The 230,686-nt window shown below is 42.4% G+C and carries 184 protein-coding genes, 7 tRNA genes, 1 other RNA gene and 2 pseudogenes (2 of these 194 only partly in view); 80 read left to right on the top strand and 114 right to left on the bottom strand.

Annotated elements, in window-relative coordinates:
- Together AOC03_RS09130 and AOC03_RS09125 are read right to left on the bottom strand one after the other, a co-directional pair.
- A protein-coding gene (locus AOC03_RS09130; RefSeq protein ID WP_062535296.1) for a hypothetical protein crosses the window boundary here: on the bottom strand, window positions 1-258 show its 5' portion. The gene continues 102 nt to the left of window position 1, outside the view; the window shows 258 of its 360 coding nt (coding positions 1-258); its start codon is at window positions 256-258; its stop codon lies off the left edge, out of view.
- A gap of 682 nt (window positions 259-940) precedes the next feature.
- Entirely contained in the window at window positions 941-1,591 is a 651-nt protein-coding gene (locus tag AOC03_RS09125; protein ID WP_227514223.1) for a GntR family transcriptional regulator, read from the bottom strand.
- A 200-nt stretch (window positions 1,592-1,791) separates the two neighbouring features.
- Between AOC03_RS09125 and AOC03_RS09120 the strand changes: the two genes are divergently transcribed.
- From AOC03_RS09120 to AOC03_RS13045, 5 genes and pseudogenes are all read left to right on the top strand, one after another.
- Complete coding sequence (locus AOC03_RS09120; RefSeq protein ID WP_062535292.1) at window positions 1,792-2,490, top strand: aspartate/glutamate racemase family protein; 699 nt, start codon at window positions 1,792-1,794, stop codon at window positions 2,488-2,490.
- A gap of 45 nt (window positions 2,491-2,535) precedes the next feature.
- The gene (locus tag AOC03_RS09115; protein WP_084785825.1) at window positions 2,536-3,942 is read left to right on the top strand and encodes an NCS1 family transporter; all 1,407 of its coding nucleotides are present in this window, start codon (window positions 2,536-2,538) and stop codon (window positions 3,940-3,942) included.
- A 113-nt stretch (window positions 3,943-4,055) separates the two neighbouring features.
- Window positions 4,056-4,490, top strand: a pseudogene (locus tag AOC03_RS09110) (hypothetical protein); the annotation flags it as partial.
- Window positions 4,491-4,644: 154 nt separating this feature from the next.
- Entirely contained in the window at window positions 4,645-5,424 is a 780-nt protein-coding gene (locus AOC03_RS09105) for a transglutaminase-like domain-containing protein (protein WP_062535287.1), read from the top strand.
- A gap of 38 nt (window positions 5,425-5,462) precedes the next feature.
- Window positions 5,463-5,828: a transposase gene (locus AOC03_RS13045; RefSeq protein WP_084785824.1), complete on the top strand. Its 366-nt coding sequence runs from the start codon at window positions 5,463-5,465 to the stop codon at window positions 5,826-5,828.
- A gap of 483 nt (window positions 5,829-6,311) precedes the next feature.
- On the opposite strand, the gene AOC03_RS09095 is transcribed toward AOC03_RS13045, so the two are convergent.
- The 3 genes from AOC03_RS09095 to AOC03_RS09085 form a co-directional block, all read right to left on the bottom strand.
- The gene (locus tag AOC03_RS09095; RefSeq protein WP_062535282.1) at window positions 6,312-6,734 is read right to left on the bottom strand and encodes a hypothetical protein; all 423 of its coding nucleotides are present in this window, start codon (window positions 6,732-6,734) and stop codon (window positions 6,312-6,314) included.
- Between the two features lie 126 nt (window positions 6,735-6,860).
- The gene (locus tag AOC03_RS09090) at window positions 6,861-7,196 is read right to left on the bottom strand and encodes a hypothetical protein (RefSeq protein ID WP_062535280.1); all 336 of its coding nucleotides are present in this window, start codon (window positions 7,194-7,196) and stop codon (window positions 6,861-6,863) included.
- Between the two features lie 133 nt (window positions 7,197-7,329).
- Window positions 7,330-7,698 (bottom strand): hypothetical protein, encoded by a 369-nt coding sequence (locus tag AOC03_RS09085; RefSeq protein ID WP_157049304.1) that lies wholly within the window; start codon window positions 7,696-7,698, stop codon window positions 7,330-7,332.
- 689 nt (window positions 7,699-8,387) lie between these two features.
- Between AOC03_RS09085 and AOC03_RS09080 the strand changes: the two genes are divergently transcribed.
- Window positions 8,388-9,326 (top strand): helix-turn-helix transcriptional regulator, encoded by a 939-nt coding sequence (locus AOC03_RS09080; RefSeq protein WP_062535275.1) that lies wholly within the window; start codon window positions 8,388-8,390, stop codon window positions 9,324-9,326.
- A gap of 532 nt (window positions 9,327-9,858) precedes the next feature.
- On the opposite strand, the gene benE is transcribed toward AOC03_RS09080, so the two are convergent.
- The 5 genes and pseudogenes from benE to AOC03_RS09060 form a co-directional block, all read right to left on the bottom strand.
- Window positions 9,859-11,064, bottom strand: a complete 1,206-nt coding sequence (gene benE, locus AOC03_RS09075; protein ID WP_062535272.1) for a benzoate/H(+) symporter BenE — start codon at window positions 11,062-11,064, stop codon at window positions 9,859-9,861.
- A gap of 144 nt (window positions 11,065-11,208) precedes the next feature.
- Window positions 11,209-11,289, bottom strand: a pseudogene (locus AOC03_RS12865) (1,6-dihydroxycyclohexa-2,4-diene-1-carboxylate dehydrogenase); the annotation flags it as partial.
- 47 nt (window positions 11,290-11,336) lie between these two features.
- Window positions 11,337-12,374 (bottom strand): Fic family protein, encoded by a 1,038-nt coding sequence (locus AOC03_RS09070; RefSeq protein WP_237182061.1) that lies wholly within the window; start codon window positions 12,372-12,374, stop codon window positions 11,337-11,339.
- Between the two features lie 371 nt (window positions 12,375-12,745).
- The gene (locus tag AOC03_RS09065; protein ID WP_062535270.1) at window positions 12,746-13,192 is read right to left on the bottom strand and encodes a hypothetical protein; all 447 of its coding nucleotides are present in this window, start codon (window positions 13,190-13,192) and stop codon (window positions 12,746-12,748) included.
- Between the two features lie 115 nt (window positions 13,193-13,307).
- Window positions 13,308-13,384 (bottom strand) — tRNA-Val (locus tag AOC03_RS09060).
- A gap of 241 nt (window positions 13,385-13,625) precedes the next feature.
- On the opposite strand from AOC03_RS09060, the gene AOC03_RS09055 reads away from it, so the two are divergent.
- Window positions 13,626-13,844, top strand: coding sequence for a hypothetical protein (locus AOC03_RS09055; protein WP_062535268.1), 219 nt, complete (start codon window positions 13,626-13,628; stop codon window positions 13,842-13,844).
- Between the two features lie 38 nt (window positions 13,845-13,882).
- Here AOC03_RS09055 and AOC03_RS09050 read toward each other — a convergent pair whose 3' ends face one another.
- The 7 genes from AOC03_RS09050 to epmB all read right to left on the bottom strand — a co-directional run bounded on the left by AOC03_RS09050 (window position 13,883) and on the right by epmB (window position 24,405).
- Entirely contained in the window at window positions 13,883-16,105 is a 2,223-nt protein-coding gene (locus tag AOC03_RS09050; protein WP_062535267.1) for a transglutaminaseTgpA domain-containing protein, read from the bottom strand.
- Window positions 16,102-17,151 carry a DUF58 domain-containing protein gene (locus AOC03_RS09045; RefSeq protein WP_062535265.1) on the bottom strand — a complete coding sequence of 350 codons (1,050 nt, stop codon included), beginning with the start codon at window positions 17,149-17,151 and terminating at the stop codon, window positions 16,102-16,104. Before AOC03_RS09045 ends, AOC03_RS09050 begins: the two co-directional genes overlap by 4 nt.
- A 53-nt stretch (window positions 17,152-17,204) precedes the next feature.
- Window positions 17,205-18,185: an AAA family ATPase gene (locus tag AOC03_RS09040; protein WP_157049352.1), complete on the bottom strand. Its 981-nt coding sequence runs from the start codon at window positions 18,183-18,185 to the stop codon at window positions 17,205-17,207.
- A gap of 160 nt (window positions 18,186-18,345) precedes the next feature.
- On the bottom strand, window positions 18,346-18,993 hold the full coding sequence (locus AOC03_RS09035) for a c-type cytochrome (protein WP_227514222.1): 648 nt from the start codon (window positions 18,991-18,993) through the stop codon (window positions 18,346-18,348).
- A gap of 70 nt (window positions 18,994-19,063) precedes the next feature.
- Window positions 19,064-21,154: an EAL domain-containing protein gene (locus tag AOC03_RS09030; RefSeq protein WP_062535261.1), complete on the bottom strand. Its 2,091-nt coding sequence runs from the start codon at window positions 21,152-21,154 to the stop codon at window positions 19,064-19,066.
- A gap of 172 nt (window positions 21,155-21,326) precedes the next feature.
- Window positions 21,327-23,249: a hypothetical protein gene (locus tag AOC03_RS09025; protein ID WP_062535259.1), complete on the bottom strand. Its 1,923-nt coding sequence runs from the start codon at window positions 23,247-23,249 to the stop codon at window positions 21,327-21,329.
- 148 nt (window positions 23,250-23,397) lie between these two features.
- A complete protein-coding gene (epmB, locus tag AOC03_RS09020) occupies window positions 23,398-24,405 on the bottom strand; it encodes an EF-P beta-lysylation protein EpmB (RefSeq protein ID WP_062535257.1) in 1,008 nt (335 codons plus the stop codon).
- Window positions 24,406-24,650: 245 nt separating this feature from the next.
- Here epmB and efp point away from each other — a divergent pair, with 245 nt between their 5' ends.
- On the top strand, window positions 24,651-25,226 hold the full coding sequence (gene efp, locus AOC03_RS09015; RefSeq protein WP_062535255.1) for an elongation factor P: 576 nt from the start codon (window positions 24,651-24,653) through the stop codon (window positions 25,224-25,226).
- A 125-nt stretch (window positions 25,227-25,351) separates the two neighbouring features.
- On the opposite strand, the gene AOC03_RS09010 is transcribed toward efp, so the two are convergent.
- The 11 genes from AOC03_RS09010 to AOC03_RS08960 all read right to left on the bottom strand — a co-directional run bounded on the left by AOC03_RS09010 (window position 25,352) and on the right by AOC03_RS08960 (window position 38,051).
- Window positions 25,352-27,130: a GAF domain-containing hybrid sensor histidine kinase/response regulator gene (locus AOC03_RS09010; protein WP_227514221.1), complete on the bottom strand. Its 1,779-nt coding sequence runs from the start codon at window positions 27,128-27,130 to the stop codon at window positions 25,352-25,354.
- 15 nt (window positions 27,131-27,145) lie between these two features.
- Entirely contained in the window at window positions 27,146-28,141 is a 996-nt protein-coding gene (locus tag AOC03_RS09005) for a tRNA threonylcarbamoyladenosine dehydratase (protein ID WP_227514220.1), read from the bottom strand.
- A 110-nt stretch (window positions 28,142-28,251) separates the two neighbouring features.
- Window positions 28,252-29,256, bottom strand: coding sequence for a TatD family hydrolase (locus tag AOC03_RS09000; RefSeq protein ID WP_084785823.1), 1,005 nt, complete (start codon window positions 29,254-29,256; stop codon window positions 28,252-28,254).
- Window positions 29,257-29,380: 124 nt separating this feature from the next.
- Window positions 29,381-30,370 carry a hypothetical protein gene (locus AOC03_RS08995; RefSeq protein ID WP_062535252.1) on the bottom strand — a complete coding sequence of 330 codons (990 nt, stop codon included), beginning with the start codon at window positions 30,368-30,370 and terminating at the stop codon, window positions 29,381-29,383.
- 99 nt (window positions 30,371-30,469) lie between these two features.
- A complete protein-coding gene (locus tag AOC03_RS08990) occupies window positions 30,470-30,697 on the bottom strand; it encodes a hypothetical protein (protein WP_062535250.1) in 228 nt (75 codons plus the stop codon).
- 43 nt (window positions 30,698-30,740) lie between these two features.
- A complete protein-coding gene (gene gspD, locus AOC03_RS08985) occupies window positions 30,741-32,963 on the bottom strand; it encodes a type II secretion system secretin GspD (protein ID WP_062535248.1) in 2,223 nt (740 codons plus the stop codon).
- A 320-nt stretch (window positions 32,964-33,283) separates the two neighbouring features.
- Window positions 33,284-34,195 carry a type II secretion system protein N gene (locus AOC03_RS08980; RefSeq protein ID WP_062535245.1) on the bottom strand — a complete coding sequence of 304 codons (912 nt, stop codon included), beginning with the start codon at window positions 34,193-34,195 and terminating at the stop codon, window positions 33,284-33,286.
- On the bottom strand, window positions 34,196-35,008 hold the full coding sequence (gene gspN / locus AOC03_RS08975) for a type II secretion system protein N (protein WP_062535244.1): 813 nt from the start codon (window positions 35,006-35,008) through the stop codon (window positions 34,196-34,198).
- 195 nt (window positions 35,009-35,203) lie between these two features.
- Entirely contained in the window at window positions 35,204-35,527 is a 324-nt protein-coding gene (locus AOC03_RS08970) for an H-NS family nucleoid-associated regulatory protein (RefSeq protein WP_062535235.1), read from the bottom strand.
- A gap of 376 nt (window positions 35,528-35,903) precedes the next feature.
- Window positions 35,904-36,539 (bottom strand): single-stranded DNA-binding protein, encoded by a 636-nt coding sequence (gene ssb, locus AOC03_RS08965; RefSeq protein ID WP_062535233.1) that lies wholly within the window; start codon window positions 36,537-36,539, stop codon window positions 35,904-35,906.
- Window positions 36,540-36,686: 147 nt separating this feature from the next.
- Window positions 36,687-38,051 carry an MFS transporter gene (locus AOC03_RS08960; RefSeq protein WP_062535231.1) on the bottom strand — a complete coding sequence of 455 codons (1,365 nt, stop codon included), beginning with the start codon at window positions 38,049-38,051 and terminating at the stop codon, window positions 36,687-36,689.
- A gap of 748 nt (window positions 38,052-38,799) precedes the next feature.
- Between AOC03_RS08960 and uvrA the strand changes: the two genes are divergently transcribed.
- Together uvrA and AOC03_RS12680 are read left to right on the top strand one after the other, a co-directional pair.
- Window positions 38,800-41,691, top strand: coding sequence for an excinuclease ABC subunit UvrA (gene uvrA, locus AOC03_RS08955; RefSeq protein ID WP_062535230.1), 2,892 nt, complete (start codon window positions 38,800-38,802; stop codon window positions 41,689-41,691).
- A gap of 121 nt (window positions 41,692-41,812) precedes the next feature.
- Window positions 41,813-43,690 carry a P-loop NTPase fold protein gene (locus AOC03_RS12680; RefSeq protein ID WP_157049302.1) on the top strand — a complete coding sequence of 626 codons (1,878 nt, stop codon included), beginning with the start codon at window positions 41,813-41,815 and terminating at the stop codon, window positions 43,688-43,690.
- A 69-nt stretch (window positions 43,691-43,759) separates the two neighbouring features.
- On the opposite strand, the gene AOC03_RS08945 is transcribed toward AOC03_RS12680, so the two are convergent.
- Window positions 43,760-44,041, bottom strand: a complete 282-nt coding sequence (locus tag AOC03_RS08945; RefSeq protein WP_062535228.1) for a DUF503 domain-containing protein — start codon at window positions 44,039-44,041, stop codon at window positions 43,760-43,762.
- A gap of 119 nt (window positions 44,042-44,160) precedes the next feature.
- On the opposite strand from AOC03_RS08945, the gene AOC03_RS08940 reads away from it, so the two are divergent.
- Window positions 44,161-44,367 carry a hypothetical protein gene (locus AOC03_RS08940; RefSeq protein WP_084785898.1) on the top strand — a complete coding sequence of 69 codons (207 nt, stop codon included), beginning with the start codon at window positions 44,161-44,163 and terminating at the stop codon, window positions 44,365-44,367.
- A 26-nt stretch (window positions 44,368-44,393) separates the two neighbouring features.
- On the opposite strand, the gene AOC03_RS08935 is transcribed toward AOC03_RS08940, so the two are convergent.
- Window positions 44,394-44,972 (bottom strand): GNAT family N-acetyltransferase, encoded by a 579-nt coding sequence (locus AOC03_RS08935; RefSeq protein WP_062535226.1) that lies wholly within the window; start codon window positions 44,970-44,972, stop codon window positions 44,394-44,396.
- Between the two features lie 79 nt (window positions 44,973-45,051).
- Entirely contained in the window at window positions 45,052-46,683 is a 1,632-nt protein-coding gene (locus tag AOC03_RS08930; protein ID WP_062535225.1) for an FAD-dependent oxidoreductase, read from the bottom strand.
- 251 nt (window positions 46,684-46,934) lie between these two features.
- On the opposite strand from AOC03_RS08930, the gene truD reads away from it, so the two are divergent.
- A complete protein-coding gene (gene truD, locus AOC03_RS08925; protein WP_084785822.1) occupies window positions 46,935-48,197 on the top strand; it encodes a tRNA pseudouridine(13) synthase TruD in 1,263 nt (420 codons plus the stop codon).
- 57 nt (window positions 48,198-48,254) lie between these two features.
- Here the strand turns inward: truD and AOC03_RS08920 are convergent, their stop codons facing one another.
- Window positions 48,255-49,781: a sensor domain-containing diguanylate cyclase gene (locus AOC03_RS08920; RefSeq protein ID WP_062535223.1), complete on the bottom strand. Its 1,527-nt coding sequence runs from the start codon at window positions 49,779-49,781 to the stop codon at window positions 48,255-48,257.
- Between the two features lie 217 nt (window positions 49,782-49,998).
- Window positions 49,999-50,868 carry a PHP domain-containing protein gene (locus tag AOC03_RS08915; RefSeq protein WP_062535221.1) on the bottom strand — a complete coding sequence of 290 codons (870 nt, stop codon included), beginning with the start codon at window positions 50,866-50,868 and terminating at the stop codon, window positions 49,999-50,001.
- A 145-nt stretch (window positions 50,869-51,013) separates the two neighbouring features.
- On the opposite strand from AOC03_RS08915, the gene ispZ reads away from it, so the two are divergent.
- The 4 genes from ispZ (at window position 51,014) to mnmC (ending at window position 54,683) form a co-directional block, all read left to right on the top strand.
- A complete protein-coding gene (gene ispZ, locus AOC03_RS08910) occupies window positions 51,014-51,565 on the top strand; it encodes a septation protein IspZ (RefSeq protein ID WP_062535219.1) in 552 nt (183 codons plus the stop codon).
- Between the two features lie 139 nt (window positions 51,566-51,704).
- A complete protein-coding gene (locus AOC03_RS08905) occupies window positions 51,705-52,022 on the top strand; it encodes a YciI family protein (RefSeq protein WP_062535217.1) in 318 nt (105 codons plus the stop codon).
- 8 nt (window positions 52,023-52,030) lie between these two features.
- Window positions 52,031-52,474, top strand: a complete 444-nt coding sequence (locus AOC03_RS08900; protein WP_062535215.1) for a hypothetical protein — start codon at window positions 52,031-52,033, stop codon at window positions 52,472-52,474.
- Window positions 52,475-52,526: 52 nt separating this feature from the next.
- Entirely contained in the window at window positions 52,527-54,683 is a 2,157-nt protein-coding gene (mnmC, locus tag AOC03_RS08895) for an FAD-dependent 5-carboxymethylaminomethyl-2-thiouridine(34) oxidoreductase MnmC (protein ID WP_084785821.1), read from the top strand.
- A 69-nt stretch (window positions 54,684-54,752) separates the two neighbouring features.
- On the opposite strand, the gene yiaA is transcribed toward mnmC, so the two are convergent.
- Window positions 54,753-55,304 (bottom strand): inner membrane protein YiaA, encoded by a 552-nt coding sequence (gene yiaA, locus AOC03_RS08890; RefSeq protein WP_204247906.1) that lies wholly within the window; start codon window positions 55,302-55,304, stop codon window positions 54,753-54,755.
- Between the two features lie 293 nt (window positions 55,305-55,597).
- On the opposite strand from yiaA, the gene AOC03_RS08885 reads away from it, so the two are divergent.
- The gene (locus AOC03_RS08885; protein WP_062535211.1) at window positions 55,598-56,215 is read left to right on the top strand and encodes a hypothetical protein; all 618 of its coding nucleotides are present in this window, start codon (window positions 55,598-55,600) and stop codon (window positions 56,213-56,215) included.
- A 154-nt stretch (window positions 56,216-56,369) separates the two neighbouring features.
- Window positions 56,370-56,981, top strand: a complete 612-nt coding sequence (locus AOC03_RS08880) for a hypothetical protein (protein WP_062535209.1) — start codon at window positions 56,370-56,372, stop codon at window positions 56,979-56,981.
- A 142-nt stretch (window positions 56,982-57,123) separates the two neighbouring features.
- Here the strand turns inward: AOC03_RS08880 and AOC03_RS08875 are convergent, their stop codons facing one another.
- Together AOC03_RS08875 and AOC03_RS08870 are read right to left on the bottom strand one after the other, a co-directional pair.
- Window positions 57,124-58,629: a hypothetical protein gene (locus AOC03_RS08875; protein WP_062535207.1), complete on the bottom strand. Its 1,506-nt coding sequence runs from the start codon at window positions 58,627-58,629 to the stop codon at window positions 57,124-57,126.
- Between the two features lie 297 nt (window positions 58,630-58,926).
- The gene (locus AOC03_RS08870) at window positions 58,927-59,709 is read right to left on the bottom strand and encodes a DUF4230 domain-containing protein (protein ID WP_062535205.1); all 783 of its coding nucleotides are present in this window, start codon (window positions 59,707-59,709) and stop codon (window positions 58,927-58,929) included.
- A 523-nt stretch (window positions 59,710-60,232) separates the two neighbouring features.
- Between AOC03_RS08870 and AOC03_RS08865 the strand changes: the two genes are divergently transcribed.
- On the top strand, window positions 60,233-61,951 hold the full coding sequence (locus tag AOC03_RS08865; protein WP_062535203.1) for a proline--tRNA ligase: 1,719 nt from the start codon (window positions 60,233-60,235) through the stop codon (window positions 61,949-61,951).
- A 74-nt stretch (window positions 61,952-62,025) separates the two neighbouring features.
- On the opposite strand, the gene AOC03_RS08860 is transcribed toward AOC03_RS08865, so the two are convergent.
- From AOC03_RS08860 to AOC03_RS08840, 5 genes are all read right to left on the bottom strand, one after another.
- Entirely contained in the window at window positions 62,026-62,418 is a 393-nt protein-coding gene (locus AOC03_RS08860; protein WP_062535201.1) for a lysozyme inhibitor LprI family protein, read from the bottom strand.
- 88 nt (window positions 62,419-62,506) lie between these two features.
- Window positions 62,507-63,370: an NADPH-dependent 7-cyano-7-deazaguanine reductase QueF gene (gene queF / locus AOC03_RS08855; protein ID WP_062535198.1), complete on the bottom strand. Its 864-nt coding sequence runs from the start codon at window positions 63,368-63,370 to the stop codon at window positions 62,507-62,509.
- Between the two features lie 54 nt (window positions 63,371-63,424).
- Window positions 63,425-64,198, bottom strand: a complete 774-nt coding sequence (locus AOC03_RS08850) for an ABC transporter permease (RefSeq protein WP_062536654.1) — start codon at window positions 64,196-64,198, stop codon at window positions 63,425-63,427.
- 32 nt (window positions 64,199-64,230) lie between these two features.
- Window positions 64,231-65,193, bottom strand: a complete 963-nt coding sequence (locus tag AOC03_RS08845; protein WP_062535197.1) for an ABC transporter ATP-binding protein — start codon at window positions 65,191-65,193, stop codon at window positions 64,231-64,233.
- A 276-nt stretch (window positions 65,194-65,469) separates the two neighbouring features.
- Window positions 65,470-66,099, bottom strand: a complete 630-nt coding sequence (locus tag AOC03_RS08840; protein WP_062535194.1) for a c-type cytochrome — start codon at window positions 66,097-66,099, stop codon at window positions 65,470-65,472.
- Between the two features lie 342 nt (window positions 66,100-66,441).
- Here AOC03_RS08840 and AOC03_RS08835 point away from each other — a divergent pair.
- The 9 genes from AOC03_RS08835 (at window position 66,442) to AOC03_RS08795 (ending at window position 75,213) form a co-directional block, all read left to right on the top strand.
- Window positions 66,442-66,518 (top strand) — tRNA-Arg (locus tag AOC03_RS08835).
- A gap of 161 nt (window positions 66,519-66,679) precedes the next feature.
- Complete coding sequence (locus AOC03_RS08830) at window positions 66,680-68,143, top strand: tyrosine-type recombinase/integrase (RefSeq protein WP_062535192.1); 1,464 nt, start codon at window positions 66,680-66,682, stop codon at window positions 68,141-68,143.
- 191 nt (window positions 68,144-68,334) lie between these two features.
- On the top strand, window positions 68,335-69,228 hold the full coding sequence (locus AOC03_RS08825; protein ID WP_062535190.1) for a hypothetical protein: 894 nt from the start codon (window positions 68,335-68,337) through the stop codon (window positions 69,226-69,228).
- Between the two features lie 128 nt (window positions 69,229-69,356).
- The gene (locus tag AOC03_RS08820) at window positions 69,357-69,653 is read left to right on the top strand and encodes a helix-turn-helix transcriptional regulator (protein WP_084785820.1); all 297 of its coding nucleotides are present in this window, start codon (window positions 69,357-69,359) and stop codon (window positions 69,651-69,653) included.
- Between the two features lie 2 nt (window positions 69,654-69,655).
- Window positions 69,656-69,904, top strand: a complete 249-nt coding sequence (locus tag AOC03_RS08815) for a hypothetical protein (RefSeq protein ID WP_062535186.1) — start codon at window positions 69,656-69,658, stop codon at window positions 69,902-69,904.
- Window positions 69,897-70,421, top strand: coding sequence for a hypothetical protein (locus tag AOC03_RS08810; RefSeq protein WP_062535184.1), 525 nt, complete (start codon window positions 69,897-69,899; stop codon window positions 70,419-70,421). The genes AOC03_RS08815 and AOC03_RS08810 overlap by 8 nt, the downstream gene beginning before the upstream one ends.
- Window positions 70,422-70,556: 135 nt before the next feature.
- The gene (locus tag AOC03_RS08805; protein ID WP_062535182.1) at window positions 70,557-72,719 is read left to right on the top strand and encodes a DUF3987 domain-containing protein; all 2,163 of its coding nucleotides are present in this window, start codon (window positions 70,557-70,559) and stop codon (window positions 72,717-72,719) included.
- Between the two features lie 373 nt (window positions 72,720-73,092).
- The gene (locus AOC03_RS08800; RefSeq protein ID WP_062535180.1) at window positions 73,093-73,629 is read left to right on the top strand and encodes a hypothetical protein; all 537 of its coding nucleotides are present in this window, start codon (window positions 73,093-73,095) and stop codon (window positions 73,627-73,629) included.
- A gap of 561 nt (window positions 73,630-74,190) precedes the next feature.
- Window positions 74,191-75,213, top strand: a complete 1,023-nt coding sequence (locus AOC03_RS08795; protein ID WP_062535179.1) for a hypothetical protein — start codon at window positions 74,191-74,193, stop codon at window positions 75,211-75,213.
- A gap of 807 nt (window positions 75,214-76,020) precedes the next feature.
- On the opposite strand, the gene AOC03_RS08790 is transcribed toward AOC03_RS08795, so the two are convergent.
- From AOC03_RS08790 to AOC03_RS08780, 3 genes are read right to left on the bottom strand one after another with little or no spacing between them, the layout of a single operon-like run.
- Window positions 76,021-79,317, bottom strand: a complete 3,297-nt coding sequence (locus AOC03_RS08790) for a type I restriction endonuclease subunit R (RefSeq protein WP_062535176.1) — start codon at window positions 79,315-79,317, stop codon at window positions 76,021-76,023.
- Between the two features lie 54 nt (window positions 79,318-79,371).
- Window positions 79,372-79,989, bottom strand: coding sequence for a hypothetical protein (locus AOC03_RS08785; RefSeq protein WP_062535173.1), 618 nt, complete (start codon window positions 79,987-79,989; stop codon window positions 79,372-79,374).
- Between the two features lie 32 nt (window positions 79,990-80,021).
- A complete protein-coding gene (locus AOC03_RS08780; RefSeq protein WP_062535172.1) occupies window positions 80,022-80,744 on the bottom strand; it encodes a hypothetical protein in 723 nt (240 codons plus the stop codon).
- A gap of 538 nt (window positions 80,745-81,282) precedes the next feature.
- Here AOC03_RS08780 and AOC03_RS08775 point away from each other — a divergent pair.
- Window positions 81,283-81,648, top strand: coding sequence for a hypothetical protein (locus AOC03_RS08775; RefSeq protein ID WP_062535170.1), 366 nt, complete (start codon window positions 81,283-81,285; stop codon window positions 81,646-81,648).
- 371 nt (window positions 81,649-82,019) lie between these two features.
- Here the strand turns inward: AOC03_RS08775 and AOC03_RS08770 are convergent, their stop codons facing one another.
- On the bottom strand, window positions 82,020-83,342 hold the full coding sequence (locus AOC03_RS08770; protein ID WP_062535168.1) for a restriction endonuclease subunit S: 1,323 nt from the start codon (window positions 83,340-83,342) through the stop codon (window positions 82,020-82,022).
- Complete coding sequence (locus AOC03_RS08765) at window positions 83,342-85,723, bottom strand: type I restriction-modification system subunit M (RefSeq protein WP_062535166.1); 2,382 nt, start codon at window positions 85,721-85,723, stop codon at window positions 83,342-83,344. The genes AOC03_RS08770 and AOC03_RS08765 overlap by 1 nt, the downstream gene beginning before the upstream one ends.
- A gap of 296 nt (window positions 85,724-86,019) precedes the next feature.
- On the opposite strand from AOC03_RS08765, the gene AOC03_RS08760 reads away from it, so the two are divergent.
- Together AOC03_RS08760 and AOC03_RS08755 are read left to right on the top strand one after the other, a co-directional pair.
- Window positions 86,020-87,000 carry a hypothetical protein gene (locus tag AOC03_RS08760; RefSeq protein WP_062535164.1) on the top strand — a complete coding sequence of 327 codons (981 nt, stop codon included), beginning with the start codon at window positions 86,020-86,022 and terminating at the stop codon, window positions 86,998-87,000.
- Window positions 87,001-87,272: 272 nt separating this feature from the next.
- A complete protein-coding gene (locus AOC03_RS08755) occupies window positions 87,273-87,797 on the top strand; it encodes a hypothetical protein (RefSeq protein WP_062535162.1) in 525 nt (174 codons plus the stop codon).
- A 311-nt stretch (window positions 87,798-88,108) separates the two neighbouring features.
- On the opposite strand, the gene AOC03_RS08750 is transcribed toward AOC03_RS08755, so the two are convergent.
- Window positions 88,109-88,492 (bottom strand): hypothetical protein, encoded by a 384-nt coding sequence (locus tag AOC03_RS08750; protein WP_062535160.1) that lies wholly within the window; start codon window positions 88,490-88,492, stop codon window positions 88,109-88,111.
- A 33-nt stretch (window positions 88,493-88,525) separates the two neighbouring features.
- Here AOC03_RS08750 and AOC03_RS08745 point away from each other — a divergent pair, with 33 nt between their 5' ends.
- Window positions 88,526-89,323, top strand: coding sequence for an SIR2 family NAD-dependent protein deacylase (locus AOC03_RS08745; RefSeq protein WP_062535157.1), 798 nt, complete (start codon window positions 88,526-88,528; stop codon window positions 89,321-89,323).
- 43 nt (window positions 89,324-89,366) lie between these two features.
- Here the strand turns inward: AOC03_RS08745 and AOC03_RS08740 are convergent, their stop codons facing one another.
- From AOC03_RS08740 to AOC03_RS08730, 3 genes are all read right to left on the bottom strand, one after another.
- Entirely contained in the window at window positions 89,367-89,897 is a 531-nt protein-coding gene (locus tag AOC03_RS08740) for a TPM domain-containing protein (protein WP_062535156.1), read from the bottom strand.
- A gap of 152 nt (window positions 89,898-90,049) precedes the next feature.
- Window positions 90,050-91,252, bottom strand: coding sequence for a TPM domain-containing protein (locus AOC03_RS08735; protein ID WP_062535152.1), 1,203 nt, complete (start codon window positions 91,250-91,252; stop codon window positions 90,050-90,052).
- 182 nt (window positions 91,253-91,434) lie between these two features.
- Window positions 91,435-92,052: a LemA family protein gene (locus tag AOC03_RS08730; RefSeq protein ID WP_062535150.1), complete on the bottom strand. Its 618-nt coding sequence runs from the start codon at window positions 92,050-92,052 to the stop codon at window positions 91,435-91,437.
- A gap of 860 nt (window positions 92,053-92,912) precedes the next feature.
- Between AOC03_RS08730 and AOC03_RS08725 the strand changes: the two genes are divergently transcribed.
- Window positions 92,913-94,463, top strand: a complete 1,551-nt coding sequence (locus AOC03_RS08725; protein WP_062535148.1) for an alanine/glycine:cation symporter family protein — start codon at window positions 92,913-92,915, stop codon at window positions 94,461-94,463.
- Window positions 94,464-94,718: 255 nt separating this feature from the next.
- Here AOC03_RS08725 and AOC03_RS08720 read toward each other — a convergent pair whose 3' ends face one another.
- Window positions 94,719-95,330: a fasciclin domain-containing protein gene (locus AOC03_RS08720; protein WP_062535146.1), complete on the bottom strand. Its 612-nt coding sequence runs from the start codon at window positions 95,328-95,330 to the stop codon at window positions 94,719-94,721.
- 284 nt (window positions 95,331-95,614) lie between these two features.
- The gene (locus tag AOC03_RS08715; protein ID WP_227514219.1) at window positions 95,615-96,184 is read right to left on the bottom strand and encodes a fasciclin domain-containing protein; all 570 of its coding nucleotides are present in this window, start codon (window positions 96,182-96,184) and stop codon (window positions 95,615-95,617) included.
- A gap of 551 nt (window positions 96,185-96,735) precedes the next feature.
- On the opposite strand from AOC03_RS08715, the gene metH reads away from it, so the two are divergent.
- Both metH and AOC03_RS08705 read left to right on the top strand, forming a co-directional pair.
- Window positions 96,736-100,530, top strand: a complete 3,795-nt coding sequence (gene metH / locus AOC03_RS08710) for a methionine synthase (protein WP_062535144.1) — start codon at window positions 96,736-96,738, stop codon at window positions 100,528-100,530.
- Between the two features lie 627 nt (window positions 100,531-101,157).
- Complete coding sequence (locus tag AOC03_RS08705) at window positions 101,158-101,808, top strand: DUF2974 domain-containing protein (RefSeq protein WP_062535142.1); 651 nt, start codon at window positions 101,158-101,160, stop codon at window positions 101,806-101,808.
- Between the two features lie 285 nt (window positions 101,809-102,093).
- Here AOC03_RS08705 and AOC03_RS12550 read toward each other — a convergent pair whose 3' ends face one another.
- From AOC03_RS12550 to AOC03_RS08690, 4 genes are all read right to left on the bottom strand, one after another.
- The gene (locus AOC03_RS12550; RefSeq protein WP_084785819.1) at window positions 102,094-102,258 is read right to left on the bottom strand and encodes a DUF2256 domain-containing protein; all 165 of its coding nucleotides are present in this window, start codon (window positions 102,256-102,258) and stop codon (window positions 102,094-102,096) included.
- Window positions 102,259-102,303: 45 nt separating this feature from the next.
- The gene (locus AOC03_RS12545; RefSeq protein ID WP_084785818.1) at window positions 102,304-102,474 is read right to left on the bottom strand and encodes a DUF2256 domain-containing protein; all 171 of its coding nucleotides are present in this window, start codon (window positions 102,472-102,474) and stop codon (window positions 102,304-102,306) included.
- A gap of 46 nt (window positions 102,475-102,520) precedes the next feature.
- Window positions 102,521-103,492, bottom strand: a complete 972-nt coding sequence (locus AOC03_RS08695) for a PD40 domain-containing protein (protein WP_062535137.1) — start codon at window positions 103,490-103,492, stop codon at window positions 102,521-102,523.
- A 319-nt stretch (window positions 103,493-103,811) separates the two neighbouring features.
- On the bottom strand, window positions 103,812-104,324 hold the full coding sequence (locus AOC03_RS08690; protein ID WP_062535135.1) for an META domain-containing protein: 513 nt from the start codon (window positions 104,322-104,324) through the stop codon (window positions 103,812-103,814).
- A 612-nt stretch (window positions 104,325-104,936) separates the two neighbouring features.
- Between AOC03_RS08690 and map the strand changes: the two genes are divergently transcribed.
- The gene (gene map / locus AOC03_RS08685) at window positions 104,937-105,728 is read left to right on the top strand and encodes a type I methionyl aminopeptidase (RefSeq protein WP_062535133.1); all 792 of its coding nucleotides are present in this window, start codon (window positions 104,937-104,939) and stop codon (window positions 105,726-105,728) included.
- A gap of 159 nt (window positions 105,729-105,887) precedes the next feature.
- Window positions 105,888-108,614, top strand: coding sequence for a [protein-PII] uridylyltransferase (glnD, locus tag AOC03_RS08680; protein ID WP_062535131.1), 2,727 nt, complete (start codon window positions 105,888-105,890; stop codon window positions 108,612-108,614).
- Window positions 108,615-108,715: 101 nt separating this feature from the next.
- Here the strand turns inward: glnD and AOC03_RS08675 are convergent, their stop codons facing one another.
- On the bottom strand, window positions 108,716-109,351 hold the full coding sequence (locus AOC03_RS08675) for a hypothetical protein (protein WP_062535127.1): 636 nt from the start codon (window positions 109,349-109,351) through the stop codon (window positions 108,716-108,718).
- A 244-nt stretch (window positions 109,352-109,595) separates the two neighbouring features.
- Between AOC03_RS08675 and dapC the strand changes: the two genes are divergently transcribed.
- The 3 genes from dapC (at window position 109,596) to AOC03_RS08660 (ending at window position 113,688) form a co-directional block, all read left to right on the top strand.
- Window positions 109,596-110,849, top strand: coding sequence for a succinyldiaminopimelate transaminase (gene dapC, locus AOC03_RS08670; RefSeq protein WP_062535125.1), 1,254 nt, complete (start codon window positions 109,596-109,598; stop codon window positions 110,847-110,849).
- 202 nt (window positions 110,850-111,051) lie between these two features.
- Window positions 111,052-113,064 carry a DUF294 nucleotidyltransferase-like domain-containing protein gene (locus tag AOC03_RS08665; RefSeq protein ID WP_062535123.1) on the top strand — a complete coding sequence of 671 codons (2,013 nt, stop codon included), beginning with the start codon at window positions 111,052-111,054 and terminating at the stop codon, window positions 113,062-113,064.
- 18 nt (window positions 113,065-113,082) lie between these two features.
- Window positions 113,083-113,688, top strand: a complete 606-nt coding sequence (locus AOC03_RS08660; protein WP_204247905.1) for a 3'-5' exonuclease — start codon at window positions 113,083-113,085, stop codon at window positions 113,686-113,688.
- 137 nt (window positions 113,689-113,825) lie between these two features.
- On the opposite strand, the gene AOC03_RS08655 is transcribed toward AOC03_RS08660, so the two are convergent.
- Together AOC03_RS08655 and AOC03_RS08650 are read right to left on the bottom strand one after the other, a co-directional pair.
- Window positions 113,826-115,052, bottom strand: coding sequence for a M15 family metallopeptidase (locus AOC03_RS08655; RefSeq protein ID WP_062535119.1), 1,227 nt, complete (start codon window positions 115,050-115,052; stop codon window positions 113,826-113,828).
- A gap of 15 nt (window positions 115,053-115,067) precedes the next feature.
- A complete protein-coding gene (locus AOC03_RS08650) occupies window positions 115,068-115,622 on the bottom strand; it encodes an SH3 domain-containing protein (RefSeq protein ID WP_062535117.1) in 555 nt (184 codons plus the stop codon).
- Between the two features lie 400 nt (window positions 115,623-116,022).
- Here AOC03_RS08650 and AOC03_RS08645 point away from each other — a divergent pair, with 400 nt between their 5' ends.
- The 4 genes from AOC03_RS08645 (at window position 116,023) to AOC03_RS08630 (ending at window position 118,867) form a co-directional block, all read left to right on the top strand.
- Complete coding sequence (locus AOC03_RS08645; protein WP_062535115.1) at window positions 116,023-116,523, top strand: ABZJ_00895 family protein; 501 nt, start codon at window positions 116,023-116,025, stop codon at window positions 116,521-116,523.
- A gap of 194 nt (window positions 116,524-116,717) precedes the next feature.
- Window positions 116,718-117,248, top strand: coding sequence for a DUF421 domain-containing protein (locus tag AOC03_RS08640; RefSeq protein ID WP_062535114.1), 531 nt, complete (start codon window positions 116,718-116,720; stop codon window positions 117,246-117,248).
- 97 nt (window positions 117,249-117,345) lie between these two features.
- Window positions 117,346-117,834, top strand: a complete 489-nt coding sequence (rlmH, locus tag AOC03_RS08635) for a 23S rRNA (pseudouridine(1915)-N(3))-methyltransferase RlmH (protein ID WP_062535112.1) — start codon at window positions 117,346-117,348, stop codon at window positions 117,832-117,834.
- 262 nt (window positions 117,835-118,096) lie between these two features.
- A complete protein-coding gene (locus tag AOC03_RS08630) occupies window positions 118,097-118,867 on the top strand; it encodes a DODA-type extradiol aromatic ring-opening family dioxygenase (RefSeq protein ID WP_062536650.1) in 771 nt (256 codons plus the stop codon).
- Between the two features lie 33 nt (window positions 118,868-118,900).
- Here the strand turns inward: AOC03_RS08630 and AOC03_RS08625 are convergent, their stop codons facing one another.
- Window positions 118,901-120,394, bottom strand: coding sequence for an amidase (locus AOC03_RS08625; RefSeq protein WP_062535110.1), 1,494 nt, complete (start codon window positions 120,392-120,394; stop codon window positions 118,901-118,903).
- A 160-nt stretch (window positions 120,395-120,554) separates the two neighbouring features.
- Window positions 120,555-123,851, bottom strand: a complete 3,297-nt coding sequence (locus tag AOC03_RS08620) for a DNA translocase FtsK (RefSeq protein WP_062535108.1) — start codon at window positions 123,849-123,851, stop codon at window positions 120,555-120,557.
- A 723-nt stretch (window positions 123,852-124,574) separates the two neighbouring features.
- Between AOC03_RS08620 and trxB the strand changes: the two genes are divergently transcribed.
- From trxB to AOC03_RS08605, 3 genes are all read left to right on the top strand, one after another.
- Window positions 124,575-125,606: a thioredoxin-disulfide reductase gene (gene trxB, locus AOC03_RS08615; RefSeq protein WP_062535106.1), complete on the top strand. Its 1,032-nt coding sequence runs from the start codon at window positions 124,575-124,577 to the stop codon at window positions 125,604-125,606.
- Complete coding sequence (gene aat / locus AOC03_RS08610; RefSeq protein WP_062535104.1) at window positions 125,607-126,416, top strand: leucyl/phenylalanyl-tRNA--protein transferase; 810 nt, start codon at window positions 125,607-125,609, stop codon at window positions 126,414-126,416. It abuts the gene before it with no gap.
- 72 nt (window positions 126,417-126,488) lie between these two features.
- Complete coding sequence (locus AOC03_RS08605) at window positions 126,489-126,926, top strand: MerR family transcriptional regulator (protein WP_062535102.1); 438 nt, start codon at window positions 126,489-126,491, stop codon at window positions 126,924-126,926.
- Window positions 126,927-127,036: 110 nt separating this feature from the next.
- On the opposite strand, the gene rimI is transcribed toward AOC03_RS08605, so the two are convergent.
- The 11 genes from rimI to AOC03_RS08550 all read right to left on the bottom strand — a co-directional run bounded on the left by rimI (window position 127,037) and on the right by AOC03_RS08550 (window position 137,320).
- A complete protein-coding gene (rimI, locus tag AOC03_RS08600) occupies window positions 127,037-127,537 on the bottom strand; it encodes a ribosomal protein S18-alanine N-acetyltransferase (protein WP_227514218.1) in 501 nt (166 codons plus the stop codon).
- A gap of 123 nt (window positions 127,538-127,660) precedes the next feature.
- Window positions 127,661-128,851 (bottom strand): elongation factor Tu, encoded by a 1,191-nt coding sequence (gene tuf, locus AOC03_RS08595; protein ID WP_062533886.1) that lies wholly within the window; start codon window positions 128,849-128,851, stop codon window positions 127,661-127,663.
- Between the two features lie 436 nt (window positions 128,852-129,287).
- Window positions 129,288-129,362, bottom strand: a tRNA-Thr gene (locus tag AOC03_RS08590).
- Between the two features lie 105 nt (window positions 129,363-129,467).
- A tRNA-Gly gene (locus tag AOC03_RS08585) sits at window positions 129,468-129,541 on the bottom strand.
- Between the two features lie 49 nt (window positions 129,542-129,590).
- Window positions 129,591-129,674 (bottom strand) — tRNA-Tyr (locus tag AOC03_RS08580).
- 20 nt (window positions 129,675-129,694) lie between these two features.
- A tRNA-Thr gene (locus tag AOC03_RS08575) sits at window positions 129,695-129,770 on the bottom strand.
- Between the two features lie 181 nt (window positions 129,771-129,951).
- Window positions 129,952-131,448 carry an anthranilate synthase component I family protein gene (locus tag AOC03_RS08570; protein ID WP_062535092.1) on the bottom strand — a complete coding sequence of 499 codons (1,497 nt, stop codon included), beginning with the start codon at window positions 131,446-131,448 and terminating at the stop codon, window positions 129,952-129,954.
- A 212-nt stretch (window positions 131,449-131,660) separates the two neighbouring features.
- Window positions 131,661-133,187: an FHA domain-containing protein gene (locus AOC03_RS08565; RefSeq protein ID WP_062535090.1), complete on the bottom strand. Its 1,527-nt coding sequence runs from the start codon at window positions 133,185-133,187 to the stop codon at window positions 131,661-131,663.
- Window positions 133,188-133,384: 197 nt separating this feature from the next.
- The gene (locus AOC03_RS08560; RefSeq protein ID WP_062535088.1) at window positions 133,385-134,239 is read right to left on the bottom strand and encodes an RsiV family protein; all 855 of its coding nucleotides are present in this window, start codon (window positions 134,237-134,239) and stop codon (window positions 133,385-133,387) included.
- Between the two features lie 244 nt (window positions 134,240-134,483).
- Complete coding sequence (locus AOC03_RS08555) at window positions 134,484-136,106, bottom strand: peptide chain release factor 3 (RefSeq protein WP_062535086.1); 1,623 nt, start codon at window positions 136,104-136,106, stop codon at window positions 134,484-134,486.
- A 290-nt stretch (window positions 136,107-136,396) separates the two neighbouring features.
- The gene (locus tag AOC03_RS08550; protein WP_062535084.1) at window positions 136,397-137,320 is read right to left on the bottom strand and encodes a hypothetical protein; all 924 of its coding nucleotides are present in this window, start codon (window positions 137,318-137,320) and stop codon (window positions 136,397-136,399) included.
- A 288-nt stretch (window positions 137,321-137,608) separates the two neighbouring features.
- On the opposite strand from AOC03_RS08550, the gene AOC03_RS08545 reads away from it, so the two are divergent.
- The 4 genes from AOC03_RS08545 to AOC03_RS08530 all read left to right on the top strand — a co-directional run bounded on the left by AOC03_RS08545 (window position 137,609) and on the right by AOC03_RS08530 (window position 142,646).
- Window positions 137,609-138,022 carry an Ohr family peroxiredoxin gene (locus tag AOC03_RS08545; RefSeq protein ID WP_062535082.1) on the top strand — a complete coding sequence of 138 codons (414 nt, stop codon included), beginning with the start codon at window positions 137,609-137,611 and terminating at the stop codon, window positions 138,020-138,022.
- 192 nt (window positions 138,023-138,214) lie between these two features.
- A complete protein-coding gene (gene polA / locus AOC03_RS08540) occupies window positions 138,215-141,172 on the top strand; it encodes a DNA polymerase I (protein WP_062536647.1) in 2,958 nt (985 codons plus the stop codon).
- Between the two features lie 108 nt (window positions 141,173-141,280).
- Window positions 141,281-142,069 carry an SDR family NAD(P)-dependent oxidoreductase gene (locus AOC03_RS08535; RefSeq protein WP_062535080.1) on the top strand — a complete coding sequence of 263 codons (789 nt, stop codon included), beginning with the start codon at window positions 141,281-141,283 and terminating at the stop codon, window positions 142,067-142,069.
- A 235-nt stretch (window positions 142,070-142,304) separates the two neighbouring features.
- Window positions 142,305-142,646 carry a hypothetical protein gene (locus tag AOC03_RS08530; RefSeq protein ID WP_062535078.1) on the top strand — a complete coding sequence of 114 codons (342 nt, stop codon included), beginning with the start codon at window positions 142,305-142,307 and terminating at the stop codon, window positions 142,644-142,646.
- 109 nt (window positions 142,647-142,755) lie between these two features.
- Here the strand turns inward: AOC03_RS08530 and hemH are convergent, their stop codons facing one another.
- Window positions 142,756-143,775: a ferrochelatase gene (hemH, locus tag AOC03_RS08525; protein ID WP_062535076.1), complete on the bottom strand. Its 1,020-nt coding sequence runs from the start codon at window positions 143,773-143,775 to the stop codon at window positions 142,756-142,758.
- A 466-nt stretch (window positions 143,776-144,241) separates the two neighbouring features.
- Here hemH and metX point away from each other — a divergent pair, with 466 nt between their 5' ends.
- The 4 genes from metX (at window position 144,242) to AOC03_RS08505 (ending at window position 148,589) form a co-directional block, all read left to right on the top strand.
- On the top strand, window positions 144,242-145,615 hold the full coding sequence (gene metX / locus AOC03_RS08520; RefSeq protein WP_062536645.1) for a homoserine O-acetyltransferase MetX: 1,374 nt from the start codon (window positions 144,242-144,244) through the stop codon (window positions 145,613-145,615).
- Window positions 145,612-146,229 carry a methionine biosynthesis protein MetW gene (gene metW, locus AOC03_RS08515; RefSeq protein ID WP_062535074.1) on the top strand — a complete coding sequence of 206 codons (618 nt, stop codon included), beginning with the start codon at window positions 145,612-145,614 and terminating at the stop codon, window positions 146,227-146,229. The genes metX and metW overlap by 4 nt, the downstream gene beginning before the upstream one ends.
- Before the next feature lie 450 nt (window positions 146,230-146,679).
- Entirely contained in the window at window positions 146,680-147,261 is a 582-nt protein-coding gene (locus AOC03_RS08510) for a tetratricopeptide repeat protein (RefSeq protein ID WP_062535072.1), read from the top strand.
- A gap of 299 nt (window positions 147,262-147,560) precedes the next feature.
- The gene (locus AOC03_RS08505) at window positions 147,561-148,589 is read left to right on the top strand and encodes a rhodanese-related sulfurtransferase (protein WP_062536643.1); all 1,029 of its coding nucleotides are present in this window, start codon (window positions 147,561-147,563) and stop codon (window positions 148,587-148,589) included.
- A gap of 74 nt (window positions 148,590-148,663) precedes the next feature.
- Here AOC03_RS08505 and uraH read toward each other — a convergent pair whose 3' ends face one another.
- Window positions 148,664-149,089, bottom strand: coding sequence for a hydroxyisourate hydrolase (gene uraH / locus AOC03_RS08500; RefSeq protein WP_204247904.1), 426 nt, complete (start codon window positions 149,087-149,089; stop codon window positions 148,664-148,666).
- A 481-nt stretch (window positions 149,090-149,570) separates the two neighbouring features.
- Complete coding sequence (serA, locus tag AOC03_RS08495; RefSeq protein ID WP_062535070.1) at window positions 149,571-150,797, bottom strand: phosphoglycerate dehydrogenase; 1,227 nt, start codon at window positions 150,795-150,797, stop codon at window positions 149,571-149,573.
- Window positions 150,798-151,162: 365 nt separating this feature from the next.
- Here serA and AOC03_RS08490 point away from each other — a divergent pair, with 365 nt between their 5' ends.
- The gene (locus AOC03_RS08490; RefSeq protein WP_062535068.1) at window positions 151,163-152,596 is read left to right on the top strand and encodes an FAD-binding oxidoreductase; all 1,434 of its coding nucleotides are present in this window, start codon (window positions 151,163-151,165) and stop codon (window positions 152,594-152,596) included.
- A gap of 110 nt (window positions 152,597-152,706) precedes the next feature.
- Here AOC03_RS08490 and AOC03_RS08485 read toward each other — a convergent pair whose 3' ends face one another.
- Complete coding sequence (locus AOC03_RS08485; protein WP_062535066.1) at window positions 152,707-153,336, bottom strand: BLUF domain-containing protein; 630 nt, start codon at window positions 153,334-153,336, stop codon at window positions 152,707-152,709.
- Window positions 153,337-153,826: 490 nt separating this feature from the next.
- On the opposite strand from AOC03_RS08485, the gene AOC03_RS08480 reads away from it, so the two are divergent.
- Both AOC03_RS08480 and AOC03_RS08475 read left to right on the top strand, forming a co-directional pair.
- Window positions 153,827-155,464 carry a carbon-nitrogen hydrolase family protein gene (locus tag AOC03_RS08480; RefSeq protein ID WP_062535064.1) on the top strand — a complete coding sequence of 546 codons (1,638 nt, stop codon included), beginning with the start codon at window positions 153,827-153,829 and terminating at the stop codon, window positions 155,462-155,464.
- A gap of 139 nt (window positions 155,465-155,603) precedes the next feature.
- Window positions 155,604-156,152 (top strand): protein disulfide oxidoreductase, encoded by a 549-nt coding sequence (locus AOC03_RS08475; protein WP_062535062.1) that lies wholly within the window; start codon window positions 155,604-155,606, stop codon window positions 156,150-156,152.
- A 151-nt stretch (window positions 156,153-156,303) separates the two neighbouring features.
- Here AOC03_RS08475 and ald read toward each other — a convergent pair whose 3' ends face one another.
- Window positions 156,304-157,419, bottom strand: a complete 1,116-nt coding sequence (gene ald, locus AOC03_RS08470) for an alanine dehydrogenase (RefSeq protein WP_062535061.1) — start codon at window positions 157,417-157,419, stop codon at window positions 156,304-156,306.
- A gap of 845 nt (window positions 157,420-158,264) precedes the next feature.
- Here ald and ileS point away from each other — a divergent pair.
- Window positions 158,265-161,087: an isoleucine--tRNA ligase gene (ileS, locus tag AOC03_RS08465; protein ID WP_062535058.1), complete on the top strand. Its 2,823-nt coding sequence runs from the start codon at window positions 158,265-158,267 to the stop codon at window positions 161,085-161,087.
- A 79-nt stretch (window positions 161,088-161,166) separates the two neighbouring features.
- Window positions 161,167-161,799 carry a signal peptidase II gene (gene lspA / locus AOC03_RS08460; RefSeq protein WP_084785896.1) on the top strand — a complete coding sequence of 211 codons (633 nt, stop codon included), beginning with the start codon at window positions 161,167-161,169 and terminating at the stop codon, window positions 161,797-161,799.
- Window positions 161,800-161,902: 103 nt separating this feature from the next.
- Here lspA and AOC03_RS08455 read toward each other — a convergent pair whose 3' ends face one another.
- Window positions 161,903-162,550, bottom strand: coding sequence for a DUF1294 domain-containing protein (locus tag AOC03_RS08455; protein ID WP_062535056.1), 648 nt, complete (start codon window positions 162,548-162,550; stop codon window positions 161,903-161,905).
- Between the two features lie 147 nt (window positions 162,551-162,697).
- On the opposite strand from AOC03_RS08455, the gene AOC03_RS08450 reads away from it, so the two are divergent.
- Together AOC03_RS08450 and AOC03_RS08445 are read left to right on the top strand one after the other, a co-directional pair.
- On the top strand, window positions 162,698-163,195 hold the full coding sequence (locus AOC03_RS08450) for an FKBP-type peptidyl-prolyl cis-trans isomerase (RefSeq protein ID WP_062535054.1): 498 nt from the start codon (window positions 162,698-162,700) through the stop codon (window positions 163,193-163,195).
- Between the two features lie 78 nt (window positions 163,196-163,273).
- A complete protein-coding gene (locus tag AOC03_RS08445; protein ID WP_062535052.1) occupies window positions 163,274-164,314 on the top strand; it encodes an NADP(H)-dependent aldo-keto reductase in 1,041 nt (346 codons plus the stop codon).
- Window positions 164,315-164,467: 153 nt separating this feature from the next.
- Here the strand turns inward: AOC03_RS08445 and AOC03_RS08440 are convergent, their stop codons facing one another.
- Window positions 164,468-165,283, bottom strand: coding sequence for a lysophospholipid acyltransferase family protein (locus AOC03_RS08440; protein ID WP_062535051.1), 816 nt, complete (start codon window positions 165,281-165,283; stop codon window positions 164,468-164,470).
- A 292-nt stretch (window positions 165,284-165,575) separates the two neighbouring features.
- On the opposite strand from AOC03_RS08440, the gene hflX reads away from it, so the two are divergent.
- The 4 genes from hflX (at window position 165,576) to AOC03_RS08420 (ending at window position 169,849) form a co-directional block, all read left to right on the top strand.
- Entirely contained in the window at window positions 165,576-167,024 is a 1,449-nt protein-coding gene (gene hflX, locus AOC03_RS08435; protein WP_062535049.1) for a ribosome rescue GTPase HflX, read from the top strand.
- Window positions 167,025-167,484: 460 nt separating this feature from the next.
- The gene (locus AOC03_RS08430; protein WP_062535047.1) at window positions 167,485-167,988 is read left to right on the top strand and encodes a CidA/LrgA family protein; all 504 of its coding nucleotides are present in this window, start codon (window positions 167,485-167,487) and stop codon (window positions 167,986-167,988) included.
- Window positions 167,985-168,674, top strand: coding sequence for an LrgB family protein (locus AOC03_RS08425; RefSeq protein ID WP_062535046.1), 690 nt, complete (start codon window positions 167,985-167,987; stop codon window positions 168,672-168,674). The genes AOC03_RS08430 and AOC03_RS08425 overlap by 4 nt, the downstream gene beginning before the upstream one ends.
- A gap of 362 nt (window positions 168,675-169,036) precedes the next feature.
- A complete protein-coding gene (locus AOC03_RS08420) occupies window positions 169,037-169,849 on the top strand; it encodes a lytic transglycosylase domain-containing protein (RefSeq protein WP_062536636.1) in 813 nt (270 codons plus the stop codon).
- 159 nt (window positions 169,850-170,008) lie between these two features.
- Here the strand turns inward: AOC03_RS08420 and tsf are convergent, their stop codons facing one another.
- The 9 genes from tsf to AOC03_RS08375 all read right to left on the bottom strand — a co-directional run bounded on the left by tsf (window position 170,009) and on the right by AOC03_RS08375 (window position 182,543).
- Window positions 170,009-170,893, bottom strand: a complete 885-nt coding sequence (gene tsf, locus AOC03_RS08415; protein ID WP_062535044.1) for a translation elongation factor Ts — start codon at window positions 170,891-170,893, stop codon at window positions 170,009-170,011.
- A gap of 209 nt (window positions 170,894-171,102) precedes the next feature.
- On the bottom strand, window positions 171,103-171,912 hold the full coding sequence (gene rpsB, locus AOC03_RS08410) for a 30S ribosomal protein S2 (RefSeq protein WP_062535041.1): 810 nt from the start codon (window positions 171,910-171,912) through the stop codon (window positions 171,103-171,105).
- A gap of 395 nt (window positions 171,913-172,307) precedes the next feature.
- Complete coding sequence (locus AOC03_RS08405; protein WP_062535039.1) at window positions 172,308-172,757, bottom strand: chemotaxis protein CheX; 450 nt, start codon at window positions 172,755-172,757, stop codon at window positions 172,308-172,310.
- Window positions 172,758-172,797: 40 nt separating this feature from the next.
- Window positions 172,798-173,247, bottom strand: a complete 450-nt coding sequence (locus AOC03_RS08400; protein WP_062535037.1) for a chemotaxis protein CheX — start codon at window positions 173,245-173,247, stop codon at window positions 172,798-172,800.
- A gap of 46 nt (window positions 173,248-173,293) precedes the next feature.
- Entirely contained in the window at window positions 173,294-173,656 is a 363-nt protein-coding gene (locus AOC03_RS08395; RefSeq protein ID WP_062535034.1) for a response regulator, read from the bottom strand.
- A gap of 20 nt (window positions 173,657-173,676) precedes the next feature.
- Window positions 173,677-175,899: an ATP-binding protein gene (locus tag AOC03_RS08390; RefSeq protein ID WP_157049301.1), complete on the bottom strand. Its 2,223-nt coding sequence runs from the start codon at window positions 175,897-175,899 to the stop codon at window positions 173,677-173,679.
- Between the two features lie 486 nt (window positions 175,900-176,385).
- Window positions 176,386-177,645 carry a multidrug effflux MFS transporter gene (locus tag AOC03_RS08385; protein ID WP_062535032.1) on the bottom strand — a complete coding sequence of 420 codons (1,260 nt, stop codon included), beginning with the start codon at window positions 177,643-177,645 and terminating at the stop codon, window positions 176,386-176,388.
- Between the two features lie 199 nt (window positions 177,646-177,844).
- Window positions 177,845-178,657 (bottom strand): crotonase/enoyl-CoA hydratase family protein, encoded by an 813-nt coding sequence (locus AOC03_RS08380; protein ID WP_062535030.1) that lies wholly within the window; start codon window positions 178,655-178,657, stop codon window positions 177,845-177,847.
- 154 nt (window positions 178,658-178,811) lie between these two features.
- Window positions 178,812-182,543, bottom strand: a complete 3,732-nt coding sequence (locus tag AOC03_RS08375; RefSeq protein ID WP_084785816.1) for an ATP-binding protein — start codon at window positions 182,541-182,543, stop codon at window positions 178,812-178,814.
- 373 nt (window positions 182,544-182,916) lie between these two features.
- Here AOC03_RS08375 and cysM point away from each other — a divergent pair, with 373 nt between their 5' ends.
- From cysM to AOC03_RS08345, 6 genes are all read left to right on the top strand, one after another.
- Window positions 182,917-183,885 (top strand): cysteine synthase CysM, encoded by a 969-nt coding sequence (gene cysM / locus AOC03_RS08370; RefSeq protein ID WP_062535028.1) that lies wholly within the window; start codon window positions 182,917-182,919, stop codon window positions 183,883-183,885.
- Between the two features lie 33 nt (window positions 183,886-183,918).
- Window positions 183,919-184,734, top strand: coding sequence for a 3'-5' exonuclease (locus AOC03_RS08365; RefSeq protein WP_062535026.1), 816 nt, complete (start codon window positions 183,919-183,921; stop codon window positions 184,732-184,734).
- A 190-nt stretch (window positions 184,735-184,924) separates the two neighbouring features.
- Entirely contained in the window at window positions 184,925-186,466 is a 1,542-nt protein-coding gene (gene rlmD, locus AOC03_RS08360; protein WP_062535024.1) for a 23S rRNA (uracil(1939)-C(5))-methyltransferase RlmD, read from the top strand.
- A 335-nt stretch (window positions 186,467-186,801) separates the two neighbouring features.
- The gene (locus AOC03_RS08355) at window positions 186,802-189,369 is read left to right on the top strand and encodes a RelA/SpoT family protein (RefSeq protein ID WP_062535022.1); all 2,568 of its coding nucleotides are present in this window, start codon (window positions 186,802-186,804) and stop codon (window positions 189,367-189,369) included.
- A gap of 119 nt (window positions 189,370-189,488) precedes the next feature.
- Window positions 189,489-190,388, top strand: coding sequence for a bifunctional DNA-formamidopyrimidine glycosylase/DNA-(apurinic or apyrimidinic site) lyase (mutM, locus tag AOC03_RS08350; protein ID WP_062535020.1), 900 nt, complete (start codon window positions 189,489-189,491; stop codon window positions 190,386-190,388).
- 220 nt (window positions 190,389-190,608) lie between these two features.
- The gene (locus AOC03_RS08345; RefSeq protein ID WP_062535018.1) at window positions 190,609-191,052 is read left to right on the top strand and encodes a hypothetical protein; all 444 of its coding nucleotides are present in this window, start codon (window positions 190,609-190,611) and stop codon (window positions 191,050-191,052) included.
- 90 nt (window positions 191,053-191,142) lie between these two features.
- Here AOC03_RS08345 and mscL read toward each other — a convergent pair whose 3' ends face one another.
- From mscL to AOC03_RS08330, 3 genes are all read right to left on the bottom strand, one after another.
- Window positions 191,143-191,580 carry a large conductance mechanosensitive channel protein MscL gene (mscL, locus tag AOC03_RS08340; RefSeq protein WP_062535016.1) on the bottom strand — a complete coding sequence of 146 codons (438 nt, stop codon included), beginning with the start codon at window positions 191,578-191,580 and terminating at the stop codon, window positions 191,143-191,145.
- 245 nt (window positions 191,581-191,825) lie between these two features.
- Window positions 191,826-193,673, bottom strand: coding sequence for a translational GTPase TypA (typA, locus tag AOC03_RS08335; RefSeq protein ID WP_062535014.1), 1,848 nt, complete (start codon window positions 193,671-193,673; stop codon window positions 191,826-191,828).
- A gap of 360 nt (window positions 193,674-194,033) precedes the next feature.
- The gene (locus tag AOC03_RS08330) at window positions 194,034-195,293 is read right to left on the bottom strand and encodes an OmpA family protein (protein WP_062535013.1); all 1,260 of its coding nucleotides are present in this window, start codon (window positions 195,291-195,293) and stop codon (window positions 194,034-194,036) included.
- Between the two features lie 688 nt (window positions 195,294-195,981).
- Here AOC03_RS08330 and AOC03_RS08325 point away from each other — a divergent pair.
- Entirely contained in the window at window positions 195,982-196,530 is a 549-nt protein-coding gene (locus tag AOC03_RS08325) for a GspH/FimT family pseudopilin (protein WP_062535011.1), read from the top strand.
- A gap of 4 nt (window positions 196,531-196,534) precedes the next feature.
- Here the strand turns inward: AOC03_RS08325 and AOC03_RS08320 are convergent, their stop codons facing one another.
- From AOC03_RS08320 to coaD, 13 genes are all read right to left on the bottom strand, one after another.
- Window positions 196,535-197,302 (bottom strand): pyridoxine 5'-phosphate synthase, encoded by a 768-nt coding sequence (locus AOC03_RS08320; RefSeq protein WP_062535009.1) that lies wholly within the window; start codon window positions 197,300-197,302, stop codon window positions 196,535-196,537.
- A gap of 110 nt (window positions 197,303-197,412) precedes the next feature.
- On the bottom strand, window positions 197,413-198,150 hold the full coding sequence (recO, locus tag AOC03_RS08315) for a DNA repair protein RecO (RefSeq protein ID WP_062535007.1): 738 nt from the start codon (window positions 198,148-198,150) through the stop codon (window positions 197,413-197,415).
- An 83-nt stretch (window positions 198,151-198,233) separates the two neighbouring features.
- Complete coding sequence (era, locus tag AOC03_RS08310) at window positions 198,234-199,355, bottom strand: GTPase Era (RefSeq protein ID WP_157049300.1); 1,122 nt, start codon at window positions 199,353-199,355, stop codon at window positions 198,234-198,236.
- Window positions 199,356-199,534: 179 nt separating this feature from the next.
- Window positions 199,535-200,350: a ribonuclease III gene (gene rnc, locus AOC03_RS08305; RefSeq protein WP_062535006.1), complete on the bottom strand. Its 816-nt coding sequence runs from the start codon at window positions 200,348-200,350 to the stop codon at window positions 199,535-199,537.
- A gap of 170 nt (window positions 200,351-200,520) precedes the next feature.
- Window positions 200,521-200,910, bottom strand: a complete 390-nt coding sequence (locus AOC03_RS08300; protein WP_227514217.1) for a DUF4845 domain-containing protein — start codon at window positions 200,908-200,910, stop codon at window positions 200,521-200,523.
- Between the two features lie 119 nt (window positions 200,911-201,029).
- On the bottom strand, window positions 201,030-201,932 hold the full coding sequence (lepB, locus tag AOC03_RS08295; protein ID WP_062535004.1) for a signal peptidase I: 903 nt from the start codon (window positions 201,930-201,932) through the stop codon (window positions 201,030-201,032).
- Window positions 201,933-202,011: 79 nt separating this feature from the next.
- A complete protein-coding gene (gene lepA, locus AOC03_RS08290) occupies window positions 202,012-203,808 on the bottom strand; it encodes a translation elongation factor 4 (protein WP_062535002.1) in 1,797 nt (598 codons plus the stop codon).
- A gap of 290 nt (window positions 203,809-204,098) precedes the next feature.
- Window positions 204,099-204,175 (bottom strand) — tRNA-Met (locus AOC03_RS08285).
- A gap of 175 nt (window positions 204,176-204,350) precedes the next feature.
- Window positions 204,351-204,733: RNase P RNA component class A (gene rnpB / locus AOC03_RS08280), an RNA gene on the bottom strand.
- A gap of 65 nt (window positions 204,734-204,798) precedes the next feature.
- The gene (gene bioD / locus AOC03_RS08275; RefSeq protein ID WP_062535000.1) at window positions 204,799-205,518 is read right to left on the bottom strand and encodes a dethiobiotin synthase; all 720 of its coding nucleotides are present in this window, start codon (window positions 205,516-205,518) and stop codon (window positions 204,799-204,801) included.
- Window positions 205,515-206,828: an adenosylmethionine--8-amino-7-oxononanoate transaminase gene (gene bioA / locus AOC03_RS08270; protein ID WP_062534998.1), complete on the bottom strand. Its 1,314-nt coding sequence runs from the start codon at window positions 206,826-206,828 to the stop codon at window positions 205,515-205,517. Before bioA ends, bioD begins: the two co-directional genes overlap by 4 nt.
- 3 nt (window positions 206,829-206,831) lie before the next feature.
- Window positions 206,832-207,080, bottom strand: coding sequence for a YfhL family 4Fe-4S dicluster ferredoxin (locus tag AOC03_RS08265; RefSeq protein WP_062534996.1), 249 nt, complete (start codon window positions 207,078-207,080; stop codon window positions 206,832-206,834).
- Between the two features lie 125 nt (window positions 207,081-207,205).
- Entirely contained in the window at window positions 207,206-207,718 is a 513-nt protein-coding gene (gene coaD / locus AOC03_RS08260) for a pantetheine-phosphate adenylyltransferase (protein ID WP_062536627.1), read from the bottom strand.
- Between the two features lie 247 nt (window positions 207,719-207,965).
- Here coaD and smpB point away from each other — a divergent pair, with 247 nt between their 5' ends.
- Window positions 207,966-208,439, top strand: coding sequence for an SsrA-binding protein SmpB (gene smpB / locus AOC03_RS08255; RefSeq protein ID WP_062534993.1), 474 nt, complete (start codon window positions 207,966-207,968; stop codon window positions 208,437-208,439).
- A 127-nt stretch (window positions 208,440-208,566) separates the two neighbouring features.
- Here the strand turns inward: smpB and rarD are convergent, their stop codons facing one another.
- Complete coding sequence (rarD, locus tag AOC03_RS08250; RefSeq protein ID WP_227514216.1) at window positions 208,567-209,571, bottom strand: EamA family transporter RarD; 1,005 nt, start codon at window positions 209,569-209,571, stop codon at window positions 208,567-208,569.
- Between the two features lie 345 nt (window positions 209,572-209,916).
- Between rarD and AOC03_RS08245 the strand changes: the two genes are divergently transcribed.
- Complete coding sequence (locus AOC03_RS08245; protein WP_062534989.1) at window positions 209,917-210,384, top strand: Lrp/AsnC family transcriptional regulator; 468 nt, start codon at window positions 209,917-209,919, stop codon at window positions 210,382-210,384.
- 49 nt (window positions 210,385-210,433) lie between these two features.
- On the opposite strand, the gene AOC03_RS08240 is transcribed toward AOC03_RS08245, so the two are convergent.
- Window positions 210,434-210,736 carry a hypothetical protein gene (locus AOC03_RS08240; RefSeq protein WP_157049298.1) on the bottom strand — a complete coding sequence of 101 codons (303 nt, stop codon included), beginning with the start codon at window positions 210,734-210,736 and terminating at the stop codon, window positions 210,434-210,436.
- A 255-nt stretch (window positions 210,737-210,991) separates the two neighbouring features.
- Between AOC03_RS08240 and AOC03_RS08235 the strand changes: the two genes are divergently transcribed.
- The 3 genes from AOC03_RS08235 (at window position 210,992) to AOC03_RS08225 (ending at window position 215,086) form a co-directional block, all read left to right on the top strand.
- Window positions 210,992-213,430 (top strand): YgiQ family radical SAM protein, encoded by a 2,439-nt coding sequence (locus AOC03_RS08235; protein ID WP_062534985.1) that lies wholly within the window; start codon window positions 210,992-210,994, stop codon window positions 213,428-213,430.
- 287 nt (window positions 213,431-213,717) lie between these two features.
- Window positions 213,718-214,125: a hypothetical protein gene (locus AOC03_RS08230; protein WP_062534983.1), complete on the top strand. Its 408-nt coding sequence runs from the start codon at window positions 213,718-213,720 to the stop codon at window positions 214,123-214,125.
- Window positions 214,126-214,546: 421 nt separating this feature from the next.
- Window positions 214,547-215,086, top strand: coding sequence for a hypothetical protein (locus tag AOC03_RS08225; RefSeq protein ID WP_062534981.1), 540 nt, complete (start codon window positions 214,547-214,549; stop codon window positions 215,084-215,086).
- A 50-nt stretch (window positions 215,087-215,136) separates the two neighbouring features.
- On the opposite strand, the gene AOC03_RS08220 is transcribed toward AOC03_RS08225, so the two are convergent.
- The 5 genes from AOC03_RS08220 to AOC03_RS08200 all read right to left on the bottom strand — a co-directional run bounded on the left by AOC03_RS08220 (window position 215,137) and on the right by AOC03_RS08200 (window position 225,591).
- Entirely contained in the window at window positions 215,137-217,344 is a 2,208-nt protein-coding gene (locus AOC03_RS08220; protein ID WP_157049297.1) for a tetratricopeptide repeat protein, read from the bottom strand.
- Entirely contained in the window at window positions 217,344-219,473 is a 2,130-nt protein-coding gene (gene ligA / locus AOC03_RS08215; protein WP_420480438.1) for an NAD-dependent DNA ligase LigA, read from the bottom strand. The genes AOC03_RS08220 and ligA overlap by 1 nt, the downstream gene beginning before the upstream one ends.
- A gap of 184 nt (window positions 219,474-219,657) precedes the next feature.
- Window positions 219,658-220,665: a cell division protein ZipA C-terminal FtsZ-binding domain-containing protein gene (locus tag AOC03_RS08210; RefSeq protein WP_062534977.1), complete on the bottom strand. Its 1,008-nt coding sequence runs from the start codon at window positions 220,663-220,665 to the stop codon at window positions 219,658-219,660.
- 153 nt (window positions 220,666-220,818) lie between these two features.
- A complete protein-coding gene (locus AOC03_RS08205) occupies window positions 220,819-224,676 on the bottom strand; it encodes an AAA family ATPase (protein WP_062534975.1) in 3,858 nt (1,285 codons plus the stop codon).
- 111 nt (window positions 224,677-224,787) lie between these two features.
- The gene (locus AOC03_RS08200) at window positions 224,788-225,591 is read right to left on the bottom strand and encodes a sulfite exporter TauE/SafE family protein (protein ID WP_062536623.1); all 804 of its coding nucleotides are present in this window, start codon (window positions 225,589-225,591) and stop codon (window positions 224,788-224,790) included.
- Between the two features lie 210 nt (window positions 225,592-225,801).
- Here AOC03_RS08200 and AOC03_RS08195 point away from each other — a divergent pair, with 210 nt between their 5' ends.
- Both AOC03_RS08195 and AOC03_RS08190 read left to right on the top strand, forming a co-directional pair.
- Window positions 225,802-226,773 (top strand): biotin--[acetyl-CoA-carboxylase] ligase, encoded by a 972-nt coding sequence (locus tag AOC03_RS08195; RefSeq protein WP_062536622.1) that lies wholly within the window; start codon window positions 225,802-225,804, stop codon window positions 226,771-226,773.
- Between the two features lie 35 nt (window positions 226,774-226,808).
- Complete coding sequence (locus tag AOC03_RS08190; protein WP_062534973.1) at window positions 226,809-227,534, top strand: pantothenate kinase; 726 nt, start codon at window positions 226,809-226,811, stop codon at window positions 227,532-227,534.
- Window positions 227,535-227,672: 138 nt separating this feature from the next.
- On the opposite strand, the gene AOC03_RS08185 is transcribed toward AOC03_RS08190, so the two are convergent.
- From AOC03_RS08185 to AOC03_RS08175, 3 genes are all read right to left on the bottom strand, one after another.
- A complete protein-coding gene (locus tag AOC03_RS08185; RefSeq protein WP_062534971.1) occupies window positions 227,673-228,881 on the bottom strand; it encodes an FAD-dependent oxidoreductase in 1,209 nt (402 codons plus the stop codon).
- 220 nt (window positions 228,882-229,101) lie between these two features.
- On the bottom strand, window positions 229,102-229,821 hold the full coding sequence (locus AOC03_RS08180; protein WP_257719827.1) for an amino acid ABC transporter ATP-binding protein: 720 nt from the start codon (window positions 229,819-229,821) through the stop codon (window positions 229,102-229,104).
- Between the two features lie 239 nt (window positions 229,822-230,060).
- Window positions 230,061-230,686: the 3' portion of an ABC transporter permease subunit gene (locus AOC03_RS08175; RefSeq protein WP_062534969.1), read on the bottom strand. Its footprint extends 46 nt past the window's final position; the window shows 626 of its 672 coding nt (coding positions 47-672); its start codon lies off the right edge, out of view; the stop codon is at window positions 230,061-230,063.

Below are 230,686 nucleotides of genomic sequence, written 5' to 3'. Positions count from 1 at the left end.
AGAAGCAGCAGCCCCTATTACAAAAATTGCTACCAGAGAGAAAAAGTACTTTTTGAATAATCCCCTTTTATAGCTGTCAAATCCATCTTGAGGGAAAAAGTAAAAAATGATATGCACCAGTGGGTTTAACAATACCGCAGCAATCGCTATAAAAAAATTGAATCCCCACATGATTCTGACTGTTTGGAATAAATACCAGAGAGACGCTATAGAAAACACAAGCAGCGCTAACCCTAGCCCAAAAAACACTATACTCATAATTAACCCTATCTTTACGATGCCTTAAGCTATGCAGTATATAATCATAAACATATAAACGTGAGTAAAAGTTTTCCTGAACAGATCGTTCAATCCACTTAGGAACGTATTTTTGGTTACCATGTCGTACACGCTCAAAATATTACCTAATAACCTAGTCAAAAAACTTAACGTTAAGCTCAAGACATACACTGAGTGAACCTATCGTTGTTCTATTATTCAAACTCAAAAGATGACACTCGCCAAATCGTACTATACAAACGAGTCTTCTCGAACCAGTTCATCCATTTAAAAATCGTCAGCTCAATTTTATTTACGCCATTTCAGTTTCCTCTTAGATATTCAATCACTTCAGACTTATACAGCCTACCGACGCTCTCAGATAATAGCTTGTTTTAGCTCTCTATTTCATTTTTCATGAGCTTCAATGCAGGCATCGAAGCTTTGAGCTTACACATTAACAGATATATTTTATATTTCTTATTCCATTATCGTGGAATTTCAGGTACGTGGCTAATTTTAGGGGAAATGACTGCTATAACTGACCATATGGATGCTGAGAGCTTCCATAAGCAAAAAAAACCACACTTTTTAGTCTAAAAAGTGTGGTTTTTCTTTTTACTAGGATGTGACGTTTCTAATAATATCAGGGTGAGGTAGTTACGCTCAGTTTGGGAAAGCATCAAGCGTTCAATTGTTCTGCTAAAGTAGGAAGAGGTTCAATAGAGCGTTCAAAGTCAAGACTCGATTCTAAATGTTTCAAATGTTGATCTATTAATCGAATCAGCTGTTCTTCATCTCTTGCCTCAATCGCTTGCACAATACGCGAATGCTCATCTTCGGCACAGTTCGAAGAGCCGAGCGTGTTATATAAGCCAATGATTAATGTGGTACGCAGCGTCAGTTCGCTCAAAAATTTCTCTAAAACTTGATTATCAGCAATGGCAGCTAAATCCATATGAAACTTACGTGATAAGCGTAATTCAGCTGGTTTGTCACCTTGCGCGCGTGCTTTGGCTTCAGCAGCTATGGTTGCTCGCATATCAACGATGTCTTGTGCACAAGCATTCTTAATAACATTGCAGGCTACGATTCGTTCAATGGTACGGCGAGCTTCAAACACATCGCTTGCTTCTTTAGGCGAAGGTGTTGAAATAAAGGCACCTCGGTTAGGTCGTAATTGGACCACATGCATAGTAGCGAGCGTAGAAAGTGCCCGTCTAACATTGGCTCTATTACAGTTAAATAGTTCACTTAACGTTGTTTCTACTAACTTTGTTCCAGCAGGCAGCCGCTGCTCTGATACCGCAGCGGTGATTGAATTAATAATCATCTGTTCTGGTATTTCGTCAGTTTCAGTCTCTATCTTTTTTATTTTCATCATGAGGGCGATTATAGTTCGCTAAACCATTCTTAACAAGAATTAATAAAAATATCTATTGTTTTGTTAGCAAATTTAGTTAACAATGATTGTTAACATAAATTGTTAACAATATTTTTTATTATTAACTAAATAATTGATGGTGGTACTCTATGAATATTCTAGTGATAAACCCTAATTCAACAGCATCTATGACAGATAAAATCGTAGCAAGCGCTCGTCAAAAGGCAAGTACTGGCACTACAATTATTGGCGCTTCCGGAACCAATGCGCCTGCTTCTATCCAAGGGCACTATGATGAAGCCATGTCTGTTCCGGGATTGCTTGCGCGCTTAAAACAAGCGGAAGCGGAAGGCGTGGATGGCGTAGTCGTCGCCTGTTTTGATGATCCGGGTATTGGGGCTTGTCGTGAGGTCTTTTCAGGTCCCGTTCTTGGGATTTGTGAAGCGGCAGTCAAAGCAGCAAGTATGATCTCGACCTCTTTTAGTGTCGTGACGACCTTACCGCGTTCTGTACCTGTGATTGAGGAGCTTATTCATGGCTACGGTTTGTCACATCGGTGTAGACGAGTGCGCTCTGCGGCAATACCTGTACTTGCACTCGAAGAAGCTGGTTCAGGAGCGCGTGAAAAAGTCCGTGACGAAATTTTGCGGGCAATTCATGAAGATAACTGTGAGGCTATCGTTTTAGGCTGTGCTGGTATGGCTGACCTGACAGAATGGTTGACTGAAGAAACGGGTATTCCTGTGATTGACGGTGTCACTGTAGCAACGCGCATGGTTGAAGCATTAGTAAGCTGCGGACTAAAAACCAGTAAAATTGGGGCTTATGCATTACCAATTCAAGCTTAATAAGCTTATAGCATATTAAAAATTGTTCCAAGGAAGGAGAACGTAATGGATTATAAAGAAGGTTATGTAGCGACAGCAGAAGTAAATACTATAGCTGTTGAAACGACAGGCGACGAAAGCCTTAAGCCAAATGGCCCAGAAGATAGAACGTTAGGTGCATTTGGTTATATGTCCTTGTGGGTCGGAGACGGCGTGAACATGGGTAATATGACACTCGGTGCGAGTGTTATCGTTGCAGGTATGGCAGTATTGAATATTTGGCAGACCATTACGGCCGCATTAATTGCCATCGGAATCGTTTCTACCTTCTTTGCGTTAAACGACAGAGCAGGCTATAAATACGGTATTCCTTACGTGGCTCACTTAAGAGCATCATTTGGTAAGAAAGGAACGCTGCTCTCTTCGCTGCTTCGAGCAGTGCCTGCTGTGATTTGGTATGGTGTTCAAAGTTGGATCGGCGGTACCGCATTAAATGAAGTGTTTAAAATATTGTCGAGTGGGGCTTTCGATAATGTATTTGTCGGATTTATTATTCTTATAGTTGCGCAAATACTGCTGTCAATGAAAGGCTTTAAGAGCATTAAAGTAGTTGAGTCGGTGGCATCTATCGTGCTGATGGGTATCGTCATTACCGTATTTATCATATTGATGAAAGATCACAGTGCAGCCATTTCAACGTCCTGGATTAATGCCAAAGGTACATGGGGAATTGAGTTCTTTGCTTATATTATGGTGTTTCTTGGTAACTATGCGGCTATCTTTTTAAGTGCAGCAGACTATTCACGCGAGCTAAAAACAGGTTACACCGATAGAAAAAGAGGACTTCTTTACTTCGTGCCGATTATCGTGGCTTATGGCTCGGTAATTGTTGTGGGCGCTATGCTTGCAAGTGCGACAGGTTTTACGAATCCAGCGCGAGGACTACCAGCATTATTTGATAGCGTTTATATGCAGTTATTCATCTCTATCTTTATTGTGTTTGGTGCTATTGCAGTCAACTTGGTCGCAAACATTGTTACGCCCGCTTATGTTGTGCAACTATTTACGAAATTGAACTACAAAGCTTCAGTGACCATTACCGGACTGCTGGCAATGGGATCATTCCCGTGGTTATTAGTGCAGGACGATAATGCAAAAGGATTGGATACTTTTGTTCATGTCTACTCAGCTTTTCTTGGACCGTTAATTGCCATTCTGCTTGTTGACTTCTACTTTATGAGAAAACAGCATATTGATATCGAAGAGTTATACAAAAAAGACGGATGCTTTGATGGTGTGAACCCTTCAGCCCTACTGGCACTTGGTATCGGGACAGCGGCAGCATTCGTATTCGTTGACCTTGCTTGGCTGATAGGATTAATCGTTGCCGGTATTGCTTATCCGATTATTACGAAAACAATGTTTAAAAGCTCTAGATTCAAAAGAGGCACTATTTTTGAAAAAACAACTTAATAATACAATATCAACTTAACGATATAAAAAAGAGCAGTGAATCCGGTAGATTCCTGCTCTTTTTACATTAAATATGGTCATTTGTCATAACGTCTGTTATGGGAAGAAGGGCAGCGTTAAATCAAGCGCTAGCAGACAGAAACAAGCCCAAAGATGTGATTCATCGTAGCGATCGCAGCATTCAGTATCTATCCATTCGCTATACTTCTAGCATGGATGATTGCGGCGTGATTGCTTCCGTTGGCACAACAGGCGATTCATACAATAATGCCTTGGCTAAAACCGTCAACGGGCTATATAAGTCTGAGGTGATTGAGTACCTAAAAGAGCAGTGGCATGGGGTGAACGATGTTGAACTGGCAACCCTTAAATGGATGGCACTTCGAGCACAGCTCTCGTCTTGCAAAGCTAAATCGATAATTCATCGATTTTTAACGCTTCTCAGGTTTAATAAAGCCCGATTACATAGTGCAATTGGTTATGTCTCACCTTTTGAATTTGAAAAGCGGTATTATAATAATTTAACCCTGTCAGACATTGCTGCCTGACTCAAGTAAACCAATCTCTGATATAGTTGGGGCGATTCATTGCAAAAGATCCCGGTTTCGATAGACCTGCGCGGCTTAGGTGTCGCCTCGCGCCGATCAGAAAGCCCCACGCGATCGTCAGCCCGCCAGATCAATACCCTTAGGGAGTTCGAACATGATCCTGAAACTTAACGTCAAACTCCATTATCGGCTCTCCGCGCCGATGGACTTGTTGCTTCAGATCGAAGCCGCCGATCTTGCGGATCAGCAGGTGCGTTCAGCCGAGATTTGGACATCAGACGTTGCGTATTTTTCACGGGTCGCCGCGGATGATGGCATAGGAGAGCGGATTTGGATCCGCTCCGAATGGGATTTTAGCTGCACTTATATCGCAGAAATTGCCGTTGACCGTCCTGCTTTGGACATATCGGCACTGCCTCAAGCGCCCCTCCATCTTTTGCCCGGAGAGACGATCAAGCATTTGATGCCGTCTCGCTATTGCCCGTCAGACCAGTTCCAAGCCTTCGTGGACGCCGAGTTTGGCGATCTCGCTGGCGGCGCACGGATTGCCGCGATGCGCGATTGGATCGAGTCGACGTTTAGCTATGTGCCCGGATCGAGCCACGCACAAACTACCGCGCTCGACAGCTTTGTTCAACGTCAGGGCGTATGCCGCGACTTCGCGCATGTTCTCGTGACACTAGCGCGCGCATCGTCGATACCGGCTAGGTTCGCGAGCGTTTATGCGCCCGATGTGACGCCACAGGACTTTCATGCCGTGGCCGAGGTCTATCTCGCGGGGAGCTGGCACCTCATTGATCCGACAGGCATGGCAGATGCCGACACGATGGCCCGCATCGGTGTTGGATCTGACGCGTCCAGCGTCGCGTTCTTAACTGGGTTCGGATCCATGGAATTGGTCAACCAATCGGTATCGGTGACCAGACAAGCTTAGTATCCTGACCCTAGGCATGCGGGCCTGCGTTTAAGACAATGACCGCCGCCATAATAGGCGTGAGACGGCAGTGGTCTTGCTCAATCGGTTTCGCGCTCTTCACTCTGCGGATCAAGGTCTTCGTTCAACGGATCAAGGACACGGTAGGCATGCCATGTTGCGTGTCCAAGAATAAGCAAGCTCAAGATCTGCTACAAACGAGTAACGGCGTCGGTGTTATTGTCTCGAGACAGATGCTGTCCCTCATGCACGATAAAAACTTTACTAAAGCGTCTCAGGCTGCTGCCTTTTTAGGACTGATCCCTATTCAGTTTCTAAACCCATTTTCAAAGTGGTATATTCACTCAATGAGTTATCAGTATATGTTCGGTGCGCTATACAGGCATCGAACTGAGCTATGCTGAAGAAACCGTAGAGATAAACTTGGTAAACTAACGACTCGATGAGGAGTTTACCATGACCAAGAAAACCAGAACTTATAGCACAGAATTTAAAGCAGAAGCCGTTATGACCCCTGCTGTCAAATCAGTAGACAATACTTTGGGAGACTTTAATTAGACAGCTTGATGATAATCACCCATGCTACTTATTTAATAAATATTAAAGTAATCTCTAATATTAGCAGTTCGATTTCTTACTTTTCACCACACTGACAGCATTTTGAACACAGACAACATTTATCACAAGTCGCTGAACAGGTACAACCACATTTCGGACAAGTACAGCTAGAATTATAATGTATAGATGTTACCAATGAGTTCAGTTTATTTTTAGAAGTGAGATTCATAATAAATCCTTATTCATGATAGGCAGTTAAGTGTGTCTAGTCTTAGTCCAGTGTTGCGTACTGCTACTATTCATTTAATAGCGTCATGAGTGATTGCTAATTAGCTTTCTAGTTGGTCTATCATACCTTGATACTTTTCTTTCTTATCAGCAATCTTCTTGCGCTCTTCTTCTGCATTTGCCACCAAGTTTTTAGAGTCTTCTACTTTCTTATCGAATCCTTCTAGTTCTGCGTCTATACTTTTTAAAAGCTTAGTCAGTAACATAGCTGCCGCTTTTTCAGAGACTTCATGCGTCATATCAGAGGCTTCAGACTTAAAATCATCTTTAAGCTTAGCTGCCCATTGATAGATATTAGCAATAGTTACACTATATTTATCTTCTTTATGAGGATCAGATTTTTTGGATTCTTCAGAGATGACATCATCGCCTTTTAAAACCTCTACAGACGTTATAGCGCTATTTTTAGGAAAGGCTACTGACTCATTTTCTACTTGACTGGTATTAAGATCTTGATTTGGCATGATGTACTGTCCTTATTTTAATATTAGATAAAAGGTATACAAACAAAGCTAGTGTATTTTTTAGTCAATTTTTCAATCTATAAACTGGCTGCCTATAAATGCACTGCACTAGATGATAGACGATGACTAATTTATGCTATCAGAGACGTTTGCTCTCTGTTTCAAAAGCTCAATCGCCTCATCGTAATAGTCCATATCAAGTAAGTGATTAAATTCTTTGAATGAGGCGTTTAAGAAATCATTCAGATTTCTACGTCCCGAATCATCACTGACATTGGTAAATCGCTTATCACATCGGATACATCGATAGGTATAAATTTTTGTCTTAATAGGAGGCGCTATACCTCCACAAACACAAGGACGTGCAGCTTTTTTTAAGCGCGCAGCCGTCTGACGAATGGAAGTGTATTTTTTTTCTAACTCATGATCGATTGACGATTGGATTATTTTAATAATGCCCATAAAGCATCCTAGCTAAAAGTTAAACATTAACTACAATTCGTATTCAGAGTCACCAAAGAATTTAGCAAACCTCATAGCAGTTACCTATTGTTGGCTGAGTAGCTAACGGATAAATGACTATTTTTCAGTGAGCTCAATGCCTCTGCCCTGACTCCGTGTTATGAATGTTTTTCCATATTTCGACAAACTGTAAATCAAAATCTTCGTAGTATTGTGTTTCGTCTGTGTCTTCTAAGCTTTGTTGGTAAGTAAAATCGGCTAAAAACATTAAGCCGCTCTTAATTAAACTCAGCTCATAAGGGGTTAAATTTATATGGTTATCATTAAGGGATTTAATTTTTAAGCATAATTCAAACAACTTTAAGCTGAGTTCTTCATGGTTCTGCTCAGCTTTTATTTCTGTAGTTTCTATACTATTTTTGGCTTTTTCGGTCATCATGATCCATAAGCCACTCTTGATTAAATCCAGTTCATAATTTGAAAAATCAAAATAATCATTCATTTTATTTTCTCGCAGCCAGAGATTAATGAGGATTCGCTATCACGACATCAAAAAAACTTGCCTGATAAAAAAAGATGCGATCGTCATGAATTACTTAATCTGATCGCACTAACCATAGCTTCCTCTAAATTCTTATTTTTTATTATTATTCATTATAATTTATTGTTTTTAATTGATATAAATGCTTCATTGAAAATATGGCGCAGCGAAAATAAGTTATTGATAACAACATAGTACATCTGCTCAATATTTTGCAATCAGAATACACAATCATGGGCTTAAACTAAACATATCTAGGCAATAAACACATGTTGACTATAAATCCCGTCAAAAATACTTATTTCCTCTGTCGTTATTATAGATATCCTATGACTTAAACCAGATAGAAGTATGGCTAGCTACAGCCTAAAGATATGGATGAGTAATATCCAAACAGGAAATGTATTCACTTCTTAGATGCCAGATATGGATGGAATCAAGCATAGCTTGCTACAAGAAAACCATATATTTTCTATTATTATTGATTTACATATGTTTACTTATTATTTAATTCATGTTAAACATACGACCGCTTATATTCCATCACAGCCTATGCTTTCTAAATCACTCTTTTTACTTAGTTAATGATGAGTAGATTAGAAAGTTAAGCGTCAGGTTCTGCTGATCATAAATTATTAAGGATAGGGTAGATGGACGCGCTTAGTACGTTATTGCAGCAAACGCAGCACTTAACTGACACTAGATATTATGGTGTGAATTTTTCAGGGGACTGGGCGTACTCTATAACGAGTAGCGATGCGGTATATTTCTACTTAGTTCAGTCGGGTAGCTTTCATATTAGCATCGGAGAGATGTCACGAAAAATATATGCGGGTGACATGGTGATGATTCCCAATGCCCATAAGCATGTGTGTTATGCCTTAGGTCATCATGGCGATGATGCCAAGCCACTGGATAAGGCGTCGCTTAATTGTAGCCAAGGTGTTGTTGACGCCTCTGAGGACGGCTCGCTAAAGGTGCAATTAATATTAGTTGAGTGCCACTATGATAAAGAGCTACTGCTACCCCTATTATCTGCACTACCCGCTATTCTGCCTGAACACGACGATATGCACGAGAGTCGGTTTAAAGCGCTTGATGAGGCAGTTGGGTTTATAATATTAGAGTCGGAATATGAGCGTTTGGGTAAACTGGCGATGATTAATCTTTGGGCCAGTATTGTATTGGTTGAGTGCTTGCGTACTCATATCGAAAGCTTACCTAAGACGTCAGACAGTTGGTTACTCGCCATGAAGGATCTGCACTTATCTAAGGCGCTGACTGTAATGCATGGTAAACCAAATCATAGCTGGTCGACTCATGAGCTTGCTAACGAGGCTGGGATGTCTCGTTCAAGCTTTACTCAACGCTTTAAAGAGACCGTTGGTGTGCCTCCATTGAGTTATTTAACGGATTACCGCTTACGTCTTGCTGCCCGTCATCTACGTTTACACCAAAACAGTATTGGTCAAATCAGTGAGATGGTTGGTTATGCATCAAACTCAACCTTTAGCCAGGCATTTAAGCGCGTGTATGGCATGTCTCCTAAGGTATACCAACAGCAATATTCACCATCCTGTTCTAGATAACTGACCTTTCAAAATGATCTGACGGTTTGCTATCAGGTAAGGTCATTTTGATTAGTAGCAAGCAATCAGTGAAAAACACGATTACTAGAAAATTATTTATAATTATCAGATGATTTGAGGGGTAATTGATGAAAATTGATAAGGCCATACTGCAACTAATAGCAGAATGCCTCTTAATTATTGGATTAGCAGTTGCAATCATAGTCAAGCTGAACTTAATGCGCTTTACTGTTGTATAGCGAAAAAAAGTAAAAGGCAGTAATAAACGTAGCAACCGTAAGTAATACAAAGCCATTTTGGGAAAATTTTTTCATAGTTGTTAGCCCTGTAAATTTTTCAGAGCATCATTATAAAAAATTATTGATATGTTGGCCAGTTAGCCCCCTTTTCTGTAACGCACTAATAACGCATCGCTACCGGTCAAAACTACTTGTAAAAAGAGGATATACCCAAAAAAATATGTTTTACATTATCCTGTGCCAAGATAAATGAATTATTTAGAAAATAAAGCAGGGTAATATGAAGGCTTCAGCTAGTCTTGCTTACCAAGACTTGGTAGTAAGCGTTTTTTAGTCAAAACATAATGTGCAATCATGCCGATAACAATGCCCCAAAATACTGAACTAAGCCCTAAGAAATGCATACCAGATGCAGTCGCTAAGAAAGTAATTAAAGCCGAGTCTCTTTGACCATCGTCTTTCATAGCAGTGGTAATATTAGCAGAGATGGCACCTATTAGCGCCAGACCAGCCAATGCTGCAATCAGCTCCTTAGGTAGCAAGCTAAATACCATCACAATACTGCCGGAAAATAAACCACCGAATAAATAAAAGATACCATTAGCGACACCGGCAATATAGCGCTTTTCTTTAAGTTCGTGAGCATCTTTGCCTGTACACAGTGCCGCAGTGATCGCTGCGAGTACAATAGTAATACCGCCAACGCAGGCAACCGCTAATGAGGCGATACTAGAAACTACGATAATAGGTTTAGCTGGCGTCTCATAACCATTTAATTTCAATATAGCCATACCGGGTAAGAACTGTCCCGTTAAGCTGACAAGGATAAGCGGAATGGCAAGGTTAAAAGTCGAGTTCCATGACCATTCAGGTGAGATAAGTGTTGGTACAGTTATCGCTACGTTAAAATTGACAGGATTCATCTTGCCAAACCAAGCACTTAAAATGACACCACAAAGTAATACCCAAATCATCGTATAGCGTGGTGATAAGCGTTTGGCGAATAGATAGCAAGCAAGCATACTAAAGACAATAAATGGCATGGTATCGGTAGCTTTGAACAATTCTAAGCCAAACTGAAATAGAATACCTGCCATCATCCCAGCGGCAATACCGTTAGGAATCCATCTTAAAATTTTGTCGAAATAACCCGTTGCTCCAACAATAAAAATAGCAATGGCTGAGATAATATAAGCAGCAACGGCTTCATTGATACTTATCTGTGGGAATAGCGTGATGAGTAGGGCTGTACCTGGTGCAGACCATGCGGTAACAATGGGTGTCTTATATTTTATCGATAGATAGATGCCAGGAACAGCAGCACCTATAGATACGCCCCAAATCCAAGAGGCCACCATTGCATCTGGAACTTGTGCCGCTTGTGCTGCCTGAAAGAAAATGATTAAAGGGCCAGCGTAAGAGATAAGTACGGCTAAAAAACCGGCAACGGATGCTGAGACTGACCAGTCTTCTTTCAGAGTTTGTATTACGGTTGCCATATTGCCTCCATGTAAATCGGCACTACTTCATAGGTCGGTAGATGGGATGAGTGTGTTAGCTACAACATAACGTCCCATCTCGAATACATGGTGTTAATCCTTATCACCATCGCCAACAGATATAGTACTACCCGTGATATACGATCATTTATCAGAAGCTAAAAAGGCGATAGCATTCACTTGCTCATTTATCGTGCTATATCTTTCCATCAAGCTACTATCAATCTAAGTGAAAAGTACTTGACTATAAAGCATTACTTATATAAACAACTTTATTTACTTAATTTGTTAAAGTCACCAATATTTTGGGGTATACCCTTCTCTATCAAATTATTAATATCTCGTAGTGCTGTATCAATAGAACACTGAGTCATCAAGGCCCATTTTTTCGTCGTCAGTTTGCCATAAAAGTTGATTAATAAAATATTGAACATTTTAACCTGCCTCTTATTCAAGGCATGCTGCCGATGCGTCTGCCAAAAACTGGCCTTATTGACGATTGTATCTGTCATCGTTTGAGCAGCAATAAGTGCTTGCTCTAACGTTTGTAGAAACCAGACCAGCCAATCCGTAATATCCGTATCCCCTTTTTGGGTACGCTCCAGTATTTTATAATAATCGTTACGCTTCTTTAGAATCTGCGCTGACATACTGTAAAAGCGCTGGGTACTGTCATCACTTTGTGCCAGCACTCTTTCGGTAATGGCACGAGTCAAGCGTCCATTGCCATCATCAAAGGGATGGATCGTCACAAACCATAAGTGAGCAATACCGGCTTTGATGACCAAATCTATATGATCCTGCTGATATGGTGGTGTATTAAACCAAGATAGAAACTGGTCTAACTCATTTGATAGCGTATCGGCACTAGGCGCAACAAAGTGAACCTGCTCACGACCATAACCACCAGAGACCACTTGCATTGGTCCTTGGCTGTCATCACGGATACTACCCGCTTTAATACGATAAAGCCTACTATAGCCGTCTGGGAATAACGCCCTATGCCACCCTAATAAATCATCCAACAATAATGGTTTCTGATAGTGATAAGTAGCATTAAGCATCATCTCGACCACCGCATCAATTTCACGAGTCGCAGCTGGCATAATCCCATTATCTATCCCTAAATGCCGTGCGACAGAGGAACGTACTTGCTCATTATTTAATGCCTCACCCTCAATCTCGGAGGTTTTAACAACTTCTAAAGTGACAGCATCTAATTGTGCCTCGACATTCAGATCAAACCCTAGCGTTTGCAGCTTACCAAGCAGACGGCCTTGTAATAAGCGCACACGACTGACAATTGGCAACAGTTTTTTATCTGACCATTGCCATTCGGTCTAATTTGGATATTAATAGATATAGGTCACGTATTTCAGGTTTTTCTCAATAATATGCAGAGAATAAGGCTTTAATTTCCTTATATTATGCAGAGACTAATTACATAAGACAATAAAATGCCATTTCAATAACAACAAATCAGCTTAAATAATGAGATTGCAGCTATGGTAGGGCAGGACAATTGTTATTTGATCTCATGGGGTTTCGTATAACTTAACTCAGAAATTAAAACTTAAGTATTAATCTCATGCTGTCCTCTAAACCCATTCAAAAATGCATCGACCCTAGCCGCCATCGGACTATCATCCGCCATCGGTATATGCTTGTGCGTGATTTGTCTTCACTGTGGCATGGCAAAGTCAGTGCCAGTTGTATGCTCATAACACACTTCAGGATATAACTGCTGCCAGCGTTTATAAGTGATTGTCTCAGACTGACTCTTTATCTCCCAAAACCCTACTCGACGCGCAGTTTCATAGACCACGGCATGGTGATACTTTCGATTCACTGCAGCATCAATATACGCTTGGCGCATCTCTGGATAGTACTGATTATCCACTGATGCCAATGCTAGCAAGTCACGTGCTGAGCTTGGTGGCCACTCCTCAAATAATGAGCGCTCCTTAGCCTGTTGCCATTGCTCAGCCGTTGGTTGCATATATAAAATTACTTTTGCCCACAATGCCGCTTTTTGAACAGGATAGTTTTTGACAGGTGCTTTATTACCGAAGTTCAGTTGCCATTCTCCAAATAATCTTCCTATCTCTTTGGTTGATTGGCGTAGCATCTGTTCATTGTTATCAGTTTTAATTACGGACAACTAAAAATAAATAAAAATCGCTACAGCCCATATTTTACAGACAAAAAAAAGCCCCAATCTTAAGATTGGGGCTTTCTAAATTTGGTAGGCATAAGCAGACTCGAACTGCTGACCTCTACCATGTCAAGGTAGCGCTCTAACCAACTGAGCTATACGCCTATTTAGGTTGAGTATTTTAGCAAGTTTCTCGTAATTTGCAAGCTTTTTTATTCATAAATAAAATTATGATTTTAATAAGCGCATTCAAATCATATTTCGATTATTTTTAGGCACTTTATAATATAATAATTTAGCGATATGGCAGCTGATTTTTTTAAGATTTGCTGCATCAATAATTGCCATATCTCGATCACTTCTACAGCTCTTAATGCGTACTCTTGACAAGCAAGGAAAATTTTACATGAAGCCATTTTTATTACTATTAATCACATTGCCATTATTGTTTACGAGCGCGGCTTATGCCTGCGAAGCCCATCATAGCGCCAGTCAAAACATACCGAAGCAAACCATCACCACTAAATACCACGATAAAATTCAGTCTAAAGTATCTACAAAAGCAGACACCGTGACGAACCATCAGCACGTAGCAAACCAAAATATTAAAGCCAGTAGCAAATAGATATTTTATATCTTTGATATGGTGATTTTGCACGACCGCTATTTAAATCGCAGTACTGATTTTTTTAGCTGTCGTAGTGTTTGCTGATATTCTACAGAGCGCGTATTAAGAGCGCTCAGTGGACTATAACGCAGTTGTCGGTAATTCTTTTTAATCTCATCAATATTTTTTACCATTGCTGCTCCATGACTTGGGACACTGTCATTAGATTCTATGATACTAATTTCCAACCGCTCAAGCCACGCCAATTGTCCCTCGTTATCATTACGAGCCAGTGCTTTATGACGTTTGCCAAGATGTTTAGAGAGCTGAATAAGGGGCAAATCCACTGGATGCCAACGCTTACGCCTGCGTTGCCAAAGCATTATGGTTAAAAGCGCCATGACTATCAGGGCAATACTTGCCATCCAAGCGATTTGTTGAGTAATTGAGCGGATGTTAAACCACTTTAACAGCGAACCTGCTTGGCTTTCTTGATCGTAACCGACAATGTCTTTTTGCCAATAATAACTGGCTTGATCCGATAAGCGGCGTAAACTTTGTAGCATTTGATAGTGCTGATAGCTGAGTTGTGCGCTCGCCCCTTCTCCGAATAGCGCTGCCCCTTGTTGCTGTGTCAAGGCGTTCATGCCCTTTTCTACCCGTTCAGGCGCGACAAAACTGGTCGGATCAACACGTACCCACCCTTGTCCTACCAGCCATACTTCAGTCCAAGCGTGGGCGTCCATTTGTCTAACTTCCCAGACCGTTCCGCCACGGCTCGGCTCACCACCTTGATAGCCTGCCACTACTCGCGCAGGAATACCGGCAGCGCGCAGCATAAAGGTAAAACTTGAAGAATAATGCTCACAAAACCCCGCTTTGGTGTTAAATAGAAAGTCATCAATACGGTTTTTATTCAGACGTGGCGGCGATAAGGTGTAGCGAAATTCTGTTTGATTAATCCAACGCTCAAGCGCATTCATATAGCGTACAGGGTCAGAGCCTGCTTGCGCAAACAGCTGCTTGGCAAGCGCGCGTGCTTTAGGATTACCTTGACTGGGCAACGCCAAATTAAGACGACGTGCGGCATCATTAAGCGTAGGGTCAATACGCATGGGTGTAAACTGCAAGACGTCATAGCGCAATTGCTGGGTAACAGGTTGATTCCTTGATAAGGTAAAATCTGAGGTCAAACTGATATCTTGACGTTGGGTAAAAGGATAATCAAGCCCAAACAACCAGCGCTGCTGCGTAGGTTCCAAAACCATCTCATAACGATTTGGATCCAGCTTTACTTTATCAGCAGCCGTCGCTAGCGCATCCACAACCCAAGTTGGCGTTTGCTGTTCAGGTGCCCACTGCCATTGTTCTACGTCACGATTGGGTCGCCACGTGACGCCATCAAAGTCGCTAAATACCAAACCACGCCAATAAAGCTGCTCTTGCGGCGGACGCTTATTTTCAAATTCGACGCGAAATGCCAATGCCGTCGACTGCCCTAAATTAGCAAAATCACCCGGCGACATACTATCGGAGATGCCAGTAGTCGCTTGGTTACCTGATAATTGCACCGACCATAAAGGCGGCAAACGTGGGAAAAATAAAAACAGCACCACCAACAATGGTAATGCGGAAACCCCTAATATACCAAGCGTCCGCAAGCGCCCATCACCGCATGTATTACCATCATCATTGAGCGCAATAAACGCCAATAAAACGGTAATGACCCCAATAATAACTTCTAATGTGGTCAGCAATCCTTGATCCATCAAGAATAACGCAGCAAGCACAAATAGCGATAAATTAAGTACCACATAAGCATCACGGCGCTTATAAAGCTCCCATAATTTACTAATTAAGCACAGAACTAAAAATGCCACGCCCATATCGAGCCCAAAGGAGCCGTTATACGTTAGCCATAAACCTGCCAGCCCCATTAAAAAGCCCAGCATTTGCATGCCTTGATACAAGCGCTTTAAATGACGTTTTTTTCTAAATTTAGCCTTAATACGCGGGTGCTGCGCGATAATACTGACCAACGCAAACCCCATCAACCATAACGGCAAGTGAGCCGCATGAGGCAAGATAACCACAAGTTGCGTGATGAGCACCCAATAATAAGCAGGCAGTGCCAATAACTTGTTATACCATTTATTATGGGTGACTGGATTATTCGAAGAACTGATGCGCTGACCCAATGCCAGTTGCTCAAAGCCAGATTGATGTGCTGCGTCAGTAATAGAAGAATGATTCATTAACGAACTATTAGAAGCGGTCATGGTGCTTTTGCCAACCGTAATAAGCAGGCTTGGGCGTATGATTCACCTTGACCAATAGTCGTCGCCGTGTGGGTATCCGTAGGCAGTTGCATCTGAAACGGCACACCGCGCTGCCCAAGCTCAAGCGCCCCATACGCCAGTTGCGCCAATTTTTGCTCATGATGCGTCGCAGGCATATCCGCATAATCTAACGTCTGCTCATAACCGATAGGATCGGCAAAATGCTTGGTAAACATACCCTGCCCACGCGCTACATGTGCCCACGATACCCGCGCTAACGATTCCCCTTCAATATAATTATCCAGACGTTCAAAATCATCTTGTCCTTGCGTATATTGTCCGCCTGTCGGCAAATTATCGTTATGGGCTACCAAATAGTGTGCTTGCCATTCAAAGGTTTCAGGCTGAGGATAGACCCAAGCAGTGCGCGCAAAATAAACATAAGACCATGCACGCATAATCCCTAAAGGATACACCGTGCTAATTTGCAAGCGTGGTAATTCAAGCTCACCGCGATGAGAAGTAGGAATGGCGAGGCGAATAATTTGCTCGTCTTGTAAACGTGGTAATAAGATTTGTGAGCGGGGATTATTATCTACTTTACGGTCATTTTGCTTATCATTGCGGTGCTTAGCCGTCTTTGGTTTAATGGTTTTATCAAAGCTAAATATCAGTTGCCGTCTAGGCTGTCGACTCTCGCTACGCAGTTGTAGCGTGACCCACACTGGCGCGCCCGCTTCTGCCATCGTCACGTCAAGCAAACGTATTTGCAAACCTGAAATATGGGCAAAGGTGATATGAAAACTAATCAGCCAGACACTGACCAAATAAAAGCACAATCCTAGTACCAAGTTATTGGCATAATTGATACCAGCAACAAAAGTAATGACCAGTAATAAAGCGAAAAGCGCGCCTTCTTTACTAAAAAATATATAAACATTGCGCAAATTAAGCGTGGCAGTATCATTTTTGGGCGCACGTTTTGCAAACCATCGTGCCATCGCCGCCGTCATAGGTTGTGTCAAGGTACGGGGTAAACGTTTCATAATCACCCTATTGATAATACGCATTTACATCAAAGCAGATTTAAGATTTTAATTTAAATGATAACTGAAACTTCCGCCATAATGCGCTGAGCAATGCTGAGCGCTGCTTGTCCACTGACGGCATGCGTCGGTATAAAACGCTGCCCCAACCGATGATCGGCAACCGCGGCAAAAACCGCTTGAATATCCTCAGGCGACACCTCTTGATGCCCAGAAACATACGCATACGCTTGCGCGGCACGCTGTAAGGATAATACGCCTCGTGGTGATAACCCATGATATTCTTGACTGATACGCGTCTTTGCAACCAAACGCTGCAAGTAATCCAGCACCACATCGGCAACATAAACCTGCTGCACCCCTTGTTGCGCCAATAGTACCGCCTCGGTATCGAGCACTGCATCTAAACTTGCTAGCAGCTCACGGCGATCTTGACCTTGCAACAGCGCGCGCTCAGCCGCGGGTGACGGATAACCAAGTGACAAACACATCAAAAACCGATCTAATTGCGACTCAGGTAACGGATAGACACCGGCTTGCTGCATTGGATTTTGGGTCGCAATCACAAAAAATGGTTTTGGCAAACGATACGTCTGTCCGTCTTGTGATACTTGGCGCTCCTCCATTGCCTCAAGTAGCGCACTTTGCGTTTTAGGACTAGAGCGGTTAATTTCATCTGCTAATAATAACTGAGTGAATATAGGACCTTTACGAAACTCAAAACCCAACTTGGCTTGGTCATAAATATTCATACCCAAAATATCAGCGGGCAACATATCATTGGTAAATTGCACCCGATTAAAGGTCAGTCCGAGTAATTGCGCCAACCCTTGCGCTAACGTCGTTTTTCCCATACCAGGTAAGTCTTGCAGCAATAAATGCCCACCGGCAAGCACACAACTGAGCGCCAACTTGACCACGCGCGGCTTATCTAAAACCACTTGATTCAATTGGGTTAATAACTGGGCAACTTGACGTTGATTAGTCAGGTAATCCGCTTCTGTAGGCGTGGCACTAGCAATGCCAGTAGTCATACCTGACTCTGCTAATAAAGGTTCTGATTGTGGCAATGAATCGTAAGCATGGCTTTGGCGCATTGTAAATTACCGATTTTTTATTATTATAAGTGGAATAACAGGGCGTTTAAAATGTAATGCACGGAGTTAAATCAAACAAACCTAGTGAGCAGTCAGTCTATTGAAAATCGGCAGCTGGTTTTTGGGTAGGATCTGATGAGACATCGACTGGCTCATTACTCATTTGCGGACGCTCAGTTTTTGTTTTGCTTACTGGCGTGCTGTCTGGCTTAGCACCTTTATCAGCACTCACTTTTACTGGAAATCCCTCAGCATCCAGCTCAGGAATAGCAGCGCGCAAAGTGGATAAATAAGCAATCACGTCTGCCCGTTCACTCGCATTAGGCATTGGATCTGCCAACATTTTTGACCCTGGCATGGCTTTTTCAGTATCAGCAATATAAGGATCTAACGTTTTGGCATCCCATACCCAGCCCGATGCGATTAATTCATCACTATAGTTATAATCGGCTAACTCCGCAGCAGGAGCGCCGTAGATGTTCATTAGCTGAGGACCTTTTTTATTACTGCCCGGATTCAGCTGGTGACATTGTCCGCAAGCGTCTTCATAAATCAGCGCGCCTTTATCAGCGTCACCTTCGGTATATAAGGGCAAGGTCACAACCTCACGATAATCAGGCGGCGTGCGCTTACAGGCGCTAAGCGTTAGCATCGATATGACCATTAATGGCACCACTAAAACAGTGCTGATTTGAAGCTTTTTAGTATAAGGCTGATTGATATAAAGCGTACTGATATTAGGCATAACGATTAGGCTTATTATTAGAAGGATTGTTGTATCAATGACTTAAGGGCAACATACTTCATGGTACGCGCTATTTTTCAGTAGCGATAGTCATGGTTTTACTTGGTTCTTCAAGATAATAGCCTTGCAAATAACGCGCACCGACACTCCAAGCGACGGACATGGTCGCCGCATCTTCGATGTAGGGCATGAGTACATCAATATTTAGCGCCTTCGCTCGTAGGATAAGCGACTTCACCGTATCCAGATTATCTGCGTTATTGATACCGTCAACATAGGTACGCGCCAATCTCATCATGTTCGGCTGCACAATACCAGCAATTTCAACCGATTTTTCAGATGACCCAAAATTGCGAATCGCTACTTGGCAGCGGGCTTGGTTAAGGGCGGTGAACTGTATTTTTGCCATAGACAAATGATTGGCAACCTCTTCTTCATTAAACTGTAGCGTTAGCGCATCCGCCACCCCACCCACTGCATTAATCAATTGGCTGGCGACATTAGGTAGTTTTTTATCCACTAATGAAGCGCTGGTTAATTGTACTAATATGCGTGCTTGCGGATGCAGTTTACGAATCTCATTCAGCTGTTTACAAGCATTAATCAATAGCCAACGATCTATTTTTTCACGGAGATTATGCGTTTTGGCAACGGCCATAAATTGATTGGGCATTAAAATAGTATTATCAGCATCCGCTAACGGCAAGCGTAAATACACTTCAAAGAAATCACTACGGTCAGCATTAACATCATAAATAGGTTGGAATAGTAACTCAAAATGATTATTGGCAATCGCATTCATTAATGATTCTGCCAGCGCATCATCATCGCTACTGGCATGGGCACTAGGATCATAGAGATGATAAGCATTACCGAGATTTTGAGTGTCCTCTCTGATCTGGTTAATGGCATCAATAGCACGCTCAAGGAGTATATTCGGCTCAGCAGCATTAGACTCTATTTTAACCATGCCAATACTAGCAGTGGTGTTAGTAGTGCGTTTTTCTACCTCGATATACAAGTCGCCGATGGTAATGCGAATACGTTCCGCCAACGCTGTGAGTGCTTGCGTCGTTAAGTTTTCAACTAAAATGGTGAATGCCGTATCACTAAATCGGCTCACATAACCATCAACAATCAGCTCATCTAACACATAGCCTACTTGTTTAATCGTCGCATCAATCCCTTGTAAACCTAAGCTGTTACGGATTTTGCCGATATTATCCAACTGAATATATAGCAGAGCCGCACTCGTTTTACCTACTAGCACCAATTGGTATAACGCCTCAAAATGCTCTTCAAATCCGCGGCGATTATTTAATCCCGTTAAACTGTCTTGACGCTCAGCTACAGCCAAGCGTTTGGCTATCTCCGTACTATTATCGTTTTGTTGAATAATAATCTGCGTGACTGGCTTACTCTCAAAAGTGGCAGCAGCCAATTGTAATTCGGCTTCAAAAGTAGTGCCATCCGTGCGGCGGCTTTCAAATTTAAACTCAACTTGAGCGCGACTGCCTTTATCAAACTGACTTAAAAACCGCTTAAAAGCTTTGATGTTATCACCGCCCGCAATTAAATCAATGACAGGTACCCCAATAATATTATTAACGGTATCAAAGCCGAACAATTCCAGATAAGGGTCATTGGCGAAAATATGAATCCCTTGATCCAAATAAGCAACCGCACTTTTAGAGTTTTTAATTAAGATATTAGCGCGTTGTTCAGCTTCTGATAAGACATAACGCAATGCTTTTAATTGCTGACGGCTACATAAGTTGGCATGTTGCAAGCATATTGCCATAACGATTTGAGTATCTTTTTCTGCCACTAACGCTTTGACCATGTTGCCATCAATCACGGCTGGTAGACCGTCATCATTGCAACCTGTCACTGCCATATCATCACTCATGAGCGCAATCATGGGCAAATCAAGATCTTGTTCTTGAACGACACCCACCACGTCGGTAAAGCTTAAATCATAAGCCCGTCCAAACACCAATACATCCCACTGATGTCGTAATGCTTTTAATAGCTCCTCTTTATCATCTAAAAAGCCCAAATTAACCTCTTCATAATAAGAGGACAATAACTTTACCAGACGTTCAGCATACAGCTGATCTTCGTCTATCACTAATAGATTCAAGAGAGCATTATTTCGCATAACAGACCTTTTCCGTTTTGCCATAAAATGAGGTATGGCTTAATCATGGTATCAATTATAAAGGGTCAAATAATTTATACTACAATTTATCTCACTTTATGTTGACTAATAATGCTAATTCCATCCGAAACGTCTGAGATTGGCTTAAAAATAGCCGTTTTCCAACGATTCATCACAGCCGCACGACTTCGTATTGAGTAAACTCCTCTGTACTTAATAAGGTCTGTTGTAGACGCAACGGTTTTTGCTCACCGTTTAAACGAATAATCACCTTATCGTTTACTTTAAAATGATAAGACGGCACCAATAAACTAGAGGTCGTTTGCAAGTCATCTTCAGCGGCTAACAGTAAGGCTGGGATAAAGCTTTGGCTACGATTGTCTCGATTATCAAGACGCAGTGCACAAGCCGTTGGCGCATTGCCCAAAATTTGCGCTTCTGCTTCCACGTACTCGGCATCAATAGTTAGCCAACGTACCATGCCCAATGACCAGTTTTCTTTATCATTTTCTTGATAATCGTCTGCTTGATGGCTATATTTTTGAGTATCTTGCTTTTGAGCACTTTTTTCTTGACCCTCTTGGTCTTGATGGTGACACAATAGGAACAAGCTCATAATGCATAAGCGCGGCGGCGCAGTCGCTAAAAAGCTGGTGAGCACACTATCACTTACTGTTGCAGCTTCTTTCATGGTTATGGGTTCAAATATCTCGGTTAAAGGCGGTATTAATACATTACTACTTTGTTTGCTGCCGTCTTTATGCTTTTGCGCTTCAGAGTTCAACACCCCTTGCTGCGCTACGATATCTTGAGCGGTAAGCAAGCGCAATGTTCTAAAAGTAGACCTTGTTTTGGTACAGTCATACATCTCTATTTCAAATGCTGGTGGCGTGGCATCTTTTCTAGGGGCGGTGTCGTAGCGCGGTAGATACTCAGCCGATAAATCTTGTGCCGCAATCATACTCATTAAGCTGTGTTTCCCTGCGACGTGATAATGAATATCATTAAAGCAGGTAATTACCGTGCCCCGTTTTTTGGGGCTATATCTAGATGCTATGTTCATTTGACGGTTAATATAACGATGCGTTATTGCCATTAAAATCTTAGTAATCAAGCGATATTCTGTCATTTTTTGATTGACGGCTAGCAACTCATTTTGGCGTTGACGGAAGTAAGCGGCCAGTGGCTCAAGCTCAATAAACAAGCAATCTTGATGCTCTTCGTACGGATTAATAACGGTGACTGGCGTCAGATACTCAGGTGGACAGTCACTTTTTAAATCGATAAAAATGCGGGTCTGGGTTTGTGGTTCTAGTGTCGCGCTGATGTGCAGCGACCACTCTGGTAGCAAGCGCTGTATCAATAATATACTCGGGCGCCGCATTGCCAATACATTAAGCAAGCTATGCAGACAAATTTGGCAGTACAGTTGATGGATACTGCGCGCTTGCCGCGTGACCACATGCGAGGTTAAATCCATTTGCGCTATATTATGCTGACAGGCTAAGTAATACAGCTGATTGAGTGCCGACCATATATAAAGTGGTGGATTTTGATAACAAATCGCCTTTTCGTATAATAGTTTTTGATAACTCAATAGCGATTGATAAATAGCAATCGCTAAGGTAAATGGCAATGCGACTGTGGGCTTTATTAGGCGCTTCCAAGCGCTTGGATTCGGAGCACGTTGCTGCTGCCGACAATTTAACGCCAAACGTTCACGGCGCACCACCGCATCAAAGACCAATATATTTAAATAATATAATGACTTCACTTGTTCCACAAACTCAAGCTGACTATCGCTCAGTGGTCCTATCTCATAAATATAATGCTTACGTAAAGCCGCAACCAAACGCTCCGTTGCCGTCATGACAACACTCATCAAGCGTAACCGTAGCTCATCATCAATTTCAGCCACGCTAAGTTCAGTGAGCATCTGTTCTAACTGACTTGCCTGCTCGTTTTCAGACTGTACGGGTAAGCTGGCAGCCCATTTTAATAGCTGCTGCTCTTCTTCACCATTTAAGTAATGGCGCGGTGGCGTTGCCAAGGGCGCTTTAGACGTTAAATACGTTTGAAAAGTCGATAAGTTCATCCTCGTCGCTCCTTAATAACTATTAGCAGTCGCTATTGATTAGTATTGGCTATTATCAGTCCTTATTATTAATAATCAACAAATATCTATTACTATTTTCTATCTATATTATCTATATTAATATACTGATGACATTATATTGACGACTCTAAGCATGATTGTAAATGTCAATGGGAACCTTAAACGGTCTGTTTGGCAGTTCTCTGACTAATTTTGGCACTAAATATCCAGGTAATACTGCCAGTAATTTCCAGTACAGCGCCTGAGCTGACCGCTCGTCACTGTCAAAATGGGCGGCGCCCGCTACCTTATCCAATACATGCAGATAATAGGGCAACACACCGGCGTTAAATAAGCGTTGGCTGAGCGCAACTTGCACCGCGACACTGTCATTGATACCGGCTAATAACACGGTTTGATTGAGTAAGGTAATCCCAGCCATACGTGCACGCTGTAAAGCCGCAGCGGTTAGCGCATCTATTTCATTGGCATGATTGCAGTGAATGACCATCACGATTTGGCAGCGACTTTGCGCCAGTCGCTCTAACAATTCGTTATCCAAGCGTGCAGGAATAACAATGGGCAAACGCGTGTGCAGACGAATCGTCGTGATTTGCGGAATGGCTTCTAAGATATCAAGCCACGCAAATAAGCGCCGATTAGTCACATTTAAGGGGTCACCGCCACTTAAAATCACCTCGTTAACTTCGGGATGCGCAATGATATAATTGATGATATCCGCTTGCGCGGTTGCGGTCGGCATATTGGCGCTATAATCAAAATGTTGGCGAAAGCAGTAACGACAATGAATCGCGCACGCTCCCGTCAGCGTTAATAACACGCGTGACTCATATTTATGCAGCATACCTTTAATCGGATTGTGGGCGTTTTCGGCTAACGGATCAGTAACGTAGCCGGTGACCTTGATTTGCTCTTGTTTATCCGGCAAGACTTGTTTTAATAAAGGGTCACTCGCATCCCCTACCGTCATTTTTGCCACAAAAGCACGCGGTACACGCAGTACAAAATGGGTGGGCAGATACACTTGTGGTTCTAAAGATTGCAGCTCTAATAGCTCCAGCAACTCATCAACGGAGGTGATGGCTTCGGATAATTGTGTTTGCCAGTTTTTTTGTGTGATTAAATGGTTTATCATGACAACCTACTACGTATATCTAAAAAACGACATTATACGCTGTTAGACAGCGCGCTATCAAAGGTTGCTCATTTAATGAGTAAACGTTTAAGGTGCGGCTATTAAGCAATACCAACCGCACCGAATACTTTATCCTACTTATTTTTACTATATCTCCAGCATTATTATCGTAACGCCAAATTTAGCACGGCGATAATGATGAGTTATATACCCCCAAATACCCTCTCAACCCTTAGGAGTCTCTTGTGGCAACTGTTTCTACCAATGAATTTAAAGCCGGTCTAAAAGTAATGCTCGATAACAACCCTTATGCTATCGTTGAAAACGAGTTTGTTAAACCTGGTAAAGGTCAAGCATTCAACCGCGTCAAAATGCGCAATCTACGCAGTGGTAGAATGCTTGAGCAAACCTTTAAGTCAGGTGAAAGCTTAGAGATGGCAGACGTGGTCGATACTGAAATGAACTATCTATATAACGATGGTGAATTTTGGCACTTTATGCACCCTGAAAGCTTTGAGCAACTGCAAGCGGACAAAACCGCTGTCGGTGATGCGGTAAAATGGCTAAAAGAAAACAGTAACGCTCTCTGCACCATTACTTTATTCAACGGCGTTCCTTTATCAATTACTCCGCCTAACTTTGTAGAATTGCAAATCACCGAAACCGATCCCGGTTTACGTGGTGATACGTCAGGCGGCGGCGGCAAACCTGCGACGCTAGAGACAGGTGCGGTGGTACGTGTGCCTTTATTTGTACAACAAGGTGAAGTGGTACGTGTCGATACGCGTACGGGCGATTATCAAACGCGTGTGAGCCAATAATCTAAGCTCACGCTCAATAAAAAATCTGAATAAAAAAAGCTCTACCTTCGCGAAGGTTGAGCTTTTTTTATTTGATAAATTAAGGGTATTTTTGTTGCCTAGATTTTATGATTGCACTGACCTTATTATTGCATCGAGCGCTTATACATCAACCAATATTGCACCAATGAATTAAGCTGCTCTTTTTTAAAGGGTTTGGTACAGTAATCTTGCATTCCAGCTTGCAGATACTTTTCGCGCTCACCATCCATCGCATTAGCCGTTAAGGCAATAATGGGCGGTAAGTCGTTGGCATCATACAGCTCATGCAACCTAATAGTCGCCTGCATCCCGTCCATAATGGGCATATGATGATCCATCAAAATCACATCATACTGTTTAGGATTGGCAGCAAATTCATCTAGCGCTTGTTGACCATCGGTCACATGGGTGACCATATGTCCGCTACTAGATAAAGCTTTTTTAGCTATAATGGCATTGACAGTATCGTCTTCAACCAATAAGACGTGCCCAGTATGTTGTGAGCTTTCTTCAGGCTCTATGCGCTCAGAATATTGCCACCCTTCATATTGTGATTTATCAAGAGTGGGCAACGGTAGCAGTACCTGAAAAGATGTACCCTCATCGACCACACTATCCGCCCAAATGCGTCCACCCATCAGCCCAACCAATGACTTACAGACTGATAACCCAAGACCTGTGCCGCCATACAGCCGATGCGTTGATTTGTCTGCTTGATTATACGCATCAAATATTGCCTCCAAAGACTCCGGTTTGATACCGACACCAGTATCCGTCACCGTGATACATAGCGTCATCTCATCACAGTTATGCGTAACATTATATTTATTTACAGAATTACTAATATTGTCATCGCTACTATCACTATTAACAACGCTATGAATACAAGGCGTACAGTGACAATGCGGTGCGTGCTTAACATTGATACGAACTTCGCCACCCTCACGAGTGAACTTAATGGCATTGTTGACTAAATTCGTTAAAATTTGTTTGAGACGTACAGGATCACCTTTAATATACGGCGAGAGCGCTTCGGTATAGTTATAATCCAACGTTAAGCCGCGCTGACGGGCTTTTGCCGCAAATAAACTGACGACCTCATTACATAATACTGATAGATTCATCGGTACGGCATCGATAATCATTTGCCCCGACTCAACCTTAGATAAATCCAAAATGCCATTAATTACGGATAATAAATGCTCACTTGAGACCTTGATATTTTCTACATATTCTTTTTGCTCATAACTCAACTGGGTATCATCAAGCATATCAATCATACCCACAATACCATTCATCGGTGTGCGGATTTCATGGCTCATATTGGCTAGAAACTCAGACTTCATCTCATTCGCATGCTTCGCCATACGCTGACTTTTTTGTAATTGCATAGCATCAGCCGCCATAACGGCAAATTGCTTGAGTAAATCAGCTTGCTCGGCATCAAACGTATAATTGGGCTTGGTATCAAGCAAACATAATGCGCCGACGCGAAATGCCTTGTTGCCCTCGTATAAGATAATGGGCGCGCCAGCATAAAAACGTAAATAAGGCGCTTCTACCACTAAAGGATTGTAAATAAAGCGCTCATCAAGCAATAAATTCGGAACCAATAAAACTTCATCAGATAAAATCGTATAATTACAAATTGATACATCGCGCTCAGTGGTACAAATATCTCCAAGTCCATGCGGCGATTTTAAATATTGCGTTTTCTCATCAAAAAAAGATATCGCCACGATAGGCAAATCAAAAAACAGTTTTGCCAGTTCAGTCAAACGCGTAAATGCTGGCTCAACATTGGTATTGAGCACGTCATATTCTTTGAGCATAGCAATGCGAGATTTTTCATCTTTCGCTAGCGGGTACGTATAAGTAGACAAAGCTGTCTCCATCAATCAATGTAAAGTGGTGGACTTAGCAGCGTGCTGCGTGAGCATCTGCAGTGCCTCACTCACCATAATCATTGCAACCACCGAGGTGACTGCTACCGCTGACCCGTAGCCGCCGCAGTGCAAACCACCGGTTTGACAGCTTTTATCGACGCGCGGTGGCTCAGTTGAATACACACATTTAATGCCGAACTTCTCTTTTAGCGTGCTATTAATACCTTTTTCAAAACGTAGCTTAGAACGTAGTCGTGCTAGTAGCGGGTCTTGATAGCTGTCTTTTAAATCACTGACCGTAATTTGGCGTGGATCAATCTTACCACCTGCCCCGCCCGCACAAATAAGCTTTAGTTTATTAAATCGACAATGCAGCGCAATTGCAAGCTTTGCCTGCATATCGTCCACGCAATCTAAAATAATAATAGGTCGATTGTCAGCCGCCGCCACTTTTGCTGCTTCACGACTTGGTAATAACGTCGCGACATTCTCAGGCGTTAAAAAATCATCGACTAAATGTAACCGCACGCGTGGATTAATCTCAGACACGCGCGCGCCCATCGCGGCAATTTTACTTTGTCCAAAAGTGCTATCCAGCGCTGGCAACTGCCGATTGACATTGGACGCCACCAACACATCTAAATCAATTAACGTAATCGTACCGACAGCCGTTCGTGCCAGCCCCTCAGCGACCCAAGAGCCAACTCCACCAATGCCAATCACAATCACATGAGCGGCTGCAAAGACATCAAATGCTGTGGTGCCGTAAAGCGTTTGTGTGCCTTGAAAACGGCGCTGATACTGCGTGGGGTCAGTTTGCTCAATGTCAGAAATTAAATTGTCTTGCAAATTTGCATTGAAGTGCGTTTGAATAGGAGAAATTGGCGATGCTTGTTTGAGCGATAAATCAGGAGCAGCAGAATCTTTGGCAAAAAAATCGGTGACAATAGAATCAGACGTAACCGTTTCGGACGTAACAGTAGAGGTAGTAAGCGGTTGATAACTCATAAGGAATAATAAGCTCTAATAGTGAGAGAGATTAAGACAATATTAAATGAAAGAGAAACAAGCACAGCATTAAATCATAAAAATGCAATCATAAAAACGATAACCAAACGTTATGGTTGCGGATATGTCCACAGCGTTTGCAAAGCATCACAGCTATTTTGCCATAATTGCCGTGCCAGGTCAGCTGGTGCAACATTCAGTAACTCACTAAGGCTATATAGTATCCATGGCAGATTTGCTGGGACATTACGCTTATATCCCACCGCTCTTTGCCATTCATTATCTACATTTTCCCCCAACGCTGACGACTTATCATCAGTGGTCTGACACTTGATTGGGGTCATGTCTGGACAGTCAGTTTCAAGCACTAAACACCCAGTACCATAGCTTGCTACTACCGATTGAATGGCGCGGCGCAATTTTTTGGCATTAGGATTGGTAATTTGTCCTGTAACACCGAGCTTAAAGCCCAATTTTACAAACGCTTTTGCCTCTTGCTCGCCGCCACTAAAACTATGGGCAATACCGCCCAATTGATGCGCATTATAATGATGCGCCTTTAATATTGCCAAAGTCTCGGCATGGGCTTTACGAATATGCAGCATCACGGGTAATTGATGCTGTACTGCCATATCCAATTGCGCCCTAAAAAAATACTGCTGCTTGGCTAGCATTTTAGGCTTTTTCATCTCATCGGTAAAGGTATCCAAGCCAATCTCGCCAATAGCCAATGGGCGACACTCAGCTACTAGCTGCGCCATCTGTGATAAATGCGCGTCGCTATGTTGTTCAATATAAAAAGGATGCAATCCTAAAGCAATGTGCGCTTTTGGGGTCGATGCGACATCAATAGAAGGTAGCATAGCAGACAACCTAGAACCCAACGGCTGCTCAAGTAGCTGCTGAGTGGTATAAAGGCGCTCAAAATGTCGATAAAGATAACCAACAAGCAGTAAATGACAGACGCCTCGCCCATACGCTTGTTGCGCTTGCCAAGTTCTATCCGCATCAAATACAGGTGCATCAAAATGGGTATGCGTATCAATTAAAGGAAAAATAGGAGGCAATACAGATATGTCAGACTTTACGCTCAATAATGAGTCATTAGCAGTCATAGGCAGCCTTTACAATAGATAGTAATCAGTAAGGATTGTATTAAAAACTCTATATTGAACGTCATGTACTAAACGTATATCGAACACGCAAACTAAGCGTCAGGCACTAGCAGCGTTTGCCCTATTAAAAAACAAGATATTGCGGCTTAATCAAACCTTGTAGCGCGGTATAAGGTACGATTAAATCTGTCGTTTCAATCTGTCTATTTGATAACTCGCCCGCCTGATAGACCATGTGTAGACCTTTGTTATCCAAATACCATTGCTGCGATAACGCTAATGACGTGGAGTGAATGTCTTTTTGCTCTGCGCTTTGCCGCTCATTATCTTGCAAAGTAAGCCATTCTCTTTTAGCCGTTTGCACTGTCAGCAATAGCTCATCGGTGCTCACTTGCGGTAGCAAAATATCATTAATGGTGAGCTTCAGCTTTTTTTGTATATCGAGCATGACGTAGCTCACTTGTTGCTGACGGCTGTCACTACGATGTTGATTTGAACGTATCACCAAATAGCCGCTATCAGCAGCGCCCACCGCATTTTTGCTCGTGCTCGTATCATTATTTTTCTGCAATTTACTTATTGTGGGATTGAACACCAGCTCGGTATCAATACGCTGATACATAGGTAACGTAGGCACGGCTTGCTCGGCATAAGCGATTTGATTAAAGAGCATTGAAACCGTTTTTTTGGCGGTTTCATCTTCGCTTGCCAGCGGCGTTGTTGGGGCTAATACGCGAGCTATCGTCTGCCACATGATGCTGGTCAGCCACGGCTGCTCAGGATTGAAGTGTAAAATATTCAACTCTAAATACTGACAGTCTCTCTGTGCGGCGTCACAATTTGGCTGCTGAGCAATCACCTGATTTTTAATCACATTCAGGTGCGGTACAGCATTATTGTTTGCCGTGTTTGGCATGACAGGAGCAATAACAGCAACCTGTGTCTTCGTATTAGAAAGAATTTTGATTTTATTAGCAGATTCCGCTTCCGCTTGTTGCTCAAATAGCGAATTCGGTTGAATTTCACAGCCTATTGAAATCCCACTGATAGACAAAATCAGCCCTAATAGTAAAGAAGGCGTGATACTTTTGGGCTTATGAAGTTTGGTATTCATGGCGTTAACTAAAAAGGAAGTTCATCTTTAATAATAGCGTAAATTTGTCTCACAAGAAGCACTGAATTAAATAACTACTGAATTAAATAAATAATACTATCAATCGGCTGTTTTCGTATTTTTATCTATCGACTGCGTATTTTGAGCTTTAGTAGACGCATTCTTTGTATCTTTATCTGTGGTATCTGCGGTGTTATCAGAGTAAGCCGTATCTTTGCGGCTACTGCGTCTTGGAATCAATAATAACGCTACTCCAACTACCCCTATCGTCAACCACTTTTTTTTATTCAGTTGACTGCTTATTTTTTTATCATTCTGTTGCGCCATGAGTTCATACCTTTAAACACTTTTAGCATATTAAACGGTGCTGCTAACGACCTAATGGATAGGTCGTGATACCCGTATCTCCGGTATCCACTCTAGTGAAGCTTTTAGCCTTAGCGGTAGGCTTTGGCGTTTGGTCACGTTTGGGTACGAGCGGATTGAGTGGCATTAATTCATAATCTGCGCTGACATTGCCATCCCAGCCTTCGGTGCCACTTAATGGTAATTGCTTAATCGTGCCATTTTTATCAATGACCAATTGCAACACGCGCATTTGATTGAATTTGCGCTCAGTGACGCTTGCTACCGCACCGCCATCACGCAAAATAGTGGGCTGTAAAAATATGATTAAATTACTCTTTTGGGTGTTGTCATTGTTGGAGCGAAACAAGCGCCCGAACAGCGGTACATTGCCTAAACCGGGAACTTTTTGTTGACTGGTGGTACTGTTATCACGCATCAAGCCACCCAATGCAATGGTCTGCTGGTCGTCCGCTAAAATGGTGGTATTAATCAGGCTTTTATTGGTAATTACACCACTTGCATTGCCAATACTGCTCGGTACGACGGAGGATACCTCTTGCGACACCTCTAAGCGCACCGTGCCATTATCCCCAATGTGCGGAATGACATTAAGGTTGATACCGATATCTTGGCGGTCAATGGTTTGAAACGGATTGGTAGAGGAATTACCACTAGTGGTGTAAGAACCGGTCACAAATGGGACGTTTTGACCCACTAAAATACTGGCTTTTTCATTGTCTAAGGTCAAAATTGATGGCATGGATAATAAATTGGCACTGGTAGAAGAGTTTAATGCTTGTAAAATAGCACCATAAAACTGAGTATTGCCTTTACTGTCTTTGCTGCTGCTACCGATACCGAGCAACGCGCCTGCAATCGAACCTGCCGCTGCACTAATGCCAGCACCACCCGCTAAAGCCGCTCCTGCAAGGGTAGCAGCACTTGCGCCAACGTTATTAAAGTTCACCACGCCATAACCACTATTGGCATTACCCAGCGCCCACTGCACACCAAGTTGGGTGGCATCATCACCCGATACTTCAACGATTGCCGCTTGAATGAGTACTTGAGCGCGGCGGTTATCTAGCTGATTGACCGCTTCTTCAATTTCAAACATCAGCTCAGGCGCGGCATTAACGATAACAGAGTTTTGAGTTTCATCAGCGATAATACTAAAAGGACGAGCGCTGTCGCTTGTTGAGCTAGCTGTACCCGCCACAGACGAGCTAACTGCAGACATGTCCTCATTCTTTAATGCTGCCCCCGTGGTTCTGTTATTGTTTAAAGATGCTGATTCTAACGTCGATGGCGTCCCTGCACTATTAATAGATTGATTAGCAAGCAGACCACGCAGCATTTGGGCAATATGGTTGGCACTGGCGTATTTTAAACGGAACACACGCAGACCACTCAGCCGCCGCGTGGGCGTGGTATCCAGTTGATTGACCATATCTTGAACTTTGGCAATCATCTCAGGGCTGCCTTTAACAAGCAATCTATCACTGGAATTATCAGCAATGATTTTGAGTTGATTGCTGCCTTGACCTTGTGCAGTACCCGCACTGGCGACAAGGGCGCTGATTAAATCCATCATACGTTCAGCATCGACATGACGCAGCGGAATCACGCGTAAGCTGTCATTGACATTACTGTCCAAGTCACGGATTAAGGCGGTCAATTGATTAAGACTATCAGCACGATCTGATAGCACCAACGCATTAATACCCGGCACAGCAGCAGCATGTGCCGACTGCGGCATCAATGGGCGTATAACGCCTAGGACTTCTGCCGCTTGAGTATTGGTTAAATAAATCACCCGTGTAGTTAGTGCTTCACCGACCGTTTCACCGCGTAAGTCCACCGCGATTCCCGATTCCTTAGCCACATTATCAGGAACCAGTTTCGTCGTATTTCCTGATTTAATCGCCGCAATACCATTCACTTGCATGACGCTTAAGAACAGCTCATAAATCTGATCACGCGACAAGGCACGGTTTGAAATGACCGTCACATTACCATTGATACGCGGGTCAAGTACGAAGTTCTGATCGGTAATCGTCGCCACTTCATTTATAAAGGCTTTGATATCCGCATCTTGTAGATTGACTTTCCAGCTTTCAGCACTGGCAAGCCCGCACGTTGCTACCCAAAGTGGCAGCGCCAAACATAGCGGACGGCAAACATAAAGCAAGCGCTGCACAATATGAGATAAAGGCGTCAATAAAAATTTATGCGAACGTACCATGGTGATGATTACCCACTGTGATGTCGTTGCTCGTACACGACATAAAATAAGATGAATTAATGCTAAAAAGAATGCTTATACCCATTAAGATCAATATTTAAACAAGCCCTGTAATTATTTTCCTGACTGTTAATTAATTTAAGCCTAAATGGTCATATGAAATAGATAATACATAGTATGGCGTTGGTATGGTAAAGAGAAAATACTGATAAATAAAATGACTGGTTCAATAGCATACAGGGTTTAATGAAACCTATAATTTAAATAGCAAAATATAGCTTAAGCCTACTACCTAATAGGCTACTAACCAGCCATTTTTGCTAAAACTGTTGATGTACAGTAATCAACTGATCGCCGCGCTTCACCTCTATTGTAGCTTCACCTGATTGCTGCACTTGTTGTAATAATCCAGCATCTTTACTAGGATTATTGCCGACTGACTGCCCATTAACTGATAGCACTTTATCACCTGGCTCTAACCCCAAGCGGCTACGCACACCTGAAGGCATTGCTGCGGTCACTTGATAGCCTTCTCCCGATGCCATTACTCCCATACGACTTAAGTAGCTTGCCGGACTTTCTTGTAAGGCGGTGACTGCTTCATCAATAGGCGAATCAGGATTGCTATTGTCGGTTGTAGCGCCAGCATTATTACTATCGACTGCCCCGTCTTGCATAGTCATATTTTGCATGGGTGCACCCATATTTTGACTACCGTCCGGCAACCGCTGATTGGTTACTGTTCCTGCTGCTAGCCCGCGTTGGTCAAGTGGCATCGCATCTGCCATACGAATAACGGTCTGTTGGTCATTGGCAGCAGCAATGATAACGGAATTCCAATCGACCGCTATTAGGGTATAGCCACTATTTTGCAGGGTGTCACCAATACGGTAATTTTTGACCTCGCCATTAACGTCTAATAATGCAGAAGACAGGCTTTCTGGTATCGCCAGCAGCACCCCTTTTAGCGCGACATTAGGCGACTCTTGTACAGCAGCTGGCTCTGGTTCTGGATCAGCAAATATCGTAAATAATCCACTATGATCGGTGCTGGCTTGATTATTCTGTAAGGGTAACAAAGGCAATGCAGGCGGCACAGGCGCTGCCACTAGCAGCCACAGCAAACGCGCCGCTGTCCAGCATAACCAGCTAATGGCTGCCAATAGCAGCCACCCTGAGAACCGATTTAGGATCTCAATGATTGGCTTAATACGTGTCGTCATACTCGTCATCTACTGCGCCCCTGCCTCAGATAACCCTAACAACAGCGGCTGACGGACACTGACTACTGACGTATCTTGCGGGGCTTGTCCTTTATATTCTGGCATATTTTCTAACAATCGCTGTGTCAAGCTCACATCTAACATACTGTCGCCATCAAGATATAAATCACCCAAGCGCTTATCTTGATTATTTAACACATTAATATGCAGTAAATTCTGATTATTTTTTTGCTCGCTGCTTAATTGTGCCCGCAGCGGTGGCAAAGTGATATAAAATATTTTACCACCACTTGGGTAGCCCACTTCACCGCCAACCCATGTCAGCTGACCATCAGCCTGACTAAATCCAGCTTTTTTCTCTGCTGTTCCTGACTGACGCTGCAATGACAGCGCATTGACCTGAATAGGCGTATTAGGCAGCTGCCAATCAACGACACTTGCCAACGTTTCGGGCGCAATCTTACCGCTTATGTCATTTACCTGCCAAGAGCCGCGCCCTACTTTCACTTGTCCATCAAGACGCGTCTGCCCCGTACTCACCTCAACATCTGCGCCTATTTTCCCTAACAATAACTGCCATGGTTGCCATGACCATGTCGCCGCACCCGTCAAAGGCATATCTGACAACGGTAGCTGCCAAATTGCCGAGCCTTGCCATAAGTTACCAGAGACATGCTGAACATAGGGCGAGTCTGGTGCGTATTTGTCTAGCACCCATGCTGCCGGCATCTGCAATACTGTAAATAGTGCAAATAATACAAAGCCAACCAGCCACCATAACTTACGAGGGCGCTTATTAGACGAAGCAGACGCTTGAGGCACAGGAAAATTACTCTTATGACAGATAAAATGACATCATCATAGCAAACAATCGCCTAATGATGACAGCAAAAAAGTCAGTATCTTTTCACAAAGATACTGACTTTTATTTATACATCACACTTACATCGCTTCACTTAATTTTTGACTCAATCACATAAGCGATTCAACGCTCAGCATAAAAATTAAGCGTAACGTTTATACCGCAAAATCGTTAATATCACGACCAGCCGCCAGCGCATCGACTAACCATGTTGGCTTACGACCACGACCTGTCCACGTATCATTACTATCTTCGGTATTACGATATTTAATATTGCGCTTTTTCTCTAAGCTTTCACCCGCTTTTAAAATCTCTTCAATCGTACTGCCACTTTCTTTGGCAATCTTTTCAAATTGAATGTAAGCATCATGCAAGCTTTGGTGCTGTTTTTTGTTAATCAATTGCTGCGCAGTTTCAGTAATCGCACGCAGTTCATCGACATTGAAGTTTTCTAAATTAATAGCATTGCTGTTATTCATAACAATCTCTTTTCTAATTTAATTCATATATAAAGTGTATTATCTTAAAAATGATTACTATTATACTGAAATACCAATATGAATAATAATCACTATAAGAATAATAGATTAACATAATTCCTTATAATAAAAAATAATTAAATAAAAGCTTTATGTTTTAAGCACTTTAATTTTATAAATAGAGAAATACAACTTTTATTTACTTTTTTATAAAAATAATTTTAATATTAATTAACTAACAATAGTTTATTAAAAAAAATTTTACTAAACGTTTTTATAAATTTACTCTTTAATAAGGCATAAAAAAAGCCTGTAAACACAGGCTTTTTTCAATTTTAATCAACACTCTTTACAGATAGCTGCTCTAAGGTATAAGTTAAAATGGAATGTCGTCATCCACTGGACCATCTGGCATCATTGTTGGCTTCGGTTGAGTGGGTGCTGGGGCTGGTTTATTAAATTGATTGGGTTGATTGTAAGCGTTGGCGTTATTATTAAAGCCGTTTTGGCTGCCGCCCTGCATACCTTGGTTAGGGGCACCAGAACCTTGATTATAGCCGCCTTGCGGAGCTGACTGTTGGTTTGGCTGACCACCTTGGTTGTTCTGATTATTTGGATTATAACCACCTTGTTGAGCATTTTGATTGCCAAAACCAGTATTTTGATTTTGACCGCCACCAGCACTATCGAGCATTTGCATTTGATACGCTTTAATATCAGTCGCATAGCGATCACTACCGTCTGCTGCTTGATATTTACGCGTCTGTAAGCTGCCTTCGATATACACTTTACTGCCTTTGCGCAGATACTGCGCGGCAATTTCACCCAAGCGATTATATAGCGCAATACGATGCCATTCGGTCGCTTCCTTTTTTTCGCCGCTTAGTTTATCCGTCCATTGTTCTGAGGTGGCAACGGTAATATTAGTGACGCTACCGCCATTACTGAATTGGCGTACTTCAGGATCTGCACCGAGATTACCGAGAATAATAACTTTATTAACACCGCGCATGATATCGTCCTTTTTTGATGAATGATTTTATAAGGGTAATGCTTTTATAAGTTTAATTATGGATATCTCTATCAAAAATTTAATAGCTTCTTTATTAAAACTATTAACTTCTATCAGTAATATAGTTTCACTTTAACCAGTTTTTAGTTAAATATCTAGGGGGCTTTGTGCTAGATGCGACAGCTCTTGTCGTGCATTATCGGTCAGTTGGGTTTTATCTAATTTTAAATAAGCGACCTGCTCTTTTGCCATGACGACCAGCTCATCAACGCCGTGAATCGCTAGCATTTGCCGTGACCATTCTTGAATATCAATATTTTTTGGAATCGTGACGGTGGTGCTTGATAAGTACGGTGGATCGGCAATTGGGATAATTAATAATAACGCTGCCGCCATGATTATCGCCAATATGCCCCACGCTAATAGGTTTGGCTGATTCAGCAACAAGCCGCCCATTGCCCCGCCCACAAACGCGCCAAAGAACTGACTGGAGGAATTTAAGCCCATCGCTGTTGCTTTATTCGCAACTGGTGCGCGTTTGGATATCCATGAGGGAATGGTTGCCTCTAATAGGTTAAAGCCCATAAAATATAGTAGCAAACCAAAGATAATGCCCACACCCCAATGGCTGCCAAGCGCCAGTATCACCAGTGAGCCAGTCATTAACCCAATCGCCGCTAAGAAAACTGGGCGCATTTTGCGTTTCTTTTCGGCAATGATAATAAAGGGTAACGCGATAGCAAAACCAATAAATAATAACGGCAAATATACCATACCTTGCTGGCGTACGCTCAAACCCATCACTTCTGACAACTGATGTGGCAGAATGACAAATATCGCGGTCATGGTTAAATGCAGGGCAAAAATACCGATATGTAATCGGTTTAAATCACCGATTTTTAGCACATCAGAAAGCTGCTGCCCAATCGATTTACTATCAAGATTGTGCTTGAGCACGCGCATGGGTGATGGCACGACCAGTAGCAATATCATTGCCAAAACAGCAAAACCTGCGGTCAGCCAAAATAAACCAGAAATACCCAGCGAGCCGACCAATAAAGGTCCAAAAGCAAATGCCAACATGATAGAGGAGGCAATCGTCAGCCCCATCGTTGCCATTGCCTTGGTACGCATTTCTTCACGGGTAACGTCAGCTAATAGCGCCATCAATACCGCTGAAACTGCGCCACTGCCTGCCAGCGCGCGACCAATAATTACCTCATAAATATCAGTAGCATTGGCGGCAATCATACCGCCTACCGCAAACAATATTAGCCCAAGCATGATAACGGGCTTACGTGGGAACTTATCAGCAGCAAGGCTCATTGGAATCTGAAAGATCGCTTGCCCAAGACCATACACACCGACCGCTAAACCAATCAAAAATGGGGTCGCATGGGCATAATCATTTCCATAAACAGAAAACACCGGCACAATCATAAATAAACCAATCATTCGCAAGGCGAAAATACCACCGACCCCGAAGATTGCCCGTTTTTCTACGCTATTCATACTTGCCTCACTGATTCATCATTTAACGTCTGACGTTCTGCTCATTACGATTATGCACTTTAATATTATGCATTCTACATACAGCCATATGGCAAAACCACGCTATCTTCATGCGTCTATTTGTCTCGATTATCAAGGCTATGATTGAGATTGTTATTAGGGCATAGCGGTGATGCTTGTTGCCCTCTTTATCGGCAATGCCCAACAATCAAGCCCCACAGTATAAAACATTCGCCCCTTGGCTGCCGATTTTTATATTGATACCCACACCGACCCTGATCCTTATCAACAACCCATTAATTTTGTTACCAAGTGCATCCTGTGAACGCCCACACCTTGAATAATATGTCTTTCATAACAATAAAGTAGGACATTGCGATAAATATACAGCGATGAATGTTTTGATAAAATCAAACGCTGATTTAGATTTATCACCATCATTTATAAGAAACTGATTTCTTTATCACGACATTTTTTCTACTTATATATTAACATTTAAAATAATAATACTATTTTTAAAACAATCTTTGAAATTCACTTCTACATCTGATGTTATAGATGTTCAAAACAACATTACAAATGACGATTTCTATTAATGAATCAACCCTTATAAATATTAAAGACCCATTTTTTAATGCTTTATTTAATTGACCTTTGTTGGTATTTTTAATCAGTACTTTATACTTATATTTAATATGAACCATACTGATTTTAATCACCCTTTTAGCAAATAGGAAACCTATAACCGATGGCACATGACCACATTTCAGTCCGCGGCGCACGCACGCATAATTTAAAAAATATTGATATAGACATTCCACGTGATAAATTCGTGGTGATTACGGGTTTATCAGGGTCTGGTAAATCGTCGTTGGCATTTGATACCCTTTATGCCGAGGGACAGCGCCGTTATGTCGAGAGTTTATCGGCTTATGCCCGCCAATTTTTATCGCAAATGGAAAAGCCAGAAGTCGATAGTATTGAAGGCTTATCACCAGCTATTGCCATTGAGCAAAAATCAACCAATCATAATCCACGCTCAACCGTTGGGACGATTACTGAGATTTATGACTATTTGCGCTTGCTTTATGCGCGTATCGGTACGCCGTTTTGCCCTGAACATAACGAGCCGATGGTCGCACAAACGGTGACCGAAATGGTCGATCACGTCATGGCGCTGCCCGAAGACAGCAAGCTCATGATTTTAGCGCCCGTGATTCGTGAGCGTAAAGGCGAGCATACGGTATTGCTTGAACAACTGGTCGGGCAAGGTTTTGTACGCGTGCGTGTTGACGGTCAAGTCTATGATATGGATGAGCTGCCTGAGCTTGAGAAAAATAAAAAACATACCATTGAAGTAGTCGTTGACCGCTTTAAAGTACGTGATGATTTGGGCAACCGCGTTGCAGAAAGTTTAGAAACCGCACTGCGCTTGGGGCAAGGTTTGGTAATTTTACATCATATGGATGGCAATCCAAAAGAAGGCGGTAGCGACGACCAATTGCTATCCGCCAAGCACAGCTGCCCGGTTTGTGACCGTGCGGTGTCTGAGCTTGAGCCGCGTATGTTTAGCTTTAACAATCCTTATGGCGCGTGTCCGGCTTGTGATGGCTTGGGAAAACGTCAGTATTTCTCAGCTGAAAAGCTGATTACCCATCATGAAAAATCGCTCAATCAAGGCGCGATTAATGGTTGGGATAAACGTCATGCGTATTATTTTGGTCTGCTAGCAACTGTTTGCAATCATTTTAATATTGATATGGATGCACCATGGCAAGCACTGTCAAAAGAGCAGCAAGATTTAATCATGCAAGGCTCAGGTAAAGAAAAGCTAACCTTTAACTTTACCGATGAGCGCGGTCGTAAAACCAATAAAACCATTCCGTTTGAAGGGGTGCTGCCTTATCTTGAGCGTCGTTACGCCAAAACGCAAAGCAACCTTGTGCGTGATGAGCTGGCAAAGTATCTGGCAGATACCACCTGTAACGTCTGTGATGGCGCACGTCTTAATGAGATTTCGCGCAATGTGCGTGTTGATGACCAAACGATTGCTCAGATTGTAAAGCTGTCTATCGGTGATGCTGCCAATTATTACAAAACTATCAAAATCGACGGTCATAAAGGTGAAGTTGCCGAAAAAATCTTTAAAGAAATTAACGAGCGCTTAAACTTCCTCGTCAGCGTCGGGCTTGATTATTTATCTCTCGCCCGCTCTGCTGAAACCTTATCCGGTGGTGAAGCGCAACGTATTCGCCTCGCCAGCCAAATCGGTGCGGGACTTATGGGCGTGATGTATGTCCTCGATGAGCCGTCTATTGGTTTGCATCAGCGCGATAATGACCGCCTGTTAAACACCCTAACCCGACTGCGCGACTTGGGCAACACCGTATTGGTCGTTGAGCATGATGAAGATGCGATTCGTCAAGCCGATTATGTCATTGATATTGGCGTGGGCGCAGGCGTGCATGGTGGTCATATCATCGCTCAAGGCACTGTCGATGACATCATGGCATCGGAAGAATCATTAACCGGACAGTATCTATCCGGTAAATTAAAAATAGAAGTACCTAAAATTCGCCATCAACCCAAAATGATTGACGTTGAAGTAGAAGGTAAAGCAAAACCGAAAAAAGTACCGATGACCATTGAGCTAAAAGGCGCAATCGGCAATAACTTACAAGATGTGAATTTAATCATACCGGTTGGCATCATGACTTGTGTCACGGGCGTGTCCGGTTCTGGTAAATCGACCTTAATTAATCGTACCTTAATGCCGCTTGCCGCTACTCAACTAAATAACGCCACCACTTTGATTGCTGATAAACATCACAGCATTACTGGACTTGAGCATTTGGATAAAATGGTCGATATCGACCAAAGCCCAATCGGTCGTACGCCGCGCTCCAATCCAGCAACCTATACTGGCGTCTTTACCCCAGTGCGTGAAATGTTCGCGCAAACCGTAGAAGCCCGCGCGCGCGGTTATAAACCCGGTCGCTTTAGCTTTAACGTCAAAGGCGGACGTTGCGAAACGTGCCAAGGCGATGGACTCATCAAAGTTGAAATGCATTTCTTGCCAGATATGTATGTGCCGTGTGACAGCTGTGAAGGCAAACGCTATAACCGCGAGACCTTAGAGATTCTCTATAAAGGCAAAAGTATCGCCGATGTGCTCGATATGACCGTGGAAGATGCGACAGAATTCTTCTCTGCGATTCCTGCGATTCATCGTCGCCTTGAAGCGTTAATGGAAGTTGGGCTGAGCTATATTCGCCTTGGTCAATCCGCGCCCACGCTATCGGGCGGTGAAGCGCAACGGGTGAAACTGGCGCGTGAACTGGCAAAACGCGATACCGGACAGACGCTGTATATCTTGGATGAGCCGACAACTGGCTTGCATTTCCATGATATTGCTAAGCTGCTCAATATCCTGCATGCGCTGCGTGATAAAGGCAATACCATCATCGTAATTGAGCATAATTTGGATGTGATTAAAACCGCAGATTGGGTGATTGACTTGGGTCCTGAAGGCGGTAAAGGTGGTGGACTGATTATCGCGGAAGGTACACCGGAAGAAGTCGCTGAGGCTAAAGGCTCATATACAGGTGAGTTTTTGAAGCCGATGTTGCAAGTGAGTTAGTAGTTTGGGGGAAAATTTATAAAAGGCTACTTTTTAAGGGGTAGTCTTTTTTGTTGGGTAGGTTTTGAGTGCAATATTAATGTAGTTATTAATCTAAAATTGTCTATAAGGTAAACAATAAATGGCAAATGTAGAAAAAATTGAAAAAAAACTATTAGATCTTATTGATAATGAGAATTCCTTTGCCATTGCACTGACTGGTGAGTGGGGTATTGGTAAGACGCGCTTTTGGAAAAGCTTCTACGAGAAAAATCATATAGATTTAGGTGTTAATAAATACTCTTATGTCTCTCTCTTTGGTATAGATTCAATAGAAGCTTTGAAGTTTGAAATTGCCATTAGCACCCATGAGACTACGCAAAAAAAAGACTACCTTTCTGGTCTCAAAGGTATTTTTAAAAAGAGCTTGGATGCTATAGATTTGCCAAATCTCGAAGGTTCAGGTGTCACCTTATCTCTTGGTAAAGGCTTACTTAACAGTGCTATTACTAGTCTTATCGGAGATACTTTGATTTGTATTGATGATATTGAAAGGCTATCTAAAAATATAGATATCAAAGATGTGATGGGTTTAGTTAATCATTTAAGCTTAGAAAAAAACTGTAAGGTAGTAGTAATATTACACGAAGGTAAAGCAGACAAAGATTTTATAGAATATAAGGAAAAAGTGTTTGATGAAGTGTTAACTTTAGATAATTCATTATCTATCATCAAAGAGTCAATCGTCAATAATGAGCTTTTTCCTATATATGAAATTTTTTATCAAACTATGGACATCAAAAATATAAGGTTTTACCAGCGAGTTGAAAGAACTTTGAAAGCTATACTAGATAATTCAGACGATGACCTGTCTTTCACTAGTAAACAACAAATTTTGGAAGCTCTTTTAATTATACGTATGGCTCATGATATGCCTTCTACTTTTGATAATACTATTGATTTCGATTTCTTTGTGAAGTCATTCAGCTCACCTAGAGTCGATGAGCTTCGTAGTTATGACTTTGATCTTGCATTCAAATTAGATGAAAATAGATTAGATGATGAAGAGAAAGTTGAAGTAGCAAGAAAATTCAAAGTAATGGATGATGTTATTTCTCAGTTTTATAGCTACTTTGAACTGTCAGGCTGGAGTAAAATAATAACAGACTTACTCATCAGCTTAGATGCAGAAAGTGATGTTATCGAAGAATTAAGTCGATTAGATAGACTCACAGAAACTCAATTAGAAAGCGATAGAAAAAAGCAAGATTTGATGGCTGAATATCGTAATTTAAACTCAGATCAAAGCTTCAATCAGAGACTGTTTGACAATATTAAAGATAGAATAGACAGAGAAGCATTCCCTAATTTAAGCTTCCATTATAATATACTCGAAAAAAATGGTTCTCCTGAGCTAGCCAACCAATTTGAAGAGTTAGTGAAACACTATATAGAAGAGAGAGTTAAGAAAGGACCAGAAGAGTGGCTTATAGGAGATTATTATCTTAGAACTCCCGTAACTCCTGATATTTTTTATAACTTTCTTTTGCAAAAAATTAATGATCAAAAAAAGGGACTGGCTCTAAATACTGATGCTAGTACTCTATCCGAAATTTTTATGCGATTTTGCAAACATGGAAATGATAGTGAGGATTTTTTTGAAGCTATACAAAATATTAGTAAAGAAAATTTCAGTTCTGTTGTTTGGCAACCACTTGATGATGGAATAGATAGAATTAAATATATTCGAGAATTACTAAAACACCCTGCTTTTAAAGTTAAGATTGCCAAATTTAACAACGAAGATAGACTTGATACAGCGATTTGGCATTATCAAGAGCTGGTAAATGCTCAAAAGCCACCTCCTTTTATCCATCAACCAGTTATTATGCAAAGCAAGTTAAATGAAGTTAAGCGATGGACTCTAGAATTGCTTCAAAAGAGACTGGTAGAGAAACCGAATAGTAAAGCAGCTATCGAACATCTTTTAGAACTTACGAATAACTTAGAGAGTATTTAAACGCGCAGCTCTAGCTGTCGCCAAGATATAAGCGAAAAGTGGGATTAGCTCACTACAAAGCTACCCCACCTAAATAAACTCTCTCACCACATTCATCACCCGCCCATCTACCGTACGCTCTATTTTTGCCTCTAACTGACTACACTGCGATTCAACTTCACGTTTCGACAGCCCAACGATTACGAATGTCCATTCACTGGCATCATGCCGATCACGTTCCCCACTTTCACATACTGCAACGCTTGGCGTATTGCCAAAGCGCGCGTGCAAGCCGCCCATACGTTGGCGTTTTTCTTTTAACGAGCCACATCCAGGTAAAGAAAACGTCAAAGTGAGGATGCCGATATGCATGTGTTTCTCCGTGCTGCAGAAAGTGTAAGCGATTCAGTTTTCAAGCGCATTACAGACAGCGCAATCCGCATACTGTTATGATGCCATTAATAATAAATCACGAGCGCTGAGAGATGATTATGTGGCAAATATATCTATTTATTCTACCGATTGGCTTGGGCATTATGACCTTGGTTGCCAGTCTGATATTCTTTTTTGCCTATATAACGTCTAAAGACAATGCCACGCGCTTGCCTGCGTTTAAGTGGTTTAAACGCTTGCTTGTCGTGGCATTTATATTACTTAGCCTTGGGTTGTTTATGACTTTTAGGAATTTTTGGGGTTAATTTACAACCAGTATTTCTAGTTACTGCTAGCTACTGATTATTTTCTCAAGCGCTAATAATTGTAAATCTGCACGTTTTGGCTCGCCATTATTCCCATCATCAGGGAACGGCATAGACGCACCAGACAGCCGATAACCACGGCGCTCATAATACGCCAACAGCTCAGGGCGATGACTTAAGATACTCATGGTGATGTGAGACGGCTGCGCACGCGATTGCAAATGTCGATTGGCAAAGGTTTCCGCCGCTTGTAGCATTTGATGCCCAATACCCTGCCCTTGTAACTCTGGATGCACGGCAAACATGCCGATATATGCGCTACTTTTATCGGCATTGTCCTGCATATCAACCGCAATACAGCCGAGCAATTCACCTGTCTCTATCCCGTCACGATTGCCGGTATCGGTTTTTGGATAAACAAACAGGTAATGTTTAGGCTCAGCAATCACAGCAGCAAGTTCAGCGGCAGTGATACGAATACCACCGATTAAATCCGCCTCATTCGTCCAGCCTTCTGCATGCCGATAACAACGATTCAGCAACTGCTCAAGTGCGTTGATATCAGCAAGTTCGGCTTGTCTTAAAGATATAGCGTTTGCGCTCATAAATGCCTTTTAGGTTTAGGGTTATAGGATTATTATTTATTTGCGCCATGAATTTTTGCGCCCCTGGGTTTTTCTCCATTCACTGTGAGAGCACATGGGCTTGGGCAATAATATCAAATCCTGCGTTAATCTGCGCGCGCGTTGGTGTATGACCAAGACGCAATAGCTCGCCAAAGGCAACCAGTTCTTTGTCACGACCTAAGGTACTGGCAGCAGTGGCGCGGCTATTATCGTCCTCATCATCAAAATAATATTCAATATAATTCAGCGTATCAGGCGAGCCGATTAAAATATTATAATCGGGCGTTTTGGCATGACCGCTGTAACGCAAGCTTTTACCATATTGCATCGTCCAAAAAAACGGCACGCGTTCATCAAGCGAATGAACGCTATCGTCTTTTAAAATTGCTGCTGCCGTGACCAGACCATGTTGCAACGCTACACGCCAATGCTCGATTCGCAATCGTCCCATTTGTCCGTCTGCATTGGCAATATCGCCTAACGCATAGACGCCATCGCGCAGTTGCAAATGACTGTCGACTAGAACGCCTTCACGAGGATTTATTTCTTCGCCTAATAGTTTAGTACGTGGTAATACGCCCGTACCTAAAATCACCATGTCTGCGTCTAGTTGCTCACCATTGGCAAGGGTAATACCGCTAACTTTTGCAACGGTACTATCTGTATTTTCAGCTGAAATAGTTTCTTGAACGGTGGCATCGAGTACGAAATTAATGCCATTATCTTTATGCAGTTTAATCAACGCATTACTGACCGTTTCTGAGATTATATTGCCCATCACGCGCTGATTTTGCCCGATGACGGTAATGGATTTGGTTATGCCTGCCTGCGCTAATGCTGATGCGACTTCCATACCGATAAAACCTGTACCAACAATGACGACTTTTTTATCATGACTAGCAGCTTTAATAATTTTGGCATCGTCCATACTGCGCAAGGTATAAACACCATCAAGGTCAGCACCTTTTATGGGCGGTACGATGGGCGATGCACCCGTTGCCACGACTACATAGTCGGCACTGAGCTTGTCATTAGTAGCTTTTTCACTATCATTAATAATTAACGTGCGCTCATTTGGCAACACTTCGCTAACGGTTTGGTTGAGACGCAACTCAATATTTTGTTTTTCCGCCCAGTCCGTACCACCAAGTAGCAATTTATCTTCAGCCATATTGCCTGCTAAAAAGGCTTTGGATAATAAGGTACGATTATAAGGCGCTTTATCATCAGCACTAATTATCGTGATTTTACCGCCATAGCCAGTATTGCGCAGATGATGTGCGGTCATAAAGCCAGCCGCACCGCCTCCGACGATAACGGTATGCTTCTCTGCCATTTTGTCATTAGCCACTGAGTTATCTATCTTTTTAGTCGTATCAACCGTTAGACTGTCGCCATTGTCGGTTAGCTCATATTGCGTGAGCCCGTCCGTTGCTACTGGCTCTAATAAGCTGCCATCACGACTATCAAAAGTGCCATGATGCCAAGGACAAATGACGCGATTGCCACAACGTAACCCCGTGCCCAAATCTGCACCAGCATGCGGACATTTACCATCAAACGCATGAAACTCATCATCGTCACGAGTGATTAAAATGATACTATTGTCTTCTTGCTTATACGATTTCATGCCGCCAGTTGGAATGTCAGTTTTATTGATGGTTATTGTATGAATATTTGAGTTGGTCATAAGTCATCCTTAACGGTAGCGATTGCTGCCTTATTAATTATAATAATGAGTAAAAGGTATTATCGCGAGTAATATAGGGCTACGAATAATCAGATATCCTTGATAGTAGCAAGGACGCGGCGTTTGCGATGTTTTATTGTATGTCTGCCACGTAGCAAAACGTAACTATTTGCTAATTACCCCACTTTGCTGAGCATTACTCCAGCGTTAATTTTCCTTTAAATTTTAAAATCCTAATAGACGACTACTTTATGACTCCTCAAGCAACCAATAGTGCGACTTCTCAGCCAGTGACAGATACCTTTGAGCAACCATCATTTGACCAATCATCATGTAACCAACAGTCATTTGATTACTCAAGCGTAGATTTTGCGTCATTAACCGATACCTCAAAATTGCCGCAACCAACTCTACCACCTATCACACAAGCAACTTATAAAGCCTGCGCCAAAGACTTTGTGGTTAATGAAATCCTGCCGAATACCTTTACTGGCGAAGGCGAACATTTATGGTTACACATACAAAAAATGAGCATGAATACCGCATATCTTGCTAAATTACTAGCCGAATGGGCGGATATTCCACTGCGCGATGTGGGTTATTCAGGATTAAAAGACCGGCATGCCTTAACCACGCAATGGTTTAGTTTACGCATTCCTAAGAAGCAATTACCGCCCACTATTTTTGCGCCAGTTGACCTTGGTAATGATGAAAGCGTAGAGATACTGGCGCAGCATTGGCACAATAAAAAACTGGGACGCGGGGCGCATCGTGCCAATCAATTTATCATTACCTTACGTGACGTTCAGTTGGCAGACAGTATTTTAGATGCGCAACAGCAGCTCATTACACAACAAAAAATAGCCCAACATTTAGCACATATCAGTCAAATGGGTGTACCCAATTATTTTGGTCCACAGCGTTTTGGTCATGGCGGTAATAATATTAAAGAAGCGCTAAGATTGTTTGCTGAACCGCAAAAGGATAAAACTAAAAACCAAGCTAAAAATAAGCGTAAACGTTCGCCTCAAGAACACCATACTATGGCATTGTCTGCCGCCCGCAGTTTAATATTTAATGAGATTTTAGCGGTGCGAGTACGTGATGGCAGCTGGAATACAGGTATTGCCGGAGAAGTATTTAATTTAAACGGCTCAGGTTCAATATTCGCCAGTGAAGAAATGGACGATAGTTTACGCGCCAGACTGATTGCAGGCGATATTCATCCAACCGCCCCATTATGGGGACTAGAAAATAATAAAGTGAGTGGTGCGGCAGCAGCGCTAGAGAATGACGTGGTACAGCAAAACCCAGTATTAATGCAGCTAGCAACAGGTCTTATGCAACGTGATATTAAGGCGCAAAGACGGGCTTTACGCTTACCGATTGAGGATTTAAAGTGGGAATGGCAGGACGCGCAAACCCTAATATTGTGCTTTAGCTTACCAACCGGCAGCTTTGCCACCAGTGTGTTGGCAAATTTGGTACAACAGTTACAAATGCGCTCAGCTTAATGATACGGGCTAAATAATAAACGTTAAATATAGCGATTTTTATGTGACATTATGGGTTTAAGCGCCATAGCGTGGTTCAGGAATAATGCCTTCTGCCATCAAATCATTAGCACTAGCGACTTGATTACGCCCATGTTCTTTGGCTTTATATAATGCCTTGTCAGCGATACTGATCATACCATTGCATATTTCACTGGCGAACAGCGCTTGGTGTTGTTGACTGAGGTCGAGTGCTGCGCGCTTATCCAGACGTAGTTTTGTCTGATCGTACCCATTTACTTGCAGGCTTCTGACACTAGCATGTGCTCTTAGATTGACAAACGGTCCGCCATTTCTGATCGTCCAGTTGTCTTTAGCAAGATTGGCATCAGTAGGCTTCCATTCTTGCTTAATCCGTAGCAACTCAGCATAGGTTAAGGTGTAAACGCCAAGGCTAGCCGTTATCTGAAAAGTAGTGCCATCATCTAGCGTCATCATATGCTGAGCAATACTTTCACGTAATTGTTCAGCCATTTTCATCGCCATACGGTGCTCTGTATTGGGTAATACAATCAAGAACTCTTCACCACCATAACGGCTGACACTTTCTTTAGTATTGAACACTTGCTTCAGCACTTGTGCCACTTCATATAGCACGTGGTCGCCCCCTTCATGACCATAACTATCATTGATACTCTTAAACCAATCTAAATCTAGTAAAATGACGCTATAGTCTTGTGCTGGCTGGGTTGCCATGATGGTTTTTTGCATTTGAGTCAAACCGAAACGACGGTTATTTAGCTTGGTCAAGACATCTTGATTGGCATGCTTTAAAACTTCCTCTTTACTGTCATCTAATATTAACAGCATTGTCCGGAACGCATAAACCATAAAAAGGGCTTTGGGTAATGCCAAATACATGTGGGTTGAGCGCCAAAAAAAAGCCGAGGCACGGCGCATCTGAAACAAAGTATCCCAAGTTAGCGTCCTATTATCGACACGTGCGGCATTAATCGCATTCTCAAGGGTGTTCGTCTCGCTATAAGTGATATAGCTGTAAGTATCAAGCGGAATAGAAGTAATGGCAAGATTACGTAAGTTAGGCAGATGAACACCCAAATAAGGAACCAGAGTAACCACCACAATCAAAGACGTTTGCCATAAAAAAGCCCGCCAAATATAACTCCGACGGACTAGCATCATACCCAACATTGCACCGCCCACCAGCGACACGCCAGACACTAAGCTACTGTGTCCCATTATTAAAATAATGCCAGCCATATAAAGACTATAAATAACAATCAGCACAATTTGCCAATAATGCAGCAGCTGATCATTATTCTTAATGCGTGCTAAATGCCCAACCAGCCACCAAAAAAATAACCCCACCAAGGTGACACACAACCACATCGGATACAGCAGTCCCAAATCGACATACTGACCATAAGTATCTTGGCGTACCCAAATATAAAAACACCAAAACCAATGGAGACAAACTTCTATCACAATAAATAGCGATAACAAAGAGGCTCTATCCGCGTCTTGCCACTCGAAAATAATTCGAGAAAGTTTTTTATAGCCTAGTTGGTCTATCGATACAGGCATATATGTGCTACCGCGTAATAATTCATGGATGAAATAACGCTAAATGAGTATATCCAGTGTGCCGAATTTTAAAGGATTTATCAATCCCCTTATGCTTGTACGCCTTAATAATAAAGGGCTGACTTTAGTTGATATAAATTTTAAAGTATCAATATTTTTTGATATATAACAAACTTTAAATCATTATCATGATTGCTTTAAATAGTGATAAAATGTCTTAAAAAGACTGCCAAATCCCCTGCTGCTCAGGATTGATAGTCGGTACATCGCCAATACGTCGCCATGGCATATTGCTGCCATGAAAGTCACTGCCCGTAGAAACCGCTAACTCATGTTCAGCAATGGTTCTATCTACCATGCGCCGTGTGCTCAGGGGTTCACTATTTGCCGGTAATTCACAACCATCGCCGCCAAGCTCAGCGAATTCAGCAATCAGTTTGCGCACTCTGGTTGCCGATAGCTGATAACGGGTTGGATGCGCCAATACCGCCTTGCCACCGCACGCATGAATCAGCTCTATACCCCGTTCCATACTCAGTGCCTCAATCGCCACATAAGCCGCTTTATTGTCCGCCAAGTATTTATCAAAGGCTTTTTGTACCGTTTTGACCAAACCGCGCTCGAATAATACTTGTCCAATATGCGCACGCCCTACCGCTTGCGGATTATTGCCTGCTTTGGCGCAAATCTCTTGCCATAAGTCGTCATAATCTAGCGATAATAATTCACTCAATTTTTCTGTGATACGTTGACCACGGGTAGCACGACTGTCTTGTAACTGTTGCAAAGTCTCATGCATTTGCTCGCGATCCGTAAAATTCAGCCCGAGCACATGAATGATTTTATTGGTAGATTTATTTTTGCCATAACCGCCATTCAGCGTATGCTCACAGCTAATCTCAACGCCATTAATCAGTTGAATGCCACATTCTGTAGCGGCAAGTCTCGCTTCATCAATGCCCTTTAACGTGTCATGGTCGGTCAATGCCAATACGTTGACACCTGCCGAATGGGCGCGCTGTACCACCTCTGTTGGGGCAAAAGTACCGTCGGAGAAAGTACTGTGACAATGTAAGTCAATTTTCATAATGGTGACCTTAGCTATGTTATGAATGAGGGTAAATCGTGTGCATAAGACAGACACACTTTAATGATTGTGACTTGTCAGCTTTTTTTTAGCGCAGTAGACGTGTAAACTAGCCGTTACGTTTTTGATGGACATCCCACCTGATATGAAAGCTTTATTAGACTTCATTCCCCTGATTGCCTTTTTTATTGCTGCTCGTACCAACGGTATTTTAGCAGCCGCAGGGGCGCTATTGATTGCGACCCTACTCATCTATACCATTCATTTTGTGCGTCAAAAAGGCAAGTTTGATAAACAGCAATGGGTGGTTTTGTTACTCACCGTCGTCTTTTGTGGCGGCACGCTCATCTTGCGTGATGATATCTATTTACGCTGGAAGTCGCCCATTATTAACGGTGTCTTTGCGTTGACATTACTGGTCAGTGCCGCTATCAATAAGCCGCTGATGCAATTGGCGATGAAAGACGTGTTTAATCTATCCATGCGCGGCTGGAAACAGCTGACTGTTGCATGGGCGCTATTCTTTATGCTGATGGGCGTACTACATTATATCACGGCATTTACGATGACTGATGAAGCATGGATTAACTTTAAAACGTACGGCTGGATTCCGATTATGCTGGTGTTCGTGATTGCGCAATTTTTGGTGTTAAAAAAGCATATCAATCCTGCATTGATGGATAAAACCAACAAGTAACCATAGTGAAATATCAATAACCAAATAAAAACCGCTACATAAAAGCGACTAAATGCTCTGATAACGATGACTTATGAATATATTAGACGTATTTATAAGTTAATTACCATTCAAATTTATTATTTACGTAGGAAATATAATGCCTTTATTTGCGATTATCGGTCATGATGTTGCTAATAGTGAAGCTCAACGAAAAATCACGCGTCCCGAGCATCTTGCGCGTTTGCAAGCTTTAGATACTGAGCAGCGCGTGGTCGTCGCTGGACCCACGCCTATTGAACATGGTCAAAGTGCGATGTCAGGCAGTATTGTGATTGCTGAGTTTGAATCGCTTGATGCTGCGCAAACGTGGGCAGGCGCTGAGCCTTATCTGCGTGACGGTGTCTATAGCCATGTCGATATTAAGCCCTTTATCCATGTATTACCAACACCCACTGATACGATAGCCGCTTCGTGAGACGATTGATGACCGCATCAAAACCAGTAAAGCCATCTCTACGCCAAAGCTATCAATATGGCGTGGCTATTGTCATGCTTGTCGCCGCTATGAGCGCACAAGCAGCACCTGTCAGTACTGCTGCTGAGCAAGCCGCAGCATCCGTTGATAACGGCATTGACACGAGTCAGACGAATAATGAACCCACTTTATCGCCAGAAGCCCTTTATAACCATACTTTAGCAGCGCAATTACAACCCGAACCTACTGCCCTCAGCGCTGCCAATCAGAAATTAGTCAGCGAAAATATTAGCCTGCAACGGCAAGTAGATGACTTACAAAATCAAGTGAATGTTTTAGTCTATGAAAGTAAAGGTCATCTGTTTTTGTACGGCGCTTTTACCGTACTCATTAGTTTATTAGTCGGTATTTTTATCTCGTGGCTGTTGTTTAGACGCCGTGTGCGTTGGTAATATGACAACTCCTTAATGGCTTACATTGCTTATTTATCTTACGTGACCCTCCATGTCTAAAGCTATTGGCTCCATATCTGACAGTATTCCTCGCCGATTCAGAAAGCAAGCGGAGCAACCGCCTCTAAAACCATCTGAATATCCCAATGTCATCACACCCGCCAAGATTGTCTGGCAAACAGACGATACCGGTAATAGCGTGCCCGTCTCAGGCGAATTTGGCGATGTGTATTTTTCCCATGTGGACGGCTTGGCAGAATCGCGCCATGTGTTTCTTAATGGCAATCAGCTCCCAGAACGCTTAGCAATATTAGCAGCGTATCAGTGCTTTACCATTGCTGAATTGGGCTTTGGTACGGGACTCAATTTATTAGCATTATGGCAACTTTGGCGACAACTGCGTACGACACATCCAGAGTTAATCACGTCTCGCTTGCACCTCATCACGACCGAAAAACATCCCATACCACTAGTAGATTTAACGCAGATACTCACCTTATGGGGACAACGCGCGCCTGAATTAACTACACTTATTGGGCAATTATTAGCCGCTTATCCGCCACTTATTTCGGGCTGTCACCGTCTGAATTTTATTAGTGATAATTTTACTGTAGATATATGGCTGGGCGATGCGGCAGAGAGTTTAGCAAAATTGGATACACAGTTAGACAGCCATAGCTCTAATCAGCCAGCGCATATTGATGCTTGGTTTTTAGATGGTTTTGCGCCCTCTTGTAATCAGTCGTTGTGGGCGGATAGTATATTTGCGCAGGTACAGCGTTTATCGCATTTAGGTACGACTGCAGCCACTTATAGCTGTGCCGGTGTGGTCAAACGTGGCTTGCAAGATAGCGGCTTTGAGATTAAAAAAGTGGCAGGATTTGGGCGTAAGCGTGACATGCTAACGGCAGTGATGAAGCTCGCTAAAGATAACGCTTCTGTTTCTAGTGAAGTGAATAAGTCTAAAGAATCGCCAATACTTCCCAACCGACCAACGCATATCGTCGCTATTGGTGCGGGCATTGCCGGCTTGATGAGCGCATGGTCGCTAGCGAATCGTGGTATCAAGGTGACAATGTTAGATAAAGACGCGCCACTATCAGGCGCATCAGGCAATCCACGCGCCCTACTCGCACCGAAAATGACGCCCATTCATCATGTCGATGAGCATTTACACACCATCGGTTATCTTTATAGCAGCCGATTTTATCGGTATTTAAATCAGCAAGCGGCAATTCATGCTACTCCGCCTATACTTGAGCCTACCGGAGCGCTTGAGATATTGGTCAAATCTAATGTGAGTGTCGAGGAAATTGCTGACTATCCGTATGAGATGGCAACCACTTTAACTACTGCACAAGCTGAAGAGATTACTGGTTTATCAACGCTAGATTTATCCACAAACTTATATTTACCGCAGTCCGGACTGGTCAATCCGCAAGCGATAAAAAACATAATACTCATGCATCCGCTAATTACTTTTCAACAACTAGCCGTCACGCACATAGATGAAACTGAAAATAATGTGCGCATTATTGGACACATTGATAATGATATGCAAGGTAATGACATTAAGAAGAATGACACTGTCACTCTCGATGCTATTACTCTTGATGCCGACAGCGTCGTCATTTGCGCGGCTTATGAAGGTCACAAACTAGACAGCCGAATTGCCAAATGTCGTACCATTCGTGGGCAACTGTCTTGGTTTACTACCACTACTGAACAACAGACACATTTACCCAAAATACCACTAAAATATAGTGGCTATTGCGCACCATTCCTCGCGCAAAAAGGTGATGCTGAACTAAACACTATGGTAGAAGGTCAAGCGCAATTTTTACTGGGCGCAAGCTTTCTCGATGCCGATACCGACACGGGTATCCGTCCGCAGGAAAATCAGCAGAACCGTGAAAAGTTGATTACTGACATACCTGAGCTAGATAGTAGCTTGCCAACAGATACCGATAATTGGCAAGCTCGTGCCGGTATTCGCACCCAAACCATAGATTATCATCCGCTAGTGGGTCTATTAGCAGACAGCAAACGCCTGTGGACACTATCGGCAATGGGCGCAAAAGGGTACGCTTTAGCGCCTCTCTGTGCGGAGACATTAGCAGATATGATGTTAGGGTCATTTTCGCCTTTATCAGCAGCTATGATTGCCAAAATATCACCAAATCGCGCGCGCGTACATGCTTTAAAATAGTGATTCAAGCCCGTGCGTTTTAAACTGAACGTCTTAATTGCAATCAATTTAATCGCTATTAAGCTGCTTTCAATCTTTATTGTCGATGCGCGACTTCACTGTGCCAAATAGAGATTTACCTGATTCAGAAGACTCCTGATGATTCAGCTTGGCAGCGCTACTCACATTTAGGCTATGAATCGGAGCAATGAGCGCATTAATCTGCGCCTCGTCACGAGTGTTTTTCTGAATCGTCACCGCAGCGAATAGACTCATGGTAAATGCCATCATATAAAAGCCTTTTTCACTTAGGCTCAATCCTGCCGCATTGAATAGTCCCATAGCAATCAAGACCACCGACAGCGCTAATGCTGCCCAACTGATCATATAATATAGCTGCGTGGTCGGAATGCCTTCCGCACGGTCACGCAGGGTCTTTTGCAAACTGATTGCCGCATATAATCCAAGCGCCAGTACCGCCAGATAGTAGCCCTTTTCATTGAGCAGCATACTTTGAGCATTCCATAAGCCAAATAAATACGCCAAAATGCCAACCAACATCACCGCCCAAGACGTGCCCACATAAGCGGTGGTCGGTTTATAAGCCGCTAACTGACTTTTAGTAATCGTATCGTTATCCATCTCATCATCCTTAATCATTATTATTATTCGTAATGGCTGCTTATGGTTATAGATTAATTGCTAGTCGTGACGGGCTGACCACATTTACCGCTTACTTGTTTATCTTAACGCGGTTTTGCTTTCACACGAGCTTGCCTTAACACTGTTTTGCCTTAAAATAGCATAGCCATGCTATATTGTAAGCTAAAAACAGTATTAAAATATCTTAAACGATTAGCATAACTTAATAATAATGTCTATTATTCAATCTTCCTTCTTATATCTTTAACAGTTCTCAATGGCAGCGCCTTAATATGTCTTTTTTTGCGTTACTTGTGCTACTCAGCCTGATTATTATTGTGCCCATTTTTTTTGTGCTGACAGAAAAGAGCAAGCGCACGCAAGTACAATCAATACGCCAGCATCAAGAATATTTAGCAGCCGCCAAGACAACCATGGTCGGCAATCAACAAAAAACCGTACCGAAGCAACGTATAAATCAACAGTCGATTATTGAATTTTCCGCAAACCATCCCTTTATTCAGCTGCTGTATGATGAGCAAGTTCCGGTAGCATTTCGGGCAATCATGGATGATATCGGTCAACAATACGAGCGTACGCATCATCAGCATGTCACTGAATCACAGCTTTTTACGCTCAATAAGCTCATCGACAGCCGTATTCCAGAATTATTGCGCGACTACCTAAGCTTAGACCCCGATTATGCAACCACGGTCATCATTGATACAGACAAGGCAATCACCAGCTATACTATGGTGCTCGCGCAATTACAATCCATATTGGATTTTGCCCAAAAAATAAATAATCAAAGTCAAAGTGGTGTGGTCGATAAGTTGCTTGCCAGCCAGCGCTATCTGGCTGAGGTATCTCAAGATAGTGGCATGGTTAATGATATTCTCAACATAAAGTAGCCGCGGTGATGCAAAACTGATAACGAAACTGACAATAGAACCGATAACTAGGTTCGCCCTTATTCTGGTCTGCTTATCCTTATAATGATAATGTTTGACTGACCTATCACTGATAAATAAATGACAACCCCTATATAAAGAAAAGAGTGCTCTTATGAACAGCCCATTGATAACATCCTTCTCGATACCGACACCCTCGACACCAACATCGTTTTTCAAAATCGCTGCCTTAAGCTTGTTTATCCTGAGCGGCTGTCAAAAAGCACCCACGCCCGACAAGGCAGAAACTGGCGTTCAAAATATACCTGTGACCAGTACTATCAATCAAGATATAACAGCAAACCCTAATCAGCAAAATATAGATGGCGCTACGACAACAGATTCCTTAGCGAACCATGCAGATGCTGCCGACGATGCCAATATAACCACCAATCCTGAAACCATGCCGCTTAGCCCGCAACAACCTATAAAAGGGACGCAAGTGACCGATGTTCATTATCGTAGCGACTCCGGTGAAACCCTAACGGTAGTGTTCAAAACGTCAGCCATAGGCGTGCTCAGCGCTATTATCACCTTGCCAAACCAGTCAAAAATGACGCTAAGTGCGCCTGCAGGGCAAGGTAACAACCCAACGTATCAATCAGCCGATGGTGATATCGAGCTGGTCAGCCATGAAGGTGGCACAATCATAGACTTAATCCGCAATAATAAAGTGACCAGCTTTGAGGCAGTTAGCGCAGAAGCCGAAGTCATCACGCAAACATAAAATAATGGCAGGTTATTAAGCCTGTTATTGTAATCGCACTATTACGATGTTAATTAAGATAAATAAAAAAGGCGGAGAACAAAAAAATAACTGCCCTCCACCTTTCTGTTTTTTTTTAAATTGGTGACTATTGTACGTCTCTTTATAAACCCAATGTTTGCCGTAATCGAGACAAAAATCCACGCTTTTCTTGTTGGGCATCTATAGTCTGAGCATTGCTTTGGCTATCAGTTTGATTATTGGCGGTCCGATTGGCAAGCTGTGAAGTAGACAGCTCTGAGGTAGAACGTTCTGAGATAGCACGTTCTGAAGTAGACATACGACTTGAGCTGATTGCAGAATTTGATACGGTACTCGCAGGCGTCTTACCGTGCGCGTGTCTTACTAATAATGCTGCCATTGGAGTTTGCTCTTCTTTATTAGAATCAAGCGTAGTTCCCGCTCTATCTGCCACTTCCGCCATTGCTGCCTTAGTCGCACTGGTCGATACGGATAATAATGGCTTAACTGCTGATACCTCGACAGCGTGAGCTTGCAGCGTACTCGATAAACGCTTAATACGAATATCAAGTTGTTTATAACTATCTTCCTGCAAACTGCCTGAGAACAATAGACAGCCGATTATCTTTTTGGTGGATTTAATGGAAATATCCGCCAGAGTTGCCAACTGATTAACATCACAAGGCGCAAACTCTAAAGCCGTCATCACGCTTAGCAATGCTTGACGTTCTTTTTTTATGAGGTCTGGATGATCAGTCGTTTTATGAGGAATCATAAAATTTGGTTTAATCGAGTAGCGCAGTTGATAAGTTAAGTTATCACTGACTAAAGGCAGCAGTAACAGCGCTTGACACCACGCTTGCTGCCACAGCCATTGCCTCAAATCATCAGCCTCGCTATCGAGTGGCGCTAGCCCTTGATAGGGTTGTAGCTGCCAATCTAGGCTGAATGCTGACGACCTACTCTCATTATTTTTCTCAGGCAACCATACTTGTCCTTTCTGCGGCTGAATAATGGCAAGCGTCTGCGTATGGTTATTAGAGTGCATCACAATTTGATACAACCCCGTTGGACGCCGCTGTAACTGTTGAATAATGGTAATAATATTCTGATAATCTTGTGTGTGCACGCTAGCCGTTGGTGGCGCATTATTCAGTGAGGCGTTAGTTAATGGAGCATTATTAAGCGGAGCAGGCATTTGGGTATTAACATCAGCGGGCATTGGCTGTGCAGCGATGGTTTGATTGTGCTGTAAAATAGTGGTGACCACACCGGCATTTTGTTTAAGCACGATGACCGACTGTATCAACCAGTCATTAAACGTATCAAGTTTTTTGAGCGGCAAAATAAGTCTGTCGTCCGCTATCCAACCGTTATGACTATCCGTTCGGCTGATATAAAGCACTGGTTTTTGTCGTTGTCCTGCTAGCAGCTTCACAATACTTTCAGCATGGCGAAACTCATTGTTAATCATAAACAAATCAACTTGCGGGTGACTGGCTGATACCCACTCCAAATCGACCTCTAAGCGTAGTAGCACGCGCAAATAACCTTTCAGCAGCACTTGGTCAGCAGGCTTCATGCCAACCAACGCGGTGCGCAATATTTTTTTTAGATTGCTGTGGCTACTTTGCATGAGATCACTCATGTTACCTCGCTATACTGTTTTTTTGCACTCATTGGTTACGTCCTCATCTTTATATCTTCATATTACTTTTACAGTAACTTCATAATATTCGAACACTGTTTAACACCTATCTAAATACTTCAGCTTATGACGGTTTGTGGCAGTGAAGTTTAGATTATAGCAACTCTGAATACTATATCTATTAAGACCTTGACTACCACACTCCTCATAAAACGGCTCATGTATTAGTCAATATTGTTCAGTATTATTCTAACGTAGAACACTAAAACGCTAAGACAAACAGGTAGCCCATTCAAATTATGACTGTGGCTTTGCAGTCGGTAACTGACACGCACCCGAACCTTGAGTCGTCACCGTAACCACGGCACCGGTTAAAGAAAATAGCTGCTGCATCTGCGTTTGGGCATTCTTTAACGCTATATCCAAAACGTCGCCGCGACAAGCGCGCTCGAGTACTTCTTTTTTAGCCATACTTTGGGCTTGTGCTAAGATTTTGGGGTCAACTTTCATCAATCCAAAGGCACCGGTTTGCCAATCATAAATTTCGATATTATCCAGATAAACGGAAAATATCTCTGATTGTGGCAAGGTGATATTAATATGCGGCATCGTAGCGACTGGGTTTTCCCCTTCAGCAGTCGGCATATCACTATTTGTATTTTTAGTATTTTCATTCGCTGTTGGCTGTACCACTTGTACCATCTCAGGCGTGAGCGCGCTTAAGTCAACGCCTGCTTCTACGCGACCGCGAGCAATAAACAGCCCTTTTTGCTCATCTTGCCACAGCTTCATCCAACTGCCTTGCTTCTGACTGCTAATCACTGTATCGACACTAAATGCCACCGTTTGCAAACGATTCAGCTGCTGTATTTTTGTCACCACGCCTTCACGCGTGATGGTTTTGATAGGCTCTTCTACAGCGCGATCTTGAATACTATAAAGAGAAAAAGCCAATGCGGCAAAACTGAGCAGTAATAATAGCCACGTAGACATAGCAATAGGTTGCTTAGAGTTTTGCGGCGCTTTCGGCTGCTTACTAAGAGGACTATTAGGGTCTGTATGCTTAACAGGAGTTTTCATAAACGCTACCTTAAATTCATCATTATTTATTATTCATAAGCTATTGATACTGACGACACTGGCGATGATAGAAATGCTAAGTTTTCGCATGTGCATCAAATTATTGCTATTCATTTTTTACACAGTGACTTGGAAAAATCTGCATAAAATTTTATAAATTAGTTAACCCATATTGCCCTAAGACGCTTTCAATAACCATTTAATAACGCTGCTATTTTCCGCTCTGCTGCTTTGTTTCTGAGCGGCACAAGCTGAAAACGTAAAAAGTCATTGCGTCTGAGACGAAGTTTACCTAACATAGTCTGATTGTATCGATAAAATATCGGCATAAATTTATTTTCAGGCTTACAAACTGTTAAATGGATGACGTATTCATACGTCCATTACGGTTGATTCCATTGTTGTTGCAGCTATAAACAGTAGCTATAAAGGTGAGATTATGGCGAGCAAGTATCCTCAGCCAAACGCTCAGCTTTCTACTCTTTATTTTTTATTTTATCAAAGATAAGGTCATGCTTTATTTATGAAAGCCAGTCAGTTTTTGTTTGCCACGCTAAAAGAAACCCCTAGTGATGCCGATATCGCCTCAAGTCAATTGATGGTACGTGCCGGTCTGATTCGTAAAATCGCGTCTGGATTGTATATCTGGCTGCCGATGGGGCTGCGCGTGTTGCAAAAAGTCGAGCGTATCGTTCGCGAAGAAATGCAAAATATTGGCGCACAAGAAGTGCTGATGCCGATGACTCAGCCTGCTGAGCTGTGGCAGATGACCGGACGTTTTAACGATTACGGTCCTGAACTTTTGCGCTTTAAAGACCGTCATGACCGCGACTTTGTGCTCGGTCCAACACATGAAGAAGTGATTACCAATCTGGCACAAGGTGAATTGCGCAGCTATAAGCAGCTACCAATTACCTTTTTTCAAATTCAAAACAAATTCCGTGATGAGATTCGCCCACGTTTTGGGGTGATGCGCGCGCGTGAATTTACCATGAAAGATGCGTACTCCTTTCACGTTGACCAAGCCTCATTAGCCAAGACCTATGATGAAATGTATGACGCTTATACGCGCATCTTTACGCGTTTGGGTTTAGATTTCCGTGCGGTACAAGCGGATACTGGCTCTATTGGCGGTTTTGCATCACATGAGTTTCATGTCCTAGCGGATAGCGGTGAAGACGATATCGCCTTCTCAGATTCGTCCGATTATGCTGCGAACGTTGAGCTTGCCGAGTCTATCAGCACCGCTGAGCGTCAGCCAGCGACCAAGCCACGTGAAGATGTATTCACTGAAAATATGCCAACCTGTGAAGCGGTTGCAGAATATCTCAATATTCCACTGGCGAATACGGCTAAGACATTGATTGTGCAAGGGCATACCGCTGAAGGTGAGCCGCAGCTTATCGCCGTTGTTTTGCGCGGTGACCATACGCTGAATACCATTAAAGCTGAAAAAATCGAAGAAGCCAATGTACCGTTAACGATGGCAACTGAGGAAGAGTTAAAAGCAGCTGGTCTACATAAAGGCTATATTGGCGTTGAGCTAGATATGCCCGTATTTGTCGATCGCGCTGCTGCGGCATTGTCTGATTTCGTCTCTGGTGCCAATGTGGTTAATAAACATACCACTGGCATGAACTGGGAGCGTGATGCGCGTATTACCCGCGTGGTTGATATTCGCAACGTCAATGAAGGCGACCCTTCTCCTGATGGTAAAGGCTTGCTACAAATTAAGCGCGGTATCGAAGTTGGTCATATTTTCCAGTTGGGTGATAAATACTCGCAAGCCATGAACTGTAACGTGTCTGGTGAAAATGGCAAACCGGTAACGCTCATGATGGGCTGTTACGGTATCGGTGTGAGCCGTATTATTGCCGCGGCTATTGAGCAGAACAATGACGAAAATGGCATCATGTGGCCACCAACGCCAAACGTTAATGACTCACTGGCACCCTTTGAAGTCGCTATCGTACCGATGAAATCGAAAGAAGAGACCGTTATGGTGACGGCAACGGCACTTTATAACGAGTTAAAAGCACAAGGTGTTAATGTGTTGCTTGATGACCGTAACGAGCGTCCGGGTGTGAAGTTTGCTGATCTTGAATTGATTGGTATTCCGCATCGTATCGTGGTGTCTGACCGTAACTTAGCAGAAGATAAGTACGAATATGTCAATCGCCGAGATAGCGAAAAGCAATTGCTAAGCCGTGATGAAGTATTGGCTAAAGTAACTGCTAAATAGTAGTATTAAAAAGTAAGTAATAAAAAAGCGTCCTATTTAAGGGCGCTTTTTTATTGCTGAATAAATGAAAATCATTATTTAATATTGTACTTTTTAGCCAGTGCTTTACTGCGTTTTTGGCTCTCATTCGCGGTACAAACATCAGCACCAATCATTTGCCAAACAACCATATTATTCATCTCACCTTCATGCTCAAAGTTACACTTCTTATTGCGACTCTTCAGCCAAGCTGCCTGTTCTTTATCCAACTGGGTCTTTTGCGTTGCAGATAGTGTACGATACGCACTCATATAAATTTTATTAAGACGCTTCTTTTCAACTAAAACGGCATTTGTGCCACAATCGGAAGCCACTTCCATATAGGAATCTTCACAAACATATTCTTTTTCTACAAATGCAGCTTGTGCTCCAGTCATTGATAATACCGTCATCATTGTCGCAGCAAAAAAACCTGTTATTACTTTCATAATTACATCCTAATTTTAGTAAAATAATGTTTACTAATTATATAGGATAAAATTGGATGATTACAGTTACTAATGCTAATGCTAATGTTTACTGACGAATCAAACGACTAGGTGTTGGCAACAGTGACGACTCACTTAAGCGACAAGGATTGATATCAATACCGCCACGGCGCGTGTACCATGCTCGCACCATCAGCGCACTTGGCTCGTAATATTGACTTAAATCGGCAAAAATCTGCTCAACGCACTGCTCATGAAAGCCATTATGCTGACGAAAGCTCAAGATATAACGCAGCATATTGGCTTGATTGACGGCTTTTTCAGACGTCATCGTTACCGCTAATGTGCCCCAATCCGGCTGATTAGTCACCGGACAATTACTGCGCAGCAAGTTAGAATAAAAGGTAAAGGTCTGACTGCCGTTTTGTTGTGCGTCAGCGTCAACACTATCTACCTTTAACAGCGACGCATCAGGATGAAGACTTAACGCAACTTTATCGGTGCTGTCAGCAAGCGCGTTATCAATGCAAACCCCAGCAGGCTGCGTGATTAACAATCCTGAGTCATTATTATTTAATGCAAACAATTCAACCTGTACAGCCGCTTGTACGCATTTGGATAAGTCTTTAGCAATCAGCGTTTCTACCGCTTGCCAGTTATTAAATTCAGTAAAATTCAGACTATTGAGATATAACTTTAATGACTTCGATTCAACAATAAAAGGCGAGCTTGCTGGAATACTAAAACGCGCCATTGCCACCTGCGAGATACCTTGCGTATTTAACCATGACATCTCAAACGCGTGCCACCAATCAACGCCAACATTCAGCTTATCGTCCTGCCAGCCAATCGCATCACGTCCAATGCTACGAGCAATAGGATACAGCGTCTCTGGACTATATTGGGTCGGATAATCCGTGGTCTGCTCGCCTAAAATGCCATGAATATTCATTTCTTTTCCTTATTATCTTTATTTTTATAACTGTAATGAGGGTTAATAATAACCCTATAAACGAATGCGCGAACCATTATTCAAAAGTCGGTAAGAGATAATATAAAACACCACACAAAAGGCAAAAATAGCACCCATCGAATACCAAACATTGACATCAGAGTGTCCGAGAATACCATAACGGAACGAGTTCACCATATACACAATTGGGTTTAGCAAGGAGACATTGTGCCAAAATGGCGATAAATTCTCCATTGAATAAAACACCCCACCCAAAAAGGTTAATGGCGTCAGCACAAAGCTTGGAATAATGGAGATATCGTCGAATGAGCGCGCATAGACCGCATTAATAAAGCCGCCTAAGGAAAATAAAACAGACGTACCAAGCACCGTAAACATGGTCACAAATAAATGCTCAATACCAAGCTTGGTAAAGAATAGCGCCACGATAGAGACAATGACGGCAATAATCAAACCACGAAAAATACCGCCACTGATATAGCCCATCAAGATAGCATGCTTAGAGACGGGAGAAACCAACAACTCCTCAATACTAGCGGTAAATTTGGCACTAAAAAAGCTGGAAACCACATTAGAATAACTGTTGGTAATCACCGCCATCATGATTAAACCGGGCACAATAAACTGCATATAGGGCACACCGCCCATCTCGCCAACGCGACCGCCAATCATCTTCCCAAAGATAATAAAGTATAAAACCATGGTAATAACAGGTGGCAATAATGTTTGTGGCCAAATCCGTAGAATACGGCGAATCTCTTTGACTAAAATAGTGCGAAAGGCAATCCATTTTTTAGCAAACGACATGGTTTCATTTGGATTGACTTTGATGACTTGTCTCATAATCCCGCCTCCTTCATGCTGTCCTCGCTTTGAATATTTTTATCCACCAGTCGCATAAACAGCTCTTCTAGGCGATTGGATTTATTACGCATACTACCGACTTCGATACCAAGCTTAGTCAGCTGCTCAAACACACAATTTAGCGACTCGCCTTCAGTTAATGTCACTTCCAGCGTCATCTCATCAGGCTGTACAATTGCGGTTACTTTATCGATGACTAACGGATGAGTCAGTGGTTGCGTCAAATCTAATACGAAGGTTTCAACTGACAGCTGAGCCAATAAATCTTTCATCTCAGTATTAATACGAATCTCGCCATGATCTAAAATGGCAATACGCTTACATAATTGCTCAGCTTCTTCTAGATAATGAGTGGTGAGAATAATCGTGGTGTTTTCTTCGATATTAATTTGCTGCATAAACTCCCACATTGAACGGCGCAACTCAATATCTACCCCTGCGGTTGGCTCATCAAGAATTAATAATTTAGGCTTATGAATCAATGCCCGCGCAATCATCAAGCGGCGCTTCATACCACCTGACAACTCGCGCGACATATTATTGCGCTTATCCCACAATCCTAACGCCTTGAGCAAACGCTCGGCACGCGGTTTTGCCTCTTTAGCAGAAATACCAAAATAACCGGCTTGGGTAATGAGAATATCTTGCACTTTTTCAAACTGGTTAAAGTTAAATTCTTGCGGCACAACCCCTAGATATTGCTTAGCAACAGACGGATTTTCCAATAAATCTGTACCAAAAATATGCACGCTGCCATTCGTAGGCTTAAACAAGGAGCTAACAATACCAATCATCGTCGACTTACCCGCTCCATTCGGACCTAACAACGCAAAAAATCCGCCTTGCGGTACGGTTAAGCTGACATTTTTCAATGCCGAAAAGCCATTGTTATACGTTTTGGATAGATTCTGAATAGAAAGCGCGGGTACTTCAGACATGCAAACCTCTGTATTTTTTTATAAAACAATATATAAAATGGATAATGTAGTGCTCTAATGTGAGGCTAATGGTCATGAATTTCAACGGTAGCGCTGCATCAGTATAAGATAAAAATCATCTGCCATAAAAAAGCGCCCATCTCATATTATGAAATGGGCGCTCTATCCGCTTAATATATAAGCGTCATACTTAATAATATAACAAAATACATTTTAGAATAATATCGCGAAAGATTACTGATACTGATTCAGTATGACTAACGACTATTGATAACGTTAGCTAGCTTTAGCCATCATAAAATCAACTGCATTTTGTACTTCTTCATCAACGATATCAGCGCCACCTTTAGCAGGCATGGCATTAAAGCCGTTAATTGCATGGGTATATAAAGTGGCTTTACCCTTAGCAATACGCGGACCCCAAGCACCAGCATCACCTAACATAGGCGAGCCAAGCAAGCCTGTTGCGTGACAGGTGTGACATACCGCATTATATACTGCTTCACCATCACGAGGTCCGTCACCGGCTGCAGGACCAGAAGAGCGCGCGGTTACATCACAAGCTTCTCCACCTTCAAAGCACACCTTACCAACCGGTTGAATACGGGCGATTAAGTTAGGATATAAAGCAATGAGCTTTTTCACTTGTGGGGTATCTTCAGGGATAGGTTCTTCAGCAGCAGGTGCAGCTTGCGCGGTTGCTTCGGCAGGCGCAGCAGCATCTGTGGTGACAGCGGCAGCCTGTGTGTCATTACCTAGCTTTTCAGGCGCGGCAGCAACGACATCTTTACCTTCTGCAACATCAGACACGGTTACAGGAGTTTTTACGACATCTTCAGCTTGGCTCACCGCGATACTAGCGATTCCTAGAATGGCAGCTGCCGATAACATCACTACTTTTCTCATTCGTCACGTTCTCTTATTGCGTATACAAGGTACTGGCTTAATTGAACGCCTATTTGTCCTCCTTTGATAACGTCGTTATCAATAGCAAATAGGCGTTCAGTTAGCAGAGACACTTGTAATCGGTGATTATCAATGGTCATTTATCCTGACATTATAAGGGAAAAGACGGGCAAATTGCCATGCCTGTTTGCTGACTATCTTGCTTTTTCTTAAAAAACTCCAATAGCGCTCGTCTCTCATTGGCTTTTGCACTTTTTTTTGTTAGACTAGGCGGTCTTTATTTTTCGACAGACTTTATGATAAACGACATTGAGTTATAGTTGTTTTCATTAGTTCTATTATGCGCTCGTAGCTCAGTTGGATAGAGTATCGGTCTCCGAAGCCGAGGGTCGTGGGTTCGATTCCCGCCGAGCGCACCAATCATCGTATTTTGCCATTACCTCATACCGCTAAAACCCTTTAATACCATTATTCTACGTCTTTAAACATCACTTGTCATTACCTAGTAGCACCTATAGAATGTTGTACACTCTGTTGTACATATACAACATTTATAATATACGGCTTTCAAGGTGCTGTCATGAGTGAGCGCAAAAACTATCTTTTAACTGATACTGGCGTGAAAGCAATCGCTAAACAATCAGCACCTGCTAAGCGTACAAGATATAGCGATGGTGACAGCCTTTATTTAATTCATGATCCCAAAGGTTCGCTGTATTGGGTAATGGCTTATCGCTACCAATCAAACAAAGACATTAAATCAAAACAAAAAACGTTTCATGTAGGTACATATAGATCCTCTAAACAGTTGATTGACGCATCATTCAAACCTGAAGTGACGCTCAAGCAAGCCCGTAGTGAACGTGATAACGCCAAAACCCTACTTGCTGATGGCATTGATCCCACTGAACATAAAAACCAGCACAAGCATAACTTTGAAGAAAAGGACTTATTTAAAGTCATTGCCAAAAGTTATATAGATGAAAAATCTAAGACCACGACCAAGAACGTGCAAAAGCTACAAGGCTTTTTAGACAATCATATCTTAAAGCATTTAGGCGCATACCCTATTGGCGCTATCACCACGCAAGATATTATTAAGACAGGGCTTGCTATTCAAGCGAGCTTTGAAACGCAAGGCAAACATACCTCGGAAACCGCGCCCAAGTGCATGGGGCTGATTAGTTCCATCTTTGAATATGCTATCAATACGCTAGGTTACGATATTATCAATATTGCTATTGGTCGTAACAAAGCTCTTAGACAACATAAAGCCGAACGCATGAAAGCGGTTGAGCAGCATGAATTTCCTGAACTACTACGTCATATTGATACCTATATAGAAAACCATCCTAATGGTCATGAACAGACGGTTGCTGGCTTGCAACTGATGACACTATGTTTCGTTCGCACTAAGGAGCTTCGCTTCTTTGAATGGTCAGAGATTGATTATCATCAAAGCGTGTGGCGGATTCCAGCACATAAGATGAAGATGCGCCAAGACCACATCATTCCCCTGTCACCGCAAGCTATGGCAATTATTGAGCGTATGCGCCCACTGACTGAACACACGGGCTATGTGTTTTACAACTTTGAGTCAAATAAAACCTATAGTGAAGCTTGGTTCAATCAAGCATTACAGCGTATGGGCTATACAGGTGATCCCTACCCTAAGATGACCGGACATGGCTTTAGACAGCTTGCCAGTACTGGACTGTATGAGCTCAAATTTTCTAAAGACGTCATTGAAATTCAGCTATCCCATCTTGATCAATCCAGTGTTAAAAATCGCTATGATCTATCCGCTCACCTTGCTGAACGCCAAGTAATGATGAGTCAATGGGCAAGGCATCTTGATAACTTGCGGGCAGGTTGCGCCGTTAATTTTGGCTTATTAAGTCCTGAAGCATTAAATATTGTCATGACAGAAAGAGGCAGACAGGAAATGCAGATTGTGGCATACGAAAAAGACACGCTAATTCATTATTTAAAATCAAAAGGCGTATCACAAGAATTATTGATGAAGCTTGCTGATCAGCTTTAACAACAATATTTAACAACACCGCGTTACTGATTGTCGTCAGCATTGGGCTGGCAAGCCGAACTTGATAGCGTTAATCGCTGTCATAACCGATTGCAAGGCTAGGACTAATTACCCGAACGACAGCAACCGCACCCTTATGCTGTCAGCGCCTTGTGCCTTATTTTTATAAAAAAGTGTGCAAAGGTATGATTATGGATTTATATAGCCGTTTGATGGGTATTGATGAAGTGATTGAGTATTTGAATGAAAAGACAAATAGAGACTTCAATAAAGATAAAATCATTAAATTCATAAAGGAAAAAAAGATACCTATAGTTTTCGAATATGAAGGATGGGGAACATGGGAGTTTAGAGCTGAAAGCGGATGGCAATCGCTTAATATGAAAGTGAAGGGTTACTTTAAATTCCGAAATAGAAATGACGCCGTAAATATTTTTAAAGGCTTTTTAGAAGAGATAAATTTACACGAAGCCATCATTTATCAATTGGATTCATCCAACATTCGTGGAAATGTACCTAACGGTATCAAACCTAAAAAAGGCGATGACATTTTATTTGAAACTGGTGGGGTTTCACCCATATTCAGCCATCAAAATACCCGAAATTTTATAATAATTGATAATGGTAAAGTTGGTGTACTTAAATCGGATTTAAGAGAGTATTTAAATAAGATGCAGATTAATCATATAGATAACAAAACCAATATAGAAACATTAGAGTCTAAAATCGAGAAGTTAGAGACTGAAAACGCCTGTCTAATACAGAAACATACTAAAGCACTGACAGCCGCTGACGTTAAGGTCAAACGGCTAGAGCAAGATATAGGTATTCTCAATGCCCAGTTAAAAGAGCAAATAGACCATCAACCTAAGGATAAGGAGTTGACCTATAAGTCACAAATGGGTGTAGCTAGAATGCTTTACACTATTTTCACAGAGAATAAATATAACTTATCAGCGCCAAGGGGTAAAACTAATACCTTGATAGAGAAAGCATCGGAATTACATGGCACACCAGTCACTAAAAACTTCATAGCAAAATGGATTGATTTAGCTAATCAAGCTAAAAGTGATAGCACAAAATAGGGTCATATCAATTATTTTAGGGTCATGTGACCGTCATATGACCTTTATTACCCCGCCCTATCACTTAACATTCACTTCATAGCAGGGCATTACCTCACATTCCTTTAGCTGCTATGGAGTGAACTATTATGACATTGAACGACCAATACTTAAGAATGGCAGACCTTGCCAATCAGCCCGCCCGCACCTCTAAGACCTACACCACAAAGTCAGGTCAACAGCGTACCATCACAGCCAAAGCCGCCACACGTGGTATCACTGGTTTCTCTGCTAAACATATCTACCATCTAATCAATCAAAACCAATTTCCAGCTCCCGTAAAAATCGGACGGGCTAGTCTATGGCGCTTATCTCAAATTAATGGCTGGCTAGACAGTCACACCCTGCCGACAGATACCAGCACCTCAACCGCTAGCGAGGTGTAACCATGAATAACATCAACGTATCAGCCGACCACTTAGAGTGCATCAATGAACAATTAGTATTGTTAGCGATTGATACCTCACACTTAGCTATGGCACTGCAAGCGGTGCAAGTAGATTGCGCGATATCAGGTGGCGTAATCAGTGCGGTCATCATGGCGCTATCAGACAATGCCGCGACCAGTGAGGACTTAGCCGACCAACTAGACGGCATGTTATCAGCACCACAAACGGAGGTGACACGCCATGGGTAATAATCCTATCAAAGATAATCTAAAGCCCCACCATATGGCAGACAATGGCAAACAGGCAGGCAAGCGCGGTTTACTACCTAGCTTTATCATTTTTATGGCATGGGTGGTGGCTATCGGCTTGCTTATTGGCTTATTCACATCATTGGTGGCTTGCCAGCCCGTCACTGCAAAACAGATTGCAAGTGACAACACCAGCGGTTATCATAGCGTCACAGCAACACGTTCAGGGGCAAAGCCAAGTCCTCAATCTTTGGCTATTTTTGTGTCTAAAACTGACCTGATTAACACCCAGCAAGTTACCACGGACATGAATAACAGTGTGACAAGTAGTAATCGTTATACCTATGACACTGGACACAGTGCCGTACGTTATGACGGGTTAAGTGAACCTAATAAAATACCCTTTTTGGGGAATAAGTTCCGTCGTCTGAACGCGATTGTTAATGACCCGTTTTACCCTTTTTTCATGCTTGACCTCAAACACACTAATCGTTCAGGAGGGCATCATCATGCCTAATTCAATCAGCGTGACTTCAAAAATTAACAATCCTAAACCAGACCATCAAGTCATTAATGGCTTATCTGATGATTGCTTGTCTATGATTAAGTTAAATCAGGCAAACTTTAACTGTTTCTTGATAAGGGGGACTAGATGACCCCTAAAACACAAACAAACACCCATGAAAAAGCCCGTGGTGATGACACGGGCGGTTTAACTTTCGCTGAGTACATAGCAGACTTTGATAACGCAACAGTTGAGCAACGCGCACCAGATGCTAGTTTAGGTCAGCTAGATAGCTTACATGATGATTTAGAACTGCCAACCAACCATATTAACAACACACGCTATCTACATGCAGATATTAGCAGCCATAGCGGTAACAGTAAAGGTGATAACGCGCTGGGCACTAAGGGCGGTTATGGGCTAATAATGCTCAACAATAAAGCCGAACCCGTCAACATAGCAGCGCACATGCCAAACGCTGAAAATACGCATTTTATAGCAGACACCACACAAGCTAGTGCCTATACTATCGGTTCAATGAGCCATGATAGCGACTGGTGGCTAGTGACCACTCTAAGTGATGCAGTAACGCTATATACAGTGTTAGCTATAGATGATCCCAATGTGACTGTGCTGGCTTGTCTCAATCATAGTCTTTTTGATAAAACATTAAGACACTTTGCAGAAATCAAAACGATTAAAATTACAGATACGGCTGAATATAGGAACGCAATAGAAAAGCGGTTATCAGGCGTTAATGCAGTTTGTTACTTTACCGTTGATACCATGATTAACCGTTTGAATGATGGCGAACTGATGAGCAATGTTATTGCAAACGCTCAAACAATCGACTTGGCAGCGTTGGCATGGAGTACGCTTGGTGATATTAGCGACCCTGACAGCAAGGATACCCCTTATCCAGTAGAGGCATGGGGCAATGAGGGAACGATACTTAGAGACGCATTAACGGCTCTTACTTACTTTTCACAAGTAACCCCTGCAATGGCAGGGCAATGTATTTTAGGCGCATTATCGACCATCATTCAGCAATACGTGAACGCCCCTTATGCACTAGGTAATAAGTTTATGCCCGTCTCATTGTTTTTATTAACTGAGGGGGAAAGTGGCAGCGGCAAGAGTAGAACGGTGGATTTTAGTCATAAGGCGCTTATCGAGTATCAAAGTGAAAAGCGAAAAACAGATAGGCAAGCAAGCGATGAATGGAAAGCAGCAAAGGCAAGTACGCCAAAAGCAGATTTAGAATTATGGTTACTTGAAAATCCACCACCTAAGAAAACTATCATTTTTGCTAAGTCAGGTACTATTCAAGGCTTTTTAGACAATATGCTGATGGGGAATACCAACAATGTGGCATGGTCAACAGCGGAGGCGGCTTTATTTCTAAGTGGTCACAGCATGACCAATGAAAACGCCAGTAGTAATATGGCGCAACTATGCGATATATGGAGTGGTGGCAGTTTTGACAGGCTGTTATCCCCTCGCTATAACACCATTGATGAGACAGGCTGTGAGGAGGTTAGGTTTACACTCGACTTGCAAGGGCAACCCCCAATTATTGAACCGGCATTAAATAATGAGATCATGAACGGACAAGGGATATTGCCAAGATTTCTTTTTGCCTTTCCTGACAATATGAATGGCAAGTTGGTTTATAACACCCCTGAACGCATGGACGCACAGCCCGACCGCGACCAGCGCCTTATTGCCTATCATCAACGCTGTAATGACTTACTCAAACCTAGCCCAGCAAATGAACCTTTTGATGAGCAGGGCAAGCCTAAACGCTTTAATATGCCTTTTGAAAACAGACAGGCAAGACAAGCGCTTGCTGACTATCAAACGTATAAAGAAAGCCAGTTATGCAAAGGGGGTAAGCTTGAAAAGTATGCAGGTTATACCAAACGCTTACATGAAAACACCAGCCGCATAGCAACAATCATGGCTTTTTTTGATGGTAGGCGCTTTATATCAGCGAGTGATATTAATAGAGCCTCAAAACTTGCTGATTACTCTATAAGTGAGCGCATTAGGTACACAGATAAGCCACAGGTTGGCGATAATGACGCTCAAAAATTACTTAACTGGCTGATTAAGTATTGTCATAAAACGTCTGCTAAACAGCTTGCTTACTCTACTGTGCAAAGCAAGGTCATACCCAAAGCCTTACGTTTTAAAAGTACGTTTGATTTATTGATTGAGGTATTAGAAAGTGAGAATTACATCAAGGTCAAGGTGAGTGGTAGAGCGAGAACCATACAGTTAAGACCTGAATTGTTAGTCGCTAAGTAGGGAAAACGGGGGAAGTAGGAAAGCTAAGAGGTAATGCCTTGTGTTATATAGCTTTCAAGCTTTCCTTTTTTACTAGTGATACGAGAAAGCAAGGGAAAGTTGAGAGGAAAACAGTCCATTAATTAAGCCACTTTCCCCTACTTTCCTAGCCGGAAATTAAAAGGGAAAACCATCAAGACCTAAAACGTAAGGGCTACAGCTTATACTTTCCTACTTTCCCCACATTCCCTAATATGTGACCCGTATTAATTAATAATGCTAAAAGGTAGGCGTTAATCGTCTGCCTTTTTATTGCATAAGCATATAAAAGTCGATAATTATTCAGTATAACGATGATACAATCAGCAAAATTTACTAGATAGAGAGTTATTAAATGGGATTCCAAACAGCATTAAGCAAAATAGGCGTTGGCATTAGTTTATCTATGGCTGTGACATTCTCACACGCAGCGCTTACCTGCAAAGATGTTAAACATGGCAATGATAACTATCATGAAAATATGGCAGCCCTAGCTATAGAAGCAAGACTGATAGACGGGGCAGAAGGTTACTTTAACCGTATTCATGAATCTGTAGTATGGAGATTATGCGGTTATGGCGATGTTAGTGACTTTGATATTGAAGAAATGATAGATATAGGTTATGTCAGACGCTCGGAAGTAGAAGGTATTAAAGAAGTATTGATGCTTGATAAGCGTTCACCTGCTGGTAGAAAATCTGAATATGCGCGTAATAAGCTTGGTGATATGGGCTTGTCGAATGTTGGCGCTAGTAATATTGCTACTTTTTATGCGGAAAAACCTAATTCTGAATGCGGAAAACTGGTTAAATCTGCGTTAGCAGGCGATCGACTAGCAATAAAAAAGATAAAAACCGAACCCTCCTATTGCACTTGGGATTATGACAAATAATCACTTTAGTTTAATAAAGCTCTTTCTCTTAGAACGGGATTTTTTCATTTTTGCAGCAATATACGCCTACTAATTACAATGAAAGATGGCTTCAGATGGGAATCAGTAAAGGCTAAACTAGCAAAAACGGGAATCATAAAAATCAAAGTTCGGTAAGTGATTCCAAATTAAATCTTCTGTAACTCAGTTACTGTATATATTAGAGAAAATATCTAATAACTATAGGGAATCACTTTTGAGCAAAATGGAATCAGTAAAAAATAAACATAAGATTTTTTATCATACCAAATTAAGGCTGAGAAACTGCCTTATATAGATAGCTTTATAACTATGATTCCTTCTATATTTTTGTGAAAGGTGAATAATTTAAGTTCTATCTGGTTAGGTATATTTTGTTATGTAAGAGCCATATAGCACTTGAGATATGCTTATAGATAAAAGTCGATAATTATTCAGTATAACGGTGATACAATCAGCAGAATTTTATCCAGTGTATAAATTGAGTGGGGCTAACAACTGGCGCTACTTTTGGCTAAATACTGCAATAATCTAGGATTATATATGTCGATCACCAAAGTGTTTTTAGCTTCCTCTCTATTTGTATGTTTGCTTACTGCTTGTGTTCCGAAACAAACAGAGGATGATTCAGATGAGAGTGCGGCAGTTGCAGCATATACGTTAGATGCAGTAACCCCTGACACTGTTGATCCAGCCGAAGATACTGCTAACCCATGCCTTTCTAAGTGGGTAATACAAGGTATGAAAGATAAAATTATTGAGCAAGCAGTGGATAACATCCAAACCAACTACAGCTCCAATACGCTAGATACTTCCGTAGTTTATGATACTGATATTGAATTTAGCTATATTACCAAAGCAACCGAGCTTGAGAGTGGCGGCTGGTCTTGTTCGGCTCAGGCGAATGTGACTTATATAGGAAATAGAGATTCAAGCGGCAACTTGGCGACTCAAATCGCTAAGATGATGAACGCAAACGCATTTACATTTTCAAATATGGGTATTACGCCATACAACATAAATGAATTTAGAGAAATAAGAGGTAATAACTTTTCTGTACCTATTGATTATAAGATAAAAACGACATATGCAGAATCGGGTGAGGAACAGCAAAGCTATCATGCAACCATAGGTAGGGCGTCGGCGATGTTAGCAGTAATAACTGCCCTTGATAACAGAGTGCAACAAAACGAAGCGAGAAACGCTAGGTATGCAGAACAAGCAGCATTAGGACGTGAATTATCTACTAATCAGCAGATTCATAAGGAAGATGTACCTAAAAAGTCTAATGATATTGAGACACTATCACAAAGACGTGAGTTATCTGCTAACAAGCAGTTTTATAGGGATGATGCACCTAAAAAGCCTAGTGCTCTTGAGACACTCACGTTAGCACAAAGACGTCAATTATCTACTAATCAGCAGATTTACAAGGAAGGTCAATCTAAAAAGCATATTGATATTGAGGCAGTTTCGAGCGTAGAAGATGCTTATCAAGAAAGCTCTTATAGTGCAGCGCATAGCGCAGCGGATGAAGTAATCATCGTTGAAGAGCCAACGAAATAAATCGTTAATATACTTTCAACTTATCACCACTAAAAGCCCTCTCTAAAAGAAAGGGCTTTCTACATTTTTGCATCAATATCTGGCTGTTAATTACGATGAAAAAATGAATAAAAACTGCAGTATTTTTTTGTGGCTGGCTAGCCGGTAAACTTACTTTTTACTGGCATTATTTTCTATGAAAAATCGAGTCAGATAGGAACCAGTAAAGGCTAAACCAGCTAAAACAGGAACCAAAGAAACCTACTAGTGCGAAAAACTCTAGTACTGGTTCCTCTATGATTCAATCAGGAACTGCATTATAAGTAAAATTAGATATTTGCGTGGAACCACTTTATAACAAATTGGAACCAAGAAAAGCTAAACAATAATTTTTATTTATCATGCCAGATTACGGCTTAAAAAATCCCATCATATAGAGAGTTTTTTAACTACAAACCCTTATATTTTTTGTGGCTAGCTAGCCGCCAAACCAGTTTAACACTGGCATTATCTGCTATGGAAAAATGGAACCAAAAAAGCACTAAAACATAGAAAAGTGGAAAAAACACACTCTCTATTTGTAAGTTTTTCCCAATATTTTTTCCTCTACAGGTCAATAACACATTACGCTAGGAAGGAAAACGGAATATTCGTTTGGAAAAATAGATTAGCAAAATAAGCAATTTATCTATTACCCCAAACGAGCCCTAAAAAACCCTCAAATATAGCTGCCCTCACCTTCCATACTCGCGCAAAAACCTCTCAATTCTGTCTATGTAAAACACTTAGATTATTAGCCCAAATTCTTCTAAAAACCCGCACTAATTTCTAAGCATCCATCTTATTATCCAGCAAGAACCGCGTGAATTGTGCCAAGCGATTAGAGTCTGATAACAGCTGGCGTGTGATCTCTTGATACGCATCTTGGCTGTCAAAGATAGCGTCCAGTGTGGTATCAGGGAAATCACCGAGCATGACCTTATCAGCGGGATTATTGGCGAGCTGCTGCATGACGACTGGGTTCTCATTGACCTTATCCCAGATGGTTTGCGAGTAATTAATCAAGTCGCTATCGGTCAGCTTTTCGGTATCGAACATCTCATTCAGACGTGCCAAGATTTTAGATAGTAAGTCCTCTTCTTTATCCTTTGCCTTCCCTGCACCGCCGCCGCCAGATTGTAGCGGCTCAACACTCTCTTCTTGCAGTTTTAGGTCTTGTTGACGCAGTTTAGATAAACGGTAATGACTCATAACGATATTACTTAAATCAACCTCGTCTTCATCGTCTAGCTTCTCACGTAACATAGGTTGCAGGTGACGGGCAAAAAGGCTCAGCTTTTCTAAATCCTTATCGTCATAATCGACAATCTGTGACATAAACTCATAAGAGCGCGTATAGGTGCTTAAATCCTTTTTAAACAGCTCAAGCGCGTCCTGCTCAATCTTATAGCCCTTATAATCGGTTTCAGCATTGGCAATCAATACCGCATCGTCAGTAGCTTTGGCGCGCTCAAGTAACATCTTGGCGTTTAGTGCTTGCGCGCGTGCTTCTTTATAACGCTTTTGCCAACGCTCAACGGCGGGCTTGCAGATATTGCTAATGGCGGCATTGGACTTATTTTTCGCATAAAAAGCAATCGCAAACTGCTCAACCTCCGACCATTGGAAGATACCACTGGCACGTAGCTTATCATGTAGATCAAACACGCTATCAGGGTCAGACACGTCATCTAAGGTGGCATTCTTATAGTACGGCTGAAACGCTTCTAAGATGTCTTCAGGCTCATTAAAGAAGTCGAGCACGAAAGTGCCGCTGACTGACTTACCCGCATAGGTACGATTAAGGCGGGAGAGCGTCTGCACACAGTCCACCCCGCCAAGCTTCTTATCCACATACATAGCGCATAGTTTGGGTTGGTCAAAACCGGTCTGGAACTTATTAGCCACTAGCATCACTTGATAATCGTCACTATCAAATGCCTTACGCATATCACGCCCTTTTAAATTAGGGTTCATATTATGCTCAGTGAACTTCTCACCGATGAATGCGCTGCTATCAGGATCATTAGCGTTAAAGGTCACCTCACCTGAGAACGCCACCATAGCATTGATGCTTTTATAGTCATGATCAGCAATATACCTATCAAACGCCATCTTGTAGCGTACTGCCTCTTTACGGGAGCCGGTCACGACCATGGCTTTGGCTTGCCCGCCAAGTAAGCCTTTAACGTGTTTATTAAAGTGCTCAATGATGACTTTGACTTTTTGGGCGATATTATGATCGTGTAGGCGCACCCAGTTATTCAGCTTAATTTTTGCGCGGCGGGTATCGACTTCTTTATCTTTAGCCGCAAGCTTTTGGCTCAGCTGATAGACCACTTTATAATTGGTGTAGTTTTTAAGCACGTCTAAGATAAAGCCCTCTTCAATAGCTTGGCGCATCGAATAGACATGGTAAGCGGCTGGCACGTTATCTTTTGATGGGGGCAGTTCAGGGTTGGGCACGCGTCCAAACAGCTCAATGGTTTTGGCTTTAGGCGTGGCAGTAAAGGCGTAATAGCTTAAATTAGGGCTGCTGCGGCGCGCGGCAATCGTGGCATCTAGCATATCTTCGCTAGACAACTCCTTATCTTCATTGCCCTCTTCGCTGCCTGCTTTATTATCACTAGATACCGATTCACCAGACACCAATACTTCTTTAAGCTGGCGTGCCGTTGAACCAGTCTGTGAGGAATGCGCTTCATCAGCTATAATCGCATAGCGGCGCGACTTTAGAACACTAGAGTCTTCAATGGCTTTGAGGACAAAAGGAAAGGTTTGAATAGTGACAATAATAATCGGTTGCGCGTTCACCAGTGCTGCGGCAAGCTTCTCAGATTTAGAGCCGCCGCCATCTTTATTATTAATCCGCCCGACCACGCCATCAGCATGTTCAAACTGATAAATGGTGTCTTGCAGCTGATCATCGAGCACGGTACGATCGGTAATAACAATCACTGAATGAAATTGCTTATCGCCGTCACTATTGTATAACGTCGAGAGCTGATGCGCCGTCCACGCGATAGAGTTGGACTTACCCGAACCGGCACTATGCTGAATCAGATATTTTTGCCCTGCGCCTTCAGTCACGGCATCATTAACCAACTTACTCACCACGTCCCACTGATGATAACGCGGGAAGATTAAGGTTTCTTTCTTAGACTTGCGCCCTTCCCAGTCCTCAACGTCCTCAATTTGCAGATGCACAAAATGCCCAAGAATAGCCAATAGGTTCTCAGTGGTCAGCACCTCATTCCACAGATAATCGGTAGCATAACGGCTGCTATCGCTCGGCACATCATTACCCGCCCCGCCGTCCGCTGTGCCTTTATTGAATGGTAAGAAGTAAGTGCTGTCCCCTGCCAGCCGTGTGGTCATATAGACTTCGTATTGGCTAACAGCAAAGTGTACCAATGCGCCGCGCTTAAAGGTCAGTAATGGCTCAATCTTACCGGTACTGGGGTCTTTTGGCTGGCGGGTTTGCTTATACTGAGTAATGGCATTGTCCACCGACTGCTTAAACTCAGACTTAAGCTCCATGGTCACCACGGGCAAACCATTAATAAACAGTACGATATCAATGCGGTTACGCTTGGCGGTTTTGCCGTCGCTGTCAGCACTCGATTTAATATGTGGGCTATACACCACTTCCGGTACGATACGACAGATATTGCTCTCATAACGGGCGATGATATCAGGGTTCAAGCCATGCTCCGGCTTAAACTGACACAAGCTAAAGCGCGCATTACGAATCTTTAATCCATGCCGCAATACGCCCAAAGTGCCATAAGTACGCGAGGCTCTGTCAGTGGCGTTAATATCCGCTTTATTGAGCTGCTTAACCAATGCCTCAATAAAATGGCGCTCACTATCAATAGGAAACACGCGGCAAAATTTATCCCACTCATCTGGCTGAGTGCGCTGCACAAAGTTGAGCGCGTCTTGCTCATATAGCGCGGTCTCAGCACGATAGCCGCTAGGACTACCCAACTGCCAGCCGTGCGCTTGCATCTGGTCGATGATATCGGATTGGAAGACGGTTTCGTAACTGACATTATTGGCATTAGCAGTGCTGATCTGGATCATGGCGAGGTTCTTATTATTAGTTTGCAGTTATAGATCAGTTATTATAAATTGGGCTTATGAAAGTAACCATACTTTATCAATCTCGACGATTTGATACTCTATTTGCCCTATGGTTTGTGTTCTTAGCAACTGCTGTCTAGCTACACTCTCGACATATTCAGCATCCCAAGGATCAGCTAAGTCATACGCCTGAATATATCGATGCAGCGTCCAGTCATAACGGTCTAACACCTCAGCCGTCTGGTCACTGTAATGGTTTGAGTCTTTGATACCTTCGTTCGGTTGATCCTCTACTGGCTCGAACACATTAGCAAAGTCCATCGGCTGCTCGATAGCGCATACGATTTGCGAGCGACTGATAGCGCCTTCAAATAGCCACGCTTGTAGATAATAAGGCTGCTCTAATTGTTTTAAAGCCTCATCCCACGACTCATAGATAGTCATCAAATGGGCAATGAGGAAGGCTACAAGCTCGCCGGTTGGCTCAGGATATACGCTATTGATAAGACTAAGATCCGTCCACGGGCGTACCCAAAACTTAACGTAATCTCGCTTTTCTTGGTTTAACAGATCAATATCAAGAACTTTATTAGCTTCGCCCCATTTTTCAATAGTACGCTTACGGCGGTTAATGCCTCTTATTTTGCGATATCTTAATACGTTGTTTTTCATAGCTAACTCTATTTTTTAGCTTAAATTAAACCTTAGGGCTCATCACAAATCTGCTTAAAGCTCTTACCAAATAACGTTTTATTTATTTTTTGCTGATTGCTAAAGACTTTATCAGAATCAGCATGATAGACCTGCTCATTCACGCAATTACCAAAGCCAAAGGTAATTAATTTAATTCTGGCATATTTAGCCGGATTACTGGCTTTTTCTTCCTGATAACGTGACATGGCATAGCTATTTGATACCGCACTTTTTTCAACCATCTGCTTCCACTTACTTTGTACTGCGGATTCGTTTTGTAATAAAGGTTTTATGTATTGATGACACATTGGTGGGCTTTGCTTAAGGGCTTCACTAGGGTTGAGATAAGCTAAAATGGTCAATTGATTTACTTTATATTCACCGTCAATACTCTTCAGCAGTTCTTGTTTATAACCTTTAGCTTCAGGCACGACATCAAGTCGCTCTGCATCACTCTTAGCTTGTTTATATTCTTCGGTCAGCAAATCCATATCTTTCATAGATAACTTATCTAACGCTTCAATACTCATCGGTGGAAAGAAGCTATTTAGATTTGTTCTCGTTAAACCGTCTAATACAAAATACGAATTTTTGATTTGCTTGGCGCTATATTTCTTATTATTAAAGTCACCTTTATAACTGCAATAATCATCTTCCCATTTGTAGGTTTGCGCTTGGGCAAGGGTGGTTACTGCCATTGAGGCAAGTAATGCCGCTACGGTTATTGCTTTCATAAATTAAGTCCTTTTAATTGTTTTTATTAAGTACCAATTATTTTCCTTAATTACCAGCCATGCGCTTGCATCTGGTCGATGATATCGGCTTGAAATACAGATTCTTAACTGACGTTATTAGCGTTAGCAGTGCTGGTCTTTCGTATATCATCAGAAAGTATCTTTTCAAAAAGTAAAACGTAATAGATAGAGAAAATATAAAAATCTACTTTATCATCTGGATGAGATATTATTTTCAATACCAAAGTATTCTAAAACAAAAGTATCCGTAAAAATACCTGTTAGAACAGCATTAAGGATAAAGCCTACAGTAGATCTCTTGCACAAGTCATCGCTAACCCTCTTAACTCTGTTGTTATAAGTCAACAAATTGGTAATTTTGTAAGAGGTTTAGTGTTTAACACTTTAAGCACTATTTTTATTATTCTAAAAAATTCTTAAGAGGTACATTTGTATCGACTCATTGACTAAAGGCAAATACTGACATAGTATCGAATATCAAGATATTTTATACTTTCTATAACAAAGGATAATCATCATGTCAAATAAGTCTTTGAATAACAAAGAGATAGATAACGATTTATCAAAAGATTCAAAGAAAGATGCTGTAGAATCTAATAAGAAAGATAATAAGAAACAGAAAGCGCAAGACAAGAAGGATGAAAAGAAACAGAAAAAGCAGGATAAAAAAGATAAGAAAGAACAGAAGAAACAAGACAAAATAGATAAGAAGTCCGAAAAAAAACAAGATAAAGTAGATAAGAAAGAACAAAAGAAGCAAGACAAGAAACGTAAAAAAGAACAAAAAAAGCGAGATAAAAAATACGATAAAGAGCAGAAAAAGCAAGATAAGAAATACAGTAAGCTTCAGAAAAAAAACTCTAAGAAGAAAAGTAAAAAGTAATTTTGGTTTTTGATAAATCCACTGCTACTGTTTTTAATAGACTTCTTGCGAAACTACCAATTCTTGACTTCTGCTAATGGCGTTAAGATGTTGGTGATGACTTAAGCAAGGAGTCTATTAGAGACTAAAGCAACAAACCAAGATATAAACCTTGTTAGCAAGTCAACATTACAGATAACAAAACCAACCCCGCTAAACAGAATGTCTATTTTTAGAAATTTCTCTATTGCCTTTCCTATAGCCTGATATATATTTGCTTGGCTACAATAACCCTCTTTTAAATCCTGCACAAAGTCGCTTATTCGCTTTCACTGCACATAGCCCTTTCTTATATACAGTTCGCGACTTAAACAGTCCTTACTTATTATAGGTTACTCAGGCGCTTGCCAGCCTCTCACATCAATCTTACCCGTGACAGCGGCAGATATTAAAGCGGTGCGGCGTTCTTGCATGAGTTGGATGGCTTGTTCAGCCTTATTAATTAAATCATCAAAAGTTTCTAAATTGGATTTAATATAAAGGATAACCTTATGGCTCTCTTCTAGTGGAGGTATAGCAACAACGAATGAGTTATATTTATCTGCACTGACATTTTGAATTGTCGCTTGAATCTGAATACTCTCAATCCATTTCCAATAAAAATCAGTCAGCGTATTTAAATAAAACCACTGCGCTGGAACTATACTCTCATCAATTCTTGCCTTAATGAGATATCCTGCAAAACAACACTTACCCCAAGAATCTCTATAAATAAAGCTTTTACCTACAGTGCCACCGCTTCTAGCCAGTAATACATCGCCATCTGTTAGCATGTATGGCTCAGCAATTTCCTCAGGTAGCGATCTAAAAGTATCATCTTTCAAGTCACCATTAGGCAACACATCAGTTATTCTTACGAATCTTGGTTGAGTCGGATCAATCTCTTCTGCTGCCTCGTTAGCTCCATACTGCAAAGGCTCAATAATTAAATATTTTAATTTCTTAACCTCCCAATGCTCCGGCACTTCCCCCAACCATTCCACCCCAGAATCTTTCATTGGCGCGTCAGGGTTTAAGCCTTTGGTCACCGCATGACTGATGACCGCTTGGCGCTTTTCTTTTAATAGCTTGATTAAGGTTTGCTGTTTCTCGATTAGGATGTCGATTTGGGCGGTTTCAAAGTCGAGGAATAAACCAATAGATTCTGCTTCTTCAAAAGGAAGTACTGGAATATGGACTTGTAGAAAATTACTGTATCTGAGTGCTTGACCATCTCTAACAAGATTCGTAGTAGCTTGAAGAGCTTGTATATAAGGTCTGCTTTTAAATAGATATTTGAAGTAACGGGTGCTTATTCTACCTTGAGGCTCAAGAGGAACGTAAGCTGAGCTTACCGCACCGACATAGTTACAGTACTCTATACCCCCTTGAAAACTTCGCATACTGATTACGAAATCGTTTTTTTCAACATGTTTTAGTATGTCATGACCTTTAAATACCAGAACAACTTTTTGCTGTTCCATTTCCATAAAAAGCTTTTGAGGTATAACTCCATATTTTTGAGAAGCCGTCAACATTTCGTCTGAAGGTATAGCTTTCTCGTTTCTATCTTTGAATAACCATTTACTATATGTTAGTTTCCAATGCTCAGGAATCGTCTTTAGCCATTCAAAGCCTGTTTCTTTATGTTCTGTATAATATTGATACTTAGCCATTACGAATGCACCTCACCCAATAACTGCATGATTTCCATACTCACCGCATCCAAGTCCGCATCAATATCGGCAAGCGCGCGCGGTGGCTCATACACATAGAAATGACGGTTAAATGGTATTTCATAGCCGACCACGCCAATCTCTGCATCGATAGCATCGACCTTATCGGCATTAATCCACGCATCTGGCACATGTGGCTGCACCTCACGCGCGAAGTACGCTTCAATCAGCGCGGTGGTGGTCATGCTTGGGTCAAGCGGTACGTTTTCATAATCACGCAAGTCACCATCTGGCTGGAACTCAACGATTTTGGCGGGCTTGTCCGCTTGTTGATTAGTCAGGGCGGGTGTATAGCTAAACGCACCATACAGCGGATTGGCAGCCTTGACCGCCTTTTTGATGACTGGCTCAGCATTGGGATTCTTCCACGTGATGGCATCTATCAGCTGTTTTTTCTCTTTGGTGTCTAAGTTAATACCAGTGTCTTTTAACGCTTGCTTAAACACTTTATCAAACTCATTAAAGTCATCAGATTGGCTGCCACCAATAGCCGACTGCAAGGCTTTGGCTTTATTCATCAGCGCAAGTTGCGTCTGCCATATCTTGGCATCTAGCACGTCTTTGACTTGACCTTCTTTCAGCTCGCTAAAGTCTGCCTTTATCATCGCGCGCGCATCAACTGTCACGGCAGATAAGTCGCCATAGCTATGGTTATCGCTGTCAGTCGTCCAATCACTACCAAACTTCTCATAGAGCGCTGGCATGACCATATCAAAGGGTTTTTGCGCATAGCGTAGGCTATCAATGGCGCTATCCGTCAGCTGTGCCGATAGGCGTAATGGGCGCTCAATGGTTAAGCGGCGATAGCCAAATTCATGGGTTTGAAAGATTTTACTGGCAAAGGTTTTCGCCGGTTCGGCTTTTGGGTTTGCCGATTGGCGACCACGGTTCGACTTAACCTCTTCTGGCTTATCGAGTACGCGCGCATCGACCACTTCAAAGTCACCAAAGCTTTTGGTAATCGTTCTTATATCGTCTTCGCTCATCTCATTACGCTTTGAGCCAAGTGATTTACGCATCTTGCTGTATAGATTACTACCATCAATCAGTTGCACTTGCCCACGGCGCTCATCTGCTTTCTTATTGCTTAATATCCAGATGTAGGTGGCAATGCCCGTGTTATAGAACATATCGTTTGGCAAGGCGATAATGGCTTCTAATAAGTCGGCTTCAAGGATATAACGGCGAATCTCACTTTCACCACTACCCGCGCCGCCAGTAAATAGCGGTGAACCGTTTAGGATGATACCGATACGGCTGCCCTGTTGCTCATTGGCTTTGCTCTGTTCACTATTGACACTTGTGTTCTGCATCTTGCTTAATAAGTGCATCAGGAACAATAATGAACCATCAGACACGCGCGGCAAGCCCGCACCAAAGCGACCATCAAAGCCTTTTTGCGTATGCTCATCGCTGATTTCAGTCGATATCTTTTTCCAGTCCACACCGAATGGCGGATTGGATAGCATGTAGTCGAACTGCTCATTTGCCAGTTGGTCATTGGATAAGGTATTGCCGAGCTTAATGCGGCTAACGTCCTGACCTTTAATCAACATATCAGCTTTACAGATGGCATAAGACTCAGGGTTCAGCTCTTGCCCAAAGGTACGCATAACCGCATCAGGGTTTAACTCCAGCACATACTCCATACCAGAAGACAGAAAGCCGCCCGTACCCGCTGTAGGGTCATAAATGGTGCGGATGATACCGTCTTCAGTCAGCGCCGCGTCATCTTCCATAAATACTAAAGCAGTAGTCAAGCGTACGATATCGCGCGGGGTAAAATGCTCCCCTGCTGTCTCGTTTGAGCTTTCGGCAAACTTACGGATCAGCTCTTCAAACACAAAACCCATGTCATGATTGGATATCTTCTCAGGACTCAGATCAATATTGGCAAACAGTTGCACCACTTTATATAGCAAATTGGCATCGTTTAACTGACCGACAAACTCTTCGAATTTAAAATACTCAAATATCTCCCGTGCATCTTTAGAGAATGCCTGAATGTAGCTGCTTAAATTGTCCTTGATGTCACTTTGCCCAAGCTTGCTTAGATCCATTGGCGAGGTGTTATAAAAAGCGCGCTTACTGATACGGGTCAGCTGCTTCTCTTGCATTTCCTCTGGTATGGCTTGGTCTTTGATAACGTCATACTTCTCAACGACGGCTTCTTTGTGATCACTCAATACGCACTCTAAGCGGCGCAATAAGGTAAAGGGCAGAATAATGCGCCCGTACTGTGATTGCTTAAAATCGCCGCGCAACAGGTCAGCGACTGACCAAATGAAAGCCGCTGTATGAGAGTAATTATGAGTGGTCATAGAAGAGTCTTATTGTGTGAGGCTAATAGAGGAAAACGGATACAAGTAAACCCAAATATAGGTATACCGATAAAATGTTTAGAATTATATCAGGTCTATAGGTGACTTGCAGGCATGGTGGGTAATTACGACAGACGGTTATTGCACATAAGTGGTATGTAGTAGAGAATGCTCCGTTTGAGAGTGTTGCAATATTATTTTTGAGTCTGCTTCGGTTAAGCGATAGTTTTTGTATCTAGGCATATCATTACTACTAACTTATTAAGAATATTATAAAGCTAATTAAAGGACCGAGTATGGCTCCGTATTTAAGACTAGATGACAGATTACGTTTTTACCAAGATGTGATTAAAACTCTATTCAATCATGACGTAGGCTTTGGAGATAGGTTACGTTTTATCCATGAGTATAAACTGCCTGTGACCTTAGTAAGCATTGCCGATCAAATGCATCTTATCAGTGCAAAAAAGCCTCAACTAACATTATTTGATTATCGATCTGACGAAGTAACCGCTTTGATGCAAGCTTTTGAAATTGAAGGTTTCTTTGACGGATGGGATATATTGCTAATATTCTCATATATGGAATACGTAAACGCGCAAGTTGAATTTCTACCTATACACGATGAATTTGAACGAACAGAACTCATCGATATCTTAGCATTTAGACTTTATCGTATGATGGAAGAGTTAGAAGAGAGTGTAGAGTATTTAGCTACTGACTTAAAAAATAAAAGTAATGGACGTGAAGATAAAGTTATTGAGCTAGAAGCTAGAATTCTAGAGCTAGAAAACGACTATGATAGTGAAAATGAATGCAGAAACAACCTCGAAGAGAACTTTAAAAATTTTTTAAATACATATATTCATAATTGTCACCAACGTTACGATACTAGCAAAATCAAAGACAATATTTTAAATAAAGTTAAAGCGATTTATTGCTCACTTACATCATTGGATGATGAATTTAGCAATATGTATGAGTTTTTAGGCTGCATTGTCTATCATGGCGGTGACCATAGTTTATGTGAAATGATGCATGAAAAATTAAGAGATGAAATTGAGAATGAGTTCGATGAATTGATTTTTTCTGAAAAGGTAGCTTTAGTCGATGAGTACTATTTGGATTATCTTATCGATGATATAGACATATCTTCGTTAGAGGATATTTCTGAGTTCCATAAGTTAGTATCACGAGGTGATGCTTTTTATAACGTTACTTCTGCTTTGAAAACTGAATTTCTCTCTGGTGTACCTAGCTACGACCCTTATGACTAATAAGTCAATCGTCATAATGTTTAACCGTAACTCATATGTTGCTATCAAACTTTATTAGCAAATATCTCGCGTTTCTTCGCGCGTTAAATGCGTCATTTTTGGGCTAAAAACAAGATGGTAATTATCTTTAATTCAATAGATACAATACCTTATAAAATATCCTGCTTTTTAAACTGTAGAAAAGAGCGAAACCATGAGCGAACGCTCGCGCGTCTTTATCTTGGTATTAATACTTAACCCTAACCACCTATAATCCATCTCAGGACTAAGCCATGAAAAAACTCATATTAGCTTTACCATTACTAGCCGCTATTATTAGCCCGACGCATGCACAAGCTAATGAAGGAGTTTATAAAACAAACACTATCAAGCGTATGTATCGTGATGCAGCAATAACAATGAAAAAATATGATAACGCTGATGAACTAAACACCATATACGCTTACTCAAACAGAGAATTACAAAACGCAGTAGCGATTACCAAAGCTGATGCTATAAATTTTTTGGAAGAGAATGGCGGTATGGTGTCATACTGTAACGAGGTACGCGCTATATTAAGCCTGTCTGAAGGTGATGAATCGATACTTGAAAGTAATGGACTGGATTTCGTGCTTTTAAAAAATGGTAGAGTAAGAACAAATATGTACACCAAGCACTATAAAAATCTGAATAGTCCTGATTATCTTTTCTTCAAGGATTTTTCTCTAAAATGTGAGGGTGCAAGTTGTAAAGTTACAGATATCTATAACCATACCGGTGAATCAGGCATGTCAGCTGCTAATAAATATTGCCGATAAGCTATTGGCATCATTAGTGCCAACTCACTGTGAATAGATAGAATTCAAAACAACTATGAATCTACCTCTTTTTTTGTCTCATAGAGTTTATAAGCAAAAAATGGGGGTAGCGACTGCTAAATGTTGTACATATTGTTGTGTATAAAAATAATAATATTATATAAACCTATATTTATCAGTTACTTGAAATATAGGATTGACTCCCGCCGAGCGCGCACCAATCCTCGTATTTTGCCATTTCCTAGTATTACCTCAAAACTTTTCCTATTTTTTATATCATTACTGACAATACTGTTACTAAACCTACTCTGTTATTCTGCATTTTGCAGGTTTGCGCTTAACTGTGCGCGACTGGGTGCACGGTGATAATTAATAACAGGCACTTCACCTAAGCGGCGTTGACCGATTGCAATTTTTTTATCAATAGTAATCATGGCAATCTTTTTGCCCTTCTTGCTGATAAGTAGATGGTTGTTCTTCCGCGTCACCCGATAATCTGGAAAACTCTTTTTAAGCAGAGCTGCTGTTTTTTGTAAGGCATCATTAGATGACAATTTGGCACGCGAGGAATTTGCACGCAAGGGCGTTTTGGTTTTATCTGTATTGCCGTCTTTAGTGCCACGTGAATGTGCCAGTAACCACAGGGCAGCAACGACCGCCACCAATATGACAATCCACCAAATTCCATCTATCATAGAGAGTTATCCATTATCAATAAGGGTTAAGCCATGTTAGCAGAATTAACGCCAGAGTTAATCCTTCAAGTGCAACGCGCGGCGGCATTATTACGTACGGCCCAGCGTATTTGTATTTTAACAGGCGCTGGCGTATCGGCAGAAAGTGGTATCCCTACGTTTCGCGATAAACAAACAGGCTTTTGGGCGCAGTATCGTGCCGAAGATCTCGCCAGTCCGGAAGGTTTTCTTCGTGAGCCTGAACTGGTATGGGCATGGTATCAATGGCGTCGAGAGTTGGTGCAAGACAAGACACCCAATCCGGCACATCAAGCATTAGCACAGTGGCAACACAACGCTCATTCAGCCAATCAAGAGTTTACGTTAATCACCCAAAATGTTGACGACTTACATGAGCAAGCCGGCAGTACGGTAACTCATTTGCATGGGCATCTATGGCGTAATCGTTGTAGTCAATGCCACGCGCCTTACGTTGCGCCTTTAGCATCAACTGAGGACAAAGTTTGCTTTGGTGTCGCTTTACTAAATTGTGAGTCGTGTGGCGGTTATATCCGTCCAGATATTGTCTGGTTCGGTGAGTCGTTACCCATAGACGCATGGCAAACCGCAGAAGCTGCCGCCGCCAATTGTGAGGTCTTTATCAGTATCGGCACGTCGAGTTTGGTCTATCCTGCCGCAGGACTGGCGCAATTAGCACGGCAAAACGGCGCAACGGTTATTGAGATTAATCCCAATCCTAACACACAGTCCGATACTATCGTCGATATCATACTTGCCGAAAAAGCAGGGATAGTGCTGCCAATATTACTAGAACAAATGACCAGTCAATAATAAATACATCATTAGCATATTTATTTTCAATAAAAAGACTGCGTTACTTGAGAAAGACCACTGTATCTGACAGCTCATTTCCCGAAGGGTCATGTTCTAAATAATAATATTGGCTTAATAGTTGTCCTATCTCATCTAATAAATCAGTCAGACTGCCTTCGACTTTTTGGTTGGCAAGACCCGCAATCGCCTTATCGCACATCGCCCGCCATACGGTCGGGCTAACGTGGGCACTGATACCACGATCGGCGACAATCTCTAAATTCTGCTCACAGATATTGACGTACACCAACACGCCTGTATTTTCTTCCGTATCCCATACCCGATAGGCACTGAATAATTCAATAGCACGCTCATGACAATTCATATGATATGCCGAATGAATCGGCAGATGGTTTTCGATGATTAAAAACACCTCACCGCGATGACCACGCTCTGCTGCCGTGACTTTCGTGGTCAAGCGCGCCCTGACGTCATGTGTCAGCCATTTGCTATGCAGCATCGGAACAAACAAGACTTGACGCCACCAGCGCGCAAAGCTCGCCTGTGATGTGGGTAAGTTGTCTTTTGCCATTATATTATTTCCTCAAATACGCGATTACTATGCGTCAATTTGCAAGCGTTAAAGTATTAGTGCCGATTTTTTTTTATTGATTAAGGCTGTCATTATCATGATAGCTTTTATTAAAATAACGGTCATTACCAAGAATAGAGGAACTTAATCGACTACCACGAGCCGCCTGCACCGCCGCCACCAAAGCCGCCGCCGCCTCCGCCGAAACCACCGCCTCCAAATCCACCGCCGCCGAAGCCGCCGCCACTACTACCGCCACCTAAGCCCGGTAAAAAGACCATACCCCCACCACCGCCGCCGCGTCCACCTCGACCACCGCCACCACCACGGGCAATCAAAAATAGCCAGATAAATATCGCCATAATGATGGTCATAAAGAACCCACCACCCAACGCTAACGAGCCAGCAACGAAACCGCCTGCGGTTAAGACCGAACCAAAGACCCGCCCAAAGATACTGGTAATAAACTGCCCAAATATCATAGCCATAATAAACAATACTATCGATGACGGGCTGTCATCTGAGCCTTGTTGGGCGCTACTGCGCTCAGCAGCTTGTGCGTCTGCGCGTGCCAACACCTCAGGGTCAGCATTCAAGCGCGTCTCAAGGCTACTGATACCAGCCGATAGACCTCCTGCATAGTCGTTTTGTTTAAAATAAGGGGTAATATCTTCACGGATAATGCGGTTGACTGCCGCATCTGGCAGGACGCCTTCTAGTCCGTAACCGGTCAAGATATAAATCGTACGGTCATTAACTGCCATAACGATGAGCAAGCCATCGTCAACATCCTTGCTACCAAGCTTCCATTTATCAGCCACTTTTAGCGAATAGTCAAAGATAGGAAGACCGTTCGTTGTCGGTACAATTACTAACGCCGCTTGTGCCAAACCTTGCCGATAGATACTTTGTAGCTGCTCAGTGAGACGTTGTTTATGCGCTGCACTTAATAGATTAGCCTGATCTACTACAGGCGAATTCAAGATGAGTTTATCCGCATCGACGCTAGCAGCACTGGATGTAATCGGTGGCAGATTTGCAGGTTTTGCAGCCGTATTAGCAGCACTATTATTAGCTGTATTAGCAACATTAGGATTGAGCGCATCGTTACCCAGTACAGCACCGCTAACGGCGTCATTACCAAGCACGGCATCATTAATCGCTTCATTGCCCTCGCCTGCCTTAGCAAGCGCAACCAAGTCCTCAACGCTACGATTCTGCCCATTTATAGCACTGTTAGAGGCGGTGCCATCAGCAGCGACAGCAATGTCATTCGGCGCGGCATTCAGCGCTGTGGCACCGAATGCGCTAAGCGTGAACAGTAATGCTGATATGAGTGCTTTTGAATTATTCATCTGATCTTTACCACCTCAAGTGCTATCCATGCGGTTATGCAACAATACTTTCTTAATAGGGATATTTTTTATAAGAAGATAACTTATAACAAGATACTTTATAAAAAAACACTTTCCTACTTTCCCATCTTTAACTATTAATCTCTACTTGGATTATTAGTGCTTACTAAGCTGGCGCTGCTTTATTTTTTGTCACCAAAATCCACAGTTGGCGCAGTAGAAATTTCTTTCTCATTGACTACCGTAAAGTTTGGTTTAGCTTGCATACCAAAGACCTTCGCGGTGATATTGGTTGGGAATTGGCGCACCGTTGTATTGTAACTTTGCACTTCTTGGATATAGCGATTACGGGCGACAGTGATTCGGTTTTCTGTACCTTCTAACTGCGCCTGCAAATCTTGGAATAATTTATCAGATTTTAGCTCAGGATAGCGCTCAGATACTGCCATTAATCGTGATAAGGCACTGCCCATTTGCGCTTGCGCTTCTGCATAACGCTCCATGGCTTGGGGATCGTTCAGCACTTCTGGCGTTATTGTAATGCCACCGGCACGTGAACGCGCTTCTGCCACTTGGGTGAAAACGTCTTTTTCTTGGTCCGCGTATTGCTGCACGACTTTGACTAAGTTTGGCACCAAGTCACTTCGACGTTGGTATTGATTGACCACCTCTGACCAAGAAGCCGTTACTTGCTCGTCTTGCGCCTGTAGATTGTTATAGCCACAGCCAGTTAAGCCGACGGTTGAGATTGCTAAAACTACTGATAGTAATATCGGTTTTACGATAGAGTGACGCGTCATCGTGGTGTCTCCTAATAATAAATGGGATAAATTTTAGGTAATGGATAGCTTGTGAACATTGTTGCGATAGTCGTCGCGATAGTGCCCACTTCTAATGTTAATCTTATAAATAGATATATGTAGTGTAAAACTATGCTGCTAATAATGGCGGTATCGCTGAACTTTTACAATTGACCGTTACCAAAACACAACCGCAAAGCCTGATTATACTGTCGTTCACTACTATTTAGCAGAATTGTGAACTGAGCGAATTTAAAGGGCAGCTCATTGATTCGTAGAGGATTCTCCATCAGCAATAGCTGCCTATTACACTATATTAGTTGGGTCGTTGATAATATGTCGATTTTTAATAAAAACTAAACACTGCGCATTTCAATAAATTCCTAGTAATTAGCATAAAATTATGGCAAATTGCAGTTACGTAGCCGTATGGTTTGAATACATTTGGTAGTGGACTTATTTTTCACTCGTGTTAACTGATTGTATTTAATAAAGAATTTGATGCCACTTTGTTGTCAAAACAAAAAACCCATAACGGTTGTTTATAAATAGGTTAATATTTAGTTATATCATCGCCAGTTTTATCCGCTGGACTATTCGTTATTTATTTTATTCTGACTGTGTGAGGCTATCATACTGCAGCAACCAATAAGGCAAAAGGAATTGCGACCGCAACGAATTTTTTATCAACACTGACCGTATTGTGGAGGTGTTGGTGATAGGTCAAGCGGATAACTACAGACAACTACAATCCATACTCAGTGTGCAACTTAGTGCTTATGGTCTTTAGCTTATTATAGCTAATGTCCAACCAATAACTCTTAACCGCACCACTTTGAGAAAGTTAGAGGAATATAGATATGGAAGGTTTAGTCAATTTAGTAAATGGAATTATTTGGAGCCCAGCGCTGATTTATTTATGCTTAGGCGCAGGTCTTTTTTACTCCATCATGACGCGCTTTGTGCAAGTGCGCTTGTTTGGTGAAATGATAAAATTACTGTTCTCAGGTAAATCAAGTGACCAAGGTATTTCGTCGTTTCAGGCGCTAGCAGTATCATTAGCTGGTCGTGTGGGTATGGGTAACATCGCAGGGGTCGCCGCAGCGATCGGCTTTGGTGGTCCCGGTGCGGTATTTTGGATGTGGATTGTGGCATTCTTAGGCGCATCTACCGCTTATGTCGAATCGACACTGGCTCAGATTTATAAAGAAAAAGACGTGGTCACTGGCGAATATCGTGGTGGTCCTGCGTATTACTTTGAGCGCGCACTGGGTCAACGCTGGTACGGTATTGTCTTCGCTGTTGCTTCTATCTTAGCTTGCGGTATGTTCTTACCCGGTGTGCAAGCGAATGGCGTTATTAGTGCCTTCGCGCAGGTCATGGGTGAAGGGACTGTGATGAATGTCGCAGGCTTAGAAGTTGGCTCTATGCGTTTATTGGCTCTAGGTATCATTCTAGTGGTCTTAGGTATCATCATCTTTGGTGGTATTAAGCGTATTGCAACCTTTACTGAGTTCGCTGTACCCTTTATGGCTATTGGCTATATTGGTCTTGCCTTAATCGTCATGTTTACAAACTACGAGATGATTCCACAAGTATTTGGCACCATCATTGGCGACGCCTTTACCGCACAAGCAGGCTTTGGTGCTGCAATCGGTTGGGGTGTTAAACGGGGTATTTACTCTAACGAAGCCGGTCAAGGTACAGGTCCTCACGCTGCTGCTGCCGCTGAAGTTGAGCATCCTGCGCAGCAAGGTTTGGTACAGGCATTTTCAGTCTATGTAGATACCTTATTAGTATGTTCTGCTACCGCCTTTATGATTATCACGATGGGCACGTATAACATTCAAGGTACACTACCTGACGGTCAGTTTATCGTCCAAAACGTTGCTGCTGCTACTGAGATTAACTCGCCAGCATTTACCCAAATGGCGATGGAATCGGTCTATGGTGTATATGGCAATACCTTTATCGCGATTGCTGTATTCTTCTTCGCCTTTACCACCATTTTGGCTTACTACTATATCGCTGAAGTAAACGTGGCTTATCTCACGCGCTTTATCAGCCGTGGCGCTCATAAGAAAGGTGTCTTTTTAGTTAAAATCTTGATTATGGCGATGGTTGCCTATGGTGGCTTAAACTCAGCCGGTTATATCTGGGCGATTGGTGATATTGGTGTTGGTCTGATGGCGTGGCTCAATATCGTTGGTATCTTAGTCATCTTCTTTGTGGCAAAACCAACCTTAACGATACTCAAAGACTACGAAGCACAGCGTAAAGCTGGCGTGAAAAAATATACCTTTGATCCTGCTAAATTCGGTATCAAAAACGCACCGTATTGGGAAGAGCGTCATCTAAGAGAGGAAGCAGCGCTTAAGCATGATTCTCTACATAAAGAACCTAAGCTGTAAGTTCTGAAGCTTAGACATTTAATAGCTTAGACGATTAATAAAGCTAAGTTGATTTGAAAAAGCCCGTGGCAGATGTCACGGGCTTTTTTATGTGCTGATTACTCTATAAAATCTACTATAAGTTGCAATATCTCTATTTGCGACATCTCTATTTGCAAAAACCTGCTCTCACAAAAAAGCCCAGCGCGAGTGGCTGAGCTTTTGGATAAGGTTAATGACTATATTTTATTCAAGTAAACTTACTCTTTTAGTAGCTTATTCTTTTGGTAACAGTACGGTATCGATAACGTGGACAACGCCATTAGTAGCCATAATGTCAGTACCAACGATATTAGCCGTGTCACCGCTAGCGTCAGTGATAACATTAGCATCACTGATAGTAAATGACTGACCGTTTACCGTTTTGATTTCTTGACCGTAAGGAATATCAGCTGCTTTTACGACCATAGGAACGACGTGATACGGCAGTACTTTTTTCAGCAAATCGGTATTTGCCAATAACTCTTCTTTAGTCACGTTCAGTTTGGTCAATAATGCAGCAAATGCTTCATCAGTAGGTGCAAAGACCGTATATGTGCCTGCGTCCATCATCATCGTATCAAGACCAGCCGCTTTTAGTGCCGCTGTCAAGATTGACAGATCAGGATTTGCTGCTGCGATTTCAGCGATACTTTGCGTAGCAGCCGTTTCAGCCATAGGATCAACGGCAGGAGTAGCTTCAGCCGTAGTTTGAGGTTCAGCGGCAACTTCTGGTTCAACAACAGTTACCGTTTCATCTACTGGTTCTGCTGCTTTTTTATCGTTACAAGCGGCTAAGGATAATGCTGCCATAGCGATAGCTAAAGGTAATAAAGTCTTTTTTAACATGGTTACGTTCCTGTTGGGATTAACTAAATAATCGGTTTATTTAAGGGATAAAGGTTGTCAGCGTCAAGTGACATTAGCTAACAGACGCTAGTTAACAATAGTAAGCTATTTACTAAAGTGAATGATGACTCAGATGCTGAAATTGCCAATACAGGTTAGCCGGTATCAGCAATTTAGCAGTCATGTCATGCATCCGATCTGCATATCTTGCAGTAACCATCAGACGCTTTTAGTAATTGCTGCACTATATTAAGATATACTACATCTTACTCTTTAATTACAGCTTATTTTGGTAGCAATACTTTATCAATCACGTGTACTACACCATTAGTAGCCGCAATATCGGTCTTTAATATATTGGCGGTGCGACCATTTTCATCCATGAGTTTACCTTGTGTGGTCACCATCAAGGTATCGTTGCTCAGCATGGTGATATTACCAGGCTTAACATCTTTGGCATAAACTGGCATCGCCCCATTAATAACGTGATAGCCTAAGATTTTGGTCAGTAGTGGCTTGTTAGAAAATAGCTGTGCTTTGCTCATGCCTGTCTCTTGTAGTACCTGCATAAACGCCGCGTTCGTTGGCGCAAACACGGTAAAGTGCGCATTAGGATTAGATAGCGCGCCCGCTAATCCCGCGGCTTGTACGGCTTCGACCAATAATGAAAAATCAGCATTACTTTGGGCAATTTGTACCACGTTCATTTTTGCCATAGATTGGCTATGCATAGGTGCTTTCGTTGCTACACTTTTTTGTGGCATCATGTTGTTACAGGCACTTAGACCTGCGAGTGAGATAGCAAGTGCTCCAACAGTCGCAAGTTTGGTCAGTTTCATTTTGGTAAGTTTCATAGTGATATCCTTAAGAATGAAGTAATTCCAGAGTGTTGTCTTACATGCTTACTACTTAACAAGTCAGTTTCTCTTGTCCTAGAGGTAGCCCATCAGTAGAGCACCGAACAAAAAGCACTTAGATAAATGTTACTAAATATTTATTAGCAATCCTTACAAAAGCGCAAACCTTATGAATGTAAATTAACATATAAATAGACTATAGCAATTTACTATTACGCTACTTTTTGTGATGCTCGTGTAATTTTTGCCTACTTTCTAAACAAATAATTGAATTTTTATCATTAGATTTGCGATTCCATTCTACGTTTTAAATAAAAAACATTTGTTAACCAATAGTAAACTTTATCTTATCGCTTTAATAGCCTTTTAGAGAAGTCACATTTTGGCAAATTTAATAACGGCATATTACTGATGATGAATACTGACATGAGCACGAGCGCGGGCTTTTTCATGCTAAAATATTCAGAACTGAACTCTTTTTCTTTTCAATCTCTTTGATGATTGCCTCATTCCCATTCTATAAAATTAACAAGATAAGTAGCTTTCCTATGACTTCAACAACTTCTGCTCATACTCCTGATTCTAGCAATCCAAATGCAAATCCTACTGATTTCATATTAACGCCCCCTGAAGTGTTCCCGTATAAAGCGCAGCAGCTGACCGCGCGCACGCGTATTACGGAGCAGATGGCAGCACGGATATTGATGCTAGATGGTGCGATGGGCACCCATATTCAGAATTATAAGCTGCAAGAGGCAGACTATCGTGGTGAGCGTTTTGCCAATATTACGCAAGATGTGCGCGGCAATAATGATTTATTAGTATTATCTCAGCCGCATATGATTAAAGAGATTCATTTGGCGCATTTGGAATCGGGCGCTGATATTATCGAAACCAATAGCTTTAATGGTACGCGGCTGTCAATGGCTGACTATGATATGCAGTACCTCGTGCCTGAGCTGAATAAAACGGCGGCTAAGATTGCGCGCGAAGCTGCTGATGAATTCACCGCGAAGACGCCCGAAAAGCCGCGCTTTGTTGCGGGTGTTTTAGGTCCCACCTCGCGTACCTGTTCGCTGTCACCTGATGTCAATGACCCGGCATTTCGTAACATCACCTTTGATGAGCTGATGCTGAACTATCGCGAGTCAACGCTAGCATTAATAGAAGGTGGCGTTGATATTATTCTTATTGAAACCATCTTTGATACGCTAAATGCGAAAGCAGCAATCTTTGCGGTGACGGGCGTGTTTGATGATATCGGTTTTGAATTGCCAATTATGATTTCGGGTACGATTACCGATGCTTCAGGTCGAACTTTATCAGGACAAACAGCAGAGGCGTTTTATAACTCGATTCGTCATGCCAAACCGTTATCCGTTGGCTTTAACTGTGCGCTAGGTGCTGATGCCCTTAGACCACATATTCAAACGCTATCGAATATTGCCAATATGTATGTGTCTGCGCATCCAAATGCTGGATTGCCAAACGAATTTGGCGAATACGATGAAACTGCTGAGGAAACCACGGCGCTGCTAGAAGGTTTTGCTAAAGCGGGTATTTTAAATATCGTTGGCGGCTGCTGCGGTACGACGCCTGAGCATATCCGCCAAATCGCTAATATGGTCGCAAATTACCCACCGCGCGTGATTCCTGAGATTGCGCCTGCTTGCCGCTTATCAGGACTTGAGCCATTTACCATCAACAAAGATAGTCTATTCGTAAACGTCGGTGAACGTACCAACGTCACGGGTTCTAAGAAGTTCTTACGTTTGATTAAAACCGAAGCCTATACCGAAGCGCTCGATGTCGCCCGTGACCAAGTCGAAGGCGGCGCACAAATCGTCGATATCAACATGGACGAAGGAATGCTTGACTCCAAGCAAGCGATGATTCACTTCGTCAACTTGGTATCGGGCGAGCCTGATATCAGCCGTGTACCGTTAATGCTTGATTCATCGAAATGGGACATTATCGAAGAAGGGCTTAAACGTACCCAAGGCAAGTGTGTCGTCAATTCTATCTCGTTAAAAGAAGGTCATGCCGAATTCGTCGAGCGTGCAAAGCTATGCATGCGTTACGGTGCTGCTATTATCGTCATGGCATTTGATGAAGATGGACAAGCGGACACTTTTGAGCGTAAAACTCAGATTTGTAAACGTAGCTATGATGTGTTGGTCGACGAAGTGGGCTTTCCTTCTGAAGATATTATCTTTGACCCAAATATCTTTGCGGTCGCCACTGGTATTACCGAGCACAACAATTATGGTGCCGATTTTATCAACGCGACCAAATGGATTACCGAGAACTTGCCAAATGCCATGGTATCGGGCGGTGTCTCTAACGTGTCGTTTAGTTTCCGTGGTAACCCAATTCGTGAAGCCATTAACTCCGTCTTCCTTTATCATGCGATTCAAAATGGCTTAACCATGGGTATCGTTAACCCTGCTATGCTTGAGCTGTATGATGACATCCCAAAAGAAGCGCGCGACGCTATCGAAGATGTGATGCTCAACCGCAACCAAGGCGAGACGGGACAAGATGCTACTGAACGGCTAATGACCATCGCTGAAAACTATCAAGATGGCGGCAAGAAAAAAGACAGCACCGTCGATTTAACGTGGCGTGAAGGTACCGTTGAAGAGCGTATTGCGCATGCTTTAGTTAAAGGTATCACCACCTTTATAGAAGCCGACACCAAAGAAGCGTGGGAGAAATATCCGAAACCACTTGAAGTCATCGAAGGACCACTCATGGACGGTATGAATATTGTCGGCGACTTATTTGGTGCCGGTAAAATGTTCTTACCACAAGTGGTCAAATCCGCACGTGTCATGAAGCAATCAGTCGCTTGGCTCAACCCATATATCGAAGCAGAAAAAGTCGAAGGTGAAACCAAAGGTAAAATCCTGATGGCAACGGTAAAAGGTGATGTCCATGATATCGGCAAAAATATCGTCGGCGTGGTACTTGGCTGTAATGGATACGATATTGTCGATTTGGGCGTGATGGTTCCGTGTGAAAAAATCCTTGATACCGCCATTGCTGAAAAAGTCGATATTATTGGCTTATCAGGACTCATTACCCCAAGCCTTGATGAAATGGTCTATGTCGCCAAGCAAATGCAAGAGCGCGGCATGACTTTGCCACTCATGATTGGCGGTGCTACTACTTCAAAAGCGCATACTGCCGTTAAAGTCGAACCGCAATACCAAAACGATGGTGTCATTTACGTAGCTGATGCCTCACGCGCAGTCGGTGTAGTGACCAAATTATTATCGAAAGAGCATCGTCAGGGCTTAATTGATGAAACCCGCGCGGAATATATTAAAGTGCGTGAACGTCTTGCCAAACGCCAACCGAAAGCCGCCAAACTCTCTTACGCTGAATCTATCGAGATTGGCTTCCAATATGATTGGGATAATTATGTACCGCCAACGCCGAATCAATTAGGACAAATCATCTTTGACGATTACCCTATTCATGACCTTATTCCGTATATCGACTGGACACCGTTCTTTATCTCGTGGGGTTTGGCGGGTAAATACCCACAAATCCTAACCGATGACGTGGTTGGTGAAGCAGCGCGTGACTTATTTCAAAATGCCGAAGATATGCTCCAAAAGATGATTGATGAGAAGTTAATCGTGGCAAAAGGCGTATTTAAAATCGCACCTGCCAAACGTACTGGCGCAGATACCGTCACCGTCTATGACAAAGCACCGACAGATGGCGGCACAGCAGAATATCAGTTTGAGCACTTACGTCAACAAAGTGACAAAGCCAGTGGCACGCCGAACTTTAGCTTGGCAGACTTCATCTCACCATCGGACACGCACACCGATTACTTAGGCGGCTTTACTGTTTCAATCGTCGGCACAGAAAAACTCGCGGAAGACTACAAAGCCAGTGGCGATGACTATAATGCCATCATGGCACAAGCCTTGTCTGATCGCTTAGCAGAAGCGTTTGCTGAGCATCTACATAAGCGCATTCGTAAAGAATATTGGGGCTATTTACCAGAAGAAACCCTCGACAATGACGAGCTCATCAAAGAAAAATACATCGGTATCCGCCCTGCTCCCGGCTATCCGGCTTGCCCTGAACACACGGAAAAAGGCAAATTATTCGAATGGCTTGGCACGGGCGATGCGATTGGTACGACCTTGACCGAAAGCTATGCGATGTGGCCCGCTTCTTCGGTCAGCGGATTTTATTACTCGCATCCTGACAGTGTCTACTTTAACGTCGGTAAAATCAGCACTGATCAGTTAGAAAGTTATGCTGAGCGTAAAGGTTGGGATATGAAGACTGCTGAGAAGTGGTTAAATCCGAATTTGTAGTTTATTAATTTAGATTATCATATAACATGTGAACATTATAATTACTTGAAAGCCAAATATCAGTCATCGATATTTGGCTTTTTATTTGTATTTTTTATCGTTTCTCTATTCATTAAACCCCTTCCCCAACAGTATTCTTAAAAATAAACAACTTACTGTCAGTCTATTACATACTTTTCCTACTAGCTGAATTGCAACGCATAGACGGGGTATTTTATTTACTCTGATTAGACGGTTTCATTTTATTTTTTCATTTACTAATTTTTTTCTCACGCATAAAATTTTCATTAAGATAACTAAACTAATATCCCTAAATAGTAAATTTAACTTTTGTTTGCAATCATTATTAATTTAAGCTTATGATGATGTACAGATTAATGAATTACCGCCGAGCTAGAGGAGTGTTAATTAAATTAGAAATTTTAATATTAACTACTAAAAATATTGGTAGTTACTCTTAGACTAATCACAGTATATTTTGATGCTAAGTTAGGATTAAAAGTATAATAAAATTTATAAACTACCCATATAAATTTATGTGGTCAGTCGCTTATTTATATCTAAAATAAAGATTTATGATTACTAAGCCATTGATATTAATACTTAAATATTATTTAAGGAATCATAATGAAAAAACTATCTTTATTAATAATATGTCTTTCTTTAAGCGCTTGCGCCTCCATTAATCAAACTAAAACTATACAACCCATCAATCTTGAAAAATTGACTATTGAAGAGCTAGTCAATGCTTGTAATGCTACTAATTTAAATTTACAAGATGTAAAGTATAAATATAAGGTGCTTGCAGCTGAGTATGCAATTTATGCAATGTTAAGTAATAATGCATATAGAGATGAGCGCTATAAATTTGTTTTACCTAACAACTGGAAAGAAGTTCGAAGACATTCAGACACAAGTGGACTTGATTACCAATTATATGAAAAAATTGTTGATCAAAAAGTTGTTGAGGCAGTAATTGTATTCCAAGGTACTGCTGAGTTAATAGACTGGACATATGGAAACGTATCAAATAAACAGTATGAATATGCAAATCCTCATATAGAATATTTGTCAAATTATTATATAAGTAAAGGTATTCCTTTTAAAACAACTGGTCATTCATTAGGTGGTGGTCTAGCACTATACGCCTCATATCAATTTGATGAAATAAAAGCTATAGGATTTAACTCCTCACCTCGTTACCATAGCAAAAAGATAAAGGAGACTGACAACAGAGTAGTAATTTATGAAGAAGGTGAGCCCAATAGAATAGAATAGTTGGTAATGCCATATTTCCTTGGCGCTGGGCTATATTTGGAGACAGAAAGAACATCAGGTTTCTTAAATATAACTTTCAAAAGAGAGCTGGACTTCATAATCACCAAAGTACTCGTTTGGCTAAAGGATTATTACTATCAGGAAGCCTTGTTGATCCTGAATTGCGAAAAACTTTGGAAAAAAACTGTAATGAAGATAATACTAAAATATAAATATATATCTATAGAAATATTTTTATATTTAAAGGGTTTATTGCATCTAAATGAATTTTAATTACAATTAATATTAAAAAGGTATCTCACTTTCCTTTGTAATATTTTTCCCCCGCCGACACTTCTCCGAACAATAAATCACCTGCTTCCAATCCTTTTCCCACTTTTTACGCCACGTAAATGGACGCAGGCACATGGGGCAGATTTTTTGCGGTAGATTTACTTTTTTATGTGCCATCGTCTGCTCCCATGTTCCCGTATATTTATATCTGTCTATTAATGCCTATTTATCTTCTTTTTGGTGATCCAATCCTTCATATTTTTTTACGCGGCGACACTGGTCGGAGCAATAGACCATACTTTCCCAGTTTTTATCCAACTTCTTACTCCAGCTAAACTCGCGTTGGCAGATAGGACATTCTTTTTTGCGGACGTTCTTTTTTTTGTGCGCCATACTATTTAGCCTATTTATTGATGATTAAAGGTTTACTACTCATTGCTTAACGTCCCCATACTGGCGAGCGCGCTAGTCCGCCCGATTTACTGCTGATTGTGTAACTTGTGCCGCCTGAAAGCGCGCGAATCACAAGGCTACTACCCTTTTGCCCGCTATGTTGTGCATTTTGCATTGGATATACGGCATAGCTACCACTTGGCGATAGACGCGCAGGCTCGTCCAGTCCAGTCTCGCCAAGATTGAGCACTTGCCCAGTTGCCAAGGTCATGACGGCTGCTTGCCGACCGTTCAGATAAGCCATGCGCTGACCGTCTAAACTGAGCTGCGGACTTGCCGCGTAGCCACTGGTTGCGATTAGCTGAGATTTCTTGCTAGCAAAGTTATAACGATAAATGCGCGGACGACCGGCGCGGCTTTTATCACTGACATAGACAAAGCTTTGTCCATCAGGCGCATAACTTGGCTGCACTTCAGTACTGGGAACCGTCGTCAGTTGGCTGCTGTTACCATCACTTAAACGCAGCTCATAGATATCAGCGTTACCGCTCGCTGTCGAGCTATATAGCAGCTTTTGCCCGTCTGGTGAAAATGCCGCTGACAAATGACTGCCCTTGCCACCAACGACAAGCGTCTGGGCATGGGTGCGCGTGTCATAGACATATATTTTGGGTGGCTGGCGCTGCGCCTGTTTGCTATATGCCAACTGCGTGCCATCGGCTGACCACGCGGGCGCATAGATATAGCCATTGAGCTGGTCTAATAGCTGGCGGTCACTGCCATCAGGACGAATACTATATAACGAGGATATTTTTGCGGCACCTAATCCTTGTTCCTCAACATAGGCGATACGACCTTGACGATCAATTTGTGGCATAGCTGCGGTTAGCGGATTGGTCGCTATCGCACTGGTATTATCGGTATTCTGCATTGGCAAGGTACTACAAGCCGTTAAAACGCTAAACGTACCCATTAGCGCGGTAATAATAACGCCTTTATAGATAGTGGTAATCATCATAAAATAAAACTCAATTAAAAAGGACAATGCGCCAGTTCATGGCTAATACGTCCATGAATCGCTGATAAACCAGAGTTTTAAGAACCATAGTTTTGATGCTGCTAGTGTAGCGTAATTAGCCACACGCTTTTTAATAAAGTAGCATTGGTGCTGACTAACACTACAGTTTACTAAACCTTATCTGCAAAATTATTGTTTATAAAAATATGTCTATAAAAATAGTATCTATAAAAAATACCGCGCACAAAAAAGCCCCACTACATTGTGAGGCTTTTTTAGCATGACCGCTATAAACGGTACTTATTCGTAAATAAGCTACTTATTGAATCACTTGCTTAGATACGGCTTTAAAGTTCGCTACTTGGTTAGCATTAGTAATCGTTAACATCGGTACGTTATTGGCATTTTTGCTGATGCTGTATTTACCTTGAACTGTGGCTAGCGTCGCGGTATCAAAGCTGGCTTGTGGTTCAGGACATGCCATCATGGTGCTGATACCGTTCTCGATTTGGACATTGCCATTTACGATGCTATAACCTGCGCCCATATTATTACAGGTATTCATAAACGCAACGCGATGTTCGCCGTTCACATTCATGAAGTTTAAGGTTAAAGGTTTCGCTGGATTAAAGAACAATTGCGATACTTTTTGACCATTGGTACGCGTGGCATCAACCAATTGCCAGTTAAAAGCTTCTAGCGTGCTAGTAGTAACGGCTTGTGTAGGCGCAGGCGTGGTAGGCGTTTGTGGGGTCGTGGTAGTCTGACAACCGGCAGCCAACGTACCTACTGCTAGTACACTTGCCATCATTACTTTAGTCATGTTTTTCATAGTTGCTCCTAAAAGGGTTAATTTAAATATCAGTTATTATGGTATTTTTCTTAAATGACTATCATCTTAAAATGCTGCTTTTGAAAATTTATAGATATTGTTACTTTTAGATACTGTTACTTTAGATACCGGTATTTCGCCCATTATATCTAAGAGCATATCTACATATAATTGAATCAAAATTATGCATAGCTTATTATAAATGACTTATGTTGCTATGATAATGAGGGTTGTTAGTATTCTTTTTATTATTCGACTTTTTTCTTGTTTTATTTATTATTATTTTTAACTGTTAAGTCTCGATGGCAGCGTAATGCCTCTGCTTAAATAGTGAATCTATTATGTCGCTTAGCCTTATTATTGTCATACAGTGTTATGTATAAGCTCCACGCGACGTTTGTTTTTTCGTATAGGCGTTTTGCTACTGCCTCTTGCTAGTTTTAGCGTTACCTGCTAACTGATAGCTACTAATACGGTCTATAATTGGCGAGGATTTAACGCCTAGGCGCTTTGCAAAACCATAAAACCCTCAAAAACGATACGCATTCATTTATGATATAATTTAGCCACATTAATGCTATAACTAACTCCATAACTATAAGTATGATGACAATGACTAAAAAATCCCTTATTCAATCCCCTGAAGCCATAGAAAAAATGCGTATCGCTGGTAAACTTGCCAGCGAATTACTGGTCATGCTTGATGAGCATGTCAAAGTTGGCGTGAGCACCGAAGCATTAAATCAAATTGCCCATGATTATATCGTCAATGTGCAAGACGCGATTCCTGCTCCGCTGAATTATAATGGCTTTCCAAAGTCTATTTGCACCTCAGTCAACCATGTGGTGTGTCACGGTATTCCGAGCGAAAGTAAAATCCTCAAAGATGGCGATATCATTAATATTGATGTGACCGTGATTAAAGATGGTTATTATGGCGATACCTCTAAGATGTGGATTGTCGGTAATGGCTCTATCATGGCGCAGCGTATCTGTCGAGTAGCGCAAGAAGCACTGTATGCCGGTCTAAAAGCGGTAAAAAATGGCGCGCGTCTCGGTGATGTTGGCGCAGCGATTCAAGCGGTGGTTGAGCCTGAGCGTTTTAGCATTGTGCGTGAATTCTGTGGTCATGGTATCAGTAATGAATTTCATCACGAACCGCAAGTGATGCATTATGGCAAAAAAGGCACGGGCTTCGAGCTAAAAACTGGCATGACGTTGACCATTGAACCGATGATTAATGAAGGTAAATGGCAAACTAAAATCTTACCAGATGAATGGACGGCAATTACCAAAGACCGTAAGCTGTCCGCTCAGTGGGAGCATACCTTAGTGGTGACTGATAATGGTTGTGAGGTATTTACTGCCCGTCCTGAAGAAGATTTAAGCTTTTTGACTCAGTAACTTGATAAAAGATCGCTTCGGCGGTCTTTTTTTTGGGTTATATTATTGGTGATTGTTAGTGAATATATAGGTATGTATGTATCTGATATTGCGTTTGCCATTTGCTCACCGCTATATTTTTCGTCACTTCTATTTTAAATTGTTAATCGGATAACGCTCATGTTTACTTGCGATGTCGCCTCTGTTTATCTTACGCCATTACCAGAACTGCCTGCTGCATACCGTAATTTGGCAACGCCTGCTACGGAAAAGTCGCTACTTGGAATTCCAGAGTGGTTGACACAGATTAATGCCGATATCAGTCGGGCGCTTGAACGTGGGGTGACCATTCGCCAGTTGGTGACGGCACGCTCCTGTGCAATTGATGAGTTGCTGACAGCTTTATTTACTTGGTTTGAATTGGATAAAACGGGTTTGGCGCTGTTTGCGACGGGGGGCTATGGCCGCGGCGAGCTGTCGTTGCATTCGGATATCGATATTTTACTGCTTGCACCTGATAATATTGCCGTTAGTATTCGTGCTAAAATTGATGGTATTGTGGCGCTGCTGTGGGATATTGGGCTAGAACCTGCGCAAGCGGTCCGCAGTGTTGCTGAGTGCTTGGAAGCGGCAGAAGATCATACGGTTGCCAGTACCTTATTAGAATCACGCTTGTTAATTGGTAATGAAACCCTACAAAACGTGCCTATTGATATCGTTAATCAACTGTGGTCACAGCGCGCTTTTTTTGATGTAAAACTCGCGGAAGCAAAATCGCGTTATCTGCGCCATAATGCCACAGAATATAATCTTGAGCCGGATATCAAGTCGGCACCGGGTGGTCTGCGTGATATTCATATCATTGGTTGGGTGACAAAACGCTACTTTCGCGTAGATAAGCTCTATGACTTGGTACAACAAGAGTTTTTGACCGAAAAAGAGTTCGATGAATTGAGCTTTGCCGAAAATTACTTATGGCAAATACGGCATTATTTGCATGAGCTGACCGGACGTAATGAGAATAAACTACTATTTGATTATCAACGTGACATTGCTCAGCGCATGGGTTATCACTGTCAGCCCGATGATGCACCCAATGCAGCCGTAGAACGCTTTATGCGTGACTATTATCGCTGTGCCATGCAGATATCGACACTGTCTGAAATGTTGACCAATCATTATTATGAAACGATTATTGAACCAAGTTTGCCAGAAAATGAACGCCCCATAAAGCGTCCACTTAATGCCCATTTTAACCAAATTGGCGATCATATTGCGATGGCGCATCATCGGGTTTTTGCGCAACATCCTGAAGCGATTCTGGAAATGTTCTTACTGATGGGGCAATATGGCATTAAAAATGTGCGTACTCGTACCTTACGGGCGCTCAAAATTGCGGCGCGCGGTATTGATCAAAATTATCGGGATAATCCTGAGCATCAAGCGCTGTTTTTAGCTAATTTAAAAGAACAAAATTATCTGTTCCAACGTCTGCGCACGATGAATCGCTACGGTGTTTTAGGCAATTATATTCCTGCGTTTGCGCAAGTAACGGGGCTAATGCAATATGACTTATTCCATCGTTATACGGTTGATGCGCATACGTTGTTTTTAATACGAATTTTACATCGCTTTACCGACCCCGAGCTTCAGCAGGAGTTTCCACTGGTCAGCGCTATTTTTCAGCGTATTGAGCGTAAAGAGATTTTAGTATTGGCAGCGATGTTCCATGATATCGCCAAAGGTCGCGGTGGCAATCACAGTCAGCTAGGAGAAACGGAAGCAATTGAGTTTTGCCTTAACCACGGCATGAGCGATGCAGATGCGCAACTGGTCGGTTGGCTGACCCGCCACCATTTATTGATGTCGACGACCGCTCAGAAAAAGGACATTTCCGACCCTGAAGTAGTGACGGTTTTTGCAAATTTAATGGGCAATGTCACGCATCTGAATCATTTATATGTACTGACCGTTGCCGATATGAATGCCACTAATCCACAGCTTTGGAACAGTTGGCGCGCCACGCTCATGAAACAGTTATATTCACAAACGCGGCGCATTTTACGTGCGGATATTGACGCGCCCACCAATCGCCAAGACATGATTAGCGCCACACGTCAGCAAGCCATGGCGATGTTAGATACGGTTGATAATCAGCATATGAACCGTGATGAGGTGCTGAGATTGTGGGATGATTTGGGCGATGAGTATTTTTTGCGGGAGATTGCCACCGATATTCTATGGCATACCAGTGCGATATTGAACCACCCGCCCATTGGTCGCGCCTCCGATGCGGATAGTGCGCCGTTAGTGGTCTTGCGTGAGCATCGAGAGTTGGCACTCGATGCGGTGCAAGTGTTTGTCTATACCCAAGATCAAGCCAATTTATTTGCCGTCACCATGGCAGTATTTGACCAAATGAATTTGGATGTATTAGACGCGCGCATTATCACCGCAACCCGCAACTTTGCCTTAGATTCTTATGTGCTGCTCGATCGTAGTGGCACATTACTGGTCGATGAAGACAGCCAACAAGAGCTGATTCAACGCTTGATTGATGCCTTTAAAAACCCGACTGTGCCTAAACTGACAACTAAACGTATACCGCGCCATCTTCGGAATTTTGATGTACCAACGGTGATTAGTTTTGAGTTTAATGAAGCCTCAAATCAGCATATGATGAGTCTGCAAACGCTCGATCAGCCCGGATTACTGGCGCGCGTCGGTCAAGTGTTTTTACAGCAGAAAATTGAAGTGCACGCCGCGCGCATTACCACGTTAGGCGAACGCGCAGAAGATATGTTTTATATCAGTGATCAGCAAGATAAACCCTTATCAGACGATAAGCTCAATATCTTGCAAGCGGCGCTCATTGAAAGTCTAAAGATACGTCAGGATAACCTTTAAACTTAATGAACATTTGACTTAAGATTAAACCTAAATTTAATGAGGTTTAAGTTTAATAAGAATTAAGTTTAATAAAAAATAGATACCGAGGTATGCGTCAATTATTGTAACTGCAACAAGCTTTTATAAATCATATCGCCAGCATGAGGTGTAAGCTCATCATCGGCTAGCTCAGGCGGTAATATGCGCGCTTCTATTTCACGCTGCGATAATAGTAACCGCCCAGCGTCAATCTCTTTTTGTAATAGACACTGTAAGCTTGCCAGCCGCAGTTGCGCGTCATAACGCTCATGAATATGCTGTAGTGAGATGGGCGAATGCGCATGAATGTCCGGAAAGATACTGTCGGACGCTAAAATAACCATCTCATTGAGCATCTGTTCACGTAGCAAATCTGCTTTATGAATATTATGCTGCATTTTATTAGCGAGACGCCCTTTAGCAGAAAATATCGTGATAAAAATGAGCGTTTGTACCCCAAAGACTGCCATATATTGCCACAAGTACAGATGCACATCGAACAGCTTGCTTACTAGCATCAACACAATAGCCACCACGATATAACTGACAAACTGCCAAAGCAACCACATAATGACGCTGTTCTCGCCAAACCAAAACAGTTGGCGCTCTTGAAGGGTAATCAGGCGATGACGAGCTTGCCACCATTGGCGCTCACGTCGTTGTAACTCTTGATAGAATGACGTACGACGCGCATTATTATTAGAAAAAATAGGCATGTTCGTTATCCTTAAAATAACTCGTGCAATAACTTGCTAGCTAATATGGCTGTTATTATATTTATGGTCTATATTTATGGAAATCATCGATAAGCTATATAAAAATGTATCGCTAAAAGGGTAAGAGAGGTGTCTCGATAGCGATAAGAAGAAAAGGACAAAAAATAAGAGAGGTGCTACACTGCCTGAATGTAATTTTTCTTTATAATTTTATGATCACCTGTTTATTATAGTTAGCCTACTTATGAATAACAACTTAACCAAACTACACCCTTATCCCTTTGCCAAGATGGCAGCCTTGCTTGCCGATAGCACGCCAGCCCATGCCTACACTGAGATTAAGCTGGGGATTGGTGAGCCAAAACACACGCCACCTACTTTTGTACTGGACGTGCTAAGAGAAAATTTGGACAAGCTATGCCAGTATCCCACCACCAATGGCATCTTTGATCTGCGCCAAACCATTGCGCATTGGCTTGAGAGGCGTTTTTTCCTCCATCACGTCAATGCAAATACCGAAGTATTACCCGTAATGGGCACGCGCGAGGCGATTTTTAGCTTTGTACAAGCGGTCGTTAATCATGGCGATACGGCAGAGCAAGCATTTACAGATAAGCCTAATTCTATCAATCAGCCACCTATCTATCAGTCACCTATAGTCGTCATGCCCAATCCGTTTTATCAAATCTATGAAGGCGCAGCAATATTGGCGCAGGCAACGCCCTATTTTGTGCCTTGTACCGTAGATAATGCGTTTAAAGGTGACTACCGCGCTGTACATAACGACGTATGGGCGCGTACGCAATTATTATTTATCTGTAGCCCAAACAATCCTACCGGTTCGGTCATGACGATGGACGATTGGGAAATGCTCATTCGTCTCTCTGATAAATACGGCTTTATTATTGCCAGTGACGAGTGCTACAGCGAGTTGTATTTTAATGAGCCGCCGATTGGCTTGTTACAAGCGTGCGCCACGCTTGGTCGTGATGACTTTAAAAACTGTGTGGTCTTTCATTCGTTATCGAAACGCTCAAATCTACCGGGTCTACGCTCAGGCTTTGTCGCCGGTGACGCATCCATTTTAAAGTCTTATTTACAATACCGCACGTATCAAGGTTGTGCAATGCCGGTTCCACATCAGCTTGCCTCCGTTGCTGCATGGCAAGATGAGAAACACGTGGCACAAAATCGCGCGCTATATCAAGAAAAATTTGCCTTGTGGATGGCTGAGCTTGGCGAGCTGCTCGACTTATGTATGCCCGAGGCAGGATTTTACTTTTGGATAAAAGTCCCTGAGCAATTTAACGGTGATGATGAAATTTTTGTTAAAGCCCTCTATGAGCACGCCAATATTCATGCCTTAGCAGGACGCTACTTATCACGTGAGGTAAACGGCAAAAATCCGGGTGCAGGCTATATACGTGTGGCACTGGTTGCAAGCGTTGAGGAAAGCCGCGAAGCAATCAGCCGTATTCGTAAGCTGCTTAATCCTTAGACCTTAAGAATGCGATGGATAAGCCGCATAAAAAACCTTATATTTGAAATATCCCTGATAATATTAATGACCTTGATGTTATTGAGGATAAAGGCGTAGATAATGCTATAGTAAAAGGACATTACTATAGCCTATCGCACGTTTTCGCTGCCGACTAAGTCTATAAAGCAGCGTTAATAAACGTGCCATCAAGGATGATGCCATGCCCCATCTTGATTTTACTCAGCCACCGTTTGACGTATTAACTGCCGCTGAGCGCCAAAGCCTAAAAAAACATACCCAAGTACGCTATCTTGCCGCTAATGAAACCTTAGCTGCCGATGACTTACAGTATTTTTTTGTGGTGTTAAAAGGTCAAATTCAGCAAACCCTAAATGGCGAATTTGTCGCATCTTATTTGGGCGGTAATCACTCCGAGCAACTTAATAGTAATGACTGGTTTGACAGTCGGCGTATGCCTGAAGCACAAGATGCGGTTTTGGACACTTCTCATTTAACAACTTCTCATTTAACAAACAACCATTCAGAACATTATCAATATCGTGCGGATGAAGACACGCTGTTACTGCAAGTTGACGGTGCAGCAATGAATAAAATCAGTGCGCAAAATCATTTGGTACGGCAATTATTATCCGATAAATTACCGGAACGCCTAAAAGCCTTGCAGCAGCGCCGCAGCTCACAAAATCAATCTTTAGGTTCAACTGGCTATAATGCTCAGCAAGAAGTACAGCAAATTATGCTACAGCCAGTGACTGATGTTACCTTGTTACCGATACATATTATTGACGCGGATAACAGCCTACAGCAGGCGGCACGTATTATGACCGAAGCTAAGCTGAAACACGTACTGGTACGCCCATCGCCTATTTTAGACAACATTAATATAGAAAACCAAGCGATAGAAAGCCTTTCCCCTCATTTACCAAGCTCTGATAATCATTGCGACCGTGACCTCGGTATTTTAACCGATAATGACATTTGTCGCGCTGTGAGTGAGGAGCAAAACCCTGCCACAACGCCTTGCCAACGCTATGCGAGCTTTAATCTGCACACCATTGATGCAGACGATGAAATTGGTGATGCGTTACTGACCATGACCCGCTACCGTATTCATCGTCTGCCGGTTATTGATGCGTCTGGTAAAGTCATCGGTATATTGGGGCAAAGCGATATGCTCGCCCATATCGGTCATCACTCGCAGCTGATTAGTATTCAAATTGAGCAAGCAGAAGATTTAACCAGTCTGCATAAAGCGGTGGAATTGATTGGGCGCTATATTCGGGCGCAACATGAAAATGGCGTGAAGATTGGTATTATCAGTCGCATGGTGCAGACGCTGAACGCGCAAGTCTTTACCAAGCTTTGGCACCTTATTGTGCCAGATGAGGTCATGAAAAATACCTGCGTGATTGTCATGGGGTCAGAGGGTCGCGGTGAACAAATTATGCGTACCGACCAAGATAATGCTCTTATTATTAAAGATGGCTTTTCGCATCCGCACTTAGCACAGTTTGCAGAAACCTTTAATCAGCATTTGGCAACGCTCGGCTATCCATTATGTGATGGCAATATTATGATGACCAATCCGATGTGGCAACTGCCGCTGAAGCAGTTTGAGCAACAGATTAGCTTATGGTTACGCAATACCGAGCCCATGCACAACATCTATCTGTCCGCCGTTTTAGACGCTGAATATGTGTGCGGTGATAAAACCTTATTAACCCATGTTCGTGAGCATTTAAGAATTACTCATCGGCAGGCAGATCCTATATTTGTGCGTCAGTTTGTGCGTGCCGCCTTACAGTTTGGTGATGTGAATCAGTGGTGGCAAAAGTTTGTACCGCTATTAGGAAAACCTAGCGCCTCTGATATTGACCTAAAAAAAGCCGGTATCTTTCCACTGGTACATGGTATTCGTGCATTAGCGTTAGAAAACAATATCTTGCAAGTATCCAGTACCAAAAATCGGCTTAAAGGCTTGGTGCAAGCCAATGCCTTGACCCAAGAGCGTGCCGATACGTTAGGTGAAGCATTAGAGTTTTTTATGGCGCAGCGGTTGGCGGTGGCATTGTCCACGGAAGATAAGCATGCACGGCAAGTTGACCCTACTACCTTGTCGGCGCTTGAGCGTGATCTATTAAAAGAATGTTTGGCAGTGGTCAAAAGCTTTAAAATCCAACTGCGCCAACATTATCAGCTGGATATGGCTTAACGTGAAGGGTAGATTCTTATGAGCTGGCTTAAACAGTTATCGTCTTCATGGCAACAAAAGCGGCTGCAACGTCCTGAGCTGGCATCGATGTTTGCACCGCCGACCGCTGGACAATGGGTGGCGATTGACTGTGAGATGACCGGACTCAATCCGCGTAAGCATCATTTACTGTCTGTCGCTGCCATTCATGTGAATGGTAATACCATTGATACGGGCAATGGTCTGCATTTGGTCTGCCGTCCACCCGTGATGCCTGATCGCAATACCATTGTCATTCACGGTCTGCGTACCGCTGATGTTGAGCATGGTATGAGCTATGATGAGATGCTCGCGATATTATTACCCTTTATTGATAACCGCCCTATCGTTGGTTTTTGTCCGCAGATAGATACCGCGTTTTTGAATCCTTTAGTCAAGCACTACATGGGCACAACATTGCCGAATCAGGTGATTGATGTGCGCGAATTATACAGTCGACGGATGGGCAATCCTGACCACAGCGCGCCCAATCCATCGCAGCATTTGACCAAGATTTTGGCGCATTATCATATTCCTGAACTGGGTACGCATGACGCTTACAATGATGCGGTGATGACCGCAATGGCATTTTTGCATGTGCGCTAAGGTTATAGGTTTGGTTTTTTCAAACTGAATTTACAATGATAAAAAGTATTGATAATCTATAAAAAAACCCTTGTTTAAGGTTAGTTAAGCAAGGGTTTTTACGTTCTACTATTTTTATCTTTGTTAGAATAATAGGCTTAGTATAATTTATCACCTTTCACCATTGTAATACCATTCTGTGAATGAATTTTTACATTTGGATTACTTTCGCCCTGTTTCTGAAATACCGGTTCATTACCTTTTTGTAATGGTGGTTTAGGATTAACATTGCCATTATCTGTAGAATTTTGGCTATCACTATGGCTCTCAGCAATATAATCTGATGCAGGCGCAGGGCTAGCTCGTAGATTTGGATTATTTTGCGGTGTTTCTTCGTGTAATGGTATTTTTCTATTCGAGTGTGGTTTTTCAGTCGGATAATTTACCTGCTGCGGCGCAGAGGAGACATTACAGCCACTGACACCCGTGATATAACCCATCATCTCATCGGGTATCTGTCTGACGGCGGCAGCGCCTTTGATGTCTTGCGATAAGGCGATATTGAGCACTTGTGGGTTTGACAGCTGATTATAATATTGGCTGGCAGTATACGCGTGGGTCCAATGCCAAGGTTCATCAGAATAGCCTCTGCCACGACCGGCGGCATATATCTGACAAAAGCCAAATTGCGGACCATTTTTGGTCAGCCAGTTATGGATTTTCTTACCTTGAGCCGTGTTCCAAAAGGATAATGATACGCTGTTAAAGTCTACATCCGTGCCCCAATGATGGCGACTGGTACCAGGAAACGAGGAATAACGTAAAATCGACTTGGCTTTGCCAGTATCATTGTCAGCGCTATTGCCCCATTTATTTTCCCATATTCTTTTTTGATGACTATAAGAGCGAAAAGCAGACACAAGGTTTAAAGAAATACCATCATTCTTAGCGGCAAATATCATATTCATTAAAGACGTATGGACGTTTTTATGCACAAACTCTTCTTTACTGGTGTACTGACCGGGAACTTTCTTTAAATGCCCCATGCCGCCTGCGCCCTGAGCAACACCAAGCTGACCGTTACTATAAGTAGGGGCTGGATAAGCTTCTAAATCAGGCACTGCTTCAGGTATTGTATTGCCAAAAGCATCGGTCTGCATACCAGTATTTGGTTGATTGGCACTGTCATTTGGAATTGGTTCGCCATTATTATCAACAGGCAAAGACTGCTCTTCCGCATAATCATTAGGGGTTTTCGACTCCTTTAATGAGTCTTTAATAAACCCCCAACTAAGATACAGAATGAGGCTCATCCCTATAAAACAGAATAATACGCCTATCGCGAACCCTGCAAGCGGTCCGCGACGCTGGTTTGACTTTCTCATGGGTTTCTCTCTTTACTAATACTGTAAATACCCACCAAAGCTATAACCAACCAGTCGTTGTGAATCCATCACTTTAACCCAGCAGCCCTCTATTCTATTGATGACTTCACACTTGTCCGTTTCACCAATCACAAACACTTCTTCTTGATCATATAAGAAACCTAACTTACGCCCATTTTTAGAAGGCGCTTGGCGCACCAGTACTTTGCCACCATATTGGGTCAATACCTGTGCGCGGTAACGCACAACGGTTTCAGTGTTGGCTTGTCTTTGAGGCTGTTGTTGTACTGGCTTAGCCGGTAGTGACTCTTCATTACTGACATAGGCTTGAGGAGCATCGCCTGCGCCGTTATCTGCCTCTACATACCCATTTTGTGGCGGCTGATTTGCCACGTTAGGGTAGTTATTGTTATTAGGCTGTTGTTGGGAATTGACCGGTTGCTGCGGCTGTGCTGTTTTATTATCTTCCTCTAAAATAGCTTGTGCCGCCCCTTTTAGAGCTTTTTGTCCTGCATCTCCACAGCCTACAAGCACTAATGACATGACAATAATCATCGATATATGTTTCATATCATATTCCTTTGAGAAAAATAAGTTAACATATATTAACGAATAAAATACATATCTGCAAATCGTTGTTTACTTTTGTTAATTAAAAATAAATATATGACCTAATATGAATAGATAACATGGTAGGCGCAATACCATTATCCTGTTTAGAAACCGCTTTTGTAGGTACAGCTTTTGTAGAGTGAGCTTTCTGATAGTCATGAGGTGCGCCAATATCTGTATAATTGTCCTAGACATAATGAGACGTAAAACGATTGATTTATGCAGAAGCCTATAATCTTATGCAAACTGCGACGATACTTGTCATGACGTTTGTCTATATCTTTGCTTATTTTTAAATTTAACCGCTTATAACTTATTGCTTATAAACAATTGCTGATAACCTACTATAGATATGCTTATGACACGCACGACGCCTAACCTTAAAAAAAATGCGCCATTAAACGATACTAAACTCATAGATGCTAAACCCATAGTAGCGACGAAACTGACACAGTATGTCGGCTTTTTTGCTATTGGTTATATCCTCGCCACTTCTATATTTATGATGATTCAAACTAAATTTGCCCTTAGCTCACAGCTGGTCACTGTCATCTCTATTTTGGTTGGTGCTTATATCGCGGTGCATAAATTTATTAAGCATCAACACCGCGCCTTAAACCGTAGCGAGATAAACCGTTTGACTTTAGGCAGTGTGGGTAGCGTTTGGCTACTGACGGCGGTATATGTCTTTGCCTTGTGGGTTTTTGTGTTTGATGCGGTTAGCCGTGAGGTATTGCTAGATATGACTCGGCAGCAACCTTTGCCGCTACTTGGCGCTGTGGTGATGATATTGTTGCTCACGTTAGTCAGTGCGCGCTTGGGTATTTGGGTCGTTAACCGCGCCCTTGCACCGAAATAAATTTTAGGCACTTACTACTATTCTATTTGAATCAAACTACACTTAAATCAAAATATGCTTAAATCAAACGCATGACTGAACCAAATACGCTACAAATTTATTGCACCATTGTTTCTAAAAATCCGTTACGCTGTCTTTATAGCATTAGCTTTGCAGGTATTCGTTGCTCTACATGATTATGAGGAGACAGCACCATGGATATGTTATTTTTTGACAATATTGATAAGCTTGGGCGTATCGTCCTCACCGCCGTGATGGTCTATGCGCTCATTGTCATCACGACCAAAATTTCGGGTAAACGCTCAACCTCGCAGCTCAATAATTTTGATTGGATTGTGACGGTCATGATTGGCTCATTGGGCGCGAGCACTATCTTGCTTGAAGATATTCCCTTTATAGAGGGTGGTTCGGCGATTGTGGTGCTGTACTTATTACAGTTTTTGGTGACCAAATACGCTTCTATTTCACCACCATTTAACAGTATGCTGTTATCCGAGCCACGCATTGTGTTTTATCAAGGGCAATACTTATCCGACGCGATGCAAGCGGAACGGTTAACCCAGCAAGAGCTTGAAAGCGCCATGCGTGCGGATGGTATCCATAATTTAAATGAGATTGAGGCGATTGTTTTTGAGTCCGATGCCACCTTAACCATCATTACTAAAAATGCAAAAGCCGCCTATAACGATACGGTTTCTGAGACGCTACTGCCGTTAACGGATTAAAGAAAAAATTGAGACGATTTACAGTAATTTAAGTAAAATGAGCGTTGTTTTTATAATAATGCTTGTTATATACAAAAAGCTCGAAGGATAAATGGCAATGAAAGTACGTCTGTTAACGGTTGGTAATAAGATGCCAAGCTGGATACAAAGTGGCTTTAATGAATATTACAAACGTATCCAGCCCATGCTCAGCACAGAGATTGTGGAACTTGCGGCAGCTAAACGCGCCAAAAACCCATCGGATGCTAATTTAGCCCAGTACCGTGAGCAAGAAGGTCAAGCCATACTTGGCGCTCATGCAACCGCTGCCCGTGAACAGCTGTGGGTGTTGGACGTTAAAGGTAAAATGCTATCCACCGAAGGCTTAGCCGAAAAGCTGGCAGATGCGATGCAACAAGGCGATGATATTGCGCTCGTCATTGGCGGTGCTGATGGCGTGTCACAAGACGTCTTGGCAGCAGCAGATGTTAAATGGTCGTTATCGGCGCTGACTTTACCGCATCCTTTGGTGCGCGTGGTATTAATGGAACAACTGTACCGAGCGATGAGTATCAATCATAACCACCCTTATCACCGTGGCAATTAGCCAATAAAATCGTTAAAAATCATGATTGCGCAGCTTTTAGTCATAAAATTTTAGGCATAAACTTTTAAGCATAAAACATCAATCGTAAAACATCAATCGTAAAACAGATTGAAAAATGATTACCTGCCCTAATAAATGGCATATGACCTATCCAAAATTCGCTAAACCTGTACACTCCAATAATCGTGACCCTCATTACGATACTGCTAATATGACTACAGCGATTACTGGCGCGGTAGCATGGGCAGATATGCCTATTGGCATGACCAATGCGGCACGATTGCCCGCGTTATTTATCTCGCATGGCGCACCCACTCTTGCCATAGAACAATCATCAACCACCAGTGCACTCGCTCGTATGGGACACAATTTGCCCAAACCACGGGCGATTGTCATCATGTCTGCGCATTGGCTCTCTGCTAAGCTTGAAATCAGCAGCAATCCGCAACCAAAAACGTGGCATGACTTTTCAGGCTTTGATCCTGAGTTATATCAATTACAGTATCCAGCATCGGGTCAGCCCGAGCTTGCCGAATCACTGGCGCAGCAGCTTAGCGCACGCGGCATTGCTTGTAGCGTCAACCCAGTGCGCGTTTGCGATCATGGTGTGTGGGCACCGCTCAGGCATCTCTATCCACAAGCGGATATACCCATCGTGCAAATATCGTTACCGCGGCATTATGACAGTGTGGCGTGTTATCAGTTGGGAGCACAACTTGCGCGTCTGCGTGAACAACAAATCCTCATTATTGGTTCAGGTAATATCACCCATAATTTGCAAGCACTGCGTTGGCAAGCGGATAGTATTGATAAGGCGGCAAAAGACTTTAAATTATGGCTATTACAACAACTAAAAACCGATATTCCTACGGCATTAGACTGGCAACAGTATCCCGATTATCAAAATATCCATCCAAGCGATGAGCACTTATTGCCGCTATTTTTTGCACTCGGTGCCGGTCAGCGCGTTTCTGTGGTGCATGAAAGTATGGCGCATCATAGCCTGGGTATGGATATTTATCGCTTTGACTAACTGCATTTATCAGCAATCAATATCAAGTAAATTCTAGTATTCAAAAGCAGGTTTGGTAAACAATCCTGCGCGCTCCATTTCTCCTGCCAAGCTCAACAATGTCGCCTCATCATTCATGCGCCCAATGAGCTGCATACCGATCGGCAAGCCTTTTTTACTCATGCCTACGGGTACTGACATGGCGGGGAGTCCAGTGACATTTCCTAATAAGGTAAACGCCATTTTACTGAAAACAGGGTAACTTAATTGCTCAATCAATCCTGAGCTAAAGGCATACTTACCGATACTAAAGCCTTTATTTATCACTCCTGCGCTACGCATCAATAGCTCATCCATACGGCTGGGTGGCAAAACGCCATGTTTGACCGCAGGTGTCGGTACAGTCGGACATAAAATCATATCGTAGTGCTCAAGCAGTTTTCCAGTCTGATATTGACTGTCGTGCCAGCCTTGTTTGGCATACACCAAATCTACTGCAGATAATGAACGTCCAAGTAACGCCATATTATACGTTTGTGGTTCAAGATTTTGCACTTGCGCTGCGCCACAGGAGCGTTCGATACTATCAATCGTAAAGGCGGTATGCGCACAAATCACCACCATAAAATCATGCCAAAATTTTTCTATATTAATAGCCGGTTCAGCAGGAATCACGCGATGACCCATCGCTTCTAGTTGGGCAGCCGTGCGCTCAAGAACGGCTAAGACTTCTTTATCTACCACCGTATTCGCCACTAACGGCTGTTGATGCAAAGCTATCGTCAACGGGCGCGGTGCACGCATTGCTGCTTGTAAAAACGTTCCCTGCGGTGGGGCAATCACATAAGGCGCACCGACTTCAGCGCCACTAATAGCATCCAGCATCGCCGCGCTATCACGCACACTGCGGCTAATAACATGGTCGGCAATCGCGCCGTCCCAGCCCTCACCAAACATTGGTCCCACAGGATTGCGCCCGCGACTTGGCTTGAGACCGAACACACCGCACCATGCGGCTGGAAAGCGAATAGAGCCACCACCATCGCCCGCGCCTGCCATCGGTACGATACCGCTCGCCACCGCTGCGGCACTGCCACCAGATGAGCCGCCCGAGCTATAGCCTTTTTTAAAGGGATTATGCGTTGCCCCATAGGCTTTGGGTTCGGTAGTGATGATTAATCCAAACTCTGGCGTATTGGTTTTACCAAAAGTATTGACCCCTGTCGCTTTCATACGTTTGACAATTTCATCGTCCTGTTTAACATTGATATTGACGCTGCGACTGCCCATGGTCAGTGGCTCGCCTGCAAAATAAAATGATAAATCTTTTAATAAATAAGGTACGCCGGTAAACACGCCTGTTGGCAATCCTGCTTGCGCTGCTTGATAAGCACGCTCATCAAAGCGCTGGATAATGGCATTTAGTTTCGGATTCAGTCTATTCGCCTGATTGATAGCAGCGTCTAGCAACTCTTTGGCGCTGATTTGTTTTAACTTTACCAGCTCCGCCAATCCTAGCGCATCGTATTGAGTATATTCTTTAAACATAGCCCTAACTTCCTTTTATATGTCGCGACATTTATAGTGTAGCATTAGCATTATCATAACTTTTTAAACCGTCATAAAAAAGCGAACCACTCTCGTGACTCGCTTTTCTAACAGAAAACAACTGCTGTTTACATAAGCAATTTTTTACATAAATGATTTTTTACATAAGCAACTCACGCTTGCCACTTTTGCCCATCGGACTGACGATTCCCGCTTCTTCCATTGAGTCCACAATTCTAGCGGCACGGTTATAGCCAATGCTAAATTTGCGCTGAATACTAGACGCAGACACTTTGCGGGTTTCCATAATAAAGGCGACTGCCTCATTATAAAGGTCGTCATCTTCACCAGACGGACTGCCGGTACTACCACTGCCGATACTGGACAGCTCAAAATTACCTGCCATATTGTCGATGTAATCGGGCGCACCGCGTTCACGCCATGCGTCACAAACGCTGTTGACCTCTTCATCGCTCACATACGCGCCGTGGACACGATCGGGTTCAATCTGTCCAGGTCCTAAGAACAACATATCACCATTGCCGAGCATGTCTTCGGCGCCACCGCTGTCCAAAATCGTCCGTGAGTCAACTTTTGAGTTGACACGTAATGCCGCTCTGACGGGGATATTGGCTTTAATCAAACCGGTAATCACATCCACTGAGGGACGTTGCGTGGCCAATATTAAATGAATCCCTGCCGCCCGTGATTTTTGAGCAAGGCGCGTGATTAATTCCTCAGCCTGCTTACCCACTTGCATAATCATATCGGCAAATTCATCCGCGACAATCACAATCATTGGTAAGGTTTTCATCTTGGGCGCTTGGCTGATACTAACGCTGTCATTAGGTCGCCATAACGGGTCGAGGATTGGATGACCGGATTTTTCAGCGGCGCGCACTTTTCTATTAAAGTCGCTCAATTTACGCACTTTGAGCACACTCATCAAAAAATACCGACGCTCCATTTCCGCCACACACCATGATAAGCTACTCGCCGCTTCGGTCATGTCGGTGACCACAGGCGTGAGCAAATGCGGAATATCATTATAATTTGCCAGTTCAAGCTGCTTGGGGTCAATCAAAATAAGACGCAGTTGTTCGGGCGTGTACTTTAGTAACATGGACAACAACATGGAATTGACCAGTACCGACTTACCAGAGCCGGTCGTTCCGGCAACCAACATATGTGGCGCGCGTGCAAGGTCACTAATGATGGGTTTGCCACCGATATCTTTACCCATGGCGATACTGATTTGCGATTTGGGGTCTTTGAATTTCTCGGTATCCAGCAGCTCAATTAAGCGCACCATTTCACGCTGTTTGTTCGGCACTTCAATGCCAATGTAAGGCTTACCCGGAATGACCTCAACCACACGCAGGGATGCCATTGATAATGAACGCGCCAAATCTCGCGAAATTCCTGTGACTTTACTGGCTTTAACCCCAGGCGCAAGCTCGACTTCAAAGCGAGTCACCACTGGTCCGGGAATAGCATTGACCACATTGGCTTTCACATTGAACTCTTGCAGTTTAATTTCTAATAATTCTGATAATTGCTCAAGCTCAGCGGTGGTATAACTTGGCTGATGATTGGGGTCAGGCTTATCTAAGATAGCTAGAGACGGAATAGGTGATAACTGGGCGCGGTACGCTGCGGTTTGCATCGAGCGTGAACGATTAGAAAATGCCGCATCGTCATGAATTTCTGGCATGCTAGGAGCAGCTAATTCGTCATCTATCGCATCAGGCATCATATCGGTAATATGATTGCTGCTATCGCCATCAGGCACGGCAAAGCTGATGGTTGGTTGTGACGCTATCGTTGGATTGATAGGTGCTGTGTTGGTCGGTGTCATATCTGTAGCGGCAATGGATGCTTGCTGAGAGTGCTGAGTATACTGCTGATGGTTGTGCAGCTCTGCCACAGGAGTAAGAGCTTTAGATTTTGAAACACTGGGCTCAGCTTTTGCAACAACTGGCATTTCAGGAATAGACGTTTGCGAAACCATAGCGGCAAAAACATCTAACGGTTCATCTGCTGGCTCATCTATTGAAACGGTAGATAAATTTTCAATAGACTCTACTGGCGTTTCTATGACGGGTTTTATCATTGCATTATGACGATGCGCCACATCATCTACTACTTCTGAAGGCGAGAATGTTGATTCTGGAAATGAATCCTGCTCTGCTAACCAAGTGTCTAGCAAGGCATCGCCATCAGCGGTTGGCGCATTGGTGTCTTCTGTTTGGGTGTTAATAATCTCAACAGTTGGCGCGTTTACAGATGCCGATAAATCTTCATCGACAGGTGCTATATTTAAGTCAACCGCAGGAGCAGAGTTAGGGTTAGAATTGCTTTCCTCAACAATAAACTCATTTGCTAATAAATCATGAACAATCCCTGCATCATTCCATGCAAAGCTAGGCTCGACCTTACGCATAGGCGCAGTGCTAGAGTTGGAGTGGGAAGTAAACGCAGAGGTATGGCTATTGTTATGAACGACATTAGTTTTAGCATAAGTGTCATTAGGCATTGCTGTTGCAGGTTGCAATTTTTCATGTATAGCGCGGCTTGCGGCTTCCTCAGCCATCGTCGCTTTGACGCTAGCCACTAAGCCTGATTGGGCTAAAAAATCGCTGAGCATCCCACTAAACTGACCTTGACTCTCCCGCGTTGGACTCATCACTGTCTGACTGGCACTATCGTCATGAACAGAGTGAGCAGGCTGCAACTCAAGGGGCAGTTGCCCATAGTCAGATTTTTTTTGCATCATTTTGCTGATAATCAAGTCTTTACCATTTTGTACTCGCGAGCGTTTATTGGTATTTGGCGATGTATGATTGGCGGCTTTAGCGTTATTTTCCTCCGCTTTCACCCCAGAACCAAGCCACGCTAAGTTAGTAAACGTCTGATAAAGTTTCAGCCAATGGATATTGAATGCAAAAGTGGCTGTAATAATCACAAATATGGTTAAAAATACCAAGCTGCCCCACGATGTTAAGAGCTGCGCCAAGCGGATTTGTAACTCCGTACCAATAATACCGCCTGCCAGACCCTTAAGACCCATAGGTACAGGATTGGTCACATGATTAATTAAAGTAATAAACTGCGCAATTAACGCACTCGCACTTAAGATTAAAAATACATAAGCCACCAATCGTAGTATCCAAAGCGCGGGCTTATTACCCCACCATATTAAAGTGGATTCATAGATTAAAAATGCCAACAGCCACCATGAGCCAAAACCAAAAAAGCTGTAGAGCAAATCGGATAACCACGCGCCCATGGCACCGCCAGTATTGTTAACGGTCGTCATATCGCTACTGATATGTGACCAGCTGGGATCATTGCCAGTATAGGTCAACAAAATCACGAATAAATAGACGGCTAACATTAACCCAAGGACGGTAAATATCCCTTTTTTTAAATACTCAATAAGCGGTGCTGATATCACGTAAGATCTGCCTCATTATTAACACTAAATTATCAATACTAAATGGTTGCCACCACATGATTAAGCCCAATCATGCTGACATAAAATGCTCATGTAAATTTGGATAGCGGATTGTCTATTATGACATAGCTGCACGTCTATTATCGCGTTGCTAATAGTAAGCTATAAAGGTATATAGAATAGTCATTATGCTATAAAATACGGGCTCAACACCTTGCAGAAACGCATTATATATCCATTATGAACAGGCAATAACGAATATCGCTGAAACGCTATTCATCATAAGTGATTTTATCAAATCATACATAGTCACACTGAATATAAACAGCCCTAAACATAACTTCCTATAATAACAAATACCTAGCGTAAGTGGCGACTGTGTTCTGAATAAAGACAGCAAGAAAATAAGTCAATACATACGACTTAACGACCTGACAAATAGAGTTGACCAGAAAAATAATCTCATGACACATATGATTTGAAAATACAGCTCTCCATCCCAATATTATCTAGCAGTTAAACGTACTTTAGTTCTAGTGATACCCATGTTTATTTTAGCAAACTTGCGCTTTTTAGCGTCTACCCTTATGTTAGTATCATCCAGCATTTATAATAATTTGATTATTCTACATTTTTACTTATAGCCACTTATTTTAATTTTAATATATGCGCTTATCATTTTAAATTTTGACACCTAATTTTATCATCTAATAAGGAACATCTATGAGCACAGCATCTACTACGGATAATAGACCACGCCACGAAAAACTGATTATTTTAGGCTCAGGACCTGCGGGCTATTCTGCTGCCGTCTATGCAGCACGCGCCAACCTGAAACCCGTTATGGTGACTGGTTTAGAAGTGGGTGGACAGCTCACCACCACCACCGAAGTCGATAACTGGCCGGGCGATGCGCACGACTTAACCGGTCCTGCACTGATGGATCGCATGAAAGCCCATGCCGAGCGCTTTGGTACCGTATTGGTTTATGACCACATCAATAGCGTTGATCTTAGCAAGCGTCCTTTTAAATTAGTGGGCAACAATGGCAGCTATACTTGTGATGCCTTAATTATCTCAACGGGTGCTTCTGCTCAATATCTAGGGCTAGAATCAGAAGAAAAATTCAGAGGTTTAGGCGTTTCAGCTTGTGCCACTTGTGACGGATTTTTCTATAAAGACCAAAAAGTTGCGGTTATCGGTGGTGGTAATACTGCCGTTGAAGAAGCGCTATACTTGTCTAATATTGCTGCTGAAGTGACACTGGTACATCGCCGCGACAGCTTACGCTCAGAGAAAATTTTGCAAGACAAATTGTTCGAGAAAGCCAAAAACGGTAACGTCAAGATTGAATGGAATCACAGCGTTAAAGAAGTGGTTGGCGACGATATGGGCGTTAATGGCATCGTGATTGAATCAACCATCGATGGCAGCACCAAACAGCTAGATGTTTTTGGCATGTTCGTCGCTATTGGTCATAAGCCAAATACCGCGCTATTTGATGGTCAACTGGATATGAAAGATGGCTATATCGTTGTCAATAGTGGTCTGAATGGTAATGCCACTCAAACCAGCGTCGAAGGCGTATTTGCAGCGGGCGACGTCGCTGATCACGTCTATCGTCAAGCCATTACTTCAGCAGGAACAGGCTGTATGGCAGCACTTGATGCTGAGAAATACTTGGATGCCATAGGCGAAACAGTTGCTCTCGACCACACTTACGCTTCAACCTTAACTGCTGACAAAGAAGCATAAATGCACGATTTTTTTGATGTCACTGCTGCTGATATCTCGCCTGAGACCCTAAAAAGTCTTGGGCGTTATGCGTTTCCTAATCCGGCTGAGATTGATCCTGACGGTATGGGTATCGTCGCAGTCGGTGGTGATTTAGCTCCTGAAACCCTGATTTCAGCATATGCGCAAGGGCTGTTTCCATGGTTTAATGAAGATGAACCAATTGCATGGTGGTGCCCTGAGCCACGTTGCGTTATTGTACCGTCTGACTATCAGCCGAGCAAATCTTTACGTCGCCAAGCAAAACGTGAACGTTGGCAATTAACGCTCAATCAAGCTTTTGATGACGTCATACGCGCTTGCAGTTTACCGCGCAGTGATGGACTACTTGAGGGCGAGCACACATGGATTCACGAGGAAATGATTGTCGCTTATACTCAGCTACATGCTTACGGCTTTGCCCATAGCATTGAAGTTTGGGATGATAAACAAAATCTTATTGGCGGTTTATATGGGCTGAAAATAGGTAATATTTATTTTGGTGAGTCTATGTTTCATCGTGCCTCTAATGCCTCAAAATTAGCCTTTTGGGGTTTAATGCGTTTATGTGAACAAAGTGACGTAGCACTGGTGGACTGCCAATTGCCCAACGAGCATTTAATGAGCTTAGGTGCAACAACGTTACCTCGTACGGATTTTTTAGCGCAACTAGACACGTTAATTGGCAGTAGCTCAGTAAAATGGCACACAAAATCTCACCAATCATTAGCAGTTGCCCGCCTAGACACACTAGCGCCTTGGAAAATAGAGAACGCTAAGTTTGAACGTTAGCTATCCTCATAGCTACCATCAACCTAAAGTTTTTAGCGATTTTAAATTTTTTGGCAATTATGAGGTCATTATATGACACCTGATACATCATTTTTGCTCATCGGTGCACTCGCAAACCAAGCCAATACCACCAAAGATACCGTGCGCCATTATGAGCAGCTTGGACTGTTAAAATCGCGCAAACGCCAAGCAGGATCGCGTTTGTATACAGAATTCCACCCTGAATGCATTGAACGTATTGAACTGATTAAAAGCGCCCAAGCGATTGGCTTTACGTTAACTGAAATTAAAGACAGCTTGAATGACTATTACGATGGGCTACTCGATATTGGTGAGCAACTTAATATGACTGAGAAAAAGCTCGAACAAGTTAAAAAGCAGCAAGCCAATATCAATCGTATGGTTGAGCTATTAACCCAACGTATTGATATTCTTAAACATATGAAAATCGATCATAGCTCTATTCCTAGTGTTGAGGATTGCCAACCTTCTACCACGCTATCTCGTTAAACACCTTTTCCACCTTTATAGCACCTTTGTGCTTTTAATATCTCAAATATTAGCGGTTAATAACAAGATACTTATAATATAGTTAAATACTTAACATCAAATAAAAGCTGCTAAATGTAGCTAAGCTGCATAATAAGGGCATCGACTGCGGGATTGTGAAGCTGTTGATAATAGCCTTTACGGCGATGAATCAAAATAAATCCTTGCTGCTCATACAGTGCGATCGCAGGCATATTATCGGCTCGTACTTCTAATAATAAACCATCCACCTTCTTAGCTTTTAACTCATCATTTAACGTCGCAAATAGCTTTGATGCGATACCTCGGCGTTGATAATCAGGATGCGTACCGATGCGTAAGATTTCTGCTTGCTCAAAGACGACCTGATATAGACAGTAGCCTACAACGTCGCTTTTAACCGTATTTATAACGACCATTAAACGAATACTATCTTGTCCTAGCAGATCGTTAAGTGTTTGATAACTCCACGCATCTTGGGACTGAATGACAGCTTCAATATCAGCTACCTCTTGGATATCTCGCTGATGCTCAGACAATTCTTCGGATAAGTGCTTTATAATCAGCATCATCACTCCTTTATTTTTTCTCAAAAAATCTCGTTGGTCATGAATAAATGATACTAGCACTTCCAAACTATCAACCAAAAAAAAGCCACCCTCAATAAAGAGAATGGCTTTTGTCTAACGGTTGAGCTTTAACCTAAGGGTTAAGTCTTAAACGTTAACGTTAGCAACAACACCAGCGCCTACAGTACGGCCGCCTTCACGAATAGCGAAGCGTAGACCTTTGTCCATAGCGATTGGGTGGATAAGCTCTACGCCCATCTCAACGTTATCACCAGGCATGACCATTTCAGTACCGTCTTGTAATTGGATTGCGCCAGTTACGTCAGTAGTACGGAAGTAGAACTGTGGACGATAGCCGTTTAGGAATGGTGTGTGACGACCACCCTCTTCTTTTGACAATACATAGACTTCAGCGTCAAATTTAGTATGCGGGGTGATTGAACCTGGCTTAGCAAGTACTTGACCACGTTGTACGTCTTCACGTTTAGTACCACGTAGTAGTACGCCACAGTTTTCGCCTGCACGACCTTCGTCAAGCAGTTTACGGAACATCTCTACACCAGTACAGGTGGTTTTTTGAGTGTCACGGATACCGACGATTTCGATTTCGTCACCAACTTTAACGATACCAGATTCAACACGGCCGGTTACAACGGTACCACGACCTGAGATTGAGAAGACGTCTTCGATTGGCATTAGGAATGCTTTGTCGATGTCACGCTCTGGCTCTGGGATGTAGGTGTCTAGGATGTTTAGTAGTTCTACTACGGCTGGTTGGCCGTATTTTTCTTGTGAGCCTTTTAGGGCTTCAGTGGCTGAACCTTTAACGATTGGGGTGTCATCACCTGGGAAATCATAGTCGCTCAATAATTCGCGAACTTCCATTTCTACAAGTTCTAACAATTCTTCGTCATCAACCATGTCACATTTGTTCATGAATACAACGATGTACGGTACGCCAACCTGACGTGATAGCAAGATGTGCTCACGAGTTTGTGGCATAGGGCCGTCAGTTGCAGATACAACTAGAATAGCGCCGTCCATCTGTGCCGCACCGGTGATCATGTTTTTAACATAATCGGCGTGACCTGGGCAGTCGACGTGGGCGTAGTGACGTGATGGGGTGTCATATTCTACATGTGAGGTGTTGATGGTGATGCCACGTGCTTTTTCTTCTGGGGCTGAGTCAATAGACGCATAGTCTTTGGCTTCGCCGCCTGAAGTGATTGCAGCTACGGTTGCGATTGCAGCGGTAAGGGTGGTTTTACCATGGTCAACGTGTCCGATGGTACCAACGTTGACGTGTGGTTTTAAGCGTTCAAACTTGGCCTTTGCCATGAGTTTTTCCTCTTTATTGGTGAATCTTCATTAATCAAAGATTGGTAAATAGCTGTTTGACGGTTTATGATAGAATTAAAACCATCAAACCGTTGACGCTATGGTTGAGCTACTAAATATTGTCTTTTACAACAGCTACCTTTATGGGTGCTATACTCATTTTTTCAATCTATTTACTATATTACTTACCGTACTCAATATTAATAGTAGTATTGAATAGTCGTGTATATTTATTAATTAACGAACTGACAGCACTAAAAGGCAACACCTCAGTGTCACCTTCAAATCATTATTTGCTGAGTCATTTCTATTTTTTTCAATAGTGATACAAAACTTTATAAGATTATTGGATATAAGCAGTCATTGATATTTGATAGACCGGTTATTTTATAATACTTGTATAGCACAAACAGACAATACAACGTTAAACAATAAATGGAGCTCATATTGAGAATTGAACTCAAGACCTCTCCCTTACCAAGGGAGTGCTCTACCGCTGAGCTATATGAGCGTATTTTACAGAACCAGTCGGTTATATAAAAAAATATCACGAAACAGCTATGATAATCGACTGTCGTGATGAATTGTCTACTATTTACAATTGATGCCGTATGTATGGAGCGGGTGGCGGGAATCGAACCCGCGTCATTAGCTTGGAAGGCTAAGGTGTTACCATTATACCACACCCGCAATTACTCATATTGAGAGTATTCTTGGCGCTATGATAAACTTTAAAATATGGTGGTGGGAGAAGGATTCGAACCTTCGAAGCTTTCGCGACAGATTTACAGTCTGTTGGGTTTGACCGCTCCCCAATCCCACCTTAGGTTACTTTGAAAGATATGGTGCCGACTGCCGGGATCGAACTGGCGACCTACTGATTACAAGTCAGTTGCTCTACCAACTGAGCTAAGTCGGCTTGTTCTCTCAAAGTGGTGGCTATTCTATCAAATATTTAAGATAACGCAAGCCCTATTTTCATTATTTTATTAATATTTTAATATTAATTCTTAAATATTTGATTTTATTCATTATTTTTATGACGATAAATATAGCTAATATTTACCCGTATCTATAAGTGCTCAATAATCAGCAACACTTTAGCGAATACGTAGCCCATCACAAGCCATTTTTACTGCTTTAACGAGTGCTAAGGCTTTTTTATTGGTTTCATCCCATTCTGCTTCTGGTATCGAATCAGCGACCACACCGGCACCGGCTTGAATATGTATCTTGCCACGGCGCATGACTGCTGTGCGGATAGCAATAGCGGTATCCATGTTGCCATGCCAGCCGAGGTAGCCAACTGAGCCACCAAATACGGTACGACGAACCGGCTCTACTTCATCAATAATTTGCATGGCACGGATTTTGGGCGCGCCTGATAGTGTACCGGCAGGGAACGTGGCACAAAAGACGTCTAACGCATCTTTATCGGGCAGTACGGTGCCTTCCACATTAGAGGCGATATGCATCACTTGTGAATAGCGTTCAATAAACATTTTTTCGGTGACTTTGACGCTACCGTACTCGCACACACGACCAATATCGTTGCGTCCTAAATCAATCAGCATCAGATGTTCCGCAATTTCTTTTTTATCAGATAGCAGTTCTTGCTCTAGCGCTAAATCTTCGGCTTCATCGTGACCACGTTGGCGCGTACCGGCTAATGGGCGCACGGTCACTTTACCGTTTTCAATACGAGATAAAATCTCGGGAGACGCGCCAATGATATCAAAGCGCTTGTGATCATCAAGGGTGTAACCATGCACTAAAAACAGATAAGGTGATGGATTTAAAAATCGTAATGCACGATAGACGGCAAGCGAGTCACCGGTATAATCAGCCGTTAAACGCTGCGCAGGCACTACCTGCATCACGTCCCCTGCTAAGATATAATCTTTAATTTTATTGACATCAGAGCAGTATTTTTCCTGTCCTGTTTGTGATTCGAACTTAGGCGTTGGCATGATTGGCGCGCTTAAATCAGGCATTTCCGCCAGTTTATCTTCAATTTTTTGTAGCTCACGAATAGCGGCGCCATAACCATCGTCGTTATGACAGTCCGCATAAACAATAATAGATAAGGTGTTTTCTAGACTATCAAACACAATCACACTCATGGATAACATCAACCACATATCGGGTAATGACATCGGATTGGGTGCATCAGATAAGCCAACGCTTGGCTCGATAACGCGCACCATATCATAGCCAAAATAGCCGATTAGCCCGCCACTAAAGCTGGGCAATGCGGGCACCTCATCTACCGTGGGCATCTTATAACTTGCCATTAACTTGCGCAGATAATCAAAGGGATCCGCAACAGCATCGATATCAATGCAATCGTCTTTTTTAAGGGTCATCATGCCATCAGCGTATTGCAAAATGAGATCGCTACCCAGTCCAATCATTGAATAGCGCGCCCAACGCTCACCGCCTACGACCGATTCAAATAGATACGCCGAACCACTTAAATCTCGTACTTTGGAAAATACAGAAACAGGGGTTTGCACGTCCATCAGACGTTTTTTAATCAGGGGCACATGGCTAAAGCCTTGGTCTTTAAAAGCTTGATATTCTTCAAAAGTCATCATAATGAGCAGTCTCTTAGCACCGTATCGGTAAAAGATGAGAGGTGTAAATACAATCAGAAAAGGCGTGGTAATAAACGTAGAGGGCTAACGCTAGCGCGAAAAATAGCCAAAACTTGACCTGCCAGTATAACAAAACTGGCAGGCGTTATTAACTATTAGGATTAATGTGCGGTTTGTCAGCTTGTTTTATAGCAATGACAGTCCGTTAACGGTTAAGCCGCGCCCATATTAAACAGCCACAAAGCTAAACCAATAATGATAATGGCAATAAATACCCAAATAAACCAACCGCCACTGGATTTTTTCTCTACGTATCCGCTATTGGCAGGGTTCGTGACAGACTGCTCTATCTCCTTATTATCTTGAGTGCTGATATCATGAGTTTGCACTAAATTAGCCGTGCCTGAGAGTTGCCCTGTTGCCGCTTGTTTGGCACGTAATACGTCGGGATCGGCTTCTTCTTGTAATTCCGTCTTAGTTGTTTTATCGTGTTCTGGAGTGACAACTGAGTCCTGCTGCAGCGCTGGCTCTTGAGTAACAGGTTTCTCTATTTCTACTGCTACAGGCGTATGCTCTTGGCTCTCAGCAGCGAATAACACGTCTTCAATGATGGTTTCTTTGACGATAGTATTTTCAACTACTGCTGCAGTTGTATTTTCAATTACAACATCCTCACTTACCACATCCTCACTTACCACATCGTCACTTACAACATCATCACTTACAACATCATCACTTACAACAGCCTCACTCACAACAGCCTCACTCACAACATGCTCTGCATTGTCAGGATGAATAACCGCTTCTTCTGCCGTAGTATTATCTACAACGTCATCATGTAAGCCATTGTTATCTAATACCGTTTCTTCTACGACAATGGGTTCTACTGGCGAAGAGACACTAGGCTGAGCTGCTAATAGCTCTTCGGGTTCAGCAACAGTATCTGGCGTGACGGCATCGGTGGTGAAATCCTCAAAGCTTTCTAGCTCTTTATCTTCTAGTTCTTTACCTTCTACTTCTTTTTCTACAGTTGCAGTAGAAGGTGCTATATCTTCAATAACTTCAGCATCAATAACTTCCGCATCAGTAATCTCAGCATCCATGATAGTAGCATCAAGCACACTAGAATCTACATCTTCACTATCCACGACTTCAGCGTTAACTACTTCAGTGTGAACGTTTTCATTTGTGATAACGCCTGTATCAATAGCGCCGATATACGTTAAATCAGTATCAGTATCAGTATCAGTATCAACGTGAGCAGACGCTTCAGGCTCGGTTACTAGCGTATCCGCAGCAGCGACTACGCTGGCATCTTCTGCTATAGATGGCTGACTATCCGTAGGTGCTATTGCCATCGTTACTTTAAAAGCAAAACTTGCAAAGCCCACGGTATCATCAGCTTTTAGATGTTTAGACTTGTTATCCTCAACACGATCATCATTAATAAAAGTACCATTTGATGAGCCTAAATCTTTTACATATAGCTTGCCGTTTAAAACGCTTAATAACGCGTGATTGCGGGAGACTTGTTTACTGCCCAGTACCACATCATTGTCGTTACCACGCCCCACTGACAAGCTATCAATGACGGTCAAGCTTAAGTCGCCCAATGCTTCTGTTAAAGCATTCAGTTGCCAAATATCAGCCTCTAAATTACTAGCTTCTGAACTGGTAGCTTTGGTATCCGCAGTGTTCGTTGCAGCCGTTATCTTGTCATGCTCATTTACGTTACTCATGATGCTATTACTCCCTGTAATTAATAAAAGTTATTCATTAAATATTATTATTTAAATGCTCTATTTTTATGTCGTTAGGACTGCTCTTATTGTTAAAAATATGGAGATATTTACCTATATATTTTTATCTTATTGGTCATTAAAAATGAAGGCTTTGGCACTAAAAACAATAGTAATAATTGTCTTTTTTAGACCCATTATTTAGGCATAAAATGCGGTTTAATGACGCCACTCAGCTTGCTATAAGGAATGCTCAACACAGGCATACCGTAAGCGTATGGACCAATGGCATAATGCTGATAGCGAACATCAATGCCTTTATCCGTTAAGGTGACATTGTCATCGAGGGTAAAAGGCCAATTTTTTTCATAGCTGTTGAGATCTTCATCCACGGTTTTTACCCACGTTTTATAAGCCTCATAAGCGAGCGCTTTAAAGCGAGGTTTTTTGCCGGTTTGTAGCATATCATCTAACCGTACTTGCTTTTTGGTGCTCGGGTCAAATATCAAGTATTCGCTATAAGGCATACCATGAGCGCCGCCAGTAAAGACGTAAGAGCTAATTTCGAACATCTCAAAGTTATCAACATGACCTAAATAGTCAGGTTTGACCATCAATTGATAAACAAAGACGCTGTCATCCGGTATGTCAGCAAATTGTGATGCAACAAAACCATCAATGGCAGCTTTAACGACCTTGGCATCGCCAGTCGCTTTACTGGGTTTAGACTCAGAAGGCTTGCTATTAATCACTAAATTATTGATACGTGCATTGGTTATTTTATTCATCCAACCTCGATTGGTTTTAAGATAATGAACCTCAATATTTGGACAATTATCGCGTTCAACACAGCGTTCTTGAATATTTTTGGGCACGCTATAATCAAGATAGTCGGTACTGCTGATGAGCGTACTGGCATTTGCTGATAAGCTTGCCGCTCCAAGTAACACGCCACTTACGAGCAGCGACAATAAGCGCGAACGATTGTATATAGCACTTGTCTGCTGAGTCATAAACGGCTTATTGATAGCTAGTGGATTCAAAGTTGTCATATATCCTCGCTAACAAATAGGTTAGTTTCATTGGTATTCTACCGTAACCGTTTGTGCTTATTGTTGAAACACTGTTTGTGTTGTTAAAGCGTTCCTCTTTTTAAAAGAGCGATCTCTATAAACTTCAGAAATTATGAACAATAAAAAAGACACGGCAGCCGTGTCTTTTAAAATAGCGCATCAAAAGAATAAAATAAACGAAGTTTTAAATTTAATACTCTTTTTTATTACTCTTTAACGTTCTTTAGTGCTCACGAGTATTACTAAACGTCACTTCTGGATAGCGCTCTTGCATCAACTGTAAATTCACCCGTGACGGCGCTAAATACGTCAGATAGCCACCACCATCAAGCGATAATTGGTCATGGGCTTTACGTTTAAACTTCGCTAAAGCCACTTCATCATCACAGTGAATCCAACGTACCGTTGCGATAGAAACTGGCTCAAACGTACATTGCACTTTGTACTCTTCTTTCAGACGATGCGCCACCACTTCGAACTGTAGTACGCCAATTGCACCTAGGACTAAATCATTGTTAATCTGCGGCATAAAGACCTGCGTAGCACCCTCTTCACTGAGCTGCTGTAAACCTTTTTGTAAGGCTTTGGACTTAAGTGGATCACGTAATACTACACGGCGGAAAAGTTCAGGGGCAAAGTGCGGAATACCCGTGAAGTTTAATTCTTCGCCTTCAGTAAAGCTGTCACCAATCGAAATCGTACCGTGGTTATGTAAACCAATAATATCGCCCGGATAAGCTTCTTCTAGCGCTTCGCGGTCGCCTGCTAAAAAGGTCAACGCATCGGCAATACGCACGTCTTTACCCAAACGCACGTGCTTCATTTTCATACCTTTTTCGTACTTGCCTGAGCACACACGCAAGAACGCAATACGGTCACGATGTCGCGGATCCATATTCGCCTGAATCTTAAACACAAAGCCCGTAAAATTAGTCTCAGTCGCTGCAATCTCGCGCTCATTGGTCGCATGAGATTTTGGTGGGGGCGAATATTTAACCAGTGTGTCCAGTACCATATTAACGCCAAAATTACCCAGTGCCGTACCAAATAATACCGGTGTCATCTCGCCTGCCAAAAATGCTTCAACACTAAATTCCTCAAGCGCCATTTGTACCAGCTCAAGCGACTCTTCAAATGAAGCAAACATCAACGCGCCCAAACGCTCGCGAATATCAGGATAATCATAGCCATCACGAGTCTCAAGCTCGACAATCTCACCGCCATGACCTTTTTGATACATATAAGTTTTATTTTCGGTTAAATGATAAACCCCAACGAAATCTTGCCCCATACCAATGGGCCACGTTAGAGGGATACATTTAATTTTCAGTACCGCTTCAATCTCACTCAGTAATTCAAGTGGCTCACGGATTTGGCGATCCAATTTATTAACAAACGAGATAATGGGCGTATCACGCATCCGACAAACTTCCATCAGCTTGATGGTACGTTCTTCAACGCCTTTTGCGCCATCAACCATCATCAGCGCACTATCGACAGCCGTTAAGGTGCGATAAGTATCTTCACTAAAGTCGGCGTGACCGGGCGTGTCCAGTAGGTTAACAATGTGCTCTTGATATGGGAACTGCATGACAGAGGTGGTGATAGAAATACCGCGCTCTTGCTCCATGCTCATCCAATCTGAGGTCGCATGACGATCCGTCTTGCGACCTTTGACCTCGCCCACGACCTGAATCGCTTTACCCCATAATAGGAGCTTTTCGGTCATCGTTGTTTTACCGGCATCGGGATGCGAGATGATGGCAAAGGTGCGACGTTTGGCAACCTCACGGGCAAGCTTGGTAGCTGAGAGCTTGCTTGTTGAAACTTTAGTATCTGCGCTCATAATGAATAACTTATCGTTAAATTTTGGAAGAAAATAGCAGGATTTGATAACAGGTTTAATAGTAGGTATGAAAGATTTTAGTGCGCGTATTGTAACGGATTTACGGTCAAGATGCTATTTTTGCCACTGGTTATGACATTGATATCAATGTCCTATCAATACGATATCTTAAAATAGTTACATCATAAAAAAGGCGATAAAGATGCATATTTGCAAAACTTTATCGCCTTTTATTGGACTTATAAAATACGTATCTCAATAACGTCTATTAATAACTTATTGATACTTTATCAATAATAACGCTTAATTTGGTCTTCTAAGAAATTAGCCGCCACATCATTCACTAAAGTGCAATCGACGACGCCACGAATACTGTTCTCATTAGGTTGCGTCTGCCCGTTCACAATATAATTAGCCTCATAAATACTGCCATCGTAATCTATAGCGTTATATAAATAAATGGGGTCATTATCGGTAGCAAAAAACTTAGCTTGCACCGCTTTTTGTTTATTACTTACCCCAAGATATAATTCGGTAGTGCTAGATGGGCGGTTATCATTAAAGCGTTTTTCAGTCACCTTAGTCCAGCTATCAAGCGTTTTATAGCCCGTTTTATCTTTAGCATTGAAAACAAAGAATGCGCGATCGCTGGTGGTCACTGGAATGTAGCAAACTGAGCCAGCAGGAAACATAAGATTGTTAGGTATTTTACTATAATTATTTAAGTCCGTAAAAATACCACGGCTGCTGCCAAAATTATTGCTAGGAATGTAATTACGCGCATCAACGCCTGCTAGCGAAAGTGTTTTATAGGTGGTCTTATAATTAACTCTATTATTACTATTTTTTTCATAAATCGGACGCGTTACGGTGCGATTATTCACTTCGATATCTTTATCTTCAAGCGTGCCTTCGAACAGATTTCCCAAGACTACAGAGGTCTTTAAATTATTAGTATTGTGATTAGTATAATTACCAACAATGTTGGTCACTTTAATATCGCGGTCGCCAGTGCGATATTTACTGTCGATACGTACCACGGCTTCCTTATTGGTTTGGCTATCAATACCTTTATCGAAGCTACTCACTATCAGTTCATTACTGCCACTTGAGCCATTACCTGAGCCGTAAACACCATCGTCTTCGCCGCCGCACCCAACAAGGGTAAGCGTTAGTAAAGATAGTATAGTCGGGGTTATTATTAGCTTGTTCATCGCAGGGTGTCCTTCTTCTTAATAGTATTAAATCGATTGTTTTTAGTGTTTTTACCATTTTTATATCTGGTTCATGCGCTTAGTTTACCCCACCGCCACTATTACTTATAGCGAACTTGTCATAACATTAGTTTAATAATGACGCCTACTTACAAATCCATCGCATACATTTACCACCACTCTATATAGATAGGCGTATATTTTGTTATCCTAGGTGAGCTATTGAAAGCGTTATGATTTATCACTTATTATAAAATTTATTATAAAACTACTAACAAAGGATATGTTATGCAGACTCTATATTCTACTGAAGCGATAGTAACTGGCGGGCGTACGGGTAATGCTAGTCTTAAAGACAGCCATTTGAAGATTCATATGGTCGCACCTGGTTCTGATAAAGAAGGCAATAATCCAGAACAGTTATTTGCGATGGGCTATGCCGCTTGTTTCGATGGCGCACTTGCGGCGGTCAAACAAGTGGAAAAGGCAAAATTTGATTCTACAACCCATGTGTCGGTAGACTTACTAAAAGGAGAAGGTCTAGATTTTCAGTTGGCAGTGAAAATTCATGTGGTTGCAGAAAATACAGCACTGACAGCGGATGAGTTTCAAGCGTTAGTCGAAAAAGCCAATAAAGTCTGCCCATATTCTAAAGCTACCAACGGTAATATCGATAGTGCAGTGACCTCAGAGGTCAAGTAAGGCTGTCATAATTACAGTAACTAGTATTAATTATCAAAAGAATCCAGCATTGTCTGGGTTCTTTTTTTTGGGCGCACCTATCGTAATGATTGAGACATAACGACTGAGAAGTTCGGCATACTTGAGTTTTATCGTTATAATGAGAAAGCCTTTTTACCTTATATTTGATAAGTGACTTTTATGACTGCCAATATGACAGATAATGCCCACAACTCTCACCTACCGATTAATCCCGATACGGTGCCAAGCTTTGAGACGATGACGAATGTAGCCACGATGGATACCAGTCATGTGAACAAAGACACGCCGCCATTTATCTTAGTTGATGGTTCGTATTATCTGTTTCGCACTTATCATGCCTTACCGAAAATGATGACCACCACAGGGCAACATACCAATGCGATACGCGGTACATTAAACGCGCTGCTCAAGCTGATGCGCCGTTATCATCCCACCCATATGGCGGTCTGTTTTGATACGCGCGCGCCAACGTTTCGTCATCAATTATCCGCTGATTATAAAGCCAGTCGTCCGCCGATGGATATTGAACTGTCACAGCAAATCCCTTATTTGCACCGTTTAGTCACCGCTTTGGGCATTCCTTTATTGCGTATTGAAGGCGCAGAAGCTGATGATATTATCGGCACGTTGGCATATCGGGCGGTTGCCGAAGGTCATCACGTCGTTATCTCAACTGGTGATAAAGACATGGCGCAACTGGTCAATGATTGCGTGATTTTAGAAGACAGTTTCACAGGAAAAATCACCGATAGCCAAGGCGTAGTCGATAAATTTGGTATCAATCCTGAGCAAATGATTGATTTTTTAACGCTGATGGGTGACTCATCAGACGGCATCAAAGGCGTACCCGGTATTGGTAAAAAGACCGCGCAAGACTTGCTTAATAAATATGGCACTATTGATAATATTTTGCAAAATCTTGCCGATGTTAAAGGTCGCGGTGCAAAAAGTTTGGCTGAACATGCTGGTGACATTCCGTTAAATGCGCAACTTGCTACCATCGTGACGGACTTAGATATCGGTCAAGATTGGAGTGACTTACAGCTTAATACCGACCCTTGCGCCCATGTTGACGAGTTACGGGCACTATATAGCGAGCTTGAGTTTAAGAATGAGCTGGCGTCGCTCGACCATCCGAATCATCCGGCAAATGGTCAAGGCAGCAAAGGCGTTGCCGCCAGCCAAGCAGCAACGGAAGCACAAGCCCAAATCGAAAAATCATTGCAATCAACCAAAATTGATAATATCAAAAACAGTAAAAATCACGATAAAGCATGGCATACGATATTGGACATGCCTGCCTTTGATAGTTTAATTGAGCAATTAGAAAACTCAGCGCATTTTGTTATTGATACCGAAACCACCAGCGTGCATTGGCGTCAGGCTGAATTGGTCGGCTTATCTTTTGCAACTCAAGCGCACGAAGCTTATTATATTCCGCTAGCCCATAGCTTGGAAGGTGATGCGCTCACGACTAAGCAGCTTGACCGTGATACGATATTATCTCGTCTAAAGCCCATTTTAGAAAACCCTAATATCGGTAAAATTGGTCAACATCTGAAATATGATGCGCATATTCTCAGCCGTTATGATATTGATTTACTGGGCAGTATTCATGATAAGCCGAATAACTGGGCAATGGATACCATGCTTGCCAGCTATGTGATTAATGCCGCCATTACCCGTCATGGCATGGATGACTTGGCGCGGCATTATCTGCAAACGCAAACGATTAGCTTTGAAGATGTTGCCGGTAAAGGTGCGAAACAAGTTAGCTTTGATCAAGTTGCCATTGATATTGCTAGCGACTATGCGTGTGAAGATGCCGACATTACCTATCAACTATTCAAGATTTTTAATCAAAAATTGGCTAATGATGACAATAATCAAAAACTACTGCATGAGCTAGAAATTCCAACCGCTGAAATTCTGTGTCAAATGGAAGCCGAAGGTATTTTGATTAAGCGTCCGTTTTTAAATGAACTGTCGAAGCGTTTTGATGAAGAAATTATTGTACTGGAACAACGCGCTTATGAGGTTGCCGGTGAAGAATTTAACTTAGCGTCGCCTAAACAGCTTGGTGAGATGCTCTTTGATAAATTGGGCGTCATTGGCGGTAAAAAAACCAAGACCGGTCAGTATTCAACGGGCGAAGCGGTACTGTCCAAGATTGACCATCCACTGGTGGATATCGTTCTAGAATATCGCAGCTTGGCAAAGTTAAAAAACACCTATACCGATGCGCTCGATAATGTCGCAGACCCTATCACCAATCGCGTGCATACCAGTTACCATCAAGCATTGACCAGTACGGGTAGATTATCTTCTACTGATCCCAATTTGCAAAATATCCCGATTCGTACCGCCACGGGGCGTTTGATTCGCCAAGCCTTTATTGCACCAGAAGGTCGCGTGATATTAGCGGCGGATTATTCACAAATTGAGCTGCGTTTGATGGCGCATTTCTCAGGCGATGAAAATCTAACCCGCGCCTTTAATGAAGGATTGGATATTCACACTGCTACAGCGGCTGAAGTGTTGGGCAAAACGGTTGAAGAAGTCACCCCAACTGAGCGCCGCAACGCCAAAGCCATTAACTTTGGTTTGCTTTATGGTATGAGTGCCTTTGGACTTGCCAAGCAATTACAGATGAGTCGCGGTGAAGCACAAGACTATATCAATATGTATTTTAATCGTTACCCGAGCGTCAAAGAATATATGATAAATACGCGAGCGAGTGCGTATGATAAAGGCTATGTTGAGACTATCCTCGGTCGTAAGCTCTACACGCCCGATATTAATAATAGCAATCGTATGGTCAAGCAAGCCGCAGAACGTGCAGCCATTAATGCGCCATTACAAGGCTCAGCCGCTGATATTATTAAGCTCGCGATGATTGCCGTTGATAAAGTATTGCCAAAAGCGCAGGCAAAAATGCTACTCCAAGTTCATGATGAATTGGTATTTGAAGTGGACGCAGATAAAGCGGCTGATATTAGCAAGCTTATTAAAAATGCCATGCAAGAAGTTTTATCGACAACCGCCGTTGCTAGCGGCTGGCAAGTGGACTTTGCTGTGCCGCTGTTAGTAGAAACCGATATCGGTAGCAATTGGGACGAGGCGCATTAAAAAGCGACGCATTAAAAACAGCCACATCAATAAACAAAGATATTAGACCGCATTAACACGCTATACTTGTTACTTAACATTTGTTCTAATCTTTATAAGGATGTCATTATGAATATATTAATCACAGGCGCATCGCGTGGTATCGGATTGGCAACGGCTAAGCAACTGCTGGCAAAAGGTCATAGCGTGGGTCTTTTCGATATTGATAGCGCTGAGCTTGAACGTGCAATCACTGATAAAGTGCTTAACAAAGCCAATCAAGAAAGTCGTATCGTCACCGGTCATCTGGATGTCACGCAACCTGACCCTTGGGATGAAGCTATTCAAAAAATGGTAGATGCTTTTGGCGGTATTGATACCCTGATTAATAATGCTGGCGTACTGGTCAGTGGTGCATTACCGACGACTGATTTAGATAAGCAATTGTCCCTAATTGATATCAACTGTAAAGGCGTATTGATTGGCTGTTATAAATTGGCACCTTATTTGGCTGATAGCGAAAACGGTAAAATTATCAATCTGTCGTCTGCTTCTGCAATTTATGGTCAGTCTGAAGTTGCGCCTTATGCGGCAAGTAAGTTCTTTGTACGTGGCTTAACGGAAGGGCTAAATATTGAGTATGCTGAGCTCGGCATTAAAGTCATTGACGTCATGCCATTATGGGTAAAATCAGACATGACCAAAGATCTTCATGTCACCAGTATTGATCGTTTAGGGATTAATCTAACAGTTGATGATGTCGCTAAAACCATATGCAAATTGACATGTCGCCCGAATAGTAAAATATCAGGCACACATTTCCCTGTCGGCATGCCAGCAAAAATCTTGCAAGGCTTATCACAAGTTTCTCCTGACCCGCTCATGCGCTTTATCAATAGCAAAATTGGCACCAAATAAGCCATAATATGGTGGCATAGATACGATATCCTACGAATTGAAACAATTAAAACACTCAAACGGCTGCCCATTATTGGTAGCCGTTTTTTATTACTTTTAGGATTAACTGACCTATTACATTTTTGAACATTACTTGACACCTTACTACTATCAGCGGTGCTAATAACGAGGCAAACTTATAGCCAGATGAACAATAATAACTCACTTATTAATTATTAAAAAAAAGGAAAATATCATGGCGCATTCAGAAAGCCCGTTATCAGAAGATATGGAACGTCTAGACGACAGTATTGATAATGATGAACAAGAAAATAATCAGCAAGCCATTGACTTAGACAATCCGATGCTGCACATTATTGATGATAATGATGACATCGATGGTTCGGTAGGATTTAGTAATTCGCAAGCAGGAAGTGATGCGGTAGATGGGCTGACGCCAATGTATCGGCAGAATATTGACGAATCACGCATTGATGAAATATTAATAGAAGATAACTTAGATGACAGCGACTATCCGAATATCGTTGATATCGCCGATAAAAATGCCACAAAATATAGCAATAATGATGATTTCTAATTCATTTATCAGAGTGAAAATTTAAAAAAAGCACGATTATAATAAATAATCGTGCTTTTTTTAACAGTTAACTTTTAGCTTATATTTTTTAGATAGATTTTATACCTTGCTACGCCCAACCATCAAGCGTGCCAGCCCAGCCTTTTACCAATGGGGTCGCCAGTGCTTCTATCAAATCAATATGCGCGTCATCCATATTTAATGCTGGAATATAGTGATACTCTTGACCGCCTGCATGCAAGAATGTCTCACGGTTTTCAATCGCTAACTCTTCCAATGTCTCTAAACAATCCGCTGAAAACGCTGGACTAATGATTTGTACCGAGCGTACGCCCGCTGCGCCCCACTCTTTTAACACCACATCTGTATAGGGTTTGACCCATTCTTGCTTACCAAAGCGTGACTGAAAGCTGATAATCCATTCATCTGCGCTCAACCCTAGCGCATGCGCCACTTGTGCTGCCGTACATTTACAACGCTTCGGATACGGATCGCCTTTATCGGCATATGGCTGCGGAATACCATGAAAGCTAAACATGAGCTTTTCAGGTTTGCCGTGTTTCTCTTGAAAGCGGCGAATACTATCGGCAAGGGCTTTGATATATAACGGATGCGCAAAGTAATCTTTGACGATAGTCATATTAGGCAAATTACGCTGCTTCAGTGACCATTTCGTAACCGCATCATACACTGCACCGGTTGACGTCGCCGAATACTGTGGAAATAACGGCAACATCACAAAGTGATCGACACCTTCTTTGCGTAATGCGTCCATCACATCAGGCAAACCCGGATTACCATAACTCATTGCTGAATGCACAGACACGCGAAACGGTGCGGCACTTTTGGCAAGGCGCGGCTGCAACTTCTCAACCTGACCATTCAAAATATTGCGCATGGGCGAATCTCCATCCCAAATGCTGGCATAGGCTTCTGCCACCCGCTTTGGACGACTTGGTAATACAAACAAATTCAGAATAATCGCCCATAAAAACTGCGGAATCTCGATGACGCGTGGGTCTGATAAAAACTGGCGCAAATAACGGCGTACCGCAGGCGCAGTTGGCTCATCAGGGGTACCAAGATTGATTAATAGGACGGCAATACGTGGGGGCAGTTCAGGTTTCATAGCGGCACATTTTATAAGAGGTTATTAGATAAATAAGAATAAATATTGAGTTTAGCAATACAAGAGTATAAACAACTGGTTATTAAGAATCCATTCACAATACTTAAAATAAGTTAATAAACGGTAACGAAAGCATCCCGCCATAAATCCTGCTTAGTGTAGCATTTTATTTACTGCAAACGCATCGTCAAACTCATGCTCATACAATTTGATACTCATCTTCTTGATAGTAAGTTTCTTAATACTCAGTTTATCCCTTCGTAAAACAGCTGCTAAAATAATCTCTAAAACCACCTATCAAATAAAGTCACCCTGTGACGGTTGTGCTCATACGCGCATCGCCATACAATAGGTAAACATAGCGTATTGGCATATTGCCATGCGCCTTATATTTTATTGATGACTGTCATCTTTCGAGGTAGCTTTGAGTTCACGTCCTGATATTACCAGTGACCCATCCACTGATGTGCCTGTCAATCACACTGCCTTAGCAGGCGCTGTCGGCTCAGTGGGCATTGTCACCCCCCAAACCTTGCACTTTGCTGAACCCTTAACTTTAGAGTGTAATCGCACGCTGCCCGCATTTGATTTAGTCATAGAGACTTATGGCACGTTAAATGAGGATAAATCAAACGCCATATTGATATGTCATGCCTTATCTGGCAGTCACCATGCCGCAGGTATTTATAGTACCGATGATAAAAAAATCGGCTGGTGGGACAATATGATTGGACCCAATAAAGCCATTGATACCAATCAATTTTTTGTGGTGGCGGTAAACAATATTGGCAGCTGTTTTGGCTCTACTGGTCCAACCACCATCAATCCTGACAGGATTATTAATGGTGGCGAAGCACGCGCTTACGGTCCCGATTTTCCATTGGTGACGATTAAAGATTGGGTAAAAACCCAAGCCATGCTCTCAGACCGCTTAGGCATTGAGGTTTGGCATGCGATTGTTGGCGGTTCTATGGGTGGTATGCAAGCCCTGCAATGGTCGGTTGATTACCCTAACCGACTTAAACGCTGTGTAGTCATTGCTAGTACGCCCAAGTTATCGGCACAAAATATTGCTTTTAATGAAGTGGCACGGCAATCGATTATCTCTGATCCTGACTTTAAAGACGGGCGCTACCTGCAAGCCGGCACTTATCCCCGTCGCGGCTTAATTTTGGCACGGATGGTGGGTCACATCACCTATCTTACTGACGATGCGATGAAAGCCAAGTTTGGGCGCGACCTAAAGTCTGGCAAATTTATGTATGGCTATGATGTTGAGTTTCAGGTTGAAAGTTACTTGCGCTATCAAGGCGAACGCTTTAGCGAAAACTTTGATGCCAATACTTATTTATTGATGACCAAAGCGTTAGATTATTTTGACCCGACTCGTGATAGTACCTTAACCCCTAAACTAGACGTTGAATCAGAAACTGAATCAGACCTTCTAGCTAATGAGGAAAATCCTACTTATGAAGATAATAGTATTAGTGAGAATGTAGATAACAACGGCAACGATAATGCCCATCACGAGCTTAAGGCAGCCTTTGCTCATACTCAGTGTCAGTATTTAGTAGTGTCCTTTACCACTGATTGGCGCTTTGCGCCTGAACGCTCACAAGAAATCGTCGATGCGCTAATGGCAGTAGGAAAACCGGTCAGCTATATCAATGTCGATGCGCCACATGGTCATGATTCATTTTTATTTGATATTCCACGTTATATGGGCGCAGTCAAAGGTTTCTTAACCGCACCCTTTATGAACAAGCCGTTTATAACCAAGTCTTTTACAACCAGTAATGACAGCGCAAAACAGACCGCAGCAACAGGAGAACACGCGTGAGAATGGATCATCAGTTGGCTGAACGCTGGATTGCGCCCCAATCCCACGTACTTGATTTGGGTTGTGGTAATGGCGAACTACTGGCACATTTACAGCAAAAATTGGGCGTTAGCGGTTATGGGTTAGAGCTTGACGAAGATAAAATCAATGAAGCTATCGGCAATGGTTTATCCATTATCGAACAAGACCTCAACGATGGACTCAGTCGCTTTGCGGACAATAGTTTTGATACTGTGGTGATGGCTCGCGCCCTACAAGCGGTCAAATCGCCTGACATACTGCTGCTCGATATGTTACGGGTAGCACGCGAAGCGATTATCACCTTTCCGAACTTTGCTCATTGGCACAACCGTCTGCATTTGGGGCTAAAAGGCATGATGCCCGTCTCAGAAGCCTTACCCTATGAGTGGTACGACACCCCTAATATTCATCTGTGTACCTTTAAAGACTTTGAAAAACTGTGCGCAAAGCATGACATTCGTATCATCAATCGCTTTGCTGTTAGTGACTCTGATAGAGGTCATTCGGCACTGATGAGTACCTTAATACGGCAAGCGCCCAACCTGTTAGCCGATGTCGCTATCTATCGAGTGACTAAGCACGCTCCTAAATAACCACATTATCGTTAATGATTTGTATTAAATTTATTACTCATAAGTAACTATATGATTTTATTACAAACTATAGTGCGTGATTTAATGTTAATCTGAGTAATTAGTATTTGAGTTTGGTAAGTTTGGGTGGTAAGCTAGCAAAATAATGTTAACGGTATGTCTTTTAATACCGTTTGTCTATTGTGTCAGTATAAATATATACCCCTACTTCCTAAAACTTATGCCGCGAATCATCAGCGCAGGCAATATTGTAGTCCATTACGCAAAGGATCTGCGTATTGCTAAATTTTAATGCAGTAGTTGTTCATCATGGATAGTTATGACGCCATTCATCACAACGCTAATGCTTAATTAACAATTAACATGGCAAACTGATGTATTGTTTTAAGTGCTCATATTCATGCTCTTCTATGAAATTCTGCTTGTCTACTTCCTACTTTTGGAGCCACTATGAAATTGTTAAAAGCCGCATTGTTCACTGCCATTTTTTCTTGTGCCGGTATTGCCAATGCAGACTTAGTGGCGAACGTGCCACTGGATACTTCACGCTTTGAAATCATGAATGTCAGTGAGTTGTCTGCTCGTGCCAATCAAGGTAACGATCACGCCCAATTCTACTTGGCAAAACGCTTACAAAAAGGTCAAGGAATTACCCAAGATACGCAGAAAGCCATCCAATGGTACACCCGTGCCGCTGAACAAGGCGTTGCTCCAGCCCAGCTGAACCTTGGTATCATGTACTTGCGCGGTGAAGGCGTACAGCCAAACCTACAGCAAGCGCGTAAGTGGTTAGAAAAAGCAGCCATGCGCGGTGACAATCGTGCCAGCTATACCTTAGCCTTGCTTGACGAAAAGCAAAAAAACTTGGTTGATGCTTATAAATGGTATGACTTAGCGGCTCGTGATGGTATGTTAGACGACAATGTACGTAGCAAAGCCCGTGGTAAAATTGGTCAATTAGCGCTTAACTTATCAAACTCTGATATCGTCAGCGCCCGTACCCAAGCCGATCGCTGGTTCCAAAATAAATAAGTCAGCACCTTGATACTTAGATACTAATGAATACGAAAAAACTCAGCCAATTGCTGGGTTTTTTGATGTTTTATAGTCATATTTATAGTGTTATTGAAGCACTCAAATCATATTAAATATCCAAAAACCACCTAAAATTTGCTACACTGCGTCAGTAATTTTCTAATTCCACAATTACACCAATGTTATTAATCAGTTTTACATCAACTACCAAATCAACCAACGATTGCACTAGGTTTACGACTTAGCCAGCAGGAGAGAAAATGAACACTACTTTAAACAACAACCAAGCCACAACTATGCCAAGTCATGCCACCGAATATGATAGCGCGACTAACAATATCGTGGTTGCTGCTCTATATAAATTTACCCGCTTTGCTGACTTTGAGCAGTATCGCGAGCCTATTTTAAATACCATGCTCGACAATGAAGTGAAAGGCACGTTATTAATCGCCGCTGAAGGCATTAATGGCACGATTTCTGGCACGCGCCATGGTATTGATACGGTGCTTGATTATCTGCGCACCATTGACGCTATTGGTAGCTTTGTATTTAAAGAGTCTTATACCAACGAGCAGCCGTTTTATCGCACCAAAGTGAAGCTTAAAAAAGAAATCGTGACCATGGGCGTTGAGAATATTGACCCATTACAATCGGTTGGGCGTTATGTTAAGCCAAGCGATTGGAATGCACTGATATCTGACCCAGAAGTCATCCTGATTGATACTCGTAACGATTACGAAGTGCAAATTGGTACGTTTAAAAATGCTGTGAATCCACAAACAGAAACCTTCCGCGAGTTTCCAGACTATGTGGCAAAAGAGCTTGACCCAAGCAAACATAAAAAAGTCGCTATGTTCTGTACCGGCGGTATCCGCTGTGAAAAATCAACCGCCTTTATGCGTCAACAAGGTTTTGAAGAGGTCTATCATTTAGAAGGTGGTATTTTAAAATACCTAGAAGAAGTACCGGTTGCTGAATCGATGTGGGAAGGCGATTGCTTCGTGTTTGATAATCGCGTCTCGGTGAATCATAACCTAGAAAAAGGCGATTATGATCAGTGTTTCGCCTGCCGTATGCCGATTACTATCGCGGATCAGCAAAGCCCTGCCTATATTAAAGGTGAATCTTGCCCGCATTGTATTGATAAAGCCACTGACGAGCAAAAAGCACGCTTTCGTGAGCGTGAACATCAAATGCAATTGGCTAAAAAACGTGGCGAAGCGCACATCGGTAGCGACGTAATTGACGTGATTGAAAAACGCAAAGCTGCTAAAATCGAAGCGCGTCGGCAATTAGAAGAAGCCAACCACGTTAACGCTGGTTAAGTTAATCTGTATACCATAAAAAAAAGAGATGCCTAAGCATCTCTTTTTTTGTCTGAACGTTTGCTCATAAGCGCTTAGCTACCGCGATAGGTGCTATAACCATACGCTGATAAAGTGATTGGCACATGGTAATGCTTATCGCCTTCGACATTGAAGTTCACTTCAACATACGGATAGAATGATTTTGCGCCTTGGTTAGAAAAGTAAGGCGAGGTTTCAAAAATCAACTTATAAGTACCGTCGTTTTTAACATTCTCTTGGTTTGGTAAAAACTCACCAATACGACCATCAGCGCCTGTTTTTTTAGTATCAAGTAACTTCCAAACACCGTTAACTTGTTTCATCAAGCGTACGTCAACATTTGGTGCAGGTTTACCAGTGCTGATATCCAAAATATGGCTTGATAACTGATACGTACCTTGATCGGCTGCAAAGCTGGCAGTTGCCGTCATGGCTAATACGCCACCGAGTGCGGCTGCTCTCATTATGTTCATTTTCATAAAGCATCCTTTAATGTAATGTTAGTAAACTATTAATTAGTATGATAAACAATTAGTATGATAAATCTGCGTATATTAGCGAACACGCGATAACCTTCAAATAAACCTTGTCTGACAATATTGCTATTTAAGCAATAATTGGTTCACTAAATATTTTTAACTTAGCCAATCATTGATGTAATCATCATCAACCGACCTATATACGAGCTTTAATCAGTATAAATAGTATTACTGATAAGTTTAATATCGGCTTTCGCTATGTAGTATAAGTTATCAAACACACCTCATAATAAAGAATATGTTAACTTGTATAATTAAATGTATGTAGAGTGTAACCAAAGCAATATAACACTGAAAAATCAGCCAAAAAAATAGCAGACCATTATAGAAATGATCTGCTATTTATTATAATTCTAACGAATACGAATTATAATTAGCGGTCGTGAATTTATATCATCTACTAAATTTTTGATATCTAGTATTAGTATAAAACACGGACACGAATGGTTTCTGGCACGTCTTTAAGCTGGTCAAGCGCTGCATCTGAATCATGATAGTCAACATCCATCATGAGGTAACCAATATCACCTTCTGTCATCAGACTTTGCGCTAAGATATTGATATGGGCTTCAGCGAACAAACGGTTAATCTGTGACAATACACCCGGCACGTTATGGTGAATGTGCAATAGACGATGAGTGCCTACCTTGAATGGAATAGACACTTCAGGGAAGTTCACAGCAGTAACGGTATCACCATGGTCAGAATAACGCACAAATTTCTCCGCCACTTCTAGACCGATATTGGCTTGTGCCTCTTGAGTTGAACCGCCAATGTGTGGCGTCAAGATGACATTATCAAACTTACGCAGCGGTGATTCAAACTCTTCATCGGCAGATTTAGGCTCTTTTGGGAACACATCAATTGCAGCGCCTAAGATTTTACCAGATTCAAGCGCTGCTGCTAAATCATCAATATCGACACAGGTGCCACGTGCTGCATTAATAAAATGGCTGCCCTCTTTCATTTGTGCAAACTGCTCAGCTTTCATCATATAGCGCGTGCTTGGCTCATCAGGCACATGCAAGGTAACGATGTCCGCTTGTGCCAATAGCTCATTTAAGCTGCCCACTTGATGCGCATTACCCAATGGCAATTTGGTCACCACGTCATGATAAATGACTTTCATACCGAAGCTTTCTGCCAATACCGACAGCTGTGAGCCAATAGAGCCATAACCGACAATACCGATGGTTTTGCCGCGTACTTCATGCGAGTCTTTAGCAGACTTGCCCCAACCGCCGCGATGCACCGTAGCACTTTTCTCAGGAATACCACGATACAGCATAATGGCTTCGGCAAGCACCAGCTCAGCAACTGAGCGCGTATTAGAATATGGCGCATTAAAAACGGGAACGCCCAACTCACGTGCTGCGTCAAGATCAACTTGGTTCGTGCCGATACAGAAGCAACCAATACCAATGAGCTTTTGCGCTTGCTCTAACACTTCACGCGTCAGTTGCGTCCGCGAGCGAATACCAACAAAATGCGCATCTTTAATTTTTTCAATCAGCTCATCTTGATCGAGCGCATGGCTGAGTGATTCGATATTGTTATAGCCCGCACCTTGCAATACTTTCAAGGCGTTCTCATGCAGACCTTCAAGCAATAAAAACCGGATTTTGTCTTTTTCTAATGATAATGCCATGTGAGACCTGTCCTATAACTAGTTTATAAATAGTCTGCGATGAATAAAACGAGAATGAGCTCTTTATATTACACAAAATTAAGCACTAATGTAGGGAATACTAACAAATAAAACGTTACTATTTTATACCATAATAAGACATTCCATCTCACTTACTTAGAAGATATAAGCTAGCGGTAGAATAGTATTCGCGTTAGACTACTTTCTGTTATTAGCGTTAGGACTTCAGCTTTTTGATAATATATAGCTGTAGCAATCCTGTTCTAAGAACATCGTCACAATTATTTTTATATTTATGCTTTTATATTCATACTGTTAGATTCAAGCCAAGCATTTCAAAATTAGGATTCACAACCGAGACTATCATGACTGCACCCATTATCTGTAATAATACTGCCGCCGTTCAAGCCATTCTTGATAGTTTGGTGACGCAACATCAGTTCGACCCCGCTCAAATCCGCACCGACCTTGAGAGTTTAGAGCACTGGGGCAAGGATTGGACGAAGCACTTTGCGCCTGCGCCTTCTGCCATCGTCTTTCCTAAAACCACCGAACAAGTCCAAGCCTTAGTCTTACTTGCCAATGAGCATCACGTCGTCCTCACCCCAAGTGGCGGTCGTACTGGACTCTCAGCCGGAGCTGTTGCCGCCAATGGCGAGATTGTCGTCAGCATGGACAAAATGAATCAAATCGGCACCTTTTATCCTGCCGACCGTATGGTTGAGATTGAAGCCGGTGTGGTCACTGAGCAACTGCAAGCCTTTGCGGAATCTCACGACCTTTACTATCCGGTTGACTTCGCCTCAGCAGGCTCCAGTCAAATGGGTGGCAACATCGGCACCAATGCCGGTGGCATTAAAGTCATCCGTTATGGCATGACCCGTCAATGGATTATGGGCTTAACTGTGGTGACAGGCAAAGGGGATATCTTACAGCTCAATCGCGGTATGGTGAAAAATGCCACTGGTTATGATTTGCGTCACTTGTTTATCGGTAGTGAAGGCACACTTGGTTTAGTCACCCATGCCCAAATTAAACTGGAACGTCCACCGCAAGACTTAACCGTCATGGTACTGGGCATGGATAACTTCTCTGATGTAATGAATGTATTATCCGCGTTTCAAGCCAAGATTGACCTGACCGCCTTTGAATTCTTTGACAGTGTGGCGATTGATAAGCTGATGGCGCATGGTCAAGTACAAGAGCCGTTTGAATCCCGTACTAAGTTCTATACTTTATTAGAGTTTGAAGCGCCGTATGAGCCCATCATGGATAAGGCGATGGCAATCTTCGAAGACTGCATGGAGCAAGGCTGGGTGGTCGATGGGGTGATGAGCCAAAGCATCGCTCAAGCTCAGGAGTTATGGAAGCTGCGTGAGTATATCTCAGAAACTATTTCGGTGTTTACGCCTTATAAGAACGATGTGTCAGTGTTAATTACTCACGTCCCAGCATTTATCAATGACATTGACCATATTGTCAGCACCAATTATCCTGACTTTGAAGTGTGTTGGTTTGGGCATATCGGCGATGGTAATTTGCATTTAAATATTCTCAAACCTGAAACTTTGAGCAAGGATGATTTCTTTGCGGCATGTCAGGTGGTTAATAAATATGTGTTTGAAACGGTGCAAAAGTATGGTGGTTCAGTCTCAGCAGAGCATGGGGTGGGTATGACGAAGAAGCCGTATTTGCACTATAGCCGCAGTGAAACGGAGATTGAGTATTTGAAGGAGATTAAGAAGGTGTTTGATCCGAATAATATTATGAATCGTGGGAAGATTTTTGATGTGGAGTGAGTTTTTTTAAAGGGTAATTAAAAAAGACACTCAGTATGGATACTGGGCGTCTTTTTTATGGTGCTTAGAATAAACGAGATATGAATCTAAAAATACACAGTAAGAATGATTTATAAAAATAGCAGTATTATCGCAACGATAATGAGCAACGTTAAAAAGCTTTGTACGATTAAAAAAGCTTGGTGCGGGGCAGCAATATGGCGGAACATATTACCAAGCGCATTATAAGTAATACCTGCCGCTTGAATGTGTGGCGGCGTATCAAAGTCTTGGATAATTTGTAAAAACTTTACCGTACGTTCAGGCGACCAACCGTGCGGCGCAAAAGGGAGAAACGGTGAAAGCTGGGTCGCTTGTTGCTTGGTAGCAGGTGACCACAGCCAACGCTCTAAAAATAACAGTCGCATACGCCAATCAGAAAAGCTACGCTCATCAATGGCTTGTAGTGATAGCACCTTCAAATTTTTATGGCGTTTATCCGCAAAAATACTTTTTTGTAGCGTTAAAATCTTTGATTTTTTACCCTCAATACACTGCAAAAACTGTCCATTACCGTAGCATAAAATACCCGTAATCCCTTGCTGACTATTATAAGCGCGGGCACTGCCTTCTACTTGCTCAAATATCGCGGTATTCAAACGTCCTACTACTGTCAAACTGCTCACATACACCAACTGAATCAAGGCTGACTCATCTATTTTTGCTAAGGTACTGAGCGTGTTTATATCACCTAATGGCATAAAACGATAATCCTAAACAGCCGCCAAAATTAGCGACTCAAAAATACAAATACTTAAATATAAAATATCCAAATCAGAGGATTGAAATATAGGTAATGATAAAATAACGTTGCCAAAGCTCACAAAAACATAGTAAATATTTACTACGTTGCACTTTTAATACGACTCAAGCTTGTTATCATAGCGGACGTAGGCAATCACTTAGAATGTTGGCAGTAACGAAGCTATAATTCTTCCAAACTATTGTAAACGTTAGAATAGTGTAACTTTAATAGGACGCTATTGATATCTTTTTAAGGTCGCAACTTACGCGCTTATGGAATAGCTTAGTCATTAATCACAGACATTGACAACTATGACCGCGCTGATAATTTTGTGTCTATAACATTTGCCTTTACAACCATTTAAATTTACAAAAAGCTGTGTCGATGTATTGAGTAATAGCGCTGCTAATAGCATGAGACACGCAAACCGCTAAAACAGGAATACTATGAGTAAAATTGAGAAAATCGACGACTTTCATCTCACCATTGCTGAAATTAAGAAAAAAGATTATCCGCAATTAAAAGCTTTGATGGATCGTGTGTATGCCAATTTGGGCGGTTCATGGTCAAAAACCACCATTAATACGTTAATTGATGCCTTTCCAGAAGGGCAAATTGCCTTATTTGACCACGACCAATTGATTGGTATTGTGTTATCAATGCGCGTTGATTATACAAAGTTTTCGAATCCGCATACCTATGATGATTTAATCGGGCAAAAAGAGATTATCCGCGACAATCCGAAAGGCGATGCCATTTATGGTTTAGATGCGCTGATTGATCCTGATTATCGCGGTTATCGCTTAGGTCGCAGGCTTTATGATGCCCGTAAAGAGCTGTGCCGACAGCTAAACTTCCGCGCTATTCTTGCCGGCGGTCGTATTCCAAAATATTATGACCACCAAGACTTAACACCGGGTGAATATATCGAAGCGGTTGAAGCGCGTGAGATTCACGACCCTGCATTATCATTTCAGCTGTCTAATGGCTTTATCGTCAAACGTATTTTGACCGGCTATTTGCCTGATGATAAGCAGTCAAAGGGCTTTGCCACCTTGCTTGAGTGGGCAAATATTTATTATGAGCCGCAAGATTATAAGCCCAATACCCGTAAATCAGAAGTGCGCATTGGCGGTATTCAGTGGCAGATGCGTGAGGTTGAATCGCCTGAAGAGCTGCTACAACAAGTCGAATTTTTCGTCGATATTATGGCGGATTACAATTCAGACTTTGCTTGCTTACCCGAATTTTTTAATGCGCCGCTGATGGGTCTGTGTGAATCGACCGACCAAAATATTGCCATTCGCTTTTTGGCGGGTTATACCGAATGGTTTAAAAATGAGATTTCTCATTTAGCGGTGACTTATAACGTCAACGTTATTTGCGGTTCTATGCCACTGCTCGATGAAGAAGACGTGTTATATAACGTCAGCTATCTGTGTCGCCGTGATGGGACGGTTGAAGAACAGCGTAAAATCCATATTACACCGCATGAACGTAGTGCTTGGGTAATTGAAGGCGGTGATAAAGTCCAAGTCTTTGATACCGATGCCGGACGTATTGGAATTTTGGTTTGTTATGATATTGAGTTTCCAGAATTAGCCCGCTTGATGGCACTCGATGACATGGATATCTTATTTGTACCGTTTTGGACAGATACTAAAAATGGCTATTTACGCGTGCGTATTTGCGCCCAAGCCCGTGCCGTTGAAAATGAATGCTATGTGATGATTTGCGGCTCGGTCGGTAACTTACCTCAAGTGGAAAGCCTTGATATTCAGTACGCGCAGTCGTCTATTTTCTCGCCGTCTGACTTTGCTTTTCCGCATGATGCTATTATGGCAGAAACCACCCCCAATACCGAAATGGTCTTTTTCTCTGATATCGACCTCGATAAACTGATTCATGTGCGTAATGAAGGCTCAGTTCATAACCTGATTGACCGCCGTGATGATTTATTTAGCCTGCGCTGGAAGAAAAAGGTAAAAGTGCCCGCCAGTAAGCTGAGTGATGAAGAGCGCCATGAAAATACGGGCAGCGTGTTAGAGGGTGAGCCGCTGCAAGATCGTGCCTTAAAGCCTTAATGTTCCTAAAAGAATAATCGTAAAAAAATAATACGGCTGACCATTCAGCCGTTTATTTTTATCTGCTAAAAATAATGAATGCAAACCCTTTACTTAAAAATGACGTACTTAAAATGATAAAACAAACAAAGCAAATACTATGATTAAAACTAGCGATATTGAAAAAGTTCAGACCAAACCAAGCCCTAAAAAGCGACTGCTATCGCTGCTTAAAACTATCCTACTTTATGGCACGGTATTTATCGTTATTTATACTGCCATTAATTGGTGGCGACAGCCGATTATGCCTACCAATCCGCAATTACAACTGACCGACTATCAAGGGCAAACCGTTGATTTAGCGACTTTAAGTGCCGATAAGCCAACGTTGGTTTATTTTTGGGGTACGTGGTGTCCAATATGTCGCACCACTTCGCCTGCGGTAAATACGCTTGCCAAACAAGGGAATTATCCCGTGGTGACCGTCGCCATAAAATCCGGCAATAACCAAGAATTGCATGATTATTTAAGCGAACATAACTACAGCTTTACGACAGTGAATGATCAAGAAGGCGCTATATTCGCCGATTGGCAAGGGCAAGTAACGCCCTCATTTGTGATTTTAAAAGATGGTGAAATGAGCCAAGGGCTAACAGGTATTCAACCGTTATGGTCACTTAAATTGAGATTGTGGCTGAGCTCTTTATAACTTATAATCACTTTATCGTAAAAAACAGACCAGAAAAAGCCTGCTAATAAATAGTTATCATCCTAATTATTATAGGGATAAACCATTCATTAGCAGGCTTTTTCACTTCATTAAGATATCACGCGAATAGCATTAAACTATATGCGGTACACTAGGTAATAAGTGAGCCTAGCTCAACAAAATCATAGCCTAATGCGTCAGCAACGGCTTTATAAGTCACATGACCTTGTGCCGTGTTCACGCCTTTAGCCAGTGCTTCATTGTCATTACAAGCTTTCTCAAAACCTTTATTTGCCAATGCCATAACGTACGGTAACGTCACGTTAGACAATGCCATGGTTGATGTGCGTGGTACCGCACCCGGAATATTGGCAACGGCATAGTGAATCACGCCATGCTTAACGTAAGTTGCATCATCATGAGTGGTGATACGGTCGGTAGTCTCAAACATACCGCCTTGGTCAATGGCGATATCGATGACAACGCCACCCGGTTGCATAGATTTAATCATCTCTTCAGTCACCAATTTTGGCGTAGCAGCGCCAGGAATCAGCACTGCGCCAATAACCAAATCGCTGTTTTTAACGCTTTCAGCAATATTAGCTTTGGTTGACATTAGCGTCTGTACGCCACTACCAAACATCTCAGACAGCTCTTTGAGACGGGTTGGGCTCAAGTCCAAAATAGTCACATCAGCACGCAGACCGATAGCGATTTTTGCCGCTTCCGTACCCGATACCCCGCCACCAACGATGGTTACTTTGCCTTTTTGCACGCCTGGTACACCGCCAAGCAATATACCTTTGCCACCATAAAAAGACTGTAAATACTGCGCGCCAATCTGCGTGCTCATACGACCTGCAATTTCGCTCATTGGGGTCAATAATGGTAATGAGCGGTCTGCTAATTGCACCGTCTCATAGGCAATACCGTTCACTTTACTATCAACCAATACTTTGGCAAGCTTTGGCTCAGCCGCCAAATGCAGATAGGTGAACAAGTTTAGCCCTTCACGTAAAAATGGATACTCGCTTGCTTGCGGCTCTTTCACTTTTACCAGTAAGTCAACATCCCACGCTTCAGTAGCACTGTTGACAACCGTCGCGCCAGCATCGATATAATCGGCATCGGTAAACTGTGAGCCAATACCCGCATTGGTCTCAACATAAACCGTGTGACCGGCGTCAACGAGTGCATTGACGCCGCTCGGGGTTAAGCCAACGCGGTTTTCGTTGTTTTTTACTTCCTTTGGGATACCTACTTTCATTGTTGCTCCTTGCGTGGTAGTTACTCTAGGTAAAAAGCTTGCAGTTTGGGTTAAAAGACCCAGACATCACTAATGACGGTAACGAAATAATAAAGTCGTCATAATGCCAGCGCAATATTTATCGCGCAGAGACTCTGCTCAGGGTAATTTATCGAGGCTATTGCAGATCAGAATATTCTGCTGAACTTTGCTGATAGTGACGTCATCCATAAAGGTTATCGAAGCATTGCTGATAGACGGTTATGGTTAATAATATAAGCGATGGTATTAGCACACCATGATAACGGTAAGGATTCAAAACGATATTTAAGCAGATCAATATGCCTATACCTACTGGAATTACTGGCTGTCATAATGAGGGTAATGGTATATAACACTCGTAAGTATCTGATAATCATATTTTATATATTAATGGTATATGGTCTGTATAAGCGTTGGTCATCATTTAGTGATAAGATGACTCACAGTACGAGCACATCTGATGATGTCTCTACTAAATAAATGCTGATGCTATCTAGAAAAATAGTATTAACAATCATAACTTTTAAGAATATATTTTTGTATTTATTGTCGGTTAAGTTAGCATAATATTGGACGCTTGTTAAGCACGCTTACCATAATTATTGCTCGTGCCAGTGATTTTAAAAAGCATTTAAAGGATGACTTAAATTTTTACTTAAATAGATAACAGCGCTAACAGTCCTTTTTACCCCACGCGTTTTGTCATATAATGACAGACGTTTTTAGCGCTTTATTGCTGATTTATTTTTATCTCTCTATTGGTTTTATAATAAACACCCTCATCGACTATTCACCACTCCTACATCAAATAAAGAACTCCCTCTATGACTGATAAGCCAAGCCTCGATTATAAAGATACGTTAAACCTTGCCGACACTGTATTTCCGATGCGTGCCAATTTAGCCAATCGCGAGCCAGATTGGTTGAGCGCATGGGAAGCGGACGATGTGTATGGCAAGATTCGTCAAGCACGTGCAGGTGCACCTAAATATATTTTGCATGATGGTCCTCCGTACGCGAATGGTCAGATTCACTTGGGTCATGCGGTCAATAAAGTGTTAAAAGACATTATCGTGAAGTCAAAAACCTTATCAGGGTTCGATGCGCCTTACGTACCGGGTTGGGACTGTCATGGTCTGCCAATTGAACAAAAGGTTGAAGCAAAAGTCGGTAAAGTCGGACAAAAAGTATCGGCAACAGAATTCCGTGGGTTATGCCGTGAATACGCCAAAAGCCAAGTCGCGCTACAAATGGCAGATTTTAAGCGTTTGGGCGTGTTTGGCGATTGGAACAATCCTTATTTGACCATGAACTTTGACCAAGAAGCCAATATCGTGCGCTCACTTGCCAAAATTTATGATAATGGTCACGTGACGCGTGGTATGAAGCCTGTGAATTGGTGCTTGGATTGTAGCTCGGCATTAGCAGAAGCCGAAGTAGAATACCAAGATAAAGTATCCGATGCCATTTATGTCAGCTTTGATGTTTTAGATAGTGACAAAGTTGCTGAATTAGCGGCAATTGAGGGTGGCATTGCTGCGGTTATTTGGACGACGACGCCGTGGACACTGCCTGCTAACCAAGCAATTTCCGTGCATCCTGAGCATGACTATTCAGTCGTTGCGACTGAAAAAGGCAATTTATTATTAGCCACAGACCTCATTGAAACGGCACTAACAGCACTAACTTTAAGCAATCAAGGCGTGCTAGCAACCGTATTAGGTCGCACTCTTGAAGGGTTACACGCGCAGCATCCACTGATTAGCGAGCGTCAAGTACCGCTGATTTTGGGTGATCACGTGACGACCGATAGCGGTACTGGCTTGGTGCATACGGCTCCTGGTCACGGTGTAGACGATTATATTGTTGGCTTAAAATATAATTTACCGGTTGAAAACCCAGTCAATGGCAATGGCGTATATTTAGATACCGCAGCAGTATTTGCGGGCGAGCATATTTATAAAGCCAATCCAAAAATCATTGCCGCGTTGCATGAGAATGGTCATTTATTAAGCCATACCAAAATTGAGCACAGCTATCCGCATTGCTGGCGTCATAAGTCGCCGATTATCTTCCGTGCAACCCCGCAGTGGTTTATCAGTATGGAAGCTAAAGGCTTACGCGAACAGGCGCTTGCTGATATCAAAAACGTAAACTGGACGCCTGCATGGGGACAAAATCGTATTGAAGCCATGATGACCGACCGTCCAGATTGGTGTATTTCACGCCAGCGTACGTGGGGCGTGCCGATTGCTTTCTTTACGCATAAAGAAACTGGCGAGCTGCATCCTAATACCTTGGTATTGATGGAAGTTGCCGCGCAAAAAATCGCAGCAGGCGGCGTAGAAGCTTGGTTTGATGCCAGTTGTGAAGATTTCTTGGGCGCGGAAGCGGCTGATTATGATAAAGCCACGGATACGCTAGATGTGTGGTTTGACTCTGGTACGACGCATTTTACCGTTCTTGAGCAACGTGACGAGCTGACCAATCCTGCCGATTTATATTTAGAAGGCTCAGACCAACATCGCGGTTGGTTCCAGACCTCGATATTAACGTCTGAGGCGATGTACGGTCGCCCGCCCTTTAAGCAAGTATTGACCCACGGCTTTGTGGTCGATGCCAACGGTCGCAAGATGAGTAAATCGCTTGGCAACATCATCACCCCGCAAGAGGAAATCAATAAAACGGGCGCGGATATGCTGCGTTTGTGGATTGCTTCTAGTGACTATCGCTATGAGATGAGCGCAGGCAAAACGTCATTTAAAGGTGCGGTCGATATGTATCGCCGTATTCGTAACACTTTACGCTTTTTACTCGCCAATACCGATGACTTTAACCCTGCTACCGATAGTGTTGATATCAATGAGCTGGTCAGCCTTGATAAATTTATCATGGAGCGCGCGCAAACGGTACAAGCGCAAATCGTTAGTGCCTATGATGCGATGGATTTCCATCAAGTCACCCAGCACGTGACGGCATTTTGTTCACAAGATTTAGGTAGTTTTTATCTCGATATTATCAAAGATCGTCAGTATACGACTCAAACCGATGCCAAGCCGCGCCGCTCTGCACAAACGGCGATTTATCATATCGCCCAAGCGTTAATTCGCTGGATTACACCGATTTTAACCTTTACTGCGCAAGAAGCGTGGGAAGTGCTTAACAAAGGCGATGCCAATGCTGAAGGCAATAATGAACACTATGTATTCACTCAATTATGGTATGACTTCCCAGCCGTTGAGTTAAGCGCCATCAGCGCTGATGACTGGCAACATATCATGCGTGCTAAAGATATGGTTAATAAACATATCGAAACTGCGCGTGAAAATAAGCTGATTAACGCCAATCTATCCGCTGATGTGGTTTTAACTGCCACTGGCGCAATGTATGACAGCTTAGCGAAGCTTGGTGAAGAATTGCGCTTTGTCTTGATTACCAGTAAGGCTACTTTGCAAGCCATGAGCGCAGACAGCACGTCAGACGAATCAGCGGATTTAAGTATTGAGATTAAAGCTGCTGAAGGGACTAAATGCGTACGCTGCTGGCATGTGCGTGATGACATTGGTGTTGATAGTGCCCATCCAGAGCTGTGCGCGCGCTGCGTAACCAACGTCAGCGGTCATGGTGAGGTGCGTCACTATGCCTAAAGCGCCTAACACGCTGCCAGATACGCCTGAGCACGATAAGGTTCAGGATGATAGCGACAGTAAGTTTGATATAGATATCATGACGTTAGACGATAAATCAGCTGAGCTGTCTCAGCAAACCGTGAACGCCAATCATAATGAAACCATCAAACCTGCGCACGTGACCACAGGCAGCTCACTAACGCCTAAAAGTCGGCTCAGTAAAAAACCAAAGCTGATCGCTAACGGACAGCGTGCTTTTGCATGGTATTTATTATCGCTTGTCGTGCTTGGTATTGACCAATGGACAAAGTGGCTCGCGGAAACCAAACTGACTTTTCAAGAGCCGGTTCCGGTTATTGAGCCGTTTTTGAATTGGACGTTAGCATACAATTATGGCGCGGCTTTTAGCTTTTTAGCCGATGCTGGCGGTTGGCAAAAATGGTTTTTTGCGGGTCTGGCGTTGCTCATGTCGCTATTTTTGATAACGTATTTGGTCAAAGCACCCCGTAAAGCTAAGCTGTTATCACTTGGCTTAGCCTTAGTATTGGGTGGTGCTGTAGGTAATTTAATCGATCGCCTACTACATGGTCATGTCATCGACTTTATCCATGTGCACTATGCCGATGCTTGGCATTATCCTATTTTTAATATTGCCGATATGGGCATTAGTGTCGGTGTCGCTTTGATTGTGATTGATATGTTATTTTTGGAAAAAAAGCGCCAAAGCTGATATAAATAAGCATAAACAAAAAACCCGTCATGGCTCACTATGGCGGGGTTTTTATTATTTTAGCGATTATTAATCGTTATTAAATAATAAGTGATCACTACTATTAAAAAGGTAACAACTCTTTATTGGTTAAAACAAACAATAATCCCGCCATATTAATCAATACCGTTAAATAATACGTCATCCGAAAATCCGCTTTTTGTGACTTATGACGCAGATAAGTCTGCGCGACCATCGCACCCACCCAACCGCCAAGCATACTTAAGAGATGCAACGTCGATTCAGGCGTACGCCAATCCCCGCTTTGTGCGGCTGCTTTATCCTTTGCATACATTAAATAAGTAATCAACCCCAAAGCGGCATACCAACCCACGACCAGCCAGCTCAGCTTATCCATAACTGCCAGTAATATGAGTACCATATAAAAGCCGACGCCCACAAATAAACGCTTTTTCTGACCTGCCTCGAAGTCCGCTTGGGCACTACGTTTTTGATTACGTTGGCGAATTTGTTGATTTTTTTGCGCCATCTGCTGCTGAACAAAACCAAGCTCTTGTACTTGTTTTGCTTGCTTGCGCCCTTGATTGTCTTGCCCAACGCTAAACACCACAGCTTCACCAAGAGTAGGACGACGACGTGCTTTAAACTCACTCACATGAAAGAAAACCTGCTCGCCAGCTTCCGTTTCAATAAAGCCAAAGCCTTTTTCCTCTTGCCATTTTTTAATTTGACCTTGCTGTCTATTTGCCATAGATATTCCTATATACACTGATATTTGGCAGATATATTACCTCATTTACGTTACACTAATTCCGCTTACCTGCTTTTGCAGATGGCTTATCATTGATTATGTTATTTTCCATCCGTCTCCCTACTCCCGCAATAGGTAACTTTAGCCATGACCGAATCTCAGTTTATCAATCCCAATGAAGACACGCGTATTACTTATGGCAGTCTTGTAAAACTGCATTTTGAAGTGACGTTAGAGAATGGCACAGTCATTGACTCCACCTTTAATCGTGACACGCCAGTCACCTTAACGATTGGTGATGAGAGTCTATTACCAGGGTTTGAGCAAGTACTGATGAATCTACGCGCAGGCGACACACGTACGGCACACCTTGAGCCGGCACAAGCGTTTGGCGACTGGAATCCTGATAATATCCAAAATTTTAGCCGTACTCAGTTTGCACTGGTTGCTGACACACCAGTAGTTGGGATGTTGATAGAATTTGAAGATAAAGGCAAAAATACCTTACCCGGTATAGTAAGTGCCGTTGATACTGACAATATCGAAGTAGATTTCAATCATCCACTTGCAGGTCAAACGGTATTATTTAAAGTTAAAATATTTAAAGTCACGCCAGCTGGTGTCACTGGGATTCAGTTAAAGTAATTGCGAAAAAACTGAACATAACATTTGTAAATGATACTTATAAATAATATCTGTAAATAACACCAAAAGGATAGTTATATGCACTATCAAATGCTGCCACAAATCAATGAAAAAGTCTCCAAAATCTGTTTAGGTACGATGACATGGGGACAACAAAATACAGAAAGTGACGCCCATGCTCAGATAGACATGGCGTTAAGTGAAGGCGTGAACTTTTGGGATACCGCTGAGATGTATCCGTCACCGCCCGATAAAGACAAGCAAGGCAATACGGAACGCTTTATCGGTTCTTGGTTCAATAAAAATAATCAGCGTGATAAGGTCGTACTTGCCAGTAAAATCTCACCGATGAGCTTTTTACGTGATGGTGCAAGTCGTTATAATGCTGCCCATATTAGTAGCGCTATTGATGACAATTTGCAGCGATTACAGACCGATTATATTGATATTTATCAATTGCATTGGCCTGAACGTCAAGCCAACTTCTTTGGTCAACGTGGCTATGATACGGATATGGCAACGCAGCCATTAGAGGATTTAACCCCATTTTTAGAAACCATTCAGGCACTCAATGATGAGATTAAAAGAGGACGTATTCGTGCTTATGGCTTATCCAACGATACACCGTGGGGCATCATGCGCTATTTATGGGAAGCCGATAAAAATAATTTAATTGCGCCCATTACCATTCAAAATCCGTATAGCTTACTTAATCGTCTTTATGAAGTAGGACTTGCAGAAATATCACATCGTGAAAATGTCGGGCTACTCGCTTACTCGCCCCTTGGTTTTGGCGTTTTATCGGGGAAATATCTGGATGGTAAACGTCCAGCGGGTGCACGCTTAACGGAATACGATCGTTATGAGCGTTATATCAATGAGCAAGCACAGTGGGCGACCGCGCAATATGCCAACATTGCCGCTGATGCCGGTCTTGATATGGCACAGATGGCATTGGCGTTTGTTAATTCCCGACCCTTTGTTACCAGTAATATTATCGGTGCCACCAGTCTTGAGCAGCTAAAATCCAATATTGACAGTATTAATCTGACTCTTAGCTCTGAGGTTTTAGAAGCGATTGAGGCAGTACATACCAAGCAGCCAAACCCTTCGCCTTAAACTATTTGTTATCGACTCCTATAAACCCAAATTGCCAAATCAAATTGTCGAACCAATAAAAAGGCGCAAATCATTATGATTTACGCCTTTTTTACTATTGATTATCAGCAATTTATAGAAGGTTATAACAGCTTTTATTGGCTTTTAAACAACCTATAAAACAGATTCTGACCCATTAGAAGACGTTCTCAATACGCGCGCATGCAGCTCTTCTAAACCTTCTTGCATACGCTTTTGCAGCATATTGGTCAGCTCACTTTTGTTATAACCATTCGGGTCTAGCGGCTCAAGTGGCAACACATAGGCAGTCACATTTTTACTGTCCAATACGCGCTTGATACTATCTTTCATGGTCATCTTGCCAAAATACGGCAGCTCTTCACTTAACGTGCCGTCTTTATTGACATAAGACAGTACCACTGGCTGAATGGGCACACCCGCGTCAATGGCTGATTGCAGCAACGTACCGTGAATACGCTTAATTTTTTTGCCATCAGTGGTCGTCGCTTCGGGGAAAAATATCACCGAAAAGCCTTCATTTAAAAAACTGGCAATCTGCGTCGTCACCGAACCCACATCACCAGAACCCCGCTTAATGAACACCGTACCTGCGGCATGAACCAGCTTGCCAAAAATAGGCCAATCGCCAATCTCTGCTTTCGATAAGAAGAATGCAGGGCTCACGCTGCCTACCACTGGGATATCCATCCACGACACATGATTCGATACCCATAACCCATGATGCTGCGGTACTGGCTCGACTTGCACCACTTTCACACCAAAAGAACTCGCCATTTTACGACAAAAAGTCTGAATATAGCGCGGCAGTTTTTCACGCGGTGGCTGACGAAACGCGCCAATACGTTGCGCAGTGCGCATACCACCCGCAATCGTGGTGGTCATGCCAGCAATTTGCTTACCGCGACCCAAGTTTTTTCTGACTGAAAAGCCTGACTTAGACTGGCTCATCTGTGTTCCTCTTTATTGAATATCTTTAAAAATCGTCATAAGTATATCAAAGTTTTATTCACCAGTGATGATTTGTTCACTCAACTACTCTACATCCACTCACCTTGATTCTTATGAGCTGACAATGATAACTTGCATCATAAATGCTGTAACATAAAACCATTACTAATTACGTGCAAACGCTTTAATATCAGGTGATAAGACCGCATATTAATAGTTATCTGAACGCTACTTTAATACTGAAACTCATTAATCATAGCGATTTTTTTACTTCATTTATAGGTGATACTCTTTGGAATATTTTGAAAGACATGAAGGTGGCGAGCGCGCCATTTTAGTACATTTAGACATCCGCCAAATGCAAGATCCTGACGATCTTGGCGAGTTTGAGCTGTTGGCAGATTCAGCAGGCGTCAATGCTTTGGCATTGGTCACAGGCTCTCGTCAAAGACCCGATGCCAAATACTTTGTTGGTAGTGGTAAAGCGCAAGAAATCGCGGAGCTAGTACGTGAACATGATGCGGATATTGTTCTATTTAACCACAGCTTATCGCCCTCACAAGAGCGTAATCTTGAAGCCTTAGTACAATGTCGTGTCCTCGACCGCACTGGTCTTATTTTAGACATTTTCGCTCAGCGTGCACGTACCTATGAAGGTAAGCTACAAGTTGAGCTGGCACAATTAAATCATTTATCTACCCGTTTAGTACGCGGTTGGACGCATTTGGAACGTCAAAAAGGCGGTATCGGTCTGCGTGGACCCGGTGAAACTCAGTTAGAGACGGATCGTCGCTTATTGCAAGTGCGAGTGACTCAGCTTAAAAGTAGAATTGAGAAAGTCAGACAAACGCGCGCCCAAGGTCGAGCAAGACGACAAAAATCAGACGTGCCAACTATCTCGCTCGTAGGATATACCAACGCTGGTAAATCGACCTTGTTTAATCGCTTAGTCGATGAAAATATCTATGCCGCTGATAAGCTATTTGCAACCCTAGACCCTACCCTGCGCCGCTTAGACTGGCAAGGCGTTGGTCGTGTGGTGCTGGTCGATACCGTTGGTTTCGTCCGTCATTTGCCACATGAGCTCGTAGAATCTTTTCACGCCACCCTAGAAGAGACGCTAGAAGCTGATTTGCTGTTGCACGTCATCGACTCGGCAAGTGAAGATATGCATGAGCAAATTGAAGCGGTGAAAGATGTTCTCTCTAAAATTGACAATGACGTCCCTGTGCTCAATATTTACAATAAAATTGATTTAACAAATGAGCCTGCACACATTGGATATGCAAGCGAAGGTCAGCCCAATCGTGTCTATGTGTCCTCTAGAGAGAATCTAGGCATGGAACAGCTCACTTTAGCAGTGCAACAACTGCTCACTGGCACACTGACGACCTTTGATTTGACCTTACCTTATCACGCTGGTCAGTTCAAAAACACTTTATACGAGCTGGGCGTTATTGAAGCAGAAAGCTATGATGATACGGGTCATGAATGCTTAACGATTCGTCTGCCAAGCGAAAGGCTACAACAGCTGTTAGGTCAAGCGAACTTATCGCCACTCGATGTTTTACCATTGGCACAAGCAACACTATTATTGCCAATTTTAGAACCGTTCGAGCAAAAGGATAACGACGAAAAAAGTGATACCGATGAAGTTGAAGAAATACTCACTGAAGATGGCTATCTAGCAGAAGAACCCGTCGTTGATGCTAAACCTAAGTCACCGCGGTTTGACCTATAGAATTATAGTTTTTGTAAACCACTGCCTTAATAATATAACGGGCTGTCAGTACTGGCTAGCAATTAGTCGGTACTGACAGCCTGCTGCTATCTAATCCTGCAAGATTAACAATTACTCATTAACAATTACTCATTAATAATTACTCATCGATAATCAACAACAAATAATCAATAATCCCTACCAAATCAAAATATTAAACTTTGAGGTCAAGCATGACCATCCGCTAAGGTTTATTAGTGTATTTATTATCTATATAATCACACTCATGCTGTAAATCTTTCAGTAAATAAAGTCAGCAGATAAAGTGAGCAAGTAATGTTGTCTGTCACAATTGCTCGCTAACGACTCTTCTTGTGCGGGCAACAGTATCATGTGCTAAATGGTGCTGTTGCCAATCACGCTATACTACTCTATCTCATAAACCTCCTCTTTATCATTGTCAAATTGGCAAGGGCTACTTATGAAGGCTACCTACTCCTCTAAATTGCCATTATGGTTTGCCATAATGATAACGCTGGTTATGGTCATTGTGGTACGTGAAGCTGCGGTGGTCGTCTGTCATTGGCTAGGTCTTGAAAAGGCTGCCAATGTGGTGGGAATGGTGGTCATGTTTTTAATCTTATCGATATGGCGATTCATTACAGGATTGCCAAGTTGGCTCACCAAAGCCAGTAATACGTTATTGGTCGATAGTGGCTTTGCCTTTTTGCCAGTATCTGCGGGTGCGGGAATATTACTCTTTGAGCTAGGCGATGAGCTGTTAGGATTTATGCTAACGATAGCCATCAGTACGTTAATTCCCATGTGGGGACTTGCCATACTTGGCAATCGCTGGCTAAGTAAAACGACAGCTGATACAGCGATTCATGATAAGGATGCTAATGCTAAAGGTGCTGATAGTGGTGTTCATAGTATTGCTGATAGTAGCTCTAATAGTAATAGTGAGCAAAAGGAGCAGCCATGAGCATGGATAATTTGGTGATTGCGACTATTGCCGCCATCCTATTAACGTTAGCGGCACATGTCTCTGCACGCGTATTGGCGCGGCGATTATCATGGCTACCGATGGTCATTACGGCTATGGTATTGGTCGTCGTATTTTTATTTTTGGTGCAGTGGGATTATAAAAACTACTATAGCGTTGCCAAGCCCATCTTTGACTCTCTCTTGGGGTATGTCACCGTGCTACTGGCGATACCACTTGCCGCTATGGATTTTAAAGGACTGCCCGTCAAGCGTCTTATTATTATTGTCATCATCGCTAGCGTGGTTGGCGCATTACTACCGATGGGGTTGGCTTATCTGTTCTCGCTCAGTCATGACACGATGCTCGCCTTTGCAACGCGCTCAGTGACGACACCGATTGGTCTGAGTGTGGCAAACCTCATTAAAGCACCACTGGCGATGGCAAATCTCATTATTATTGTCTCTGGACTGATAGGCGCAACCCTAGCGCCATTATTATTTCGCAATGTCCACGATGATCGCGCCAAAGGCTTAGCCTTAGGACTTGCCGCTCATGCTTTTGGTACGGTTGAGGCATGGCAAATCAGTCATACTGCTGGACGCTATGCCGCATTTGGACTGGCGGTAAATGGTCTACTAACGGCAGTTTGGGTGCCCATATTTATCACTGCGTTAGGCATTTAAATAGGCTTATTTCTCCTTACTTTCCTACGGAGATGCCTATCTATAACTCATTCCTTTACAATAGTAGCAATTGGTGTCTACTCTCCGATTTTTAGAGTTTATAGCGCTAATATTTTGATTTATTTAAATTTTTTACAAAAAAACTCCGTTCTGGTTATCTTTATAACCCTTCTGATGCGGCTAAAAGTTATTTTATGGTATAGTAAGCAACTATTATCTTTTGTATCTATTTCAAGTGTCTTTCGTGAGTTTTGTCGGGAATTTATATCCATCCAGACAATCACGGTAACCGCTTTGTCGCGCCAGATAACGCGATTTTTGGCAAAGCGCTTTACTATTATTCGATAACAAGTGATATCTATATGATGAATATTACCACCCTATTTAGCCATCGTCTGTCTTCTATTTTACTAACCACTGTTGCTCTATCTACATTATCTATTACCGCGCAAGCCGCTAATATGACTATCTATAAAGACAAACGTGGTCAAGTATTACTCACCAACGTTGCACCTAGCGGTAACTTTGATACCTATAATAAAAAAGTCAGAGAAACTTATTATCGCAGTGATAATAATAGTAATACTAGCAACAGTAATACTAGCAACAGTAATACTAGCAGCCAAAATTATGGCAGCAGCGTCGCTAGCAGTAGCAATAGCCGCAATTCTTATGACACCTATATTCGTGACTCTGCGCAGCGCCACGGTGTTGATCCCGCGTTGCTAAAAGCCATGATGCATACTGAGTCTGCTTTTAATCCAAATGCGCGCTCCCCTGTAGGCGCACAAGGCTTAATGCAGCTCATGCCCGCAACGGCAAGGCGCTTTAAAGTCAGCAATGCATGGAATCCTTCTGAAAATATCGAAGGCTCAGCCAAATATCTGGCTTGGCTCATGCGCCGCTTTAATAATAGAGTGGAATATGCAGTCGCAGGTTATAACGCTGGTGAAGGTAACGTTGATAAATATAAAGGTATTCCACCTTTTAAAGAAACTCGTAATTACGTTAAAACCGTCATGAGCCGCTATAATAGCTTGTATAAAAACGACTCTAGTCTGTTTGGTAATAGTATGAATGCCAGTAATACTACGCCTCAAAACACTAATACCGGTGGGGCCATGAAGGTCAGCTATGGCACCAGTAGTAATGCGGCTTATGCAGCATTACGCTAGACGAGTTGTTAAAATGAGCATAAAAAAAAGCCCGTTAGTTAAATAACGGGCTTTATTTTGCTTGATGACATACTATTTATAAAAAATCTAATAAGATGCTAACTTTAAGCACTAACTAATAAGCATGCAAAGTATAAGCACTATGGCTTATTGTTATACTTACTGATTAGCAGCGGCTTGCGTTGCCGCAACTTCAGCAGCGAAGTCTTCTTGTTTCTTCTCGATGCCTTCACCAACTTCTAAACGTTTAAAGCCAAGTACTTTAACGCCTTCAGCTTTTAATACGTCGCCGACTTTTTTCTCATTGTCCATAACGTATGGTTGACGTAGTAACGTCACTTCTTCTAGGTACTTACGTAAGCCACCTTCAATCATTTTTTCAACGATGTTGTCAGGCTTGCCAGACTCACGTGCTTTGGCTTCGATGATGTCTTTTTCACGTGCCAATAAATCAGCAGCAACGTCTTCGTCATCGATAGCAACAGGGTTGAACGCAGCAATATGCATGGCAAGGTTTTTGCCAGTGTCTGCAGCGCCGCCTTCATAAGACACCACAACACCGATACGTAGACCATGACGGTATGATGCGATGTTAGCACCTTCAAGTACTTCAACACGGCGAATTTGGATATTCTCACCGATTTTTTGAACCAAAGATACACGTGCTTCTTCAACGGTTTGACCATCGCCATACGGCAATGCAGAGATAGCAGCAACGTCAGTCACGTTATTTTCTAGCGCAAGGTTAGCCGCTTTTTCTGCAAATACAGTGAAGCTTTCATCTTTTGCAACGAAGTCAGTTTGGCAATTCACTTCTAACAAGAACGCTTTGTTATCGCCTTGAGCGATAATGATAGCGCCGTCAGCTGCGATGTTACCCGCTTTTTTAGCCGCTTTTGCTTGACCAGATTTACGTAGGTTGTCAATGGCGGTTTCAACATCACCGTTTGACTCTTCTAGTGCTTTTTTACATTCCATCATGCCAAGACCAGTGCGGTCGCGCAATTCTTTTACCATTTTGGCAGATACTTTTACTTCTGACATAAGAGTTACCTTTTATTATGTATATGAGTATTTTTATGTATGGGAGTGCGTGATATCTAACAGCACTTAGATTTTGCTTGATATATCAACAACAAGGCATGACGAGTAGAACTACATCATGCCTATTATATATGAGCTTATATTAACGTTATATGGATGCTGATAAGCAACTTATCAAGGCATCCTTATAGTCAGCTAATTATCAATGCTTATTCAGCTTTTGCTTCTACTGGCGTTGCAACATCAGCCGCTTCTTCAGCAGTAGCTGCTTGCTCTACTTCTTGCTCTGCATCAGCAGCGTTGCCGCTTGCTTGAGTTTGTGCATATTCTTTACCAGCAATAATTGCATCAGCCATAGCAGTCACATAAAGTGATACAGCGCGGATAGCATCGTCATTGGCTGGAATGATGTAGTCAACGTTGTCTGGGTTAGAGTTAGTATCAACGATACCGATAACTGGGATACCTAGATTTTTGGCTTCTTTGATGGCGATTGCTTCATGATCAACGTCAACAACAAAGATTGCGTCAGGTAGACCGCCCATATCTTTAATACCGCCTAATGAACGCTCAAGTTTTTGCATATCACGTGTACGCTCTAACGCTTCACGCTTAGTAAGCTTAGCGAAAGTACCGTCTTCTGCTTGTTTTTCAAGCTCTTTTAGACGATTGATTGACTGGCGTAGTGTTTTCCAGTTAGTCAACATACCACCTAACCAGCGATGGTCAACGTAAGGCATACCAGCACGAGTCGCTTGTTCAGCGATGATGCCGCTAGCTGCGCGTTTAGTACCAACAAATAATACTTTGTTTTTCTTGCTGGCTAAGCCGTTTACGTAGTTTAGCGCTTCGTTGAAGGCTTTTACGGTGTGCTCTAGGTTGATGATGTGAATCTTGTTACGGGCACCAAAGATATATGGTCCCATTTTTGGATTCCAAAAACGTGTTTGGTGACCAAAGTGAGCGCCGGCTTGTAATAAGTCACGCATTTCGATTTTGGTTGGATTCTTTGTAGCCATTAGAGATGTCCTGTTGGTTGGGTTATGCCTCCACATCACAAAAACTGCCTATCCCCCGACACGCATTTGCTGACGGTTACTGTTTATTAATACAGCAACAACGTACGAGTGCAAATTAATCAAGTCGCGGAACACCCAGCAATTTTTTGCCATGATGTGTGTGTCATTGGTTGGTTTAAAAAATTGAGCCATTATCTACAGCTTGCAAATTCTGTGAAGTGTAAACACAAACTATAAAAATGGTCGCGCTATATTTTACCACAAAATCGTTATTAAGCTCTACTCCTTTATCATCGCCAAAGGCTATGTTTTTAAACGATATAATAGACCATAAAAAAGCGCCGTATTAACGACGCTTTTTTATAATGAATAATCAGCTTAACTTAGGCTATACATTAAGCAATACAAATGCCAATCACCGCATGATAGCCACGCCAAGTAAATGGTGTGATATAGCTATTACGGTCTTTTGGCAAATAAGAGATACTGGGCACACCATCGACTATCTTTGGTGGAGCAATAACAAAATCTGTGCCAAACTCAGTACGAGCATTACCGGAAATCGTATTCGCCATCTCACCCAGTAAATCTTTCATCATCGTCATCGATGAGTCAGGCTCACCCATTACTTTGATCAATTCACGTAGCATATTACTAGGAGCGCTGACATAAACACAGCCTTCTAGCGGACCAGAAATCTTAATAATACCACTGTAGTCGTAGCCTACTGCACTTTTATTATTATTCAAATAAGGCGTATCAATCGCCACTGGCGTGCTGTCAATCTGCGCAAAAAATGAGCTGATTGAGCTTAAAAACACGCCTAATTTCTCTACATTAACCATGATAGTTATCGTCCATACTCATCATCTGTGAGTGTTTCCTTTAATTCTGCAAACAAACTACAATTTCGCCGACTTGACCTTGCCATGCGACGGGAATGATAAATGAGCGTTCGTCTCTAGGCAAAATAATACTTTGCGGTGAGCCTTTGAAGACGAATGGTACAGAAATATGAAAACTTGCACCAAACTCAGTACGAGCATTGCCCGCGATAGTATTCGCCACTTCACCAGCAAGGTCGACAAAATTATCTTCACTTTTATCCGGTTCACCCATACTATCTAGAATACGAGACAATATATCACGTGTCGCCGTGAAATATACCACGCCTTTTTGCACCCCTGAGATACCAATCACACCAGTATAATCATAAACTTTTGGTTGTTGATTTTCTAACAAATAAGGGGTATCGACAACCAGATCTTCACCGCCAAACTGTTTAAAATAATTGGTAATAATATTCAAAAAAATCTGTAGTTTTTGTTCTTTCATAGTTTTTATTCTTTAATAAAGTGTCTACTTAAGGCGCCTGATAGTATTAGTCTTGCATCAATTCATACAAGGATTCTACCAGCTCTTCTTCTGAAAAAGGCTTGCATAAAAAGCCACTGGCGCCCAACGATAAGGCTTCAATACCAGTGGACTTGTCAGACAAGGCGGACACCACCAAAATGCGCACATCAGGGTCAATCGCTATAATTCTTTCGATACATTCAAGACCATCCATTTGTGGCATGGTCAAATCCATGGTAATGACATCAGGGCGATGAATATTAAATTTTTCAATCGCTTGAACACCACTGGTCGCTGTCGCAACCAAGAGGAATTTTCCTGAGTCATAGGCACGTTGGATGCGGTTTCGAATAATATTGGAGTCATCAACAATCATTAATTTATACATAGCTTCTTTATTGTCCTTAATTAAGCAGCAGGCAAGGTGATGACGAAACGTGTCATTTTACCAAATTCACTATTCACGTTGAGCTTACCATCGTATTCTTTGACTTGGGCTTTGATAATGTCTAAGCCTACACCACGACCGCCATCTTCATCTGCGACATCTCGAGTTGAGAAGCCTGACGAGAACAACTGCTTTAACAGCTCATTACGATCAAGGTTGCGCGCAGCGGCAGCATCGAAACGACCCATAGCGACGAGCTTGTCACGAATACCATCAAAATTGATGCCCTGACCATCGTCTTCTAAAGTCATGGTAAAGTTTTGACCATCATTCTTCATCTGTAAGGCAATCACACCCGTGGCAGGTTTACCCGCTGCCGTACGGGTATTAGCATCTTCAATACCATGCACGACGGCATTACGTAATAGCTGAATGCTAATATCTTTAACCGCTTTTTTAAGGTGGACTGGTATCTCAACATGAGCTAACGACGTCATATTAAGCTCTACTTGTTTACCTTGTCTGGCAGCAATTTGTGCCGCAAAATCTTGATAATAAGGTAGTAAATGACTATCAGAGTTATCCTCAACATCAATATTACTATTGAAACCGCTATCCCAACCGTTATCCGCACTGACAGCATTATCTACAGCACTATTGACACTTGAGTCGGTAATATTAAAATCATCCCACTCATTTCTATCAACAGGTGCAGTAGTCGCTTTCACATTAGAGATGCTAGTAGGCGCGGCTTGATTAATACGCTGACCTAAGGTTTCAATCGTATTCGACAGACTCAATAATTCATCCAGATTGACGGCTAAGGGTAGGAAATCATTACCACCAAGTTTGCCTTGGTTCTGTAACGCATTAAGCTTGTCTTCGGCGTCTGATGCAATGGTTGTAAAGCTGTGCAATTTAAGGGCAGAGGCTTCACCTTTTAGGCTATGCATCTCTCGATAAATAGCACTAAGTTTGCCTTCAAGCTCATATTGCGAGCTGCCTGGGTTTTTTAGGACATTATTCATCTTATCGATATGCAATTTAGTATTCGTGATAAATTCATTAATAATTTTTGGATTCACGTTCAAGATAGTGGTTAACATCTCAATTTGCATGTCGTTTTGCGCACTTTCTTTCTCTAGGCGTTGCTCTAGATAAACCGCATCCGATACGTCACTCACGTTCACCAAAATACGCGCAATTTCTTTATTTTCATAAACGCGTGAGAACTTAAAGTCTAAGTAACGGCTATCTGACGCTTGAGCACCAGAGGTATCATGAAGCATCACTTTATGCAACGGATTTAGGGATTCAACCAGTTTTTCTTTCACACGAGGATTGTATAGCTGTTCAATGAACTGGCGCGTCGTGTTGAGGTCTTTATCAGAAATACGACCACGTAGAACGCTGGCAAAGTTCTCACCACCTAAGCGGTCAGAGCCAATAATTTTGGTTAAAGCCGTTGAGTACTGCTGACCGATATTGAGGTCTTTATCAAGCAAGAACAAACCTGTACTAACGGTTTCCATAATCTCTTGCGTTTCGCGACGCGCACTAATCAGCTCTTCATCCGAAGCTTTTAGGCGACGAACAAAGTACAGTACGAACACGATAAAATAGATAATCGCAAATGAGATACCAAAGACCTGCAAGTTTCTTAAGAAAGAAGCACGTTGCCCGTTTTCACCACTTAAGCTGTCGGTCAAGCCCGTTGCATTATTATAAATACCTTGGCTTGCATCGCCAAATTCATTTTCAAGTGCACTGGCATTTAAAGACGTATCAGCAATAACAAATCGCCCTAATGCCGCTTTATAAGGCGCCCATAGCGTTGATGTCTTTTGCACATACTCAAGCTGATCTGCTTTTTGTGAGGGCTTATAGACATCTTCTTCGTCTCGAATATTAACTTTACCACCATCAACCAGTGTTTTCACCTCAGCATCAATCGATTCAGCCAATTTATTGACTTTGGTCGTTTGAATAGCAAGCTCAGCGGCAAGCTGTTTTTGCTCTCGCATAGTGTTTAGTAGATATATCTCTTGTGTCAGCCGTGGAATATCACTACGTAAGTTGGCACTTAACGCTGTGCCGGCACGCAAATCACGGATTTTAAGTGAGTTATAAATACTGGTGATTAGAACCCCTGAGGTTAATAATAAGAAAATAACAACAGAGACAATAATGGCGGTATAACGACTTTTAGGGATGTCTAAATTCGACCTTGACGGCACATCCATAATTAACTTCCTTGTTCAATTAGAGAATAAAAATGAGGTGGTAAAACCTAATTTATTGATAGTATTAACGTTATTATAATCGACAGAAAGAAAGAGCAACCGCATCGTACTCGTTATGGTGGCTTTCAATTAAAGCTAAGTAAGGTATGGGCTGAGTCTTATTGTCGTTTGTAAGAGTAAATATAGTCAGCACTGCTCAAGCGCCTTGTTAACGCTTAAGCAGTGTTTAGGTAAAGAGACAGGATAATATGAAAAATAATAAGAAAAAATATTTGCTTTGGTATTAAAGAAGTACTGATTAGCTTATTCTTCAAGAAGACATAGCGTTAATAGAGTTCCGTTATATTCTAGTAATGTTATTTTTATAATAAACGTACAATTAATACATAACTTTACATTAGATAATACTTAAGTGATGTGATAAAAGCAACGACAAAATTTCATTTTTTTAATAGCCACTGCGACTTATCTGTAGGCAGTACTCCGCTATTCTGCATCATCAAGATTTAGATTCCGATCAATACGCCAAATTAACAGACAGCCGAGACTCATCAGCAAAAACATCGTAATACCAATTTTAAGTACGGGATTAACAGGGAAGAGATTGAGTAATAAGCCGCCAAAAATACCCACTGAAAACATCAGCGAGCCTTGTAGCGCACTTGCCATGCCAGCACGCTGCTTTTGAAACGCCAGTGCAATGGCGGATGAGTTTGGCTGCGTCAAGCCAAGACCAGAAATACAGAAGAAAATACAAACCAATACTAATGGTAACCACGCATCAATGCCGAAAATAAGACCTAGAATAAACAAGCCTGCCGACGCAATGACCTGCATCATCGCCCCAAAACGTAAGATACTAAGGATACGGAAACGATTGGTAAGCCACTGATTAAGCTGGGTCAAGCCCACAAATCCTGCAGCATTCATCCCAAAAATCCAACCAAAATGTGTCGATGACATACCATAGGTATCCATAATTAACTCAGAAGCGGCGCTGATATAGACAAACATCGCGCCCATTAGTAGACCGCCACCAATGGCTGGATAATTGAACGTAGGGTCTTTTAATAAGTCCCAATACTGGCTGAGCACTTCTTTAGCCGGACGGACGTTACGATTTTCTTCGGTCAGAGTTTCAAAAAAGAAAAACTTAGTTAATAATAAATTGAGTAAGCCAAATGCCGCTAAAAACCAAAAGATAGAATGCCAACTAAAGAACTGTAAAAATAGCGCCCCCAGTGAAGGCGCTAAGATGGGCGCTAAGCCCATAACTAATATCATGATCGAAAAGGCTTTTGCTGTCTGTCTTGCTGTGAGACGATCCCGAATCGCCGCGCGCGTAACAACTGCCCCGACACACGCGCCAAGCGCCTGTAAAGTACGCCCTGCAAAGAGTACATATTCATTATTGGTGGTTGCACAAAGCACTGAGGCGATAACATATAAAATCATGCCAAAATATAGCGGTTTAACGCGCCCTATCCGATCGCTGAGTGGTCCATAAAATAATTGCCCAAACACCAAACCCACAAAATAAGCGGGAACTGAGTTGGCAATAAAGGCAGTCGGTACGCCAAAATCCTTTGCCATTGACGGTAGCGCTGGCAAATACATATCGATTGATAACGGTCCAACGGCAACAATCAACCCAAGCATCATAATCCATGCAATAGGTAGCTCCGCTGAGCGTACACGAGTTGAGGCGGTAGATTGGTGCGGCGGGGTAGATTTTGGAACAGACATATTTTAGACCATGATGATTAAAGTGTTAGGGTATCGATTTAGTGCTAATACAAAGAAAAAAATAGCAGACAGCGTTATATCATACTATCTGATATAACGCTGTCTGCTTATATTTCAATAAGTATATAAAGTTCAGCAAGTCGCCTTCACGTAAAAACGACAGCGTTAACGTATTTATAATGTACGTAGAACGATGCTATTAGCGAAATTGGCGGCTAGTAAATACGGTGCTGGCTTGCTTGGCTTTTTTGAGCGCAAGTTTACGGTTACGCCCGAGCAGCAGTTTTATTTGCCATAATTTTTCTTGATATAGGGTTATGGCGGATTGTTGATGCATCGCATTAATGATCCGTTTACTCGCCAGTACCGCATCAGGAGAACGTGCTGCAAATTCAGCAGCAAGGGTTTGCGCGTAGGCGAATGGCGCATCACTACAATGACTAATCAGACCTAGACGCGCGGCTTCTGTGGCATCAATCACTCTGGCGCTCATTGCCAATTCTTTGAGCACATCGGCACGTACTACACCAAGCGCTGACTGGGTCAAACCCATATCTGGCACCAAACCCCACTTCGCTTCCATAATAGATAATTGACAATCAAGCGTACTAATGCGCATATCGCAAGCCAACGCTAATTGTAAACCTGCGCCAATGCAATGTCCTTCTAACACCGCAATAACCGGCATTGGCACCTCTCGCCACACTAGACAAACGCGCTGAAATAGACTTTGACACGGTTTTATCAATTCCCATAAAGCAAAGGCTTGGTTTTTGGGTTGGTTCAAATCACTCAAATCAATACCGGCACAAAAGGTTTCGCCAGCGCCATTAATAATGACCGCACGCAGCGTTTTATCTTTACGAATCCGCGATGCCACCGCAAGCAGCTCCTGCATCATCTCAAAACTCATAGCATTTTTTTTATGCGGACGATTTAAGGTAACGGTTAAAACAGCTTGGGCAATGCTCACTTGTAAGGTTTGATATTGATAGGTAGCGACAGCGTGCATGACAGTCCTTAACAGCAAAAATAATGAGTCAATGTTAACAGCCTTATATCATCGCTGCCGTATCAATAACTGACTGTAAAGATTTGACACTTATGAGCCATCGTTATCATCAGCTATCATTGATACAGAACTTATGCTCAAAATATGGTTGAAGTTAAATCATTTTCCATGCCATATCATTTTCACTAAGACGATGAAAGCCCAACTCTGGATAAGGGGTTAAATCAAGCGTTTGTAAATTGGTAAGCGCCAGTAATAACGTCTCATAATAAGGCTTGAGCATCGCGAATTGTGCCGGCGTGGTATGTTGAATGTTAAGCAAACACTTATCTTCCAAGTCTTGACTGGCTTGGCGCAGTTGCGGCACGCCGGTATAACGGCTCGCGCCCAAGATACGATGGGCAATTTGGCTAAGCTCATTACGGTCACGATCTTGCCATGCTTGTGCCAATGCTTCCTTTTCCTTAACAATGGTATCGAGCATCATAATTATCAGGGTGGCCGCCAAATCTGGTTTATTGGCTGAACGCGTTAAAGCATCTTGCCAGTCTAAAATTTCTAAGTCGTCGATAGCGCTACTTTTTAATATACTTTCTTGTGACTGTTGCATTAGCAACGGGTTATCTTCCTCAGTAACTGAGGCATATACCGCATCTGTTACTGGGTCTTGTGGGTGACCTTGATAATGCAATCCTTGATAGCGTGGCTGGGTGATGCGTTGAGGTTCACGCAGATAGTCATCACGCGGTTGGCTGTCACGTAGATAGTTGTCACGAATTTTTTTGAGAGAAAGCGGGCGCGATATATTATTATCCTTGGGCATACCAGGCTTTCTTGTACTGGTTGGCACGTTGGTAGCACGATAATCCTTATTAGCATTATTCGCTGCTGGATTTTGGGTTAATAACTTTGGTGCAGCCAGCAAGTGAGGGGCAGTTTCTGGCGCCAATGCATGTTGTAATGCGGGTTGGGATGATGGTTGCGCTTCGGTCACCGTTTGCGTATCCGTATTCATAACTACCGCATTCGGCGCGGTATAACGCTCGGACGTGGCTGGGCGATTCAGCCATTTTTGCAGCACTTGTAGCAGTTGCGGCTGACTAATCGGCTTACCGACATAATCATCGATACCACTGGCAAGCAGTTTGTCGCGCTCATCCGATAATCCATGCGCGGTTAAGGCAATAATAGGAATACGATGCTCAGGATTTTCAATATTGCGAATTTGCTCTGCCGCTTCACGCCCTGACATACGCGGCATTTGAATGTCCATAAATATCAGGTCAATGCGGTCTTTATCATCGGTACGGTTTTTGTCCTCTGTGCCACTCGAAACATTAACGTTATTAGCGTTAGTCGCGGTTTTACTGACTTGGGCACGGGCTTCTGCTTTAGAAATTTGGGTTTTATTAGAGAGGCTTTGCTGCGTCGTTTTTGAGGTTTTATTATTTTTGGTTTGTTGTTTACTAATCATCTCAATCGCCTCAAAACCGCTATTGGCGGTGATGACATTGACACCAAACTCGCTGAGCAGCGCATCCAAAACTAACAGATTAGGCAAGTGGTCATCCACTGCCAATACGGTCACCCCATGCCAACGCGGCATTTGGTTTTGTACCGGCACGGTTTTCTTTTGCGTATCGAGCATGGCATACAGTTGGCGCTTATCGAGTGGCTCGTACAATATATTAGCGTGATAACGGTTGAGTAGTGCTTGGTCAGCGGCAACTTGATAACCAAAAACCGCCAATTTACCTTGATAATGCAGGCGGATTTGCTTGAGCAGCGCCATCATGTCGTCTTGGGTATCATTATCGACAATCACCCAATCCCAATAATTACCGCGCTCTTTTAGCGATTCAAGCACACCAGGTAAAGAATTGGCTTGGGTCAAATGAATAGGCAAATTTTGCAAGCTTGCTTTTAATACTTGGCGTGATGCCGCATGATTAATCCATACCAAAACATGAAATTCATCGGTCGGGCTAGCAAGCGGCGCTAACACCGGCAAGGGAATGGTTTGACCCGTTTCTGCCTCTAGCACATCGACATGGGTTGGCATCCGAAACCAAAAGGTCGCGCCTTGATTGGCAATATTCTCTTGCGCATTGTCATAAAAACCAATGTCACCGCCCATCAAGCGGGTTAATTGTTTAGAAATAACTAAGCCCAGTCCACTACCACCATATTGACGGGTAATCGAGGGGTCGCCTTGGCTAAAGCTTTGGAATAGCATTTTTTGATCGGCAGCAGAAATGCCCTTGCCACTATCTTGCACACTTATCATCAGATAATTGTCTTGATAATCGTCCAAGCTGACACGTACCACCACATCGCCAGTATCGGTAAATTTAATGGCATTACCAACGATATTGGTCAGCACTTGTTTGAGGCGTAGCGCATCGCCAACGATACGCATCGGCACATCGTTATAAAACAATACTGCGACGCGCAAGCCTTTTTCTGCCGACACCGGCGAGAGCATATCAACAACATCATAAATGGTGTCATATAAGTCAAACTCATGGCGGTCGAGTAATAATTTACCCGCTTCGATTTTAGAGAAATCAAGCACATCGTTGACTAAGGCTAGCAGATGCGCGGAAGATTTACGAATGGTCTGCACGTACAAGTCTTGCTCTGCATTGAGCTCGCCATGACGCGCCAGCAAATTAATAAAACCGTCAATACTGTTCAATGGCGTGCGCAATTCATGGCTGATATTGGCTAAAAATGCGGATTTGGCTTGGCTGGTTGAAATGGCGGCATCACGCGAATTACGGATAGAGATATTCTGCATTTCCATTTCATCAAATGCCAAACGCAAATCATCTTCGCTTTGTTCAGCGTGATCTTTTAGCTCCTGAAAACTACCATGTAAGCGCCGTAACGTTTTAACCAAATCTTGTTGTAATAAATTCAACTCGCCATCAGATTCTACTGGAATGGGCTTATATAAATTATCGACATGGGTACGTTGTAATTGCAATCGCAGCTCATATATAGGCGCAATCCAACGCTTAGCGTAGATATTGAGACTCAATAACAATATTAAAATAGTCAATAAACCCGTAATGACCAATGCCATCGCAATACGATAGCGCGCAATATAGAGCGGCTCATTGTCCATATCGACCAACAGCCACAAGCGTTGCCCTTCAAATTCGCCCAAGGCACTACCATAAGCCGTTCCAATAGGGGTTGCTTGCTGCGATAAAAAGTTTTGCGAGGTGTCTATCATTGGCCACACCTCATTCACACCATAGCCCACCGTCGCCAATACTTGATTATCCTCATTAATCACGGCAATGCGCTGTACGTGTTGTTCAGACTGCATACGACTGAGCTTATCGCGAATCGCCACCAGCGTTGCCATCGCGCCTTGTGGCGCAATTTTAGGATTGGGCTGATTGCTATCAATAGATAATTTCTCATCAATAATGACCGCATTCGATGGCGTTGGTGTTTTTACTCCGCCCAGTGCATCTTCTGAAAGGACGGCACTGCTCAAACTGCCGCCACGCGCACCCATATAATGGTCAGAGCGCACTTGCGGTACTGGCAATTGCGCATGATTCATACTGGTTTCAAGTGCTGTCTGACTGACAGAGGCGACACCACCAACGATTTGCTTCGCTGTTTTTTCATTGTCTTTTAATTGTTGGCGTTCTTGCTCCAGTAATTCTGGAATCAGCTCAGTAACCATGGGTTTATAGCGAATCAATACCGCTTCTGCCAAGGCTTTCTGCTCCGACTCACTGGCACGCATGGTTTCATAAAACACCAAAATACCACCGACCGCCGCCAACACACAAATGGGCAAAAACACCAAGATAATCAACTGACCATAGGCGCTACTGGTATCAAAGCGTTTTTTGTATGCCATGCTAAAGGTAAACTCCATTGACGGTATTGACGGTTATGCCAGGCTATTTAGAGTAATCAGCCCTAGCATTTATACAACCGCTTTTATATAGCCATTTTATGACGTTGTAATGATAACTCTATCTTACTAACGGTCTGAATACTCAACGTATTTTAGCAGCATTTATAAAGATAAAGGCTGACAATGTGATGGGTTCGTTTTATTAATGACCACTTATTAATGACTACGGAATTACCAATAACTCTGGATGCTATCAGCGCAGGTAAAAACAAACTGATATAATAACGCCACTTTTATTTACCTGCCCTTTATCTGTATATCAAGCACCCTTTAACCTTTACCTGACTATTGAAAATAACAACAAGGATGTCTTATGTCGTCTACAACTGCGTCACACGCGAACTTTATTACCCAAATAACTGACCTTGCTGATTGCGTCGGTCAAACGCCATTGGTGAGATTGCAGCGCTTGCCTGAACAAGAACAGATTAATAATGGCGCACAGTTACTCGCCAAATTAGAAGGCAACAATCCAGCCGGTTCGGTAAAAGATCGCCCCGCTTTTAATATGATTTATCAGGCAGAATTGCGCGGTGATATTAAGCCCGGTGATACGTTGATTGAAGCCACCAGTGGTAATACCGGCATTGCGCTTGCGATGGTCGCTGCGATGCGTGGTTATCCCATCACTTTACTGATGCCAACCAATTCAACGCAAGAACGTAAAGACGCGATGATTGCCTATGGCGCAACCTTGATTGAAGTGGATGACGGTATGGAAGCGGCGCGCGACTTGGCGTTAAAAATGCAAGCGGACGGCTTGGGCGTGGTGCTAGACCAATTCAATAATCCGGATAATAAGCAAGCGCATTACCTCACCACCGGTCCAGAATTGTGGCAGCAAACGGATGGTAAAATAACCCACTTTATCAGCTCAATGGGCACCACAGGCACGATTACTGGCGTCTCGCAATATTTAAAAGAACAAAATCCAGCCATCCAAATTATCGGTTTGCAACCTGATGAAGAGGCGTCGATTGCCGGAATTCGTCGCTGGCCTGCCGCTTATATGCCAGGGATTTATGAGGCTGATTTGGTCGATGAAGTCATGGATGTTGACCAACATACCGCTGAAGTTTATATGCGTAAATTGGCTAAAACAGAAGGCATTTTTGCCGGAGTATCTTCCGGTGCTGCGGCATGGGCAGCGGTACAGATTGCCAAAGCCAATCCTAATGCCGTCATTGCATTTATTGTATGCGATCGCGGTGACCGTTATTTATCCACGGGTCTGTATAATATTGATGACAGCCTAAACCCCTCTACTGATAACGATATTTAATAAATCCCATACATGGTCAATCAGGATACTGTCATGAACAATGCCCTACCTTACAATCCCGTGTTGGTATTCGATATCGAGACGGTTGCTGATACCGATGCTGCGCGCCGTATCTATCCGCAACTGGCGGATTTAAATGATGCCGACACCTTATCTGCATTAACAGCTATTCGCATTCAAGAAAGCGGACGCGATTTTATGCGTGTGCCGCTACAGCGCATTGTGTGTATTTCAGCCTTTTATGTGCAAGGTGACAAAACCACGCTGTTTTCATTGAGCGCAGAGCATTTATCAGAACAGGAAATTTTACGCAAATTTTTTAAGGCATTTAGTGATTTTAAAGACTTGCCACAACTGGTCAGTTGGAATGGCTCAGGATTCGATATTCCGGTTCTTCTCTACCGTGCCATGCTTTACGATTTAAGCGTGCCGCTGCTATTTGAAGAAGGCGATGCTATTAGCTCGATGCGCTTTAATAATTATGTCAATCGTTATCAACATCGGCATTTAGACTTGATGGATAGGTTTAGCCAATATGGTGCGAGTGCGCGTCAATCGATGGATGTGGTCGCAAGTCTGTACGGACTACCGGGTAAGACCGATGTGGATGGCAGTATGGTCGGTGATTTGGTAACGCAAGATAAATGGCACACGCTGACCGTTTATTGTGAATCTGACGTGCTGAATACATGGTTGATTTATCTGCGTTGGCTGCGTTTGACTGGCAAATTATCCTCAGAAGGTTTCAACGCGTGGCAACAGCAAACCCGTGATTATTTAACCGTAATGACACAAGAGGACGGTACGATACGCCATCATGAGTTTCTTGCGGATTGGATAACGCTATAAATTTAAAATCATTCATTTATTTAACAAATTTTTTTATCTATAACTTAAAGTTTTATGCAGACGGCAACTATACCCTATCTATAGTTGCCGTCTTTTTACTTACGCTGCTTAAAACACGGTCGAATACCTAAGCCGTTTTATATGTTAAAATTGCCATTATTTTTAACACCCTCATTATATAGGCAGGTTTATGCAACCCACCGACTCAAAGACTTCTGTAACTCCCAATGCCGCTGCCAACCATAGCGACGCACAAACCATCACCATTCCACCCAGTAATAAAAAGAATAAGCCATCTCCAAAGGTGCGCCGCCGTCTAAAAGATGCCGAGCCACTAACTTTTATTATTGATGGCTTGTCTCATGATGGACGTGGCGTTGCCGTGTATGGTAATGGCTTTGGTGTGGCGGACGGTCATGCGGAAGAAAAGCACGGTAAAAAAGTGTTCGTCAGCTTTGCCTTACCCGGTGAAACTGTCGAGGTTAAATTAACCAATAGCCGTGCTAGCTTTGAAGAAGGCGATGCGGTGACGATTACCGCCAATCCAAATCCTGAGCGCGCTGTTCCGCCTTGCCCGCATTTTGGCGTTTGCGGTGGCTGTAACTTGCAGCATTGGCAGCCAGAGAGTCAAATTACCTTTAAGCAGTCGGTACTTGCCGAGATGTTGCAGCACCAAGCAAACGTACAGCCAGAAACATGGCTTGCGCCTATCATTGGCGACCGTTTAGGCTATCGTACCAAGGCGCGTTTGGGCGTACGTTATGTGGCTAAAAAAGAAACCGCATTAGTCGGCTTTCGCGAACGTTCGAGCAACTTTTTAGCCGAGTTAAATGAGTGTCATATTCTCGACCCACGTATTGGCTTTGAGATTGAAAACTTAAAAGCCTTAATAAGCACTCTAGATAGCCGTGACAAAATCGCCCAGCTTGAGCTAGCAATGGGTGAATATTTACCAGAGTTACCTGATGGCAATCAACCCGTCGCGCTGATTGTGCGCAACTTAGAACCGTTGTCAAATGCTGATGTTGAGAAACTCAAAGTATTTTTTGCCGTGCGCAATTGGCAGCTATATTTGCAACCAAAAGGCGCGGATAGTGTCGTGCGCATTGCTCTTACTGCGGATGATGACATGAGCCAACAGTTTGGTCGTCTGTATTATCAACTGCCTGAATACAACTTAACCTATGAGTTTATTCCAACTGACTTTACCCAAGTAAATCTGTCCGTTAATCGCCAAATGACCAAATTAGCGTGCGACTTATTAGACCTAAAAGCAGGCGAACGTGTGCTTGATTTATTCAGTGGCTTAGGCAACTTTACTTTACCACTAGCACGATTGGTTGGTGAAACGGGTTCAGTCGTCGGCGTCGAAGGCAGCGATGCAATGACTGCACGCGCCACTGAAAACGCGCGTCGTAATGACATTCACAATACCGAGTTTTATACCCAAGACTTAACCCAAGATTGCACTGATAAACCATGGGCAAATCAAGGTTTTGATGCGCTGCTGATTGATCCACCACGTTCTGGTGCGTGGGAAATTATGCAATATTTGCCTAAGTTTAACGCAGAACGTATCGTTTATGTCTCTTGTAATCCTGCTACCCTAGCACGCGATACTAAGGCATTGCTTGAACAGGGCTATCGTCTCACTCATGCTGGTGTCATGGATATGTTCTGTCATACGGGTCATGTAGAATCCATTGCTCGTTTTGAAAAAATCTCAGCGTAGTAGTGATATACCTATAGTGTCAGCATCATAGCGTCATAATAATCGCGTTATAAGAATAATCCTTTATTAAAAATTCGATTAAAGTTTATTAAAATTTAATGATTGTGTTATTCTTATATCCCCGATTATTACAGACACGCGCTTGAATCATCGTTCGAAAGTGACATAATGAATCATGGTTCGAAAGTCACATAATTTCAAACACTACATAACTTCAAAAGTCACATAATAAGATAATTAGTAACCGTTCATTGACCACATAAATATAATAACAAATAAAAAATGGATAATAGAGAAACGTCATACCGTTTCAAAGTAGACAAAAGGATGCGGCTATGGTAAAAATTCGTGAAGGTCTGCCACTGATGGATGGACAAACCACACAAGCCGATAGCGCGACATCAGCGGCAAAGCTGGTTGCAACCCAACGCACGCAGCAAACTGCCAATAGCTACGCCCAAATTCCACTCGATATTAAACAGCAGCTAAGCACTCATAAGCTGCACACTACTTTTGATCGCTCAGCACATCATGCTTATTACAGCGATGACCCAAATCTTAGAGCAGCCTATTTAAGTAACAGCTATTTAGACAATGCCATGTTAGAAGAGGCGCAAATGATTTCTTTAGACATCGAAACGCTTGATCTCGACCATAATAATATTGATGTGCCCGCTTGGCTCGATAAAGTCGCTCAACGCATCGGACAAGAATCCGTACCCAAGCTAACGATGGCGTGCGAGTTTATTCGTAGCCGTATGAATACCCATGAGTCTGAACGCTCTGGTGCTTATGTGACCGGTATCGGTATGACCGATATTTTGACCTATCTGTATCAAGATGAAGATGCGCTAGTAGCGGCGCTACTCTACCGCAGTGCTCGCACGTCATTAATCAGTATGAATGAAATCGAAAAAAGCTTTGGTGCCGATATCAGCACTCTTGTCAAAGACACCTTAGCGATGGGAAAGCTGTCTGATATTATTGAGAGTAATAAGCGCTTAGAAGACCACTTTGTCAATAATCAGCGCGAGCAGCTATCGAATATTTATAGCATGCTCATCTCAGTCACTAACGATGTGCGTGTGGTGCTGATTAAGCTATCTGAGCGTACTTTTGCCATGCGTGAGCTGTCCTTTTCTGATAGCGATCGTCAGTACCGCGTTGCTCGTGAAGTCATGACCATTTATGCACCACTCGCCCACCGCTTGGGTATTGCGCAGCTAAAATGGGAGCTTGAAGACTTGGCATTTCGCTATCTTGCCCCTGAGCATTATAAAGAAATTGCTAAACTGCTTGCTGAAAAACGTAGCGAGCGCGAATCTTATATTCAGCGTGTAGAGCAGCAGCTTAATCAGGCATTAGCAGAAGCAGGTATTGCGGGCGAAGTCTCTGGTCGCGTTAAACATATCTATTCTATTTATCGTAAGATGAAGCTTAAAGGCTTATCGTTTGACCAACTGTATGACATCCGCGCCCTACGCGTATTGGTTGAGAGCACCTCAGATTGCTATCATGTCTTGGGTTTGGTGCATGGGCTATGGCGCTATATTCCTGAGCAGTTTGACGACTATATTACCAACCCTAAATCCAACGGCTATCGCTCATTACATACCGCTGTCATTGCTGAAAATAAATCTCTAGAAGTCCAAATCCGTACCAATAGCATGCACTTTGAAGCAGAGCTTGGCATGTGTGCGCATGTGAATTATAAAGAAGGGCTGAAGAATAAAAAAGACACATATCTCAGTCAACGTATCAGCTCATTGCGGCAACTGCTGTCTATCAATAATGAAAACCGTAATCATCTCCGAACGGCGCGTGCCGATGGCGATGAAACAGACGATATTGAGCAAATCGATGATTATGAACAAACCGTCGATTTTGACGAGCTTGAACGTATCTATATCTTTAGTCGTGACGGTGATATTACTGAGCTACCAAAAGGCGCAACCGTCCTTGATTTTGCCTACCATGTGCACACTCAAGTCGGCAATCGCGCTCAAGCCGCACGCGTTAATCAACGCTATGTGCCGCTGACCTATCAACTGAAAACCGGTGAGCAAGTTGAGATTATCACTAAATCCTCACGCGAGCCTAACCGTGATTGGCTCGTTGCCTCATTGGGTTATATTCACACCAACCGCGCACGCTCAAAACTGCGCCAATGGTTTAATAAACAAGACCGTGATAAAAATATTGAAATCGGTCGGCACATGCTCAGTAAAGAGCTTGAACGTTTATCATTGCATCCCAATAGCATTGATTTAAACGATTACTTGCCGCTTTTCAATGTCAAAAATACCGACGATATTCGGGTGGGCTTGGTTACTGGCGAAATTGGTATCAATCAATTAACCGGACATATTTCCCGTCAGCTACACTTAGAACCCGAAAAAGAAGAAGAAGAATACACCCCAAGCGTTGATCCAAAGTCTACTGGCAAGATTGATGCTTATAAAATCTGTATTGATGGTCTCGATAATATTGAGATTAGTCTAGCAAACTGCTGCCATCCTGTTCATGGTGAGCCAATTTCTGGTTATATCACCCTGTCACGCGGCGTCAGTATCCATAATCGTGGCTGCCCTGAATATACACGCTTGATTGAACGCGAGCCTGAGCGCCAAATCAGTGCTTCATGGACAGCAAAATCCGGTCGATCACAACCGGTTGCTATTCACATTGAAGCTTACGATAGGCGCGGATTACTACGAGATTTAACCCATATTATTGATAAAGAAAATGTCAATATTCGCCAAGTTGAAACCTTAAGTACCGATGATAATATTGCCTCTTTAAGGTTTCATATCGAAGTTTCAGGACTCGGGCAGTTATCAAAATTATTAGCCAAACTTGAGCAGCAGCCAGGAATCTTACATGCCCGTCGTGCTGTTGCCTAGTTCAAGGTTTTGCTTAAAACACGCCAGTGCTTAGTTAATGGTTAGTAGTGAGTCATCCGTTATTTAACCGTAAATTAGAACTGTCTTTCATCTTGATAAGGTCTTTATAAAAAACCACTATGCCTGAGTTACCCGAAGTCGAAACCACTAAAACCAGCCTGACCCCGCTATTGGGTCAGCAAGTTGATGCTGTGCAAGTGTTTCAGCCACAGTTACGTTGGCTCATGCCTACTGATTTAGACAGCTTAGCCGGTTACACGCTTGATTCAGTGCAGCGTCGTGCAAAATATTTAATCATCACCTTTATCCCAACACTAAAACAGCAGCCTACTCGTCAACTCATCATACATTTAGGGATGTCAGGTAGTTTGCAGCAGCATCCTTTGGGTACAGATAAGCGTAAACATGATCACTTAATCATGACCTTTCGCGATCCTGACAATGTTGCCGGTACGGCTACGCAACTGCATTACCATGATCCCAGACGTTTTGGCGCAGTTTTATGGCATGATGATTATGGTAGCAAGCTATTAGATCATTTAGGTCCTGAACCATTATCGTCAGATTTTACCGCTGATTATTTATATCATTTCATCCAACGCACGGGAAAAGACGTTGAAGCAACGGATAAAGTTAGTAAGAAACGCCCAATTGTACGCCCGATTAAATCGGTCATAATGGAACAGAAAGTAGTCGTTGGAGTAGGCAATATATACGCCACCGAAAGCCTATATTTAGCAGGTATTCATCCAGCCACTCCAGCGCATCAGCTATCCTATCAGGAGATTGCCGTATTGGTTGAGCATATCAAAGTCATTCTGCAAAAAGCCATTACGCTTGGTGGCTCAACCTTACGCGACTTTACCGTTGCCAGTGGTCAAACTGGCTACTTTCAGCAAACTTTACACGTGTATGGCAAACAAAGTGAAAACTGCCCCAAGTGCAATACGCCTCTTGATAATATTAAGCTCAACGGTCGTGCCAGTGTTTACTGTCCTAATTGCCAGCCGTTAATATAGAAATGGTGAAATAATTTTCTTCGATTCAGTGCTTTAAGAATTTAGCACTTTAATAATTGAGTCATTTAAAAATCTAGTAAAGATTACCGACGCATTTATGTTGCTTATCAACGCGCAACTTGCTTTAATAGTCGCTATTGTTACTCATTTGTTATCGTATTATTAAAGGATGTTTATCTTTAATACTTATGATTTTTAGGACGTTTTTTAGGATACTGCTATGACTGTTAATGCTAACCCAAAGCGTACCTTTACGCATAAGATTTCCACCACTGTTGTAGGCTTAAGCGTTATGCTGGCATTGATGCAACCTGCCTCAGCAGCTATAGAAATTGATGAAACAGATTTTGGTCCTTCTTATAACACCATGGTAGTAGATACTATCGTTGGCAAACCCTTACAGTTGGTCAACGCGGTGGCGGGTACGGTTGCCTATGTGGTCAGCCTACCCTTTTCACTGATTGGGGGTAATGCCGATCAAGCGCAGCAAAAGCTCTTCGTTGAACCTTGGGATGCCATGGCGCGTTGCTTAGGTTGTACCGTTGCTGAAGACAATTATTATAAGTCACAAGTCACTAATGATAATGTAGTACGTATCATCGTCGACCGCCCATCGGAGATTCTCATCAATACCAATGACTACGTGATAGTGAATGCACAATAGATTCTTATTTAAGTCTTTATAAAAATAAAAAAGGCTAACTTATCACGTTAGCCTTTTTTATTTCATATCAATTTATTCAATCATATCTGATTATTTAACACTATTATTATTACCAAGTTTGGCACTAATTTCACGAAGCAATACAATTTCCTCTGCTATCGCGTCAGGTACAGCTGGTTGCTGACGACGTAAACGGTTCACAAATTTCACCATCATAAAAATGATAAACGCTAAAATAATAAAGTTGATCAGTACCGTAAAAAAGCTACCATAGGCTAAAACCGGTATGCCTGCAGCTTTCAGCGCATCATAATTTCTTGCGACACCTTCAGGAATATCCCCTAATACGATAAACATATTCTTAAAATTTAGTTCGCCGCCAGCTATCAGTGCGACAATTGGCATAATAATATCTTCAACCAATGAGGTGGTGATGGTACCAAAAGCGCCGCCGATGATAACACCAACCGCCAAATCCATCACATTGCCCTTGATAGCAAACTCTTTAAACTCAGATATGATACTCATAGCATTATCTCCTTAACAAATAGTCTTGGTGGTTAACTTTATTGATAATACCTATTGAGGTATGAATCATTGTTGACTTATAACAGGCATAAAAAAATAGTAGCATAAAGTGCACTATATATCGCTCACTTTATGCTACTACCTTTAAATATTGACCCTAAAAAAGCAATATTAATTTACCAAATTAGGGACAGTATTTTAACTTGATCTTAGTATGTCCTATTAAAGCAACGTATTAACTAAAATTAAGCACCTTTCTTACGACCGTGACGCTTACGCTCACTTTCAGTCAAATAACGTTTACGCAGACGGATAGCCTTCGGTGTTACTTCAACCAACTCATCATCTTGAATAAATTCAAGTGCTTGCTCAAGGGTGAACTTAATCGCTGGTGTTAGAGTTAACGCTTCATCAGTACCACTAGCACGGACGTTGGTTAACTGTTTGGCTGTCGTTGGATTAACAGCCATATCATCGTTACGTGAGTTCAGACCAACGATCATACCTTCGTACACTTCAAGCTGTGGCTCAGCAAACATCTTGCCGCGTTTCTGTAGGTTAAATAGAGCGAAACCTAAGCAAACACCTTTTGCCATAGAAACCAATACGCCATTCGCACGACCACCAACATCACCAATTTTCTGTGGTCCATAATGCGAGAAGCTTGACGTTAGAATACCAGTACCTGAGGTTAAAGTCATAAACTCAGAGCGGAAGCCAATCAGACCACGCGCAGGCATAGTAGCTTCAATACGTATACGTCCTTTACCATCAATCTGCATGTCAGTCATCTCGCCTTTGCGTAGACCAACTTGCTCCATGATGCTACCTTGATGTTGTTCTTCAATATCAAAAATAACGTTTTCATACGGTTCTTGAAGCTTACCATCAACTTCTTTCACGATAACTTCTGGACCTGATACACCCAGCTCAAAACCTTCACGGCGCATGTTTTCGATAAGTACAGATAAATGTAGCTCACCACGACCTGATACTTTAAATTTATCAGGAGATTCCGTGTCTTCTACACGCAATGCAACGTTATGAATCAATTCACGCTCTAAACGCTCACGAATATTACGTGAAGTCACAAACTTACCTTCGCGACCAGCAAATGGTGAGTTGTTAACTTGGAAATTCATAGATACTGTTGGTTCATCAACCGTCAACGCTGGCAATGCTTCAACGTGATTAGGATCACAGATAGTATCTGAGATATTCAGTGCATCAATACCAGTGATACATACGATATCGCCTGCTTGTGCATCACTAACGTCGATACGATCAAGACCATGGTAACCCATGATTTTTAAGATGCGACCATTACGTGTGTTACCGTCTTTATCGATCACAGTCACTTGCGTGTTAGTGGATATTTTACCACGCTGAATACGACCAATACCGATAACACCGACGAAGCTATTATAATCGATACTTGAGATTTGCATACGGAATGGAGCTTCTGCATCAACCTGTGGTGGCTGTACAACATCAACGATAGTCTTAAATAACGGCGTCATATCATCCGCTAATTTATCGGCTTCTAAACCTGCAATGCCATTCAATGCTGAAGCATAAACAACTGGGAAATCCAACTGCTCATCAGTTGCACCTAGGTTATCAAACAAATCGAAAATCTGATCCATTACCCAGTCAGGACGTGCACCAGGACGGTCAATTTTGTTAATAACAACAATCGGACGCAAACCTTGCTCAAACGCTTTTTGCGTCACAAAGCGTGTTTGTGGCATAGGTCCATCAACCGCATCAACCACTAGAAGAACGCAGTCAACCATTGACATAACACGCTCAACTTCACCACCAAAATCGGCGTGACCTGGGGTGTCTACGATATTGATACGATATTCAACATCGTCAGTTTTATCTGTCCATCTAATGGCGGTGTTTTTAGCCAAAATGGTAATACCGCGCTCTTGCTCAATATCACCTGAATCCATCGCGCGTTCTGCAATATTTGCACGATCGCCGAAAGTACCTGATTGATGTAATAACTTATCAACCAAAGTCGTTTTACCGTGGTCAACGTGGGCAATAATTGCAATATTACGCAAATGTTTAATGTCGTTCGCCATATAGAATGCTCGTTTTGTCTTGAAAAAATGTAGTAGCAGTAGGCGCCGCTGGATAAGCTTTCATCATCAATCAGTCAGATACTGTACTTTGCCCTTAAACGATTGCACGATATGTGCACTGGATTAAGTTGTCAAAGTAGAAATAGAAATCTATACCGATACCGATACATCCATCGTACCGTTAGCCATGCTAGTGCACGCTTTGCTAATTTACAAAGTGTGTGGGCGGATAGTATAGCATTATTGGATCATAAATTTATGTAATAACTTATTTATCTACGGACATAAATAAAAAAAGCCACCCAAAGGGTAGCTTTTTTTGTAATTTTACAAACTATCTATGTCGTAACAAGTAACTACTTATTCAACAATCATGTCTTTAGTTTGTTCAACAGTCATAGTTTTGTCACCAGTAATGATGGCATAAACACGACGGTTCATAGCACGACCTTCTTCAGTGTTGTTGTCAGCGATTGGACGGTCATAACCGTAACCAACAGTTGATAGACGGTTTGGCGCGATACCAAATTCGTTAGTCAACATAGATTTCACAGCAACGGCACGGGCTTCAGACAGACGTTGGTTGTAACGTGCTGATGGACCAGTTTTAGAAGCATGACCTTCAACGCGGGCGATAGAGTTAGGATACTCGCGCATCTTCTCTGCTACTTTAGCGATTTCAGGCTGGTATTGGTTTTTGATAGCTGATTTATCGTTATCAAAGAATACACGTAGCTCCATTTTTAGTTCATCAGTAATATCTACTTGTAATGGGCAACCACGTTCATCAACAACAACATTCATTGGAGTACCTGGGCATGCATCGATGCTATCAGGTACGCCATCGCCGTCAGAATCAACGTCATTTTCAACAACATAAATTGGCGTATCAACAGGTGCTGCAGGCTCTACCATTGGTGGTACAGCTACTACTGGTGATAAATGACCACCAAGTACAACTTCTAAACCAGCTAAGGCCATGCCTTCCCACCAGTTATTATCAAAGTTATGAATCGCACGTGCTTCACCACGTAGGCTTAGGGCATCATTGATACGATACATAGCACCTAGACCTAGGTTACCGATGGTATCAGTTGATTGAGATACTTCAGAACCAGCCTTGATGTTAGAGCCAGCAGGGAATGCTTCTGTTGTTCTGTTTGAAACGTATGCGTCTTGGTTCTCTACTTTAATTTTAGATTGACCAGCACCGATTAAAACGTATGGCTTAAGTTTGCTGTCAGTGTAGCCAGTAAATTGTTCAGTACCAATTAAAAAGTTACCAGACAACATTTGCTGTTCAACGTCAAAGTTAGCGTTGTCGCTTTGACCATCAGTATTTGATACACCATACTCAACTTGGAACTGAGTAGAAGGAGTAATCTCAATACCTAGTGCCGCACCAGTATAAAGACCGTTTTCTTTATAAACGCCATCATTACGTTCAGCACCAATTGCAGCCGTGTTATTACCACTTTTAAAAAGGTCGCTCTGATCTTCATCAGCGCCTTCGCTGTAATGATAGCCTAATAATAGTGGGCTAATAGTAACGCCGGCATTAGCTGCTAGTGGGGCAGCTGTTACGGCGAATAGGGCTAGAGCAATTTTATTCAATTTCATGGACTTCCTCCAAAGGATAATATTAGTGTTACGTTAAGCAAGACCGCTTTCTAGATTACCTAAAAAATATATATTTTTTCAGATGTATTATTGAACAGTGAAACTAATTACGAAGTAGCTTAGCGACTATCAATTCAGTTTACAACTTTTTTCATTAATCAGCTACACATTATTACACGACAATGTGATAACTAAAACACAATAACCAAGTTAGGTTACTTAACAATAACACATATTACGCTAGTTGCCTTTTAATACTAGATGACACTAAGTAATACATTGCTTTGTCTTTATCATCTAAACTTAGTTTAATACAATTAAGTCTTTTTCTCTATGAATAAAACTCAGTATTCACCAATTGTAACATTTTATGACATTACTTTTATAATTAATTTACATTATAAAAGTAAACATTTTTTCATAAATATAATATAGTCCATATAACAACCGTTTCCTATGCATTTTAATAGTCAAATATGTCATTAAAATTTAAATAAAAGTAGTGATACATCATCAGTGCGAGTCATTATGTAATTTTAAATTGCTAATCTATGGTTATTATTTATTCACGCGATAAGTATTATATCTTTCTTAGTTCAGTCTATTTAAATGAAAAAATATTAGAATAAACACTCACTAAAAACTATTCCAATTTGAATTTTCCTACGAGATTTTTATCCCTATAAATATGAACTCAAAAATACAAAATAAGTATGGTTTTACATTGGTAGAGTTAATCGTAACCGTATCAATTATGGCTATTATTATGTCTATTGCTATGCCCTATATCTTGACGCACTTGGCGAATATGGAAGCTAAGCGTATCAGATATAGTACGGTGAACACCTTAACATCGGCGAAAGCAGAGAGTTTAATTCAACGTCAGAACGTTGTGGTGTGCTTATCTGATAGTAATGGCCTTTGTAATAAAGACAGTAATAAGACTTTATTATTATTTATAGATAAGAATGATAATAACCACTTTGATGCGAATGTTGATGTGTTAATAGAAGAGCAACGATTGAACCCTAAATACGGTTCGCTGCATCTACGCGCTGGGCAGCGTCATTATGTGAGATTTGCGGGCGATAGCGGAAAGCCGCGCGGATTTTTTGGTCATATCAAATATTGTCCGCGCTCAATATATAGTAAAGCGATGTATCAAATATCTTTCAATCAATCGGGAATCATTAAGTACAAACCCAACAGCGAGCATCCTACTGACTGCTCAGCTTAATTACCTATTGATGCATAGCCACCTTCATCATGATAACGGCTTGTATTAAACCAACAAAGACAGCATCTGCAATCAGCGCATGACCAATATTTAGCTCATAGATACCTTCGATTTGCGCAATAGCATTGACATTATCACGCGTCAGTCCGTGACCTGCATTAATCAACATATCACTATCTGCTTGCTGTGCAATGCTGACCGCTTGCTTAATACGTTGTAGCTCAGTCTGCTGTCCAGCAGTATCATTGGCTAAACCCATTTCTGCGTAGGCACCGGTATGCAACTCAATCGCATCAGCTTGACAGGCAACGGCTGCTTTTATTTGAGTTTCATTAGGATCGATAAATAAAGATACTTTAATACCCGCATCGTGTAGCTTACTAATATAATCCGTCAGCCATGCTACCTGCCCTGCAACATCCAAACCCCCTTCGGTAGTCAGCTCAGCGCGCTTTTCTGGTACTAAACAGACCCAGAATGGCTGCACTTCACAAGCAATCGCTAGCATTTCAGTCGTCGCTGCCATCTCTAAGTTCAATCTGGTGGTCAATTGCGCGGCAATCTCATAAACATCAGCATCCTGAATATGACGACGGTCTTCACGCAAATGAATGGTGATGCCATCTGCTCCTGCTTGCTCACATAATAATGCGGCTGCTAAGGGGCTTGGATAATCAACACCACGCGCTTGACGTAAGGTCGCCACGTGATCGATATTGACACCTAATAATGGCTTTTTAGAGGAAGATGAGTCTGGTGATAAAGTTGTCATAAAAAAGTCCTTTTAATAACACTCAGTTGACATGCGGTTCATTAAATACAAGGAATTCGAGCTAAATAAGCTTAAGTTTGAGTAAACTAACTTTAGATTAAACTACGACTTTAAGATTGGTAACGTTGCTGCTGTTGCCAAAGTAAACGGCTTTGTAGCGGCTGATAATCAAGCAAATAATCCATTAGCTGTCGATACAAGCGTGACCATGCGCTAAGCGTGGCTACCGTAATACCTAACTCCGCCATGGCTACTATTTCGCTACCTTTAAAAACCACTTGGATAGTAGCATCTGCATTATCATTGGCTTGTACAATCGGCACTAAACCGACATCAGGTAAAAATCGATAAGTATCATCAGTTTTAATACTCTCGAGGCTGCTGTCTTGCACTAAAGAAACCGCAAAACCTAACTGCTCAAACAAATACTGCTCAAACTGCCGTAAACATAGTCGCAATTCCTGCGCCGTCAACTGCTGCTTTAATGTGAGCAGACTGTCTTGATAATGCTGCCAAAGGTCTGGCATTGGATCTTCAGTCGGTAATAGCTTCCAAAGTATCTCATTGAGATATAAAGCGGCATACTGCTGTTGACCGCTTATCTGAGCATAGCGTAATGATGTCGCGCTTGAGGTATCAGGCGCTAATGACACGATATTGATTTGACTAAAGGTTTTTAAATCACGTTTACCAGTGGCAAATAACTGTAATGGCTCAAATAATGGCGCGCCTTTTTTACCGATACCATGAATCACACCATGCTGCTGAGAAAATAAATAATAAAGCGCACGCTTTTCTTGATAAGGGCGCTGATGTAATAAGTAACCGGTTAAAGCTTCATTACGCATGATTTATTACCTCAGCCCTGACTGTTGACGCAGCTTTTGCACGTGTTGGTAATCAGGTGTATTAGCTCTACATTAACGGCTTATTAATATCCTAAGCTCGTTAAGGCACGCTCATCATCAGACCAACCACGCTTAATTTTTACCCATAATGTGAGCATGATTTTTTTGCCAAACAGCAGCTCCATGTCTTTACGCGCGTCCATCCCCACTTGCTTAATACGCTGACCTTTATCACCAATAACAATGGCTTTTTGACCAGTGCGCTCAACATATATTGTCGCATCAATAAAGGTACAGGCTTTACGTGGACGACCCGTTTTTGGATCCGTGTGCGCAGGTTCATCTTTGAAACCGTCAATCTGTACGGTTAAATCATAAGGCACTTCATCACCTGCACTACGCATGATTTTTTCGCGGATAATTTCACTGGCTAAAAAGCGCTCTGAGCGGTCAGTGATTTGCTCGGTATTATAAATAGGCGCAGCGATTGGCAAATGTGAAGCAATCACTTCTTGTAGACGATCTAAGTTTTGGTTTTTTAATGCCGAAACAGGTACGATATCAGCAAAATCAAAGCTGTCACTAAACGTCTCAATCAATGGCAACAGCGTACCTTTATCTTTTAACGTATCCGCTTTATTAATGACTAAAACCACAGTTAGATTGGTATTACCAAGCTTTTGTAAGACCAATAGATCATCATCACGCCATTGGTCTGAATCGACGACAAACAATACCAAATCAACATCGACCAATGCAGATACTGCCGCTTTATTCATACGCTCATTAATAGCACGGACTTCATTGCGATGTATACCAGGTGTATCAACGAATACGGCTTGCATCTCATCATTAGACAAAATACCGTGAATGCGGTGACGGGTTGTCTGCGGTTTGCGCGACGTAATAGAGAGTTTCTGACCCAACAAATGGTTCATCAAGGTCGATTTGCCAACATTTGGACGACCAACAATCGCGACATAACCGGTTTTAAAATCATCGCTTAAACGTTTGCGTCCACTTGGCGCAAAGAAATCTTCAATAGCGTCATCGTTGTTTAGGTCAACAAGACTATCTTCTTGCACAGACTTTTGCGTGTCATCAATAATTTTCACGGCACTTACATTGGTATTTACAGTTGTGTTTTCGGTCATATTCTCGGTACTATCTTCATGGTTAGATGGCAAATCAGTGTGATTGCTCATAGGTCGTTCCTGTGGTGTTCTGCAATAATTTCTGCTGTTTTCAATAATAGAAGCAGAGCATTTAGTTGCTGTCTGCCTAAAAATTCGTGCTATCTGAAAACGCGTGTTTTTAACTTAAACTTTTGCGATTAAATAATATTTTTATATATCGAGGCCTTCAGGTATTAAATAAACGTAAGCTATATTTTTTTAAGGGAATTTGGGAGTTTATGGAGTTGATTAATCATCAGCTCTGCCGCTTTTTGCTCAGCAATGCGGCGGCTTTCTCCCGACTCAGTAATATTAGGGCAATTCATAATATTTACCTCACAGCGTACCACAAATATCTGATACGGTGCATTGCCACGCGTTTCTACTAATTCATAATGCGGCAAGTCAAATTGCTTGGATTGCAACCATTCTTGCAAACGACTCTTAGCGTCTTTGAGGACTTTTTGTTCGTTAACGTCATTGATTAAATCACCATACCACGCTAGCACACAATCGCGAGTAACTTCCATATCTTTGCTGTCTAGATAAATAGCGCCAAGCAAGGATTCCACCGCATCGGCTAATATCGACGCGCGATTACGCCCACCGCCTTTACGCTCGCCAATGCCTAAAATTAAATGATTGGACAAATCCAAGTTTTGGGCAATAGTCACCAGTGACTCTTGACGTACTAAAGTGGCACGCATACGCGTTAACCGCCCTTCATTTTGAGTAGGATAGCGATGATATAACGCCTCACCAACAATCATGCCGAGCAACGCGTCACCTAAAAACTCTAAGCGCTCGTAGTTTTTTTTACTATCAAATGAGCGATGCGTCAGCGCCAACTTCGGTAAACTTAAATCATTAAACTCATACCCCAACTTGCGTGTTAATACCGCCAATCGTTGAATAAATTCTGCGGATACCGTTACAGGTTCACTAGTATTAGCTACATTGTCACTAGATACACTGTTTTTTTTGGCTTTAGGTACTATTTGGGTTTGTGGTAAAGTTGGTTTCATGCGTGGTTTTTGGCTATCCTGTTAATGTGACTAACTAATGGAGTAATGTAAAAACTAATAGGACAAAATATACAAAGATTCTGAACAAAGAGGAATTTAAAAGCACTTTTGTGTCGTATAGAAACAGTGCCGCATTGCTTATGTCGAAGAGCAAGGATGATAATGCTACCTTACTCTGTAGTCGCTTTGATGTCCCCTTCAAAACGGCTTACAATATCAACATTGCTAAAAAAGTTACTGGTTTTCTCATATTTTTTATGAATAGCGAGCTGACCTGTTTTCTTATTGGTAAAAGTAAACACGTCTTCTGCATTGGTGTCATAATTTGCATTAATAGACAGCTGACGATTGACACGGTCAAGAAACTGCTTCGCTGTCTCATTATTACTATTGGCTTCTTTAAGCTGAATGCCCAACTCTTTATTCAGTTGGTAGTCGCCAATTTGGGCAGGCACAATCGCAATGAGTAGCTTACCAGCAACTACAATAACAATTAACAGCAATATAATACTGGTCACACTAGCACCGCGCTGGGAGGACAAACTAGAAAGTTGCTGCACTATAAACACTCCTGAGCACGCTATAAAATATGTGAAATGGGCAACTATTAAACTGCTGTATCAAATTGCTATGCCAAGTTACAAAATAATCATCATAACTCTTTATGCTAGTTGCGTTATCAGTCGATAGCACCGTTACGCGTAAAGGTCGGTAGCTTAAGACCCGGTGGCTTATGCATCCAAATATAGACGGCTTTACCCGCTAGATTATCATCCGGTACAAAGCCCCAAAACCTGCCATCAGCACTGCGATCACGGTTATCACCCATCACAAAATACTGACCTGCTGGTACTTTAATACGCCACTGTGTCCCTTCAGAGCTGACTACTTCTGGCGCTTGCTGTTGTAAAAATGGTGCATACTGCGAACTGTTCATGCCCGTTAGATAACGAACCAAATGCTGATGTTTACCTTGCATTTCTTGGAAATACTGCGCATGATCTTCTTCTTGCTGACCCATTTCTACCGCTTGAGCTTCACTGAGAAATTGTCCGGGAGCAATCTGTCCGGCACCATACAATTGAGAAGTCAGTTCTGCATTGGCATCAAAATTAACCGCTTTAGTCGCGACTGGCACATTATTAATCGCAAGCTTTCCTTGACTATAACTGACCGTATCACCGGGCAGCCCAATCACGCGCTTAATATAGTAAATGCTTGGATTTTCAGGATAGCGAAATACGGCGACATCGCCATGCTCAGGCGCACCAGTATCGAGTACCTTATTATAAGTCAGTGGTAAACGTACACCATAGGCGTATTTATTGACGGCAATAAAATCGCCAGTATATAAGGTTGGCACCATAGACGATGACGGAATATTAAACGGCTCAATCAAAAACGAGCGTACAATTAACACCACAGCCAAGACCGGAAAAAAGTCATATGCCCAACGTACCAACATACTCTCTTTACCGCGACCACGTGTTTTACGTTGTTTCAGTGTTAGCTTATCTAATAGCCAAATAATACCCAAGCCAATGGTTAATGGTACTAAAATTAAATTAAAATCAAAATCCATACTCAATTGCCTATTAGCGAGCTACTTATCCAACGATGACATCCGTAAAAATAGTAATGATGATTCGTTTATCAATGATCTAATCAACCTGTAATACAGCTAAGAAGGCTTCTTGTGGAATCTCCACATTGCCTACTTGCTTCATGCGTTTTTTACCGGCTTTTTGCTTAGACAGTAGCTTTTTCTTACGCGACACGTCACCGCCATAACATTTCGCTAAGACGTCTTTACGCATGGCTTTCACAGTACTACGCCCGATGATTTGGCTGCCAATCGCTGCCTGAATCGCCACATCAAACATCTGACGTGGAATCAGCTCTTTCATCTTGGTCACCAGCGCATTACCACGGTAGCGTGATTGGGTTTCATGCACAATCATGGCAAGCGCATCGACTTTATCGCCATTAATTAATACGTCTACTTTAACCAACTTATCTACTTGATAACGCTCAAAATTGTAATCAAGAGAGGCAAAACCGCGCGATACCGATTTTAGACGGTCAAAGAAGTCCATGACTACCTCACCCATCGGAATATCAAAGATGAGCTGCACTTGACGACCCATAAAGCGCATATCGACTTGCACACCGCGGCGCTCAATACATAGCGTCATCACATTACCCAAATAATCTTGCGGTACTAAAATCTGACAACGGGCAATCGGCTCACGGAATTCTTCAATATTATTCGGTTCAGGCAATCTTGATGGGTTATCAACATAAATAGTACTACCATCTTTTTTGACAATCTCATAGATAACTGACGGCGCGGTGGTAATCAAATCCAAGTCATATTCGCGCTCTAAACGCTCTTGGATAATCTCCATGTGCAGCATACCGAGGAAGCCACAGCGGAAACCGAAGCCTAGTGCATCTGAGGTATCAGGCTCAAAGAACAGTGATGCATCGTTAATTTGTAGCTTTTGCAGTGCTTCACGGAATTTTTCAAAGTCCGTAGACTCAACAGGGAACATACCGGCATAGACTTGCGGCGTAATCTGCTTAAATCCAGGAATACGATCAACATCAGGCGTACTGGCATGAGTAATCGTATCACCAACTGGCGCACCAGCAATATCCTTGATACCCGCAATAATAAAACCCACTTCACCCGCTTGTAACATGCCAGTTTCTAACGGCTTCGGGGTAAAGACACCAATTGATCCGACTAGATGCGCATCTTTGGTCGATTTAATATAAAGCTTATCGCCTTTTTTAATCGTACCTTGGCGCACACGGACTAATGATACGACGCCTAAATAATTATCAAACCATGAGTCAATAATTAACGCTTGCAGCGGTGCATCACGATCACCGGTTGGCGCAGGAATAAATTCAACCAACGCCTCAAGTAATTTATCAACGCCCAGACCAGATTTTGCAGACACGCGCGGCGCATCAACGGCATCAATACCAATAATGTCTTCAATCTCTTGAATAACACGCTCAGGCTCAACTTGTGGCAAGTCAATTTTATTCAAAACTGCCATGACCTCAAGCCCTTGATCAACAGCGGTATAACAGTTGGCAACCGACTGCGCTTCCACGCCTTGAGCCGCATCAACAACCAATAGCGCGCCTTCACAAGCCGCTAATGAGCGTGAGACTTCATAAGAAAAATCCACGTGACCGGGCGTATCAATAAAGTTCAGCTGATAACGCTCACCATTGGGATGGTCATAATACAACGTCACCGACTGCGCTTTAATCGTGATACCGCGCTCACGCTCAATATCCATCGAATCAAGGACTTGCGCCTGCATCTCGCGATCTTGCAGCGCGCCACACATCTGAATAAAACGATCGGCAAGGGTCGATTTGCCATGATCAATGTGGGCAATAATAGAAAAGTTACGAATATTGGCTAATGCAGTCACAAAGCGCCTACTAAATAAGAGGAATGGGATTGGTATGTGTCAAAAATAACTATTAAAAATCAGCAATCTATAATGCCAAGCGTAACACAGCGACAATACTCGCGATAACACGCAGACATCTGCAGGTATTCTAGCAGTTTTCAACTATAAAGTAAGGCGATTTTGTCAGTACCCATTTCATGGGCTTGCTAAACAACGACCACAATAGCAGGATAAAAATATAGCGACGCTAAAATCAGAATATAACACGCAAAAAAAAACCAATCACTAAGGATTGGTTTTTTAAAATATGGTGGCGATGAAGAGACTTGAACTCTTGACCTCACGATTATGAGTCATGCGCTCTAACCAGCTGAGCTACATCGCCATTTTAGGCTCGGTATTATGCCGATATGAGTGACTGTCGTCAACCCCTAAAAAGCATTTTTTGCAAAAATATTGAATTAAATTCAAAATAAGCGCAATTTTAAAACACCAAACCGGTACTGCAATGTCTCTTTAAAGATAAACCAATAAAGAAACACATTTAAAAAACTACTAAAAAGGTTGGTAAACCGATAAGCCGGGTTCTGTCGTGGACAATCATTCCTCTAGGCGTATCATCGCTAATACGCTCAAGCAACCTACCCGCATCGAACGCGGGCCGCGCCATGCCGATACCTATTTGGTCTTGCTACGCGTGGAGTTTACCATGCCGTGAACTGTTGCCAGCCACGCGGTGCGCTCTTACCGCACCCTTTCACCCTTACCGATGACATGAATATCTTGCGATAAACATATAAGCCAAAGGCGGTCTACTCTCTGCTGCACTGGTCGTCAAGTTACCCTGCCCAGCCGTTAGCTGGCACGCTGCCCTATGTAGCCCGGACTTTCCTCCCCTGCATGTCTGTTGCCAGTGTGCAGCGGCGATTGCCTAGTCTACCAAGCGCGCTAGTATAGCAAAATTAATCCTACTTTCGGAAATTTTTTTAGCTTATTTTTAGCGGTAATTTATACAAAGTTTTGAGGGAGTATAAAATCCACATTATTAAAATTATCATCTTCTTGCACCGTTAAAGATAACCAATGCGTATTTGGATAATTCTCCGCTAAATAATGTTGCAAAAAATCAACTGTACTAGTCGCTATCTGTTTATCCGTCTGTGCAGCATTATCATGAATATGGTTATAAATCACGCTATGAACGTCTAGACCACGAGATTTTATGGCTTCTAAACTTAGCAACGTATGGTTGATGCTGCCAAGCCGACCTGATGTGACCAAAATAACGGGATAGCCTTGTTCAGCAATATAATCCAAGGTTAATAAATTCTCAGTAATGGGCACTAACAAGCCACCCGCCGCTTCTAGTAGCACCACCTCATAATCCGCTTGCAGACTGTTTGTGGCGCTCGTAATCACATCAGGATTAAGAATATCATTGGCAAGTCTTGCAGATAAATGTGGTGACGCCGGTTTTTCATAGCGGTAAGGGCAAGTGGTAAAATCAAGGTCGCAAGGCTGTAGCGGAATATCCATCAATTGACGATGGGTAATAATATCATCCGCAATACCTATCACACCGCTATCTGGATTTATTGCTACCCCAGTTTGCACCAATTTTTGGGTAATGACATTAAAACCTTGTTGCATCAGTGCTTTTGCAATCATGCCTGTCGCATAAGTTTTGCCAATATCGGTATCAATTCCGGAGATAAAGAGAACACTCATTTTTGACCTTGTTGCGTTAAATATAGGGTAACGACCTTTAGCAATGATTGGCATAAAGTGACCAATTCTGCATCAGTAATCACAAAGGGAGGCATGATATAAACCAATTTGCCAAACGGTCGCACCCAAATGCCATTTTCAATCAGCAAAGACTGAAAGGTCGGCATATTAACGGCGTCGTCTAGTTCGATAACGGCAACTGCACCCAAACAACGTACCTCGGCAACGCCCTCTAATAACGCCGCAGGTGCAAGTTGTTGTTCCATGACAGATTGCATGTTTGCGGTGCGCACTTCAATATCATAAAACAGGATTAAATCAATTGATGCACAAGCGACCGCACATGCCAGCGGATTACCCATAAAAGTGGGACCATGCATTAATGCAGAATAATTACTTTGGCTAATGGTGTCAGCAACGGTACGCGTGCAAAGGGTTGCGGCAAAAGTCATATAACCGCCAGTCAGCGCCTTACCAATTGTCATAATATCAGGGCTGATATTGGCATGCTCACACGCAAATAATTTACCACTACGCCCAAAGCCCGTGGCAATTTCATCAGCAATCAGAAGCACATCATGCTCATCACACAATTGGCGTAATAGTTGTAAATATTGCGGACTATAAAAGCGCATGCCGCCTGCGCCTTGAATAATCGGCTCGATAATAAAACCTGCTAATTTATCGCTATTTTCAGCGAAAAATGTCGTTAATTCATCACGTTCATTTTGGGTTAAGTCACGCTCAAACCCCATCGGTGGTGCCGGAACAAAATGCTGCATCGGTAATTGATTACCATACAAACTGTGCATGCCAGTGACCGGATCGCAAACACTCATCGCATGCCACGTATCGCCATAATAACCAGAATGAGTCGAGGCAAATTGCTGTTTGCTTGGACGCGCGGCGGCAACCTGATATTGCAATGCCATTTTTAGCGCCACTTCTACTGCAATGCTTCCGCTATCGGCATAAAATATCGCATCGAGTCCAGCAGGAACGATATCAAGCAGTTTTTTGCCCAAGTCTATCGCGGGCTGATGAGTCAATCCACCAAACATGACATGTGCCATCTTGCCCAATTGCTTGGTAATCGCCGCATTTAATTTGGGATGATTATAGCCGTGTACGCTTGCCCACCATGATGACATGCCATCAATTAGGCGCGTGCCATCTTCGGTGAATATATAGACACCGTCAGCATGATCAATAACAATATTAGGATAAGTGGGTGGCAGGCTTGCGTATGGATGCCATAGATGTTGCTGGTCAAAATCACTATGAATAGCGTTTGTTGCGGAAGTTGTCATTTTTTACTGACCAGTAATGCGTTTGTATTTGGATAATAAATCACTTTGGGTTTCGACATGATTCGGGTCGTGAGGGATACAATCAATCGGGCAAATCACCACACATTGAGGTTCGTCAAAATGCCCAACGCACTCGGTACATAAATCAGGGTCGATGACATAAATGTCATCGCCTTCTGAGATGGCATTATTGGGGCAAGCAGGCTCGCACACATCACAATTGATGCATTCATCCGTGATTAATAGCGCCATGAACTGCTCCTTGTTATTCGACGTACAGCTGATTTTTCTCAACTGAAAGATTGAGCATATAGCGATTGCTATTACTCATCGTTGTTTAAAATGTATGGCACTTAACATTGACGTTAATATATCAGTTATTTAATATCTAGCTTTTGGGTAAAGGCTTCTGCCACACAAGTGGGCACAAATTTAGTCACATCACCGCCCAATTTAGCGATTTCACGAATCATGGTTGATGAGATAAAAGAATAGTTCTGTGACGGGGTTAAAAAAACAGCTTCAAAATTCTCATCCAGCTCGCGGTTCATATTGGCAAGCTGAAACTCATATTCAAAGTCTGACATGGCGCGCAAACCACGCAGTACGGCAGTGGCATTTTTTTCACGCATAAAATCTACCAGTAATCCTTCAAAACCAATCACCGATACTTGCGGCAAATCAGCAAACACCGTCTCAACCAAAGCCACACGCTCTTCAAAATTAAACAATGGTTTTTTATGATGACCGGATGCCACCGCAATTACCACTTCGTCAAACAATTTGGTCGCACGTGTGACTAAATCGACATGACCGTTGGTAATCGGGTCAAAGGTGCCCGGATATAAAATCTTGGTATGTAGTTTTGAAGAAGTAGCAGCAATGCTCATAGCAATAATCTGATCGGTAATAGTGCTGTTCATCTTAGCAAATTTTGCTCAAATTTAACACTCATCTGCTACATTTGTTATCATAGCCCATCTACATTTTCGCCACATGCTTTGGTACAATAGGCAGTTCGACTCATCCACAATAAAACCTAGCGCTATAAAATCTAGACAGTTAGGATGAGGAATTATAGACAAGGACACGCTGATAATATTGGTAGTTGTCCTCAGAAGTCCTTACGAGGAAACCATGTCAAAAAAATCAAAAAAGCCAGACAATCAAATCTGCGCCAATAAAAAGGCGCGCCATGAGTACTTTATTGAAGAAACCTTTGAGGCAGGAGTGGTATTACAAGGTTGGGAAGTCAAAGCCATTCGTTCTGGTAAAATGACCATTACGGAAGCCTATGTCATCTTCCGTAATAATGAAGCTTTTCTTTTTGGATCGCATATTCAACCGCTGCTCAGTAGCTCAACCCACGTCGACCCTGATAGTATTCGTACTCGCAAGCTATTGCTTAATCGCCGCGAGATTGAAAAATTATTTGGTGCGGTGAATCAAAAGGGTTATTCCTGCGTACCGCTATCTTGTTACTGGAAAAATTCGCTGGTGAAATGCCAAATTGGCTTAGCACTCGGTAAAAAGCAGCACGACAAACGCAAAACCTTAAAAGACCGTGATTGGGAACGTGACAAACAACGCGGCTTTAAAAATGCAGACTAAATTTATTGGTTTAATGCTACTGTCTTAAATTAATTATTTTTAGCATAATAAAAAGGACGATTTAGCTATTTTGGCTGAATCGTCCTTTTTTATGGCTTTTTTATTACCTTTACAATTACTAATCTAATTATACAGCTTTATCTATAGTAACAATTTGAGCTTTGCGATTCAGACGCAATTGCTTCACACCATGCGCAATTAAGAACGCAATGCCTAACCAAATCAAGCCATAGCTATAGATCATCGCTGACTCAAACGGATTACCCAATAACGTCACCGCTAATATAAATAACAACGCTGGTTCTAAATAACTCAACATCCCGTATACATTGACCGGTAGCATTTGACTGGCATCAATATTGGTTTTCATCGCCAGTACACTCAGAATACCCAAACCTGCCAGCATGATAATAAAAAAGCCAGAACCTGCGACCAGTACCAAACTACTGGGTGCAATAAAAAATAAATAGGCGAGCGCAAACGGTATAAATAAGGTCAAATCAACTAACATACCCGTTATCGAATCAATGCCCTGTAACCTACGTATAATATAATACAACGGATACGTACCACACACCCACAACGTCGCCCACGACACACTTTGCGTCCGGAAAATCTCACTACCCACACCTAGTGCAGCAAATCCCACCGCTAACCACTGCAAACGGCTTAATTTTTCGCCAAATAAAACGCAGCCAAACACCACCATCATCAGCGGAAATAGGAAATAACCCATCGCGGTTTGTACGCCTTGATTATTGACTGGCGCCCACATAAATAGCCACAACTGACTTAAAAATATCGGCGTTGGCAGCAATAACAATGCCCACTGCTTTACTGTATTCAGTGCGCGTAACTTATCAAGATACACATTTAACCGACCACTTAATAACAAATAACCGACTAGCGATACCCACATGGCAATCATGCGCCAGATAAACACTTGCGTACCAGATAATGGCGCAAGAAAGCTACTATAGGCATATAGAATGCCAAACAGCACATTCGATAAAACCGCGTAAGCTACCCCCAACATTAGGGTGCGTTGTTGTACGCTGCCAGTTGTCCAAATGGCAGGTAAGAGTCGCCGTGACAAGGTGGACGCAAGCGTATTAGAGGAAGTAGTCAACATGCTAAGCACCATAAGTTGAGGGTAAATGTGAGTAAATCTGCCAATTGGACGATTCAAGTTATCAGTAAAGTTATGAATATCATTATTAGAATTTTACTGATTAAGGTTTGCTGATAACTGATAGTTTATAGAATAGTGTTAATAAAAATTCTCTATATTTATCTAATATTGATTTTATTTATCTATTTTTAACTTTAAAAACAGTTTTTTTATTGATATTTGCTTTATAACGGTAATAATTACGAACCTACATTATCATTCACCATTTTTTTATCCTAACACCTGTGTTCGATAAAGCATTAATCCAAGAGACTATCAAAAAAACTTCAAAGAGAGCTGAAGCCCATGACCCAACATCTAGATGATACCGACAAAGCCATTTTAAATTTACTGCAAGACGATGCCACGTTGCCGTTAAAAACTGTCGCAGAATATGTGCATGTGTCGATTGCCACGGCACAGCGCCGTATCCAAGCGTTGATAGACAATGGCGTTATTACTAAACAAGTCGCTATCGTGAATCCCAATAAGGTTGGCTACGGGCTAACAGCGGTGGTGATGATAGAGATGGCGCGCTCTAATACCTCGATGCAGCATCGCTTTGAGCGCCTGATGAATGCCCAGCCGCAAGTGATGAGCTGCTATGAAGTGTCGGGTGATGCGGATTTTATGTTAATGATTAATGCCAAAAATATGGGCGATTATCACCAATTTACCCGCCATCTGCTGACCTATGAGAATAATGTGCGTAACTTTAAAAGTCAGTTTGTGATGAATTTCACCAAGAGCGGCACGAAGATTTTTTTGGATTGATAGCGACCGTTAATTACTGCTGACAGCTACCGGAAAAAGCATAACATTACTATTTTTTGGCAGCCCTTAAATGAAGTAGATAAGGAATAGCAAAGATGACAACCAATAATCCATAAAGCGATAAAATAAGTAAAAATGAGGCGACATCAATACCGCCTTTACTCAAGTTCATCACATATTCAAAAGTGATTAACGCCATACCTGCTATCGGAAAGAAAAGCGCCACTACCAGATGCTTGATAGTAAAAGATTGACTACGATAGTAGCCCTTTTTATAAAAATAGACCGTCGCTATCAAATGAATGAGTGACACTACCGGCATAAAGAATCCTAAAATCAGCATCGCAAGCATGTTATTTATTCCAGAAGAATATCAATTTAGTTTGATAATTATAATTTTAAACAAACCCATACTCAGTAGATAAGCACTATTATAATATAACAGCAGTTTACCTCACACTATCAAACACTTATCACGAATCGTTTATCGCATAGTGAGGGTTATTCATGTTAAGATGAGCGCCTTTTAAAGTGATGGATAATTTACTGTCCTGACCTTTAAGAACCCTATCATTATATAGCTGCATTTTTAGCCAAAGGTTGTCCCATGTCTGCCGATACCATCGCCCGCACCGCTTTTAAACAGGGCACTACGCCCCTTTACGATTATGATAAACATTGGGCGAGCTGCTATGAGCCTGCGCCTTATTTACCGATGAGCCGCAAGGAAATGGACGATTTGGGCTGGGATGCCTGTGATGTGATTATCATCTCAGGCGACGCTTATGTCGATCATCCAAGCTTTGGCATGGCAATTATTGGGCGCTTATTAGAGGCACAAGGCTTCCGTGTCGGTATCATTGCCCAACCAGATTGGAAGAGTAAAGATGCCTTTATGGAGCTTGGTAAACCTGTTTATGCCTATGGCGTAACCGCAGGCAATATGGACAGCATGATTAACCGTTACACCGCTGACCGCAAAATCCGTAGTGATGATGCGTACTCACCGGGAAATGTCGCGGACAAACGCCCTGACCGCGCGGCTATCGTTTATAGTCAGCGCTGCCGTGAAGCCTATCCGGATGTGCCGATTATCTTAGGCGGGATTGAAGGCAGCTTACGCCGTATCGCTCATTATGACTACTGGTCAGATAAAGTACGCCGCAGTATTTTACTTGATGCCCGTGCGGATGTTTTATTATATGGTAATGCCGAACGCGCTATCGTTGATGTGGTGCATGGCTTATCAAAAGGCTATACCCTTGAGCAAATGAGTAGCCTGCGCGGTACGTGTTATTTATTGACCCCGTCGCGTCGCCATTGGCAAGCGGGCATGGTCGAGGTTGTCAGTAATGACGTTGATACCGTGGGTCGTGTTGACCCGATTATCAATCCGTATGTGATGACGGAAGACGTTGATTCTTGCTCAATCGAGCAAGATAAAACCACAATATCACCGTTACAAAACTCTATGTCTTCTCAGTATCCTGGCTTCGTATCTGAACCGGTAACGAATAAAGTTATTAATGCTGATCAAGTAGATGAAGATACGCAAGTGGTGCAGATGCGCGGCTTTGATAGAACTGAAAACGATAAGCCTAAAACCGCCCTTAAACATAAGCTAAAATTGCCGCCACGCGAAAAGACGGTCATTCGCTTACCCGATTACGAACACGTCAAATCTGACCCCGTGCTGTACGCGCATGCCAACCGTATTTTACATCTGGAAACCAATCCCGGTAACGCGCGCGCCTTAGTACAGCGTCATAGCAGCGGTGCGGGTAACTCATTCACTTCAATTGATGTGTGGCTCAATCCGCCACCGATTCCACTATCGACGGAAGAGATGGATTATGTGTTTGACTTGCCATATGCGCGTCTACCGCATCCAAGTTATGGTGATGCACGTATTCCTGCATATGACATGATTAAATTCTCCGTCAATATCATGCGCGGCTGCTTTGGTGGCTGTACTTTTTGCTCGATTACTGAGCACGAAGGGCGCATTATTCAAAACCGCTCGGAAGAATCTATCCTGCGTGAAGTGGAAGCCATTCGTGATACTGCGCCTAGCTTTACTGGCGTGATATCTGACCTTGGTGGTCCAACTGCCAATATGTATCGTCTCAGCTGTAAAGATGAAACTATTGAAAAGAACTGCCGGAAGCCCTCTTGTGTCTATCCTGATGTTTGCGAAAATCTCATTACCGACCATAGCAATTTAACCAAGCTATATCGTAAAGCACGTGATATCAAAGGCGTGAAAAAAATCCTTATCGCCTCTGGTCTGCGTTATGACTTAGCCGTAAAAGATCCTGAATATGTTAAAGAGTTGGTCACCCATCACGTTGGTGGCTATCTGAAAATTGCCCCTGAGCATTCAGAAGAAGCCGTTCTATCAAAAATGATGAAACCGGGCATGGGCAGTTACGATAAATTTAAAGCCATGTTTGAGCAGTTCAGCCAAGAAGCAGGGAAAGAACAATATTTAATCCCCTACTTTATCGCTGCGCATCCGGGCACCAAAGATGAAGACATGATGAATCTGGCGCTATGGCTCAAAAGCTATGGCTATCGCGCTGACCAAGTACAGGCGTTTTACCCAAGCCCGATGGCGACCGCGACCACCATGTATCACACCCATAAAGACCCGCTGCATAAAGTCAGCCGTGAAGGCGGCGACATGGATATCGTCAAGTCGGGCAAACAGCGCAAATTGCACAAAGCATTCTTACGCTATCACGATCCAAAGAACTGGGCGCTACTGCGTGAGGCGTTAAAAGCCATGGGGCGCAGTGACCTTATTGGCAAAAATCGCGGTTGCCTGATACCACCATTCAATGCCAGTTTAGAAGGACGTGATGGTGCTCAAGACAGTTATCAATCAGCGCGTAAAAAGAACAGCCGTCTTGGTAATGATTCAGTAAAACGTAACAATAACAGCGCAACTGCGCCAAAAAATACTGCGGGTAGAAATGCTAAAAAAGTAAGCAAAGGCAATTTCCAAACTCAGCATACGGGACTGCCACCACGTAAAACCAAGTAAATATTACTTATAGCCTAACCTCTACCTATTAGCATCAATACGCTAAAATAGAGTCCCTTATAATAAGAGCGCACATCAGCCATTAAGCTAATGTGCGCTTTTTATTACCCACTTATTAGCGATAATAAACAATTACATTAGTCATTCATTAAGTAACGAGACGGACAGTTAAAGTACAGCTAAGGAACAATTTCTAACATTATCGAAGTTCGGTTTTCGCTACTATGAACGTCATGCGCTAGACGCATTAAATAAACGATAGACAAGCCTTACCTTTGGAGAAAATCATGAAAACAATGTTAAAATTTGCGATTGCCTTACCAACGCTTGCTTTACTTAGCGCTTGTGCGACCACTGCCCCTACTGTACCGACCACTGATGCTTCAGAAAGCGTGACCGATATGGCATACGACCGTATGATGCCACAGCCTTATACTTGTACTGACGGTGCTCAATTAACGGCAAAACAGTCTATCAATAAGCAACAAGTGATGGTTAATGCCACTGTGCCTAAAATTAAATGGTCACAACAGCCTATCCTATTAAATGGCGGTGTAGAAGGTGACACCTCAAGCTATATCAATGATGCTAATCCAGAAGTGGCCTATGCGTGGCACATGAAGGGCGATAAAGGTATCCTTGCCATGAAATGGAAAGACGGTACTGCCTATCAAGTGAACTGTGAAAAACGCTAATCTGTCACTGGTTTTAGTTAGTTAGTAACTGACTATCACCAATTACTGACATAGCAAGGCTCATTAAAACTATAATAATTAGAACAATAAGCCGACTATAATAGTAAGTATAGCAATAGTAACGATAGCGACTATTTATAAAAAACAATCATAGAAACAGTCATCAAACGGTGGCTGTTTTTTTATGTCTGCTTATTTTATAAGGATACTTATTATAAAAAACTGTCTTTATAAAAGGGCGTCTTTAATTTTTAAGGTTAAGATTTTGAAGGTTAAAACTTAGAAGTGACAGTTTAGATGGTGAAGTGAGGCAAAAACTGTCAAAATATCGCAGAACATGGTTAAGATAGTTAAGTATGTTTTAGCCGTTTTAATGCAGGCTTTAATAGTCCATAAGTGTATCAATGAAGGAGAGAGATCGATGGCAAAGCGCCTAATCAGTATGCTAATCATGAGCGCGGCAAGCTTATGGATACTCACTGGCTGTGATAACAGCGCCGATAAGGCTGCGGTCGAAGCCGAAAAAACCAACACTGCATCATCGATAGTATCTAAAGAGTCGACTACAGCGATAGATTGGACAAAAGTTGCTACCAACGAAAAAGCCGCCACCCGTGCTGATTATCAGTATCCGTTTGCGCTCGATAGCCAAAATGTACGCGACTATGCCGACTACTTCAAAGTCGATAACGCTACCGCCCAGCACAATTTGACCTTGAGTATGGCAAGTAATGAAGCGCTGTCAAAAGTGCTCGACCAACTGGGCACGAGCTATACCTCGCATGAGCTGACCGATGATGACAACATGACCCTGATTATTCATACGCTGCCTGATATCGCTGCCAGTCGCTATGATTACGTGTTTGCTGAGGACTTCGCTAAAGGATTGGTGTTACCTATCGTGATTCAGCCTAATGGTAAGAAAAGTGATGTTGAGGGGCATGGAGAGGTGCAGGAGTAACAACTGGTAGCGTATGTTTTTGCTCATATTACACACGCTATTAAAGAATATTAAGTTTGGCGATAAGGATTGTTTGAAAGCTCGATTTTTACGTCAGTATTGCAAAGCAGTTTAGCTAAATAAGGTTGATACTGAGTAGCAGCTGGTGCAATGTATATTTTATCAAGATGAGCTTTGACGTTGGCTTCATATTCAACATATAAAAACTTACCAAAATCCATTTTTACTTTAGGGTCTTTAAGAGAAGTAATATGAATCATACGACATTCTTGCTCTTCTTGAAAAGCAGAGTGCTTTATAAGATATTTTAATGGTAAAAGAATCTCATCAATTAAAATCGAGTTTGTTTCGAAACTACCAGAATATTTGTCTTTTATTGTTCTATAAGTAGTCCGTAGTGTCTTTAAAGATTCGACAACTTTTTTAGTTTTATCATCAATCATCTTTTCATATATCTTCCATTTCTCTTCAGGATTTTCTTCAGCTTCAAACTCTCGATAGAAAGTTAGTTGGTTGCGTTGGGCTAATTGTACGTACTCTGATACAGGCTCAATGTATATACATCGTATTACTGGATACCTATCAACATGCATGTTTTTAAAATCAATATGACTCTGATTATCTTCAATAATTTCAAAACCACCATTCGGTGTTTGAATATTAGTAGTAGGAGATAACAAGGATATCCCCCCTAATAAGCTTTTCGATTGAAAAAATTCTTTTTTAAAGACAAAGCTAACACCGGAGGCTTCTTTATTGTTTTCCTTGCCGTACAACCTAAATTGATTGAGGCTATCATGATTGAAGGTAAAGCAGCTGACGAACGCATGAAATTTTTTGTCGAAATCTGGTGCATAAAACTTACCTTCTTTGATATCATTCAAATAGCTATTCAGTAAATGCCCTTCACTAGGATCATTAAAATTACTTACTGTATTGAGACGAAAAGAACTAGCTTTTCCCTTTTCGTTTTCAATGTTTAGTAACTTATCCATTGTAAACGTACTCGTATAATGGGCAAGTTTACGTTCAGGATATTTTGAAACATTCATGCTGTTATTAAAATCTAGTGTGAGTAAATCAATAGTTTCTATTGTCTGTCTTAGTAGTTTTAGCAAAAAACGTCCAACACCCTCTTTATCATTTACAAGTAAATTGCAAATTTTGATATAACGAGAGGATTCATAAGGATAATACTCACTTGCTACTTCAAAAGCACTTTTAGCCTTCATGATTTCATTTTTTTCTTCATTGTCTATGAGAGTTGTGCCAATTTTCATTTGGCACTTCATATATTCAGCTAAACTATCTACTTGATCTATACTACGCCAAGCTTCTAAAGCTTCGTCTATAGAATTTTTTTCAACAAGTGCATCACCAATTAGTAATCTAGCTACTGAATAAGCTTTATTGTTATCTTCCTTTTTGAAATCATACCAAGCGTCTAAAGCTCCATCAATATTACCGCTTTCTTTTAGAATTTTTCCAATTTCAATCTTAGCCATTGCGTAAACATATAAGTCTTGCGACCGTTCAATATCTTCCAAAAATTTTGAAGCCTCCCTAGTGTCTCCTTTTTCTATATACACCTGACCAATTCTAAACCTAACTAAACTTTCAAGATTTTCAGATGAACTTTTATAAATTTCTCGAAAGATATTTAACGCTTTATCTAGCTCACCTTCAACTCTTAAAATTTCTCCTATCTCTAACTGAGATAGCACATAGTATATAGCATTGTCCTTTTTTTTAATTTTTGACCAATATGATACTGCTTCTTCATAATTTCCTGTATCTTTTAAGATATAACCAATCTTTAGTTGCGCTCTCGAACAGTTTTCTATGTCATCTAGTTCTAAAATATTTTTTAAAACTAATAGTGCATCATTAGTTTTATTTTTCCTGACTAGAATATCACTGATCTTTGTTTGAAAAATTCCATAAAGTTTCAGACTATCCTCTTTTTGAATTTTCGACCAAGATTGTTGTGCCCCATCAAAGTCATTTTTATTATATAGAATTTCACCAATATGCATTTGAGCTAATACGTAACATACTGAATCATCTAATCTTTGTATATTTTCCAACGTATTAATGGCTTCCCCAATCTCTCCATTCAGAAGTAGAGTTTTACCTATAATATATTGAGTTTGCGCAAATTTTTTTCCGCCATATTGTTCACGCGTAACCCTCTGCAAACCTTCAATCTCTTTCCGAATCTCTTTATCCAAATCTTTCAAGTCATCAATATCCATCATCACTCCTCCCCAACCAACGCCAAAAACTCTTCCTCACCCACCACTTTTACGCCCAATTTTTCCGCCTTCGCCATTTTTGAGCCAGCTTTTTCACCTGCTAGCAAAGCAGTAGTTTTTGCAGAAATACTACCCGATACTTTTGCGCCCAATGCTTGTAGTTTGGCTTTGGCTTCATCACGTGCCATGCTGTGCAGTGCACCAGTTATGACCCACGTTTGCCCATCGAGCGGTTGCCCAGTAGATACTTTTTGCTCGACTTTATCCCAATGGACGCCTGCTTCTCTTAGCGCGGTGATGACTTCGATATTGTGCGGTGCGCGGAAGAATTTATAAACAAGCTCAGCAGTGATAGCGCCCACATCAGGCGTGAGGAGCAGCTTTTCAATACTGGCAGACATTAAGGTATCAAGGTCGCCAAATTGCTGTGCGAGGTTTTGCGCGGTGGTTTCGCCAACGCCGCGAATACCAAGCGCATAGATAAAGCGCGCAAGGGTGGTCTGTTTACTGGCTTCAATGGCGCTGATGATATTTTGAACGGATTTTTCACCCAATTTTTCTAGCGTAATCAGTTCTTCTTGATGATTGTGCAATTGATAAATATCAGCAACCGTTTTAACCAAGCCATGATTAAAAAAGCCAATGAGCCAACGCTCGCCCAGCCCGTCGATATCCATTGCCCGACGCGAGACAAAGTGAATCAACGCTTCTTGCTGCTGCGCGGGGCAAAATAAGCCGCCCGTACAGCGTGCTAAGGCTTCATCGTCAGGCAGCACCACAGGCGAGTCGCACACCGGACAGGTGGACGGCAGCATCACTGGCACAGAATCGGCTGGGCGCTGCCCATGCCAAACGCGTGTGACTTTGGGAATGACGTCACCTGCGCGATGCACGCTAACCATATCGCCTGCGCGTACATCGAGACGTTGAATCTCACCAAAGTTATGGAGCGTGACATTACTGACAGTGACACCGCCAACTTTGACGGGTTCTAATTTGCCAACCGGAGTAATTTGTCCAGTGCGCCCAACTTGCCAATCAATGGCTTGTAGACGAGTCATGACGGTTTCGGCAGGAAATTTATACGCGGTTGCCCAACGTGGTTCACGCGATAAAAAGCTAAGCTGTTGCTGAAGTGCCAAACTATTTACCTTGATAACCGTCCCATCAATCTCAAATGGCAATTGTGCACGCTTATCAATGACCGACTCATAGTACTCTTGCGCTTCACGTGGATTTTGTATCACTCTGACGGCACTGACGCTAAAACCAATGTCACCAAGCCAAGCTAACGCTGCTGACTGTGTTTCAATGGTTTCGGGTAGTCCTTGATTGACGGAATAGGCATAAAAAGCGAGCGGTCGACTGGCGGCAATGCTAGGGTCAAGTTGGCGCAAACTACCCGCAGCAGCATTGCGCGGATTGGCAAAAACTTTATCGTCGTTCTCTAGCGCAAGGCGATTAAGACGCTCAAAGCCTGCCTTAGGCATGACCACTTCACCGCGTACTTCTAATAGCGCAATATCAGCTGCGTCTGCAAGCCACAAAGGTAAATTGCGAATGGTTTTGGCATTTTGAGTAATGTCCTCGCCCGTTTGCCCATCACCGCGCGTCACTGCTTGGACAAATTTTCCGTACTCATATTTGAGCGACACCGCCAAGCCATCGAGCTTAAGCTCCATCTCATACTCTGGGCTTTGCTGAGCAACACTTAAGCGATCATTGACACGGCGCATAAAGTCACGCAAATCATCGTATTCAAACACATTGCCCAGCGATAGCATAGGCGTGTCATGAGTAACTTGGGTAAACGCAGATAATGGCATATCGCCGACTTGATTAATCGGGCTGTCAGACTGCACTAAATCTGGATATTCTTCTTCGAGCTCAATTAAAGACAGACGCAATTGGTCGTATTCACTGTCTTCTAGAATAGGATTGTCGAGGACGTAATAGGCGTTATTATGAGTCTTAAGGGCATCAATGAGCGTGCGCATCTGCGCGATAATGGCAGCGTTAGATGTCGCGTCAGTAGCGATAGAAGGAGGGTTTGATACATTGGTTGATTTGTCAGTAGTTGGCTCAGAAGAAGGGGTTGGCTGAAAATCAGTTGGTAAAATAGGGTTAGTCATAGTCGGCGTCTGTGCGATTCAAGATGCCGATATGATAACAAGTTTATAGGATATAGTGCACCGCTAGAGCAAGAGCTGGCACAAATAACGTCATAGTAAATCGAACACTGGCGACGTTATTTACAGCTTTTAGACTTTTTATTTAATAACTCAGAGATGATTTTTATAGTGATTTTTAAATGAATTAGCCTTGATAATCACGAACTTCATTACGCAGCTGTTGCTTATATTCAGGGGTAATTGGTTCATTATTTTCATCAAGCATCATGGCGTTTAAATCGTTCGCCATCATATACGCGATACTCATCATGCTATCAAAGCTGACAAGCGCGCGCGGATGTGGCAGCGATAAAAACAACACCAAACCACTATAAACATTGGTCGCTACACTATGCGGGTCAAAGGGCGCAATACCATTTTCTGTAATGCCCATCATGCTGAACCACAAGATGCCCGTACCGTCTTTTTGCTCATAACGGTGGAACATATTCATCGCGCCAAAACGCAGACCGTATTTATCAATCAAACCCAATAAATCCTGCCCACGAATGACAACAGGCGGACGGTCACGATATTGATGCGGCAAAATAGTGATATTGATATTGTCTTGCGCATGAATTAGTGGACCATTTTGCGCTTCGTCCACTGGCTCTAGCAGATGATGGTCAAGTATCGGGCTGTTATCCGTAAAGATAGGCTCTTCTACCGTATCAATAACTGGCATTAAATGGTCGGTGGCAGACATTAAACTAGAAAAAGCATCGGCTTCTTGGTTGTCATGCATTTGACCAGAGTGCTGCTGACCATCAGCGCCCTGCTCTTTGGTTAAGTAGCCAAATCCAGTATTATCGTGCTGTTGCTCCGCCTGCCAACGCGCAAAGTCGGCACTGCTTTTTTCATTATAATCGTGATCGGTAATCGCATGACCTTGCGCAGGCACATCTTCAATCACCGCATTCAAGTAATCACGATTCGGTCCAATGGTGGTTTCGCCCGAGACGGTATCATCGAAGTCAGGCTGATCAACGATATTACGCTCATGACGAGGGATAATTGGAATACCATTCTTATCATAATTAATCGCGACGGCATCTGCATTTTGGCGACGGCTCACGCTACGGATGACCATAAACAGCCCTGCAAACAGTATAAATGCAGCAATAATAATCAATATAAACTGAATAGCGGTCATAAGAGAGATATCCTAATATATGACAAAAGGGGAAATAAAAGGGTGAATAATTGGCAATAGTCTAGCATGGCTGACCCATATCGTCATCACATTGTGTCGCTTTCCTCATTGCATATAATGGTTCATGTAAAACGCGATTAATAGTCGTCTCTACTAACGCTCAATATACTGCACCGCTTCCTCTAAAGAAACACTTACCAACGCTGAAATACCCGCACTTGGCATGGTGATACCTTTGAGCTCATCAGCAATCTGCATCGCCAACTTATTATGACTGATAAAGATAAATTGTAAGTCATTTGCTAACTCATGAATGAGACTGGTAAAGCGCGCCACATTGGCATCATCAAGCGGCGCATCCACTTCATCAAGTACACAGAACGGCGCAGGATGCTGTTTAAAAATAGCAAAAATTAAGCTGAGTGCGGTTAAGGTTTTCTCGCCACCGGAAAGTACAGCAAGACGACTATTACGCTTGCCTTTGGGCTGCGCCATTAAGGTAAGTCCTGCGCGCCACTGTTCTGACTTTGGCGTATGGCTTGGCATATCATCTACATTTAAAGTTAAGCTAGCATGACCACCGCCAAAAACTTTGGCAAATAAATGTGCCATTTCGATATTAACCGCCTCTAACGTCTGCATAAATAGCGTCTTGGTGGTCTCATCAATAGAAGCAATCGCGGCTTTTAAGGTTGCCATACTGGCAGCAATATCTTCGGTTTGCTGAGCTAGTGGCGCTAAGCGTGTATTCACCTCCTCCAACTCAGCAACGGCAGCTAAATTAACCGCACCTATTTTTCCCAACTGCTGCTCAAGCTTGGTCTGTTCCGTTTTTAGCTCAGCGATTTTATCCGGACACACGCGGCGCTCATGGGTAATAAAGTCGGTTAATACACTTGAGACACTAATCGGTTGCTGTGATAACTGTCCGCTTACTTTATGCTCATTACTCACTTTATAGTAATCGGCTAAAGCATTGTGCGTATGGTCGCTCGCATCCTGTAATTTCTGTTCGCTAAGTGCAAGGTCAGTCGCATAGCTTGCCAATTTACTTTGCTCGGCTTGTAGTGCCGTTTGTAAGGTATCCAATTCTATTTGCTGTTGGCTATTTTTTTGTTTAAGCGTGGTTAAGGCAGTCTCACGTTCAGTTAACGACCGTTGCTGTTCATCGCGGGCGGCTTGAGCCTGTTGCAATGCCAATTGTAAATCAGGCAATTGTTGTTGATAACGCTCAAGGCTTATTCGTAGCGCCTGTTCGCTTTGCACTGATTTATTATACTGCTCAGTGGCGCGCGCAAGGCTACTCGTATTATGTTCTACACGCATGTCACTTTGCTGAACAGTCAGCTGCAATGTTTGCCAAGCTTCATCATCTGCTTGCCGCGCACGACTGCGCTCATTACGTGCCAGTTGTAGTTGCTGACACTGATTCTGTGCTGCCGTTAATTGAGGTGTCAGCGCGTCCTTATCTGCTTGAATTTGCTGATTTTCATTGTCTAATAACTGTTGCTCTTGGGCTAATTCCTGCTGCTCTTGCTCAAGCAGCACTTTTTCGGCATTCAAACGTTGCTCATCCGCTTGCAGACGTTCATACGCAGCTTGCTGAGTGCTTAATTGCTGCTGATAACGATATTTATCATGGGTCAATTGCTCAGCTTGGGCGCGCGTTTCCTCAAGGCTAATTCTCAGTGAATCATAATCACGTTGATTTTTCTTAAGATTCTGCTGCTGCACTTGGTTTTGAATTTCGAGTGCTTCAAGTACATCTTCTAATACTTGCAAGCGGGCACGCTGAGTCAGACGTTGGGTTAAAAATTGACTATTTTCCTGATTATCTTTTGCACCCGCAAGTTTACTTAAGTTTATCGTACCATTACTATTAATCAACCAACCCTCGGCAGTCAATAGTAACGCTGATGGCGGTAATATTTTTATAATATCGCTCAGCTCTTGGCTAACTTTTGCAACGCTATTATTGCTTTCGCCGATATATAAATAGCACTGCTGCCATAACGCTAATTTAGGCTTGGCAATCAGTGTCGCTAACGGCAACACTTTATTGGCAAATTCTTTTGGTAAGTTAATAATAAATGGGGTTTTCTCACCTGAACTTTGTGATGTTGGCAACCATAAACTGTGGCTTATCTCGTTTTTTGTAGCATTTGCTTGCTGCTGATAAGTGAGTAACTCCGGTAAATACTTGTCAAGCAGCAGCCCTGTACTGTATACAAATTCCGAGCTAGAGTTTGTAGCATTATTCTCTTCTAGCAACACATGACTGTCCAACCATAATGCCAATAAGCTATCTAATAACTGAGCGTACTGTTGACCTTGAGCACTTAGCTCAATCTGTTCGCGTAAAGTGGTAATAGGCAGCGGTTGATGGTCGCTGGTGGCTGTACTTTTATCACTATGAGTTATCGCGGTATGGTCTGCACTTTTACTCGGTTTAGGATGCAATATTTGATGCAAGGTATCGTATTCGCCTGCTAACTGCGCGTGGCGCTTTTCATTGTCAGCCAATTCACGCTGCTGATTTGATAGATTTTGTTGCAGGATTAAGGCTTGTGGTTGCAGTTCCTCTAAGCGCTCGGCAACACTGTCTTGTTGGCGCATGATTTGCTGTAGTTGATTATTTAAAGCCGTAATTTGAGTGCTTGATGACTTATCTAATGTGTAGGCGTCATTCACATTAGAACTGGGCAACGACGGTTGCAGCTGCGCCCATAATGTCTGCCAACTTTGCTGCCGACGCGCCCATTTATCTTGGCTAAGTTTCAAACGATTTTGTGATTGGGCATTGAGTGCTTGCTGTTGTTCAAGGGTTAGGGATTTTTCTTGCAGGCGTGTCAGTTGATTTTGCGCGTCATACCATGCCTTTTGCAAAGGCTGCTCATCACGTTTATAAGCGTCGCGCTTGGCATTGATATCGGTAAGCTGAGGACGCAATAAGGTCAATTCACGCTGCTGCTCGACTGCTTGCACTTTTAACGTATCAATCTCAGCCGCTGCTTGCGCTTGCTGCTGTAGTAGACTAGCAAGCTGCTGCTCAATTTGAGTTATTTGAGCTTGATTATCGTTTAATTGATGTTCTGCTTGTTGATAGCTTAGCTGCTGTTGATAATGCGCGCTTTGGGCGTCGTCTTTGAGCCACTGCTCTTGGTTAATCTGCGTCGTGAGCTTGTCTTGCTTGGCTTTGAGCTGCTCATAATTTGTTTGCAGCGCCGCTACTGTCATCACGCTGCGTTCATGCTCGACTTTATGCTGCTGCTGGGTGTGTTTGGCTTGATATAGCTGCTGAATAGCCAGTTGTTGCTTGATATCAGCAAGCGTGGCGTTCAGCTCATTATAGCGTTGGGCACTGGCGGCTTGCTTAGACAGCGTCTTTTGCTGACGTTCCATCTCGCTTTGCATATCATACAGACGTGCAAGATTATCTTTGGTTTTCTCTAATTTCTTTTGGGTTTCCTCACGCCGCGCTTGATAGCGTGATACGCCTGCCGCCTCTTCGATAAATTCACGTAACTGCAACGGATTAGAATCAACAATACGCCCTATCATGCCCTGCTCAATCACCGCATAACTGCGCGCGCCAAGCCCTGTGCCCAAAAATACATCAATGACATCACGACGACGGCAGCGCGTGCCATTAATAAAATAATCAGAGCGCCCCTCTAAATTGACTTGCCGACGGACAGACAGCTCTTGATATAAATTAAATTCATGGCGAATGCCGGTTTGCTCATCTTGAGTATGTTCAAAGGTCAGCTCAACACTGGCAACACTTTTGGCGGCTTTATCTTGCGTACCGGCAAAGATGACATCGCTCATCGCCCCGCCGCGCAACTGCTTTGCCGAGCTTTCGCCGAGTACCCAACGAATGGCATCAATCACGTTAGATTTGCCACAACCGTTAGGACCAACAATAGCAGTAATGCCACGAGGAAAAGTAAAGGTGGTTGAGTTAGCAAAGGACTTAAAGCCCGCTAATTTTAGAGATTTTAAGCGCATGAACAGTCAGCAAATGGACAAAAAATGAGCGGCTATTTTACCTGAAAATTTGAGGAGTTTTTTGGATTTATAAATACCTAAAACTATGAGCCACCTCTAAGGCACATCACCTTATAACACCCCAAGTCCATTTAACAATAACTGCCCACCGACAAATAATAATAAGATACCGAAAGCACGCTTTAATGTGGCAGCAGGCAATTGATGCGCCAGCTTAGCACCGACTTTTGCCATAACAAAGCTGACCGCTGAAATACATAAGAAGGCAGAAATATGCACAAACCCTATCGTCCCAGGCGGTAGATTTTCAACGTTTTTACCAAACCATGCAAATCCAAGCGCCCCTGCAATGGCAATCGGTAAACCACACGCCGCTGATGTACCGACCGATTGTTTCATCGTCAATCCTGCCCAGTTTAAAAATGGTACGGTTAAACTACCACCGCCAATCCCAAAAATAGCGGATGCTAAGCCAATCCCCGTTCCTGCACCTATCTGTACGCCCTTTGGTGGTAGTGGTTTACCCAACTGTTCTTTACTACGCATAAATAACATATTAATGGCAACCAATAACGCACCAACGCCGATAATTGCCTGCAGCGACTTACCATCAATCATTTCTGCAACGCCTGCACCAACCAAACTGCCAATGACCAGACCAACTGCCATATTGCGCCAAATATCCCAACGCACGCCGCCGCGCTTATTGTGCGCGGTCATCGAGCTAATAGAGGTGATGATAATAGTGGCGAGTGATGTACCAATCGCTAAATGAGTCACCACGTCAGGCGGAAAATGATAAGCAGTAAAAATCCAAACCAATGCAGGCACTATAATTAAGCCGCCACCCACTCCAAACAAGCCAGCGCAAACACCCGCAAACGCGCCTGCAATCACAAACCATACATATAACATCATCTAGCCTACCTTTTATTGGGCGTATTTTTATCACACTTAAATTTTGTCGTACTTAACTGTTATTGCGCTTATGCTTATAGGATAATAGTGCGCGGCACTGATATTGAGTATTTCATCTGTGACGCCCACTTTCTGTCTTTTATTTTTATCAATCGCCTCAGTATATCAAAGATTATCCATGCTCCATTAATCACATCGACGACACTTATGACACTATCCGTTCCTCTCTCAGCCCAACTATCAACTCAACTATCAGTCCTTAACCATCGCCACGTCGTCAGCAGCCCATCGACTAATAGTGAGCTGATTGACGCCATACGCGACAGTACGCTGTGCGCAGATAAAGTACATTTATTAACCGCTGAAACCCAGACGGCAGGACGCGGGCAACGTGAACGCTCATGGCAGTCGCCACGTGGTAATGTTTATTTATCGTTATATCATCCGGTGCAAATGCCTGTGAGCGGCTTATTATCGCTGATTATCGGTGTTGAATTGGCAAAAATGCCGGTTATTCAAATGCTCAACAAGCAACTACAAGCGCAAGGATTAACGCCTATCGGGGTAAAATGGGCGAATGATTTGGGCTTTTATAATACTCAAGAAACTGACAAAAACACTCAGGAGACTGATGAAAACCTTATTTATTTCAGTAAACTTGCCGGTATTTTAATTGAACCGGTTTGGCGTGCTAGTAAGCTTGTTGGTGTGGTGATGGGCGTGGGTCTGAATGTCAAAGCAACGCCCGTATTGACTACCAAAACCTGCGAGGGCATGAGCTATCAAGCGTTAAGCTTACAAGATATTGTCGAAATGACTGCTCAAACCATTCCCGTGCAAGCGAGTAATAGCCCTTTAATCGAATTGCCAAGTTTAGAAGCCATTTATCAGCAAATTAGTCAGGCATTGATGGCTGCTATGACGTGCTTTGAGCACATAGCTACTGAGAAAAAATTGGCGCAGACTGATTATATGGATAATTTTTTGCAACAGTTTGATGCGATGGATGCCCTTGCCGGATTACGATTACGGGTGACGCAAAACCATAATGGCGAACCGCAAATAATTAATGGTCACGCCTGCGGGATTGATACACAGGGATGTTTGCAATTACGTCAAGATAACGGTAAGCTTGCCGCGCTTTTTACTGGTCGTATTGACGTTATTGGTCATGCTTAAACGGCATAACATTGGGCACTGTGATAAGGATACTTATGCTCTGGCTTGATCTTGGCAACACCCGTCTTAAATACTGGCTTACCGATGATATTGGTCAGATTATTTCTCATGATGCGACCCAGCATTTGCAAGCGCCTGCGGAACTGCTAATGGGTCTGACCGATCGTTTTGAGCGTTACGCGCCCGATTTTATTGGTATCTCGTCGGTGCTCGGCGACGAGTTAAATGCTAAAGTGTCAAAAACGTTAAGTCGATTGAATATTCCCTTTGAATTTGTGCATGTTGATGCTGAGTATCCCTTGATGCGCAGTGCCTACGACGCCAACCAATTGGGTTGTGACCGTTGGCTACAAATGCTGGGTGCGGTAGATAAAACAAAGCGCCAATGCGTGATTGGCTGTGGTACGGCTGTGACCATTGATTTGATTGACCATGCAACGCATTTAGGCGGCTATATTTTTCCTAATATTTACTTGCAACGCGAATCCTTATTTTCAGGCACGAAGCAAATTACCATTTCGAACGGCACGTTTGATAGCATCACTCAAGGCACGACCACACAAGACGCGGTACATCGCGGCATTCTGTTATCTATCGTCGGTGCGGTGAATGAAATCAGCAACCGTCATCCAAACTTTGAGCTGATTATGACCGGCGGCGATGCACAAATGATTGCCCAACATGTTAATCGTTCGGTACGTATCCGAGATGATTTATTGTTAAATGGTCTTGCACGTTATTTTGACCATAGTAAAAAGTAGCGGTTTCTTAAACAGGTATTTCTTAAATAGTATATTCCATAAAAATAACGTAAAAAAAAGCAGTAGGTCTTAGACTTACTGCTTTTTTTATTAATAATGGCTAAATTATAGCGATTAATCGCGGCGCTTAAAGTAAGGTTAAGGCGTTGCAGGTGCTTTAATCGTTACCACCGCGCTCACCGCGTCATCATTATCCAGCAACTCCATGATTAGCTCATCAGCACTATCTGCTTTTATTTGCCAATTACCCTCGGCACGCGGTACGCCGGTTACCATGACTGAAATTGCTTTGTTTTTTAGGCGAATCATCGGCGGCTTATGATCATAACCGCTATGCTCAACACCTAAGATATCATCAGCTATCGTCGTTGCCTGCGCACGCAGTGGGGCAACATAACGACACGCCACCCCATTGATAGACATACAATCGCCAATGGCATAAATATTTGCCGTAGTAGTGCGTAACGTCGGCGCATCGACCACAATGCCCGTGCGAGTATCGAACTCAATGCCAGCAGCAGCCGGTAATTTACCATCAACCGTCAGCCCAGTACTGGCAACCACGTGGTCAACGGTAATGGTTTGAGTCGTTTGCGCCTCATCATAATTCGCTGATTCCAATGGCGCATAACTGACCTGCAAGCTACCATCGTCATTACGAGTAACGTCTGAAACCAGACAACCACCTAAAAAGGTAATGCCTTGTGACTCAATAGCTTTGGCAATCCGTGCCGTGGCTTGCGCTGGCAGCATTTGTGACAATGGCGCATTATTTAAATCAATCAGCGTCACCTCATGTCCGGCTTTGAGCAAATCTTCAGCGATTTCCGTACCAACCATACCGGCACCGATAATCGCCACACGCTGCGCACCAGTTGCCAATTGTTCCTGCAATTCGCTAAAACGCTCAATATGGTTGACATGCCAAACCAAGTCTTGCGGTAAGCTTTTGGGGAAAATAGGATGCGCACCCATTGCCAATACCAACTTCTCATAGCCAATAGTGGCGTAATGCGTATTGGCGGGATCTGAACGCAGCGCAGAGATAAGCTGTAATTGTTTTTTAGTAGCGTCAATATCGGTGACATGGGTATTCGCCAGTAAAGTGACCCCTGCTGCTGTGGCGGCATCCGCACCCGTCGCCCGTACTAAGTCTGCGGCACGTTTATTTTGACTGATTGCCATCGTCAGCATCGGCTTATGATAACGATCGCCACTATCGGCGGTCACCAACGTTATCGGGATATCTTTATCTTTCGCTCGAATCGCATCAATGACATGCCAGCCCGCCAAGCCTGCACCAATGATAACCACACCTGACTGCGTATTAGAATTTTCTGCGCTCATAAAAGCTCCAAAGTGATGAATGTAAAATGAATTCTTTATTATCAGTTATATTTTTAAAGGATAAATCATCATAATGACCAAGAGTATACCAGTAAATAGAAAGTGACTCATCTTCACAGCGCGTCAACGAAATAAGCTGAAGTAAGCTAAAGGCAAATATCCCTAGTCATAAAAAAAGCGCCCAATAGGCGCCTTTCATACAATCTAATGAACTGGCATGTTAATGATTCAAAATTTTAGACAAAAACTTCTGGGCGCGTTCACTGCGAGCGCCTTCAAAGAATTCATCCTTGCTACAGTTTTCAACAATATGCCCTTCATCCATAAAAATAACCCGATTGGCAACTTGTTGCGCAAAGCCCATCTCGTGCGTCACACACATCATGGTCATACCATCACGAGTCAGCTCTATCATGACATCGAGCACTTCTTGAATCATCTCAGGATCAAGCGCGGACGTCGGTTCATCAAACAACATCGCTATCGGATCCATTGCTAATGCCCTCGCAATCGCCACCCGTTGTTGCTGACCTCCTGATAACTCTGCCGGATACTTTTTCGCCTGTACGGTCAATCCTACTCGATCAAGATACGCCATTGCCTTTTTCTTGGCGTCATCTTCTTTACGACCCAATACTTTAATCTGTGCGACAGTCAAGTTATCCATAATCGTGAGATGCGGAAACAACTCAAAATGTTGAAACACCATGCCCACTTGACTACGCAGCTTTGGCAAATTGGTTTTGGGCGCACCGACGGAAATACCGTTAACTAATATCTCACCTTTTTGAAACGGCTCAAGCCCATTAACCGTTTTGATTAAGGTGGATTTACCACTGCCCGATGGACCGCAAACCACCACCACATCACCTTTATGCACATGCGCGGTACAGTCGGTCAGCACTTGAAAGTCGCCATACCATTTACTAACGTCGGTCATCTTGATGACAATCTCATCACTGGCATGACCGTTATCCGTAACCAGCCCGCCAAAGTCATTCATATACGTATCAGGTTTACTCATTACTGGCTCCTAGCCGTCGCTTTCTTGGATAACGATCATTAACCAATAGCACTATTTATCTCAAAATATATCAATAAACATTCATATCAAAAGCTTTATCTTCAACATTTCTATCAGAACTTCTATCAGAAATAGCCATCAAATAGAAGCAGTCATCAAAATCTTAAACGCTTTTGTATCTGCTGTACGCCAATAGACGCGCTGACACTGATGATAAAATAAACCGCACCAGCGCCTAAAATATAAGGCGTTAATAAGCCCATCAACTCACCGCGAACGTAAGCGGCACGGAAAAAGTCAGTGACGCCAATAGCAAATACTAGGGTAGTGTCTTGGAATAAAATAATACATTGTTGCAAAATCAACGGTAGCATTTTACGAAAAGCTTGCGGCAAAATAATCAAACGCATCGTTTGGCTATAAGTCATACCCATGGCTTTTGCCGCATTGACCTGACCACTACCAATGGACTGAATACCGGCACGTACCACTTCCGAGAAGTACGCCGCCTCAAACATCATAAACGCCACGACACACGAGGTAAACGCAGTATCGAGTTGTAGATACTTACCCGCTATCCAAAAATAAATCATCGGTACAGCAAAGTAAAACCACAGTAATACCAATAACAGCGGTACTGAGCGAAAATAATTGACGTATAACTTGGCAGGAATCTCAAGTGCCTTAATGCCAGATAGACGCATTAACGCTAACACCGTGCCTAAACCAATACCACCAATAATCGCTAAAAAAAGTACTTTTAAAGTGGTGAGCATTCCAC

The organism is Psychrobacter urativorans, assembly GCF_001298525.1.
In the GTDB taxonomy this organism is placed as follows: domain Bacteria; phylum Pseudomonadota; class Gammaproteobacteria; order Pseudomonadales; family Moraxellaceae; genus Psychrobacter; species Psychrobacter urativorans_A.
This window is presented reverse-complemented; position numbering and strand designations above follow the sequence as displayed.

Bases quoted from the DNA above. Each gene is read 5' to 3' on its own strand.
- AOC03_RS08390 (WP_157049301.1), bottom strand. From the start codon at position 175,899: ATGGATGTGCCGTCAAGGTCGAATTTAGACATCCCTAAAAGTCGTTAT.
- AOC03_RS08365 (WP_062535026.1), top strand. From the start codon at position 183,919: ATGAACAATGCCCTACCTTACAATCCCGTGTTGGTATTCGATATCGAG.
- mscL (WP_062535016.1), bottom strand. From the start codon at position 191,580: ATGAGTATCATATCTGAGTTTAAAGAGTTTGCTATCAAGGGCAATGTG.
- AOC03_RS09030 (WP_062535261.1), bottom strand. From the start codon at position 21,154: ATGCGAAATAATGCTCTCTTGAATCTATTAGTGATAGACGAAGATCAG.
- AOC03_RS08715 (WP_227514219.1), bottom strand. From the start codon at position 96,184: ATGAAACTTACCAAAATGAAACTGACCAAACTTGCGACTGTTGGAGCA.
- AOC03_RS08760 (WP_062535164.1), top strand. From the start codon at position 86,020: ATGGCTCCGTATTTAAGACTAGATGACAGATTACGTTTTTACCAAGAT.
- AOC03_RS08725 (WP_062535148.1), top strand. From the start codon at position 92,913: ATGGAAGGTTTAGTCAATTTAGTAAATGGAATTATTTGGAGCCCAGCG.
- AOC03_RS08850 (WP_062536654.1), bottom strand. From the start codon at position 64,198: ATGTCGTTTGCTAAAAAATGGATTGCCTTTCGCACTATTTTAGTCAAA.
- AOC03_RS08200 (WP_062536623.1), bottom strand. From the start codon at position 225,591: ATGTTATATGTATGGTTTGTGATTGCAGGCGCGTTTGCGGGTGTTTGC.
- AOC03_RS08980 (WP_062535245.1), bottom strand. From the start codon at position 34,195: ATGACGAGTATGACGACACGTATTAAGCCAATCATTGAGATCCTAAAT.
- AOC03_RS08840 (WP_062535194.1), bottom strand. From the start codon at position 66,099: ATGAGAAAAGTAGTGATGTTATCGGCAGCTGCCATTCTAGGAATCGCT.
- AOC03_RS08630 (WP_062536650.1), top strand. From the start codon at position 118,097: ATGACCAATGCGGCACGATTGCCCGCGTTATTTATCTCGCATGGCGCA.
- AOC03_RS08425 (WP_062535046.1), top strand. From the start codon at position 167,985: ATGAGCATGGATAATTTGGTGATTGCGACTATTGCCGCCATCCTATTA.
- rlmH (WP_062535112.1), top strand. From the start codon at position 117,346: ATGAAAGTACGTCTGTTAACGGTTGGTAATAAGATGCCAAGCTGGATA.
- AOC03_RS13045 (WP_084785824.1), top strand. From the start codon at position 5,463: ATGACCGCCGCCATAATAGGCGTGAGACGGCAGTGGTCTTGCTCAATC.
- AOC03_RS08970 (WP_062535235.1), bottom strand. From the start codon at position 35,527: ATGAATAACAGCAATGCTATTAATTTAGAAAACTTCAATGTCGATGAA.
- AOC03_RS08785 (WP_062535173.1), bottom strand. From the start codon at position 79,989: ATGAAAAACAACGTATTAAGATATCGCAAAATAAGAGGCATTAACCGC.
- AOC03_RS08490 (WP_062535068.1), top strand. From the start codon at position 151,163: ATGACTGCACCCATTATCTGTAATAATACTGCCGCCGTTCAAGCCATT.
- ispZ (WP_062535219.1), top strand. From the start codon at position 51,014: ATGAAAGCTTTATTAGACTTCATTCCCCTGATTGCCTTTTTTATTGCT.
- hemH (WP_062535076.1), bottom strand. From the start codon at position 143,775: ATGAAACCTGAACTGCCCCCACGTATTGCCGTCCTATTAATCAATCTT.
- AOC03_RS08745 (WP_062535157.1), top strand. From the start codon at position 88,526: ATGTTAGCAGAATTAACGCCAGAGTTAATCCTTCAAGTGCAACGCGCG.
- AOC03_RS09105 (WP_062535287.1), top strand. From the start codon at position 4,645: ATGATCCTGAAACTTAACGTCAAACTCCATTATCGGCTCTCCGCGCCG.
- AOC03_RS12680 (WP_157049302.1), top strand. From the start codon at position 41,813: ATGGCAAATGTAGAAAAAATTGAAAAAAAACTATTAGATCTTATTGAT.
- AOC03_RS12550 (WP_084785819.1), bottom strand. From the start codon at position 102,258: ATGGCACATAAAAAAGTAAATCTACCGCAAAAAATCTGCCCCATGTGC.
- AOC03_RS08935 (WP_062535226.1), bottom strand. From the start codon at position 44,972: ATGAGCGCAAACGCTATATCTTTAAGACAAGCCGAACTTGCTGATATC.
- metH (WP_062535144.1), top strand. From the start codon at position 96,736: ATGACTTCAACAACTTCTGCTCATACTCCTGATTCTAGCAATCCAAAT.
- AOC03_RS08775 (WP_062535170.1), top strand. From the start codon at position 81,283: ATGTCAAATAAGTCTTTGAATAACAAAGAGATAGATAACGATTTATCA.
- AOC03_RS08545 (WP_062535082.1), top strand. From the start codon at position 137,609: ATGCAGACTCTATATTCTACTGAAGCGATAGTAACTGGCGGGCGTACG.
- AOC03_RS08720 (WP_062535146.1), bottom strand. From the start codon at position 95,330: ATGTTAAAAAAGACTTTATTACCTTTAGCTATCGCTATGGCAGCATTA.
- AOC03_RS08605 (WP_062535102.1), top strand. From the start codon at position 126,489: ATGACACCTGATACATCATTTTTGCTCATCGGTGCACTCGCAAACCAA.
- AOC03_RS08905 (WP_062535217.1), top strand. From the start codon at position 51,705: ATGCCTTTATTTGCGATTATCGGTCATGATGTTGCTAATAGTGAAGCT.
- AOC03_RS08765 (WP_062535166.1), bottom strand. From the start codon at position 85,723: ATGACCACTCATAATTACTCTCATACAGCGGCTTTCATTTGGTCAGTC.
- AOC03_RS08675 (WP_062535127.1), bottom strand. From the start codon at position 109,351: ATGCCTATTTTTTCTAATAATAATGCGCGTCGTACGTCATTCTATCAA.
- aat (WP_062535104.1), top strand. From the start codon at position 125,607: ATGCACGATTTTTTTGATGTCACTGCTGCTGATATCTCGCCTGAGACC.
- AOC03_RS08420 (WP_062536636.1), top strand. From the start codon at position 169,037: ATGATGAATATTACCACCCTATTTAGCCATCGTCTGTCTTCTATTTTA.
- bioD (WP_062535000.1), bottom strand. From the start codon at position 205,518: ATGAGTGTTCTCTTTATCTCCGGAATTGATACCGATATTGGCAAAACT.
- trxB (WP_062535106.1), top strand. From the start codon at position 124,575: ATGAGCACAGCATCTACTACGGATAATAGACCACGCCACGAAAAACTG.
- smpB (WP_062534993.1), top strand. From the start codon at position 207,966: ATGTCAAAAAAATCAAAAAAGCCAGACAATCAAATCTGCGCCAATAAA.
- AOC03_RS08885 (WP_062535211.1), top strand. From the start codon at position 55,598: ATGTCTTTTTTTGCGTTACTTGTGCTACTCAGCCTGATTATTATTGTG.
- AOC03_RS08815 (WP_062535186.1), top strand. From the start codon at position 69,656: ATGAATAACATCAACGTATCAGCCGACCACTTAGAGTGCATCAATGAA.
- AOC03_RS08560 (WP_062535088.1), bottom strand. From the start codon at position 134,239: ATGACAACTTTGAATCCACTAGCTATCAATAAGCCGTTTATGACTCAG.
- AOC03_RS08330 (WP_062535013.1), bottom strand. From the start codon at position 195,293: ATGAAATTGAATAAAATTGCTCTAGCCCTATTCGCCGTAACAGCTGCC.
- AOC03_RS08995 (WP_062535252.1), bottom strand. From the start codon at position 30,370: ATGAATACCAAACTTCATAAGCCCAAAAGTATCACGCCTTCTTTACTA.
- era (WP_157049300.1), bottom strand. From the start codon at position 199,355: ATGAGCAATCACACTGATTTGCCATCTAACCATGAAGATAGTACCGAG.
- AOC03_RS08830 (WP_062535192.1), top strand. From the start codon at position 66,680: ATGAGTGAGCGCAAAAACTATCTTTTAACTGATACTGGCGTGAAAGCA.
- AOC03_RS08185 (WP_062534971.1), bottom strand. From the start codon at position 228,881: ATGAGCGCAGAAAATTCTAATACGCAGTCAGGTGTGGTTATCATTGGT.
- AOC03_RS08235 (WP_062534985.1), top strand. From the start codon at position 210,992: ATGTCTGCCGATACCATCGCCCGCACCGCTTTTAAACAGGGCACTACG.
- AOC03_RS09115 (WP_084785825.1), top strand. From the start codon at position 2,536: ATGGATTATAAAGAAGGTTATGTAGCGACAGCAGAAGTAAATACTATA.
- AOC03_RS08380 (WP_062535030.1), bottom strand. From the start codon at position 178,657: ATGCACGCTGTCGCTACCTATCAATATCAAACCTTACAAGTGAGCATT.
- AOC03_RS08475 (WP_062535062.1), top strand. From the start codon at position 155,604: ATGATTAAAACTAGCGATATTGAAAAAGTTCAGACCAAACCAAGCCCT.
- AOC03_RS08735 (WP_062535152.1), bottom strand. From the start codon at position 91,252: ATGAATAATTCAAAAGCACTCATATCAGCATTACTGTTCACGCTTAGC.
- AOC03_RS12545 (WP_084785818.1), bottom strand. From the start codon at position 102,474: ATGGCGCACAAAAAAAAGAACGTCCGCAAAAAAGAATGTCCTATCTGC.
- AOC03_RS08880 (WP_062535209.1), top strand. From the start codon at position 56,370: ATGAACAGCCCATTGATAACATCCTTCTCGATACCGACACCCTCGACA.
- AOC03_RS08805 (WP_062535182.1), top strand. From the start codon at position 70,557: ATGACCCCTAAAACACAAACAAACACCCATGAAAAAGCCCGTGGTGAT.
- AOC03_RS08625 (WP_062535110.1), bottom strand. From the start codon at position 120,394: ATGTTTAAAGAATATACTCAATACGATGCGCTAGGATTGGCGGAGCTG.
- AOC03_RS09005 (WP_227514220.1), bottom strand. From the start codon at position 28,141: ATGAGTTATCAACCGCTTACTACCTCTACTGTTACGTCCGAAACGGTT.
- AOC03_RS08820 (WP_084785820.1), top strand. From the start codon at position 69,357: ATGACATTGAACGACCAATACTTAAGAATGGCAGACCTTGCCAATCAG.
- AOC03_RS08230 (WP_062534983.1), top strand. From the start codon at position 213,718: ATGAAAACAATGTTAAAATTTGCGATTGCCTTACCAACGCTTGCTTTA.
- AOC03_RS09045 (WP_062535265.1), bottom strand. From the start codon at position 17,151: ATGAAACGTTTACCCCGTACCTTGACACAACCTATGACGGCGGCGATG.
- AOC03_RS08795 (WP_062535179.1), top strand. From the start codon at position 74,191: ATGTCGATCACCAAAGTGTTTTTAGCTTCCTCTCTATTTGTATGTTTG.
- mnmC (WP_084785821.1), top strand. From the start codon at position 52,527: ATGTCTAAAGCTATTGGCTCCATATCTGACAGTATTCCTCGCCGATTC.
- AOC03_RS09095 (WP_062535282.1), bottom strand. From the start codon at position 6,734: ATGCCAAATCAAGATCTTAATACCAGTCAAGTAGAAAATGAGTCAGTA.
- AOC03_RS08780 (WP_062535172.1), bottom strand. From the start codon at position 80,744: ATGAAAGCAATAACCGTAGCGGCATTACTTGCCTCAATGGCAGTAACC.
- AOC03_RS08750 (WP_062535160.1), bottom strand. From the start codon at position 88,492: ATGATAGATGGAATTTGGTGGATTGTCATATTGGTGGCGGTCGTTGCT.
- AOC03_RS08660 (WP_204247905.1), top strand. From the start codon at position 113,083: ATGAGCTGGCTTAAACAGTTATCGTCTTCATGGCAACAAAAGCGGCTG.
- AOC03_RS08655 (WP_062535119.1), bottom strand. From the start codon at position 115,052: ATGAGAAAGTCAAACCAGCGTCGCGGACCGCTTGCAGGGTTCGCGATA.
- AOC03_RS08505 (WP_062536643.1), top strand. From the start codon at position 147,561: ATGCCAAGTCATGCCACCGAATATGATAGCGCGACTAACAATATCGTG.
- tuf (WP_062533886.1), bottom strand. From the start codon at position 128,851: ATGGCAAAGGCCAAGTTTGAACGCTTAAAACCACACGTCAACGTTGGT.
- AOC03_RS08790 (WP_062535176.1), bottom strand. From the start codon at position 79,317: ATGATCCAGATCAGCACTGCTAATGCCAATAATGTCAGTTACGAAACC.
- gspD (WP_062535248.1), bottom strand. From the start codon at position 32,963: ATGGTACGTTCGCATAAATTTTTATTGACGCCTTTATCTCATATTGTG.
- AOC03_RS08650 (WP_062535117.1), bottom strand. From the start codon at position 115,622: ATGAAACATATATCGATGATTATTGTCATGTCATTAGTGCTTGTAGGC.
- AOC03_RS08960 (WP_062535231.1), bottom strand. From the start codon at position 38,051: ATGAATAGCGTAGAAAAACGGGCAATCTTCGGGGTCGGTGGTATTTTC.
- AOC03_RS08375 (WP_084785816.1), bottom strand. From the start codon at position 182,543: ATGGCATACAAAAAACGCTTTGATACCAGTAGCGCCTATGGTCAGTTG.
- AOC03_RS08530 (WP_062535078.1), top strand. From the start codon at position 142,305: ATGGCGCATTCAGAAAGCCCGTTATCAGAAGATATGGAACGTCTAGAC.
- uraH (WP_204247904.1), bottom strand. From the start codon at position 149,089: ATGAAAATGAACATAATGAGAGCAGCCGCACTCGGTGGCGTATTAGCC.
- ileS (WP_062535058.1), top strand. From the start codon at position 158,265: ATGACTGATAAGCCAAGCCTCGATTATAAAGATACGTTAAACCTTGCC.
- lspA (WP_084785896.1), top strand. From the start codon at position 161,167: ATGACGTTAGACGATAAATCAGCTGAGCTGTCTCAGCAAACCGTGAAC.
- mutM (WP_062535020.1), top strand. From the start codon at position 189,489: ATGCCTGAGTTACCCGAAGTCGAAACCACTAAAACCAGCCTGACCCCG.
- AOC03_RS08450 (WP_062535054.1), top strand. From the start codon at position 162,698: ATGACCGAATCTCAGTTTATCAATCCCAATGAAGACACGCGTATTACT.
- AOC03_RS08860 (WP_062535201.1), bottom strand. From the start codon at position 62,418: ATGAAAGTAATAACAGGTTTTTTTGCTGCGACAATGATGACGGTATTA.
- glnD (WP_062535131.1), top strand. From the start codon at position 105,888: ATGTTTACTTGCGATGTCGCCTCTGTTTATCTTACGCCATTACCAGAA.
- AOC03_RS08740 (WP_062535156.1), bottom strand. From the start codon at position 89,897: ATGGCAAAAGACAACTTACCCACATCACAGGCGAGCTTTGCGCGCTGG.
- AOC03_RS08875 (WP_062535207.1), bottom strand. From the start codon at position 58,629: ATGAGTGATCTCATGCAAAGTAGCCACAGCAATCTAAAAAAAATATTG.
- AOC03_RS08265 (WP_062534996.1), bottom strand. From the start codon at position 207,080: ATGGCGCTATTAATCACGGATGAATGCATCAATTGTGATGTGTGCGAG.
- AOC03_RS08180 (WP_257719827.1), bottom strand. From the start codon at position 229,821: ATGACCGACGTTAGTAAATGGTATGGCGACTTTCAAGTGCTGACCGAC.
- epmB (WP_062535257.1), bottom strand. From the start codon at position 24,405: ATGATAAACCATTTAATCACACAAAAAAACTGGCAAACACAATTATCC.
- AOC03_RS08355 (WP_062535022.1), top strand. From the start codon at position 186,802: ATGGTAAAAATTCGTGAAGGTCTGCCACTGATGGATGGACAAACCACA.
- typA (WP_062535014.1), bottom strand. From the start codon at position 193,673: ATGGCGAACGACATTAAACATTTGCGTAATATTGCAATTATTGCCCAC.
- AOC03_RS08920 (WP_062535223.1), bottom strand. From the start codon at position 49,781: ATGCCTGTATCGATAGACCAACTAGGCTATAAAAAACTTTCTCGAATT.
- AOC03_RS08240 (WP_157049298.1), bottom strand. From the start codon at position 210,736: ATGCTTGCGATGCTGATTTTAGGATTCTTTATGCCGGTAGTGTCACTC.
- recO (WP_062535007.1), bottom strand. From the start codon at position 198,150: ATGCGTAATGAAGCTTTAACCGGTTACTTATTACATCAGCGCCCTTAT.
- AOC03_RS08695 (WP_062535137.1), bottom strand. From the start codon at position 103,492: ATGATGATTACCACTATCTATAAAGGCGTTATTATTACCGCGCTAATG.
- ligA (WP_420480438.1), bottom strand. From the start codon at position 219,473: ATGACTAACCCTATTTTACCAACTGATTTTCAGCCAACCCCTTCTTCT.
- AOC03_RS08220 (WP_157049297.1), bottom strand. From the start codon at position 217,344: ATGATGGATATTGATGACTTGAAAGATTTGGATAAAGAGATTCGGAAA.
- AOC03_RS08945 (WP_062535228.1), bottom strand. From the start codon at position 44,041: ATGCATATCGGCATCCTCACTTTGACGTTTTCTTTACCTGGATGTGGC.
- AOC03_RS08915 (WP_062535221.1), bottom strand. From the start codon at position 50,868: ATGAAAATTGACTTACATTGTCACAGTACTTTCTCCGACGGTACTTTT.
- AOC03_RS08770 (WP_062535168.1), bottom strand. From the start codon at position 83,342: ATGGCTAAGTATCAATATTATACAGAACATAAAGAAACAGGCTTTGAA.
- AOC03_RS09040 (WP_157049352.1), bottom strand. From the start codon at position 18,185: ATGACTACTGGCATTGCTAGTGCCACGCCTACAGAAGCGGATTACCTG.
- tsf (WP_062535044.1), bottom strand. From the start codon at position 170,893: ATGTCAGAAGTAAAAGTATCTGCCAAAATGGTAAAAGAATTGCGCGAC.
- AOC03_RS09000 (WP_084785823.1), bottom strand. From the start codon at position 29,256: ATGACTGCTAATGACTCATTATTGAGCGTAAAGTCTGACATATCTGTA.
- AOC03_RS08455 (WP_062535056.1), bottom strand. From the start codon at position 162,550: ATGGCAAATAGACAGCAAGGTCAAATTAAAAAATGGCAAGAGGAAAAA.
- AOC03_RS09120 (WP_062535292.1), top strand. From the start codon at position 1,792: ATGAATATTCTAGTGATAAACCCTAATTCAACAGCATCTATGACAGAT.
- AOC03_RS08535 (WP_062535080.1), top strand. From the start codon at position 141,281: ATGAATATATTAATCACAGGCGCATCGCGTGGTATCGGATTGGCAACG.
- AOC03_RS08320 (WP_062535009.1), bottom strand. From the start codon at position 197,302: ATGACAACTTTATCACCAGACTCATCTTCCTCTAAAAAGCCATTATTA.
- cysM (WP_062535028.1), top strand. From the start codon at position 182,917: ATGTCGTCTACAACTGCGTCACACGCGAACTTTATTACCCAAATAACT.
- AOC03_RS08400 (WP_062535037.1), bottom strand. From the start codon at position 173,247: ATGAAAGAACAAAAACTACAGATTTTTTTGAATATTATTACCAATTAT.
- AOC03_RS08755 (WP_062535162.1), top strand. From the start codon at position 87,273: ATGAAAAAACTCATATTAGCTTTACCATTACTAGCCGCTATTATTAGC.
- ald (WP_062535061.1), bottom strand. From the start codon at position 157,419: ATGAAAGTAGGTATCCCAAAGGAAGTAAAAAACAACGAAAACCGCGTT.
- AOC03_RS09080 (WP_062535275.1), top strand. From the start codon at position 8,388: ATGGACGCGCTTAGTACGTTATTGCAGCAAACGCAGCACTTAACTGAC.
- AOC03_RS08440 (WP_062535051.1), bottom strand. From the start codon at position 165,283: ATGAGCCAGTCTAAGTCAGGCTTTTCAGTCAGAAAAAACTTGGGTCGC.
- AOC03_RS08195 (WP_062536622.1), top strand. From the start codon at position 225,802: ATGACACTATCCGTTCCTCTCTCAGCCCAACTATCAACTCAACTATCA.
- rarD (WP_227514216.1), bottom strand. From the start codon at position 209,571: ATGTTGACTACTTCCTCTAATACGCTTGCGTCCACCTTGTCACGGCGA.
- AOC03_RS08480 (WP_062535064.1), top strand. From the start codon at position 153,827: ATGAGTAAAATTGAGAAAATCGACGACTTTCATCTCACCATTGCTGAA.
- AOC03_RS08645 (WP_062535115.1), top strand. From the start codon at position 116,023: ATGACACGCACGACGCCTAACCTTAAAAAAAATGCGCCATTAAACGAT.
- AOC03_RS08865 (WP_062535203.1), top strand. From the start codon at position 60,233: ATGAAAGCCAGTCAGTTTTTGTTTGCCACGCTAAAAGAAACCCCTAGT.
- AOC03_RS09025 (WP_062535259.1), bottom strand. From the start codon at position 23,249: ATGAACTTATCGACTTTTCAAACGTATTTAACGTCTAAAGCGCCCTTG.
- AOC03_RS08245 (WP_062534989.1), top strand. From the start codon at position 209,917: ATGACCCAACATCTAGATGATACCGACAAAGCCATTTTAAATTTACTG.
- rpsB (WP_062535041.1), bottom strand. From the start codon at position 171,912: ATGGCTACAAAGAATCCAACCAAAATCGAAATGCGTGACTTATTACAA.
- AOC03_RS09125 (WP_227514223.1), bottom strand. From the start codon at position 1,591: ATGATTATTAATTCAATCACCGCTGCGGTATCAGAGCAGCGGCTGCCT.
- AOC03_RS08705 (WP_062535142.1), top strand. From the start codon at position 101,158: ATGAAAAAACTATCTTTATTAATAATATGTCTTTCTTTAAGCGCTTGC.
- rnc (WP_062535006.1), bottom strand. From the start codon at position 200,350: ATGAAACCAACTTTACCACAAACCCAAATAGTACCTAAAGCCAAAAAA.
- AOC03_RS08665 (WP_062535123.1), top strand. From the start codon at position 111,052: ATGCCCCATCTTGATTTTACTCAGCCACCGTTTGACGTATTAACTGCC.
- AOC03_RS08485 (WP_062535066.1), bottom strand. From the start codon at position 153,336: ATGCCATTAGGTGATATAAACACGCTCAGTACCTTAGCAAAAATAGAT.
- AOC03_RS08570 (WP_062535092.1), bottom strand. From the start codon at position 131,448: ATGATGACTTTTGAAGAATATCAAGCTTTTAAAGACCAAGGCTTTAGC.
- AOC03_RS08190 (WP_062534973.1), top strand. From the start codon at position 226,809: ATGCTCTGGCTTGATCTTGGCAACACCCGTCTTAAATACTGGCTTACC.
- AOC03_RS09065 (WP_062535270.1), bottom strand. From the start codon at position 13,192: ATGCTACGCCAATCAACCAAAGAGATAGGAAGATTATTTGGAGAATGG.
- ssb (WP_062535233.1), bottom strand. From the start codon at position 36,539: ATGCGCGGTGTTAATAAAGTTATTATTCTCGGTAATCTCGGTGCAGAT.
- lepB (WP_062535004.1), bottom strand. From the start codon at position 201,932: ATGGATTTTGATTTTAATTTAATTTTAGTACCATTAACCATTGGCTTG.
- polA (WP_062536647.1), top strand. From the start codon at position 138,215: ATGACAGATAATGCCCACAACTCTCACCTACCGATTAATCCCGATACG.
- AOC03_RS09055 (WP_062535268.1), top strand. From the start codon at position 13,626: ATGAAGCCATTTTTATTACTATTAATCACATTGCCATTATTGTTTACG.
- yiaA (WP_204247906.1), bottom strand. From the start codon at position 55,304: ATGGATAACGATACGATTACTAAAAGTCAGTTAGCGGCTTATAAACCG.
- queF (WP_062535198.1), bottom strand. From the start codon at position 63,370: ATGAATATTCATGGCATTTTAGGCGAGCAGACCACGGATTATCCGACC.
- AOC03_RS08690 (WP_062535135.1), bottom strand. From the start codon at position 104,324: ATGAAAAACATGACTAAAGTAATGATGGCAAGTGTACTAGCAGTAGGT.
- AOC03_RS09050 (WP_062535267.1), bottom strand. From the start codon at position 16,105: ATGACCGCTTCTAATAGTTCGTTAATGAATCATTCTTCTATTACTGAC.
- benE (WP_062535272.1), bottom strand. From the start codon at position 11,064: ATGGCAACCGTAATACAAACTCTGAAAGAAGACTGGTCAGTCTCAGCA.
- AOC03_RS08385 (WP_062535032.1), bottom strand. From the start codon at position 177,645: ATGTCTGTTCCAAAATCTACCCCGCCGCACCAATCTACCGCCTCAACT.
- AOC03_RS08990 (WP_062535250.1), bottom strand. From the start codon at position 30,697: ATGGCGCAACAGAATGATAAAAAAATAAGCAGTCAACTGAATAAAAAA.
- AOC03_RS08800 (WP_062535180.1), top strand. From the start codon at position 73,093: ATGGGATTCCAAACAGCATTAAGCAAAATAGGCGTTGGCATTAGTTTA.
- AOC03_RS08730 (WP_062535150.1), bottom strand. From the start codon at position 92,052: ATGACGCGTCACTCTATCGTAAAACCGATATTACTATCAGTAGTTTTA.
- AOC03_RS08210 (WP_062534977.1), bottom strand. From the start codon at position 220,665: ATGACCGCTATTCAGTTTATATTGATTATTATTGCTGCATTTATACTG.
- AOC03_RS08640 (WP_062535114.1), top strand. From the start codon at position 116,718: ATGGATATGTTATTTTTTGACAATATTGATAAGCTTGGGCGTATCGTC.
- AOC03_RS08445 (WP_062535052.1), top strand. From the start codon at position 163,274: ATGCACTATCAAATGCTGCCACAAATCAATGAAAAAGTCTCCAAAATC.
- AOC03_RS08405 (WP_062535039.1), bottom strand. From the start codon at position 172,757: ATGGTTAATGTAGAGAAATTAGGCGTGTTTTTAAGCTCAATCAGCTCA.
- map (WP_062535133.1), top strand. From the start codon at position 104,937: ATGACTAAAAAATCCCTTATTCAATCCCCTGAAGCCATAGAAAAAATG.
- AOC03_RS08555 (WP_062535086.1), bottom strand. From the start codon at position 136,106: ATGAGCGCAGATACTAAAGTTTCAACAAGCAAGCTCTCAGCTACCAAG.
- uvrA (WP_062535230.1), top strand. From the start codon at position 38,800: ATGGCACATGACCACATTTCAGTCCGCGGCGCACGCACGCATAATTTA.
- coaD (WP_062536627.1), bottom strand. From the start codon at position 207,718: ATGAGCATTGCTGCTACTTCTTCAAAACTACATACCAAGATTTTATAT.
- AOC03_RS08565 (WP_062535090.1), bottom strand. From the start codon at position 133,187: ATGAGTAACGTAAATGAGCATGACAAGATAACGGCTGCAACGAACACT.
- AOC03_RS08825 (WP_062535190.1), top strand. From the start codon at position 68,335: ATGGATTTATATAGCCGTTTGATGGGTATTGATGAAGTGATTGAGTAT.
- AOC03_RS09035 (WP_227514222.1), bottom strand. From the start codon at position 18,993: ATGCCTAATATCAGTACGCTTTATATCAATCAGCCTTATACTAAAAAG.
- AOC03_RS09085 (WP_157049304.1), bottom strand. From the start codon at position 7,698: ATGAATGATTATTTTGATTTTTCAAATTATGAACTGGATTTAATCAAG.
- AOC03_RS08810 (WP_062535184.1), top strand. From the start codon at position 69,897: ATGGGTAATAATCCTATCAAAGATAATCTAAAGCCCCACCATATGGCA.
- AOC03_RS08225 (WP_062534981.1), top strand. From the start codon at position 214,547: ATGGCAAAGCGCCTAATCAGTATGCTAATCATGAGCGCGGCAAGCTTA.
- dapC (WP_062535125.1), top strand. From the start codon at position 109,596: ATGAATAACAACTTAACCAAACTACACCCTTATCCCTTTGCCAAGATG.
- rlmD (WP_062535024.1), top strand. From the start codon at position 184,925: ATGCAACCCACCGACTCAAAGACTTCTGTAACTCCCAATGCCGCTGCC.
- AOC03_RS08930 (WP_062535225.1), bottom strand. From the start codon at position 46,683: ATGACCAACTCAAATATTCATACAATAACCATCAATAAAACTGACATT.
- bioA (WP_062534998.1), bottom strand. From the start codon at position 206,828: ATGACAACTTCCGCAACAAACGCTATTCATAGTGATTTTGACCAGCAA.
- AOC03_RS08205 (WP_062534975.1), bottom strand. From the start codon at position 224,676: ATGCGCTTAAAATCTCTAAAATTAGCGGGCTTTAAGTCCTTTGCTAAC.
- AOC03_RS08870 (WP_062535205.1), bottom strand. From the start codon at position 59,709: ATGAAAACTCCTGTTAAGCATACAGACCCTAATAGTCCTCTTAGTAAG.
- AOC03_RS08550 (WP_062535084.1), bottom strand. From the start codon at position 137,320: ATGAACAAGCTAATAATAACCCCGACTATACTATCTTTACTAACGCTT.
- AOC03_RS08940 (WP_084785898.1), top strand. From the start codon at position 44,161: ATGTGGCAAATATATCTATTTATTCTACCGATTGGCTTGGGCATTATG.
- AOC03_RS08395 (WP_062535034.1), bottom strand. From the start codon at position 173,656: ATGTATAAATTAATGATTGTTGATGACTCCAATATTATTCGAAACCGC.
- AOC03_RS08900 (WP_062535215.1), top strand. From the start codon at position 52,031: ATGACCGCATCAAAACCAGTAAAGCCATCTCTACGCCAAAGCTATCAA.
- AOC03_RS08325 (WP_062535011.1), top strand. From the start codon at position 195,982: ATGAACTCAAAAATACAAAATAAGTATGGTTTTACATTGGTAGAGTTA.
- AOC03_RS08345 (WP_062535018.1), top strand. From the start codon at position 190,609: ATGACTGTTAATGCTAACCCAAAGCGTACCTTTACGCATAAGATTTCC.
- AOC03_RS09090 (WP_062535280.1), bottom strand. From the start codon at position 7,196: ATGGGCATTATTAAAATAATCCAATCGTCAATCGATCATGAGTTAGAA.
- AOC03_RS08845 (WP_062535197.1), bottom strand. From the start codon at position 65,193: ATGTCTGAAGTACCCGCGCTTTCTATTCAGAATCTATCCAAAACGTAT.
- truD (WP_084785822.1), top strand. From the start codon at position 46,935: ATGACTCCTCAAGCAACCAATAGTGCGACTTCTCAGCCAGTGACAGAT.
- serA (WP_062535070.1), bottom strand. From the start codon at position 150,797: ATGGCATTATCATTAGAAAAAGACAAAATCCGGTTTTTATTGCTTGAA.
- AOC03_RS08510 (WP_062535072.1), top strand. From the start codon at position 146,680: ATGAAATTGTTAAAAGCCGCATTGTTCACTGCCATTTTTTCTTGTGCC.
- AOC03_RS08430 (WP_062535047.1), top strand. From the start codon at position 167,485: ATGAAGGCTACCTACTCCTCTAAATTGCCATTATGGTTTGCCATAATG.